This window comes from Planctomicrobium mucosum (assembly GCF_051466335.1).
Taxonomy (GTDB): domain Bacteria; phylum Planctomycetota; class Planctomycetia; order Planctomycetales; family Planctomycetaceae; genus Planctomicrobium.
On record NZ_CP195793.1, the window covers coordinates 3,445,312 to 3,675,997 of the forward strand.

187 protein-coding genes and 1 other RNA gene (2 of these 188 running past the window's edge) are annotated in these 230,686 nt (G+C 52.3%); 96 read left to right on the forward strand and 92 right to left on the reverse strand.

Annotation, left to right across the window (positions count from 1 at the left end):
• Window positions 1-190, forward strand: the final stretch of a protein-coding gene (gene ald / locus SH668x_RS13675; protein WP_437185624.1) for an alanine dehydrogenase. It extends 914 nt beyond the left edge of the window; the window shows 190 of its 1,104 coding nt (coding positions 915-1,104); the start codon falls outside the window, past its left edge; the stop codon is at window positions 188-190.
• Between the two features lie 15 nt (window positions 191-205).
• The gene (locus tag SH668x_RS13680) at window positions 206-2,710 is read left to right on the forward strand and encodes a hypothetical protein (protein WP_437185625.1); all 2,505 of its coding nucleotides are present in this window, start codon (window positions 206-208) and stop codon (window positions 2,708-2,710) included.
• A 6-nt stretch (window positions 2,711-2,716) separates the two neighbouring features.
• Here the strand turns inward: SH668x_RS13680 and SH668x_RS13685 are convergent, their stop codons facing one another.
• The 7 genes from SH668x_RS13685 to floA form a co-directional block, all read right to left on the reverse strand.
• The gene (locus tag SH668x_RS13685) at window positions 2,717-3,601 is read right to left on the reverse strand and encodes an HvfC/BufC family peptide modification chaperone (protein WP_437185626.1); all 885 of its coding nucleotides are present in this window, start codon (window positions 3,599-3,601) and stop codon (window positions 2,717-2,719) included.
• A complete protein-coding gene (gene bufB / locus SH668x_RS13690; RefSeq protein WP_437188555.1) occupies window positions 3,601-4,524 on the reverse strand; it encodes an MNIO family bufferin maturase in 924 nt (307 codons plus the stop codon). The genes SH668x_RS13685 and bufB overlap by 1 nt, the downstream gene beginning before the upstream one ends.
• A 106-nt stretch (window positions 4,525-4,630) precedes the next feature.
• Window positions 4,631-5,122: a twin-arginine translocation signal domain-containing protein gene (locus SH668x_RS13695; RefSeq protein ID WP_437185627.1), complete on the reverse strand. Its 492-nt coding sequence runs from the start codon at window positions 5,120-5,122 to the stop codon at window positions 4,631-4,633.
• A gap of 89 nt (window positions 5,123-5,211) precedes the next feature.
• Window positions 5,212-6,813, reverse strand: a complete 1,602-nt coding sequence (locus SH668x_RS13700; RefSeq protein WP_437185628.1) for an NAD(P)/FAD-dependent oxidoreductase — start codon at window positions 6,811-6,813, stop codon at window positions 5,212-5,214.
• 213 nt (window positions 6,814-7,026) lie between these two features.
• The gene (locus SH668x_RS13705; RefSeq protein WP_437185629.1) at window positions 7,027-8,172 is read right to left on the reverse strand and encodes a glycosyltransferase family 4 protein; all 1,146 of its coding nucleotides are present in this window, start codon (window positions 8,170-8,172) and stop codon (window positions 7,027-7,029) included.
• 70 nt (window positions 8,173-8,242) lie between these two features.
• On the reverse strand, window positions 8,243-8,968 hold the full coding sequence (locus SH668x_RS13710; protein WP_437185630.1) for a hypothetical protein: 726 nt from the start codon (window positions 8,966-8,968) through the stop codon (window positions 8,243-8,245).
• Between the two features lie 38 nt (window positions 8,969-9,006).
• Entirely contained in the window at window positions 9,007-10,029 is a 1,023-nt protein-coding gene (gene floA, locus SH668x_RS13715; RefSeq protein ID WP_437185631.1) for a flotillin-like protein FloA, read from the reverse strand.
• 341 nt (window positions 10,030-10,370) lie between these two features.
• On the opposite strand from floA, the gene SH668x_RS13720 reads away from it, so the two are divergent.
• Complete coding sequence (locus tag SH668x_RS13720; RefSeq protein WP_437185632.1) at window positions 10,371-11,291, forward strand: DUF6263 family protein; 921 nt, start codon at window positions 10,371-10,373, stop codon at window positions 11,289-11,291.
• A 138-nt stretch (window positions 11,292-11,429) separates the two neighbouring features.
• Here the strand turns inward: SH668x_RS13720 and SH668x_RS13725 are convergent, their stop codons facing one another.
• From SH668x_RS13725 to ruvB, 6 genes are all read right to left on the reverse strand, one after another.
• Window positions 11,430-13,223 carry a tetratricopeptide repeat protein gene (locus SH668x_RS13725; RefSeq protein WP_437185633.1) on the reverse strand — a complete coding sequence of 598 codons (1,794 nt, stop codon included), beginning with the start codon at window positions 13,221-13,223 and terminating at the stop codon, window positions 11,430-11,432.
• A gap of 553 nt (window positions 13,224-13,776) precedes the next feature.
• The gene (locus SH668x_RS13730; RefSeq protein ID WP_437185634.1) at window positions 13,777-14,631 is read right to left on the reverse strand and encodes a hypothetical protein; all 855 of its coding nucleotides are present in this window, start codon (window positions 14,629-14,631) and stop codon (window positions 13,777-13,779) included.
• A 236-nt stretch (window positions 14,632-14,867) separates the two neighbouring features.
• Window positions 14,868-16,604, reverse strand: a complete 1,737-nt coding sequence (locus tag SH668x_RS13735; protein WP_437185635.1) for a 3-keto-disaccharide hydrolase — start codon at window positions 16,602-16,604, stop codon at window positions 14,868-14,870.
• A gap of 286 nt (window positions 16,605-16,890) precedes the next feature.
• On the reverse strand, window positions 16,891-17,793 hold the full coding sequence (locus tag SH668x_RS13740; protein WP_437185636.1) for a UbiA-like polyprenyltransferase: 903 nt from the start codon (window positions 17,791-17,793) through the stop codon (window positions 16,891-16,893).
• 47 nt (window positions 17,794-17,840) lie between these two features.
• Window positions 17,841-18,716, reverse strand: coding sequence for a hypothetical protein (locus SH668x_RS13745; protein ID WP_437185637.1), 876 nt, complete (start codon window positions 18,714-18,716; stop codon window positions 17,841-17,843).
• Window positions 18,717-18,806: 90 nt separating this feature from the next.
• Window positions 18,807-19,889 (reverse strand): Holliday junction branch migration DNA helicase RuvB, encoded by a 1,083-nt coding sequence (ruvB, locus tag SH668x_RS13750; RefSeq protein ID WP_437185638.1) that lies wholly within the window; start codon window positions 19,887-19,889, stop codon window positions 18,807-18,809.
• Between the two features lie 445 nt (window positions 19,890-20,334).
• Between ruvB and SH668x_RS13755 the strand changes: the two genes are divergently transcribed.
• Entirely contained in the window at window positions 20,335-21,531 is a 1,197-nt protein-coding gene (locus SH668x_RS13755; protein WP_437185639.1) for a tetratricopeptide repeat protein, read from the forward strand.
• A gap of 91 nt (window positions 21,532-21,622) precedes the next feature.
• Here SH668x_RS13755 and SH668x_RS13760 read toward each other — a convergent pair whose 3' ends face one another.
• Entirely contained in the window at window positions 21,623-22,708 is a 1,086-nt protein-coding gene (locus tag SH668x_RS13760) for an alanine racemase (RefSeq protein WP_437185640.1), read from the reverse strand.
• A 251-nt stretch (window positions 22,709-22,959) separates the two neighbouring features.
• Window positions 22,960-23,964: a sugar phosphate isomerase/epimerase family protein gene (locus SH668x_RS13765; RefSeq protein ID WP_437185641.1), complete on the reverse strand. Its 1,005-nt coding sequence runs from the start codon at window positions 23,962-23,964 to the stop codon at window positions 22,960-22,962.
• 189 nt (window positions 23,965-24,153) lie between these two features.
• Here SH668x_RS13765 and SH668x_RS13770 point away from each other — a divergent pair, with 189 nt between their 5' ends.
• From SH668x_RS13770 to SH668x_RS13785, 4 genes are all read left to right on the forward strand, one after another.
• Window positions 24,154-24,696 carry a hypothetical protein gene (locus SH668x_RS13770; protein WP_437185642.1) on the forward strand — a complete coding sequence of 181 codons (543 nt, stop codon included), beginning with the start codon at window positions 24,154-24,156 and terminating at the stop codon, window positions 24,694-24,696.
• 434 nt (window positions 24,697-25,130) lie between these two features.
• Window positions 25,131-26,798, forward strand: a complete 1,668-nt coding sequence (locus SH668x_RS13775) for a sigma-70 family RNA polymerase sigma factor (RefSeq protein ID WP_437185643.1) — start codon at window positions 25,131-25,133, stop codon at window positions 26,796-26,798.
• Between the two features lie 397 nt (window positions 26,799-27,195).
• Window positions 27,196-31,551 (forward strand): PAS domain S-box protein, encoded by a 4,356-nt coding sequence (locus SH668x_RS13780; RefSeq protein ID WP_437185644.1) that lies wholly within the window; start codon window positions 27,196-27,198, stop codon window positions 31,549-31,551.
• Window positions 31,548-32,456: a diguanylate cyclase domain-containing protein gene (locus SH668x_RS13785; protein ID WP_437185645.1), complete on the forward strand. Its 909-nt coding sequence runs from the start codon at window positions 31,548-31,550 to the stop codon at window positions 32,454-32,456. The genes SH668x_RS13780 and SH668x_RS13785 overlap by 4 nt, the downstream gene beginning before the upstream one ends.
• A 35-nt stretch (window positions 32,457-32,491) precedes the next feature.
• On the opposite strand, the gene SH668x_RS13790 is transcribed toward SH668x_RS13785, so the two are convergent.
• From SH668x_RS13790 to SH668x_RS13800, 3 genes are all read right to left on the reverse strand, one after another.
• Complete coding sequence (locus SH668x_RS13790; RefSeq protein WP_437185646.1) at window positions 32,492-33,550, reverse strand: ComEC/Rec2 family competence protein; 1,059 nt, start codon at window positions 33,548-33,550, stop codon at window positions 32,492-32,494.
• A 247-nt stretch (window positions 33,551-33,797) separates the two neighbouring features.
• On the reverse strand, window positions 33,798-34,433 hold the full coding sequence (locus SH668x_RS13795; RefSeq protein WP_437185647.1) for a hypothetical protein: 636 nt from the start codon (window positions 34,431-34,433) through the stop codon (window positions 33,798-33,800).
• Window positions 34,434-34,670: 237 nt separating this feature from the next.
• Complete coding sequence (locus SH668x_RS13800; protein ID WP_437185648.1) at window positions 34,671-35,531, reverse strand: 3-keto-disaccharide hydrolase; 861 nt, start codon at window positions 35,529-35,531, stop codon at window positions 34,671-34,673.
• Window positions 35,532-35,811: 280 nt separating this feature from the next.
• On the opposite strand from SH668x_RS13800, the gene SH668x_RS13805 reads away from it, so the two are divergent.
• Window positions 35,812-37,176 carry a hemolysin family protein gene (locus tag SH668x_RS13805; RefSeq protein WP_437185649.1) on the forward strand — a complete coding sequence of 455 codons (1,365 nt, stop codon included), beginning with the start codon at window positions 35,812-35,814 and terminating at the stop codon, window positions 37,174-37,176.
• A gap of 186 nt (window positions 37,177-37,362) precedes the next feature.
• On the opposite strand, the gene SH668x_RS13810 is transcribed toward SH668x_RS13805, so the two are convergent.
• Entirely contained in the window at window positions 37,363-38,367 is a 1,005-nt protein-coding gene (locus SH668x_RS13810; RefSeq protein ID WP_437185650.1) for an alpha/beta hydrolase, read from the reverse strand.
• 67 nt (window positions 38,368-38,434) lie between these two features.
• The gene (gene fabF / locus SH668x_RS13815) at window positions 38,435-39,718 is read right to left on the reverse strand and encodes a beta-ketoacyl-ACP synthase II (RefSeq protein ID WP_437185651.1); all 1,284 of its coding nucleotides are present in this window, start codon (window positions 39,716-39,718) and stop codon (window positions 38,435-38,437) included.
• A gap of 529 nt (window positions 39,719-40,247) precedes the next feature.
• Between fabF and SH668x_RS13820 the strand changes: the two genes are divergently transcribed.
• From SH668x_RS13820 to rnpB, 5 genes are all read left to right on the forward strand, one after another.
• Entirely contained in the window at window positions 40,248-41,168 is a 921-nt protein-coding gene (locus tag SH668x_RS13820; RefSeq protein ID WP_437185652.1) for a sugar transferase, read from the forward strand.
• A gap of 586 nt (window positions 41,169-41,754) precedes the next feature.
• Window positions 41,755-42,327, forward strand: coding sequence for an RNA polymerase sigma factor (locus SH668x_RS13825; protein ID WP_437185653.1), 573 nt, complete (start codon window positions 41,755-41,757; stop codon window positions 42,325-42,327).
• Window positions 42,324-43,046, forward strand: a complete 723-nt coding sequence (locus SH668x_RS13830; RefSeq protein ID WP_437185654.1) for a hypothetical protein — start codon at window positions 42,324-42,326, stop codon at window positions 43,044-43,046. Before SH668x_RS13825 ends, SH668x_RS13830 begins: the two co-directional genes overlap by 4 nt.
• 127 nt (window positions 43,047-43,173) lie before the next feature.
• Window positions 43,174-44,124 (forward strand): PDZ domain-containing protein, encoded by a 951-nt coding sequence (locus tag SH668x_RS13835; protein WP_437185655.1) that lies wholly within the window; start codon window positions 43,174-43,176, stop codon window positions 44,122-44,124.
• A gap of 104 nt (window positions 44,125-44,228) precedes the next feature.
• Window positions 44,229-44,621: RNase P RNA component class A (gene rnpB, locus SH668x_RS13840), an RNA gene on the forward strand.
• A gap of 93 nt (window positions 44,622-44,714) precedes the next feature.
• Here the strand turns inward: rnpB and SH668x_RS13845 are convergent.
• From SH668x_RS13845 to SH668x_RS13860, 4 genes are all read right to left on the reverse strand, one after another.
• Window positions 44,715-46,688 carry a SulP family inorganic anion transporter gene (locus SH668x_RS13845; RefSeq protein WP_437185656.1) on the reverse strand — a complete coding sequence of 658 codons (1,974 nt, stop codon included), beginning with the start codon at window positions 46,686-46,688 and terminating at the stop codon, window positions 44,715-44,717.
• 325 nt (window positions 46,689-47,013) lie between these two features.
• A complete protein-coding gene (locus SH668x_RS13850) occupies window positions 47,014-47,670 on the reverse strand; it encodes a carbonic anhydrase (protein WP_437185657.1) in 657 nt (218 codons plus the stop codon).
• A gap of 911 nt (window positions 47,671-48,581) precedes the next feature.
• A complete protein-coding gene (locus SH668x_RS13855; RefSeq protein WP_437185658.1) occupies window positions 48,582-49,013 on the reverse strand; it encodes a hypothetical protein in 432 nt (143 codons plus the stop codon).
• Window positions 49,014-49,172: 159 nt separating this feature from the next.
• Window positions 49,173-50,195 (reverse strand): DUF1559 family PulG-like putative transporter, encoded by a 1,023-nt coding sequence (locus SH668x_RS13860; protein ID WP_437185659.1) that lies wholly within the window; start codon window positions 50,193-50,195, stop codon window positions 49,173-49,175.
• 727 nt (window positions 50,196-50,922) lie between these two features.
• Between SH668x_RS13860 and SH668x_RS13865 the strand changes: the two genes are divergently transcribed.
• Both SH668x_RS13865 and glmS (SH668x_RS13870) read left to right on the forward strand, forming a co-directional pair.
• Window positions 50,923-51,861 (forward strand): UDP-glucuronic acid decarboxylase family protein, encoded by a 939-nt coding sequence (locus SH668x_RS13865; RefSeq protein WP_437185660.1) that lies wholly within the window; start codon window positions 50,923-50,925, stop codon window positions 51,859-51,861.
• Between the two features lie 139 nt (window positions 51,862-52,000).
• On the forward strand, window positions 52,001-53,836 hold the full coding sequence (glmS, locus tag SH668x_RS13870) for a glutamine--fructose-6-phosphate transaminase (isomerizing) (protein WP_437185661.1): 1,836 nt from the start codon (window positions 52,001-52,003) through the stop codon (window positions 53,834-53,836).
• A 71-nt stretch (window positions 53,837-53,907) separates the two neighbouring features.
• Here glmS (SH668x_RS13870) and SH668x_RS13875 read toward each other — a convergent pair whose 3' ends face one another.
• The 3 genes from SH668x_RS13875 to holB form a co-directional block, all read right to left on the reverse strand.
• Entirely contained in the window at window positions 53,908-56,022 is a 2,115-nt protein-coding gene (locus tag SH668x_RS13875; protein ID WP_437185662.1) for an elongation factor G, read from the reverse strand.
• Window positions 56,023-57,243: 1,221 nt separating this feature from the next.
• Window positions 57,244-58,938, reverse strand: a complete 1,695-nt coding sequence (locus SH668x_RS13880; RefSeq protein WP_437185663.1) for a glutamine--tRNA ligase/YqeY domain fusion protein — start codon at window positions 58,936-58,938, stop codon at window positions 57,244-57,246.
• A gap of 238 nt (window positions 58,939-59,176) precedes the next feature.
• Window positions 59,177-60,175: a DNA polymerase III subunit delta' gene (holB, locus tag SH668x_RS13885; RefSeq protein ID WP_437185664.1), complete on the reverse strand. Its 999-nt coding sequence runs from the start codon at window positions 60,173-60,175 to the stop codon at window positions 59,177-59,179.
• 160 nt (window positions 60,176-60,335) lie between these two features.
• Here holB and tadA point away from each other — a divergent pair, with 160 nt between their 5' ends.
• Window positions 60,336-60,824 carry a tRNA adenosine(34) deaminase TadA gene (tadA, locus tag SH668x_RS13890; RefSeq protein ID WP_437185665.1) on the forward strand — a complete coding sequence of 163 codons (489 nt, stop codon included), beginning with the start codon at window positions 60,336-60,338 and terminating at the stop codon, window positions 60,822-60,824.
• Window positions 60,825-60,959: 135 nt separating this feature from the next.
• Here tadA and SH668x_RS13895 read toward each other — a convergent pair whose 3' ends face one another.
• Both SH668x_RS13895 and SH668x_RS13900 read right to left on the reverse strand, forming a co-directional pair.
• Complete coding sequence (locus SH668x_RS13895; protein ID WP_437185666.1) at window positions 60,960-62,138, reverse strand: XylR family transcriptional regulator; 1,179 nt, start codon at window positions 62,136-62,138, stop codon at window positions 60,960-60,962.
• An 866-nt stretch (window positions 62,139-63,004) separates the two neighbouring features.
• Window positions 63,005-63,802 (reverse strand): sugar phosphate isomerase/epimerase family protein, encoded by a 798-nt coding sequence (locus tag SH668x_RS13900; protein ID WP_437185667.1) that lies wholly within the window; start codon window positions 63,800-63,802, stop codon window positions 63,005-63,007.
• A 426-nt stretch (window positions 63,803-64,228) separates the two neighbouring features.
• Here SH668x_RS13900 and SH668x_RS13905 point away from each other — a divergent pair, with 426 nt between their 5' ends.
• Complete coding sequence (locus SH668x_RS13905; protein WP_437185668.1) at window positions 64,229-64,735, forward strand: hypothetical protein; 507 nt, start codon at window positions 64,229-64,231, stop codon at window positions 64,733-64,735.
• A gap of 524 nt (window positions 64,736-65,259) precedes the next feature.
• Window positions 65,260-67,524: a ribonuclease R gene (gene rnr, locus SH668x_RS13910; RefSeq protein ID WP_437185669.1), complete on the forward strand. Its 2,265-nt coding sequence runs from the start codon at window positions 65,260-65,262 to the stop codon at window positions 67,522-67,524.
• A 178-nt stretch (window positions 67,525-67,702) separates the two neighbouring features.
• Here the strand turns inward: rnr and SH668x_RS13915 are convergent, their stop codons facing one another.
• Window positions 67,703-69,778 carry a diguanylate cyclase gene (locus SH668x_RS13915; RefSeq protein ID WP_437185670.1) on the reverse strand — a complete coding sequence of 692 codons (2,076 nt, stop codon included), beginning with the start codon at window positions 69,776-69,778 and terminating at the stop codon, window positions 67,703-67,705.
• Window positions 69,779-70,146: 368 nt separating this feature from the next.
• Here SH668x_RS13915 and SH668x_RS13920 point away from each other — a divergent pair, with 368 nt between their 5' ends.
• The 3 genes from SH668x_RS13920 (at window position 70,147) to argH (ending at window position 75,323) form a co-directional block, all read left to right on the forward strand.
• Window positions 70,147-72,216, forward strand: coding sequence for a hypothetical protein (locus SH668x_RS13920; protein ID WP_437185671.1), 2,070 nt, complete (start codon window positions 70,147-70,149; stop codon window positions 72,214-72,216).
• A 377-nt stretch (window positions 72,217-72,593) separates the two neighbouring features.
• Window positions 72,594-73,718, forward strand: a complete 1,125-nt coding sequence (locus SH668x_RS13925) for a hypothetical protein (RefSeq protein ID WP_437185672.1) — start codon at window positions 72,594-72,596, stop codon at window positions 73,716-73,718.
• 228 nt (window positions 73,719-73,946) lie between these two features.
• The gene (gene argH / locus SH668x_RS13930; RefSeq protein ID WP_437188557.1) at window positions 73,947-75,323 is read left to right on the forward strand and encodes an argininosuccinate lyase; all 1,377 of its coding nucleotides are present in this window, start codon (window positions 73,947-73,949) and stop codon (window positions 75,321-75,323) included.
• A 223-nt stretch (window positions 75,324-75,546) separates the two neighbouring features.
• Here argH and SH668x_RS13935 read toward each other — a convergent pair whose 3' ends face one another.
• Complete coding sequence (locus SH668x_RS13935) at window positions 75,547-75,972, reverse strand: hypothetical protein (RefSeq protein WP_437185673.1); 426 nt, start codon at window positions 75,970-75,972, stop codon at window positions 75,547-75,549.
• 136 nt (window positions 75,973-76,108) lie between these two features.
• Here SH668x_RS13935 and SH668x_RS13940 point away from each other — a divergent pair, with 136 nt between their 5' ends.
• The 5 genes from SH668x_RS13940 to SH668x_RS13960 all read left to right on the forward strand — a co-directional run bounded on the left by SH668x_RS13940 (window position 76,109) and on the right by SH668x_RS13960 (window position 79,486).
• The gene (locus SH668x_RS13940; protein WP_437185674.1) at window positions 76,109-76,798 is read left to right on the forward strand and encodes a 3-keto-disaccharide hydrolase; all 690 of its coding nucleotides are present in this window, start codon (window positions 76,109-76,111) and stop codon (window positions 76,796-76,798) included.
• 62 nt (window positions 76,799-76,860) lie between these two features.
• A complete protein-coding gene (locus SH668x_RS13945) occupies window positions 76,861-77,463 on the forward strand; it encodes a hypothetical protein (RefSeq protein WP_437185675.1) in 603 nt (200 codons plus the stop codon).
• A 48-nt stretch (window positions 77,464-77,511) separates the two neighbouring features.
• Entirely contained in the window at window positions 77,512-77,916 is a 405-nt protein-coding gene (gene acpS / locus SH668x_RS13950; protein ID WP_437185676.1) for a holo-ACP synthase, read from the forward strand.
• A gap of 120 nt (window positions 77,917-78,036) precedes the next feature.
• Complete coding sequence (locus SH668x_RS13955; protein ID WP_437185677.1) at window positions 78,037-79,026, forward strand: DUF3500 domain-containing protein; 990 nt, start codon at window positions 78,037-78,039, stop codon at window positions 79,024-79,026.
• A gap of 298 nt (window positions 79,027-79,324) precedes the next feature.
• Window positions 79,325-79,486 (forward strand): hypothetical protein, encoded by a 162-nt coding sequence (locus SH668x_RS13960; protein ID WP_437185678.1) that lies wholly within the window; start codon window positions 79,325-79,327, stop codon window positions 79,484-79,486.
• A 45-nt stretch (window positions 79,487-79,531) separates the two neighbouring features.
• On the opposite strand, the gene SH668x_RS13965 is transcribed toward SH668x_RS13960, so the two are convergent.
• From SH668x_RS13965 to SH668x_RS14035, 15 genes are all read right to left on the reverse strand, one after another.
• Complete coding sequence (locus tag SH668x_RS13965; protein ID WP_437185679.1) at window positions 79,532-79,849, reverse strand: hypothetical protein; 318 nt, start codon at window positions 79,847-79,849, stop codon at window positions 79,532-79,534.
• Window positions 79,850-79,908: 59 nt separating this feature from the next.
• Window positions 79,909-81,225: a DUF420 domain-containing protein gene (locus SH668x_RS13970; protein ID WP_437185680.1), complete on the reverse strand. Its 1,317-nt coding sequence runs from the start codon at window positions 81,223-81,225 to the stop codon at window positions 79,909-79,911.
• Window positions 81,226-81,342: 117 nt separating this feature from the next.
• Window positions 81,343-82,194, reverse strand: coding sequence for an ABC transporter permease (locus SH668x_RS13975; protein WP_437185681.1), 852 nt, complete (start codon window positions 82,192-82,194; stop codon window positions 81,343-81,345).
• A complete protein-coding gene (locus tag SH668x_RS13980) occupies window positions 82,187-83,158 on the reverse strand; it encodes an ATP-binding cassette domain-containing protein (RefSeq protein ID WP_437185682.1) in 972 nt (323 codons plus the stop codon). Before SH668x_RS13980 ends, SH668x_RS13975 begins: the two co-directional genes overlap by 8 nt.
• Before the next feature lie 269 nt (window positions 83,159-83,427).
• The gene (locus SH668x_RS13985) at window positions 83,428-83,817 is read right to left on the reverse strand and encodes a cytochrome C oxidase subunit IV family protein (protein WP_437185683.1); all 390 of its coding nucleotides are present in this window, start codon (window positions 83,815-83,817) and stop codon (window positions 83,428-83,430) included.
• A gap of 102 nt (window positions 83,818-83,919) precedes the next feature.
• Entirely contained in the window at window positions 83,920-85,107 is a 1,188-nt protein-coding gene (locus SH668x_RS13990) for a cytochrome c oxidase subunit 3 (protein WP_437185684.1), read from the reverse strand.
• Window positions 85,108-85,209: 102 nt separating this feature from the next.
• Window positions 85,210-86,157, reverse strand: a complete 948-nt coding sequence (gene cyoE, locus SH668x_RS13995) for a heme o synthase (protein ID WP_437185685.1) — start codon at window positions 86,155-86,157, stop codon at window positions 85,210-85,212.
• Window positions 86,154-87,137, reverse strand: coding sequence for a COX15/CtaA family protein (locus SH668x_RS14000; RefSeq protein WP_437185686.1), 984 nt, complete (start codon window positions 87,135-87,137; stop codon window positions 86,154-86,156). Before SH668x_RS14000 ends, cyoE begins: the two co-directional genes overlap by 4 nt.
• Before the next feature lie 95 nt (window positions 87,138-87,232).
• Window positions 87,233-89,014 carry a cytochrome c oxidase subunit I gene (locus tag SH668x_RS14005; protein ID WP_437188559.1) on the reverse strand — a complete coding sequence of 594 codons (1,782 nt, stop codon included), beginning with the start codon at window positions 89,012-89,014 and terminating at the stop codon, window positions 87,233-87,235.
• Between the two features lie 120 nt (window positions 89,015-89,134).
• Entirely contained in the window at window positions 89,135-90,010 is an 876-nt protein-coding gene (locus tag SH668x_RS14010) for a cytochrome c oxidase subunit II (protein WP_437185687.1), read from the reverse strand.
• A gap of 181 nt (window positions 90,011-90,191) precedes the next feature.
• Window positions 90,192-91,607, reverse strand: coding sequence for a cytochrome c (locus SH668x_RS14015; protein WP_437185688.1), 1,416 nt, complete (start codon window positions 91,605-91,607; stop codon window positions 90,192-90,194).
• A 96-nt stretch (window positions 91,608-91,703) separates the two neighbouring features.
• Window positions 91,704-91,928 carry a hypothetical protein gene (locus SH668x_RS14020; RefSeq protein WP_437185689.1) on the reverse strand — a complete coding sequence of 75 codons (225 nt, stop codon included), beginning with the start codon at window positions 91,926-91,928 and terminating at the stop codon, window positions 91,704-91,706.
• Between the two features lie 636 nt (window positions 91,929-92,564).
• Complete coding sequence (queG, locus tag SH668x_RS14025) at window positions 92,565-93,749, reverse strand: tRNA epoxyqueuosine(34) reductase QueG (RefSeq protein ID WP_437185690.1); 1,185 nt, start codon at window positions 93,747-93,749, stop codon at window positions 92,565-92,567.
• A 182-nt stretch (window positions 93,750-93,931) separates the two neighbouring features.
• A complete protein-coding gene (locus SH668x_RS14030) occupies window positions 93,932-94,798 on the reverse strand; it encodes an alpha/beta hydrolase (protein ID WP_437185691.1) in 867 nt (288 codons plus the stop codon).
• 136 nt (window positions 94,799-94,934) lie between these two features.
• Window positions 94,935-95,834, reverse strand: coding sequence for a hypothetical protein (locus SH668x_RS14035; protein ID WP_437185692.1), 900 nt, complete (start codon window positions 95,832-95,834; stop codon window positions 94,935-94,937).
• Window positions 95,835-96,032: 198 nt separating this feature from the next.
• Here SH668x_RS14035 and SH668x_RS14040 point away from each other — a divergent pair, with 198 nt between their 5' ends.
• Both SH668x_RS14040 and SH668x_RS14045 read left to right on the forward strand, forming a co-directional pair.
• Window positions 96,033-97,139: a cis-3-hydroxy-L-proline dehydratase gene (locus SH668x_RS14040; protein ID WP_437185693.1), complete on the forward strand. Its 1,107-nt coding sequence runs from the start codon at window positions 96,033-96,035 to the stop codon at window positions 97,137-97,139.
• Between the two features lie 131 nt (window positions 97,140-97,270).
• Window positions 97,271-98,002, forward strand: a complete 732-nt coding sequence (locus SH668x_RS14045; protein WP_437185694.1) for a class I SAM-dependent methyltransferase — start codon at window positions 97,271-97,273, stop codon at window positions 98,000-98,002.
• Window positions 98,003-98,092: 90 nt separating this feature from the next.
• Here SH668x_RS14045 and SH668x_RS14050 read toward each other — a convergent pair whose 3' ends face one another.
• Complete coding sequence (locus SH668x_RS14050) at window positions 98,093-98,575, reverse strand: VOC family protein (RefSeq protein ID WP_437185695.1); 483 nt, start codon at window positions 98,573-98,575, stop codon at window positions 98,093-98,095.
• 134 nt (window positions 98,576-98,709) lie between these two features.
• Window positions 98,710-100,710: a M20/M25/M40 family metallo-hydrolase gene (locus SH668x_RS14055; RefSeq protein ID WP_437185696.1), complete on the reverse strand. Its 2,001-nt coding sequence runs from the start codon at window positions 100,708-100,710 to the stop codon at window positions 98,710-98,712.
• A gap of 239 nt (window positions 100,711-100,949) precedes the next feature.
• On the opposite strand from SH668x_RS14055, the gene SH668x_RS14060 reads away from it, so the two are divergent.
• From SH668x_RS14060 to SH668x_RS14070, 3 genes are all read left to right on the forward strand, one after another.
• Window positions 100,950-102,143 (forward strand): iron-containing alcohol dehydrogenase, encoded by a 1,194-nt coding sequence (locus SH668x_RS14060; protein ID WP_437185697.1) that lies wholly within the window; start codon window positions 100,950-100,952, stop codon window positions 102,141-102,143.
• Window positions 102,140-103,072: a 1-phosphofructokinase family hexose kinase gene (locus SH668x_RS14065; RefSeq protein ID WP_437185698.1), complete on the forward strand. Its 933-nt coding sequence runs from the start codon at window positions 102,140-102,142 to the stop codon at window positions 103,070-103,072. Before SH668x_RS14060 ends, SH668x_RS14065 begins: the two co-directional genes overlap by 4 nt.
• 185 nt (window positions 103,073-103,257) lie before the next feature.
• Window positions 103,258-104,136: a carbon-nitrogen hydrolase gene (locus tag SH668x_RS14070; RefSeq protein ID WP_437185699.1), complete on the forward strand. Its 879-nt coding sequence runs from the start codon at window positions 103,258-103,260 to the stop codon at window positions 104,134-104,136.
• A 158-nt stretch (window positions 104,137-104,294) separates the two neighbouring features.
• Here the strand turns inward: SH668x_RS14070 and SH668x_RS14075 are convergent, their stop codons facing one another.
• Both SH668x_RS14075 and SH668x_RS14080 read right to left on the reverse strand, forming a co-directional pair.
• Entirely contained in the window at window positions 104,295-105,782 is a 1,488-nt protein-coding gene (locus SH668x_RS14075; protein ID WP_437185700.1) for a hypothetical protein, read from the reverse strand.
• 343 nt (window positions 105,783-106,125) lie between these two features.
• Window positions 106,126-108,009, reverse strand: coding sequence for a PQQ-dependent sugar dehydrogenase (locus SH668x_RS14080; RefSeq protein WP_437185701.1), 1,884 nt, complete (start codon window positions 108,007-108,009; stop codon window positions 106,126-106,128).
• A 262-nt stretch (window positions 108,010-108,271) separates the two neighbouring features.
• Between SH668x_RS14080 and SH668x_RS14085 the strand changes: the two genes are divergently transcribed.
• From SH668x_RS14085 to queF, 3 genes are all read left to right on the forward strand, one after another.
• The gene (locus SH668x_RS14085; RefSeq protein ID WP_437185702.1) at window positions 108,272-108,853 is read left to right on the forward strand and encodes a sigma-70 family RNA polymerase sigma factor; all 582 of its coding nucleotides are present in this window, start codon (window positions 108,272-108,274) and stop codon (window positions 108,851-108,853) included.
• 136 nt (window positions 108,854-108,989) lie between these two features.
• Window positions 108,990-110,540 carry an anti-sigma factor family protein gene (locus SH668x_RS14090; RefSeq protein ID WP_437185703.1) on the forward strand — a complete coding sequence of 517 codons (1,551 nt, stop codon included), beginning with the start codon at window positions 108,990-108,992 and terminating at the stop codon, window positions 110,538-110,540.
• A 215-nt stretch (window positions 110,541-110,755) separates the two neighbouring features.
• A complete protein-coding gene (gene queF / locus SH668x_RS14095; protein WP_437185704.1) occupies window positions 110,756-111,130 on the forward strand; it encodes a preQ(1) synthase in 375 nt (124 codons plus the stop codon).
• On the opposite strand, the gene SH668x_RS14100 is transcribed toward queF, so the two are convergent.
• Complete coding sequence (locus SH668x_RS14100) at window positions 111,127-111,351, reverse strand: hypothetical protein (protein WP_437185705.1); 225 nt, start codon at window positions 111,349-111,351, stop codon at window positions 111,127-111,129. The genes queF and SH668x_RS14100 overlap by 4 nt on opposite strands.
• Between SH668x_RS14100 and SH668x_RS14105 the strand changes: the two genes are divergently transcribed.
• The 3 genes from SH668x_RS14105 to SH668x_RS14115 all read left to right on the forward strand — a co-directional run bounded on the left by SH668x_RS14105 (window position 111,350) and on the right by SH668x_RS14115 (window position 114,822).
• Window positions 111,350-111,868 (forward strand): glutaredoxin family protein, encoded by a 519-nt coding sequence (locus SH668x_RS14105; RefSeq protein WP_437185706.1) that lies wholly within the window; start codon window positions 111,350-111,352, stop codon window positions 111,866-111,868. The two genes, SH668x_RS14100 and SH668x_RS14105, sit on opposite strands and share 2 nt — an antisense overlap.
• 74 nt (window positions 111,869-111,942) lie before the next feature.
• Entirely contained in the window at window positions 111,943-112,908 is a 966-nt protein-coding gene (ygfZ, locus tag SH668x_RS14110) for a CAF17-like 4Fe-4S cluster assembly/insertion protein YgfZ (protein WP_437185707.1), read from the forward strand.
• A gap of 132 nt (window positions 112,909-113,040) precedes the next feature.
• Complete coding sequence (locus tag SH668x_RS14115; RefSeq protein ID WP_437185708.1) at window positions 113,041-114,822, forward strand: alpha-keto acid decarboxylase family protein; 1,782 nt, start codon at window positions 113,041-113,043, stop codon at window positions 114,820-114,822.
• A 20-nt stretch (window positions 114,823-114,842) separates the two neighbouring features.
• Here the strand turns inward: SH668x_RS14115 and SH668x_RS14120 are convergent, their stop codons facing one another.
• The gene (locus SH668x_RS14120; RefSeq protein ID WP_437185709.1) at window positions 114,843-116,141 is read right to left on the reverse strand and encodes a phenylacetate--CoA ligase family protein; all 1,299 of its coding nucleotides are present in this window, start codon (window positions 116,139-116,141) and stop codon (window positions 114,843-114,845) included.
• Window positions 116,142-116,412: 271 nt separating this feature from the next.
• Between SH668x_RS14120 and SH668x_RS14125 the strand changes: the two genes are divergently transcribed.
• The 8 genes from SH668x_RS14125 (at window position 116,413) to SH668x_RS14160 (ending at window position 121,739) form a co-directional block, all read left to right on the forward strand.
• Window positions 116,413-116,793 (forward strand): hypothetical protein, encoded by a 381-nt coding sequence (locus SH668x_RS14125; protein WP_437185710.1) that lies wholly within the window; start codon window positions 116,413-116,415, stop codon window positions 116,791-116,793.
• Window positions 116,794-116,850: 57 nt separating this feature from the next.
• Window positions 116,851-117,423 (forward strand): ParB N-terminal domain-containing protein, encoded by a 573-nt coding sequence (locus SH668x_RS14130; RefSeq protein WP_437185711.1) that lies wholly within the window; start codon window positions 116,851-116,853, stop codon window positions 117,421-117,423.
• 81 nt (window positions 117,424-117,504) lie between these two features.
• Complete coding sequence (locus SH668x_RS14135) at window positions 117,505-118,254, forward strand: ATP-binding cassette domain-containing protein (RefSeq protein ID WP_437185712.1); 750 nt, start codon at window positions 117,505-117,507, stop codon at window positions 118,252-118,254.
• Window positions 118,255-118,262: 8 nt separating this feature from the next.
• Complete coding sequence (locus SH668x_RS14140; protein ID WP_437185713.1) at window positions 118,263-118,772, forward strand: hypothetical protein; 510 nt, start codon at window positions 118,263-118,265, stop codon at window positions 118,770-118,772.
• A complete protein-coding gene (locus tag SH668x_RS14145) occupies window positions 118,753-119,280 on the forward strand; it encodes a hypothetical protein (RefSeq protein WP_437185714.1) in 528 nt (175 codons plus the stop codon). Before SH668x_RS14140 ends, SH668x_RS14145 begins: the two co-directional genes overlap by 20 nt.
• The gene (locus SH668x_RS14150) at window positions 119,255-120,619 is read left to right on the forward strand and encodes a terminase large subunit domain-containing protein (RefSeq protein WP_437185715.1); all 1,365 of its coding nucleotides are present in this window, start codon (window positions 119,255-119,257) and stop codon (window positions 120,617-120,619) included. The genes SH668x_RS14145 and SH668x_RS14150 overlap by 26 nt, the downstream gene beginning before the upstream one ends.
• Window positions 120,620-120,670: 51 nt before the next feature.
• Window positions 120,671-121,351: a metallophosphoesterase family protein gene (locus SH668x_RS14155; protein ID WP_437185716.1), complete on the forward strand. Its 681-nt coding sequence runs from the start codon at window positions 120,671-120,673 to the stop codon at window positions 121,349-121,351.
• A gap of 19 nt (window positions 121,352-121,370) precedes the next feature.
• Window positions 121,371-121,739 carry a hypothetical protein gene (locus SH668x_RS14160; protein ID WP_437185717.1) on the forward strand — a complete coding sequence of 123 codons (369 nt, stop codon included), beginning with the start codon at window positions 121,371-121,373 and terminating at the stop codon, window positions 121,737-121,739.
• Between the two features lie 29 nt (window positions 121,740-121,768).
• Here the strand turns inward: SH668x_RS14160 and mutL are convergent, their stop codons facing one another.
• Both mutL and SH668x_RS14170 read right to left on the reverse strand, forming a co-directional pair.
• The gene (gene mutL / locus SH668x_RS14165; RefSeq protein ID WP_437185718.1) at window positions 121,769-123,694 is read right to left on the reverse strand and encodes a DNA mismatch repair endonuclease MutL; all 1,926 of its coding nucleotides are present in this window, start codon (window positions 123,692-123,694) and stop codon (window positions 121,769-121,771) included.
• A gap of 191 nt (window positions 123,695-123,885) precedes the next feature.
• Window positions 123,886-125,688 (reverse strand): hypothetical protein, encoded by a 1,803-nt coding sequence (locus tag SH668x_RS14170; RefSeq protein ID WP_437185719.1) that lies wholly within the window; start codon window positions 125,686-125,688, stop codon window positions 123,886-123,888.
• 347 nt (window positions 125,689-126,035) lie between these two features.
• Here SH668x_RS14170 and SH668x_RS14175 point away from each other — a divergent pair, with 347 nt between their 5' ends.
• Both SH668x_RS14175 and SH668x_RS14180 read left to right on the forward strand, forming a co-directional pair.
• Window positions 126,036-126,539: an EVE domain-containing protein gene (locus tag SH668x_RS14175; protein WP_437185720.1), complete on the forward strand. Its 504-nt coding sequence runs from the start codon at window positions 126,036-126,038 to the stop codon at window positions 126,537-126,539.
• Window positions 126,532-127,692 (forward strand): lysylphosphatidylglycerol synthase transmembrane domain-containing protein, encoded by a 1,161-nt coding sequence (locus SH668x_RS14180; protein WP_437185721.1) that lies wholly within the window; start codon window positions 126,532-126,534, stop codon window positions 127,690-127,692. The genes SH668x_RS14175 and SH668x_RS14180 overlap by 8 nt, the downstream gene beginning before the upstream one ends.
• A 53-nt stretch (window positions 127,693-127,745) precedes the next feature.
• Here the strand turns inward: SH668x_RS14180 and SH668x_RS14185 are convergent, their stop codons facing one another.
• A complete protein-coding gene (locus SH668x_RS14185) occupies window positions 127,746-128,654 on the reverse strand; it encodes a hydroxypyruvate isomerase family protein (RefSeq protein WP_437185722.1) in 909 nt (302 codons plus the stop codon).
• A 102-nt stretch (window positions 128,655-128,756) separates the two neighbouring features.
• The gene (locus SH668x_RS14190) at window positions 128,757-130,562 is read right to left on the reverse strand and encodes an ATP-binding cassette domain-containing protein (protein WP_437185723.1); all 1,806 of its coding nucleotides are present in this window, start codon (window positions 130,560-130,562) and stop codon (window positions 128,757-128,759) included.
• An 859-nt stretch (window positions 130,563-131,421) separates the two neighbouring features.
• Between SH668x_RS14190 and SH668x_RS14195 the strand changes: the two genes are divergently transcribed.
• Window positions 131,422-131,913, forward strand: coding sequence for a tRNA (cytidine(34)-2'-O)-methyltransferase (locus SH668x_RS14195; protein ID WP_437185724.1), 492 nt, complete (start codon window positions 131,422-131,424; stop codon window positions 131,911-131,913).
• Between the two features lie 9 nt (window positions 131,914-131,922).
• Here SH668x_RS14195 and SH668x_RS14200 read toward each other — a convergent pair whose 3' ends face one another.
• Together SH668x_RS14200 and SH668x_RS14205 are read right to left on the reverse strand one after the other, a co-directional pair.
• Window positions 131,923-133,626 carry an FAD-dependent oxidoreductase gene (locus SH668x_RS14200; protein WP_437185725.1) on the reverse strand — a complete coding sequence of 568 codons (1,704 nt, stop codon included), beginning with the start codon at window positions 133,624-133,626 and terminating at the stop codon, window positions 131,923-131,925.
• A gap of 199 nt (window positions 133,627-133,825) precedes the next feature.
• On the reverse strand, window positions 133,826-138,988 hold the full coding sequence (locus SH668x_RS14205) for a beta strand repeat-containing protein (protein ID WP_437185726.1): 5,163 nt from the start codon (window positions 138,986-138,988) through the stop codon (window positions 133,826-133,828).
• A 450-nt stretch (window positions 138,989-139,438) separates the two neighbouring features.
• Here SH668x_RS14205 and SH668x_RS14210 point away from each other — a divergent pair, with 450 nt between their 5' ends.
• The gene (locus tag SH668x_RS14210; protein ID WP_437185727.1) at window positions 139,439-139,642 is read left to right on the forward strand and encodes a hypothetical protein; all 204 of its coding nucleotides are present in this window, start codon (window positions 139,439-139,441) and stop codon (window positions 139,640-139,642) included.
• 286 nt (window positions 139,643-139,928) lie between these two features.
• Here SH668x_RS14210 and SH668x_RS14215 read toward each other — a convergent pair whose 3' ends face one another.
• From SH668x_RS14215 to SH668x_RS14240, 6 genes are all read right to left on the reverse strand, one after another.
• On the reverse strand, window positions 139,929-141,305 hold the full coding sequence (locus tag SH668x_RS14215; RefSeq protein ID WP_437185728.1) for a LutB/LldF family L-lactate oxidation iron-sulfur protein: 1,377 nt from the start codon (window positions 141,303-141,305) through the stop codon (window positions 139,929-139,931).
• Window positions 141,306-141,463: 158 nt separating this feature from the next.
• On the reverse strand, window positions 141,464-142,132 hold the full coding sequence (locus tag SH668x_RS14220) for a peptidylprolyl isomerase (RefSeq protein ID WP_437185729.1): 669 nt from the start codon (window positions 142,130-142,132) through the stop codon (window positions 141,464-141,466).
• Window positions 142,133-142,303: 171 nt separating this feature from the next.
• Window positions 142,304-142,606, reverse strand: coding sequence for a metal-sulfur cluster assembly factor (locus SH668x_RS14225; RefSeq protein WP_437185730.1), 303 nt, complete (start codon window positions 142,604-142,606; stop codon window positions 142,304-142,306).
• A gap of 223 nt (window positions 142,607-142,829) precedes the next feature.
• Window positions 142,830-143,540, reverse strand: coding sequence for a polyprenol monophosphomannose synthase (locus tag SH668x_RS14230; protein ID WP_437185731.1), 711 nt, complete (start codon window positions 143,538-143,540; stop codon window positions 142,830-142,832).
• A gap of 142 nt (window positions 143,541-143,682) precedes the next feature.
• Window positions 143,683-144,504, reverse strand: a complete 822-nt coding sequence (locus SH668x_RS14235; protein WP_437185732.1) for an inositol monophosphatase family protein — start codon at window positions 144,502-144,504, stop codon at window positions 143,683-143,685.
• A gap of 109 nt (window positions 144,505-144,613) precedes the next feature.
• Entirely contained in the window at window positions 144,614-145,666 is a 1,053-nt protein-coding gene (locus SH668x_RS14240) for a thioredoxin-disulfide reductase (protein WP_437185733.1), read from the reverse strand.
• Between the two features lie 277 nt (window positions 145,667-145,943).
• Here SH668x_RS14240 and SH668x_RS14245 point away from each other — a divergent pair, with 277 nt between their 5' ends.
• Window positions 145,944-147,134, forward strand: coding sequence for a CinA family nicotinamide mononucleotide deamidase-related protein (locus SH668x_RS14245; RefSeq protein WP_437185734.1), 1,191 nt, complete (start codon window positions 145,944-145,946; stop codon window positions 147,132-147,134).
• Window positions 147,135-147,280: 146 nt separating this feature from the next.
• On the opposite strand, the gene SH668x_RS14250 is transcribed toward SH668x_RS14245, so the two are convergent.
• Window positions 147,281-148,012 carry a class I SAM-dependent methyltransferase gene (locus tag SH668x_RS14250; protein ID WP_437185735.1) on the reverse strand — a complete coding sequence of 244 codons (732 nt, stop codon included), beginning with the start codon at window positions 148,010-148,012 and terminating at the stop codon, window positions 147,281-147,283.
• Between the two features lie 81 nt (window positions 148,013-148,093).
• Window positions 148,094-149,290 (reverse strand): DUF3419 family protein, encoded by a 1,197-nt coding sequence (locus SH668x_RS14255; RefSeq protein ID WP_437185736.1) that lies wholly within the window; start codon window positions 149,288-149,290, stop codon window positions 148,094-148,096.
• An 883-nt stretch (window positions 149,291-150,173) separates the two neighbouring features.
• Here SH668x_RS14255 and SH668x_RS14260 point away from each other — a divergent pair.
• Window positions 150,174-151,235, forward strand: a complete 1,062-nt coding sequence (locus SH668x_RS14260; protein WP_437185737.1) for a hypothetical protein — start codon at window positions 150,174-150,176, stop codon at window positions 151,233-151,235.
• Between the two features lie 186 nt (window positions 151,236-151,421).
• Here the strand turns inward: SH668x_RS14260 and SH668x_RS14265 are convergent, their stop codons facing one another.
• Entirely contained in the window at window positions 151,422-152,750 is a 1,329-nt protein-coding gene (locus tag SH668x_RS14265) for an AAA family ATPase (protein ID WP_437185738.1), read from the reverse strand.
• Window positions 152,751-152,961: 211 nt separating this feature from the next.
• The gene (locus tag SH668x_RS14270) at window positions 152,962-153,549 is read right to left on the reverse strand and encodes a uridylate kinase (RefSeq protein WP_437185739.1); all 588 of its coding nucleotides are present in this window, start codon (window positions 153,547-153,549) and stop codon (window positions 152,962-152,964) included.
• A gap of 63 nt (window positions 153,550-153,612) precedes the next feature.
• Here SH668x_RS14270 and SH668x_RS14275 point away from each other — a divergent pair, with 63 nt between their 5' ends.
• Window positions 153,613-154,095 carry a DinB family protein gene (locus tag SH668x_RS14275; RefSeq protein WP_437185740.1) on the forward strand — a complete coding sequence of 161 codons (483 nt, stop codon included), beginning with the start codon at window positions 153,613-153,615 and terminating at the stop codon, window positions 154,093-154,095.
• Window positions 154,096-154,242: 147 nt separating this feature from the next.
• Here SH668x_RS14275 and SH668x_RS14280 read toward each other — a convergent pair whose 3' ends face one another.
• Complete coding sequence (locus SH668x_RS14280) at window positions 154,243-154,959, reverse strand: glycosyltransferase family 2 protein (protein ID WP_437188561.1); 717 nt, start codon at window positions 154,957-154,959, stop codon at window positions 154,243-154,245.
• 326 nt (window positions 154,960-155,285) lie between these two features.
• Between SH668x_RS14280 and miaA the strand changes: the two genes are divergently transcribed.
• The 5 genes from miaA to SH668x_RS14305 all read left to right on the forward strand — a co-directional run bounded on the left by miaA (window position 155,286) and on the right by SH668x_RS14305 (window position 162,510).
• Entirely contained in the window at window positions 155,286-156,251 is a 966-nt protein-coding gene (gene miaA / locus SH668x_RS14285) for a tRNA (adenosine(37)-N6)-dimethylallyltransferase MiaA (RefSeq protein WP_437185741.1), read from the forward strand.
• Window positions 156,252-156,468: 217 nt separating this feature from the next.
• The gene (locus tag SH668x_RS14290) at window positions 156,469-158,889 is read left to right on the forward strand and encodes a tetratricopeptide repeat protein (RefSeq protein ID WP_437185742.1); all 2,421 of its coding nucleotides are present in this window, start codon (window positions 156,469-156,471) and stop codon (window positions 158,887-158,889) included.
• Window positions 158,890-158,953: 64 nt separating this feature from the next.
• A complete protein-coding gene (locus tag SH668x_RS14295; protein ID WP_437185743.1) occupies window positions 158,954-159,928 on the forward strand; it encodes a hypothetical protein in 975 nt (324 codons plus the stop codon).
• Window positions 159,929-160,307: 379 nt separating this feature from the next.
• Window positions 160,308-160,736 (forward strand): ArsR/SmtB family transcription factor, encoded by a 429-nt coding sequence (locus tag SH668x_RS14300; RefSeq protein WP_437185744.1) that lies wholly within the window; start codon window positions 160,308-160,310, stop codon window positions 160,734-160,736.
• Window positions 160,737-161,160: 424 nt separating this feature from the next.
• Complete coding sequence (locus tag SH668x_RS14305; protein WP_437185745.1) at window positions 161,161-162,510, forward strand: 3-keto-disaccharide hydrolase; 1,350 nt, start codon at window positions 161,161-161,163, stop codon at window positions 162,508-162,510.
• Window positions 162,511-162,537: 27 nt separating this feature from the next.
• On the opposite strand, the gene nadD is transcribed toward SH668x_RS14305, so the two are convergent.
• The gene (gene nadD / locus SH668x_RS14310) at window positions 162,538-163,158 is read right to left on the reverse strand and encodes a nicotinate-nucleotide adenylyltransferase (RefSeq protein ID WP_437185746.1); all 621 of its coding nucleotides are present in this window, start codon (window positions 163,156-163,158) and stop codon (window positions 162,538-162,540) included.
• A 239-nt stretch (window positions 163,159-163,397) separates the two neighbouring features.
• The gene (locus tag SH668x_RS14315; RefSeq protein WP_437185747.1) at window positions 163,398-164,567 is read right to left on the reverse strand and encodes a M24 family metallopeptidase; all 1,170 of its coding nucleotides are present in this window, start codon (window positions 164,565-164,567) and stop codon (window positions 163,398-163,400) included.
• 142 nt (window positions 164,568-164,709) lie between these two features.
• On the opposite strand from SH668x_RS14315, the gene SH668x_RS14320 reads away from it, so the two are divergent.
• Window positions 164,710-165,252 (forward strand): hypothetical protein, encoded by a 543-nt coding sequence (locus SH668x_RS14320; RefSeq protein ID WP_437185748.1) that lies wholly within the window; start codon window positions 164,710-164,712, stop codon window positions 165,250-165,252.
• Window positions 165,253-165,305: 53 nt separating this feature from the next.
• On the forward strand, window positions 165,306-166,373 hold the full coding sequence (locus SH668x_RS14325; RefSeq protein ID WP_437185749.1) for an Ldh family oxidoreductase: 1,068 nt from the start codon (window positions 165,306-165,308) through the stop codon (window positions 166,371-166,373).
• 92 nt (window positions 166,374-166,465) lie between these two features.
• Here the strand turns inward: SH668x_RS14325 and SH668x_RS14330 are convergent, their stop codons facing one another.
• Window positions 166,466-167,158 carry a hypothetical protein gene (locus tag SH668x_RS14330; RefSeq protein WP_437185750.1) on the reverse strand — a complete coding sequence of 231 codons (693 nt, stop codon included), beginning with the start codon at window positions 167,156-167,158 and terminating at the stop codon, window positions 166,466-166,468.
• A 124-nt stretch (window positions 167,159-167,282) separates the two neighbouring features.
• On the opposite strand from SH668x_RS14330, the gene SH668x_RS14335 reads away from it, so the two are divergent.
• Window positions 167,283-167,417: a hypothetical protein gene (locus SH668x_RS14335; RefSeq protein ID WP_437185751.1), complete on the forward strand. Its 135-nt coding sequence runs from the start codon at window positions 167,283-167,285 to the stop codon at window positions 167,415-167,417.
• Between the two features lie 375 nt (window positions 167,418-167,792).
• On the opposite strand, the gene SH668x_RS14340 is transcribed toward SH668x_RS14335, so the two are convergent.
• Complete coding sequence (locus SH668x_RS14340; RefSeq protein ID WP_437185752.1) at window positions 167,793-167,996, reverse strand: hypothetical protein; 204 nt, start codon at window positions 167,994-167,996, stop codon at window positions 167,793-167,795.
• A gap of 127 nt (window positions 167,997-168,123) precedes the next feature.
• Entirely contained in the window at window positions 168,124-169,401 is a 1,278-nt protein-coding gene (locus SH668x_RS14345; RefSeq protein ID WP_437185753.1) for a putative sensor domain DACNV-containing protein, read from the reverse strand.
• Window positions 169,402-169,661: 260 nt separating this feature from the next.
• On the opposite strand from SH668x_RS14345, the gene SH668x_RS14350 reads away from it, so the two are divergent.
• The 3 genes from SH668x_RS14350 (at window position 169,662) to SH668x_RS14360 (ending at window position 172,980) form a co-directional block, all read left to right on the forward strand.
• Window positions 169,662-170,522, forward strand: coding sequence for a bestrophin family ion channel (locus SH668x_RS14350; protein ID WP_437185754.1), 861 nt, complete (start codon window positions 169,662-169,664; stop codon window positions 170,520-170,522).
• A 505-nt stretch (window positions 170,523-171,027) separates the two neighbouring features.
• Window positions 171,028-172,377 (forward strand): (Fe-S)-binding protein, encoded by a 1,350-nt coding sequence (locus SH668x_RS14355; protein ID WP_437185755.1) that lies wholly within the window; start codon window positions 171,028-171,030, stop codon window positions 172,375-172,377.
• A 93-nt stretch (window positions 172,378-172,470) separates the two neighbouring features.
• Window positions 172,471-172,980, forward strand: coding sequence for a DUF2721 domain-containing protein (locus SH668x_RS14360; RefSeq protein ID WP_437185756.1), 510 nt, complete (start codon window positions 172,471-172,473; stop codon window positions 172,978-172,980).
• A 238-nt stretch (window positions 172,981-173,218) separates the two neighbouring features.
• Here SH668x_RS14360 and glmS (SH668x_RS14365) read toward each other — a convergent pair whose 3' ends face one another.
• Window positions 173,219-175,081, reverse strand: coding sequence for a glutamine--fructose-6-phosphate transaminase (isomerizing) (glmS, locus tag SH668x_RS14365; RefSeq protein ID WP_437185757.1), 1,863 nt, complete (start codon window positions 175,079-175,081; stop codon window positions 173,219-173,221).
• A 513-nt stretch (window positions 175,082-175,594) separates the two neighbouring features.
• Here glmS (SH668x_RS14365) and SH668x_RS14370 point away from each other — a divergent pair.
• On the forward strand, window positions 175,595-177,208 hold the full coding sequence (locus SH668x_RS14370) for a hypothetical protein (RefSeq protein WP_437185758.1): 1,614 nt from the start codon (window positions 175,595-175,597) through the stop codon (window positions 177,206-177,208).
• A 618-nt stretch (window positions 177,209-177,826) separates the two neighbouring features.
• Here the strand turns inward: SH668x_RS14370 and SH668x_RS14375 are convergent.
• Both SH668x_RS14375 and SH668x_RS14380 read right to left on the reverse strand, forming a co-directional pair.
• Window positions 177,827-178,912: an NADH:flavin oxidoreductase/NADH oxidase gene (locus tag SH668x_RS14375; protein ID WP_437185759.1), complete on the reverse strand. Its 1,086-nt coding sequence runs from the start codon at window positions 178,910-178,912 to the stop codon at window positions 177,827-177,829.
• Between the two features lie 172 nt (window positions 178,913-179,084).
• On the reverse strand, window positions 179,085-179,981 hold the full coding sequence (locus tag SH668x_RS14380) for an aldo/keto reductase (RefSeq protein WP_437185760.1): 897 nt from the start codon (window positions 179,979-179,981) through the stop codon (window positions 179,085-179,087).
• Between the two features lie 208 nt (window positions 179,982-180,189).
• On the opposite strand from SH668x_RS14380, the gene ychF reads away from it, so the two are divergent.
• Window positions 180,190-181,281, forward strand: a complete 1,092-nt coding sequence (gene ychF / locus SH668x_RS14385) for a redox-regulated ATPase YchF (RefSeq protein ID WP_437185761.1) — start codon at window positions 180,190-180,192, stop codon at window positions 181,279-181,281.
• An 81-nt stretch (window positions 181,282-181,362) separates the two neighbouring features.
• Window positions 181,363-182,232 carry an SDR family oxidoreductase gene (locus tag SH668x_RS14390; RefSeq protein WP_437185762.1) on the forward strand — a complete coding sequence of 290 codons (870 nt, stop codon included), beginning with the start codon at window positions 181,363-181,365 and terminating at the stop codon, window positions 182,230-182,232.
• Window positions 182,233-182,257: 25 nt separating this feature from the next.
• On the opposite strand, the gene SH668x_RS14395 is transcribed toward SH668x_RS14390, so the two are convergent.
• On the reverse strand, window positions 182,258-183,388 hold the full coding sequence (locus tag SH668x_RS14395) for an FtsW/RodA/SpoVE family cell cycle protein (RefSeq protein ID WP_437185763.1): 1,131 nt from the start codon (window positions 183,386-183,388) through the stop codon (window positions 182,258-182,260).
• Window positions 183,389-183,715: 327 nt separating this feature from the next.
• Between SH668x_RS14395 and aqpZ the strand changes: the two genes are divergently transcribed.
• The 6 genes from aqpZ to SH668x_RS14425 all read left to right on the forward strand — a co-directional run bounded on the left by aqpZ (window position 183,716) and on the right by SH668x_RS14425 (window position 189,371).
• Window positions 183,716-184,450 (forward strand): aquaporin Z, encoded by a 735-nt coding sequence (gene aqpZ, locus SH668x_RS14400; RefSeq protein WP_437185764.1) that lies wholly within the window; start codon window positions 183,716-183,718, stop codon window positions 184,448-184,450.
• 286 nt (window positions 184,451-184,736) lie between these two features.
• The gene (locus tag SH668x_RS14405) at window positions 184,737-185,666 is read left to right on the forward strand and encodes a nuclear transport factor 2 family protein (RefSeq protein WP_437185765.1); all 930 of its coding nucleotides are present in this window, start codon (window positions 184,737-184,739) and stop codon (window positions 185,664-185,666) included.
• A 72-nt stretch (window positions 185,667-185,738) separates the two neighbouring features.
• Window positions 185,739-187,187, forward strand: coding sequence for a hypothetical protein (locus SH668x_RS14410; protein WP_437185766.1), 1,449 nt, complete (start codon window positions 185,739-185,741; stop codon window positions 187,185-187,187).
• 923 nt (window positions 187,188-188,110) lie between these two features.
• The gene (locus SH668x_RS14415; RefSeq protein ID WP_437185767.1) at window positions 188,111-188,491 is read left to right on the forward strand and encodes a hypothetical protein; all 381 of its coding nucleotides are present in this window, start codon (window positions 188,111-188,113) and stop codon (window positions 188,489-188,491) included.
• Window positions 188,492-188,571: 80 nt separating this feature from the next.
• Window positions 188,572-188,967 carry a transposase gene (locus tag SH668x_RS14420; RefSeq protein ID WP_437185515.1) on the forward strand — a complete coding sequence of 132 codons (396 nt, stop codon included), beginning with the start codon at window positions 188,572-188,574 and terminating at the stop codon, window positions 188,965-188,967.
• The gene (locus tag SH668x_RS14425; protein ID WP_437185516.1) at window positions 188,967-189,371 is read left to right on the forward strand and encodes a transposase; all 405 of its coding nucleotides are present in this window, start codon (window positions 188,967-188,969) and stop codon (window positions 189,369-189,371) included. Before SH668x_RS14420 ends, SH668x_RS14425 begins: the two co-directional genes overlap by 1 nt.
• A gap of 218 nt (window positions 189,372-189,589) precedes the next feature.
• On the opposite strand, the gene SH668x_RS14430 is transcribed toward SH668x_RS14425, so the two are convergent.
• Window positions 189,590-190,123 carry a DUF456 domain-containing protein gene (locus tag SH668x_RS14430; RefSeq protein ID WP_437185768.1) on the reverse strand — a complete coding sequence of 178 codons (534 nt, stop codon included), beginning with the start codon at window positions 190,121-190,123 and terminating at the stop codon, window positions 189,590-189,592.
• A 241-nt stretch (window positions 190,124-190,364) separates the two neighbouring features.
• On the opposite strand from SH668x_RS14430, the gene SH668x_RS14435 reads away from it, so the two are divergent.
• The 3 genes from SH668x_RS14435 to SH668x_RS14445 all read left to right on the forward strand — a co-directional run bounded on the left by SH668x_RS14435 (window position 190,365) and on the right by SH668x_RS14445 (window position 192,276).
• Complete coding sequence (locus SH668x_RS14435; RefSeq protein WP_437185769.1) at window positions 190,365-190,838, forward strand: hypothetical protein; 474 nt, start codon at window positions 190,365-190,367, stop codon at window positions 190,836-190,838.
• Window positions 190,839-190,955: 117 nt separating this feature from the next.
• Window positions 190,956-191,375 (forward strand): DoxX family protein, encoded by a 420-nt coding sequence (locus SH668x_RS14440; RefSeq protein ID WP_437185770.1) that lies wholly within the window; start codon window positions 190,956-190,958, stop codon window positions 191,373-191,375.
• Window positions 191,376-191,475: 100 nt separating this feature from the next.
• On the forward strand, window positions 191,476-192,276 hold the full coding sequence (locus SH668x_RS14445) for an alpha/beta fold hydrolase (RefSeq protein WP_437185771.1): 801 nt from the start codon (window positions 191,476-191,478) through the stop codon (window positions 192,274-192,276).
• A gap of 239 nt (window positions 192,277-192,515) precedes the next feature.
• On the opposite strand, the gene SH668x_RS14450 is transcribed toward SH668x_RS14445, so the two are convergent.
• The 4 genes from SH668x_RS14450 to SH668x_RS14465 form a co-directional block, all read right to left on the reverse strand.
• Window positions 192,516-194,687 carry a c-type cytochrome domain-containing protein gene (locus SH668x_RS14450; protein WP_437185772.1) on the reverse strand — a complete coding sequence of 724 codons (2,172 nt, stop codon included), beginning with the start codon at window positions 194,685-194,687 and terminating at the stop codon, window positions 192,516-192,518.
• 25 nt (window positions 194,688-194,712) lie between these two features.
• Window positions 194,713-197,133, reverse strand: a complete 2,421-nt coding sequence (locus SH668x_RS14455) for a DUF1549 domain-containing protein (RefSeq protein WP_437185773.1) — start codon at window positions 197,131-197,133, stop codon at window positions 194,713-194,715.
• A gap of 74 nt (window positions 197,134-197,207) precedes the next feature.
• Window positions 197,208-199,688 (reverse strand): PPC domain-containing protein, encoded by a 2,481-nt coding sequence (locus SH668x_RS14460; RefSeq protein WP_437185774.1) that lies wholly within the window; start codon window positions 199,686-199,688, stop codon window positions 197,208-197,210.
• 173 nt (window positions 199,689-199,861) lie between these two features.
• Window positions 199,862-201,199, reverse strand: a complete 1,338-nt coding sequence (locus SH668x_RS14465; RefSeq protein WP_437185775.1) for a DUF1501 domain-containing protein — start codon at window positions 201,197-201,199, stop codon at window positions 199,862-199,864.
• Between the two features lie 504 nt (window positions 201,200-201,703).
• Between SH668x_RS14465 and SH668x_RS14470 the strand changes: the two genes are divergently transcribed.
• The 6 genes from SH668x_RS14470 to SH668x_RS14495 all read left to right on the forward strand — a co-directional run bounded on the left by SH668x_RS14470 (window position 201,704) and on the right by SH668x_RS14495 (window position 208,341).
• Window positions 201,704-203,023, forward strand: coding sequence for a CpaF family protein (locus SH668x_RS14470; protein ID WP_437185776.1), 1,320 nt, complete (start codon window positions 201,704-201,706; stop codon window positions 203,021-203,023).
• 71 nt (window positions 203,024-203,094) lie between these two features.
• Window positions 203,095-204,084, forward strand: coding sequence for a type II secretion system F family protein (locus tag SH668x_RS14475; protein WP_437185777.1), 990 nt, complete (start codon window positions 203,095-203,097; stop codon window positions 204,082-204,084).
• A 93-nt stretch (window positions 204,085-204,177) separates the two neighbouring features.
• Window positions 204,178-205,116, forward strand: coding sequence for a type II secretion system F family protein (locus tag SH668x_RS14480; RefSeq protein WP_437185778.1), 939 nt, complete (start codon window positions 204,178-204,180; stop codon window positions 205,114-205,116).
• 457 nt (window positions 205,117-205,573) lie between these two features.
• Window positions 205,574-206,608: a DUF1573 domain-containing protein gene (locus SH668x_RS14485; RefSeq protein WP_437185779.1), complete on the forward strand. Its 1,035-nt coding sequence runs from the start codon at window positions 205,574-205,576 to the stop codon at window positions 206,606-206,608.
• Between the two features lie 207 nt (window positions 206,609-206,815).
• On the forward strand, window positions 206,816-207,145 hold the full coding sequence (locus SH668x_RS14490; protein WP_437185780.1) for a YkgJ family cysteine cluster protein: 330 nt from the start codon (window positions 206,816-206,818) through the stop codon (window positions 207,143-207,145).
• Window positions 207,146-207,357: 212 nt separating this feature from the next.
• Window positions 207,358-208,341: an adenosine kinase gene (locus SH668x_RS14495; protein ID WP_437185781.1), complete on the forward strand. Its 984-nt coding sequence runs from the start codon at window positions 207,358-207,360 to the stop codon at window positions 208,339-208,341.
• A gap of 105 nt (window positions 208,342-208,446) precedes the next feature.
• Here the strand turns inward: SH668x_RS14495 and SH668x_RS14500 are convergent, their stop codons facing one another.
• From SH668x_RS14500 to SH668x_RS14530, 7 genes are all read right to left on the reverse strand, one after another.
• On the reverse strand, window positions 208,447-209,271 hold the full coding sequence (locus tag SH668x_RS14500; protein ID WP_437185782.1) for a hypothetical protein: 825 nt from the start codon (window positions 209,269-209,271) through the stop codon (window positions 208,447-208,449).
• 411 nt (window positions 209,272-209,682) lie between these two features.
• A complete protein-coding gene (locus tag SH668x_RS14505; RefSeq protein WP_437185783.1) occupies window positions 209,683-210,879 on the reverse strand; it encodes a GTPase family protein in 1,197 nt (398 codons plus the stop codon).
• Between the two features lie 155 nt (window positions 210,880-211,034).
• Complete coding sequence (locus SH668x_RS14510) at window positions 211,035-212,183, reverse strand: glycosyltransferase family 4 protein (protein WP_437185784.1); 1,149 nt, start codon at window positions 212,181-212,183, stop codon at window positions 211,035-211,037.
• 96 nt (window positions 212,184-212,279) lie between these two features.
• A complete protein-coding gene (locus SH668x_RS14515; protein ID WP_437185785.1) occupies window positions 212,280-212,903 on the reverse strand; it encodes a hypothetical protein in 624 nt (207 codons plus the stop codon).
• A 164-nt stretch (window positions 212,904-213,067) separates the two neighbouring features.
• Window positions 213,068-213,805: an NTP transferase domain-containing protein gene (locus tag SH668x_RS14520; RefSeq protein WP_437185786.1), complete on the reverse strand. Its 738-nt coding sequence runs from the start codon at window positions 213,803-213,805 to the stop codon at window positions 213,068-213,070.
• Window positions 213,806-213,868: 63 nt separating this feature from the next.
• The gene (der, locus tag SH668x_RS14525; RefSeq protein WP_437185787.1) at window positions 213,869-215,350 is read right to left on the reverse strand and encodes a ribosome biogenesis GTPase Der; all 1,482 of its coding nucleotides are present in this window, start codon (window positions 215,348-215,350) and stop codon (window positions 213,869-213,871) included.
• A 241-nt stretch (window positions 215,351-215,591) separates the two neighbouring features.
• Window positions 215,592-216,047 (reverse strand): hypothetical protein, encoded by a 456-nt coding sequence (locus SH668x_RS14530; protein WP_437185788.1) that lies wholly within the window; start codon window positions 216,045-216,047, stop codon window positions 215,592-215,594.
• A 329-nt stretch (window positions 216,048-216,376) separates the two neighbouring features.
• On the opposite strand from SH668x_RS14530, the gene SH668x_RS14535 reads away from it, so the two are divergent.
• The 9 genes from SH668x_RS14535 to SH668x_RS14575 all read left to right on the forward strand — a co-directional run bounded on the left by SH668x_RS14535 (window position 216,377) and on the right by SH668x_RS14575 (window position 224,917).
• The gene (locus SH668x_RS14535) at window positions 216,377-216,883 is read left to right on the forward strand and encodes a helix-turn-helix transcriptional regulator (protein WP_437185789.1); all 507 of its coding nucleotides are present in this window, start codon (window positions 216,377-216,379) and stop codon (window positions 216,881-216,883) included.
• A gap of 134 nt (window positions 216,884-217,017) precedes the next feature.
• On the forward strand, window positions 217,018-217,569 hold the full coding sequence (locus SH668x_RS14540; protein ID WP_437185790.1) for an NADH-quinone oxidoreductase subunit B: 552 nt from the start codon (window positions 217,018-217,020) through the stop codon (window positions 217,567-217,569).
• A gap of 152 nt (window positions 217,570-217,721) precedes the next feature.
• Entirely contained in the window at window positions 217,722-218,543 is an 822-nt protein-coding gene (sufC, locus tag SH668x_RS14545; protein ID WP_437185791.1) for a Fe-S cluster assembly ATPase SufC, read from the forward strand.
• Between the two features lie 115 nt (window positions 218,544-218,658).
• Window positions 218,659-220,083, forward strand: a complete 1,425-nt coding sequence (gene sufB, locus SH668x_RS14550; RefSeq protein WP_437185792.1) for a Fe-S cluster assembly protein SufB — start codon at window positions 218,659-218,661, stop codon at window positions 220,081-220,083.
• Window positions 220,084-220,388: 305 nt separating this feature from the next.
• On the forward strand, window positions 220,389-220,856 hold the full coding sequence (locus SH668x_RS14555) for a hypothetical protein (RefSeq protein ID WP_437185793.1): 468 nt from the start codon (window positions 220,389-220,391) through the stop codon (window positions 220,854-220,856).
• Window positions 220,857-220,960: 104 nt separating this feature from the next.
• Window positions 220,961-221,317, forward strand: a complete 357-nt coding sequence (locus SH668x_RS14560; protein ID WP_437185794.1) for a hypothetical protein — start codon at window positions 220,961-220,963, stop codon at window positions 221,315-221,317.
• Between the two features lie 79 nt (window positions 221,318-221,396).
• Window positions 221,397-222,824: a phytoene desaturase family protein gene (locus SH668x_RS14565; protein WP_437185795.1), complete on the forward strand. Its 1,428-nt coding sequence runs from the start codon at window positions 221,397-221,399 to the stop codon at window positions 222,822-222,824.
• A gap of 172 nt (window positions 222,825-222,996) precedes the next feature.
• Window positions 222,997-224,646, forward strand: a complete 1,650-nt coding sequence (gene lepB / locus SH668x_RS14570) for a signal peptidase I (protein WP_437185796.1) — start codon at window positions 222,997-222,999, stop codon at window positions 224,644-224,646.
• A gap of 61 nt (window positions 224,647-224,707) precedes the next feature.
• On the forward strand, window positions 224,708-224,917 hold the full coding sequence (locus tag SH668x_RS14575) for a hypothetical protein (protein WP_437185797.1): 210 nt from the start codon (window positions 224,708-224,710) through the stop codon (window positions 224,915-224,917).
• Between the two features lie 70 nt (window positions 224,918-224,987).
• Here SH668x_RS14575 and SH668x_RS14580 read toward each other — a convergent pair whose 3' ends face one another.
• Entirely contained in the window at window positions 224,988-226,223 is a 1,236-nt protein-coding gene (locus SH668x_RS14580; protein ID WP_437185798.1) for a lactate racemase domain-containing protein, read from the reverse strand.
• Between the two features lie 262 nt (window positions 226,224-226,485).
• On the opposite strand from SH668x_RS14580, the gene SH668x_RS14585 reads away from it, so the two are divergent.
• Window positions 226,486-227,070, forward strand: a complete 585-nt coding sequence (locus SH668x_RS14585) for an RNA polymerase sigma factor (RefSeq protein WP_437185799.1) — start codon at window positions 226,486-226,488, stop codon at window positions 227,068-227,070.
• A 165-nt stretch (window positions 227,071-227,235) separates the two neighbouring features.
• On the forward strand, window positions 227,236-227,787 hold the full coding sequence (locus tag SH668x_RS14590; RefSeq protein WP_437185800.1) for a PspA/IM30 family protein: 552 nt from the start codon (window positions 227,236-227,238) through the stop codon (window positions 227,785-227,787).
• 65 nt (window positions 227,788-227,852) lie between these two features.
• Here SH668x_RS14590 and SH668x_RS14595 read toward each other — a convergent pair whose 3' ends face one another.
• A complete protein-coding gene (locus SH668x_RS14595; RefSeq protein WP_437185801.1) occupies window positions 227,853-228,476 on the reverse strand; it encodes a hypothetical protein in 624 nt (207 codons plus the stop codon).
• A gap of 184 nt (window positions 228,477-228,660) precedes the next feature.
• Between SH668x_RS14595 and SH668x_RS14600 the strand changes: the two genes are divergently transcribed.
• The 3 genes from SH668x_RS14600 to SH668x_RS14610 form a co-directional block, all read left to right on the forward strand.
• The gene (locus SH668x_RS14600) at window positions 228,661-230,325 is read left to right on the forward strand and encodes a hypothetical protein (protein WP_437185802.1); all 1,665 of its coding nucleotides are present in this window, start codon (window positions 228,661-228,663) and stop codon (window positions 230,323-230,325) included.
• An 18-nt stretch (window positions 230,326-230,343) separates the two neighbouring features.
• Complete coding sequence (locus SH668x_RS14605; protein WP_437185803.1) at window positions 230,344-230,511, forward strand: hypothetical protein; 168 nt, start codon at window positions 230,344-230,346, stop codon at window positions 230,509-230,511.
• A gap of 62 nt (window positions 230,512-230,573) precedes the next feature.
• A protein-coding gene (locus SH668x_RS14610; RefSeq protein ID WP_437185804.1) for a hypothetical protein crosses the window boundary here: on the forward strand, window positions 230,574-230,686 show its start. Its footprint extends 607 nt past the window's final position; only the first 113 of its 720 coding nucleotides appear in the window; the start codon lies at window positions 230,574-230,576; its stop codon lies off the right edge, out of view.

Below are 230,686 nucleotides of genomic sequence, written 5' to 3' on the forward strand. Positions count from 1 at the left end.
GGGTCGCACGAGCACATACGCTCTTTGCAACGTGACATTTCCGTATGTCCAGCTGATTGCAAACAAAGGCTTGGCCGCTGCCTGCAAATCGAACCTCGGGCTCTGCGACGCCGTCAACATGCACGATGGCTATGTGACCAACAAAGCGGTCGCCGAAACGTTTGGAATGAAGCACGTCCCTTGGAAGTAACCTGATCGGAAGTTTGTGAGGCGTTTCACCTCGGCATCAGTTCTGCTATTCGCCCTGCTGAGCAGGAGTGTCGCTGCCGTCGCAGACGCAATTCCCTACGCCCAATACTTTGAGGCATTGCAGGCACGTGAACTGTATATCGTGGCGGAGGAGTTTGGACTTTCCAGACTCTCGGAATCGGATCTTACCGACGATGAGCGTTGCCATCTTTCGATTGAAACCGCCAAAACGCTCACCATGCATGGTGACTCCAGCTTGGACGAGTCCCGGGAAGAGCTTTGGGGCCGAGCAGAACTCGTTCTCGATTCGCAATTGAAACATGCTGACACGCCTCGACATCAGATCTTGCTGGAAGCGTGGAAAAAGTTGCTCATCGTTCAGCAATCTCTCACGCTTGCGTTCGAAGCTGAATACCAACCAGAGCTCCAGTCTTTACGAGTGCAGGTTGTCGAACAGATCACCCCGGCCCTCGACTCTTTACGCCGGATTTGCCTGGAACTGGAAGGCCCAACTCGAGCGAAGTTCGAACTCACTCCGAAAGAGCGAAGCGAGTTACTGCAGCTCATCTATTTCCATTGCGGTCGAGGTGAATTGGCAGTAGCGGAACTTGAAGTATCGGAATCGGCTCGTATTGCGCGATTGAAAACAGCTGATTCGGATTTCGATCACATTTCCAGTGGATCAGCCCCCCCCGAACTCAAACGAAAAGTCGCCGTTCTGCAGGCTCGAGTCGCGAGATTGCTCGGGGACGGCAAACGTGCCGACAGCGCACTCGATCGCGCGATTGCAGGCAAGCCTACAACGATTGAAGTCGATGCCGCACTGAGTGAGAGAATCGCTATCAGAATCTCTCAGGACGATTTTGAAGAAGCACTGCAACTTATTGTCGGTCGATTGAAAGACCCGACTCCGCTGACTGACCAGTTCAGAGTCGGAGCGATCGAAGTGTTCATTCGGGCTCTACAAACAAAGATCCCGAAGGATGCAACGGCGATTCGCGAACAATACACATCGAAGATCCATGAATTTGTCGAACAAACCAGAGGCAAATGGAGGCCTCGTGCCGTTCTGAAAGCGGAACGCTATCAACAGGAACAGAAACTTGGTCCGGAACTGGCAGCAACCTTGAGAAAGGCAGCGGCGGCGTGGAGTGAAAACAAGTTCGATGAATCCATTCAACTGTATTCTGCGGCGTCGATGCTCGCACAACAATCGAATCTCCCGAATGAGGCTGTCGACAATGCGATGACTGTCGCCGCGATACTCATCGAGTTGAAACGCTGGCAACCCGCCCAAGTTGAACTCGAACGAATCATCACGGCGTTCCCCAACCATCCTCGAGCGGCCGAAGCGGACCTGCTTCGATGCTATGCCATAGGACGGGCAGCGGGGGAGAACCCGTATCGAGAGTCTCTTCAGAACCATCTCCGTAACTATTCGAATTCCAGCACGACAGCAGATGCGAGTTGGATGCTCGCACTCCTCGATGAGCAACAGGGTCGGCTTGAAAGCTCCTTGGAAAGCTACCGCAGAATTCCGGTTGATCACGTGCGAAAACAGTCCGCCAACCTTCAGTTGACGCGAATTCTCGATCGCCTTTACAACCAACACGACATTTCAATTGAAAAACGAGAAGAGCTGAATTCGCAGGTTCTGTCTGACGTGGCCTCAATATCGCGGCCGCTGCTCTTTCCTCAAATCCAGCTGGAGCCTGTTCAGGCGGAAGCACTACTCAATTGTGCAAAGTTGATCCTGCAACACCCTCAGCACCTCACTTCCCAAGCTGATCAGATGTTAGCAGCGATTGAGAACTCGCTGAAGAACGAGCAGCAGACAGCCAATGACGCCGGGTCAAACATCAGTCCGGAATGGCAGTCAATCAAACAGAAAATGATTGAGCTGAAGATCGTCTCCTTCACGATGCAACACAAACTTCCGGAAGCGAGAGATCTGCTCAGGACATTGTCACAGAGCGACCCGACAGCACTACTCGCGGTATTAAACCGGCTCACCGATCTGTCAGGATCGATTGGTCAAGACTTTCAATACGAGCTGGGAGCAGTCCAACGTGCCACTGTACAGGAGCTCAATGAATTTCGTGGCAATCTCACGATCGACCAGCGGAGTCAGCTGGATATGGCTGGAATTTACGCTTCGATTGCAATGAAGGACTGGACTGATGCCGTTCGCCGTTGTGAAACAATCTATGTCAACGATTCAAAAAACCATGAGTTGATTCGGCTCTATCTGAGAGTTCTCACAAGCCGCGGTGAGAAAGAAGACTTCGCACTTGCTCTCACGCTTTGGCAGAAACTCGAACATTCGGAACCAAAGGGGTCCGAACAATGGATTGAAGCAAGACTCAGTATTGCGGAGATACGACATCAACAGGGGGATTCCGCATCTGCAAAAAAAATGCTCGGAGTAACACGAACACTCTATCCACGAATGGGGACTCCAGCTCTCAAGAATCGTTCTGACGAACTCTGGTCTCAACTCAAATCCGAGCCAGCAAATTGATGGTCTTCAGGAATTCCCTCTGACACCCAGGAAGTAGCCCGCCGTTGCCCACCGCTGAAACCAGACTGGGATCAGGCTGGCGAGTTGCTCGAATGAGAGACCTTCAACTGACGTCGCAGACGCCATCACTTCTCCGAGCGGGTGTTGTTCCTGCAGGCGTTTGAGAATCGTCCATTCGGTCAATGAAACCGCTTGACGTCTCACAACGTAATCGCGGCGATTCACAACAAGCCATGTCGGAACAGCAATCGGGAACTCCGGCTCTAAACCACGACGAAGTGAAGTGATGTATTCCTGCACGGGAAACGAGAGCCCAACCAACTTCAATGAGGGTGCAGTCTGCAATATCAGAGAATCCCAAACTTCCGAAGGAATCCCCTGAAACTGCTCGATCGAGAGCTTTGGCAGATTTTCCTCACCCGGCCCATCAAAGACATCGGAATAACAACGTTCAAGTTGTGCGAGTTCGATTAGAAACTCAGACCAGTCCGGGGTAACAGAATCCCGATCCTGAACGGGCCTGGAACTCTTTAGAAATGCAGGAAATGCCGCACCTAACTGATTCAGCGTGTAGCTCTGCGGAGGATGTCGCTGCAGATATTCGAACGCAAATGCCTGAAATGTCTCTTCCCCCAAAGCATGCGAGACAGCCGGAAATTCTCCGCTCAGACATTCCAGAAGTCTCGCATAATACGCGTTCGCATACACCCCCAGCCGTTGAACAGAGCCGAAATGCTCGGACGTCTGAATCAACATGTCCAGAGTATCAGCACTGGCGGCGAATTCATTTTGGGCCGGCTGTGAATCAACCCCTGCAATGACTCCACCGGGATGACTGATCACAGACAGCATCCAGCGTTGCAGAGCACCGATTGATGGAGTCCGACTCACTATTCATACTCCGCCGCAACAACAACCGCAGGTTGCGGAATGGCTGCGCGATGCTCTTGGTTGAACGTTTCTTTGCTTTGATCGGCACGACTCGGGATTGAGCCGATATGTTGCTTGGCCTTCAGGATTTCAGCGTGAACAACAGGAAACTCAGGAATTTTTGCATCCCATTCGAGCAACGTCGACACCCCTCCCGTCAATTCATAGACTCGCTGAAAGAGCCTCCAGACGGGATCAATGACGGGTCCATCATGGGTATCAATGCAGTAAGTCCCCATATTGGTATGCCCCGCCAGATGCATCTGTACGATGCGTTGATGAGGAATGTTTTCAACGTATTCAACAGGATCGAACCCGTGATTGACGCTCGAGACATAGACGTTATTCACGTCGAGAAGAAGACCACAATTTGTCTCTTCTGACATGAGCGACAGGAACTCCCACTCCGGCATCGTGGAACTGGAAAAGTTCAGATAGGTGCTTGGGTTTTCGAGAACGAGTGGACGCTCAAGAATTTCCTGCACCACCTGAATTCGCTCGACCACATGTTGAAGTGATGATTCATTGAGTGGAATTGGAAGCAGGTCGTGCGAATTGTGATTCGCAACGCCGGTCCAGCAAAGATGGTCTGATACCCAATGCGCGTGAATGCGGTCAGCAAGTTTCTTCAGACGTGAGAGATAATCGAGATTAAGTGGATCAGCACTGCCGATTGACATGGAAACGCCATGCATCACCACAGGATAACGCTCCGCGATTCGCTCCAGCGTATCCATTGGACGCCCTTGGGAATCCATGTAGTTTTCGGAGATCACCTCAAACCAGTCGACTGCAGGGTGTTGACTGAGAATGTGCTGATAATGCAGAGATCGTAGTCCGACCCCGAGTCCCAGATCTGGATGACCAAGTCGTGGAAGTGTCATGTCGATGACCTGACCGGGATGAATTGCAGAAAGAAAGAGATTCACACGGGAGGCATTGCAGAGCGCAATGTCTCCCGTTGAACTACATCAGATCAGCCTGAAGCGACTATGCTTTTGGAGGAGCAACGCCGACCTCTTTGCCGCTCTTCTTCATCGCTTCTTCAAATCGCTTGCGGGCGCTTTCCCATGCGTGATCCATCAATGGGAGATGGCAACCACCTTGGGCTTTACAGGCGTTTTCACCGGCATTGGTTCCACATCCCCCTTGGCCTTTGCATTCATTTTGCTGTGCACATTCATGCAGTGCATAAGTCGCACATGTCCCTTGGCCAGCACAGGTGTTTTCGCCACTCACACCCTGATTTTTGCACATATTCAGGCCACGGCAGACATGCTTTTCCTGCATCAACAGACTTGTCTGCTCTGCTTCTGCCGGTGTTTCAGCGCCAGGAGCAGGCGTTGCGGGTGGTGTGGCTGGAGCTGGGCCATCAGTTTTTTTTGCGGGATCGCAGCCAACAAATGTCCCGGCCATCAACCCACCAACGGCAGCCATGGTCAGTTGATGAAAATCACGACGATTCAAATCGTTGCTGGACATGTAATCTCCTTAAGAATCAAATGAACATCAGTTTAACTGATCCAATGTAACGAAAGCTCCGCTCGAATTCGCGTCCGCACTCAGATTCATTACACCGGTGCAGCGTGACGACGAACCACCTCTCGGGCGCTTCGCAAACCGTCGACCGCTGCAGTGATAATCCCGCCCGCGTATCCCGCTCCTTCACCAATCGGGTAGAGCCCTTTCAGCCCGGGGGCTTCGCGAGTGACGAGATCCCGTTCCATGCGAACGGGCGCACTGCCACGCATTTCCGGACCAAGGAGTGTCGCGTCCTTCAGGAACTTTCCTTTCCACTTTTCATCCATGATTGGCAACCCTTCCTGGATTGCTCTCGTGATGACAGGTGGAAGGACTTCACGCAAATCACAGCTGACGGTTCCACGTTGATAAGAGCTGATGTAGTTCTGCTCACCGGTAATCACGCGACCGTTGATAAAATTCTTTGCCAATTGAATAGGAGCCCGATAATCGCGATCTCCCAACTCATACGCGACAGTTTCCAGCCGACGTTGCAACTCCATCCCCGCCAAAGGATGGCTGCCTCCGAAATGAGATGGATCGAGTGTCACCATCAGCCCGCTGTTGGCGAACTCGGTATCATGGCGTGAATTACTCATCCCGTTGGTACAGAACCGGCCTGACTCCGAAACGCTTGGAATCACATAGCCCCCGGCGCACATACAGAATGAGTAAAGATCCCGCTCTCCTTTGGCCACCAGGGCATAATCTGCGGCTCCGAGAATATCGATGTACTCTCCCTTACCATACTTCCAATTGTTCACGTTGATCTGCGGATGCTCGATTCGAAGGCCAAGCTGAAACGCCTTCTGCTTCATCGGAACGCCCATCCGATAAAGTGCCTCGTAAGTATCTCGCGCACTATGCCCGATTGCCAAAAGCAAGTGATTGGTCGGGATGAAGCCGCTGGAGGTACCGATGCCGACAACCTGCCCGTTCTCCTGCTTGATGCTCTCCATCCTGCAGGCGAATCGATACTCCCCACCCAGCGCTTCGATCTTACGACGATAATTACGGCAAATCATCGGGAGCCGGTTACTCCCCAGATGAGGACGATGCTCGTAACGGATTGACTCTCGGCCTCCGCAGGTAATGAACGACTCCAGAACCCAATCAACGTCAGGGCCTGTCATACGGCAGGTGAGTTTTCCGTCAGAGAAGCAGCCTGCGCCCCCTTCGCCGAAGAGGTAGTTGTTCTCTTCATCATGATCCGCTTTACGACTGTCGAATGCACGAATCATCGGAACACGTTCTTTGACTGGATAACCACGATCAATGATCAGCGGACGGTATCCACGAACTGCCAAATAATACGCTGCCAACAATCCGGCGGGACCAGCCCCCACGACAACTGGGCGCAATGGAAGCGGATCAGCTCCCGAATCCGGATCGTCAAACACCTCTGGACTGAACGACTCGACATCTTTTCGACGAGTCAACTTCTTCAGGAGAACTGGATCATCCGGGAACGTAGCGGAGATCGTATAGACGAATTGGAGATCCTTTTTCGAACGAGCATCCAGACTCTTACGCAGAATTCGCCACGATTTCAGGTCATCGACGCGAACGCCGATACGCTGGCTGACATGCCGAACCAACTCCGATTCGGCAACCTCAACGGGAAGTCTCAAATTTGTCAGACGAACCTGCATAAAACCGATGTCTCGCTGCAATCAAAATAGAAAAAACAGTTCATCTGGTGCCCCGTCGTTGCAACGCAGACGTCAAAAATTTGCCCACTCAGAATAGCGAAATCTCACTGGTCTCAGCGACGGTATCGGGGGGACATCCCCAATGTCGGGACAAAACAGGTCTCGAGCCCAGAAAAGTCACACACCGAACTTGTGGAAATCCGCGAGGTTTCCTCAGACCGATTCCGCAAGAACTCGCTGATACAAATCGAGAGTCGCGCTCACCATTTGATCCAGATGAAACCGCTCGATAATCCGCTGCCTGGCTGCGAGCCCCAACTGGACAGCCTGATCCGGATTCGACAGGAGATGCAGAATTTGATCGACCATCATCGATTCATCGGCAGGGGGCACCAGCAGACCTGTCACTCCATCCTGAACGACGCTGAAGACTCCGCCAGATTCAGTCGCGATGACAGGCAGCGCGCTGGCCATTGCGTTGAGCATGATGGAGCCGAGTCCCTGTTTGAGCGACGGAAGCACAAACAGATCCATGGCACGTAACGCTGTGCGAAAATTTGTCAGATTTGTATTGATTGTGACGGCGTGAGAGATCCCCAACTCAACAGCCATTCTCCGCAATCGACGTTCTTCAGGTCCAGAACCAGCAATAACAAACATCGCATCCGGTCGCTTTTCTAAAACGCGTGCAGCCGCCTTTAAGAAGTGATTGAGCCCTTTTTGCGATTCCAATGCCCCTGCTGTCCCAATGACTGGAGCACGATCTTCCACAAAAATCGGACGTAACTCCGAATCTGCCGGCGGGAGAACTCCACTTGGAATGACAACAACCTGCTCTTCTTTCAAGCGGGTTCGCGTCAACAGCTCTGACTTGACTGAGTCGCTGACCGCCACAACGTAACGGCAATACAGCCGATCGAACAAAAACTGCTCACGGTCCTGTAGATAATCGCAGACGGTGACGACGTACGGCCTTTTGAGGCGCCGAGCCAGTGAGCTTCCGATGCAGTGCAAATTTCGTTGCTGAACGTCGATCAGTGCAGGTACTGATTTCTCAAGATCGGCAGCGAGACAACGTCGAGCAATTCCCCCGAAAACGCGACTCGTCAGATGTCGTGACACGCGCACTTTGGCGATTCCGAAATCTGCTTCTCGACTGGACTGAGTGCAGACGAGCTGAACGCCAACATGCTGAGCAATCAATTGTTTTGCCAGCAAGGCTGAGCGAGCGTAGCTCCCGCGCAGATGACGATTCTCAATCATCATGAGAACGTCTGAACGACTGTCTTCGTCCCGGCTCAGTGAAAGGGAGTCGGATTTCGAGCGAGGCACAATTCGAGGCTGCTTCAAGGTTGCCATATTACCTCCTGTTAGCATCAACCGAACAGTTGGTAATCTTCAGTTTCAGCACTGCAACGTCCAGCGAGAACTAACTTCTTCTCAGCATACGAGGCTTGGACAGAATTTCACTCAACAAAATCGCTTCCCGCACCCCATTTTTCGACCTCATCATTTTCCCCATGCGAGAAGCAGGGGTTTCAGCACGCTGAGTTGTCGAAGCAATGCCCTTCTCTCCGAACGAATCCGATGAGACAGCGGAAAACGATCCTAGATGCGGCTGAAGGTTGGAGGAAATCTCACTACCGACCTGCCGCGTAACTAAGGGGCTGACACGCTCCGAACTCGCGAGAGTACGGTTGCCAATTTGTGGTTGCGGCGGTTTGGCAACGGGCTGACTCTGATTTTTCTTTTTTGACTGCTGATTGGGAGCGACAACGGATTTACGTTTCGGCTGCTGCTGTTTTGAAGGGCTGGGTCGCTGCCCTCCGTTCTCGACCTTGGGACCACGGCTGACGACTTCGATGCCGTCAGAATTCTGGTTCGGAAACTGATCCCGCTGGGGCTGTGGTCGTTGTTGTTCCGCTGCCTGGCGGGCCTGAGTGAGGAAGCGTTCAATTTCTTCCTGCACAGACTTCTGAGCTGGTTTGGGGCGATTCTGGTTCTGTTGATTCGGACGTCGATTCGGCTTTTTCGCACCGGGCTGACTCTGGTTGATCAAATTAATCAACCAGCCAGCGAACGCGATAACCATAAAGACGCTGAATATGAACGATTCCACAGCAGCGAGCAGTCCGGGAACAGGAAGCATCGGCATAGCCGCTCCTCATAAAATTCAGTGCGAACCGACTCAAACTAACGGGTGGAATTCGGAGATACTTCATCACCGACGCCAGCAATTGCAGCGCGCATCGAGGTATCTGCCTGCACATTCTTCAACTCGTAGTAATCCAGCAGTCCGATTTTCCGATCACGGAATGAAGAAGCAATCGCCAAGGGAACTTCGGCCTCGGAGAGAACCACCGCAGCACGGTTCTCTGTTGTCCGTGCAATCATTTCCTGCTCACGCGCAGCAGCTGCGGCACGACGTTGTTCAGCACGTGCCTGAGCAACTCGCACATCTGCCTCAGCCTGATCCGCCTGAAGTCGTGCACCGATGTTGTCTCCGACATCGATATCAGCAATATCGATGGAAACAATTTCAAACGACGTTTCTGCTTCCAGCCCCTGATTCAGCACGGTTTGCGAAATTCGATCTGGGTTTTCCAACACGGTCTTATAGGACGATGTCGAACCAATCGCCTGCACGATCCCTTGACCAACGCGTGCGATGACGGTCTCTTCAGTCGCCCCCCCGATCAACTGTTTCAGATTCGTCCGCACCGTCACACGTGCGCGGGCTTTCAATTGAATTCCATCAGCAGCGACGGCATCAAGAGTGCCCGTTGTCTTCTTGGGATCTGGGCAATCAATCACTTTGGGATAAACACTCGTTCGAACCGCATCCAGAACATCGCGTCCAGCGAGATCAATCGCCTGGGCCACCTGCCAGTCGAGATCGATCCCGGCGCGGTAAGCTGCAATCAAGGCTCGAATGACATTGGGGACGTTTCCGCCAGCAATATAATGAGCCTGCAGTGCACGATTAGAAATCTGGTACCGTTCAGTCAGACCCGACTGAACCGCCATGATTTTGCTACGAACGATAATTGCCGGATTCACTTTCTTGATCGACATCAGAAAGAGATCGACAAAACCGATCCCAGTCCGCGTCATCTTGCACTGAATCCACAGCCCGAAGTATCGCGCGAAGATTGACAACACCACCAGCACCGAGATGACGCCAACCAGAAACAGGATGATCCAAAACTTATCCATTCAACGTCCCTCATTGCTGAGTGTTTGTCTGCATTCTTACGACACACCACAACATCATATATGATTTGTACTTGCGACCGGCTTTGAAGTCAAGTTCCCCCGCCCTGCCCGTGTAAGTGCAGCCCATTATTCTTTGATATTCGCCAATTTCCACCCCTATTTGAGTTGAGTGGACGGCTGTATCAAAAACCCTGCTCAAAATTTGACTGCAAGAGGTGTTACGTGCGGTCGAAATTCGTCTCGATTCAATAACCGCATTCTGATAGGGTCGTCCCGTTCCCAATACCCCCGGCAATCAGAAGCGGAGCCGACGCTGCTCGTCAGACAGTCAAGGATGACCCATGATCAGTTCCAGAAGCCAATTTACAGCTCACGATGTCCTGAAGATGTTCATCTTCTCTTGTTTGGCAACGCTGCTGACAGCTTCCTCGACATTCGCAGATGACAATGCGACCTATCTTCTGAGATATAAATTCGAACCTGATCAGACTGTCCGATACAACGTTAAGTTGGAAGACAGCTACAAAATTCAGGTCGGACTCGACACAGATGAACCGTATTCCAAGCAGACATCCGTCAAAAACTATGTTGTCCGGAAAGTGGAAGCGGACGGTTCCGGGATTCTCGAACTTTCGATCGAATCGGTAGACCTCGAAATCTTCCAGAACAATGAATCATATCATTACAACAGCCTCGTCGACCTCGATCCAAAAGACCAGCCAGTCTTCGAAGCAATGGCGAACCTGATTGGCAGGCCACACCTTCAGATCCAAATGTCGACTCGCGGAATTGTCACCGCCTTCAATCCGCTGACACCAGGGGATCAGGTGCCCGATAACCCCGGACAAGTTGCCTTCGACGTCTTGCTTCACCTTCCGGAAGAGGCGGTCAAAATCAACGATAGCTGGAAGGAAGACTTTGAACTCCGCATTCCACTCGCTGATTCCACGTTGCGAAAAACGATTAAAATGCAGCGTCGTTATACGCTGAAGTCGGTTGAAGGCGATCTGGCAACAATTGATATCCAGACTCGCGTGCTTTCTCCGCTGGACAGCGCTGCAGAGGAAATCCACTTTCTACGCCGTAAACCTGCTGGAACAGTGGTGCTCGATCTGGATAAGGGAATCCTCGTCTCCAAGTCGCTCAAGCAGGACAATCAAGTGAGCGGCTTTGAGCAAGGGGCCTCTCTGATGCACTTCCAACAGGAAATTTCAGAGACTCTACACGAAGATCAAAGCAAGTACTTTCCCAAAACCCGCTAGTTCGACGATGCGAGTATCGTCCGATGATAATGTCGTCGTTAACACTTTCAGTGGCTGACAGCGAGTCCAAAAATTCTGAGAGCGGACCTGTAAAACGGGTCCGCTCTTTTGTTGACTGAATACACTTCGCGACCGAGATCACTTCTCGATTTCGTCCGACTCCACAGAAACCTCTGTTGTTTTCAGAATCTTCTTTACCGAGATCGGTAGCGTGAGGCTTTCAGGGAGAATCCGGCTCGTCCGAGAATCGTCATCAGGAGAGACTGGCGCTCGTGCCTCACGAGGTCTCAGAGCGAATGTGTCGTCACCCAGGCTGATACTGGCGATCCGCATGGAGTTCGTCGCCATTGCTCCCAACGTCACTCCGGGTCGATCTGTTCTAGCATCCGCCAGTTCCGCGAGGGAGAGCTTCACAATGGTGTCATCCGGATACGTTAGAACCAGCTGGAGATCCTTTTTCGCAATTCTCTGATTCCCTTGCGGCAAGGGGAATGATCGATCAGCTGCTCCAGTCGCAAACTTCAGATCGTGATACCCCTTCCCTGCGACAACTGTTGGATCAGCCAGGCGGGTTCCATCCTGCCACGCTTCGACGCGGGCGAGATGTAGTTGCCACGCATATCCGACTCTCACCAACGTCTGATCGCCAGCAAGCCCGTTACGTGGAAATGCCTCAAGTGACGCCAGAATGTTGTTCACGACCAATGGAGGAGCCTGATCGACCCCAACAAGGGTTGCCATCCGCAGCAGCACCGGCGCTGGCAAATGAGCGACAGCCTGCGGATCGTTGAGCATTGCGAGGACCTTCTTCTCATCCCCAGAGAAGTAGTACAATGATGCTAAAAAGATATGACTCTGCGACTGCTCCAGTTGGACGTCCAGATTTCTCAGTATGGCATCCTCGGCATCCGCGATCCGACCACGTCGTTGAAGCACACGCGCTGACATCAGATTCGCTTCCCAGACATCTGTCGAATAGTCGAGAGACTTCTGCGCAGCGGCAATTGCTCGATCATCGTCCAAATAGTCAAAGATGGCAGCCTGATTGGCCATCGCAGTCGCCAGCAGTTCATCCTTTCGGAAATAACCGGTCCCTAAGCCTTCGAGCTTTGAATACATCTCGATCGCGACCGGCAGGTTGCCCAATTCCTGCTGAGTTCTCGCGACGTAATACCAATAGGGTGGATAGGCCTCCATAAAGGCTTCCATGCGTTTCAGCACGCGAAGCCGAACCTCAGGGTCCTTCTCCTGCATGGCGAATTCGAGTTGATCGAGATCATCACCACGGACCAGCCAGCGATCCGGGATATTCTTTTTCCGTGCGAGCTTCCAGAACGTATCGAGAAACTGGCTGGAGCGTTGCATTACGCTCAACACACGAGTTTTCTCGATCTTGTGAACATCCATATCTCGCTGGAACACCTGATTCCGGTAATCCCACCAGCTATTCGCACCCGTTCGAACCGCGTTTCCGAACTGAGCCGTCATCAGGTCAGTACCAAACGCCACAGCGTCCCAAGTGACTTTGCGACGCATATTCGTCGTGTGGTTCGTCCGCATCATCACTCGCTCTTTCTCAGCGAGACCTGTCTGTCCAATCTCGTCCAGCACAGCGGTGTAAAGTACGATGACTTCAGGATCATCGACCTGACCGAGGTTGAGATTGTTGAGGATCTTTTCCTGCTCTTCGATCAGCACTGATTCTGACTGATTCTTCCGAATGCGATGGAACGATGCACGACAATAATTGAGCGCGACGGCAGTCTGGCGAGCATCCTGAGGGGGCGGACTCGGCGGGGCGATCGGAGTTCCGGAAGATGCGGTTGCCAGTGGTGATGATGGAGGAATCGTCTCCTGAGCAATCGCCGTGATTCCCCAACTGCTGAGTACACAGCAGGCGATCGTCAAAAGGAAAATCTGATTTCGCAACATGGAGGCTAACCACGATAGGCGTGACAAGAGAACTGACAACGCTGGTCTGAATAATTTACGCGTCAGTTGAACCGACTGCAGACTTTGCTTTGCAGATCGCGTGCCTCTTCAACGAAAAGAGATTGAAGTAGCGGTCAGAGAAACTATTCACTCCCCGCAAAAATCACCAATCCTACCCACTTCAGTTCACCAGAATGATTCCTACCTGAACTCAACAGCAAAAAGTCCAGTAAACTGAGGGCTGAACAAGTGAGACAGCCGCTTAACACGATGAGCGTTCGTGAATCTGAAATTCTCACGAAGATGAAATATTTGCATGCTTGCTTTGAAGATTTCACCGTGTGCCCCAACGGCCCACCCATGAAACCGGCACTTTCCGCCGCTAGACATACCCAAGAAGTCCTTGGCGTTCATGCAGGATACCGGGTGACCGGAGAAATCGATTCACCATGCCCCACACCTCATGAAAAAAATGCTGGTTCGAAGCAAATTCGAACCAGCATTTTTGACGTATTCGCGTTGGTTGGAAGAACTTTTTGATCTTCCAACTGCATTACTGAGCAGCGGCTGCATCTTTGTTTTTTTCGTCGGCCACTGCTTCCAATGGAGTTGGACCACCGTTCTTTGCAAACCGGGATTCGTATGCGAGGCTGGAAATGAAATGCTGACCGGTGATGAACTGGTCGACATCCAGATTGTTGATGTCCTTCTTCAAGACTTCCAACATCTGATTTGTCGCTTTCTCAATCGCAGCATTGTTCGCTGACCCCGCTCCACTATCGTCGTCCGTTCGAGCAGCGAACAGCTTATCAATCTCGTAACGACTCTCGTCGAATATCGAATCTCGCAGCACCCCCGGCCATGTAATGACGCTGTGCTGACGATCGAACTGTGCAGCGCTCAGTCGATGCGGCGCGGCGCGTTTGGCCATATCCTTTTGATAGGCTTGAATGCGGAGCTTAGCTGCCTCTGTATTTGCCTGATATTCCTGAGCACGGTCCTGCTGGTAACTGTGCAAGGCGTCCCGCTGCACTTTGAGCGTCGCCAGATACTGTTGATAGGCTTGCAGATACTGAGATTGAGCCTGGGTGTGTTCAAGTTCGTACTGTCCCTGACTCACTTCCAGCTGACCGAGTCCCTGTGCTGCTGCTCCTAAGCCGATCCCTGCCCCTTCAGCGACGGTCCCACCGCCCCCCCACCCGAAACCGCCTCCATATGGGTAATAACCGTGATAGGCGTCATAACCATATCGCGGAACGTTCCATTGAGCTGAGCTTTCCGCACAGTTCAACAGGAAAAGAGATTGTGCAACAGCGAGAGAAACCCAAAGCTGTCGACGCAGGAAGTTATGCATGTCATGAGCCACAAAAGAGTTTGGGGGAAGTTTATCAGGACGCGATGTAGTCATACTCACATTCTGACACAGTGCATTTTTAATCTACACCAACATTTCCCACAGGTGACGTCGGAATTTCCGGGAAATCCCCGATTCACCAAAACCTATAGCACTTATAATTGTTAAAGAACAATCTCCGCTTGCCGGCCACGCGTTTTGAGTTCTTAAGGAACTCTGCACATTCCAATGAAAAAGCGAGGCCCTGCCCGAGGAGCCTCGCTTCTCTGAACTGAATCTTACCGACGGCTTTAACGCAGATCGGAGGGTTTCAGCTTCTTCTCGTTCCAGTACTCGTTGGACTGTCCGCGGTAAGCATCAGGTTTGTACTCCCCGACGATCTCCACATTTGTCCCGTCCGCTGGAATCTGATCACTCAGTCCAAGCAGGAAATAGACGCCGTTTACAAACTCGCGACGAACTCCTTCAATCACAAGATCAGAGGACGCTCCAATGGTTGAGGTCATCGACTTCCCTGGTTTTCCACCGGGAACTTCAAAGGTCTTCAGCCACACAATCGGCATCAACGGTTTGTTTCGCGAATCATCTGGTTTTGAATCCGTTGGGCGCAGGCCGTAGTGCAGGTCGTTGTCGTCTCGAGGACCGTCGCGGTGCATGACTTTACCGAGCACAAGCGGCTGAGAGTCGCCGGGCAATGGGAGCCGAACCCCATAAACATCTGTTGACCCCCAGATGTCGCCATCCTTGATCCCTCGTAGAATTGGGTGCTCCTGCTGCCCCTCTGCGATCACCCCGTAGGTGCTCTGGGTCATATGATCGCCGTGATGCGTGTGCCATCGCTCACCCAGCACCAACCGACCAAATCCATCCGCCCACTCCTTCTGATCTCCCAGATAGCCGTTTGAGTAGCGGGCGTAAGGTGCATTCCCCGGAATGTTGAATGCGTGTGTCGCGGTCCGAATTCCGATGACCGGCTTCCCTGTTTTCAGGTAGTCATCGATATGCTGCATCTGCTCTTCCGGCAGGTTTCGGAAGCGAGTGAAGATGAACATCAAATCTGCTGAATCGAGAGCCTCGAGCCCGGGGATGTTGGTCGTCACATTCGGGTTGATGTAACCCGTGTTCGGGTCGATCGCAAACAGAACAGTGCAGTCAAAGCCATGGCGTTCCGAAAGGATCTTTGCGAGTTGAGTGAGAGCCTGCTCGGATCGGTATTCTTCATCACCGGAAATCAGGACGATTTTCTTCCCCGCTCCCGGACCTTCCTTGCCCTTGAAGAACAGAGTCTGCTCCTCTGTGGAGGCCACTTCCTGCGAAGGGAGTTCCGTCAGCTGAATATTCTTCCAGCGGATCTGCTTTCCGATCTTCTTGGCGTCATCCCCAATTCCGTGTACCTGCAACGCGATGAACCCGGACTTGGTCATGTCATCTTTCAAGTCAGCAGCAGGTTTTCCGTTGATCCACGTCTTAATTTCATCGCCATTGGCCTCAATCCGGAAATGATTCCACTCGTCCTGTTTAAAAGCATTGCGGGCTTCTGCATGTTGATCTCCCACGAGGTTGAAGAGCCATCCTCGTCGCCCTTCATCGTAGATTCCACCGGTCCAGGCGCGCTCAGAAGGATCGATCTCCACCTGATACCCGTGAACGCGATCTGCCGGGACAGTGGCAGTGATTTTCTCACCTTCCTTACCAGTCCCCTTCCAGACTTTCTCAGTCGGAAACTGGTTCGATCGAATCTGAATTCCCGAATTCAGTGCCTCATCAACTTTGAAATCCAATTCCAGCACGAAATTGGAATACATCTTGTCGGTGCTCAGGAAGCTATTGCCAGTATTGGCCACGGATGTTCCAACGATCTCGTCTCCCTCTACGGTGTAGATCGCTTTCCCTCCTCGTTGCGTCCAACCAGTCAGGTCGTTCCCATTGAACAATGCAACTGCAGATTCATTGGCGAAGACGCCCTGGGATAGAACCAACAGCAGCGACATGAACGCAAGTGGAAGAGTTGTCCAACAGCGCTTCATACTTCAAGCCTCCCAAAGTTGACCTAAGCGTATCTCACCGTCATCAACGATGACACGTTTCTCTCGCAATCATGAGGCACGAACGGAATCTAATAACTGATTCTCGCCTGAACATTGATCGTTATTCCGCTGGAACGGCGACCACTCATGTGAATTCGGTGGATAATAACAAATCCCACACAGAATCGAATCCTCGCATGCGTCCGGAATGCCACTCAAATATTGGCTATCTCCACAACTGACGCTGCATTTCATGCACAATTCGGCGATTTGCAAGCGATTCTGTTCAGCTGCGAGGGAAGAGGGCAATATCGATCACTGCAGCCAGAAAGAGTCCGATGCTGATAATGGCGTTCACGTGAAAGAATGCAGTGTTGACACGAGTCAGATTCTCGGGACGAACCAATGAGTGTTCGTACACAAGCAATAGACTGACAGCGATCAGCCAGACCAGAAAAACCGGTCCCAACCCAGAGACAATCCAGAAGACAAACAGGCACACAATGGTGCAAAGGTGACTGATGAACGCGAGCCGAAGTGCATTCTTCACGCCAAGCCGTGCAGGGAGCGAATTCAGATTCTTCGACTGATCAAATTCGACATCTTGAGTTGCATACAGGATGTCGAATCCGCCGACCCAGAAGAAAACAATGGCTGCCAACCAAAGCGGAGTTGCACTGACAGCTCCCGTGATGGCAATCCAGGCAGCGACCGGAGACATCATCAAGGCAGCACTCAACCAGTAATGACAAAACGAAGTCCAGCGTTTGGCGTAAGAGTACCCCAGAAGAAACAACATTACCGGGATCGAAAGCAGCAGTGGCAATTGATTGGGCTGGAAAAGCAGCGTCGATGCGACGAAGCACATAACACAAATCAGTGTGAATCCAGCCACAAAAGGGACAGAGAGTTTCCCGGCGGGAATGTGTCTCTGAGCGGTTCGCGGATTCGCGGCGTCAAAATCCCGGTCAACTAACCGATTGAACGCCATCGCCGCTGCGCGGGCAAACACCATACACAGCAGAATCCCGATCAGGTGCGTCAGCTGAAACGGCACGACCCGCCATGCAAGTGCTGCGGAGAGCAACGCGAAAGGGAGCGCGAAAACGGTGTGGCTGAACCGGATCAAACCCAGAACGTCAACGAATTTCTGATAGAACGACCGCCCCGTAATGGCCTGAGAATTCATGACGCTGCCGAAAACTCTTTCGATGAAAGTTGTGAATGATGACGCGACTAGTGACTGACCGGAACCTGTGCTTCACGTCGTTGACCAATGAAGTAGATGATGTTCCCGACGATGATCAACCCGATCATTAACAAATGAGCCACCATCTGCGGCCCCATGCGGCGGTTGGCCTCCGTGTACCGCAGATCCGTTTTGTCGGGACTATATTTCGAGTTGACCAGAACCTCGTATTCCGCGGCACCTTTAATTGCCCCCAGCATGCCAATCATCTGCTTGGGAACATAGGGGTAGTACATCGGAGCCTGCACCCCTGTCAGACCAGAGACCATTCGAACTTTTCCGGGATAAGGAGTGACAGCATATTGCACCCATTCCTTCACGCCGGGATACGCACCACTGACGTTGATGATCAAATCAGTGTCCTGAACGCTCTTTACATCCTTACACATGGGAATCTGATCAATACCCGTTCCCCGTGCATCTGTGGTGTAGAGACCTCGGAGGTTGGTGATGATGACTTTGATCACCCCTTCATATCCCGATTTGTATCCGAGATTGACGTAATCGGTCCCGTAGGTGAGATCTGGAAAATCCTTTTTGATGACGGTCTCAATCGATTTCTCAATCATCTGCGGCCCGACCGGAAGGAGCGTGATGAAGTACATCTTCAGCTTCTTCTCACAGCAATGACGTGTAAACGCTGTCGCCATCGGCCCGAGTTCCCCTTCCGTGGAGGGGTCGTAGTCCCAGGCCATCAAGACCTTGGAGCCCTCTGGAAGATTCTCGATCGCGTCGAAGACATTCCGCGTCATCGTTGTTGGCGTTTCCGGGAAGGTGATCCCAAACAGAATGGGCCCCCCGACAGCCAAAGCCATCATCAGGAAAATCCAGCGGCGATCCAGATTCTTCAGAATGTCATACATAGAGAATGAATCCCCGCTTCTCGTTCCTGCATCGTCCATCTCTGGGAAAAGGGACGCTCATTTCAGCCTGTTAAATTACTTCATACAGGTTTACCACTTCTTCTGCCAGAGTCCGACGTCTGGACCGGGATCCAAACCGAGGTGCTCAAACCCCTTCTTGGTGACAACCCGGCCGCGTGGGGTTCGCTGAACCAGCCCCGTTCGCAGCAAAAATGGTTCAATGTCATCTTCGAGCGTATCTGGCGGAACAGACATACTGTGGGCGATGGCATTCAAGCCCGCTGGCCCGCCACCGAACACTTCAATGACCGTCTGTAGATACCGACGATCCTGCTTCTCCAACCCGAAGACATCGATCTCAAGCACCTTCAACGCGTACTCGGAAATCTCCGATGTAATTTCGCCAGTAGGATGCTTCAACGTGGCGAAATCTCGAGTTCGACGCAGAATATTATTCGCTTTTCGAGGAGTCCCCTGACTTCGCCTTGCGATCTCGCTCGCCGCTTCTGGCGTGATCGTTGTTTTCAATTTCCTCGCGTTCCGCTGAACAATTTCTGTTAAATCGTTCAGCTCGTAGAAATCGAGATGCTCCCGGTACACGAACCGATCGCGCATTGGAGCAGTGAGCATCCCCGCTCGGGTCGTCGCCCCGATAACGGTGAACGGTTTGAGCTGCATGTTGATCGTACGGGCATTCAAACCTTCGCCCAGCGCAATATCGATGCGAAAGTCTTCCATCGCAGGATACAGGAATTCCTCGACAGCAGGCCGCAGACGATGAATTTCGTCAATAAAAAGCACTGAACCGTGAGAGGCGTTGGTCAGGTACGGCAGCAGATCTTTGGGAGCATCCAAAACCGGACCAGCAGCGATCTGGCATTCCACACCCAGTTCTCTGGGAATGACCGTCGCCAATGTGGTTTTTCCGATCCCGGGGGGACCATCGAGCAGCAAATGCCCCAAGACGTCTCCCCGTTTGCGAGTGGCATCCAGAATGACTTTAAGCCGGTCCACAACAGCCCGCTGACCAATCACTTCATCCAATTGATTAGGGCGAAGCTGTTCGTCCAGCTCCCGCTCTTGCAGCAGTTCGGGCGGAATGACAAATTCAGGAGACCCCGATTCCTCAAAATCGCCCTCATCCTTGTCCTGGAAAATCCGTTTTCGAGCCATTGACCGCGTGTTCTCCGAGGTAGACCTTCAATTCGACAGAAAGATTCCATCGGCATTTTCGCCGACCGACGCGAAGTTCCCCGCAAAACTCCGGATTTGCCGTCGGCGAGCGCGCTCCCCGACCGTCGTCAAGTTAACGAAATAGTGTTCTTCCGTCCATCTTCCACCGGAATTGACCAGAAATCCAGACCCCCAACTCCGGCACATTTTGCTGACGATGTCGTTTCTTGCCGAAAAGTCGGCGAATCAGGCCGAAACGACGAATTCCTATTGCCTGTATTTTTCTCTACGGTTAGCTTCCCGATCCCTTCCGGAAAACTACCGGTGATTCCCAGCCCCAATTGGGATGTCACCAACACCACCTGATCAAAAAAAACTTCCGTTCACCAGATCAGACCAGTTTTCCAAAGCCCTGCATTGAAATTCCCCCAACAGGGACACCGTCATGCCTGCCGGATCAGATCCATCTACGAATATGAACCTCCTTCAAAACAACGCGATCAACGCTGCCCCTCTGGGGTGGAAACTCTATCGCTTTGGCCTCGTCATCGGCGGGTTCATCTGGGTTTGCATCACCACAACTCTTTGCGGTTGCAGCGGAGCGAATGGTTGGGTCATGAACCAATCAGGACGCGGCTATTACAATCGCGGTAACTACGCGGCGGCTCGCAGCGAGTTCGAACGTGCTCTGCTTGATGATCCATACAACGCGACATACGCATACAACGTTGCCAAAGCAATGGAAAAAGAGGGAGACATCACCGGTGCTGAAAAGATGTATCAGCACGCATTAACCCTCGACCCAGCTCACCAGCCAGCTTACCACGGGGCGACTCAGATGCTCGCTTCCCAAGGACGACAGGAAGAAGCCTCAGAACTTCTGGCAGCATGGACTCAGACCCAGCCATACAACGCAGCGTCTCATGTCGAAATGGCGAAACTCCACTCAGAGGGCGGTAACTATGCCGCTGCTGAGCAAGAACTCAACGCTGCACTGCAGATTCGCCCCGGATATCGACAGGCTCTCAACGAACGCAAGAAGCTCTATCAACTGACAGGTCGACAAATCCAGGGTGGAGCGTATTCAGAACTCGCGTTCACTCAGGAACCAATCATGCAGGCTTCCTATCAACAGCCGATGAGTTACATGCCGGCGACAGCACAAACATCCGGTGCGTTGCACATGGCAGAATCGATGCCGCAGATGGACCCAACCATGCGTGGTCGCGTTTCTCAGGCGAGCTTCATGCAGAACGGCATGTATGGAAGTCCAACCATGACGACCACCACAGGAGCACAATTCCACCAGACCCAAATGGTCAGCGGACAATATGAGATGACTGCTCAGGGACAAATGCCTCAAGGAGCACCGATTCAGTATCAGGCAATGCCCGGCATGAATCCACAATCTGTTCCTGTTCCTACTCCGTACGGAATTCCCGGTCAGTATCCGATGGGCCAAGAGCCTCAGCCACTGCAACTCAACGGACAGCAACCGCAGCCTATTCAAATGGGAGCACCGATTCCTGTCACGCAAATGCCACAGGGTGCCGTCGACATGAACATCCAGAATGTTTCCAACAGCGAAATCGTGATGGACGCTCCATCCGAAGCGGGTGCTGTTGAAGTCCAGGCATTTTAAGCGGCCAACAAGTTAAAAGCGGTTCACACTCCGCAATGACAAAGGCATTTTCGACCTGTTCGTGAATGCCTTCGTCCTTGCGGAGTGCTTTTTATGGTATCGCTGAAAAAACGTCGACGACACGTTCTTCTCGAACTGCGTACATGAGGAATCCGGTTCCCGCAGGTAAATCGGTCAAGCACACCTCGACTTCGACCTTGTCCCCGATCACTAAATCGGTTGAATTCAGCCCCAACTCGAGAGCGATGTAATCCGCTCCGACTTCAAGAATCTTCACATCCGGAAGAGCTCTCCCCCGAGCGGAACGGCACACGCGAATCCTGTCGTTGGCGGCAGCCATCCCAAGTTGTTCCCACCCGATATCGAGTACGGCCCTCTCGAGTTTCGATCGGCTGAATACCGTTCCAATGAATTTGAACGGGGACCTCAGTTCACTCTTGAGATCAGATCCTCTCAAAAGGTCGAACGTACGAATCTCGGTGATGGGCGTCTGTTGATTTTCAATCGTCGCAGCTTGATCGACAGCGACCGAGATCATTGGCGCAGCGAATCCCGCGACCTCAAGATGAAACTTCAATTCGGCAAGCACTTCATTAAGCCGTGCGAACTGTCTCGCAAAGTTCTCTCCTGCGCCTCTGAGGTCAGCGGATAGGCCACAGAGTTCGACTCCGCGAAGACGCTGCACCCCCTTTGCAAGCTCCAAACCATCCCAGCCTGGGCGGACTCCGAATCGACGTTGATCAAGATTCACTTCAATCGCGACGGGAATCCGAATTCCCGCTGCGTTTGCCAACCGTGAAATGGCGGCAGCATGGACATAATGGTCACAGGCAACGACGACAGGAAATTGCTGGGCTTGCTCGACAAGGAGTTGAATGTGAGTGTCGTGAAGAGGAGGACGCGTCAGAAACAGCGAAGCGACTCGATCAGGCTGAACGCCGGAGGCCTGCTGAATGGTAGAAACAGAGAGATGAACCGCTTGATGGGTGGAGAGTCGTTCCCAATACGGGAGGGAAGCGGCTGGTAAATCGATTCTCCACTCGAATGGAAGTGTCAAAAGAGTCTGCGAATGTTGGGCAGACCATGTTTCGAACTTCGCCAGATCAACACACAGTGCAGGAGTGTGTAACGCGATCTGATGCTGCCCAATCACAGAATACTTCAGGTCAGAATCCACGAGAGAGGTTACTGCTTTCCGCCTTCACAACATCCTTCAACAATTCCGCATCGCATGCAGATCAGTTTTTGTTTCACCATCTGCAAGAGGGCCCCACACTGAGGACAGACACATTCCGCAGTGACAGGACGTTCCGACTGATCCGCAGACATTTCACGAGCCTTCCGTATAAAAAACGTGTTTAGCAGCCCGGCCGATACCGTACCACTAAACACGTTTCAATTCACCTGTTGAGTGATCGACAGAATCGATTACTCGTCGCTAAAGGCAGCGTCGAATGCGCGTCCGGATGGACGGAAATCGATGTTTCGGACGAAATCTGCAGCCTCGGCAGCCCCCATTTCCCGTTCCATCCCTGAATCTTCCCACTCTACAGAGAGCGGAGCGTCGGCTGGGTAGCCGGCAACGTTCAATGCGCGGATAATTTCTTCGAATCGGACACCGCCTCGCCCCACGCTACGGAAATCCCATCCACGACGAGGATCACCGAACGAGAGATGGCTCGCCAGAATTCCGGAGCGACCGTTCAAAGTTGTCGCTGCGTCCTTCATGTGAACGTGATAGATACGGTCTGGGAATTCCCGAATAAACTCGACAGGGTCAACACCTTGCCAGATCAAATGGCTCGGATCAAAGTTGAATCCGAACTCTTCCCGTCGGCCGATCGCTTCGAGTGCTCGTTGTGCGGAGTAGATATCGAACGCAATTTCGGTCGGATGTACTTCCAAAGCGAAACGGATACCGCAGTCCTGAAACACGTCCAGAATTGGATTCCAGCGGTCAGCAAACTGCTGGAACCCTGCTGTAATCATGGATTTGGGTGTCGGTGGGAAGTCGTAGATCAGGTGCCAGATGCTGGATCCTGTGAATCCGTTGACGATCCCGACTCCCAGCTTCTGAGCTGCGCGAGCGGTGTTTTTCATTTCTTCAGCTGCGCGCTGTGCGACCCCTTCAGGATTTCCATCTTTCCAGACGTACTCTGGCAGGATCGATTTATGGCGCTGATCGATATTGTCGCAGACAGCCTGACCGACCAAATGGTTGGAGATCGCGAACAATTTCAGATCATGGCGTTCGAGCAAGTCACGCTTGCGTGCACAGTACGTGTCGTCAGAAAGTGCTTTGTCGACTTCGAAGTGGTCGCCCCAGCAGGCGAGCTCTAATCCGTCGTAGCCGAATTCCTTAGCCTTCTTGCAGAGTTGTTCCAGAGGAATATCCGCCCATTGACCAGTGAATAAAGTAACTGGACGACCCATCTGAGAGCTCCTTTGAAGTCGATGCAATATTCGTTGATGTGACTTTGATCGCTCAAGCTACAGAAGCCGTTAACAGAATTCAAACGCGAAAACGAATTGCTCAGATGTCTGCAGGATGCTTCTCAAGTGCAAGCAGTTGAAGTAAAAAGACCTCACAACAATCTCGCCAGCAAAAGGAATCCCGCAACAATGGAAATCGATCCAGTAGTCCTCCTTTCACGCGTTTTGCACGTTCTGGGTGCCATTGCACTTCTCGGAGGGGCAATTTTTACGCGGTATGTTCTGCTCCCTACGGCAGAAACACTCCCTGAAAACGAACATGCAGCCCTGAAAGCTGGAGTGACAAAACGCTGGAAGATGTTCGTTCACGTTGGAATCACGGTTCTGATTCTCACCGGATTCTACAACTTTATCGTGGTCGCCATCCCTCAACATAAAGGAGATGGACAGTACCACATGCTGATGGGAATCAAGATTCTGATCGCCATGGTTGTTTTCTTCCTCGCTTCAGTCCTCCCCGGACGAACACCTGCGTTCGAAGGAATGCGAAAGAAATCAAAGTTTTGGCTGACTGTCACCATTTTCCTGGCAGTGATTGTTGTTGCTCTTGGGAGTAGCCTGAAGGTCCGTGGAATTCCTGCAAAGAGAGTTGCCGATCCGGGAGCAGTCCCTGCGGCGACGGCTGATGCAGATCCGACCGCGCAGCTCTCAGATGACGCTGCTGCGAATTAATACACTCTCATCTCGCCATCGACAGATCCTCTTTAACCTCTGTCGTGACGTCGTCAATCTGACCACAACTGTGTCCGTCAGACTTCGGTTCGGCCGGTGCTTCTTCGGCCGAACCTTACGCTCTTGCAATCAAACGCTGAATTTACCGTGACTTAGAAAAATTTCGGTTTTTCCCCCACGGATTCGGCATGCCTTCTGCAACTCTCTTCGGCAGGGCAGAGAAAGTCTTTTCAAGAAAAACAATTCCTGAGCGAACTTCTCGTGAGCCAACTGTCTCTTTTCCACGTTAGCTCAATATTCGATCAGTGAAACATTTGTCTTCGCTGCGGAGTAGATGCAAGTGGAAACGAAATTTTCCACAAAAGAGTTTCATCGCAAGATTGTGCGTTGAGTCCTCACAAAGGTCAACGTTTTGATAGAGAGGGGAATTTGCCATGAGCAACAAATACCAACATCCCGTTCTCAAACAACTCACCGAACAGCAGAGTCGGTATGTTCCGCTCGATAAACGTCTCGAGCAAATGGATCGCGCCGAAGATCTTCTTGCCAACCTGAGTCCGGATGCGACCTATCGTTACCCGGAACTGTGTGAAGCGATCACAGGCTTTCGGCCTGATAAATATCCGGACTTGATCCTGACAGCAGCCGATTTGCAACATGATCTCCCGCTGTTCGTCGAAGAGCTTTCAGCCAGCCTAGAACTACCTGTCGAAAACGCCGGACAACCTGTCCTCACAGTTGATGAGCTCAGCGAGCGATTCAACGTGTCGACGAAAACTGTGGACCGCTGGCGTAAGCGAGGTCTCGTCAGCCGTCGCTTCAAATTCGGAAACCGTACACGCGTTGGATTTTTACTGTCCTCTGTTGACCGATTTGTCAGCGAGCACGGAACAGAGATCGAACGTGGAGCGCGCTTTACTCAGCTGAGTGAAGCGGAAAAGCTCGAAATTGTCACTAAAGCTCAACGCCTGGCACGACATGGAGCTTGCCCCGCCGAAGTCGGGAAACGGCTGTCACGTTGGTTCAATCGTTCACCGGAAACCATCCGTTACACGCTGAAGCAATTTGACTTGGACAATCCGGAAAGTTCCATTTTTCCGCATGCCACCTCGCCATTGAATGAAGAGCTGAAGCAGGAAATCTATCAAAAGTTTGTGGGAGGAATTTCGGCGGATGTCTTGGCTCAGGATTACTGCCGAACCCGACCAAGTATTTACAGAATCGTATCGGAAGTCCGTGCTGAACTGTTGCTCGAAACACCCATCGACTTCATGGACAGCCCGGAATTCCACAAGCCAAATGCGGAAGCAGTCATCCTTGGACCTGCTCCACAGATCGAGAAGAAAGGGGGCGCTGTCAAAGCTCCTCCCGGTCTTCCTCCTTACTTGGCAAGTTTGTACGCGGTCCCATTGCTGACCCGTGAAGAAGAAGGATACTGGTTCCGCAAGATGAACTACCTGAAGTTCAAGGCGGCGATGCTCCAAAAGAAAGTTGGATCGCGTCGACCTCGAACTAAGGAAATGGATGAAATCGAACAGCTGCTCGAGAAGGTGACGGAAGTGAAGAACTTCCTGATCCGCAGCAACTTGCGTCTGGTTGTTTCAATCGCCAAACGTCATATGAAGCCCACCACGAACTTCTTCGAAATGGTGAGCGATGGAAACATGTCCCTGATTCGCGCGATCGAGAAATTCGATTACACGAAGGGGAACAAGTTCTCCACATATGCCAGCTGGGCGATCATGAAGAACTACGCTCGATCGATTCCGGCGGAACTCAAGCAAATGGATCGATACCGAACCGGTGTCGAAGAGGTCTTCCAATACTCAGAAGATGATCGAGGAAGCCAATTCGCCGATGAAAACGTGAATTCCCGTCAGCACCAGATGATCATTTCCATTCTGGATCATCTGGATGAACGAGAACGAGCGATCATCATGCACCGATACGGACTCGAACGCGGTAGCGAGCCTGAGACCCTTGAGCAGGTGGGGACTCGCTTCAACGTGACGAAAGAGCGAATTCGTCAGATCGAGTCACGAGCAATGCAGAAGATTCGCAAAATCGCGGTCGAAGAAAAACTGGACATTCCAGGGGTCTAGTTCGAAATTGAACTGCATGACGTTTTGGGAATGCTCGGCTTTAGCATCCCGAATGGCCTGACCGCTCAGGGGGACGCCCATTCGAGCCTGAAGCACTCGAGCATTTCCAAACGGCTTTCTATTTAACATCGCGCTCACGGCCAGTTCAGGTCGTGAGCGTTTTTTTTGGAAGCCGCTGCTCTGGCCTGCTGCACGAGAGGTTCCGATTCTGCGGGTTGCATCAATTCTCACAGAATTCTCGCTTTGGGGCGGAACCGAGATCCACCTCGATTCGGAAATCATGCTCCGATCTTCATATAATTGGATTTCCAAACCGTTTTCGGAGAAAATTCCGACCTAGATTTGAACGATTTCCCAACAACTTGACCATTAAAGAACCACCTCGGCGAGTGATTCGATGCAAGAAGCAGCGGTCATAACTGAAAAACTCCTCCAGCGATGGAACGGTTTGCTTCAGACGTTACAGCAATGTCTTGGAGCCGGATGCTGCCAGATTGTTCGTCTTGTGCATGCCAGAGAGATTGAAGTCGTCACATCCGTTGGCGACCGGAATTCAATGCTCGAGTTTGCCGATTACCTGCAAGAGGTGATTGACACTCCTTCGACACTTGAGCCACTCCCCAACGCGGATTCCAACTCTGGTTACAGCTACTACGGAACCCCAATCTTCAACCCCGACACCACTGTCTTCGGGGCTTTGGAATTCTCCTTCCCGACCAATACTCCGCTGACAGATTTGCAGCGATCGCTCGTCGTTCAGTTTCGATCAAGCCTTGAAGACCAACTGATCCTCGCGATCGATTACGACAGCAGTCTCATCGGCACGCTGTCTTCCATGCATGAAAGTCAGGAAGAACTTCGTATCAGCGAAGAACGCTGCCGCCTGCTGGTCGAGAATGCTGGCGACGACTATTTCGTCCATGACGTCGACGGGCAACTTTTGGATGTCAACTCGAGTGCCTGCCACAATCTCGGGTACACACGCGAAGAACTCCTTCAACTGCGAGTCAGTGACCTTTCAAAAGATCTGACGCTTGAGGAGAAAAGAAGACTCTGGAGGGAGATGCCTGTCGGCGAGACGGTCACAGTTTCCGCACATCATCGATGTAAATCCGGGAAGTTCATCCCCGTCGAGGTCAGAGTTTCGTGCCACTTCAATCGGGGAAAGAAGATCTTTCTCGGACTCGCACGGGACATGACGCAGAAATTCCTCGCGGAACAAGCCCTCCATCAGCTCAATCTGGAGCTTGAACGCCGAGTCATCGAAAGAACGACGGAACTTCAGAATACCGGAAGTCTGCTTCAGGCGGTCATGGATGGGGCAACGGATGCGATCTACCTCAAAGACGCCGAAGGACGATTTCAACTCTTCAACCGAGCCTCTGAAAAGCAGACTGGAAAAACTGCAATGGAAGTGCTCGGAAAGACCGCTCGTGAGATTTACGGCAATGACGTCGGGCGGAAAATCGAGCGACACGAGCGTTACGTAATCGCCAATGGTGAAGCGGTCACATGGGAAGAGCCTCGAGAGATTGGCGATGAAACCAGGACATTTCTCATCACTCAGAGTCCTCGACGGGACCGGAATGGAAATGTCATCGGGTTAATTGGGATCTCCAGAGATATCACGGACCGAAAAAGAGCGGAAGTCGAACTCCGTGTTCAGCAGGAACGTCTCGTTGCTGCTGAGAAACTCTCCAAAGTTGGTTCGTGGACGCTCGACGTGAAGACAGGGGACCTGGCCTGCTCAAAAGTTCTTCTCGACATGGCCGGGATCAACCCGATTGGTGGGAAGTTGACAGTCCCGGACCTTCAATCGATGTTCGACGATGAGGGATATCGCCAAATCACAGAGTCAGTCGACCGATGCACAAAAACCGGCGAGCCCTACGAAATTGAGGCGTTGCAAAAGAGAGCCGACGGGACAAGTTTTTTCGCACACATTCGCGGACAGGCAAATTTCGATTCAGCAGGGAACGTCGCAAGTATCTCTGGAACAGTTCAGGACGTCACCGAGCGCGAAGAGTCGAAGCGGCGACTGGAAACACTGGCGGACAATCTCCCCAGAGGAGCGATCTGCAGGCTGGAATTTGATCAGGAATTCAAGCCGCATGTCGTTTACGTCAGTCGCGGCATCGCCGACTTAATCGGCGTCCCATACGAAGTGATTAAGCATCGCAATGATTATTTGATTGATCTGATTCACCCGGATGATCTTCTTCCGCTGCGACACGCAATTCGAAAGGGGATTGAATCACGTTCTCTCATTCATATCGAATTGAGAATTCGACGACAGGGTGGAAACATCCGCTGGCTCGAAATGCGTGTGATCCCGTCACTTGTGCATTCCGATGGCGCCATCGTCTGGGATGGTATTTTCAACGACATTACCGAATCGCGTCTGGCAGCAGCAGAAATGCAGAAAGCCAAAGAAGCGGCGGAATCAGCGGAACGGGCCAAGAGCGATTTCCTCGCGACAATGAGTCACGAAATTCGCACACCGATGAACACCGTTATCGGAATGACCCGTCTGACGCTTCAGACCGATCTCAATCCGAAACAGCGGAATTATCTGGAGAAGATCGACGGATCAGCGAAGAATCTGCTCGGCATCATCAACGACATTCTGGACTTTTCGAAAATCGAGGCTGGCCAGCTTCAACTTGAAGATACAGAGTTCACATTGGAGTCGGTACTCGACACGGTCACAGCGACAACAGTGCCACGCGCTGAAGAGAAAGAACTGGAGGTCGTCTACCAGATCGATCCGTCCGTTCCTCCGGTACTCCGCGGTGATCCGCTACGATTCTCGCAGATCTTGATCAACCTCATTGGAAATGCGATCAAGTTCACTGCGACTGGCGAGATTTCTATTGAGATCCGCAGACAGAAGACTCATGGAAACGTGGTTACATTGGCTGCCTCGGTGAGAGACACCGGAATCGGAATTCATCCGGACGTGCTCGGCGGTTTGTTCAATCCGTTCACCCAAGCAGACTCCAAGATCTCTCGCAGATACGGGGGTACCGGTCTTGGCCTCTCAATCTGCAAACGGCTCGTGGAGAAGATGAACGGGACAATTCGCGCCGAAAGCGAAGTGGGAGTCGGCAGCGTCTTCCACTTCACGATCGATATGAAACTCGCCGGACATACAGTGAAGCGATTTTCGTTGCCCGCGATCAGAGGCAAGCGTGTTCTGGTTGTCGACGACAGCCAGATAGCTCGCGAGGCACTGACCGACATCGTCGTCTCGTTCGGGATGGCGGCGAAATGTGCCTCATCGGGATTCGAAGCCATTCAGGCGTTACGAGATGCCTCTGCGAGTGGAGCCCCCTACGACATCGTGCTGATGGATTGGCGGATGCCGGAAATGGACGGTATCGAGACAACCCATCGAATCCGATCAGATGCTGAAGTTAAAGATACGCCAGCCGTCCTCATGGTGACGGCGTTCGCGAGAGAGGATATCCGCAGCCAGATTGAACAGCTTCCACTGCAAGGCCTGCTGATTAAACCGGTCACTGAATCGATGATGTTCAACGCCATTCAGGAAATTTTTGTCCCACAGAATCAATCAACAGCGAAGCTCTACAATTCGCTATCGCCTTCACGAAACTCGAACAGTCAAGCAATGGGCGACCAACGACTGCTCCAGTTGCTGGAAGGGAAGCGAGTTCTGGTCGTCGACGACAATGCGCTGAACCGGGAAGTCGCGCGTGACTTTCTTGAGGTCGTGAAGATTGAGGTTCAGACAGTCGCCAGTGGTGAAGATGCCATTCAGAGGCTCGAACTCCAAGATTTCGATGCAGTGCTGATGGACATGCACATGCCGAAGATGGATGGTTTGGAGACGACTCAAAAGATCCGTCTCAATCCTCGCTGGGCAAACCTTCCGATCGTTGCACTGACCGCACAGGCACGAACGGAAGACCGCGAAAGTTCGCTGCGGGCTGGCATGTACGCACATCTCACCAAGCCGATCAACGAAACGCTCCTCTATCAGACACTAGCGAAAATCTTCTCCGGTTTCCGCCCCGGGCCGTATCAACCGGACAAGCACAATCTGAAGCCGATCCAGGCCGCTGCGGAAACCAACGCCCCTTCGATTCTCCGTCCTTCGAATCTCAATGAGGACGTGCGTGAATTCGACTATGACCGTACATTGAGGCGATTTGGCAGTAATCGTGATCGAGTCGATCGCCTGCTGAGGGGGTTTATTCGAGATTTCGGGTCCATTCCGGAGTTCATCAGCGACGGATCAGAACGCCTCCCATCAGAGGTTCTCGCCGCGGCACATATGGTAAAAGGCGCTGCTGGCTACCTGGACTGCAATTCACTCGTCGAAACCGCCGAAGCACTGGAACAGGCGGCCAAAATCCACGATCTCGACAAGATGAAACTCGAGACGCCACGGTTCTGCAAAAAGCTCTTGGCGGTACTTGAGGAAATTGAAGAAGCACTGTTAAACCATTCGCCAGCGACAATCGTTCGGTCGACTCTTGCAACTGGCGAGAGTGAAGAGAAATTACGAGAGCTGTTAAACCGGGCAGAAGATCTGATTGCCAGTGGGGACTATTCCGCAAATCAGCTTCTTAAAGAACTCGCAGATGCACTCGCCGGTCACGAGACAGCCCACTACGTCGAAGAGATCCGAACGCACTTTGAAGACCTTGAACTGGAGCTAGCGCGCAGTCGACTCACTCAATTGAAACAAGCAATCGAAGGGACTCTCAGAAAACAGGCCAGCTCATGAATTCGATTCCCCTCCCCACGATCCTTGTTGTTGATGACGAACGTCTTAACCGCACCACTTTGGCAGAGTTGCTGCAGGACGACTACAGAGTCATTCTTGCGAAAGATGGTCCAACCGCTCTCGATCGAATTTCCTCAGATAAAATCGATCTCGTTCTACTCGATGCCCAGATGCCGGAGATGGACGGGTATGAGGTGTTGCGCCAAATCAAGTCGGACGAGAAGACAGCGAACATTTCCGTTATTTTCGTAACCGGTCAAACGAACGAAGAAGATGAAGAACGTGGACTCCTCATGGGAGCATCCGACTACATCGGCAAGCCGATCCGCCCGTTGCTTGTGAAAGCTCGCGTGCGGAATCACCTCAAGATGGTTCGTCAGAGAGAAGCACTGGAACAACTCTCGCTACAGGACGGACTGACCGGAATTGCCAATCGGCGAGGATTTGACCAGGCGTTTTCACGAGCATGCCGACAAACCGTTCGTACGTCGGAACCGTTGGGACTCGCTCTGATCGATGTTGACCACTTCAAGAAGTACAACGATCACTACGGGCATGGGGCTGGTGACGAGACCTTACGCAGAGTCGCGCAGACTTTGAATGCATCTGCGCGTCGCCCGTACGATCTCGTTGCCCGCTACGGGGGTGAAGAATTCGTCGTCCTATTTATGGAAGCACACAACTTCAGACAACTCCTGGAGACGGTGCGTAAAAGGATCGAAGACTTGAAGATTCCCCACGCGGCTTCAAGCACAGGTCCGTACGTGACGGTCAGTATTGGTGGAATCGTCGCCTCAGTAGAGTCGGCCAAAGACCCGGCAAAACTCCTCGAACAGAGCGATATTGCCCTGTACCAGGCCAAGCGAAACGGAAGAAATCGGGTTGTCCTTCACGGTCAAAATTAACCCCGAAACTTCCCATTCGTCATGTTGTGAGTGGATCAGTGATCAGACCGCGTCGTGTACTTGGTCTGATCTCCTTTCGATCCAATCTGAATCGTGTAGCTCGATCCGTCCGGTGCGACCGATGCCTTGATGAACTCTCCCTGACACCCATCTGTGGTTCCTTCATTTGCGATGAATGTATTGGGGGCCTGCATTTCAGCGGAAAGACCAATGTTGCGATGAAGCTGATACAGTGCCTTAAATGACGCCGTTTCTCGGATCGTCGCAATGACTCGAGGGTCCCCACCCTTTGTCGGTCCGTTGCACATCACGCAAGTCACCGGGTCGATTGCTTTCACGAACACCGGATTGTTGCTCACTCCCAGACCATGATGAGTCGCCATAAACAGGTCAACTTTTCCAACAGCGTTGTTGGGAGTTACCAACTCCGCTTCAACGTTCCAGGTGAGGTCACCGCAGCACAAAAACCGGAATTCGCCGAACTGGAACAGAACGGTGAGACTGGCTGCATTATCCGAGGTATCTTCTGGCTGCGGAACGTGTTCATCGGCAAATGGGTTGGGTTCGCCGATGTTCGGAACCACTTCCCGGCTTCCCGAAAGCACTTTGACTGTCAGCGGTGTCTTTTCGGACTTCAGCGTGTGAATATCACCAGCAGCGAGCCGTTTGGATTCGTTCTGGGATGCGGCTCTGTAGTTCGCGATCCGTTCATCGAAGCCGTTATCTTCCTGCAGAGCATCGGGAATCCCGCGATCCCAGAAGTTGAGGATCGGGATCATCGCTGCAAGAGCAGCATGGTTTCCATAGTGATCGAGATGCCAATGGGAAACGACAGCGTGGTCAATCTTCTTCAGCCCCGCTTCGTCGCGTAATACTTTCAAAATGCGGTCACGATCTCGCCCCATGTTGTCGGGATACCCGGAGTCGATCAAGATCGACTCCCCATCGGGAGTGACAATCAACGTCGCTGCCCCACCCTCAACATCGATGAAGTAGATATCGAGACGTCCATCATCTGCTCCTGCGGAGACAACAGACTGGTTGGAAATCAATAGCATCAACGCAGTCAGGATTGATAACGCCATTCGGGGCATGCGACATTCTCCTTTTGAAAACCGGAACTACATTCGACCTACTATGAGTTCTCTCACTCAGATTTCCAGCTGACTTCAAAGATTTTCCTCCAAAGCCGACGACGAAGGCAGGCCGACAAGAAAGAGAACTCAATGCCAGTCACTAAGCATGTTTGTTCCCCAGCAAAGCAAAAAACGCGATCGGCCCATCCGGCAGATCGCGTCTCAGTTTGGAATCGGGGTGCCCTCATGGGGCTCGACATGTCAATTAGTAGGTGTACTGCACCTGTTGCGCGCCACGCGCATGAACTCCGCCGTTCGCAGGCTGCTGATAGCCCGGATACTGGTTGTATGTCGTCGGGCTGCCTGGAGCCGGGGTGTGCATTGGGTTCATCCCCGGAACCGGAGTCGGCATTGGCTGCCCCGTCGGGACCTGTAAACTTGGTGATGGTTGGGACGGCGGCGGAACTGGAGCGTTCTGAGAAGGCTGAGGCATCATCTGAGGCGCCCCTTGAAAGTTCTGGTCCGGAATCGTCATTCCATCGAAGTACTGAGGTTGCTTCATCCCCTCTGAGTGCATCATCCCTCCGCTAACGGGTGGGGTTGGCTGGCAACTCGGGCAAGTGTTGTTCACAAAAAACATCCCCCCTGCTCCCGAACTCTCCACTGCACCTGGGTATACAGAATTGCCGCACCCGCATTTGGCAGTGAGTCGCATTGCGCGGCGCTCAGCGAGTGGGGTTCGCGGGCGACCAAGTGGGCCGACATCCACACTCCCGTAGTAAGGACTCTCCCAAGGAAGCTGCGTCGGGCACATCGATTGTCCGCAACCATTCGCGACACATCCCATAGCTGAGGTTGCCAGCATGATCAAAATGCTCAAGTTCAGAATGATGCGAACCATAATCTTCAGTACTCCATTACCGAGTGCACCTGAGTTGGCGCAAGACTTCGCATCTTTCATCGGCGTCAAAATGAAAGGACTTTAGCGATTGTTTCCATTTTTCTAAAAAAACGGATTTAAACTCCCTTGCCGTTGGCAAATTGTTCCCAGACTCCCGACATCCGGGCAAAAGAAAAGCCACTTCCGTACAACGAAAGTGGCTTAATCAATTCAGTGAATTGATGTTACGGACAACCCTTATGGGATCTCTGCAGGAAGTGGATTCAATTGAACCTTGCGGACAAACATCTCCGCTCCCTCGGTCTGAACAAGAATCTTTCCGCTGCTTGGAATCAAATCCTTGGCGCGGTTGACGACAACGCCGTTCAAGACGTAAACGACTGAATCACCAGAGCAATAGCATTCCAGGCGGTTCCATTCCTGACCGGGATTTTCGACGTCGTTGGCACCCCGAATCCCGAGAACATCTTTCCAATCTGGATCACGTCCAAACCAGTTGATGCGACCGCTGGTGAACGTTTCTTCTTCGCCATCTGGACTCCAGACAATTTCTCCATCGCGATCACGAACCACGTTGGCGGTCGCTCGCGCGGGGAGAACGGTGCCATCTGCTTCCAGTCCTGCCAGAACGAGAATGTCTCCGACCCCTCCTTCGATGATCTGGCACTCGATTGAATTCATCCACGGTCCTAACTTATCTCCGGATCGACCAAAGTTTCCATCCGATCCCTGACAGTGAAGGAGAACACCAGAATCTCGCGAGGCTGTTTTGCGAGGTGCGAATGTTTCTGTCCCCCATCGAAATTCGACGACTAGGTGATAGTCAGCGTAGTGGTCGTTCGTGGTTAATCCACCGAATCCATCTCCGGAGATTCGCAGTGTGCCATCTTTCTGAATAGTAAAAACCTGTCGTAGATCTTCTAAACCGGTGTCCTGCATCCAGGTATACCAGTTCGTGAAATCGACTCCGTTGAATAGCTCGATCTGTTTGTCGGGAACGATGACCTTCCCTTTTGCGGCAGGTGCCTCCCCGTAGCTCGTCGAGGCAATTGCAATACTGGACAGTAGGCCGAAGAAAAACTTTGACGCTCGAATCATTGGGAAGGTTTCCGGTGTGTGTTTTTACAAGGAGGGATTGTCAGGCGTTCCTCGAGGAAGCACAGGCAAGTCACCCCATGATTATGCGCGGAGATTCACTTCTCAGAAAGCGTCACGAAGCACAAACAGGAATTTACCCACGATCCACAACTCTCGCTTACGGAATAAGTTAAACAGAATCACCTAAAAAACAATAGACGCCCAAAACCAGTCAATTAATTCGCAGTGACACGAAAAATAACGAAAAGATGACACACTCTCTTTCGGGAGAATCACTAGAATGCTCCCGTACAATTCGACACTGATACGGGATCTCTTCATGTGGAGTATGCAGATTGGCCTCATGCTAGTCATGATCGCCGTCAACGGCCTTTTAGCCGCGTTTGAAATTGCCTTGGCATCGATTTCCGCATCACGCCTGCAACAGCTCTCCACAGCGGGCCGCAGAGGAGCAAAAGCCGCCCTTTCCATGAAAGGGAACATGGAGGGAAGTCTGGCGGTCGTCCAGCTCGGAATCACCCTTGTGGGCTCAATCGCAGGTGCCACTGCAGGTGTCAGTGCTGAGAGCGCTCTCTCGCCAACGTTCCAGGCACTCTTCGGAATTTCAGCGGGTGCGGCGGAAATGCTTGCAGTATTTCTCGTTGTCATCCCCCTGACGGCTGTCATGATCGTCTTCGGTGAATTGATTCCGAAGGTTTACGCATTGCGAAATCCAGAAGCAGTGCTGCTCTCCATGTCCCCCGCTGTGAAGTGGTTCAGCTACGCTGTCTGGCCATTGGTTTGGGTACTTGAGACCGCGGTGAAATTGCTGATGGGACTTCTCGAATCGACGTTCAAGACGAGGAAGCAAGCCGCGGAAACGGAGCAACTCGAAACTGAGCTTCAGGAGTTGCGTGCGAGTGTCGCTATTGCACGAGCGTCACGACTGATTGGAATTCAACAGGAACGAATCATTCTGGGCGCAGCAGAACTCTCTAATCGCCCGATTAGCGAAATCATGCTGCCTGCAGAGTTCATCAGTCTTGTTGACATCGACAGCAGCCCTGGAGACGCGCTCATTGTCGCACACATGGACATGCATACGCGATTTCCAGTCACCGAAACACACGGTGATCCGCAAGGAATCGCCGGGTACGTGATGTTCAAGGACCTCGTCGCCTCACTCCGATTCAATCCGGCCGAGGGATCCATTCGAAGTATCGTCCGGCAGATCAGCCGATACCCGGACACTTTGCCGATCGCACGCGCTCTGGAAAGACTGATCCACGACCGCGCCCATATCGCACTCGTGCAAAAAGCCGGCGGCGAAACTGTCGGAATGATCACGATGGAAGACTTGATCGAAGAACTTGTCGGTGACATCGAAGATGAATACGACAAACTCCCATCACAGCTGGTGAAAACGGGTCAGGGGTGGATCGTCGGAGGAGGATTGCTTCTAACAACTCTCTCGCGTCAAACTGGAATTCCACTCCCCGTCACCGATGCTGATAAAGAGATTCGCACAGTCAATGACTTGATCTCATCCAGTATCCAGGCACCAATCAGCGGATCAGAAGAGCTGAAATTCGATCACATGAAAATCGTCGTGCGCAAAACTCGCCGACACAAAGTGATGGAAGCCTACATCTCAAAGAACGTGTAAAGCAGACTTCAGCCAAGTCGATGTTGAACAGCCGCGATGCCGTTCACAAAACCACGAAATCCAGCGCCACACAACCTTGGCGGCCACACAACCTTGGCGGCCACACAACCTTGGCGGCCACACAACCTTGGCGGCCAGACAGCCTTGGCCGCCGGACTCCGCCAGCAACAAGCGAAGTTGCAGCGATCAAACGGCAATTCCTTTTCGGCGTTCGGTTGCCCGAACCGGTGCGGTCCCAGCAAAGAAATCAACAATTCGTTTATCGAATTCGACTGGAGAAGTAACTCGTTCCATGTTGTGTTTTGCCTGAGGAACGACCCATCGAGACTCTGATTTTTTATTCTTCGTCAGGACACACAGCGAGTCGACAATCGCAGAGGGAACGTGCGTGTCGCGGGACCCCGAGACAAACATCACTCGGCGACCGCGCCAGCGCGGGAGCAGGGATTCCAAACGGACCACGCGGCACCGATTTCTCCACTCAATCATTCGGAACATCAGCCACATCGTCACGCGAACATGCCAAGCAGGGATGTATGACCCTATCGAGCCGAGGCCAAGATTGATGAACTTTCTGGCGTGGTGAAACGCGAGCTTGTCCGCACTGAAGGCGCCCTGCGTCCAGATTTGCTGGACTTCGTTCCTTACGGCTCCTGTAGCGAGTGCTGCACCGGCCCCACGACTGACCCCCATCAATGAGATGGGCAAATTCTCGAATTGCGGTTGAGACTTGATGAAGTCCAACGCTGCATGTACGTCATCAACTTCGTATTGAGTCAGCCAATAATTGGACTGATACCCGGGCATCGAGTCGCTGGGACTCTCGTTACGGAAACTGAACGAAAAGACCGCAAAACCAGCTTTGACCAGCGGTGCGGTGTAGTTGGCGGCAGTTTCAAAACTCCCCCCACTTTCCGGACAAAACACGACCACTCCGCGCGATTGTCCATCTTCCGGCAGATAGATTCCTCCGGCAAGAGTGAGTCCGTCAATCGTTTGAAACCTGACCGGTTCACAAGAAGGAAAATCACTGAGGGGTGGCAGAACTCGAAGTTTCGGTTTCAGTGCAAACCACTTGACCGAGAGCTTTGCGAACGTGAGATGAATCAGGAATTCAGCAAATAGCAGAATTCCCCCCGCTGCGCAGAGGATCTGGAGTGGAAATACCAACGACTCAATTAGACCGGGCATGAAATTCACATGAGCGCACAGAGAAGAAGATCGGGCTCAATCGCAGTGAAAATTACAACGAGAGAGCTCATTCTTCAAAAGCCGAAAAGATCAGGGAACTGTTCTGTCCCCCAAACCCAAAACTGTTCGAAAGAGTCTTCCTGACCCTCGCCGTACGAGAAATGTTTGGAACGTAGTCCAAATCACACTCCGGATCCGGCGTATTGTAATTGATTGTTGGCGGAATTACCCCGTCCTCAATCGCTTTCAAACAGACGATCGCTTCTGCGCTTCCTGCGGCGGCAATCAAATGGCCCATCATGCTTTTAGTACTCGACACTGGTATGCGGTACGCGTGATCTCCAAATGCCTGTTTGATGGCTAAAGTTTCGACTCGATCATTGACGCCAGTACTGGTTCCATGAGCGTTAATATAGTCGATATCCTCAGGTTCGCACCCGGCATCTTTCAATGCCATTTTGATACAAGCGGTTGCACCGCGTCCTTCGGGATGGATATCCGTAATACGGTAAGCATCTGCCGTTGATCCATAACCGATTAATTCTCCATAAATCGGTGCACCACGCTTTTGAGCGTGTTCCAGCTCTTCGAGCAGCAACATCGCTGCCCCTTCGCCCAGAACGAATCCATCTCGATCACGGTCAAATGGCCGCGATGCTCGTGGCGGGTCTTCGTTATATGTAGAAAGCGCCGTCAATAAATTGAATCCCGTCACTCCGAATGGATGAATCATGCTGTGGGCACCACCTGACAACATGATTTCCGCTTCTCCCTGTCGAATGATTTCTGATGCTTCGCCGATCGCCTGACTGGATGCAGCACACGCTGTCAATGAGTTCAGATTTGGACCTTGTGCATTCAGGAGGCCAGCGAGATGCCCCGCCGGCATATTTGGTTCCCGCTCCAACTCTTCGAGCGGATTCATCAGTTGCAATCCCTCTCGGGTAAACCGATCCATGTCGAATTCGCCATGTTCTTGCGCGTTGGCGATCAAACGCATAAACATGAAGAAGTCCTGTTGTCCCTCTCCCGCCCCTAGATAGATCCCGAAACGTGATGGATCAAATTGATCGTCCTTCAACCGGGAACTTCTCATTGCCTGGACGGCAGCACCAATCGAGAACCTGATATGTCTTCCCGCAAATTCGAATCGCTCTAAACGGTCGACATAATCACCCAGCTGAAAATTTTTCACTTCCGCTGCGAATTTGGTTGGAAACCCTGACGCGTCGAAATGAGTGATGTAATCGATACCGCTTTTGCCCGATATCAACGATTTCCACATGGCGTCTACACTGTTCCCGACAGGGGTCACGCAGCCAATGCCTGTGACGACAACGCGCCTTCTCATTCCATTATCCCGCATACGTGACGGAACAGATCAACCGGTACGGTCGTCTGAATCCAGACTCGAACTCACAACTTGGAGGGAACTCCACTTGCGTCAGTGCAAGTCGTTGTGAACGTCACCGACTCAATACACCAATTCATTATAAGCACCATTGACCCGCAAGCCACTCACCGCAACGAACGCATCCACAATCACAGATGCTTGCTGGGTCGTTCAATCGGTTTTCATCGCCGTGGGACTGTTCTCTTTTCGCAACATTTCAGCAACCGTCAAACGATCTGCAAAATTGGTAAGTAAGCGAATCGGGATTCTGTCAAAGTCAAGGAATTTCACGAGAGAATCGGTTCTTAGGTCGCATGATGACCTAAGTTAGTGCAGGAGAAGATGCGCCAACTCGCTTGCATTCCCAATGCTGGTTCGTGTGGAACCAAATGAAATAACGAGGCTGACGTGATCGAGCGTAAGTCTGGAATTGGTCAAATTCAGCAAGACCAACTGAATTGAATTCCAACTGAAGGAAAAAGTGGAGATGAAATTCACGGGCAACAACGACGTGTCAACGACCCCCTCTGTTTCTGCAGACAACCGGGTTGAACGCAACTCTGCTTCACCGCTCCTTCCAGAAGCGATGAAAATCGCGCCTGTCAGCAACTTACAAGATGCAGTTGATTTCGCAGAGCCACAACAGTTTCCTGACCTCTGGTGGCTGACAATCCTGAACAACAAAGAAACCCGAAATAACATTACCTCTCTGCCGGCGAGTACAAGGTTCTTCAAACGACTGATCGACATCGTCGTTTCAGCGACAATGCTGGTGGTCCTTTCGCCACTCATGCTGCTTGTGGCATTGCTTGTAAAAATCACCTCCCCCGGTCCCGTCATCTTCCGACAGACACGGGTCGGACTGAACCTGAGGACACCGGGTCCGGATCGGCGACAGATTCAAGCTGACGCAGGCCCCGATGGAATCGATCGCCGGATCCCCAACAGCGATCGCCGTGTTGAGTTCAGCTACGGTCGCCACTTCATTCTCTACAAATTCCGTACGATGCGGACCGATGCAGAAAAGAATGGCGCTCAATTCGCGGTTAAAGGGGACAGCCGCATCACGCCGATCGGTCGATTTCTGAGAAAAACCCGTCTGGATGAACTCCCACAACTTTGGAATGTTCTCAAAGGGGAAATGTCCCTCGTGGGGCCTCGCCCAGAACGTCCTGAGTTCATTAAAGGCCTCAGCGATGAAATCCCCTCTTATGTGGATCGTCTCGGCCTGAAGCCAGGACTGACCGGAGTGGCACAGATCCTGAACGGATACGACAACGAGATCGAGAGCTTTCGCCGAAAGGTCGCCTTCGACTTGCATTATCTCCAAAATTGCAGCCCGACGAACGACTTGAAGATTCTGGTTCGAACAGTCGGCGTCGTGGCGACCGGCAGCGGCGCACTTTAGTCAGCCACCATTCAGTAACTTTTTTGATATGGCTGGCAGCGCCCCGTCGACGAATGAGAAGACGCGGGCTGCGCCATTCGGTTTCAGAAGTTGTTCCGAGCCGAGACCACTTGTTGCGACCACGTCAGTCCGTCGGCACTCCGCGATTTGCCCAAGAACAGGCATTCCTGACGGCGACTTCAGGCAAGACGGCGGTGAGGTCGAGCGTCCTTCCCCCGTTCAGCCCGCAGCAGTCTCTCCCGTCGTAGCTCCTCATATCTCAGCGGGTTTCCGTCACATCGTGCGGAAAATGTATCGAGCCATCACCTCACCTCGATGCCCCACCGGCTTGCTGATTCATTCCCTCCCCAATGAGATGCGACGAATTCTGCGATTCCGCCTAGCGGCCCTGCCCGATCCACAACTCCAGACAAAACCTGTCCACTTGGTGAGAAATGCTCGCCTCCTTCCCAGAGACTTATTTACAATAAGTGGAAGGAGTTACGTGATCTACGAGTGAATAGGCAAATATCATTTCGAGAAAATTAGAGAGATTCCCGAAATCTTTGCCCGATTTGCAGCGAGACCGGAAACTGTGACTGGCGAAATGGCAATCGATTCCACCTCAACACTTCAGAAAAACCAGACAGCCTCCGGCCAGTATGACTGGCTGGCAGGGTTGAGGGAGAACGAACCGTGGTTACGGCGCGTCATTTACAATCGCGTTGGTGACCGAGATGTCGTTGACGACGTGATGCAGGAGATCAGTCTTGCCATCACTCGACCTGAGATTCGCCCGAAAGAGAGTCAACGACTCAGTTCCTGGCTCTATCAGGTCGCTGTACGTCAGGCCTATCTGTACCGTCGCAAGATGGGGCGTCAACGTCGCCACTTCGCGCCGGCTTCAAATGCGTCTGTGGACTCCGCTATTGGTCATGAGGTCGATCCGATCCACTGGCTGATGGGACGCGAGCATCAACAGGGGATTCGCGAAGCCTTAAAAGGATTGAGCGAAACTGACCGAGAGATCCTGATGCTCAAATACGGAGAGAATTGGACATACCAGCAACTGGCGGATCGACTGGGAGTAACTGTTCACACGATTGAACACCGATTACTTCGGTCGAAAAAGAAATTACGCCAGCTTCTGAAGAGTGCACATGTGGAAGAAGTCACATGAAATACATGATCGATGAAATCCTGTTACAGCGATGCGTTGACGGTGAACTCACCGAACAAGAACGCGCTGAATTATTGCGAGCGTTGCAGTCTCAGGGAACACTTGAAAACTGGAAGGCGTTGGCGTTGTCATTTGTGGAACATCAAGTCTTCTCAAAGGTGTTCAGCGATGGCTCAGCCTTCGAACAGAGTATTTCCTTTCAACTGACTTCACCGAACCAAGTTGCTACGCCAACTGCACCGGGTGTCCAAACCCAGTGGTTCCACCGTCGATTGCGTCCTTGGGTGTCGATTGCTGCGTCTCTCCTATTAGGGCTTGGAGTTGGTTATGTGAGCAACGCCGTTCTGAAGGATGGCGACAATTTGTCGATGCCTGTGGCATCTCATGAGTCCAATCCAGCACCGCCACCAAATTCTGCAAATGGGTTCGCTGCTGCAGTGGCTCCGAATCGTTACGTACCGATCTCAACTGCTCATATTTCCACCGCTGGAAATGAGAAGTCTGAATCCGTATCGGTTCCTCTTTTCTCCGTCGCTGACTGGAACGCCATGAACCAGGAACGCGATGTAATGGAACTTCCAGACGATGTTCACAGGGTCGCCAAGGAACGAGGGCTCAGATTGCATCGCTCCCCTCAATGGCATCGCTCGCGTTTGAGCGATGGTCGTGAAGTCTGGGTTCCGGTGGAGACAATCAAGGTGAGTCGAGAAATTCAATAGTCCGCAACAGCGACTCTCCAGGCTCTCAAATAAATGAATGTGAGTTTGCGGGGATGCTGCGCGCAGTGATCTATCAAAATATCAGTCAAGTTAACCGGGCACCGATATTTACCTTTAGGAGTGAGAAATGATGAAACGGATGAAGTCAGCATTGTGTCTGGGCATTTTCTCCGCAGCCTGCGGAGTTCCAACATTCGCCTTTGCGGATGACAAGCCTGCCGGTGAAGTAAAATCCACCGTTCAGATCAAGATCGTCCAACAGGAGGAAGGAAAAGAGCCAATCGTCAAGACTTACGATTTCTCTAACGGCGACATCCCGGAAGAAGCGTTGAATTCTCTGCCGCCAGAGATTCGGGAGCATCTCTTAAAAGGAAAGGCATTGGAGAAGGCGCTGATCAACGCCCGGCCCGAAATTTCCGGGGTCGAAATCGATGTCAATGAGGTAAATGATCTCGCAAGCATTCCCGAGGAAATTCGAAATTTGCTGCGACCGAAAGCTGGCGATCTGAAGGTGCAAGCGGCGGAAGAGCAATATGTCATCGGAGTGAGCCTCGATCGAATTCCCTCTGGAATTCACAAGTTGATTGGCATTCCTGAAAACTGCGGTGCGATTGTTGTGGACCTTGTTGAGGATGGTGCCGCGAAGGCCGCTGGCGTGCAGATCGCAGATATTGTTCTCAAGGTCAACGAGACTCCAGTCGAATCCGTTCAGGACGTTGGACGGTTAATCCAGAAGACTGGCGGAACGGCTGTCACCCTGCACATCCAACGCGAAAAAGAGCAAAAAGAAATCACCGTGACGCCTCAGCTGATGAAGGTCGATCAGGGAGACATCATGCACTCAATCGTGTGGGAAAATGCCGCGCAATCACCAGTTGAAGAAATGGCGATTCCGGCCGAAATGAAGGAAGCGCTGAAGAAGGCCATGAAAGGGAGCATTCAATTTCAGCGAGTTGGACCAGGTGTGGTTGTTGAGTCGAAGTCAGAATCTGAACTATCTCAGCTTCTGAATCGCCTGAAATCCATCGAAGAATCAATTCAGAAGCTCGAAGGCGATGTCAAAGAGTTGAAGAAGTAGGCGGATCGAGGGAATCGCCCTCGGAGTTTTCCCGGGATCTTTCCGCTAGCGATTGTCTGTCACTGGAAACTTACGAAGAAAACGCCGAAACTCGCGTTCACTTCGGAGTAGACTGAGTGATCGCTCTTGCCCTCGGGCAAGGGAGGAAAGTCCGGGCTCCACAGGACATGGTGGTGGATAACGTCCACCGTCCGCGAGGATAGGGAAAGTGCCACAGAAAACAAACCGCCGATGGTTCATTTCCACATGTGCTTGCGCATGAAGATGAACTCAGGTAAGGGTGAAAAGGTGCGGTAAGAGCGCACCGCGAAACTGGTGACAGTTTTGGCAGGGTAAACCCCACCAGGAGCAAGACCAAGCAGGGAGAATCTCGCAAGAGAACGAAGCGGTTCGTTTCGTCTGACTTCCGGGTCGGTCGCGTCGAGGCGTCGAAGCAATTCGCGTCCCAGAGAAATGATCACTCTCGACAGAACCCGGCTTACAGGTCCACTTCGAAGTTTTTCATTGAGTCGTTAACTAATCAGCCCGGCCACCCCTCAACAAGGGCGACCGGGCTGATTTCATTTGATTAACTGAACTCAACAACGGCGTTACGCTGCGGTTGTCGTTCCCAGACCTGCGTGGGCGGATTCTTTTTTCCCGGATTGAGCGAGTTTCTTAAGCGCGTCCCAATCAGCGATTGCTTCGCCGCCGGTTGCCTTGTACTGGGTTCCCCACTGCTGAAGCAGCTCCAGTGCCGCCAGATCCAGCGAAGCCAGCTGAGATGTCTCCAAAACAACCGCTTCTTGTGGCGGAAGCTTCTCAAGAGTCTGTGCCAGCTTCGGAATTCGAAGGAAACTCGCATGGCCAGTCAGGTGGACAGTGCTGCGTTTGCTCGACTCATTCCGGTCAACACGAACCGAAATTGGAGTCAGATTGACTGCCATCTTCAGCACAGAGAGAGCCAAACCGGTCAGCACCCCCAGCAGCAGATCTTCGAAGACGATCATCAATACTGTTGCCAGCCAGATTCCGACCTCGCTCCAACCGAACTTCGCCAGGTGTTTCACTTCTTTGAAGTTCACCAGTTTGAAGCCTGTGTACACGAGAATTGCCGCCAGCGCCGACGTTGGAATCATTCGCAACAAACTAGCGAAGAAGACCACAAAGACCAGAATCCAAGCACCATGAAGGATCGCAGAGAGACGTGTGGTGCCACCGGCCTGCACGTTAGCAGAACTGCGGACAATAACCCCTGTCATGGGGAGCGCTCCCATGAAACCACACAACATGTTACCAACACCTTGCGACATCAGTTCCTTGTTGTAGTTGGTACGAGGTCCTGTCTGCAGTGAGTCGACAGCCGTCGCACAGAGCAGTGTTTCAGCACTGGCGATGACAGCGATCACGGTGGCAGATACCAAAATTCCTGACCAGTTGATCCCTTCAAAACTGGATAATTTCAGGAAGTGAATGTCTTTAACGATGTCCGTTGGAATCTCAACGTACAACACAGGGAGCTGCCAGATCGCAGCAACACTCGTGGCAGCTACAACTCCAATCAGAGCTGCTGGCATGAGTTTGAGAGGTCCAAACGTCAGTTTGGTCCATAGGACGAGCAAAAGGATCGTCATAACGCCGATCGCTGCAGCGAACTCGTTGTTCTTGTAAGCGGATTGCAGTTTGGTGATTGACTTGGCTGCAACTTCCCCAGCCGGTGGTGCAAGATCTCCTCGATCCTGTTCCAGCGAATTGATCACGACAGCCAGATTTTCTTTTGCTTCATTTGCGAGCGAATCAGCTTTTTGCTGTCGCTCTGGCTGATGAGAAAGAACTTCGTGTCCACGAGCCTGAATCGCTACCAATGCATCGATGATCGCCTGTTGTCGAGGTGCCAGCTCTGCCAGCTTCAACTCGTGGTCCGGCTCGAGTTTCTCGTAGTGATTCGGAATGTGTTCCGTCACTTCTTCATTCAATGAAATCTGCTGTCTGTGTAACTCACCGAGTTCCTTCAGGATCGACTGAATCTCACCGCGAATATCCTTTTCCGGAAGAGTCGGGGTGTGAACCAGGCTCTGAACTGCTTCCGGAATGGTGAACAGGTTTTTGTAACCCTTGCTGGCTGGAGTCCGGTCAAGCATTACGTGGAATTGGCTGGCGAAAATGAGAACGCCGATACCTGCCAACATTCCGTGAACCACTGCCGGTGACACTGCGCGAAACCATTGTCCGATTCGGGCAGCCCCCGCGATGAGCTGAATCAAACCTGCAATCAGAACGATCACGCCGAGCATCTTCAGTCCGTGTGTTTGAATCGCTTCATACACAATGACTGTCAGGCCCGCCGCAGGTCCACTGACCTGCAATGGGCAACCAGCGAGAGAGCCGACAACCAGACCTGCAATGATCCCTGAAATGAGACCAGCCGCAATCGGTGCCCCGGAAGCAATGGCAATTCCCATGCACAATGGAAGTGCAACGAGGAAAACGACAATTGACGCTCCGAAGTCCCGTGCGTAATTCGGTTGATGCGTTGGAGGAGTGCTTCCTCCCTGATCCGGATGAACTCGTTGATCGCTGGCCATTTAAAAAGTTCCTGGGAACACCGAACCCAATTGAAGTCCTCTGCTGACATGACGACAGCAACGGATTGAAATCGAGTTCGAGAGTGAAAAGATGTTTTAAATTGAACACGACAATTGCGACACTGCCACAGAAGCGGAGCAACCCATCCAGAGTTTTCGTTCTCGATGAGTTGCTGCTTCGGGTTGTGCCCAAACGTGGAGCGCACACTCAGGGCTTTCAGACGACTCGCAGGTTCAACAACACTATTGAACCCTCTGTCGATCAATACCGGAAGCCCGAACGCTGAAGAACGCTTCACCACGTCTCTCGCAGAGTTGACGGTGATTACACCGCCGCGAGCATGGTTCTCTCTGGAGCCGAATTGAGGTTCAGGCTAACGAATCGCTGTTCATCTTCATTGAACTCAAAAATCTCACCCGACTCGATGGTGTATACCCAGCCGTGCAGACGGACTTTACCCGACTTCACCGCAGCAGCAACCGATGGATGAGTCATCAGATGGTTCATCTGAACGAGAACGTTCTGCTCAATGGTCAGGCGAACCTTCTCTTTGTGATCATCGAGATCACCATGCAGTTCTTCAACGACGCGACGTGTTGCTTCGGCGTGCTGGAGATACGACTTCACCGAAGGGAATTTCTCGAGAGATGCAGGGTTAAGAAGTCCGTGCATCGCTCCGCAATGCGAATGTCCACAGATGATGATATCAGGGATATTCAGAACACCGACGGCGTATTCGATTGTCGCCGCCTCTCCCCCTTGTACAGCACCATACGGAGGAACAATGTTGCCTGCTGTTCGAAGGACAAACAGATCGCCCAGATCTGACTGAGTCATCATCGTCGGACAGATTCGGGAATCTGAGCAGGTGATGAGGAGAACGGGCGGCTTCTGACCTTTCGACAGTTGCTTAAAGACCGCTTCTTTTTCAGCAACGACATTGGATTGAAACTGACGAATTCCGGCGAGAATTTTTTCCATGATCGTGATCTTCCTGAACGATGAGATGTTTCGTAGCGAAAGGCTCAACAGTCATCTACGGACCGTGAGCGCAAGCAATCCCTCAACGCATTAAGCGGTGCGAATCGAGAAAAGTCGTCGCGTGAAACAATCAGCAAACCATGGGAGCGAGCATCATGTTTGCCCAGCGGTGCCCAGGGAGTTCATGACCAGAACGTGTCAAAAGAGCGCGTCGTACACGAGCATCCCGCGGACAACACTGAATGGATGATTGCAACCCACCGAGTGGGTGGTCGAGAGCTTCTCGACGAGAGTAATCGATTGTCCGATTAAGAAACCCGACGTGTTCAACGAGCCCGTTACTTGGTCCACCGTTCTGGCCGGAACTGTCTGCAAGATGCTCAGACATGCGCACTGTTGGAGCAGCAAATGAGGCAAAAAGAAGTGCTATCCCGAGCACAACTCTTGCAACAAATGATGTCAGTGCGGATTGCATGAAAGGCTAAATCTTGAAAGGGTGAATCCATCCGGGATCGTTGGGGCGATCAGCGAAGTTCGCGCCGAACACTGTCATGTTATCGTTATATTTGGGTACCGACAAGCGGAATTTACATGAAAAATGCATGAATTCATGCTCTCATTTTCACTTACCGCAGCAAACAAGACCGGCTTCCATCCACGGATTTACGTTCGTTTAATGTTGGTCGTTCCATCGATTGAAACGATCAGGCAATTGTTGCTGCCATCAAGGATTGCGTTCAGCGCCTGCCCGATTTCCGCGAAGGAAATCAGTTCAGTCCGAACACCAGTCACGCCCTCTGTTTCACTCAAAGGAGCCGTGAGCAGAAGGGTGGCGACGCGAATTCGTTTTGCGCATAAAAAACAACGCAGCCGAACATCGACTGCGTTGTGCTCTGATCTGGAAAACGAGCCTATTTCAACTCGAGTTTCATTGTAGTGGAACTCGGTGAAACACTGACTTTCAAAGGAGATCTCCCAGACTTTGTATAGATATCAGGGATCTTCATCTTACTTTTGGGTGCAGAGGCAGCCAGGTGTGGTGGCGGAGCCTTAGGGCCACGAACCTCGACGACGTAATCACCGACTTGGACCGGATTCTCGAATTTGAACGCGCCGTCAACGATCTCGGCGCTGGCACCTGTCCCGTTCACCTCGTCAACAAGAACAACGACTCCGAGGTCGATTGGCTTGCCGTTGAGTGTAATTTCCCCTTGAACATCTTTGACTGTGGGGCGAGCAGCGCCCCCTCCTCCTCCGCATCCACAAGCGGCGATTGCCAATGTGAACAGAAGAGAAGTGGTTGCAGACTTCAAAATCGATCGTGTAGCAGAAATAAGTCTCATGAATGGACCACCTAATAAACAGACGAGAATGACAGGAGAGGACATCCGGAAGCTCAAAATGGCTGAGCCTGAAATTCCCAGACTCACTCCATACTCAACAATGGGTTGCGTCTAAAAATGCGTCCCTCGGTGATACCCGGTACAAATCGCTGTCGCTCCCTAGAACTCGCCGACGACGACTCCGTCATCCGATGAGCAAATCGACCGGAGAGTTGCCATGCTCATATTCTGAGACAGGAATCGAACGGAACCATCGCCAAGAAGTCCGTGAATTCCGCCAACGTGGTACGAATTGATGATCGTGTTGTTTTCGTATGGTTCAGTTGCTCCGCCAAGACTGATCTCGTTGGAGTTAATCTGCCATCGTACGGTGGTCAACCCCGTGTAGTAGTAGTTATCTCCCGAGTTTGTGATGTCGCGAACTGGGTAGCGGGCGAGTTGGCCTGTCCATCCTCCTCCGTAGTTCGCTGCAATCACCTTCACACCAACCCGCCCTGACTGCTCAGCGACGACCAGCGTGTTGGAAGTTCCATCTGTCGCGTCTCTCATTCTCTTGATAATCGCAGGAGCGAGAAGTCCCGACTGACAGGCCACTCCTCGCAGAGTTGTTTTGCAGGCATCGTTGCGGAGAGCGGGGTCTTCGTAGGCACCTGCAACACCAACGTAATGGTGCATTTGCGTTCGATTTGGAGATTCGTTGAGCGTGCTGTCGGCGTTAATGAGCGGATCGATTGAGCTGGATGGGCAGACGAATACCGGCACGACGTAGTTTGCCAGCACTTCATTCCCACCGCTCAGCGGCCCTTCAGGGCTTGCACTGAATCCGGCTCCATTGAAGTTCAGCTTGTTAAAGACAGCGGACTGTTCGAGACCTGGAAGAATGGAAGTACGCCAGTTTGTGCCGGTGAGGTTTTCAGCGACAACTGAACCTGCACGAGATCCAATCGGGAAGCTGTTCGCGGTGTCGTGGTAATTATGAAGAGCGAGCCCGATCTGTTTGAGATTGTTCTTGCATTGAGACCGGCGAGCAGCCTCTCGGGCCTGTTGAACGGCTGGCAGCAGGAGAGCAATCAAAACGGCAATGATTGCAATCACGACGAGTAGTTCGATGAGGGTAAAACCGCGCCGAGAAGAACCTCGGGAAGAGCCAATGGCGTGAAAACCACATTTACCATAAGTCATGACCTGTCCTTTTGTTGAGTATTTTTGAAGCCAAGAAAACCTTCAAAAAGCAGAACATCTTCGTGCGATACGTGAGTCAACATGGGAAGACTCAAGCCAGTTGATTGGCGACTGGAGTCTTCTTGTGCAGTGGCCTGCTGACGGAGGTCTGATATGTGCGAAACGATGCTGTTCGCCACCGGGGATATCATAAAGTTGACAATCTTGAATCTATTGATGACAAATTTGCATGTCAATGCACTTACATGACGAATTGGAGAATTGACTACTCGAAATTTGCCAAAACAGTTCAGTACGTTTCACTCTCAAGCTTGACTCGAAATACGCAAACATCTGCCCGTTTTTTGCTCATATAAGTGAATTTAAACACACTCATCACCCGTCAAACATCCACAAATCAAGACGCAAACATGTGACTATAACTGCAATTTATGGCCCATTTTATTGCGCACGAAACAGGCAGTGAATTCATCACTCTTGATGTATTCGTTTCGAACCACAAGCAGCCCAATGCAGCGACGCATTTCCCATCGCCAAGGGAGTCAAAAGCGAGACGTAATGACAGTTTGCAATCCCTGTGATTCAATTTCCCGCACGGAAGATGCAGTCTGTCGCGAAATCAGTCACAATGCTGTGGATTTGTGAGTCACGCGAGTCGGACACTTAACCACGTCCTCGACGACGCTGAAGTGTTCGGGTGGCATTTGGTCAATTGGGAGCAGTAACGATGGCATCTGTGTTAGTTACCGGCGGAGCTGGTTTTCTGGGAAGTCATCTGTGCGAACGACTCCTGAATGACGGCCATGACGTCATCTGCGTCGATAACTTTTTTTCTGGTCGCAAGGAGAACATTCGTCACCTCCAAGGGAACTCCCACTTCGAAGTGATCCGGCACGATATTGTGTATCCGCTCGTTGTCGAAGCCGACCTCATCTACAATCTCGCCTGCCCTGCCTCCCCTGTTGCGTACCAGCACAACCCGATCAAGACAATCAAGACGTCGACAGTCGGAATGGTCAACATGCTGGGTTTGGCGAAACGGTGTCGCGCCCGCATCCTTCATACATCGACTTCAGAGGTGTACGGGGATCCGGAAGTTCATCCGCAGCCCGAAAGCTACTGGGGGCACGTCAATCCGCTCGGCCCTCGCAGTTGCTACGACGAAGGGAAACGTGTCGCTGAGTCGCTCTGCATGAACTACCACCTCGCTCACGCAGTCGATGTTCGCATCGTGCGGATCTTCAACACCTACGGACCGAGAATGGACCCCAATGATGGTCGTGTAGTGTCCAACTTTCTGATGCAGGCATTGCGCGGGGAAGATCTGACCATCTACGGTGATGGGGAACAAACCCGCTCGTTCTGCTACGTGGATGATCTCATCGAAGGCTTCATTCGTATGATGGAACAGGACGACGAAGTCGGCCCGGTGAATCTTGGAAACCCAGTCGAAAACACAATGATCGAACTAGCTGAGGCTGTTATAGAAGTCACGAATGCCAAGTCAAAGCTCATTCGACGCCCCCTTCCCGCGGATGACCCCAAAAGGCGATGTCCGGACATCACGAAGGCGCGTACAATCTTAAACTGGGAACCTCAGGTTGCGTTGAAAGAGGGACTGCAGCGGACAGCTGACTACTATCGTGATACGCAGTTCGGTCGCTAATCGGAATCCCGTTGGAGCATGGCGTTCTGGCGCTGTAAATCTTCGTGCTGGAACGTCCAGTTGCTCCTGATGGCAGTCGCTGCCTCCGAAAATCGGGGGCGGTCCGTATTTAAGCGTCATTCTGATCGATGGGATTGCTATGTGTGGGATCGTCGGTTACCTCGGCCAGGCAGACGCAGTACCAATTCTCTTAAACGGCCTGAAGCAGGTCGAGTATCGAGGTTACGATTCCGCTGGCCTGACTGTTTGGCAGGACCAGGAACTCAACACGATACGGACTGTCGGGCAGGTTTCCGTGCTCGAAAACGAGGTCAAGAGTCTTCGCCCGAAAGGGACTGTCGGGATCGCACATACCCGGTGGGCAACCCACGGAAAGCCGTCTGTTGAAAACGCCCATCCACAGCGAGATCAGCGCCACCGGATTGCTGTCGTTCATAACGGTGTCATTGAAAATCAGGCAGCGATCCGCCAACTGCTCGTTGAACAAGGGGTCAAATTTTCAAGCGAGACTGACACCGAAGTCCTCGCCCAATTGATTGGACAGGATTATTCCAAGTCCGGTGATTTTGAGGCGAGTGTCCGATCGGCACTGCAGCGAATCGAAGGGACATTTGGTGTGGCAGTGATGTGCGTTGACGCGCCACGCACAATCATTGTCGCCCGGAATGGAAGTCCACTGATTGTGGGTGTCGTCAAGAACGGGGAGTATCTCGTCGCTTCAGATCCAGCTGTTCTCGCTGGACGTGCTTCTCAGGCTATCTTCCTGAAAGATGGTGAGATGGGAGTGCTCACGGACAATGGGATCGCCATGACGACGATTCATTCCATTCCGGTGACGCCGCAAATGGAAACGATTGACCAGCAGCTGGAACGAATTGAACTGGGAGAGTTCCCACATTTCATGCTGAAGGAAATTCATGACCAGCCAGTCAGCGTAAAAACAGCCATGCTGGGACGAATTGATTCCCGAAAGCCATCCGTCATTTTGGGAGGCCTCGCTTCGCTGGAACGGCAGCTCAGTCAGGTGAAACGTGTTTTGCTGTTCGGATGCGGGAGTGCCTGGCATGCCGGCCTGATCGGTGAGTACCTGATTGAAGAGCTTGCGGGTTTGCCGACAGACGTGCAATATTCCAGCGAACTCCGTTACCGGAACCCCATCATCGAAGAGGGGACTCTGGCAATCGCCATTTCTCAATCAGGTGAGACGGCGGACACACTCGCTGCATTACATGAGGTTCGCACACGTGGCGCTCTGACGCTCGGGATCGTGAATTCCGTCGGATCTTCAATCGCTCGCGAGACGGACGGTGGAGTCTATCTGCATGTTGGGCCTGAAATCGGAGTCGCGAGCACCAAGGCATTTCTTGGACAGATTACGGTACTGGCCATGGTCGCTGCCTACCTTGGGCGTCGCAAACACTTGTCGATGGATGCACTCTCGGCCTATCTGTCAGCGATGGAAGCGATTCCTGATCAGATCTCTGAAATACTTCTGCAAGAGGATCAGATTCGGCAGATCGCACTCCGCTTTGCCGACCGTCAAAATTGGCTTTATCTCGGACGCGGGATCAACTATCCGACTGCCCTTGAAGGGGCCCTAAAGCTGAAGGAAGTGAGTTACATTCACGCAGAGGGCCTTCCTGCAGCAGAGATGAAACATGGTCCTATCGCGATGATCGATGAACAAATGCCGGTCGTCGTCATCGCGACGCAGGACGTCACCTATCAGAAAATCCTGTCGAACATTCAGGAAGTACGCAGCCGTGGGGGGGAGGTAATCGCCGTCGTCAATCAATGTGATCCTGAACTTCGGCGATTGGCAAAAGAGGTCATCGAGGTGCCAAAGACGATCCCCCTGCTCTCCCCGATGCTTTCTTCAATCCCGTTGCAATTGCTGGCCTACCACGCAGCGCTCGCACGCGGGCTCAACGTCGATAAACCGAGAAATCTCGCAAAAAGTGTCACTGTCGAATAGCCATGCAAGAGAGCACAACTTCCTCGGTCGAAATAGCATTCACTGCCTTCACCGAAGAATCAGTGACAAATTCAGTTGGCCGATCCGTTCCCGGTTCTCTGATACGACGACATCAGTTTTTGCTGCAAGCTGGGAGGAACCATCTCATAGCGTTCAAATTCCATCGTGAAAGATCCCTGCCCGCCGCTTAACGACGGCAGCGTTCGTGCATAGCTCAACATTTCTGCGAGTGGGACGATGCACCGGACCATCGTGTAGCCGCCAGGGACATCTTCCATCCCCTGCAGATGCCCTCTGCGCGAGTTCAGGTCGCTGGTGATGTCGCCGATGTTCGATGTGGGAACTGTAATTTCCACCTGCATGACTGGCTCAAGCAAGGTGGGCTGCGCCTGATGGAAGAGCTCCTTGAGACACTGGGAACCGGCAGTCCGAAACGCTGCTTCGTTGCTATCGACCGGGTGGTCTTTCCCGTAGAACAACTCGACGACCAGATCCTGAACTTGGCATCCCGCCATAATTCCTTGGAACATTCGGTCTTTGACACCGTTTTCCACAGCCGGGATGAACTGATTCGGAACCGTTCCACCATTGACTCGATCGATAAAACCGAAGTTTAAGGAGGGATCGTAGTGATAGCTCCGCAGGCCTTCGAAGTTTTCTCTCACAAAGTACGAAGCAGGATCAATGCCTGGCGGGCAGGGAGAAATCCTGAGATGAACTTCTGCGAATTGCCCGGAACCGCCTGACTGCTTCTTATGCCGATACGCCCCCTCGGCAGTCCCATTGACCGTTTCACGATAGGGAATTCGTGGCGGGTGTGTATTCACCTCAACCTTATCCCGATGCTGAAGACGATTCTGCACCATCTTCAGGTGCAACTCGCTCATCCCTTCGATCACCATTTCATGTGTCTGCTCTTCACGATGAACCTTGAAAGTCGGATCTTCTTCTTCAATCTTGTGCAGGGCCGCTGAGATCTTTGCCTGATCAGCACGACTTTTCGGCTCGACGGCCAGTCCGATCATTGGCCGTGGGAACAAGATGGGAGGCAGCGTCAGTTCATCCGATCCATCCGAAATCACGTCGCCGGTTTGCAGATCGTCAACGCGGGTCACTGCGACCACATTCCCCGCAATCGCTTCATCAATTCCATCATGTTGGCCCCCTTGGACATCGACGAGTTGGTGAATCCGGACGCTACGGTCGGTTCCCACGAGATGCACTTGCGATTCCTTTTTGAGCGTGCCGGAGTAAATTCGCAGGTAGCTGATTTTTGAAACAAACGGATCGATTCTTGTCTTGATCACCTGAGCGACGAGTGGTCCATGTGAATCTGGTCGGAGTGAAACTTCATGACCGTTCTCGAGAACATGGCGAGGAAGCTGTACGGGCGAAGGTGCGTACAGGGCCAGCGCATCCATGAGTTCGTTGACACCGATATCAGACTTCACAGTCGTACAGAACACTGGAATGAGCGTCCCATTCACGATCGCGTTACGAATCGCTTGATCCAGTTCAACTCCAGAAATCACTTCTCCATTAAAATACCGTTCCATCAAGGCGGAATCGGACTCAACAGCAGCCTCAATCAGCCGGCGATTTGCTTCGCTGACATTCAGCGCAGCGTCCTCTGGGAGACTTTCAGGCAGATGAACCGTGTTCACGACACCGTGAATTCCAGCTCCGGTCCCAAGCGGAACCGTCACAGGGACACATGCTGACCCGAATTGGTTGCGAATGAGGTTCATCAAGACTGGCAGGTCGACGTTTTCGCTGTCGCACTTGTTCAGCACAATGAAACGTGCGAGTCCCTGATTTCCAGCATGTTGAAACGATTTTCGGGTGTTTGCTTCGATGCCGTGGGGAGCATTGATCGTGATAATCACCGTTTCAGCAGCACGGTAGGCTCCAATGACCTGCCCCACAAAATCCGGCATTCCTGGGGCATCGATCAGGTTGATTCGAGCCCCCTGATGCTCGAAATGGCAAACGTGAGAGGTCACAGAATGTCGAAGCTGTTTCTCGTCCTGATCTGTGTCGAGGAGGCTGGTTCCCTGATCGATCGATCCCATTCTGCGGCTCGCTCCGGATTTGTAGAGCATCAACTCAGCTAATGACGTTTTCCCAGTTGAACCATGACCAACCAGAACAACATTGCGAAACTCATCAACAGGGTGAGAGATCATCGTTCGCTCCAGAGTTGCTATGTGAGAAAATCGATTGTTCGCAGATCGCGAGTGGAAATTCAGCGAAGCGTCGATCACAGGTCCACCGACTCCGGCGACCTGAATCAACAGATTCGAGAGATGAGATCTTGGGATTCAGGGATATCATCAAGCACGAAGAGATCAGTGCGGCGCAGACGAGATATGAGAGGTTTAGGATCAGAAAGGGCCGCCATTGTGTTTTGACACCTCTCGCGTCAAAACCGGCGGCAGCGTGGCTGCCGGTAGAAGAATCTCCAATTTCAGCAGTGATGAGATTCACACTTACGCCTCGACTGGAACCGAAAAATTCCAAGAAGCATCGTCAACTGCAATCTCTCACATTCACGGCAGCGCGTCGAGAAGAAATCAACTGTCACTGATCAGAATGTTTCTATTTGTCATGAGGGTTTGCGTTGGGCAGCGACCCGTACTTGAGTTCTGTTAAGCGAATTTCATTGCATCGGCCCCCGACTGTGCACGCTGCTCTCGCCTTACCTTCTCACTCCCTAATTCAATTCGTCGACGCAAAAACTGTGGATGAAGAATTTCGTTCCGACTGAATGAGAGGGGGCTGATGGCCCGCCCCTCGTGATTCGGTCGATGCGCCAAGAACGAAATTCCGACACCCGCACTTTCCTGTCACACTTAACCGAACCGCGGAGACTGTCTCTTCAGTGCAGGTCCCGCGTGTCTCCACGGTGACAATCGCGTCTGGTTCGACACACCACCAGCGGCAGGCTAGACATCGCCCCCAGTTGTCACTCATCGTCTCGATCCTCTCTTAATTGATCAGGCGCCTGTATAGCAGGGGTGAAACTGGATGACTCCCATGCGTAGAACTTCAATCATTAGCAATCCTGTCGCAACCGCCCATCCCTGTTGGATCCGTTCAGCTTCTATTCCAGACGTAAGAGCAATCACGATGCCGTTTTAAGAAAGAGATTCGCCTCTCGACTCGCATCGTTAACCGTTGAATTAACTTTCTCACGACGCAGGAAATACGGAAGTCGCGTGGCAACTCCACTTTGATTTCTCCACTTTGCACCACAGATCCTAACCTCTGAACTCTCTGCTGGATCTGTTAACGCAACACTGATATCCCAAGCACAATAAACGTGTCTCCATCCACTCAAACAAGAACTCCCCAGTGACTTCACGATGAAAACCACAGGGGAGCAACGCAGATTAGACGGGGCGGAACTACTTAACTTGAGTTTTCGCCCAATTGTCTTTTAATGTCACAGTTCGATTGAATACGAGTCGATCTGGTTGGGAATCCTTCGAGTCGACCACGAAGTATCCCTTTCGCTCAAACTGGACTGGAGTTCCCGGAATGCACTCTGCAAGGGCTGGCTCCAGCTTACAACCGTGGAGAATCTGCAGCGATTCTTCATTGAGCGACGTTTTCCAGTCGAGCCCCTCTGGAATCTCTGAAGGGTCTGCAACTTTCAAAAGATGGTCGTAAAGCCGAACCTCGGCATCGACCGCATTCGTCGCGCTGACCCAGTGGATCGTCCCTTTGACCTTGCGGCCGTCTGGAGCACTTCCCCCTTTTGTTTCTGGATCATAGGTGCAGCGAAGTTCTGTGATGTTCCCGTCAGCATCCTTGATCACTTCATTGCATTTAATGAAGTAGGCCCAGCGGAGGCGAACTTCCTGCCCCGGCGCAAGACGGAAGAACTTCTTTGGAGGTTCTTCCATGAAATCTTCTCGCTCAATGTAGATTTCCCGAGTGAATGGAAGTTCCCTGCTCCCTGCGGACTCATCATCCTGAAGATTCACCGCAGTGAGGATTTCTGATTCCCCTTCTGGGAAGTTGGTAATGACGACTTTGAGTGGTTCAAGCACTGCGAGTCTTCGGAACGCGATTGGATTCAATGTATCCCGTAGAGCGTTTTCCAGAACAACCATGTCCGTCAAACCGGAGTTACGTGTAATTCCAATTTCGTGACAGAAATGACGAATGGCCTCTGGAGTGTAACCACGGCGTCGCAACCCGCTAATTGTCGGCATGCGGGGGTCGTCCCAGTCGTCGACGAGTCCATCTTCGACAAGCTCCAGCAACTTGCGTTTGCTCATCACCGTGTGAGTCAGATTGAGCCGGGCAAACTCGTACTGCTTCGAGGGATGAATCTCCAATTTCTGAATGAACCACTCGTAAAGTGGTTTATGAGTTTCGAACTCCAGCGTACAGATCGAATGGGTGATCTGCTCGATGGAATCACTTTGACCGTGTGCGTAGTCGTACATCGGGTAAATGCACCAATCATTGCCTGTCCGATGATGTTCGGCGTGGCGGATTCGGTACATCAGCGGATCGCGAAAAATCAGATGTGGGGAAGACATGTCGATCTTCGCACGAAGGACATGCTCTCCATCCTGAAACTCCCCCGCTCGCATCCGAGCAAAGAGGTCCAAATTTTCTTCGACGGAACGGTCGCGGTAGGGACTGTTCGTTCCGGGCACCGTCGCAGTTCCGCGAGTGCTGCGAATTTCTTCGGAATTCTGGCTGTCAACGTAGCCCAGCCCCTTTCGGATCAGGTCGCAGGCCCAGTCATAGAGTTGCTCGAAGTAATCCGATGCGTAATGAAGCTCATCCCACTGGAACCCGAGCCAGCGGACGTCGTTCATAATCGATTCAACGTACTCGACATCTTCCTTCGTTGGATTCGTATCATCGAAACGCAGATTGCATCGCCCACCGAACTCTTGAGCGATTCCGAAATTCAGACAAATCGACTTTGCATGTCCAATATGCAAATACCCGTTCGGTTCAGGCGGAAAGCGAGTCTGGACTCGACCCTGACTGACACCGGCAGCGACATCCTGCGCCACGATTTCTCGCATAAAGTCGCGTTTATTGTGATCTGAAGCAGCTGTGTCTGAGAGGTCCATGACGAAATCATTCCAGGCAAGACAAACGACAAAAGTGGGCCTGATAATATTGGAACATGAGCGATTGCAGAAGCCAAAAATGACGCGGATTCGAACCTGACACTCTGGAAGCACTCAGGTTCAGAAAGTCTGAGAACCAGATCGTAACTCGCGGGTGTGTGGCGTTCTTGCGGCGATACAAGCTGCGATTGAACGAGCTTTCACCAGCGTTCGCCCGCACTTTTCCCTGAGTCAGGGACTAAACGCCAGGTTGATTGCGGGATCTGCGACCAAGTTCTGTGAACAACGCCTCCAGACAGAGAGGAATTGGCATCGTTTGACGCAGATGCGACTCCGCATCAAAACATCGCTCCAGCAGGGAGCCGAGTCGATCAAGTTCGTCACCATTTTCCGTCTTCGCCAGCTGTTTGCGAAACGATTCGATCGAGAATTTCACGACCCATTGCATATATTCGCGTTGTGAGGCGGAATCCCCAGGAAGTGCTTCAAGAGCAGCTGTCACCTGTTTGACAGCTCGCATACTGTCGATGGACTTCCCCTTCAAATTGGAATCAACTGCCTTCCAAAGGTCCTTCACCCCCGGTTCCAGCAGCTGACGGGCAGTTTCCAGACTTCCCTCAGCGAGCGAAACAATCTCATCGAGTCCCTCGACTCCGGGAGACTGAACTTCCAGAAGAGACAGCATTTGAGAGTCGCTCAGCTGTGAAAAACGAACAGGCTGACAGCGTGAGCGGATCGTCGGGAGAATGATCTCCGTATCAGGCGTCAGCAGGATCATGATGGCCCCTTGCGGGGGCTCTTCGAGCGTCTTTAGCAGCGAATTCGCTGCTTCTTCCTGCATCGACTCCGCATCGTTGATGACCGCAATTCGGCGGCTCGCCGTCATTGGAGCCATGGCGATCTCGTAGCAGAGTCCGCTGCGCCCTCGCATTTTGTCGTCACCAACCAACAAGCTGATCGGCAGGCTTTTCTTCCCCTCAGGGAGACCAATGGACAAAAAGTCGGGGTGGTTATCCGCCTGCATTTGTCGACAGCTTGGGCAATCACCGCACGCATCAAGCTCTGCATCTGGAACCCGTTCACAAAACAGGCACTGAGCGAGTAGTCGAGCGAATAGCTGTTTGCCGATACCGCGAGGCCCCGCGAACAGATACCCATGCGCGAGCCGCCCGCGCTCAATGGCACGTTTGAACAGATCAATCTGGGGGCGATGCCCGATCATTCGTTCCCAGATCACAGTTCTCTGCTCCTGATTCCTAAAGATGCCGCCACGGAGGAGTTGAGTCCCCCTTGCCTGGGCCATATTCTGAAGTGATTGTTCAGGATTTACCAGCCGCAGAGAGCTGGAGACTTCTCTCGGTCAGTGAGCATCGGGAAGATCGGAGTGAATTGATTTCATGGATGAACCGAATTTGCTTGATATCGACCGACATCAATACTGGATGCAGCAAGCACTTGATCGAGCAATTCAGGCGTTCGATCAGGATGAAGTCCCTATCGGAGCGATTATTGTTCACAACGAGCAGATCATCGGCGAAGGATACAACCAGAGGGAGACACTGAAGGATCCGACCGCACATGCAGAGATGATTGCAATGACACAGGCTGCGGCAGCTCTGAATTCGTGGCGACTACTGGACTGCACGTTGTATGTCACACTCGAACCATGTCCAATGTGCGCAGGCGGCATTGTTCAGGCGCGAATTCCCAACCTCGTCTATGGAACAACAGACCCCAAGGGGGGAGCGTGTCATACGCTCTACGAGATTACGAATGATCCTCGACTGAATCATCGCTGCAACGTGATTGGAGGGGTCATGCAACCCGATTGTCGTGCGATCCTGCAGCGATTTTTTGCTCAGCAACGAGCGCTCGGCAAAAAATAGTGGTATCCACTCCAGGTTGCCACGACCACTGAGGGCGAACGCCGAAACCTGACACTTACAACACGCGACGCACCTTCGGCTATTTTGCTCGCTGATGGAGCACGAGGCAATGCGTGGCCGAAGCCGCTGTGCATGTTAAAGGCCGCCGAACTTGGCAATGCGGTTCTCTTTTCGATAGGCCTGAGGCGTGACCCCAGTCTTCTTGTGGAAGACCGTACTGAGCTGCTTGGGTTCGTTGAATCCACAGCGTGAGGCGATCTCACTGATGGGGAGATCCGTATGGGCAAGCAGTTGACGCGCACGATCCATCCGGATGCGGGTGATCTCTTCTTTCATTGATCGTCCGACCAAACTTCGGAAACGCCGCTGTAGCGTGCTTTCAGAGAGTGAGCTCTGCTTCAGAAGTTGATCGACTCGAAGACCGTCGCAAGCGTTGGCTCTGAGTTCGCGCACCAACTTCTGCATCTCTTCGTCATCAAACATCAAGAGATTCGTGGATTGTCTTTCAACGACTCCCATTGGTGGAATCTCGGTCTTGCCGACAATCGGAGGATGTCCTGACAAGATCCGTTCCATTTCGACCGCAGCCCGGTACCCAACCCGCTCGACACCACAATTTACGCTCGAAAGAGTTGGGTTTGCCAAATTGCACAGCAGCTCGTCATTGTCGATCCCCATGATTCCCACTGCTTCGGGAACTTTCAGGGAGAGCCGCCGGGCGGCTTCGAGCACATGTAAGGCACGTTCATCGTTGGTCGCCAGAAGCCCCACTGGCTTAGGCAAGCTCAACAGCCATTCCGCAATCTGCTCTTCATCGCGATCCCACTTCAGTTGCCCGTCAATCGGAACATTTGGCTGATAGTACGAGAACGAACAGTTTGCAGCCTGGGCAAACTCCGCCATGATCTGCACGCGATAGTCGGACCAGTTAAACATCCCGCGTGGAAGTGCACAGAACGCAAAATTTCTGTAGCCCTGATTCCAGAGATGATCAAATCCAAGCTTCACCATTCCGCGATTGGAAGTGATGACGGAAGGATGGTCAGTACTGTATTCCGAGCCGCTCAGATCAATGGTCGGAATTCCGGATGCGCGAATCGAATCCGCAATTTCCGGAGTGGAAACTCGAGCGAGAATTCCATGCCCGTCCCAAGTTGCGAGCCAGGAGGGTGGCGCATCGAAGAGGCCACGTGTTTCGAAAAAGATCGTCCAAGGGCCGTGTTCGCGTTCGTACTGCATAACCCCGCGCAGCAATCCGCGTCCGTACTCCCTCGACGTCTCAATCAAAAGTGCAATTTTTAGTGGTCGGTTCAAAATGCAGGAATCCGTCGTGTGGTGAACCGTACAACTGTGCGTCACCGTGAACGCGATTTCAGTTTTTCCGGCACTCAACTAGACCGCAACAAATAATGTCGCGTAACTGATGTCCACTGGCCCTGCTGCAACTTCCACAAAATTGATTTCCCGGACTCTTAACCCGCTGAACCTGAAATCAATTTTTTGGCGTCTTCACCCTCCAATTGAAGCAGCTTCCAACTGGCGAGCACACCCTTTAACACAAGCAATAAACTGTAAATTCAAACTGATTGCGTCATTCAGAAAGTCTTTAATGACACGAATTGCGTCCACCTTAGAGATGAGCTGAGACGTCTCACATCAAATTCGAATTCAGTCCCAGCATCAAGCAAACTCGGCGAAAAGCGATTCGTTTTAACGAAAGTTACCGGCTTGTTAAGCCTAAATCATCTCTCACTGCAAAATAGAATTGACCACCAAAAACCATGCAACTCTTTTTTGAAAGAGAGTGGCGGAATCCCTTCAATCTCCAAATTGATTCGATCCCATTTTCTAATACTAAAGTCAATTAAACCCATCTCAAGTATGTTGTTAACAATCCATTAACCTCGACAGATATTTGACAACATATTCTTCGAATTCGAGGAGTTCAATCTCTATCACTCGAATTGTTTGCGAATCTCTCGCCCCCTCGCGGCCCATGAGACCTGTGGCAATTTGAATGAAGTACGCAGGGGCCACTATTCATAAAATTGCAGCAGAACGCAACACTTGCAAACGTGTCGTCTTTTCCAAGAGCAACTTGCGCAATAAAAAAGACCTACTGCTGAACAGTCGGTCTTGAGGAAATTCAAACGAACGAGATTCGATTTGCTTCGTCTATTTTAAAGGAGCGATTCGAGAAGCATTCGTAGTTTTCTCATTTCGAGCGGGCGATGCTGCAATTCCATCTTCTCCGGGAGAATTTCGACGGCCAGAGCGCGAGTGTAGTGCTGACGGGAAAGCTGGTCGACCAAGCCACTGTAGTCAATCTCCCCCAGTCCGACTTGAACCTGAACTTGCTGCAGAGTGGAATCCCGCAAATGCGTGTGCAATGTGTACGGTGACACCATTTCTATAATGGCATCAGAGTTTTTCGGATCGAGAAAATAACTCGGGTCGAACGAAATCCCGAGGCGATCAACTGCCTGACACAATTCGACAGCAGTGTAAGCGTCACCGGTCACGCGACCTGCTTCAGTGCGAACCGCAATGCGAATTCCATCGGCGGATGCGGTCACGACAAGCGCGCGAAGCCGGTCGATTTCAAGATTGAATGGAGTTCCAAGTGGTGAAGCTGGAACAACGAATTGGGTGATGCGAAGAGTCTTCGCGACTTTGCACATTGCGGCGAAAGTGGCGGAGTCGACATCGTGGGCGAACGTGAATGCAATTGGAGAAAGACGTGCCTGCTCGCGGAGTCGCCGAATGAAATCGTCAGGATCTGCAACAATCTTAGAAGGCTTCAGGGCCCCATTTTCATCCAGCCAAACTTCAACGCGGTCAAATTCCAGATCGCGGATCTGGTCGAGAGCTTGCCAGAACTCAAGTTCTGCGAAGCATCGGGTTGAAGCTGCCACAAACACACGCACACTCCCTTGTCGTGAATGATTGATATCGTCATGAGCGCAGAATTCTCTCATGAGAGCATTTCATGCTTCTCTCATGAACTGTTCATGCACCCAAGTATACAAGAAGAACTGGAATTCGGCAGGCGGAGTTAAAAAAGACGCCTCACCATTCGTTCAACCAGCAGATTCCGCCTGTCTCGCGTCAAAAAAGGTGATCGCCAACGTATTCTTGGTAACCAAGAGAACCTGCAGAAGAAACGCCGTGCACACATTTTATTCCGGATATTCCGAGTCTGCAAGATCTGCCCACCGAACCGAGCAAATTGAGTTTACGTTTCCATCGGATTCTTCGCATTTTCCCACTGGAAATGTCGATAACGAATGCGGGGGCATCCGCAGGTAGTGGGTGCGTAGCAAGGCCTCTGCGATTTGTCCGCATTCAGCGGAACTGCCAGATCGCATAATGCCTCAATGCGGATCAAAATTGGGAACGGATTCATGAAGCGTTTTAGCCATCAAATGATGTTGGTGGGGATTCTTGCAGCGACCGCGATGACTGGATGCCAGACATTCAATGCGCCAGTCGTTCGGGGACAGAGTCCGTCTGTGCCAGCAAGCCCGAATACTCGCACCCTTTACCACACACCGATTCGCTCTGCGGCGGATGAGGCTCAGGACATTTACCACGAGCATCACAACACAACGACGTACCACTACAACGATCGCCTGGCTGGTGGACCAGCAAGCAGCTACGGCCAAAACTGTCCGCCAAACGCTCAGGGTGGCGGATTTCACACCAGCGGCGCCTATCAGGGTTACGGCGAAAACTGCCCACCGGGGCAACGCGGTTGCCGTAATGGCTATGGTCACGACAAATTCAGCTACGCTTATCAGGTCCCGAACGATCTGGTTTACCCACCATCCGGTCCTACGGGTGGTTTAGGTGGCGCGGTGGTCTACCCATACTACACCCTCCGTGGGCCAAGCGACTTCTTCCGCCAGTAAAAGCAGTGGGTTTTTACAACGCGAGGCCGATTCGCTCTGCGGGAGTCCGGCAGTAGACGCCCGTCTCAATCGGCCCGTCATTGGGTGACCTCCAGGCTTGCTACAAGAAAACCACCCTGTCCGCACAGAGTGGTTTTTTCATTTGATGCATCAGGCTTTGCTCGATTTCGATGGATCGTTTTTCCCCACATCCCCTGCAGTGAAAAAGAGCAAGTTCGAATTCTGATGGCGTAATCCCCTTCAAATCACCGAAAAATCACTCTTGGCATGAGGGTTGCAACTACCAACTCTCGCTATTACGGAATCTGCCCGCTTCCGTGGTGGTAATGCAAGCGTCCCAAAGATGGTCTCTGGGACGCTTGTTCCATTTTGTAGATCGTCTTATTGAACAAAGCTCTCTGGTGGCTCGCGCCGCGTTTTTCTTTTATGCGTCTTGCTCGCGAGTTTGATAGACTGTTGATCACCCCAGCTATCTTTCTAGTCCCCAGATCCCTCTCATTTTATCATCGCTCGACGGAGAGATAATGTCTCGTATTCGCCAACTCATCACTCAGTTCCTGAGTCGTCCCGGCTACAAAGCTCTCAAGCCGAAGTTGTTGGCGAAGAAAATCGGGGTGACCAAAAAGAAGATGGCTGCCTTTGAAGCAGCGCTTGAAGAGGCTCGATCAAGCGGAGACATCCGGATTTTAGAGTCCGGCCGGATCGTTCCCCGTCTGGCGGCGAATACGTACAGCGGAATTCTTCGCAAAATCGCCAGCGGCGATGCTTTTGTCATTCTCCATGAACCTCGCCCCGCTGGAGTCGAAGGAGACCTTTTCGTCGACGCGGCTGACTGTCTGGATTCGCAAAATGGCGATGAAGTTCTTGTCAGACTGCGAAAAAGAGTGACGAGCCAAGGTCACCGCTGTGCTGAAGTCGTTGACATTGTTCAACGAGCAACAAATGTCTTTGTCGGAACCTATTTCGAGGAAGACGACAAAGCCTGGGTCCAAATCGACGGGAAGAACTACGGGGCGCCTATCTGGGTTGGTGATCCCGGAGCCAAGGGAGCAATCGAGGGAGATAAGGTTGTTGTCGAGATGCTTCGATTTCCTTCCGCCGATGTGATTGGCGAAGGAGTTCTAACCAAGGTGCTGGGGCCACGTGGTGTCCCTGGGGTCGACACACAACTCGTGATCCACGAGTTCGCGATCCCGGACGAATTTCCGGAAATCGTCCTGGAAGAAGCCCGTTTGCAAGCAGAAACCTATCAGGAGAACGATCTTACCGATCGCGAGGATCTCACTGAGACACTCATCGTGACGATCGACCCCGTCGACGCTCGTGACTTTGACGATGCGATTTCCCTTGAGCGTTGGGAAAATGGGCATTGGCATCTGGGCGTCCACATCGCAGATGTCTCGCACTTTGTGCAGCCAGGAACGGAATTGGACCGTGAAGCCCAGCTCCGAGGAAACAGCGTTTACCTGCCGACAAAAGTGATCCCGATGCTCCCGGAGATCATCTCCAACGGACTCGCATCATTGCAGGCGGAACGAGTTCGCTTCACGGTATCAGCATTCATAGAGTTCAGCCCTGACGGAATCCCTGTCTCCTCACGTTTTGCCCGATCCGCGATTCGAGCGAAGCACAGGTTCGCATACGAGGAGGTAATGCCATTAGTCAATAACACAGCTCCTGATGAAGCTCAAAAGCTGTCGCCCGAAATTCTGACGCTTCTCGGCAATATGCACGAACTGGCCATGCTCCTGCGCGAAAGGCGTTTCGCACAGACCGCTCTTGAACTCGACATGCCGGAGGTGAAGCTGGACTTTGATCAGGATGGGAAAGTGATTGGTGCACACGAGACCGATCATGATGAAAGCCATCAGATGATCGAGGAATTCATGTTGGCAGCCAATGTAGCGGTGGCACAAGAACTCGACCGTCGAGGGTTGCCGTTTATGCGACGCGTTCACCCTGATCCGAGCCTCCAGAAAATGACTGCGTTAGGGGAGTTCGTCGAAGGGCTGGGATTCCCGATGAAGCAGGTTCAAAGCCGAAGCGACCTGCAGAAGCTGCTAAAAAAGGTAAAAGGAACACCGAAAGAACATGCCATCAGTTACGCAGTACTGCGGAGTTTGAAGCAGGCAACCTATTCCCCGCTTGCTGACGGGCATTATGCGCTTGCTGAGGAACACTATTGCCACTTCACCAGCCCGATCCGGCGCTATCCGGACTTACTGATTCACCGCATGTTGCTGGGACTGCTCGAAAACAAGAAGAACGCGTTCGGACAGGGGATGGAAGAGCAACTGCGGATGGGTCGACACTGCTCAACGACCGAGCGGCGCGCGGAACGAGCCGAACGTGAGCTGGTCAAAATCAAGTTGCTCACCTACATGGAAAGCCGTATCGGCGAGGAAATGGATGCGATCATCACCGGTGTCGATCGATACGGATTCTTCTGCCGTGGAGTCGAGATTCCAGCGGAAGGTCTGGTGCATATCGGAACACTCTCGCGGTCGGACTACTTTGACTTTGATCGCCCACAGATGGCGCTGGTTTCTAAAAGTGGTGTGATGTACCAACTCGGTGATCGGGTCCGAGTGGAAGTGATCAGCGTCGATGTGAATCGTCGCGAGTTGAATCTGAAGCTGGCAAAAGGAGCAGATGAGAAGAGGCCCGCGCCAAAATCCAGTTCATCGCGCAAGCAGCGAATCAACTCAGTTCGATCGACAGATCAATCATCAAAAGGGAAGCGACAAAAGCCTCGCAAGAAAAACTCCTCACGACGCAAGGGGAAATAGAGAGCCGGGAGTTTTGGCGTGAATTGAGATCGGCCGGCCGGAGACTGATTCGAAGTTTCAATCAGCCCGGTCGCCGTTAGAGTGCCTCTCACGAGAGTGTGGCGTTCCGGCGACGATAAACGGAGCGCTTAAACGAGTTTTTGCCGCCATTCGCCGACACACACAACTGAGACAGGGACTAGTTCCACGATGAGGCGGGCCGTAGTGAGCGGATGCTGTCGATCTTCGTGTTCAGGAAGGCAGCCTGAGTGGCCCGACAGTAGGTCAGCAACTCATTCGCACAACACAAGCAGCCCAGGATATCGCGTCCTGTGATTGCGATCTGTTCGAGTTCCATCGCCTTCGCGCTAATCTCAATTGCCCCGACGCGATTGGCAGTATTGCAAATCTGACCTGCGATGAGCTTGAGTTCTTCGACGTCCTGTAGATCGACAGCTTCGGCAAGTCGTTCCAATTCGATTCCGAACGCGAGGGCTGCTTCTAAAGGGACTTGCAAATGCGGAATCGGAGTTTGTGGTTGAGATGTCATGAACTCAACAAACTGCTCGACGATTTCCGGATCGAATTGTTCTCCAGCACACCGCTGTAACTCAGCAACGGCTTGCTGATGGGACATCGCACTGCGATAGATCTTGTGATTGACCATGGAGTCATAGGCATCCGCAACCGCAAGAATGCGCGCTCCGAGCGGAATCTGAATCCCAGATTCGATGGTGGCGGAAAACGGACGAATTGCATTCTCGACAATTTCAGTCAGCTCTGGTGTTGCGAACGAAGTTCGAATGATTTCCACGCTGATGCGTTCACAGGACCGAAGTGTATCCCAGTCCTCTGTTGTCAATTTGTCTGCTTTTTGCAGAGTCGAGTCTGGAATGCCGATCTTCCCGATGTCGTGAAGGAGGGCCGCCATCTCCAGCACATAGCAGTTCGACTGCGAGAGTATTGGTTGGCCAAAATTCACGCACAAATCGGCGACGCGGCGGCAATGCGCAGCGGTGGCGAAATCGCGGAAAGACAAAGCGGAGATGAGCGCTGTCACTGCTGGAAACGGGATACTTGAAACCTGATCGATTCGGGACGACAGGGAGCTTTCATCCAGATCTAAATTGTCCGTATCCTCGATGCGGTAGACGAACTGGTTGCGCCCGCGTGATTTCGCCGTCTGCAAGTAGTTATCCGCATGCGCAAGAAGCGCCTGGGCCGACTCTGAAAATTCTGACAGAGAAGACATCCCCATACTGACTGTCACCCTGGACGCCGAAGGGGTGACTCGAGTGATCTGCTTGCGGAGATCCTCACAGAACTTCAGGCCGTCTTCGAAGGAGGTTTTCGGCAGGATGACCAGAAACTCTTTTCCTCCGTTTCGACTGACAACTGCGTCCTCTGCAACGCTTTCTAGAAGAAGTTCTCCGATTCTTTTAAGAATGGTGTCAGCCGTTTCATGTCCCAGCTGATCGTTGACTTCTCGAAATCGGTCAAGATTGACGAGGATGCAAATCAGGTTATGGCGGAATCTTCGGGCGTCACTCCATAATCGTTCTAACAATTCCATTCCGTGCCGACGATTGTACGCTCCGGTCAGTTGGTCCCGGTTTGCCAGCAGTTCGAGTTTGGCGTTTTGCTGGCGAATGTGGTTTCCCGACTGCCTCACCGATTCGAGCAGGTTCGAGAGTTCCATCTGCTTTCTCTGAAATTTGGTCACATCCTCAAAAATGATCATCGCACCCCGCGGTGTTTCTGATTCTTCAGAGATGGCACTCCCCTTCATGACCAGAATGCGATCCTGAGTATTCGGCGGGCCAACCAGGTGCCCGCATCGAGATTCACATTCTTTGACCGCTTCAATGAGTGAAAGTTCAGAACTCGTACTTTCGAGGTCTTTCCATTTCCAGGGGAGAAGCTTGATTTTTTGCCCGAGAAGATCTGCCCTGTCGACCCCAGACAATTCAATAAATGCCTGATTCGTGAAGGTGATTTGACCGCGATAATCCAAAATCAGGATGGCGACGTTCAGATCATCGAGAGGTGATTGAAAGTACTTCGGAATCACCTCTGCTTTCGCCAAGTCACGATTTCGGATCGTGAGAACGATCAGGCCGATCCCCAGCACAGCAATGATGGATACTTCCAGATAGACGTGGAGCCTTCCCGTTGAATGCATCAACAACCAGAGGACGCCAATCACGGCACACAATGTCACGAACGTCTGCGTTGCGTTAATAAGCGGCGTTCGGCGATTTGGTTTGTTGAGCATTTGTTCAAAATAGCATTTGTGAATTTGATTGATGCACTACGTCTATAAATTCATACATCCACTAGAATTCGGAGCGTTGCTTTTTTGTACGATGGCTTTCGTTTTATTGAAGGATCGCCCGCATTGATGGAAAATAATGCAACACTCATTCAATCATTGAGCTGTCTCTCGGGAGATTTCCGAGGTCGGAAGTTGTTTTTTTTGATTCGTACGTGAATCGTGAACTATTTGTGTACGGATCCGCTTTTGATTCAGCACTAATTTGAGTGCGAGAGTTCCTGTGCGACTTCATGTCGAACCGAGCCTGTGCATTTCCCGAACAAAAAAACACTTTCAAATTCTTGAGTAATGACTCACGAGGGTGCGATATGCGGCTGACATTGAGAACCATTCTGGCATATCTCGACGATGTCCTTGAGCCCGCTCAAGCCCGAGAGATCGGGGAGAAAATTGCTGAGAGTCCCGACGCTGTGGCGCTGATGAATCGATTGAAAGATGTGATTCGCCGTCGTCGAATCGGTGCTCCTGAACTGGCAGGTCCAGGTTCGGGCCCGGATCCGAACATCGTTTCGGATTATTTCGAAAACGTGCTGTCACCCTCGCAGGTCGTGGAATTGGAAAGACTGTGCCAATCGTCAGATTTGCATCTGGCGGAGGTCGCTGCCTGTCACAAAATCCTCAGCCTGGTGATGAGTCAGCCGATCGACGTTTCGGACAGCATGAAGGACCGCATGTACGCCCTCGGTACTCACAAAACGCCGGGCGATACGCCTTCCAGCGGAGATATTCCCGCCCCGATGGCAGAGGGAATGTCTGCCGTCCGGACTGAGAGTGAAAGCCGCCTGCCGGAGTATTTGACTCGCCGTTCCAGCTTTCCTCAGAAGTATGGTGCGATCACAGTTGTCGCCCTTATTGGATTGGCATGGGCGACGCTCCTCGCAACTGACAAGAGCCTTTGGACCAGATCGCAAGCGAATCGACCGGTTGCACAAATTGATGACTCCAAGGAAGAAGCGAACGCACTACCGGAACCTGAAAAAAATCCAGTGCCCGGTCCCCCCGCAGTTCAGGTTGTGGATACTGTTCCGATCGATGATTCAGGTCTTCCTACCGAATCGGTTTTGGACACAGAAATGGGCTTAATGGAGGATGGGGAAGAGACTGAGGAAGATCTTTCCTCGGTTGGCGAAATGCCGCTTCCCCCGGAAGAAACAGAGCCCGAAATGCCCGCCCCGGCCAAGCCTCAAGTCGTTGAAGGAGAACGATTCCCTGAGTTCGACTTTCGATATCAGGAGGGGGACGATGTGACGATTCAGCGTGATGCTGGCTCCGTCGATTGGTTATTGCATTCCGGCGGAATCGATTCGGCTGTGGGTGTCGGCGATGAATTTGCGATTCCTGCTCCGTTTCAGGGATTGTTCGAAATCGATGGTCGCGTCGAAATTTCACTCTCTTCGGGAGCGCGCGTGTTGCGAACTCCGCGATTGGAAAAGACGATTTTAGGACTCGCACTGAATCGTGGGCATATCACGATTAAGAGACCTATCACGGAAAATGAACCGATCGCAGTGAATTTGAACGTAGCGCAGCGAGACTGGGTAATCGAGTTTCTGGATCCAGAAACTGAGATCGCTTCACAGGTTACCTTGCCGATCCCCAAAGGGCAGCCAGGTCCAAACACCACGTATTCAGTTGACGGTGGACTTGTCGTTCTGTCAGGACGTGTTCGAGTGACGGGAGAAGGTGGCGAACCAATCGAACTGACCCCGAGTGAAGGGTATGCACGTTGGCCCGCTGCCGGCACTCAGTTGGTGGTCGGAACGGATCAGAGTCTGCCTAGTTGGGCAATGCCGGTTTCAAGCATTGTAACTCCTGCGATGAAGCAGTTGGCGAAGCTGTATCAGAAAGAATTCCTCCCCGGACGCACTATCGTTCAATGCATTGGGCCAGTCACTCTGGACAAACGAGCTGGAATTTCAGAACTCGCAGTGAAAACAATGGCGATCATCGACGAATACCACTTCACCGTGCCGGCATTGAAATCGGAGCATCAGGAATCACGTCTGGCCGCGATTGAAGGGGTGAGACAATGGTTGATCATGAGTCCAGATCATCCTGCGTTGCTCAATGAGGAACTCAAACGAGGATTCCGGGAAGAATCGATTGGGACGCTCGAGAAAATGTTGTGGGGATTCCCAGACTCTGATGCGCACGATCCTGCAGTTTCCCGGCAACTGATTGACTGGATGTCAGACGAACACATCGCAATTCGACAACTTGCCTTTGAATTTGTCTCCCGGGTCGTCGGTAAGACCTATGATTACATGCCCATGGCGCCGATTGCCGAGAGAAGAGCGGCAATTCAGCGGTGGGAAGACTATGTAAAACGAAGTGGTGGCACGCTACTTCCTGCGACGGATACTGAACCTCAGCAATAAACGTCCGTGTCTGAAGTCGAACTGGATGCGATTTTAGCGAGTAAAACGCCCGCTCCCAACGGAAGCAGGGAGTCGCGAGATGCTCCAGTTCAATTCAATCGGTACAAGTCTTGCAATGGGATCGCTGTGATTAGTCAGGGAAGGTGTTGCATCATTCATAACAAGTATTTCGTTTCCATCGACGGCAGATTGTGCCGAATTGGACCATGCAAACTCGATTTTCCCGATCACGACAGACGATGACCTGCAACGTCCTGAACACGTGGTTCCAATCATTGGAATCGCGAGTGAACGGGGCCAAATGGCTTACGGATGCCGCACCGATTCGTAATCGCCTTCAGGTCTTTGGTCTTCTGTCGTCGGGCGTAAACTGAATCATGCAGCGATTGCAATCACTCTTGATGTCGCTCGCCTTGGTCTTGCTGGGAGGATCGGTATTTGCCGAATTCCCGGGAGGATATCAGGGGTCTGCTCCCTATCGTCCCTCGTTGACCTCCTCATTCGACGAACAGCTTCCATTTCTTCCACCTGCCCCCGAGTCCTTGACGGCACGGACGGGGACTACCTTCTATCGCCCTGACGTTGTGGCTCAGATGCCGGCCGAGCCGGTGCAGATGCCGCAATATCAATCGTTCGATCCTGCTCTGTCTCGCTACTGGATGGTGAGCAGCCGTCAATCCGTCCAGAACATCAACGATCGAAACCGGGGCCCGTGGGGACTCCATATCCACGAATTGCATTGCGACGGAAGCTCACAGGCCAGCAACATCGGATTACTGTCACAGCAGATTGTTCCAGGTGTGCCAGTTTGTATTTTTGTCCACGGAAGCTTTGTCGAATTGCCAAATCAGTACGTCGAGGCGGCCGGCTTCTACACCGCCGTCCGAGGAAAAAATCCCTCGCCTCTCCATATGATCTTCTTCACATGGCCGAGCGATGGTCCCTACACCGGGATTTTCCCAGTCGATGTGGCAATCCGTGGGCGTCAGGCGGACTTCAACGGATTTCACCTGGCCTATCTGATTTCTCAAATTCCTGCTGAGTGTCCGATTTGCCTCGTTGGTCACAGCCACGGCACTCGAGCCATTCTCTCTGCGATGCACCTCGCCGGAGGCGGGACAATCGAAGGGTGCTCATTCCCTTATTCCATGGGCCAGAATCGACGATATCGAGCGGTTCTGGCAGCGGCAGCTTTTGATCACAATTGGCTCAATCCTGGCCATCAATTCGATCGCTCGCTGAATCCGCTTGAAGGGCTTGTGAATCTGAGAAATCGCAACGACCTCGCGCTGGCAGCATACCCCCTCTCCCGCCCATTTGCGCACCGTGCGACCGCGCGAAGCGGTTTCACCGAACATGATGCCCGCATGATTGGCTACAATGCCGCCAAGATCCGGGAAGCTGACGTTACAGACATCGTGGGACGCCATCACTATTGGCCCTACTACTACAAGAGCCCAACCATCATCAACACGATCTCGCCTTATATTTTCTTTCAGTAATGTGATTCGCTGCTGGGTTCGGCGACTTCAGGCTCTCGTTTCAAAAAAAAACTCTTCTTCGCTGGCAGAGCAGTCCAATTTTCGTGATGCTCTGAACTGATCGGAATCGTGATTGCGGCTGTTTCGTCGTGCCACAATCAATGAGCACCGAATTCCTGTCTGATGAATTCTGTCGATCACCGTTATTCTTGATCGACTTGGAAATTTTGCGGAATGCAGAGGAAGATCGTGGCAGAAAAAGCCTGGGGCGGACGTTTCACAGAACCGACCAACGAGCAGGTCGAACTGTTTACAGAGTCAATTTCGTTCGATTCCCGTCTGGCAGAGGTCGATGTCCAGGGTTCGCAAGCACATGCAAAGATGCTCGCTCAGGTGGGGCTGATTTCATCTGAAGAGTGCGAACAGATCTGCGCTGCCCTCACTGCGATTCTCGAAGAGATCCAGCGTGGGGAAATGCAATACAGCTCTTCTCTCGAAGACATTCACATGCACATCGAGTCTGCATTGATCAAGCGACTCGGCGACACCGGACGCAAATTGCACACGGGACGCTCACGCAACGATCAGGTCTCTACGGATATCAAACTCTACATCCGTAACGCCATCGATCGGATCGATCAGCAACTCAAGGGACTGCAGATCGCTTTCGTTGCGCGTAGCGAGCGCGATATCGATATGGTTCTCCCCGGCTATACCCATTTGCAGCGGGCTCAGCCGGTGAATGCTGTCCATTATTGGCTGGCCTATTGCGAGAAGTTCCAGCGCGACCGCGACCGTTTGGCTGATTGCCGGGCGAGGTTGAACTATTCTCCGCTCGGAGCGGCGGCGCTGGCAGGCTCGACTCTGCCAATCGATCGTCACTTCACAGCGAAAGAGTTGAGCTTCACTGCCCCTGCTGCCAACAGTCTCGACATCTCCAGCGATCGCGATTACCTCGTTGAATTCACATCTGCCCTGGCATTGATTTCGGTTCACCTGAGTGGTTGGGCGGAAGAGTGGATTCTCTGGTGTACCACGGAATTCGGCTTCCTGAAGTTGCCCGATGCCTACACAACTGGATCTTCGATTATGCCACAGAAGAAGAATCCGGACGTGCTGGAATTGATTCGTGGTAAGTCCGCTCGCGTGATCGCCTCTGCTCAACAACTCTTCGTGTTGTTGAAGGGCTTGCCGATGGCCTACAACCGCGATTTACAGGAAGATAAGCTCGCAGCGTTTGTCGCACTGGATACCGTTTCCAGTTGTCTTCAAGTGGCGCCATCGATCGTCGCTCATGCTGAGTTGAATCGCGAACGCATTCAGAGTCGCATTGAAGAGGGCTTCCTCGACGCAACGGCGCTTATGGAATACCTGATCAAGAAGGGGACTCCGATGCGCACCGGTCACGAGATCGTCGGTCGTCTGGTTGCGGAGTGTGAGATGCGTCAGTGCCGACTCGCCGACCTGACGATTCAGGAACTCAAGGTCATTGCGCCAAACGTTGACGAGTCGATTTATGAGATCCTCGGAGCGCAGAATGCGGCAGCCGCTCTGGTCAGTTATGGAAGCGGCGGACACGACCGCGTCCGTGAGCAACTTGCTGCGTGGCAAAAGCGATTAGCTTGATCCACAAAAGGTCCTCCACATGAAATCTGGTCCGGCCATCAATTGATGCTGCCAGAAAAAATCAAACTCCCCGTAGACCGTTCTGCGGGGAGTTTTCGTAGAGGACTTCAATGAGCGATGCAGGCCGGGGCAGCCGAGTTCCTGAGACGTTCCGGATCGCTACGAAGGATCGTTACAATTGATCACTCAATCTTTACGCCAGTGATTTTTCGGATCGATGAAGTCATTGGCAGAGGGAACAAATAACGATTCCCTCTTCTTCGACGAGGAGGGTATTCGTCGGGTACAGCGAGAAAAGAATGAACAGCAGGTATCCGAGGTAAAGACCCGCTCCATAGCAGGCAACGGTTAAATTTAATACTTCTTTGCCGAAGATGACGATAGAGCAACCGATTTCGAGAAGAAGGAGAAAGATGATCGCGACGCCGATTGTCAGCTGACGGAGAATGGGACATTTCCCGTTGCAGAGTTTTCGAATCTGGCGATCAGCAATGTGAGCTCGGATGAGAGCATTGACGAACGGAAGAACAGCGGCCAACACTCCTCCCCAAAAAGGTTCATAGAGGAAACCGATCGCTGGGCTGAACGATGTAATCAGCGGCAGAAATCCGTCCCATTTGAGGATGGCTAAAGCTTGCTTCCAGTTCATTAATCACCCATTAGCTGGTTCAATCAGCGAATCATCAAATTGTATTGAATCATTCGCCTCACGCAACGTGGTTTGCGAAGGGAACTTTGTCTCAGGTAAGCTGACGACTGACACCTGCCTTTACCGGAGCCCTCCCATGAAATTCTCACTTCTTCTGGCAACGATCTGCGTGTTCGTCACATCTTCGTTTGCCAAGGCCGACGACAACTGGATTGAACTCTTCGACGGGAAAACGCTTGACGGTTGGAAGGTGCTTGCCGGGGGAGCGACTTACCGTGTCGAAGATGGCTGCATCGTCGGCAAGACCGATGATGGTCCGCGAAATACCTTTTTGACCAAAGGTCCCTACGGTGACTTCGAACTCGGATTCGACGTCAAATGCGATCCCTCATTGAACTCAGGTGTGCAGATTCGCAGCCAGATTCGTCCGGGTGATGTGGAGGTTCCAAATGCAGAACGTCCCGAACTCAACCCAGTGATGATCTTCGGGTATCAATGTGAGATTGCAGATGCGGGATCAAAAGTCTCCGGAAATTTCTGGGATGAAGCCCGCGGTGGAAAATGGTGGGACGATTTTTCGAACCGCCCGGAAGCACAGAACGCATTCAAAAACAACGAGTGGAACCATTACCGAATTGTCGCTCAAGGCGATCACATCCGATCATGGATCAATGGTATTCCCTGCGCTGACTTTCACGACGACACCGACGCCAGTGGAATCATCGGACTTCAGGTCCATGCAATTGCAAAAGGGACCGGGCCATTCGAAGTCCGATGGAAGAATGTCCGTTTGCGTGAATTAAAGTCCGGGGACGTTGTCAAATAAGGTTCCAAATTCAATGCTGGGATCGAGCCTGATTCCCTCAACGTTTTACTGGAAGCAGGTTGATGGGGACACCTGAAAGAGACCGCGCCAAATCGGAATCACTTCGCCCGTTGTCCCGAGACCTACTTTGGGTAGTCGGTTCATTAGTGGCGGTCGCAGTTCTTGCATTGACGGCATCCTACGTCCCGAATGTGATGAAGCGACTTGGTGTATTCTATTTCGTTTACGGCATCGCCTGCGGAATGGTGATGTTGTGGTTGGCTGCAGAACTTCGCCCAGCGTTTCAACGATCCTTCCCCTACATTGGGGGTGTGATCTGCTGCATTGGAGCCTGTTATCTGGGGTGGCTGTCGTATCAGCGATTTGTTGACGCTCGCGCTGAAATGGTTGCATCGAATCCACACAGCGCAGCGATCGAGTCGGCGATCGAATCGTTCAGCAAGGACAATCCGGAACTCCAGGAGTGGGCCGCGGCGTCCAAACGTGGGAAGTCACTGCGATTCGTGGATTACCTTCATCACCGGGTTTCATCCATCGGCGACTGGGCGAGTCCTTTTCCCGAGCTTTTTTGGATCTGCGAGGTTCTGATCGCAAGCATTGCCTGTGGTTGGACGATGCAAACACGTCGGCGGCTTGAGATTCCTCATGAGAGTTCTTCTCCGTAATCGAGTCGCTGAATAGACGTTTTTTACCCGTCAGGAAAGTTGTGAAAGATGGCCATGATCATTGGTCTGGGAACAGATATCACTGAAATCGTTCGCATTGGTTCAATGATTGAGCGGCATGGTGAGTTGTTCTTGCAGCGAGTCTATACCGAAGACGAAATCAGATACTGTCAGCGACATAAAGAGGCGCTTCAACACTACGCCGGACGCTGGGCCGCGAAAGAAGCGGTCATGAAAGCTCTCGGCACAGGGTTCACCAGAGGGGTCGGCTGGAAAGATATTCAAATTGGCAAAACCAAAGCGGGACGCCCCTTGATTGAACTGGTGGGTGGAGCGGGTCGTGTGGCAGAGGAAATGGGGATCGATGAAGTTCTCATTACCATTTCTCATTGCCGTGCCTATGCCACAGCCACGGCGATCGCAGTTCAACATCATGTCCGCAGAGAAGCGTGACTTTGCGGATCTGTTCGCATCGCTGTTCAAACATGCGTATACTGTAATGTGTGTCCTATAGAGAACCGATAGAGCTACTGACTGCCACTTCAATTCACTACCCATTGAAGGAGAACTGGAATGTACACACCTGGACAAACTCGATGCGGCGACTGCAACGCTGATATGAATCGTCGTCAGTTTCTTCAGAGAACCAGTGTCATTGCTGCGAGCGTCGGGGTGTTCTCTGGACCGTTGCATGGAGCGTTTGCCGCTCCTTCGAAAAGCAGTCGGGCTGAAACAGCAGCTGCGAAGTTGTTTGAAACGCTGAATCCAGCACAGCGGCAGGAAATCTGCTTCGCGTTCGATCACCCGAACCGAACACGAATCAGTGCTAACTGGGCGGTCTCGAAACCGTGTATCTACGAGGACTTTTATACACCTGAACAAAGAGGGCTCATCAAAGAAACGTTTCGGGAGATCACCAGCGAAGAAGGCTTCTCTCGATTCAATGAGCAGATGGAAGCTGATGATGGTGGATTCGACCGCTATCACGTTGGCCTCTTCGGCGATCCAACAACCGATAAATTCGAGTGGGTGCTGAGTGGACTTCATTCCACAATGAGGGCGTCCGGGAACAGCACCCCGGGAGCAGCATTTGGAGGTCCGATTGTCTACGGCCATGCGGAGGAAGACCCCAAAGACAACATCTTCTATTACCAGACCCAGAAGGCAAACGAGGTCTTCAAAGCTCTGGACGCCAATCAGGCAGCTCAGGCACTGCTCACCGCCGCTCCTGCTGAAACAGCGGTGTTGCTTCAAGGGACCGGCGGAGCGTTCACGGGACTTTCACTTGCGAGTCTCTCAGCCGATCAGCAAGGATTAGTCCGCGAAGTGATTCAGGTGTTGCTTGCTCCGTACCGTCAGGAAGATGTCGAGGAAGCAATGAAATTGCTGGAATCTGGCGGTGGAATCGGGGCGTTAAACATGTCGTTCTACAAACAGGGCGATTTGAATAGCGATCAGGAATGGGACATCTGGCGACTGGAAGGACCTTCGTTCGTCGCCCATTTCCGTGGAGCCCCGCACGTTCACGCCTACTTGAACATCGGCACATCCCGTCAGGGCTAAGTGCATTCGATCTGCCAAGGAATATCTCTGCGAGGAGCGGCAATCACACGGAAAACGCCGTGTTGATTGCCGCTCCTCGGTTTTCCAGGACCTGCAAACCTGCGCCTGCGTTGGAATAATTGAAAGTTTTTCGACAACAACCGGGAATTCTGCAAACGAACGTGAAAAGCGGTTTGCCCCATACGAACTATGACATAGGTTTCGGCGAACGTTGTCCGCCGCGTTATAGAATTGTCGACATCAGTTTGGCTGATAAAAGCGGCTCAGAGTCAGGCAGACGAACCAGAGGAGAAGAGCGATGCTCTTCGCAACCGACTATCCCGGAAAATATTACGTCAATTTCTACATCAAGTCGTTCAATAATTTCTGGGACAACCTCACGCCGACTGAGTACGGCGTCATACTCATTCTCGTCGGAGCATGCGGGTATTTCCTGCTGATGCACTCTCAGCGTCGCTAGCCCCAGTCTTAAGAAGCGGGCGGGCGGATGATGGCCAATGCTCGTTCAAACGCTGTGTTGATCGCCGCGGTGGGGATCAACGGCGTTTGGTCCCAATCCGAACTCTCCCAGAAACGCTTCGTTCTCAGCAGTTTGCACTTTGGACAATCGGTAGAACGAAATGCCAAAGATGATTCCAAGCGTGGCGGGCATCGAGAGCATGAACAGGATGCTGTACATGTAGGCCCGTGGTTGTGCTTTGACCTTGGGATCTTCGCTGCCCTGAATAGCAGTCTTGCACATTGGACAGGCCATCGCTGGATTCGCTGACAGTGAAGATGTCAGCACCAGACTCAGACAGATCACTTGAATGAGCTTCGCCATCGGGTCATTCCGGTCATTCGGATTCGCGCGGAGTTGTAAATTCAATCACGAGAACTGAACTACATCTTATACAACATCCAGTAAATCAACACCCCAGTGATGGAAACATAAAGCCAAACTGGGAATGTCACCCACGCCCATCGCCGATGAACTCTTCGTTCCTGAACGCGCTCGACAGCCTCCTCGGCGGAGATGCCATCTGGATATGCCTTACGACCATTGAGAATGGTGATGATCGCCAGAACAGGGACAGCAGCGGCTAAAATCACATGGCTGATCAGAATCGAATAATAAACCAGTTTGAACGTTCCGGTCCCAGTGAATGGCATGCCTCGGACTTTTCCATATTCATGCAACGCCCAATGATAGGATAAGTACGTTGCCAGAAACGCGACCGAGACTCCAAACGCAAGCAGCATCAATCGTTTGTGAAGGTGATATCGGCGAAATTTTGCGGCGGAATACCCGAGCAGCAACAAACATGTCGCCAGAGAGTTGAGCATGGCGTTCGTCGCAGGAAGCCGCTGCGCCCAACCGGGGAGACGTGCAAGAACCGCTTCTTTCGTCGGCTTTTCCTCTGGGTCGGCGAGTGCCCCCGCTTCCTTTTGAGCGTTCACTTTTCGTGCTTCCAGAGCAGCGATCGAAGCGAACGTCGCTGGTTGAAATCTCTGCGGAGTCTTGATTTCCCCTTTGATGACCCGTCGAAGAGTGACAAGTTCCGCGTCGGCCAGGCCGCTGTATCTTCCCAGGATCTTTCCATCGGCTCCCACGTGGATGAAGTTGTCGCTGTGAGCGAACTCCATCCCTGCTCGCCGAGATTCCCCGAGGTTCTCCCAGGCAGGCTCTTTAAATCCGGTCCGAATTAACTCGAGAACCTGCGCCGGATCGCCGGTGACAAATCGCCAGCGTGGAGCTTTGGCCCCCCAGATATCTGCAAATTCCCGCATATACGGGACGGTATCGTGTTCGGGGTCGACGGTAATTGTGACGAACCGAACTGGAACGTTTTTCAGTTCCTGATTCAGCTCCATCACCTTCCTGCAGGTCATCGGGCACTGAAACGTGCAGCGGGCGAAAACAAAATTCGCGACCCACTGCTCGCCTAACAGCATCTCCTTTGTGATCGGTTCGTTGTTCTGATCAAGGAGACTGAAATCACTGACAGTCGCTGCGTCCCAAGGAACCGGAGGAGTGTCTTTGTCGAGTTGCACAAACGGCGGTGGGTTCTCGCCCGGTGCAAGTTCGACGACAACAGCGGCCGGTTCAAGATCCGAATCTGATTCAGCGGAAACAGGATTCTCCACCGAACAGAGCATCACTGCCATGAACAGTTGAAGAGTCCGGCCCCAAAGTGAGAGCTTGCTGATCTGAATCATCCCAATTCGACTTTCATCAATTAAACCGGGCTTCGACACGGACTGGATTGAATCGGTTTTGCCTCTGTGAAATGCCCTCCTCCATCGAATGGAAGTCGGCATGAAGACCTCGGCAAATCAATTCACAGCCCGATCTCGGCGGGTCACCCAGATATCAATGGCGAGACAACCGATTGCGAAAACGGCTGTGACAGTCAGACAGACCCAAAATGGAGGAAGCATGCTGACGGACGCCGGATCTGAACTCAAAACTCGACGCAGTCCTGCGACACCGTACGTCAGAGGATTCAATGCCATGACCCAAGAGAGCCAGACACTTTGATTGCCGGGAAAAAACGCTCCTGACAACAGCCACATGGGAAGCAGGACGACGCTCATCACACCGTGGTAACCCTGAATCGAGTCGATCTTCCACGCGAAGAGATACCCCAGGGCGCAAAGCCCCAAAGAGATCAACGCCAGAAAGAGCACTGCTCCCAACACGTTCAGAAGCGAAACATCCAGAGTAATCGGTGGAGCGAGTCCCACAAAGTACATGAGCGGAGCAATCGCGATGAACGCGAGCGCCTGAAACATCGACAGCACGGTGCCGCCAAGCACTTTTCCAAGTACGATCGAGGAACGTGGAACAGGAGCAACAAGAACTCCCTGCATGAATCCTTCATTACGATCCTGAATCACCGAGATCGAGGAAAAGATCGAAGTGAACAGCACGATCATCACAGCGATTCCGGGGAGGAAGTATTCCTGAAAGGAGACTCCGCTCGTGGCGTCGCCGCTGTTCAACTGGAAAGACCCAGCCAGGCCAGCGCCGAAGAGCACCCAGAAAATGATCGGTTGAACGATTGAACTCATCACGCGTGATCGTTGACGCAGAAACCGGACGACTTCACGAACAATGAGCGTGTAAGAAGACCACAACCATGCATTGGAAGTGTGTGGTGTCGTGTTCGCGGCAGAATTAGTCATGTGAGCCTCGCTTCTTCTTTTTCTTTTTGTTCGTTTCCTCAGGCTCAACATTGGCCAGTCCACGACCAGTCAATTTGATGAAGACGTCTTCGAGGGTCGGCTTTCCGAGTGTCAGTGCTCGGAACTCACCGGGAAAGGCAGAAGCGATTTCTGCGAGTAACTCGTGCCCACGCTCCCGTTCGATTCGCAGTGAATCAGCAAAACGATTGACTGTCAGCCCGAACTTCTCCTGAAGACGGGTTGCGAGCTGATCCGGTTGATCAGACTGAATCGTCAGGCTGTCCCCACCAACCATCGATCGAAGTTCATCCGGTCTCCCAGCTGCAATCAACTTGCCACTATCCAAAATCGCCAGACGGGAGCAACGATCTGCTTCTTCCATCAGGTGAGTGGTCACCAGAATTGTGATTCCGTCCGATTGACGAAGTGACGTCAGCACCTTCCAGAGATCATGTCGCGCACTGGGGTCGAGTCCGGTACTTGGCTCATCGAGTAAAAGGAGCTTCGGACCATGTAAAAGGCATTTGGCGATCTCAACGCGGCGCTTCAGTCCTCCTGAGAGTTTCTCAGCGAAATCATTCGCTCGATCGGAAACTCCCAATTGCTCCATCACTTCGTCACAACGTCGTTTCAACGTCTGACCGAAGAGCCCGTAGAGATGCCCCTGATGGACGAGGTTCTCCTTCACGGTGAGCTTGATATCGAGACTTGGGGCCTGGAATGTCACGCCGATCTGGCGACGGACACCATCGGGATCGCTCCCGACGCTGTGATCCATAATGCTGGCAGAGCCATTCTGGATCGGCAACAACGTCGACAGAATGCGGAAGAGAGTCGTCTTACCGCTTCCGTTCGGCCCAAGAAGTCCGAAGATCTCTCCTTGCCCGACTTCAAAACTGACTCCCGCGAGGGCGACCCGTTCGCTGTAGCGGTACTCCAATTGTTCAACAACAACTGCATGCATGGCAGCTCGTTTCAGTCTAATTTCGTGAATCCAGGGATGAATGTGCAGGAACTCATCGTGGATGCAGTGACAACAATCGGCATCAACCCTCAATATCGAACTCACGGAGTTACTCCGAGACTCGTATTGGCTGAGATGCACCCTGCTATTTTAGCTGTTTCCCGGGTTGGGCGTTACGAACGCGACGCACTAATTGCCCGGTTTCTCAGTATTTGAGTACGTCAATTCCCGAAGAGAACGCAATGTAATTGGGGACCGACCAATGTGTGTTACGGCGCAGGACTAACACCATCAGCAGGTGCCTCGACGACCCCAGCCTTGGCTCGATGAGCACGAGCTTGCGGGGAGTCGTCGGTGTAGTACTCCATCGCAATATCGGGGGCTAATGCAATCACCAGACCGACAGCCAGTATAGCGGTAGGGGCGAGAATCAGAAATTTCCATTTCCCCTCGAACTTCAGGTGCATGAAGTAAGTCATGACGAAGATTGCTTTCGCAACAGCAACCGCCAAGACCAGAACTACGAGCAGAATCGGGGAAAGATGGATCAGATCCAGCGCTACCGAGAATGCAGTGCAAAGGCAGAGTGCAAGAAAGATCGAGAAGTACTTCACGTTCGGATGTGATTCGTGAGGTTCCTGTCCAGAGATGTGAACCATTATTCTGCCTCGCTGCCCGTTAGACTCGATCAGAAGACTTTAAAAGCTGTCTGACTACTTTTGTGGGTGATTGAAAAGGTCGCGCGGACCGACGCGATTGCTCTAGATATTACCCGGGATGATGTACAACAACGGAAACAGGAAGATCCAGACAAGATCGACAAAGTGCCAGTAAAGCCCGGAGTTTTCGACCCAGTTCGACCATTTTGCACTCAGGTTGGGCCCCTGCAGCAGCACGACTAGAAATAGGATCATGCCGACCACGACGTGAATCGCATGGAAGCCTGTCATGAGAAAATAAGTCGAGGCGAACAAGTTCCCGTAGACGATCGGCTTATGGAGATCGACAGAACCAAGTAGCTCGCCATACGTGGACGTTTCAGACTTCACGTCAGTTTTTTCAAGCACGGTCCACTTGCCCGCCGCATCACGGATGGCAAGTTGTCCGGGATGCACTTCAGGAAAGTGCATCGCTTCGTGTCCATCTGCCGAATCTGAGTGATCGTTCGACTTCTCTTCGGCAGGATGATGACCATGAAGTGATTTCAGCACAGATGGAGTCACCAACACTCCGGACAACTCTCCCTGAGTCGTTTCCAGCGTTGCAAGATGTCGTAAATCAAAGATCCGCTGCTGAGCCTCGGCGAATGTGAGTCGGTTGGCTCCGACGTCGTCACGGTACTTGTTGAACTCAACATTGAGATCTGTCCATGCTTTCGCAAGCGCCGCCCGTTTCGCGTTGTCGCTGTCGACCTCGGCAGCCAATGTGACTTCCTTGATGTGGGGAGCCTCACTTCCAGGAACGATCTGATTCAGGGTGCGATTCATCTGGTTGCCCCAGTCATCGCGCAGCATGCGGACTGCCTGCAAATCTGTTTCCGGGATCATTCCGGGAATAATGCGGTGCTCGAATTTGCCGTAATACTCGATCCCTTTGATCCCCAAAAACAGGCATGCGCACAGGAAGGTCAGCATGACCATGTCCCAGGCTTTCTGGAACTTTCCGGCAGCCATAGCTTCATGTGCGAGCACGACGAAGTAGCTGCTCGTCAACAGAACAAAGGTATTCAGTCCGCCGGCCCAGATCTTGATGTGGGTGTCTTCACTGCTCGTCGGCCATCCGGGAGACCCGAAGTAAAGCACGATATAGCTGCCAATGAAGGCTGTGAAAAACATAATCTCCGTCCCGAGGAACAGCCACATCCCGAGCTTGGCATTGGAAATGGGCAACCCCATTCTCAAAGCTGGAGCCCGCTGTGTATGTGCTTGGTGCGGTACTGATTGTGACATGGCTTTCAAAACCTCTTAAGCAGCCGGGGCCGCATCATTCGCTAGCGTTCTGCAACGCACGATATCTGGCTGGATCGATCACTGCGTAAACAATGACAGATTTCAGAGCATCAATCTCAGGTGATCGAGTGTCAGAATGAACATCACACCTGGAAGGTATGCGAACGAAATCCATAGAACCGATCGGGCTCGCGCCAGACTTTCTTCCTGTTGAAAACGGAACGACGACCATGCGTACCACAGTCCGAGGATCACCGCGACTGTTCCATAGATGTCGCCGGACAGTCCGAGGCGAACGGGGAGCAGACTGACGGGGATCAATACCAACGAGTATGCAAAAGCAACGACCCCGATAATTCCGGGACGACCACGACCGGGGATCATGTACAGGCCAGCGTTTTCGTACTGGTCGCGATAAATCCATGCAATCGCAAGGAAGTGAGGGAACTGCCAGACGAACAGAATCGCAAACAGGCTGAATGCACCCCAGTCGAGTTGTCCACCCGCAGCGGTCCAACCGAGAACGGGAGGAAGTGCCCCCGGAACGGCACCGACAACAGTGCAGAACGGAGTGTATCGTTTCAGTGGGGTATAGCAGGCGGCATACAGGAACGTCGTTGCCAGAGTCAGCCAAGCTGTCAGCGCATTGACGAAGACGATCAGGTAAGCGAAAGAAATAACGGTACAGACACTTGCAATCAGGAACACTTCCAACGAAGTGAGCCGCTCTGAAGGAAGCGGTCGATTCTGAGTTCGGGTCATCAACCGATCGGTGTTTCGTTCAACAAGCTGATTAAACGAACTTGAAGCAACAATCGCCAGAAACACACCAACGCAGGTATGAAGCAACGGCTTCAGGTGATATCCCCCCTGACTGGCCAGCAGATAGCCGACGGTCACGGCGAACAAAACCATGATCGCAATGCGTGGCTTGGCGAGTTGCGAATACGCCGCGAGTCGCGCCCGGACCAGTTCACGGTACGTCGGCCGAAAGGACGTCTCTTCGACACCGGACTGAGCAGTTGAAACCGGGGTTGCGATGGAATTCATTGGACACCTCCGACTTGCAGTTTCCCCGGCGTTTGACGCGCGACCCCCTGTGATTGGGGGGCTGGCTGTGCCGAAACCTGCGACACTCGGAATACCTTTACAAGATGAACGACGGCGGTCATCAGGGTAATGACACCCCAGACCATATGTGCTGTACGGATTGTGACTTGCTGAACCGAATCGACGACAGCGACGTAACCGGTGTATGCAAACCCATACTTCAGAACCCAGGTCGCGAGACCGAGTCCGACTTGACCAAAACCAACGAGTAGAAGGGCGATTCCCGACCAGCGAATCCAACTCACGTCCGACCTCAATGCCACGAAAGCGTTCCCGGTAAGGATCATCAACATCAACAGGCCGAGTCCGAGGTGTTCGTGGAGCCCTGTCCCTTTATGGCGGATCAGGCTGCCGTAAACGTATTGAAGAACCAACGACACGACGCAGAAGATCGCCATCGCTTTCAGCGTCCCGAGCTGTTGACGTGAACGAAGCGAATCCACTTTGAACCACTGCTTCACTGTGGCACAAATCATCGTTCCCATGAGTGAAACAACGACCGCTGCGAAGATCCCGTGAAGCATCGCCAGGCCGCGTTCGTTTAACTGAACCCTGAAACCACCCAACAGTCCCTGAAGGATCACCCCGATCAGAATTGTGACCGACAAACTGCGAATCATCCATCGCCGGTCACTGGCAAATGTTGCGATCATCAGTGCGATCACCCACATTCCAATCAACATCCCTGCGAGACGATGACCATGCTCCAAAAACTTGCCCCAGTTGCTGGCGAAGTCCTGAAACCACGGGTACGTCACCATGAAATGACCATCCGAAGTCGGCCAGTCCCTGAATGCCATCCCAGCATTCTTTGTCGTCGTCAATGCACCGAAGATCAGCGTCACCATTGCCACGAGGACAGTGGAGATCGCCAAAGCGTGAAGAAACGGTCGATAAGATTGGGACGATGGAGGGTTCATTATTCTGGTCGCGTGACTTTCGTTTTACCCGCGGCCCTGCTGGATGTCTGACTCGTATTGGTCAAAAAATTGAAACGAATTCAGGAGCTTGCGTGTCAGCCAGTAACGGGCTTGGACTTCCGCTGGGGAGGTTCCCACTGCGGCCAGCTTTCAGCCTCATGATTGGGATCTGAGTATTCATACGGGCCGCGGTAACACACCGGTGGAATATCGAAGTTTCCATGCCCCGGAGGTGATGGTGCCGACCATTCGAGACCGTTCGCATCCCACGGGTTACGACCAGCCTTCTTCCCGCAGAACCAACTTCCAACAAAGTTGAAAATCAAAATGAACTGCGCGATCCCCATGATGAACGCACAGATCGTCATGAACTGGTTCATCGGGAGCAAATGTTCGAGATATGGATGCAGGTAAGGATCCGCATAGCGGCGTGGCATCCCGCCGATCCCCAGAAGGTGCATCGGGAAGAATGTGCCGTTGAAGCCCACGAATGTCAGGAAAAAGTGAATCTGTCCCCATGTGTCGGACATCATTCGCCCAAACATTTTGGGATACCAGAAATGAATCCCAGCGAAGACTCCGAACAGAGTTGCTCCGAACAGCACATAGTGGAAGTGGGCAACAATGAAGTACGTGTCGTGAATGTAGATGTCGACCGGGACCGCTGCCATGAAGATCCCGGAGAGTCCACCGACGATGAACATGGAAACAAACGCGACGCAGTTCAGGAAGACTGTATTCCAGACGGGACGGCCTCCCCAGATCGTGCCGATCCAGTTGAAGACCTTGACCGCTGATGGAAGCGCGATCATCACGGTCGAGACCATAAAGGTCATACCGAGCGCGGGGTTCATCCCCGAAGTAAACATGTGGTGACCCCAAACGATAAAACCGAGGCCAGCAATTGCAGCGAGGGAGTAAACCATCGGCTTGTAACCAAAAATCGGCTTACGACACATGCACGCGAGCATGTCCGATACCATTCCCATCGCTGGTAGCAGCATGATGTATACTGCGGGGTGCGAGTAAAACCAAAACAGATGCTGCCAAAGGAGCGGTTGCCCCCCGCCGATCGTCGGAGCAGCATTGTTCACAACCAAGCCAGCAGGGACAAAGAAACAGGTCCCGAAAACTCGATCCGACAACAGCATGAACCCTGCAGCGGTCAACACAGGAAGTGCAAACGCCTGCAGAATTGCAGTGATGAACATCGACCAGATTGTCAGCGGCATCCGGAACAACGTCATCCCAGGAGCCCGCATATTAATGATGGTGGTCATATAGTTGATGGATCCCATCATCGATGAAAATCCAACGAAAGTGACCGCCATTAGCCACCATGTTTGAGCGGCTTCAGAGCCCGGAGATGCATGCGAAATGGCAGACAGTGTCGGGTATGAAGTCCATCCCCCCGCAGCCCCCGCGTTCATTCCACCACGGGTTCCAGCAGCTTCTCCGCCCAGTCCCATCGCTAGAGCAAAACAGAAGATTGCGGGCCACATGAACCAGTAGCTCAGGGCGTTCAAAGTCGGGAATGCCATATCATCCGCGCCAATCATCAGCGGGATGAGGAAGTTTCCAAATGCCCCTGCCAGCACCGGAATGATGACCAAAAAGATCATGACCGTCGCGTGCATCGTGAAGAGCATCGTGTAGAACTCGGGAGTGATCGTCCCCCCCATCGCAACGTTCTTGGCAATGAGCTGACCGAAGATGGGCATCTCCTGCCAGGGAAAAGCAAGCTGCCAACGAATCCCCAGCGCAAGCGCACCCCCGACGATCAGCATCAGCATCGTCGTAATGAGGAACTGGATGCCGATCACCTTATGGTCGGTCGAAAAATTGAAGATCTGTTTCAGCAACGAGAGCCTGCCCAACTCCCCGGAGGAGTGGTGGCATTCCGCGCCTGTTTCAGAATTGACTGCAATCGAACTCACGATGGACCCTCATGAACGCGAACCGATGAAGGCCGCGGCAATCTTTAGTTGTACTCGTTTTTACTCTTCAACCTGAGTTGAGTTCTCTGCAACTCCATCGAAATTTTGTGAAGCATGAAGACCTCGGAGGTACTTCAAAAAGTCTTCCTCTGACTGTGCAATGAAGCGGGCCTTCATCTTGTAATGCCCCCATCCACAGAGTTCAGCACAGACAAGTGCGTACTCACGGGGTTGGCTCGCTTCAAACCAGACAGGAATCGCCAGTCCGGGGACCGCATCCTGCTTGATGCGAAGTTCTGGCAAAAAGAAGGAATGCTGAACGTCTTCTGATTTCAAGTTGATCATCACTGGTGAACCTGCGGGGAGATGCAGATCGTTCACAGCGTAGAGATCAGTCGGTTGAGGTTCGGACATCAGTGGCAGCAATTTTCCATCCGCATCGAATCCCGGATAGCGAATTCGCCATTCGAATTGCCGCGCCGTGACTTCAGCGAGTGCCACGCTATCACTGGCGGAACGCTTCTGCTCCAGTCGTTCCAGGAGCTGAACCATCCCAAGTTTTGGGAAAGAACCTTTCACACGGAACTCGGTCCAGACGCCGAGTTGATACAACGCAATGAAAAGCAGAACGAGCGCTGGAACCGTACTCCAGATGACTTCGAGAGTGTGACTCCCGTGTGAAAACCAGACTTTCGTTTCTGCTCCCGGTTCGGTGCGGCGGGCACCGGTGAACAGCACATAAGCAAGAGCCACCTGAGTTCCGACGAATGTAATCGTGCAGATCGCCAGAATGAGATAGAAGAGGTCGTCAATCTTCTGCCCCAATGGTGACGCTGATGGACCAGGAAACCACCAACCCATCGATGGAGCGATAGCGCAGACCACGATTGCGAGGATCGGCCAGAAGGCAAAAAACAGACACCAGAACCACTTCACGTCTTTGACCTTCAATGAGGAATCAGAGTACAGAAGGCAGCGGACTTCACAGTCTTTGTTTCGTCTCCGCCTGACTCCTTGTTCCTGTCAACTATTCGATTTTCAAAGCAATCCTGGTTGCGTGTCAGAGGCGGCCCGCTTCCATGATCACAGAAAACTTCAATCAGCCCTGCATCAACTCTTAGTGCGCTGCCACATCGTCGCCAGCCGCTTCTGGAGCACCGGGATCGTGTCCGATCCCAGCACGATTGGATTCAAATGGGACGCTGTAAATGTAATTCACAAGATCCCAGAGTTCTTCATCCTTCAACTTGCCGCCGAATGCTGGCATTGGTGTTCCCTTAATTCCAGCATGCAAGCGTGCGTATAGATCAATTGGTCGACGGCCACCCCGAAAAATTCCGTCATGGAGATTCCGCGGTGGAATCTTTTCGCCCCAAGAATCGTACAGGCCGGGCAAAGGGTTTTCTTTTCCTGTGTCAATGTCACGAGTGATCGCCTGAGTCTGAGGCCCATCGCCATAGCCGGCAGCTCCGTGACAAGCCACGCAGTTCAAATCGACCGACTGATAGAGCAAGCGGCCGCGAGCGATCGATTCCGCGCTGTATGGAACGCGATTGTGCTCTGGTGTGACCAAGGATTCTGGCAACTCTGCTTCTTCCCATCGTTCGAGCATGAGCTCGATCATGTCGCTCACTTCGACTGGGAGATCTTCCGGATCGTTGATTCGCTCAACAAACTCGGCGCGAATCGATTCGGCAGTGTCGTATTTTTCTTCGCCGGATTTCTTGTCTTCCAGCCCTTCCTTCACCATCTCTGCGACAACTTCTTTGGAATACTCGTCCGCAAAATAGCGAACAAGCTGGTATTCAGTTTCACCGCGCATCGACAGCCACAGGACGTATTCGACAATTGCCTGAGTCTCGTCCGGAGTCAGCAGCTTGAACGATGGCATATAGGTGCCGGGGACACCTTCATCCAGAATTCGAGCAAGATCGTCGCGATTTGCACGCTGCTGAGCCTGCGTCAGCGTGAACTTGAAAATGCCCTTGCGATAGTCGCGTGGAAGAGGATTCAGGTACTCCGCTGTGGGGCCGTATCCATCGCCGGTAATCCCATGGCAGTGGACGCAGTGAACCGTATAAAGCTCACGCCCGTTTGCGAGCAATTTCCCTGGCCCGACAATCACTTCCGTTCCCACCTCGGGAAGGGTCTTCAGCGGCGTGCTCAGAATCGCGGTGTGTGTCGATTCATCGAACGACTTCACCCAGGCTCCAGCCTGCCCCTTCAATGAGCCGCTCGACCATATAATTTCAGTTCCTGGAGTAATTTCAGGATGAGGCTCTGCGAGTTCGAGAACGAGTTCTTCGGCAGAGGCTTTCGAGACCACCCCATTGGCCAGATTCTTCTTGAGGGGCAATTTGTCCCAGACCACCAGTTCGGTAGGTGTCCCGAAGTACGATTCCAGAACCGCTGAGATGTAGTTTTGCGCGTACGGTTCTAGCTTTTCGAATTCCTTACGATGGGCAAACTCCGGCTTGGATGAACAGCCGGAAGCCAACGTCAGAATCGCCACTATTGAATAAAAGGTTCTCACCAGAAAACCTCGACCTCGTAGGTTACTGCACCCTTGCGGGATACATCGAATGCAAAATCGGGAGACACTAACTTTATTGATAGACCAACGTTGCAGCTACTCATCACTCTCGAATTCAGTCGCTGCTTCAGCCTCAGCGTCCGGATTGGAAGCTGGCGAAATCTCAACTCGGCCATCAGCGGTCATCTTGATCGTGACACCTTCTGCAGGCAACATCTTCGTGGTGTGATGGTCGACTGGCTCACCGCACCCGACACAGATCAAAATCAAACCGGTTCCGGCGACGAGATGCCAATTCACAATGTGTTTCAAGTCGATCACGGAAATTTCACTTCGAAAATTGCACCTTCCGCCAGAAAACTGATTTCTCGAGCGGATTTGATTTGGGATAGTACTGACTTGATCTTTCTGCCGGCTTCCCGTGGGGACTTCACTCGAAGTCGGGAAAAGCAAATCGGTCGTTTCAACTCTGAAAGCAACCGCTTGAGTTGCAGTCAGATCAACTGGTGGGGAGTGCTGAGTCCCGGTTTCGTGCCACGAGATTCCGCTGGTATCTCGCAATCAAATTTGGTGATTCAATGCGATTGATAATTCGACCGCTTTGAACGCAACATCAAGACTCACTGGGCATATTACGACATTTCTGACCGATCAGGCTATTCAGTACCACGTCAGATGTTCCCACTTGCCCCCTCAGTTTCGAAACTGGGAATTATTTCTCAGTTCTGAACTGCAAAATAGGATCTCTAACAATTTGATTCCAGATTGCGTTTGAGAACTTTTCTTTCGCGAAACTGCTCCCGAGATGCGACATCATCGTACATTCCTTGCGGAAATCCCAACATATCTCCTTATCCCATTAGGATTTGAGCAAAAGAAACACCGGCTCACCGTACCAATCGAACAGTGGAGATGTTTCCGGAAACACCCATTTCCCCCTGGCAATTTAGGAAGTCGTCACAGTTCAGGAGGAGTCAATCCTGCGACCCGCTCGAGATTGGTTTTTGCAAAGATTTTTTCGATTGAGGTCGAAATTTCCGTCAGCACACTTTCCTCTGCTTCGGTCTCCAGCGCCCGCTGCAGGAAATTTTGGGCGGAATCATCAGCGAGTTCTCCCAGACTCCACGCACACGCCACGCGCACCAGTGGTGACGGATCACGTAGTCCTTGAGCAAGAATTTCTGCGCTCTCGATCTTTCCCCGATTGCCAAGCACGATCGCTGCATTCTTCGCCATACCGATTCGTCCGGGGCGAGCGAGGGGGGTTTTCTCAAACCGTCGTAAGAACTCGTCATCGCTGATCGTGATCAATTCTTCAGCGGTCGGGAAGCTCGTTTCCCTGGGAACAAAAGAAGGCTCTGATGGCTCAGACGCTTTGCGATTCCAAGGACAGACCTGTTGGCAGACATCACAGCCAAACAGCCACTCCCCGACGCCGTTTCTCAGCTCACGGGGCGGAAGCTTGTCACGCAGCTCAATTGTCAGATACGAAATGCACTTTCCGGCATCCAGCACGTGTGGACCATTAAATGCGTCAGTCGGACAGGCGTCCAGGCAGCGTGTGCAGGTTCCGCAATGATCCGTGGTATGAGGGGCATCTGGAACCAGTTCGCAGTCCGTCAGAATCGCCCCAAGGAAAAAATAGCTTCCACGCCACTTGTTGATGAGCATGGTATTTTTACCAAACCAGCCCAACCCTGCCCGCCGGGCGAAATCACGTTCGAGGATGGGTGCGGTATCAACGGCGATTCGTGTTCGTGCCTGAGGGTTCAGGCGACGCAGCGCACTCGCAAGTTCGCCCAACTTCCCCCGAAGGACATTGTGATAGTCCTCTGTTCCTTGGGCGTACGCTGCAACTTTTGAGGTTGCGTCCGATCTCTGAACTCCAGCTCCATAATTCATTGCACAGACGATGACGTTGCGGGCCCCCACCTGAACGCCCTCTGGATGCTCGTAAGCCTGCTCGCGTCTGGGGATGTAGTCCATCGAAGCATGCAAACCGTGGCGAACCCAATCCTGAAAATAGCCGAACGTTTCCGGCTGGACAGCGGGGGCAATCCCAACGAGCTCGAACCCTAGCTCCAATGCCGCTGCCTTCACGTGTCTTGAAAGCTCTTCGGGAGTTGGAACAGGAGAAGGCATTTGAAACCAAAATCAAGCTGATGGTTGAGATACGGAGGAATTTTGCACTGATCAAATAAAATCGAACAGGCAATTCTAATTGAATCGCCTGTTCGGTACAGGATGTTCCCAGTCTTCAATATTTGCCCGAGAGCGGCTCTCCTGCAAACTGGAGACTTTCTGATGCGCCAATTCTTCCTGGATCACATCTTTGGTTTCAGATGCTTGTTGAACCATTCGAGAGTTGCTGTCTGCACTTTGATCTGATCCTCCGGACCAAATCCATGACCTGCCCCTTCGATGACAACAAGATTCGTCGGGACACTCTTCTTTTTAAACTCGTCCACAATCAATTCGCTTTCCTTAATCGGGACGAGGTCATCTTTATCTCCATGGATCAGTAACGTGGGTGAATCGTCGTCCGAAACGTGCAGCAACGGGGAAACATCGTCCCCTTCCTCGGTTGGGAAATCGAGTGCGGGGAAGTCAGCCTTCAACTTGAAAAAGTTGTTGAGATTCGTGGGAGGGCAGATTGCCACGACAGCCTGAACCCGATTGCTCGTTTTTTCAACTGGAAGATCGGATCCCTTGGCCCCGTCATCCGCTGTTGTCGAGAGCATGAGCGAGAGATGCCCTCCGGCACTCATTCCGAAGACGCCAATTCGCTCCGGATCAATCCCGTAGTCTTCTGCATGTAGCCGAATAAATCGAACGGCGCGAAGCACGTCGCTGACCGCGTCAGGAACCTTGAAGTATGGGCTGCTGCCATGCCGCACAATGAAGAGTGTGTATCCATTGTCCGTGAGGAGTTCAAACTGATTCTGGTCTTCTCGTTGTTTTCGAACCACAAATTCAGGCGGAAACCAGGTTGAGACCCATCCGCCACTCATGATGAACAAAACTGCTGCCCCATTTGGCTCTGCAGGTTTCACGACATCATATGTGAGTGCCATCCCGGCCTTATGACCATAGATGACATCCGGTGTGATTGTCTCCCCTTCTGCCCGCAACACACTTTGTGTTGAAAGAGTGATGAGCAGGGTTGCAACTGCGACTGAGAACCGTTTCATAAGCCAATCCTTAGAGATGACCTGCGGGAATGATCTGGCGATGTATATTCCCATGAGACAGGTGTTCAGTGCAAGGTGCAAGCGACGAATCGCGGACGCAGAAAATCACTTCTACACTGCCAGATGCGGAAGAGATTCATTCGTTGCGTTTTCGTACCGAGTCCCGAATTTGCTCGCGGGCAGCGTCCAATCGAGAAGGCCACTCGAATTTCGGAGCTGTCGAGGGGTCGTATCCGAGCAGGTGATCCTTCAGCCGTGTAGTGGGCTTGCTGTATTTGAAGTCGGTGTCCTTAAACACTTCGCGACACAGTTCAGCGAGTTGGGGGTCGTACTCCAGAAGCTCTTCGCGAGTATCGACTTCGCCATGCTCGTTATCGTTGGAACGATTATTGTCGAACCAGCACTGAACTCCTTCAGCGAAGTACTCGTGATGATTCACTGAAGCATAGGTCTTCTTCCAGAGACCGGCGGCCATCGCTGATTCGTAGGCCTGTTGCAATCTGCTGTCGAACGTCGGATCGATATTCACCATTCCGCGTAAATGCATGTTGTGAGCAAACTCATGAATCAGGATACATTCCTGCCAATACGGATCTCCTTCGAAGCTAAGCAGATTCTCCTCGGCGGTCGTACAGACAGGATCTGTTATTGATCCCCCCAGCCCGCGCGAGCGAGCATCCCGATAATCTTTGGGAGAAAGATGTGCGTGTTCCGGGATATCAGTAGTAAATTCATTGTAGGCCATGACAGCCATTCGGGACTTGCTTTTAATCATGGCTTCACGAAGGTCCGGACGCTCTTTCAGCAAAAGGTTTACAAGAAACGCCGCTTCCTTGAGCGCATAATCCGACGGTTTCTCGCTGGAGACTATTGGATACCCCTGCACTAATACACATTTCTTGTAGAACGGATCGAGCCCCAGCTCCGCGGGGGGAGCGATGATCGTAAAGTCCTCACACTTACCGACCGAGACAACGGAGACAATGGTCAGTAAATAAACGGTGAATAATCGAAACAGAACGGGAACCTGAAACATTTTGCATTCCTCTGGTGAGACTCTCACGACGGACGCCAACCTTTGCTGTTGAAAGTCTCTCAGTTTCGTCTTCTGATGTTAAGTTCGAAATAACGCTGACAAATCAATTCTGCGCACATTTGAATTGTTGTTCAATGTGATCGAGTTCTATAAATTTTCATCGCTATTCGTTGTGTATCCCAGTTGGAGTTGAGTTCAATGAAAATCGCTCGTATTTTTGCGCATCGGGTAGAACTGCCTCTCGTTGAAGGGAATTACAACTGGGCGCAAGGGAAGTCTGTCTCGGTATTCGATAGCACCATCATTGGTGTGGAAACGGAATGCGGGCTCATCGGATATGGGGAAGTCTGTCCACTCGGCCCCTTCTACCTCCCGGCATACGCCGCCGGAGTCCGTGCGGGTCTGGTCGAATTGGCTCCACACCTCATCGGAGAAGATCCCCTTCAACTACTGAAATTGAACCAGCTAATGGATGCTGCACTCAAGGGGCATCCCTACGTGAAGTCCGGGATCGACATCGCTTGCTGGGATCTCCTCGGAAAACTTTCCGGCCTTCCAGTGTGTGATCTACTTGGAGGAAGGTTTGGTGACGAGGTCCAGCTTTACCGCGCGATTTCACAGGAATCGCCTGAGCAGATGGCTGCAAAAATCGCAGGATATCGTGAGGAAGGCTACAGGCGGTTTCAGCTGAAAGTGGGTGGCATCGCTGACCAGGACATCGATCGAATCCACGCTGCTCGCGACGTTCTTAACCCGTCCGATCGCCTCGTTGCCGATGCCAACACGGGTTGGACTCAATACGATGCGGTCCGTGTTGTGAGGGCGGTGCGGGATGTGGACGTCACCATCGAGCAACCCTGCCTGACGTACGAGGAATGCCTGAATGTGCGTCAGAAATCCGATCATTCATTTATTCTCGACGAGAACATTGACTCACTTCAGGCGCTGCTGCGCGGGTTGCATGACCGAGCGATGGATGGCGTGAATCTAAAAATCAGCAAGCTGGGGGGCTTGACCAGAACTCGTCAACTCAGGGATTTGTGCGTCGCATCAGGGATCGTGATGACGCTCGAAGACAGCTGGGGCGGAGACATCACAACTGCCGCGATTGCGCATCTCGCACACAGCACTCCAGAGAAACTTCGCTTTACCAGCACAGACTTCAACAGCTACGTCACCGTTAGTAACGCAACCGGAGCACCGCAGCGAGTGAACGGCTTTATGCGCGCATCGACCGAACCGGGACTGGGAGTGACTCCGAGATTCGACGTGATCGGTCCGCGAGTCCTCGAAATCAGCAAGTGATGCCCAGCCGAAACTCCAATTGCAATTTGCGTTGCTGACTCGACAATGATACGAGTGACAGTCGGTTCACCCGGAACATGCATGAGTGTGTTACTCGGTTTTGGACGAACACACACCGTATTGGAGTTCGAATGACACTGTTCCGGGGAGAATCAACGCCGAAAGACATTCAGGAGCGGTTCGATCAGGATGTCGAGCGTTTTTCTAATCTGGAGACGGGACAATCTGCCACGGTCGATGCGCCGCTTGCTCTTGAACTTGTGTCCCAAGCAGCTCTGGCAGTCAATCCCGCTCCAAAACGAATTCTGGACTTGGGATGCGGGGCGGGAAACTTTACGCTCCGCCTTCTTCAGGGGTGTCGCAGCGTCCAACGGGTAACGCTCCTCGATCTCAGTCGCCCCATGCTGGAGCGAGCGAAGAGTCGAATTCAGCAGACACAGCCGATTGACGTCACGACGATTCAAGGGGATTTTCGAGAGATCCCATTTGAAGACGTTCAGTTTGACGTCGTCCTTGCAGGGGCAGTACTGCATCATTTACGGACTGATCAGCAGTGGGAGGAGACGTTTCAGCGTATCTATAATGCCACTGCTCCCGGCGGTTCTTTCTGGATCTTTGACCTCATCACACATCACCAACCGCGCATTCAGCAATTGATGTGGAGTCGATACGGCGAGTATTTAAAGGGACTCAAAGGTGAAGAATACCGCGATCAGGTCTTTGACTACGTGACACGCGAAGACACGCCCAGAACGGTCCCCTATCAACTCGACCTCCTGAGCCGCTCTGGTTTTCGGGATGTTGAATTACTTCACGCCAACGTCTGTTTTGCCGCGTTTGGCGGCATCAAAACGGTCGAATGAAATTGGCAATGAGTAACTCCGCACAGTACGGAAATAACCGTCTGTGCGGAGCGCGACGAGATCCGATTTTATCACTGACGGGGCACGGCACTACTGGCCTTGAAACTGTTTCATCATCTCCTTGTACGCAGCTTTCATCTCGTCGGTCGTCATGTCTTTTTGGTGAGTTGCCAGCGACCAAGTATGCCCAAACGGGTCTTGTACGACTCCGTATCGATCGCCCCAGAACATGTCCGTAGCTGGACAGAGTACTGTGGCCCCAGCGGAGATTGCCTTCTCCATCGCTGCATCGCAGTTCTCCACATACCGGTGCATCGTCACTGACGACCCACCGAGAGCGAGCGGATTTTCGGCCTTTCCGTTGCAGTATTCGGGGAAATCGTCCGCGATGAACACGACGTTCCCGGCGATGGTAATGGCAGCATGCATCAGACGTTCACCGTCTTCCGCATCGAGCATCGCCATCACTTCTGCTCCAAACGCCTTCTTATAAAACTCGATAGCTTGCCTGGCCCCTTTGACTTTCAAATGCGGGATCAAAGCGGCGTGTTCGGGAGGAATTGGCTGAGTCACGATACTATCCGTCCTGCTGATTTTTATGTGATCCACTCTCTGATCGAAGGTTCGATCCCCACGATTAGAATCAGAGCACAAATCAGTCGCTTGTCACGAATGGAAATCGACAATCGATTTCAGAATAATTTGAATCAACCTTTGGAGGTCGCCAGCGTGACGTTGAGGACAACTTCTTGACCTTCCCGTAGCACAGTGACCGCAACTTGTTCGCCCGGTTTGAACTTACGTAATACCAGGTCGAAGTCGTCCAGCCCTCCGATCCGGTCGTCGCCCAACTTGATGATGACGTCCCCACCAAGAATTCCACCTTTAGCCGCGGGACTATCGGCTGAGACACCTTGAATTGCGTATCCTGAAACGTCTTTGCCGAAGTCTGGGATACTACCGAAGTAAGGACGATTCCCAGTCCGTTCGAGTTGAGCATTACCCTTCACTTCAACGTAATCTGGCCGATCGGTGCTGAACGCTGTATCGAGGACGATTTCTTCCAAAAATGTGACGATGCGATCGATGTCTTGAAAATTGATTTTCTCCCAATCGTCGCTTGGTCGGTGATAATCGCTATGAGTTCCGGTGAAGAGATGCAGGACGGGGATTTTTTTGCCGTAAAAGCTGGCGTGGTCGCTGGGGCCAAATCCTTCAGGTTTCTTGGACACGAGAAGCTGATGCTGGGTCGCCCCAGTGTCGACGAGTGCTTCCCAACGGGTTGACGTTCCAGTCCCAAACACCACGAGTTTGCTGTCTTCCATTCTTCCGATCATGTCCATGTTAAACATGGCGATCGTGTTTTCGATCGGGAAAAGAGGCTCTTTCACGTATCGGTCGGAACCGAGAAGGCCTCTTTCTTCAGCAGTGAATGCAATGAAAACAACGCGTCTCGGAAGCGGCTTGTTCAACTTGCCCAGGCGACGAGCCATCTCCAGCAAGCCAGCGACTCCAGAGGCATTGTCATCAGCGCCATTATGGGTTTCTCTGATTTCCGGGGTGAACGACCCTTCCCCCCCTTGGCCGATGTGATCGAAGTGAGCTCCAATCACAATCGTTTCCTCCTTGAGAGGACCTTCTCCTTCGAGAACCCCGATCACGTTTTTGACGGGAACCTTGATTTGCAGAACCGTCGCTTCCCCTGAAGCACTCCAGCCAGAGAGTTCCTTGCTGAGCGGTTTCCCTGTCTCGTCGATCTTCGCTTCGATCTCAGCCAGGGACAGGCCGCTGTCCGACGTGAGAAGCTTGTTACATGTCTCGATGGAAATCTGGAAGACTGGAACAGATTGTCCCTGCCGAGTTCCTCCGTAACCAAATGGCATCAGTGGATCGAGATCGTTTTTCTTGATCAGGTCCTGAAGCTGGATCAAATGCTGGGCGGCGGCTTGCGTCTCTTTTAGTAACGTTACGGTCGTTTCTGCGTTTTCCGGTTGCTGTTGTGAGAGAGTGCCAAGCTTTTTCAACGCCTCGGCGTACTTCTCTTCCAGCTCCTTCTGCGCTGTGACGCCAGAGATGGTGTCATTCACAACCAGGACAGCGACGGCACCTTTCGAAAAAGCCTGTCCCACTTTTGTCGTCAACGCTGCAAAACGGGAGATGCCGTGCCCGACAGCGAATTTGCCCTGCGGATTGTTTTGCTGAGGGTTGCGACGCATCACGACGACAACCTTCCCTTTGACGTCGATTCCATCAAAATCGTTGTACTCAGCTTCCTGCGAATCGATTCCGTATCCTAGAAATGCTACGGGCGCGTCAAAAGTTCCGGTCGACCCAAAGGCGCATGTTCGGAAATCCTTGTCATACTCGAGATTCAGGACTTGGCCGTTTGGACCTTTGAGAGTGAGTACGTTGGTTTCGCCGAGCTTCACACCGTCATTGACTTCGAAATCCTGATAAGCGTCTCCCCCTGCGGCTGTGACACTCAATCCTGCTTTTCTGAACTCATCGACAATGTACTCCGCAGCCTTCTCAATCCCCTGAGTCCCAATTCCTCTCCCTTCAAATTCATCTGACGCGAGGAGTTTGACGTCTTCACGGATTTGCTGAACGGCGGGAGAGAGTTCTTCGGCAAAGCTGATTTGCTCCAAAACGCTTGTCAGTCCAGCGAGGGAAACCAGACTGAGCATTGCACAAGAAAAACGATTCATTGGTGCCTGACTCGTAAGGAAATGAAGAAGTTTCGATGCGATTCTATCCCAAGTCGAAGCGATCAGTACACCGAATCGGGGCTGGATCGCTGGCTCAAATCCGATTGAATCCAAAAAAGATCATCCGTGAGAACTTTTGCGTGCAAATCGTCGTACACGCTCGGTGAAGCGGCGGGAATTTGTTAGTTTACTGGAAGAAGTTTCCACTCCACTCCTGCTGACCTACTGAAAGGCCTGCGATGTCTGCTCCGATTCGCTTCGACCTGATTCTTCCAGGGCGAATCGTCTTCGGCTGGGGTCAGAGAAATTCGATTGGCACCCTAGCAAAGTCGCTCGGAAACCGTGCGTTCGTGATTGATGGCTCCCGCAAGTTACGCGAGTCGTCTGAATGGACTGATGTCGTCGTTGGTCTGAAGTCGGCGGGAGTCAGCGCGGAGTTCATTTCGACAGCGACGCAAGAGCCAACAATTGAAGATGTCGATACCGCAGCAGCGATTGTGCGTCGGTTACAGCCTCGACAGGGCGATTTCGTTTTGGGAATTGGCGGTGGCTCCGCGATGGATCTGGCTAAAGCTGTCGCAGTGATGGCCACTTACGGTGACGGCGAAAGTGTTCGCGACTTTCTGGAAGGGATTGGGACCGGAAGAACTCTCGATCGTTCTCCACTTCCACTGATGCTGGTGCCGACAACCTCTGGAACGGGGAGCGAGGCGACTAAAAATGCCGTGATCTCGTGCACAGAGCCACCCTGCAAAAAGAGTTTGCGTTCGGACAGGCTCATGGCGTCGATCGTCTTGGTCGATCCGCAATTGACGGTGACGATGGGACCGGAACAAACCGCTTTCTCCGGAATGGATGCCATCACGCAGTTGATTGAAAGTTACACCTCCAATCGTGCTCAGCCTGTCACAGATGCCTGGTGCGACATGGGATTGAAATTGGCGTTAGGAAGTCTCGTCAAAGCTGTCTATTCGCCGAACGATCAGCGAGCCCGTGAAGAAATGGCCTCAGCTGCACTTCTCTCCGGGATGGCATTGGCAAACTCCGGTCTCGGGATGGCTCATGGGGTCGCAGCAGCTCTGGGCGCCATCTGCGATGTCCCACATGGTTTGGCATGTGCCGTCATGTTGCCAATCACGCTGAAGACCAACCGTGAGCAGATTGCCAGTAAGTTGGAAGCACTGACAATTATCTGGAAAGTGTTAAAGAAGGAAAGCAATGTCGCAGCAGTGAAACCAGCTGTCGACTTGCTCATCGAGACCGTTGAACAGATCTGTATGGCATTGAAAATCCCCTCTCGCTTACGAGACTTGGGAGTTCAAAAAGATCAGATTCCGCTTCTTGTCGCTGGCTCTCGCGGGAACAGTATGAACGGAAATCCACGTCACTTGAGTGACAGCGAACTGACCGAGATTTTGGAGGCTCACTGGTGATTGTTTCTGCGGGACTCTCTCCTGCCTGGCAACAGATTTTAAGATTCGATTCCTTGCAGATTGGTGAAGTCAATCGTGCAACAGATGCCTGCTGGTGTGCATCCGGGAAAGTCATCAACATTGCGACCGCCGCTGCGACATTGGGAAGCGATGTCACGCTGCTGACCTCAATTGGCGGGCTCTCTGGAGAAGTGATCCGAGCAGAAATCGAAGAACTCGGGATTCGCGCGTACTGGACCGAAACGGATTCCGCCACACGGGTCTGCACCACACTCCTTGATGCGCGCGGGAAGACTACGGAACTCGTCGAGAACGTCGCGGATATTGAGCTTGAGAAACTGGCTGAATTCATCGATCAGACGAAGATCTACGCGAACGTAGCCAGCGTGACGGTTCTCTCGGGATCCCTTCCCCAGAATGCCCCGGTGGATACGTTTGAGCGAATCATCTCGCAAACACACAAGAAATTTGTGCTGGACATCCGCGGAGAACACCTCAAGCAGGCCCTCATTCATGCCCCCTTCCTGATCAAGCCAAACCGGGAAGAACTGGCGGCGACTGTCGGAAAATCACTCGCTGCTGAGGACGACCTGTTGCGTGAGATGCGCCGGCTGAATCACGAAGGTGTGCAATGGGTTGTTGTCAGCGATGGCGAACAGGGTTGCATTGTGACATCAGCCGACCATGCTGTGCGCTTGTCCGTTCCGAATATCAAATTGATCAATCCGATTGGATGTGGCGATTCCCTGGCGGCTGGGATCGCAAGAGAGCTTGAGCGCCACGACGATGTGATTCAGGCGGTTCGATTCGGCATGGCGGCGGCAGCCAACAACGCAGAACAACTGCTCCCTGCACGCTTGTGCCTGCAGCGATGCGAAGAACTGGTCGAACAGGTCAAAGTCGAAGAAGTGAAGCCTCCGCGAGTTTAGAAGTTTGGAGAGTAGCGGTTTGGAAAGTTGACGACCGGGAATCGATTGTTTTTCAAATTTTTGTCATTTGAGACAGATCTCTGATCCAACCAGTCGGAACGCTCGTTTATAAATTTCTCGATCTCACTTTTTGTTTACTAATCAGAGACGGACGGCACCGTTGAATTGCCGGGAGAGTAACGACGATGTCAAAGAAAGTGAAAGTGGGGCTGATCCAGCGGTCAGTCGGATTGGATCCGGAAGTCAACTTCCGTGACACCGTCGCCGATATTGAGCGAGCAGCAGAACAAGGGGCGCAGATCATCTGCACTCAAGAGTTGTTCCGATCGCAATATTTCTGCCAAAGCGAAGATTACAAAAACTTTGAATTGGCTGAATCGATCCCAGGACCAAGCACCGAAACATTAAGCCCAATCGCCAAAAAGCATGGCGTTGTCATCATCGCCTCGCTGTTCGAACGCCGTGCGCCGGGCCTTTACCACAATACGGCAGTTGTGATCGACGCTGATGGCTCGATTGCGGGAATTTACCGCAAGATGCACATTCCAGACGATCCGCTGTTCTATGAAAAGTTCTATTTCACCCCCGGTGATCTGGGCTTCAAAGCAATTCAGACCAAGTTTGGAAAAATTGGCGTTCTGATTTGTTGGGATCAGTGGTATCCAGAAGGGGCTCGACTCACAGCACTGGCCGGGGCAGAGATTCTCTTTTATCCGACTGCAATCGGCTGGCACCCAGCAGAAAAAGAAGAATTCGGAAAAGCTCAGCACTCTTCTTGGGAAACGATTCAGCGCAGCCACGCCATCGCGAATGGTGTATTCGTCTGTGCTCCGAACCGTTGCTGCCATGAAGGAAGCAAGGAAGATGGAATCGACTTCTGGGGGCAGAGCTTTATCTGCGATCCACGAGGCCAGATCATCGCCATCGCTCCTTCAGACAAGCCTGAAATCCTGATTGCAGAATGCGATCTGGGAAGTATCGATTTCCAACGCACTCACTGGCCGTTCCTTCGAGATCGTCGCATTGACGCCTACGAAGACATTGTGAAGCGTTACCGCGACTAATCATGTCCTAAGGAACAAAGTGGCCGTTTCAATTGCTCGACTTCCGCTCGGGTAATGAACTCGGGTGATGAAGTGGTCACCACAAGAAAAAAGAGCCGCACAGCAAACTGTGCGGCTCTTTTCATTGATATTGTTTTGCGTCAGCAAATCAGGTTTGGTTAGGCCTCTTCTGAAGAGTTGGACATGCTCGGATCGACCGCGTCCTGCTTCAATGCATAGAGCAGGTTTTCTCCCATCTTCTGGCTGCACTTCGGGCACTTCGCCTTCGCGATTCCTTTGGGAGATTTTCCGCCGAGGTTTTCTTTCTTGCGGCTGACCTCGCTGACAACGGTTTTGCAGGCACCGCAGCGATAGGCCACCACTTCCAGTTTGGCGGTTGGGTCGGCCTGGAAGAGTTCTGGACTCTCCAGTGTTTTGATCAACATGTCCGAATAGTGATCCTTGTTGACCGTCGTTTTGGCTTCGCTCGGAACACCATCGCTGACACCCAGTCCAACGATGCCGTAATTTTCTTCGATCGCTTTGGCAAATTTCCAGAATTCGGTGATTCCGAAGGAAATGTAAGTCGGGTGCTTCATGCCGTCCTGCATCGGCAACTGGACAGCGATACGACCTGTTCCGAACACCGGAACTCCGTGGAACAGTGATGCTCCGCGGTTTGTTGTCGGCTGGACCACTCGAATCTGCGAGACTTCGTCAACAGTGAAGATGTATTTCTCGCCCACAGGGAGATCGTTGAGCGGTTTGTCCTCTTTGACATAGGCGAGCATCTGTTCGCGAACAGTCTCTTTCTTGTCTCCCCCTTTTCCAAACATTCCCCCGCCCCCCTTCTTGGCGAGGACAGCGACGACGAGTTGATCCGGGGAGAAACCAACATCGGCTTCGATAAATTCCTTGAGAAGACTGTCTGCTTTCAGCTTCAGTTTCTCCGGCTCAATTGCGTGGACGTGCAAGTCGGTGATCCACGTCTTGAACTTATCCTCGCCTGGGGCCGATGCTGCGGCAGCAACAGTCGGCTTCTTGTATTGTGGTGGATCGACGGGGACAATGAACGGTGCCGCGCAACGGGGACACTTCCCTGTCATTCCGCGGTGTTCCTGCTTCACTTCCACCTTGCACCCGTAAGGGCAGTAAATGATGAGTCCACCGCCTGCTGTGACAACAGGACCGGTGAGCTTTCGCCCTTTGAGACGCTGCTTGACTTCCTTCTCTTCCTGTCTGGCGATGTCGAGTAGAGCATCTCCGCCAGTTGCTACGGAATGTGAAACATTGTCGTCCCCAGCTGACTGACGAACCGGCTTCTCTTCCGCTGGTGACGGTTCAGCGGGTTCATCAAGGAACGATTCACTGACGTCCGGTACAGGAGGCTGTAATTTGGACTCAACCTGTTGAACGGCAGGTCGGTGAGCGATCGAGGGGACAGATAGCTGAAAATCGTCTTCGTCGTCGTTGGATTCGAACGATGACATCTCGTTAGCGGGAACTTCACTCAAAATCACGGGAGCAGGGTTCGCCTGCATTTCCATGTATTTCTGTTCAAGTTCAGGATTCATGAATGCGCCGCAGTTCCAACAGCGCAGGGAATTGACCCGCACCATTTCTCCGCATTCTGGGCAAGGATTTTCTTTTGCGGCAGCCTGATTCATGAAGATTTCCTGGATCAGCGAAGGGAAAGCGAAATAAAACTTGAAATGATTGATCTCTCAATGATCGTCACAACTCAATGCCGTGACAAGTCCATACACGGTTTTGTTTCGGTTCCAGAGGGGGCAACTTGACTGGACCGGAAGACTTGCGCGTGTCGATGCTGTCAGATGGTTTACCTGAGGTGTAGCGATCGTAATGGTTGTAATACGGCTAATTTCCTCGACAGACTCTGAGCGCTGCACTCAATTCTCTCAGCTACATGTCATTTGACAAGAAAAAAATGAAGGCTGATTCATGGAACCAGCCTTCATTCAATTCAGTAAGTGCCTCTCTCAGAGACGGTTACTTCTTTTCAAACTTGAAGACACCTTTTCCGTTGGCGGTCACGATCCCGAAGTAGGTTTCCCCTTCCACATCCTCGCCGAAGGTGAGAATTGGCAGCTTTTCAGTGGGGATTTCTTCGTTGGCGACAAACTTCTGACCCGCTTCGTCGTACGTCAACGCCCAGACTCGGCCGCTCACGTAGTCCGCGTAAATGTACTTTCCTTGGAGTTCCGGAAGGTTTTTACCACGGTAGACATTTCCACCGGTGATCGATTTCCCGACCTGATGATCGTATTCGAAGACAGGGAAGATGGTCTTTGCAGCGTCGACTGACTTAGAACCAAATGGATGAGTCCCTTCGAAGCTGTTCCAGCCGTAGTTTCCGCCTTTTTCGACAATGTCAATTTCTTCCCAGAGATTCTGCCCGACATCTGCAGCCCAGAGGTGACCAGTCTTTTTATCGAAGGCCATCCGCCAGATGTTGCGGAATCCGTACGCGTAAATCTCAGGAGCGACACCTTCTTTGCCAACAAATGGGTTATCCGCTGGAATTCCATAAGCCTTCCCCTCAGCAGGATGATCCACGTCGATGCGCAGGATCTTGCCAAGAAGAGTCTTCAGGTTTTGCCCGTTTCGGTGTGGGTCATCCCCCGCTCCGCCGTCACCGAAAGTGACGTACAGGTAGCCATCTGGGCCAAAGACGATCGTTCCGCCATTGTGGTTCCAGTATGGCTGTTCGAGAGTCAGGATGACTTTTTCAGTTGCTGGGTCGACGTAGTTCGGGTTGTCTTTGGAAACCTGAAACTGCGAGACAATCGAAATCAGGCCTGGCTTCTTGATGTACGAAGCGTACAGTAGGCCGTTTTCTTTGAAGTTCGGGTGGAATGCAAAGCCGAGGAAGCCTTCTTCGTTCTTACTATCGCTGTAGTTCACACGATCGCGAATGTCGAGGAAAAGCTTCGACTCAGTCACATCTGGTCGATTTTCGAAGGTCCAAATGGCTCCCCATTGCTCAGCGACAAACAGGCGGTTGCTTCCATCATTTGGAGCAGTAATGACGATCGGACGAAATGGCTTGTTGCGTCCGCTTTCGTCCTCTGGTTCCCACTGATCCCAGACCAGTTCTGGAAAAGCAACGACAGGTTTCAGCTCCAGTGTCCCGGTGCTGATGTTCGGAGCTCCCTGACCTTGTTTGATCTCACGAATCTTGATGTTGCGATAAGCGACTTCATCGCCGTGGTCCTGCAAAACCAAATGGCCCGAAGCGTGCTTTCCAAAGTTTGGCATCGAAGCAAACTTGCTTGCTGCAACACGCTTGTTCCAGTCTTCGCTGCCTTTCTGGAATGAAGCGTAGTGAACCCCGTTCATCTGGATTTCGCAGTTCTGCGGGGTAATTCGCACGTAAAGCTGATTCCACTCACCAGCTGGCCGTGTGGCGTCCAGAGTCTCACCTGAGAGTCGATCTTTCCCTGGTGAATACAGCTGATAAAGCCAGCCAGAGCGTTGAGGGTCATGTCCATCGACGTTGTCCTGAATCTGAATTTCAGGGCCTTCTTCCCAAGGTGCACCGGTGTTCTCAGCGACGTGGAACATCAACCCGCTGTTGCCCCCCTTGGAAATCTTGTAGTCGAGCAGAAGTTCAAAGCTCTCGTACTCGCCGTTGGTGATGATGTCACCAGCATTGGCTTCTTTTCGGACGAGAGCTCCTTCTTCTACAACCCAGCCGCTTCCGAGTTTCGGCTGCTTGTAATTCCTCCAACCGTCGGTGCTTTTACCGTCGAACAGCAACTTCCATCCAGAGACCTCTTCATTCGGAGTTAAGGTATTGGGCTCACCTGCGAACGCAGCAGCAAACGGGGTGAGCAACAGCAAGGAGGCTGCTGAGAAGGTTCGAAAGTTCATAGAGTCTTTCACCTTGAACGGAGAATTTGGATATTCGAATTTTGATTTGAATGGTAACCGTGGATCGGTGAGTTCGTAAAGTTCGCAGAAGGTATTGGTCATACGAAATCGGCCGAGTCTGGGAACAACACGCGATGCGCACGGCGTGTCTCTTCGCTGGATTTTTCAGCTGACTCAGTGAATCTGAGAATCTGATTGCCCGAATTCAGATTTCGGTTAGAATTTTTGGAACTATTGGGTTCTCAATAACCTCTTAAATCTGATGATGATGCCAACCGACGACTCACGAATCATTGAGTTGACGCTGGCAGGGAATCGAGACGCATTTGGAGAGCTGGTGCTGAAGTACCAGGATCGACTCTTCGGAACGCTTGTTCACCTGCTGGGGTCGACGCATGATGCACGTGATGTCGGGCAAGATGCGTTTCTGCTTGCCTACCGCAAGCTGAAGACGTTCCGGAATGAATCTTCGTTTTATTCATGGCTGTTTCGGATCGCGTATCACGCTGCCATTTCGAATCGTCGAAAACGAAAAGGGCCCCTCCATTCGTTGGATGAACAGAAAGAACGGACCGGCATCGAACCAGTGCATCTGAATGCTTCGTCGAGTCCGGACCATGGACTCATTTCAGTTGAGACCCAACAGCAGGTGCGCGACGCTCTGGACTCCATTGGAGTCGAATACCGTGATGCAATCGTCCTGAAGGAAATTGAAGGGTTGAAATACGAAGAAATTGCGGAGATCCAGGACTGCCCGATCGGTACAGTTCGCAGTCGAATTCACAGAGCACGGATTTTATTGAAACAACATCTCACTCGTGTTGCGGAGCGGGAGCAAAATTGAAGTGAATTTAATTTACTGGTGAGCGGTTCATCTGCTAACGGCAGACACGGATGATAGTCGTTTTTTGAATAGGAAATCTTGATTGGGATGAAATTTTAGGTGGGCGAACTTCGCACCCCTTGGCAGTTGTAGACTTATGTCAAAGCGAATCACTGAAGAGCTGTTATCCGCCTATCTCGATGGGGAGTTGACTCCCACCGAGAAGCTGGATCTGGAACGTGAATTGGAAGTCTCGCTTCCATTGCGCGAGCAGCTGAATGCGCTCGGTGAAGTCGGCTTGCAACTCAGATCACTGCCACGCATGCATGCCCCGGTCGATTTTCGATCGAATATCATGCAAAAAGTTCTTGCAGAGCCGGAAGACGTGTTACCGGGTCGTCGTTCCGGATCGGGTTTCGGGAAGAGTCTTCGTCGATGGGCCCTCGCTCCGATGGCGGGATGCCTGGTGCTAGGATTGGCTATTGTTCTGCTTCAACGAAACGGAAATGGTCCTGCAGAATTTGCGAATAACGTTGTACACGAAGACAACTTCCCTGCAGTCGATCATCCCAACGCGATGATCGCAGCCTCGGCTCCGGTGATGGAGAGTACAGAAGCTGGTTTCGGGGCCAATTTCGATGGAACCGAGTTTGATTTATCGGCTTCGCCAATGGATCAGCCGGCCTCTGCGAACCTCGCATACCTGACAGAAGTCCCGACAATCATCTTGAGCAAAGAGCAGATACGCGATCGTATTTCTGCATTGAACCGGGCTCCAGTCTATGGAAACTCCATTCAGCTTCCGGAAGCGACAGAAGCTGAGACAATTGATACCCCGATCCTCGTCGAGTTCACCGTCGTGGATGTTCTGCAGTCGATGAACCAGATGCAGGTCCTTGTCGAACGTAGCCAATTGAAATCTGATGCAGCAGTCCCTGTTCAGGTATCAAATACTTTGGAATCCAAAAATGGAATGCGGTCCGACCTTGGTCAGGTGGCGATCGAACTCGAACTTGCTGGCCCAGAAATGGCGGCGGTATTGAACAACCTCCAGGCTTACGATGCTGTTCTCTATGTTGAAGAAGGGGTTGAGACCGCAAATGGTCGTATCGCTCCCAATCAGGAGCTTTTGTCACAAAACTTGAATGGTGCTCAGCCTGATGAGATGTTGGGAGCAATGGGAGGCATCGGCCCGGAACCATTCAGCCGATCATTGAATACCCCAAGCATGCCCACACCGGCCCCGATGCCCCAAAAAACAGATGCGGGTGACGCCAATCACGTGCTCGGAACAGCCTCTATCGAGTCAAGAAACGGAGCAACTTCTCCTGGAGGACAACGACAGTTCAACTTTTATCAGATCGTTTCACAGCAGGACGCTCTTTTGCAGGACATGGCATCAGGCGGCGGCGATGCTGCGAAAGAACAGATGCGTGGTGGACCCGTTCAGTCAAAACAGTCTGTAGAAGAGCCTGCCGAGAAGCCTGGTACTGCAAAGTCAGTTCAGGTGCAGTCACGAATGCAACTTAATTCTGCAAATGAACCATCGCAGCAGGGCCCGATGCAGCGGAATTCGGGAGTCAGGCAGGAGAATTATTCTGCTCCCCGTTTTCGTGCTTACGTCGTCCTGAAGAAGCAGCCCGATGAGCCTTCCACCGAGGCGGCCCCTGCACGCGATGCGACTAAGAAACCAGAGACCGAAAAATAATCGGAACTCATCGCGACGGCCGCGGAAGGATCGGCCGCTACTGGTGCGTGGTCGCCATCGGATTTTTGCGGTCGAGTTTTCGTAGGCTGCATCCAGTCCTCTTGATTCCTTCCCGCTGGGGACTCCGTTGACGATACTCTCTCGGACGGTATTCTTGCGATTGCCGTTTATTCTTTGAGTTGATGTCATCAAGACATCTGGAGTCGTTAAATACAATGTCTGCACCATCTCGCGACCTGCTGGAAACGTTCGAGAATCCATTCCCTCAGCGGAATTTTGTGATCGATACGATTTGTCCTGAGTTCACTTCGCTCTGCCCGATGACCGGTCAACCGGATTATGGAACTCTTACGATTTCGTACATTGCAGAGGCCAAGTGCTTCGAGCTGAAATCTTTGAAGATGTACTTGCAGTCTTATCGCAATCATGGTGCTTTTTACGAACGAGTGACGAACACCATTCTGGATGACCTTGTGGCGGTTGTTGAGCCACGATGGATGAAGATCGAAGCAGCGTTCACACCACGCGGGGGGATCCGGACAACAGTGATTGTTGAACATCCTGACCGCCCATTGCCGAGCGCTCGTTAGTCTCGATCGAGAGAGAGGACGTGCCGCTCAGCAGAGTCGACATCACGTTCGGTGGCGGAAGTTCCATCCCGAATTTCGTCGCTGCCAGAGTTGAAGTCTCGAAGCAGTTTCGTCCTCGCATATGTGAAAGAAGATCGCAGGAACCGCATCCAAAACTGCTGTAATTCCTGCGATCTTACCATCGGAAGTGTGCTCATCGCGTTCGCAGGAGGCGAGTCCATGACAGCCGAAAACTCCACCTCATCAAACGTCATGCCAGGTCGGTTTCTGATGTTGATCGGCGTGGTGGGAATTGTCGCAGGCTTCGCGTCGGCGATGGATGGACTTCCTTCGAGTCTGCAGTCCTTCGTTCGTTCGAACTCTGCGATGTGGTGGCTCGGCAGTGGAGCATTTCTCGTCTGTGGCATGAGAATGCTCTGGACGGCCGGCTACGGACGAACGGAGTGGGAGCCAGAACGCTCCGGTGTCCGGTTTCATTCCGTCATCGTGTACACTCAGCCTGACTGCCCATTATGTGACGAGGCGATGGACGTGTTATTGCGATATCGCCCGTGGTTACCCATCGCCACCGAAGTCAACATTCTTGACGATGTCGAGTTGCTGGAACGGTATCAAACGTCTGTACCAGTCGTTGTCATTGATGGCAAGCTGCGGTTTCGCGGGAGAGTCAGCGAAGTCCTGGTTCGACGACTGGTTGAGGGAACCCGTCCGGTTCCCGTGATGCAAATCCTCAAGTGAAGTCTCTGTTGCGGAGGTTGATCTCCCCTCTGCCACGGCGGTGATTCACTGTACGTAATCGGAAGGAAAAGATTGTGGCCAATACGTTGTCGTCACCTGAGTCTCTCCAGTTTACTCTCGAAGGCTGGACACAGTTCGAGATGTCGGGGACAGGTGCCAAATCTTTCCTGCATAACTTCTCCACAAACGATATCAACAAACTGGACATCGGGAAGACGTGTGAAGCGTTTGTCTGCGACATCAAAGGCCGCATTCTTGGGCATCTGCTTGTGGCAAATCCCAATGGTTCATTGAGAATCTTCGGGGTCCCCGGCACGGCAGGGACAATTGTTCCACATCTCAAGAAATATCTCCTCGACGCACCTGTCGAAATTGTTGATCGAAGTGCAGAACTGGACTTATTGCTCGTCACAGGAAAACAAGGCGAACAGAACCTCGCCGAAGTACTGGGCATCACATCAAGTTGCAGCTTGGGAGAGTGCCAACAGGTCGACATGCCCTCTGGCTCGGTCGTTGTCACCAGAACAGATCTCCTACCTGCGACTGCCCTGCTCGTCTCCGGCGATTCCATCGTGATTCAAGCTATTCAAAAGTCCTTGAAACAGGTCGGCGTTGAAGCCGGCGACGATGCGACCTTCGAACGCCTGCGCATTGGCGCTGGTTTCCCTTGGTATGGTCGCGACATCTCCGCAGACGATCTCGGGCAAGTCGCTGCTCGTACCGAACGTGCCATCAGTTTCACGAAGGGATGCTACCTGGGTCAGGAGCCGATCGCCCGCCTGGATGCCATGGGGCATACAAACCGCGAACTGCGAGGGTTTCTGATTGAATCGGGTGGGGCGCAAGTTGGTGACGTGCTTCTCTCGGGGGAAAAAGAAATTGGTAAGTTGAGTTCCGTTGCAACGCTGCCCGGAACAAACCAGTCAATCGCTCTTGGGATGATTCGAACCCAGTTCGCAGAAGTGAATTCACAGGTCGATCTCAGAACTGCGAGCGGAGTGGTTCAAGCAAAAATTTATTGGCCAGCACTTGCTGAGTAGCTGACCGGGCAACGCATTGGAACGTTTCCTCGTTTCCTGAGCAGACTCCCATTGATTTCATGGAATCATTCAGTCAATGTGAATGAAAGCGACTGAATCAGAACATGAACTCAATGATTTCAGGAGTCTGTAATGCCATCGAAATCCGTTCGAAAACATGCAGCGTCGAAATCCAGCGAGGCGAAGCCAAATCGGAAGAAGATTGGCACAAACGTTCGAGTTGCTCTCCCCGAAGAGCGGGAGATTTCTCCTCAGCTGAAGTCAAATGGCGTTGTTAGTCCCGCCATTCCGCCACAAACGATCGGCAGCTACCTGATTCAGCGGTTGCAAGATTACGGGCTCACAGACATCTTCGGGATTCCCGGAGACTTCGTCCTCCAGTTTTACGGGATGCTGGAAGAGAGCTCGATTCGAGTGATCGGCTGCACGCGCGAAGACTGTGCTGGATACGCTGCGGATGGGTATGCCCGCATCCACGGACTGGGGGCTGTCTGTGTGACGTACTGTGTCGGCGGACTGAGCTTATGCAATTCCATCGCAGGGGCATACGCTGAGAAATCCCCGGTCATTGTCATCAGCGGAGCACCCGGAATTCGCGAGCGTGTCAACAACCCGCTCCTCCACCACAAGGTGCGAGATTTCAGTACCCAGCGAGAGATTTTTGAGAAGATCACTGTCGCCAGTGCTTCGCTAGATGATCCCCTGACTGCGTTTCGCGAAATCGATCGATGCCTCGAAGCGGCGATGCGTTACAAACGCCCGGTGTATCTTGAGATTCCAAGGGACCGAGTGCATGCGCAAGCATTGGTTCATCATCAAAATCTCGCATTGGAGCCCCAGAGTAATTCTGATGCACTCCAGGCTGCGTTGTCCGCTGCGAGGGAAAGAGTTCAAGAGGCAAAATCGCCTGTCATCATTGCGGGTGTCGAAATTCACAGGTTTGGACTTCAGGATGAGGTCGTCAAATTCGCAGAGACGAACAATATTCCGATGTGCACGACACTGCTGGGAAAGTCGGCCGTCAGCGAACGACATCCGCTTTATGTTGGTGTGTATGAAGGGGCGATGGGTCGGGAGTCCGTAACAAAGTTCGTCGAAGAGAGTGACTGCGTCATTCTGTTGGGCACGTTCATGACGGATATCAATCTTGGAATTTACACTGCGCGGCTTGATCCAGGTCGATGCGTGTATGTAACCAGTGAGCAATTGAGGATCGGGCACACACATTTCCACGATGTGCTCATTCAGGATTTCGTTTCTGGGCTGGCAATTGAAAAGCTCAGAAAATCAAAGACTCCGTTTCCAAAGAGAGCTTCACGGCAAACGCGAGAACACCAGCCAGATGCTCCCATTACAATTGCCAGCATGTTCGACTCAATTGATGAATTCCTTGGTGAAGACATGGTCGTCGTGGCGGATGTCGGCGATTCGCTCTTTGCCGCCTCGGATTTGACGATCCATCGTCGCACCGAGTTTTTAAGCCCCGCCTATTACACGTCGATGGGATTTGCGATTCCCGCCTCGTTGGGGGTGCAAGTCGCGAACCCACGTCTCAGACCAGTTGTGCTTGTGGGTGATGGCGCTTTTCAGATGACCTGCATGGAGCTTTCCAGCGTCGTCCGCAATGGCTTTAACCCGATCGTGATCGTCCTGAACAACAAGGGGTACACGACAGAGCGATTCCTTCAAGAAGGCCCATTCAACAACATTCTGAATTGGAATTATCACCGGATGCCAGAATTGCTTGGTGCGGGATCCGGTTTCGAAATCCGAACCTTTGGCGAGTTTCAAAAGGGAATTCGAAAAGCACTCCAGAACACTGAGGCCTTTAGCATCCTGAATGTCCACTTGCAGCCTGATGACGTCAGTCCCGCACTCGCCCGTCTGGCAGCAAACATGTCAAAGACGCTGTGAACCGGTGTCAACGCCCGACTTCAGGACTCTCGGAAGAACCTGCGTCCTTTGAGTTCAAAGCGAGGGAGGTTGCAAACCGACACGATTTCCGCGTGAAAGTTCAGGCGAACTTTGATCAGTCGCTCTATTTTCTGGATGAGCCGATTCAGCTCGTCCCCGTTCTCTGAAACGGTGTTGGACGATTCGATTTCAATCTTCAGATGCGGCATCGAGTGTTTGGTGATGACTGTCGCTCGGTACTCTGCCACGTCCTGAAACTCTCGCAGGATTGCATCGATCGTTGAGGGGAAGACATTATTTCCCCGAATGGTGACCATGTCGTCTGTCCGACCGAGAATTCCGCCGTCGAGTCGCAGCATGGAATTTCCAGATGGAGCAGGCGTCGTCGCTGCCCGTACCAGATCACCCGTGCGGTAGCGAATCACCGGCTGTCCCCAGCGTCCGACATTGGTAATGACCAGTTCGCCCAGTTCTCCGGATGAAACTGGCCTCAGTGTCTCCTGATCGACGATTTCAGCGATGCATTGCGATTCGAGAATCGTCAGTTCCCGGGGGGTATCGATCGCTTCGATCCCCAGACAGCCAATGTCGGTCATTCCCCATTGATCGATGACGCGCGCTCCCCAATCCTGTTCAATGCGACTCCGCACAGCGGGGACTGCGGCTCCCGGTTCCCCGGCGAGCAACAGAATTCTGGCAGCGCTGTTGGCCAGATCAATCCCTTCTGCACGAGCGACATCTGCCATGCGCAGCGCATAGGTTGGAGTGCAGCAAATGATTGTCGCGCTCAAGTCTCTCATCATCTGCAGGCGTGATTCGGTGCTCATCCCCCCCATTGTGAGCGTGAGGTTGCCGATCCGCTGCGCCCCGCCACAGGCTCCCCAGAATCCGATGAACGGCCCGAACGAAAAAGGAAACGCGAAGATGTCCTCGGGACGAATCCCGATGAGACGATACATCTGCTCCCAGCATTCCATGACCCAGTTCCAACTGGCAGGCGTGTCCAGCCATCGGAGTGGCTTTCCGGTTGTTCCAGACGACTGATGAATGCGTGCATAAGAAGAAACCGGGTAAGTCAGGTTCGTCCCGTATGGAGGATACTGAAGCTGATCGTCAACGACATCACTTTTTGAAAGCAGCGGGAAATCCTGCAGCTGATTGACTGATGTCAGCGGTGCCGATGGGATGCCGTACTCGCTGAGCCGCTTTTCCCAGAACGGATTGCTTGAGCGGACAGCTTGAAGCAGACCGTTGAGCATGGTCAGTTGGCGGTCCTGCAATCGAGTCCGGTCGTAGGTTTCAGGCCGATCGAAATCCATGCTGGGGTATTTCAAATATGAAGGACGAGGCGGGCATCAGGCGGACGTTCATTGTGGCATCGACAAAGGCCTGCGCAAAGTCAGCAGCCAGGCGATCAGTGGGGTCATCTGGAACTCCGCAAAAATTCACGGAGAAAGTCCAATTTTTTTGCAGAAATCATCTTCCACATGGTCATTTACCAGATTCAGGCTTTGCTCTCGCGCAACTGGGACCGTGTCGGATGTCGGCCCGCCCTGCCCTGCATGATCAACTAAAGGAGCAATGATGTCTGTGACACGCTCAAACGGAACCAAGATTCACCTCCCTCGCTCTGGTCCTGATCAATTCTGGCAGATCATCCACGAACATTTTGCTGGTGAAGATAGTCTGAAGTGGAAATACCTCGCGATGCTGGCCCTTCGAGAAAATGCCGGTTGGCCGCTCGACCGTATTGGGAATGTGTTTGGGCATCCCAAGGGGCATATCACGCGGTGTCTGGCCCGGATCAAACAGCAGCTTCGCGAAGAGTTCCAAGCGTCTCCAGAGTTTCTCGAGCTCGACGATGAGTTGCATTGGGAACTTGAATCTGACGCGTTCGTTGGGGACGACGGTTCGGAATCAACATCCGCCCTTTTGGAGCACGCTCCCCGCCTTTTCCATCAGGCGAGCTAATTTCCAGATCTATCGATCCAGCAATCATCTCATCCAACATTCCTTGGAAAACTCTGTATGAATCTGAAAAAGCTCTCCATCGATCTGTTGAATCCCGCTCCCTATAACCCTCGTGTGAAACTCAAGCCCGGGGATGCTCGCTGGAATAAGCTCGCCCGCTCACTCGAAGAATTTGATCTGGTTCAGCCAATCATCTGGAACTCGCGAACAGGAAACGTCGTCGGTGGTCATCAACGCCTTCAGATCCTCAAGCATCGGGGTGATACTGAAATTGACTGCGTTGTGGTCGACCTTCCTCTGGAACGTGAAAAGGCGCTGAATGTCACTCTGAACAACGCCTCCGTGGGAAGCGAATGGGAAGCCGATCAACTCGTGAACCTGATCTCCGAATTGCAGGAACTCCCAGACTTTGATGCAACACTGACAGGCTTCGACGCTCAGCAGTTGAAGGATCTGGTGTTGAGGCCAGAGGACTCTTTCAATTCCTTGGACAATTCAGAAATTCCGCCGGAATCCAAAGGCATTCATGTCACGCTGGAAATCGACGAGAGTGACTGGGAAGAGATCGAAGAACGCCTGAATGCCGTCCTTGCAGACTTCCCTGCAACGCGCCTGCACCTCCGCCGCTGATGACGGGCACATTGGGTCGCCACTTTTCTAACTTCCCTTTTCCCCACGATCGCAACGAAGGAATAACCGTTGAGAATTCATGTGTCGCATCGTTTTTTGCCTCACACCGCATCAGTGCGGTCTTCACAAGTGATGGACCATTTCGGAGTCACCTTCGAGCAGGGTGAGCATGTCGTCGCCGCGAATGTCGAAATTCCGATTCAGAATGGTCAGCTGGTGCTTTTCACGGGGGAAAGCGGATCTGGAAAGTCATCGATGATGCGGCAAGCTGCGGCCCTTCTACGACAGGAAGGAAGGACCGTCATCGATCTCGATCAATTGAGTTGGAAGAGCCAGACGCTGGTCGATCTGATGAATCTTCCGCTGGATGAATGTCTGCAACTTCTTGCGAGTTGCGGCCTGGCGGAAGCTCAGTTGATGCTACGCACTCCTGAAGAACTTTCCGATGGTCAACGTTATCGATTCCGAATTGCGTTTGCCCTTTCGCAGAAACCCGACTGGGTTGTTGCTGACGAATTCGCTGCGACGCTTGATCGTCAACTTGCACGCTTACTCGCGTTTAACTTACGGAAGATTGCAACGCGGACTGGAACCGGATTTCTGCTGGCAACTACCCATGAGGACGTGGCCAACGATCTCTCTGCCGACTTTCACCTGAGATGTCACCTGTCAGGGGGACATGAACACGTTTCTGAACCTGGTGAAAGTAATGACGACACCTTAAAAAAAAAGAATGTGGTCTCACAAAAGGGATGTGGATTTCCACCGCGTCCAAGTCCGATTGGTCGTACTTCTCTCGGTGGCATTATCGGAGCCACCATCTGGGACTGATTCGAAAGATGTACCTTCTTTGGGATGCAACGGAGCCCATCGGAATTTGTGTGTTTGTCGCTCCTCCGAAAACGCTCGCTCAGCGGAATCGCTTTTTCGGAAGGAGTGGAAAATGGGACAGGACGACGCTTCGCACGCTCAACCGACAGCTGATCTCCCTCTCTCGAGTGGTCCTCCATCCAACCTATCGCGGAGCCGGAATCGCTCATCGATTTATCCGTCGGTGCTGTGAGCTCAGCCCGTATCCCTGGATTGAAACTCTCGCACAGATGGGACACATCAACCCGTTTTTCGAGAGAGCCGGTTTCCTTCGCATCGGTTCGTCGGCGGCCAGTGTTCGTTCGCGTGAATCGCATTCAATGATCTATCGCAGGCAGCAGAAACATGGCAAAAAAGCTGGCTTCCTCACAAAAGAGACCTACGAAAAAAGCCGGTTTGCAAACCCGGTCTACTACATCTTCGACAACCGAAAACAAATCGGAAGCTCGAACTTCGAAAATGCCGGACAGCCAGGCTGAAGATGCGTCGACACTCTTTGCACTCGATGGGTGCCATCGCGAGTTCGACGCGGCGCGACAGTCCTCCTACCTGCATCTGCTCACACGTGGAGCCTCGCCCGCGGTTGCCTGTCAGCAGCTTGGCCTCTCACTCGTGACGGTGGCTCAATCTCTGGAGGCCAACAGCCAGTTCCGCGGACTCTGGGAACGCGTCAACGAATTGCTGAGCCAGAATGTAGCAGCCGCACTGTACCGATCTGCGATGGAAGGGAGCGTCTCAGCCCAGACGTTCTATCTGAAAAATAAGCCGCCTCCAGAATGGCCATCTGAAAGTCATTCCCCCACAACACTCGCCGACGAAATCACGGACGATGAACTCATTGAACAGTTCCGCAAGGAAGCACCTCTCCTACTTGCTCAGCTCGCAACACAGGATTCTTCGGAAGAAGGCTCTCGAACATCCCGAGACATTCCGGAATCTGCTCAAACTTCCCGGAGACGAAGTGGTTCGCCTCGCGGACGTCATTGAACCGTGGCAACTGAAAGATCTCAGGGCGTTAGACCCGGGCTGGCAAGACCTCGCAGGAAGATCGGCCCAGCCCCAGGGGGCTCCTCTTCGCCGCTCCTATGTGGAACGCCCCCGCGGACATTCCAAAACTTCGGACATGGCTGTGCAGATTGCGTGGATCCTGATCGCGGCCCGTCAACCGGTCATTGGGATCGCAGCAGCTGCAGATCGGGAACAGGCTCATTTCCTTCACGATGCCATTCACCGGTTGGCAAAGTGCAACCAGTGTCTGTTCGAATCGATTCGCTTCGTTGAACATCAGATCCGAAATCAGCAAACGGGGAGTCGACTTGATGTGATCGCCTCGGATGTCAGCGGCTCCTTCGGGGCGCTTCCAGATTTTATCGTTTGTGACGAACTGAGCCATTGGTCGAAGCCGGAGCTTTGGCACTCGCTCTTCTCATCAGCCGCCAAGAAGCCGAAGTGCATCCTCTCGATCCTCACCAATGCAGGGGTCGGACGAGGATGGCAATGGGATGTCCGGGAACGAGCAAGAACGGATCGTCGATGGAACTTCAGTTCCTTGGAAGGCCCCCAGGCACCGTGGATCAGCGACGACATTCTCGCTGAGCAACGTGCGATGCTTCCGCAGTCAGTCTACGAGAGACTCTGGTTAAACATCTGGCAGCAAGCGGAAGGGAATTTCCTGACCCTGCAGGAAGTCGAAGCCTGCCGTCGCGATGGGCTGCGCATGCAATCTTCCGGTAGTGCTCATCATCAGTACGTAGCTGCGATCGACTACGCCGAAAAGCATGACTACACCGTCGGTTGCATCTGTCATCTCGAAGGAGACGTGGTCATCGTCGACCGCATGGATGTCGTCGTTCCGGGACCAGACACTCCAACACAGATCTCATGGGTTGAAAACTGGATTGAAGAAACTTCCAGGCAATTTGGCAGAGTCCGTTACGTCGTCGACGAGTTTCAGCTTGTCGGAACAATTCAGAAACTCGAGAATCGTTACCCCATCCAACGATTCCGATTTGCTGGGGGAGAAGGAAACCATCGACTGGCAGTGACGCTTCGGCAATTCGTGATCCACCAACGAATTCACTGGTATCCGGGGTGTGGAATGATTGCATCGCCACATCGCGACGATCTCGAAACGGAACTCGCCTCTCTCATCCTCAAGCAATCGAGCAACGGGCGATTACGAATCGATCACCAGTCGAGTCGACAACACCATGATGATCGTGCTTTCTCGCTTGGAGTCGCCTGCCTCACACTGACAGAGAATCAGACCGCCGACGATTTTATGGTGATCACAGATCCCTTCGAACCGGGGCAATATGGCTGGTAATTTATCGGTAACCACTTTCTGCCTATTGATGCTTTGGGTTATGATCCGGACATGAGTCTTTTTGCGATTGGTGATATTCACGGGTGCGGCACTGCACTCCTGACGCTCGTTGAACGTGTCCCGATGACTTCTGACGATACGGTCATAACGCTAGGGGACTATGTGGATCGTGGGCCTCAGTCTCGGCAAGTGCTGGATTGGGTGATGGAGCGAACGGCGACAGGAAAGTGCATTCCTCTGCGCGGCAATCATGAAATCATGATGCTCGACGCCATTTTCGGTCGCATGCCGATGGGGCTGTGGTTGCAGTACGGGGGGAAAGAAGCACTCGATTCCTACGCAGCGGAAGGCGAGCGTGGAGTCCCTGAGGAAATTCCGCAATCCCATCTGCAATTCATTGAATCGCAGCTCCTCCCTTACTACGAATCAGAGACTCACATTTTCGTGCACGCCAGCGTCGAACCGCAGTTTTCACTCGCTGAGCAAATCCCAGATTCTTTGTACTGGACAAGATTCAACGGCATTCGTCCGCATCGTTCTGGTAAAACGATTATTTGCGGACATACAGCACAAAAATCTGGGCTTCCCGCGAATGTCGGCCATGCGGTTTGCATTGACACCTGGGCCTGCGGAGATGGCTGGCTCACCTGCCTGAATGTGGATACGGGAGAATACTTCCAAGCCAAAAACACTGGAGAATTTCGCTTGCTCAATCTCGATCAGACGCAATGAAATTTGGTGGTAGGTGGGGATGATGCAGATCCTGGTACACGAACACAAATCTTTCTGGACCGCAGAACTCGAACGCTCTCTCGCGAAGCTGGATCAGGTCTCGTTCCGCTGGCGTCCGTATCAGAAAGAACTATTCGAAGAACTATCGAACGCGAAGATCGTCATCCTCGTTGTACCAGCGACAGATGCGAGTCTCGATCTCGTTCGTCAAATTCTCACACTCGCTCCTCATCTTCACGTTGTTTGTCTGATGGAGTCCGTTGCGGGCGAATGGGAATGGTTGGCCAGAGAACTGGGAGCTTCTGCGATCTTTACAGATACTGAAGAAAAGTCACGTGTCACTACCGCGATCGAACGGTTGATCCAGCTTGACCGGTCAAAGACCTGAAACCTCAGCGGCCCCGTCTTCCGTAGCGGCTATGACCCCAGTCGACCAAACTGGCGATCAAGTTCATCGCGACTGAGCTTCAATGCAGTCGGCCGTCCGTGCGGACAATGGTGGGCGTCATCACAGAGATGACGTTGTGCCAAGAGCGCTTCCATCTCTTCAATCGATAACCGCTGCCCCGCCTTGATCGCTGCCTTGCAGGACATCATGTGAAGTAGACTGTCGATGAGGTCTCTCCGCTCAATACGTCGACTGCTGGTTTCGATCAATTCCACAACCGATTTCAGCAGCCCCGCGGGATCTGCTTTCGCCAACAGCGTCGGGTACCCGCAGAGTGCTACGGTATTACCACCGAACTCCTGAAGTTGGATCCCCAGTTCTGAAAGAACATCAATCTGATCCATTAAAATTCCGACTTCTCGAGTCGAAAGCTCCACGAGCAACGGAATCAGCAGTCGCTGGACCTCAATGCCGCCTGACAAGACTCTCTTCCTCAATTGCTCATACATGATCCGCTCGTGGAGCGCATGTTGGTCGATCACCGTAATGCCTTCGGTTGTTTCGACGACCAGATAGCAATCATGAACTTGCATCGCACGGACTTCCGCTGCTGCAGATGCAGGCTTTGACTGTGCTTCGATCGTTTCAACATGCGTCACAGGAGGCGGAGCGGGAAGTCGTTCTGCCAACTCTGGCTTGATCGCAAACGGCGTGAATTCCGCGTCGCTACCGGACTCGGCAATTGGCCGCGATAGCTCCGGGTACTTCGCAAACGGTGGAATATGCTCCTGCAGCGGGAGCCTCGCAGCAGGAGAAGACTTCTCGTGCTGCTGATCCAATGACGAAGCCACCCAGGAGACAAGTTCCTGCTGCTGAAAAGGAGCCTCGTCCTGCTCAGCGGATCGCCCCGCGGGTCCCCCCGGCGTACCGATGGAAAGTTTGGAATCGAGATCCATCGACAGAAACTTGTTTCGCAGTGTCGACAGGAGCAATCGATAGAGGACCTGACTGTCCTGAAAACGAACTTCAGCTTTCGTCGGATGAACATTGACGTCGACCTGATCAGGAGGGATCTCCAGAAACAGGAATGCGACCGGGTAACGTCCCACCATCACCAGTCCCCGGTAAGCTTCTCCGAGGGCATGTTGCAACGAGCGATCCTGAATACAGCGTCCGTTCAGAAACAGGTACTGGCCTTTGCGAGTCCCCTTATTTTGGCTCGGGTGCCCGACAAATCCCCAGATCCGGGCCCCTCCATGCGAGGCTTCCACCGAGATCAGCTGACGTGCCAATTCACTCCCGAAAAAAAGTTCGAGGCGTTCAATCAACTGATGGGTTGGCGGCAACTCGTGGACGATCTTCCCGTTGTGGCGAAGAGTCATCTGAAGGTTTGGGTACGCGATTGCAATACGAGTAAAGTGCTCCGAGATGTGAGCAAATTCCGTGGACGGAGTTTTCAGGAACTTCCGCCGTACAGGAGTATTGAAGAACAGCTGCCGGATTTCGATCTGCGTCCCATCGGGGCATCCGCAAGCCCGCAACGGCTGAATGACACCGCCGTGAACTTCCAGTTCAGTTCCAATCGCCTGATCTCGTTGCTTTGTCCGCAGCCGAAAGTGCGACACTTCGGAGATGGAAGCCAGTGCTTCCCCACGAAACCCCATCGTCTGGACGTTGAACAGGTCGTCGGCGTCAACCAGTTTACTCGTCGCATGGCTGGCGACAGACAGCAGCACATCGTCCGGGTGAATTCCTTCCCCGTTGTCGACGATGCGTATCAGCTCTGCTCCCCCTTCTTCGATATCGACTTCGATCTTAGTCGACAGCGCATCAACGGAGTTTTCCAGCATCTCCTTCACAACGCTGGCAGGTCGCTCAATAACCTCTCCCGCCGCGATCTTATTGATCACCGCTGTCGGGAGTTGGCGAATACGGGACGTCTCTTCCGTCGACATTGAATGGAGATTTTCAGGCTACAGAGTACGAATGAAGTGTCGGGGCCAAGTCTGCTTCGAAAAGCACGTCGAGTCTCCCGCTACATGATAGTGCGTGGAGGAATGAAATCCATGCGGGACGAAACGAGAACGCCGCATGCAATCAGCACGCGGCGTTCTTGAATTCACCACATTCAACGAAACTGAACGGGTTATTTCAGGTTTTCTTCTGCAAACTTCGCGACAAGTGCCCCGAATGCTTTCAGGATTCCTGACTGAGCATTGCTGGAGCCAATCAGTTCATCCTTGTCATTGAGTTTAATCTCCAGAGTCAGCTCATCAGGCTGGCCCTGAAGAGCTGTCAGTGCCGTTGGAACCCACACGAAGCTTGCAAGGTTGCTCCCTGCTTTATCGCCGGGACGATTTCCTGTCGGTTCTGCTGCCTTGCGAGTTTCAACTCGCTCCTTACGGCGTCCCTTGATGTTGATCTGGTTCAGCAGTTCAAGATCTGGATCGTTTTGCATTGCATCAATGTTCTGCAACACGCGATATCCACGCAGCTTCACAGTTGCCAATACGCCATTGGCTGGACTGACTTCAGCAGCTTTTTCAATGGCGGACTTCAGCGCCTCGAGAGAGCCTGCCCCACCCGCGAGCCAGACACTGTTGTCACTCACAGCGATCCACGCTTCATTGGAGCCGCCGTAGAAGTCCGACAGAGACTTCGGTGGAGTCTTTCCGAAAGTCACGCGGTGAATGTTGGTTTCGCGGACCTTCTCTTTGTTGAATTCAACTGCCCATCCAGATTGAGCACCTGGGACTTTGGCGAGCATCTCATTGAACTTTGCTCCACCCGTAGCTGACACACCCATGATGATGGTGTGCTTGTCACCCGATGGATAAACGTCCAAAAACCCATCCAATGATTTCTGAGAAGTCAGATTTTCTGTGAGTACGTCAACCAAAGTTGTGGCAATCTCTTCAATCGCAACCTTCTCTGCATCAGTCGGCTTCGTTGCTTTTGCGATGCGGTTTCTGAGCATCGGCAACATCATCGAATAAGTCTTTTTGGCTCCTTCAATTTGCCCCTGATTGACAGGCAAATTGACGCGAACCGAGAGGATGGCATCGGCTGGAACCTCAATCCCTGAAAATCGGCTGCCGTTTGCTTTCAAAGCGGCAAGATCTTGGGCGAGAGACGTTCCGGGGATTGCTGTGAGAGACGACGAAGCTGGGAGTTCTCCCTTTGACTTGTCGAGAGTAGCCACAAGTTCAGCGGTGTCGATTTCCGAAACCCAAAGCTGAAGTAGGTTCATCAGCTGACTACGCGACTGCTTTCGAAATTCAAACTCTTCTTTTGTTTCAGTCGAGAGCTTTTTGAATTTCTCGGCTGCTTTGTCACGATAAATTTGGAATGCAGCAGCACGTTCTTTGACGTGCTCTTCGTCGTTGTCGATTGCAACAAACGCGATCGCTTCGCGGTCTGTAAATGTTTTGTGCACTTCAGACGGATGAGCCAGATCAGCCGGCAGAGCTTCTTTCTGTCCAAAGAATACTGCGTAAGCAGGAGCTTTGGACAGATAACGCATCCAGCCTTCGTAGACCTGTCCGGTCAACTCATAAAGAGTGCGGTCTTTCTTGTCCTGTGTGACATCAATTCCAATAGGAATCAGATTGTTCTCGATAAAGTCTTTCATGTCGGTGATCGGGATGATCGCCTGAGTCTGCATGCCGTTCTTTTCATCGAACACCATGTCGAACCGGACAGGCTGGTCTGTGCTGACCCCAATCAGAAAGATCTCAAGATTCGGCTGGATCAACTTCTTCCACGTATCTTGTTTGTTCGCCAGTTTGACGACGAGATAATCGAGGAGGTCGAGTACTTTGTCAGCAGTTCCGATTCCCGCAGCGACCCGAGCTTGAGGAGCCTGCTCGGCTGCCCGCACGAAAGTCCCGTGCCCCATACAGAGGAGGGCAAAGCACACTAACCCAGAAATTCTGCTGCGGTAGCTCACAGCGACGCTCCTTCGATAATTCAACTCTGTCACTGCTCAATTGACAGAAGTCTGATTCGTGTTATTCGAATTCCCCAAGCCGATGATAAGCCTGATCGTATGGGGTAATTCATCGGGTTCAATGTGTATTCGAGAATAGAACATCTCAATTGTTCGGACAAGTTCTCCGTTTCCAATGTCCTGCCCATTTCATCCGAAACTGGAACTGCTTGCATAATCAAATTTTATGGAAAATTGGCAACAGGCATTTTCTTTTAGCAATCTCCACAGGACGTACTCGACGCATCGGGAGAAATGGCATAAATTTCGTCGTGGACTCGGTCTGGTGAAAAGGTAAGGTTGGCTTGATGGCTGCTCAAAAAAAGACGAACGAGAGAAAGTACTGGTTGTTCAAGTCGGAACAAGACTGCTATTCGATCGACCATCTCGCCAAAGAGAAAAATCAGACCACGTTCTGGGACGGAGTTCGTAACTATCAAGCCCGAAATATGTTACGAGACGACGCCCAAGTGGGAGATCGTGTATTCTTTTACCACAGCAACTGCGACCCACTGGCGATCGCCGGGGTTTGCGAAATCGTCAAAAAGGGCTATCCCGATCACACCGCGTTCGATCCTGGTGAAAAGCACTACGACGCGAAAAGTCGACCCGATCAACCCACTTGGTTTATGGTCGATTTGAAGTTGGTGAAAAAATTCGACACTCCGGTGACACGCGACCAGCTGAAGGAATCCGAAGAGCTCACGGAAATGATGGTTCTCAAAAAAGGATCCCGCCTCTCGATTCAGCCGGTCACTCCGAAAGAATGGAAAGTTGTCCACAAACTGGCTGGCCTGAAGTCGGATGACTGATTTCGATTCACGACGGAGTGCAACGCGACCAATTCTCCCACTTGATGAAGACTCAGAGACGATGACCGCGCAGCCCGAGTTGAAGCAAACTTCCAAACGTGGTCGCTGGGCGAAAATCGTCGTTGGATTGCTGGTTTCGATCCTCTGCTTATGGCTCGCTGTACGGGATATGCTCAAAGATCCCGAAGCGTGGCCAAAGATTGTTGATGCGTTCAGACAGGCAAATTACGCCTCCCTGCCCGTCATCCTGATTGTGCTCACCGTGTTCTATTGGTTGAAAGCGTGGCGTTGGCGCCTGCTGCTCAGTCCGATTGGAAATTTCCGACCGATCCGGGATCTCCTTGGTCCGATCATGATTGGCTTTGGATTCAACAACCTTTTGCCGATGCGAATTGGTGAATTTCTCCGTTGCCACGCGCTCTCAAAGCAGCAGAGAATTCCTCTGACTCTGTCCCTTTCCAGCGTGGTGCTCGAACGTATTCTCGATGGAATGAGCGTTGTTTTTTATTTGTCGATCGGATTTCTTTTCATAAAAGGACTCGATCCGCGGGTGCAGCAAGCTGCAATGGCGTTTTCTGTCGCTGCTGCCTGCGTCGTGGTTGTCTCGCTGATCTTTGTGATCTGGACAAAACAATTTGTTCAGTGCGCCGAACGCATTCTAAAATCCCTCCCATTTCTTCCAGACGCAATCACTCAGTTCATCTGCCGCACACTCGAAACAGTGGCACAAGGATTGGCGTCACTGAAGGATGTGCGACTCGTGTTCGCGATGCTTGTGCTCTCACTGGTGAAGTGGGGGCTGAACGGCTTCATCGTGCTATTATCGCTGTGGAGTTTTAATCTGCCACATTCCGCCCCAATCGCGATGGTATTAATGGGAGCGATCGCGTTTGGCGTGGCAGTTCCGAGTTCCCCCGGGTACATCGGGGTGATCCAGATCATCTTCGTCAGCGCGATGAAATTCTTCACAGATGATCAGGAAGCGGTCTTTGCTTCATCAGTGTTTTATCAAGTGACTCAGTGGATCCCCGTGACTCTCGCAGGATTGATCTACGGAATTCTCTTCCTCTCACAGGAGGGGAAATCCAAATCCGAACGAATCCTTACTGATGAGCCGGAAGTCGGCAGTCCCTCAGTGAGTGAGCAACCCTGATCGGATTGCTCACTCTGAACTGATCGCACATTGGGAATTGAGTCTACGACGGCTTAGACGTCGCAGCTGGCCACTGCTTCAGATAGTCCATCCCACGCATCGCGAGTTGGAATGAATTCATGTCCAACATAGCCGTCGTATCCGACGTCGACGAGAGCCTGCATCACAGCTGGATAGAAAATTTCCTGCTTGCCGTCGATTTCACAGCGACCGGGGTTTCCTGCAGTGTGGATGTGCCCCAGATAATCTTTGTGCTGATGAATTCGGCGAATGACGTCACCGTTCATGATTTGAACGTGGTACACATCGAAGAGCAGCTTGGCGTGGTCTGATCCAACTTGCTTCAAGATGTCGATGCAGTAATCGCAGTCGTCACCCTGGTAGCCGGGGTGTCCCTTCATGGGGTGCGAATCATCACGGGTATTGAGCATCTCAAGACACAACATCACGTCGTGTTTCTCAGCGAATCCGACGATTTTCTTCAGACCTTCGACGCAGTTCTTCGCGCCTTCGTCCTTCGAAAGCCCATTCGCCATTCCAGTGAAAGTGATGACGCGTTTAACCCCTGCTTCAGCGCATTCGGTAATGCGTTTTTCGAGGGTTGCGATGCACTCCGCCCATTCATTCTTATTGTTGAACCCAGTAGGAAATCCATGGCTGGGGGCGATTGCGCAAGTCAGACCATGCTTCTTCAGTGTCGGCCAGTGCTCCGGGTCAATGAGTTCGATACTTTGGAGTCCGAGCTTCTTTGCGACCGTGCACATTTCATCGACGTTCGGCCAGGCCGCATCGTAAGTCCACTGCACCATCGACTGTTTAATCCGCCCTTTTTTCTGGGCGGTTGTTGGCTCATCAGCCTCGGCTTGGTTCAAGTGACAGGCAACTGCCGTCGCGACACCAGCGGTCGTCATCTGCATCCACTCACGACGAGAAAATCCAGAGTTCTGATTCGGATTGGTCATCTCTGCTCCGGTTTCGGGATTCAGGATAATGTGATTCGAAAGTCTACAGCCTGCACTGCATAAACAGTTCATTATGCAGTGTAAGTACTTGAACTCAATTTGCTATTGATCGCGATCCGCCAGAATCTCCCAGCGTTCGTAGGCCGTTTTCAGGTTCGCTGCAATCTGGTTCAGTTGTTCGGTCGTCGTTGATATCAGTGCAGCGGGCTGTTTGAAAAATGATGGGTCAGCCATTTTGTCGTGGATCAGAGATTGTTCCTCTTCCCACTTCTGAATCTTCCCTGGAATCGCATCGAGCTCCTGACGTTCTTTATAGGTCAATTTGACCTTAGCTGGTGAAACCTGTTTGGCTGGTGCTCCCTTTTGGACAACGGCCGGTTGCTCAACAGGTTGGGATTTCTCAGCAAGTTCCCTTTGACGGAGGTAATCGTCATACCCGCCATCGAATTCACGTACAGTTCCGTCGCCATCCAATACGAGCGTACTCGTGACAACATTATTGAGGAATGCCCGGTCGTGGCTGACGATGAGAACTGTCCCGGGATAGTTGTCGACGAGTTCTTCAAGAAGCTCAAGAGTCTCCTGATCGAGATCGTTCGTCGGTTCATCCAGCACCATCACGTTTGACGGCCGTTTGAAAATACGAGCGAGCAACATGCGGTTTCGTTCACCCCCGGAGAGATAACGAGCAGGTCGGCGAGCGCGGTCTGGAGTGAACAGAAAGTCCTGTAAATACCCGATGATATGCTTGCGGGTCCCGTTGACCTCGATCGTTTCGAGACCTTCCCCAACATTCTCAGCGACGGTCTTTTCTTCTTCGATCTGCTCCCTGAGCTGGTCGAAGTAAATCACTTGCAGGTTGGTGCCGTGGCGGATCGTTCCTTCCGTCGGTTGGAGTTCACCGAGAATCAGCTTGAGAAGCGTACTCTTTCCCGCACCGTTGGGACCGATGATCCCGATCTTGTCTCCACGCGTAATCAGTGTCGACAGCCCAGTAATGATTGGACGCTCCCCGTATGAAAAGGAGACGTCTTTGGTCTGAACGACGATGTGGCCCGAACGATCAGCGGTTCCAGCCTGCATTTTCACATCGCCGATCCGATCACGGCGATTTCGGCGTTCTTCCCGTAATTTCTTTAAAGCGCGGACGCGACCTTCGTTGCGGGTCCTTCGAGCTTTAATCCCCTGGCGAATCCAGACCTCTTCCACCGCCAGCTTCTTGTCGAACAGCGCGTTCTGTTTTTCTTCCGCTTCGAGGAGTTGCTGCTTCCGAAAGAGGAACGTGTTGTAGTCGCAGGTCCAGTCGTACATCTTACCGCGATCGACTTCAAGAATCCGATTCGCGAGCGCCTGTAGAAAGGCGCGGTCGTGTGTGATGAAGATCAGCGTTCCCGCATAGTTTTTCAGGAAGCCTTCCAGCCAGTTGATGGAGGCAATGTCCAAATGGTTTGTCGGTTCGTCCAGAAGAAGAATGTCCGGTTCCTGAACGATTGCCTGCGCCAACAGAGCGCGACGCTTCATCCCTGAGGAAAGCGTGGAAAACTGAAGGTCCCCGCTCAACCCCATTCGTTCGAGAGTTTGTTCAACAGCATAGTCCGCTTCCCAGTCGTGTGCAGGATCTGGATCGGCCTCGTAACCCGCGCGAACAAGCTCCGTCAGTGACAGATGAGATGCCTCTGAAGGAACTTCCTGAATCAAACGACGGACGCGCAGATTGGCAGCGGGGCGAATTTCCCCATCATCTGGAGACAGTTCCCCTGCGAGGATCTTCATCAACGTGGATTTGCCGGCACCGTTGCGACCAAGCAATCCGATCCGTTCACCTCGTTCGATCTCCATGCTGACGTTATCCAGCAACGCCGGACCGCTCCAGGTGAACGAAACATCCTTCAAACTCAACAACGACATGTCCGGCTCCGGTATACAACGAGGGCGATCATGCCATCGTGCAAGCAGTTTACAGAGAGAGCCGGACGGGGCAAAGCAGATCGACGCAATCGCAGCGAGGAAAAAGAATTTCGCTGATCCGCATAAAAAAAATACTGCCAGCGCCGTTCGTTGAAATTGCTGAAGGGTGGACCTCGCAGCGACTCCGGGAGCAGTGCATCGAGATGGCGAGGCGACTTTATCGCGATCTCGAGACACTTATTACGACAGCGGACGCCGGCAGTGATGAAATCAGTTGTCTTCGATAAGTAGGCATCAATTGCATGCGATAACAACAAAAACACCCGGGAAGTTTGCCCGGGCGTTTGAACCTGCGTGAACCATCATCTGTTTACCGAATCAATGATGAGTTCTGTCGTTCGCAGACGCCAAGGTCTGAGAACAACAACATAGACAGCACAGACAGTGAACCGTTGTTTGGCACATGCCTCTGTTTTCGGTCATTTGTGCCGATTGCTGAAAAGTAATCGAAAAAGGACAATTGAATTCCATGAACTTCATGGGCTCTGGACCGACGACCGTTAAAGTCGTGATTCCAATCAATCGGCCGTCATTGATCCCAATCAAGTCGCTCGTGTTATCAAACTGTGCAATTGATCATCAGTTCAGGTGCTGCCGTCGAACCCGGACGAACGAATCTCCAGGAGGACAAAATCTCTTCCGCCTTTAAACCCCCTGCCTTCGTCAATTCAGGAAATTGATTCTTACGACGGCAAACGGCATTTGATGACAGTTCCTCCCAACTTCACTACAAACCGGGATTCCTGATGGGAACCGGCAATCCTAACTGATCAACGTTTTCAGAAATCCGATCGAGCAAATGCAGCGAAATCCATTGATCCATGTTGTGCTCCACCAACCGGAGATTCCGCAGAATACCGGAAACATTGGGCGTAGCTGCGTCGCAGTGGGGGCGAAACTCTGGCTGGTGCGCCCACTCGGATTTCTGATGGAAGACCGTTACCTCAAACGGGCGGGAATGGATTACTGGCCATTTGTGAACATTGAAGTCGTCGACAGTTGGTCCCAATTGCAGACTCGCATCGCGGAATCAACAGATGGGACGCCTCGCTATTGGCTGCTCACAAAGCACGCAACCAAACTCGCCTGGGAAGCGGATTTCCAGAAGGGGGACGTTCTGGTCTTCGGCAGCGAGTCGCGAGGGCTCCCTGAAGAAATCCGTGCTGCGCATCTGGAGACCTCGCTCAAGTTGCCGATGCACGAAGAAGTGCGCAGCCTGAATCTTGCGAGCACAGCCAACACCATTATGTACGAAGCTGTGCGTCAGTTCGGCGGTCTCGACCTGACCTAATCGCGTCGACTATTTGCCGGACGTCCCTGCCCAGATCAGAATTTGGCGATCCCCCTTCAAGCGATCCCGTAATTTCGTGAACTCCACATCCTGAACCGCGACGTTGTCATCAATTGCCATCGATGCCGCGGTCGCTGCCGATTGCCCAAGAACCATAAACACCGGTTCCATGCGGATTGAACCAAACGCAATGTGGGTTGAACTCAAGCAAACCGGAACAAGCAGGTTTTCACATTGTGATTGTCGCGGTGTGATCGACGCGAATTGAATGGGATATGGCGAAAACCCGCCGACCTGAACATCTCCTTCGTTCCAGACGGTCCCATCCGATTTGATGTACCGCTGCACGTGATGGGAGTCCATGGTGTAGGCAGCAAGCCCAACAGGTTCGTCGGCGATCACCGATCCTCGGCAATTGTGCTCTGTCATCACATAATCGCTGACCATTCTTCTCGCTTCGCGAATGTAAAGTTGATCCTGCCACCCTTCTCCTTCGACAAACTCGTCGGCAGCCAACCCCCAATTTGAGACCTCCGCTCGAATCGCCTCTGGCATCCGGGGATGATTTGCCAACGTCCACATTAGTCCTTGCTGGTAAACAAGATGCCGTTTGCAGATTTCGGTGCGTTCCTTGTAGCTCGCTTCCGGGTAGGAGTAATTCTGACCAATGAAATCGGTTGAGAAACCGAAATTGTTGTTCGTGTCAGTCTTTCCATCAGGAACTCGCACCGCATGAAACGGGATCCGTGTGTCTCCCGCTTCGAAATTGCGCAGCAGCAACTCGTAGAGAATCGGTTCGTAACCTTCGGGTTTTTTGAAGGGAATGCGATTACCGGGACGATCGGTCATGCACATCCGATAGCAATACGCCTGAACGCGATCGTCCGCGCTTCCTTCTTCACCGGGACCATTGGGATCGATTCCCGGCAGCAGTCCGCTGGAAGGATCGTTCGGATCGATGTACGGAGACAGTCCCGGCATGAGTTTGTGGTGCACGGAATGCTGTGTCTGAACTCCGTTCAGTGTCTCGTTGTACTGGGAATTTGCCTCCCGACCAATCGTGTAGCTGACGCCAGCGCCCGCAAACAAATCACCTTCATAGGTGGCATCGATGAACATCTTGCCGCGGTAGGTCTGCCCGTTCTCAAGAGTGATACCAGTGATTCTGCTTCCTTCAAGATGAACCCCTTTGACGAGTGGCTTCCCCTCTTCGATGAGCGTGCGGTCGAGTTTCGCCTCGAAAATCACCGGGATGTCATAAGCAGCGACATACGCTTCCAGAATTCGATGGGCAACCGAGGGGGCGAACAACCAGGCAGGCTCATCTGAACGATTCGTCAGCGGGGCATCAATCTGTTCCGGGTCGACAGGCTTGAGTTTCCAGTTCTCGCGTTCTCGGTAGTAGTTGCCGACATGTTGGTAGAACTCTCGAGACAGCCCGCCGATGGCTCCCTTGTTCCCGATATCTGTCGCTCCGAGCCCCCCTGTTGTCAGGCCGCCGATTCTACGATCGGGCTCCAGCACAATGACCGACTTCGAAAGGCGTTTGGCCTGCACTGCTGCCATGATTCCAGAAGCAGTTCCGCCATAAACGATGATATCAGCTTGATGAACAGTGGCAGCGTCATCTGCATGAGCGATCGTAACTTGAAACCCTATAATTCCCGCAAGAACCAAACAGGGAACGAATCGTCGAAACAACAGAGTACGCATGCAGAAGGTTCCTTCATCGAGAATCGCCAATATCAGGCAATCAATCCCCCTCCGTTTATAAAGGTTGAACGGGCGGTCTGTGAAGTAGCTCGCTGAGTCTCAAGTTTTCTTCAGATCAGCGAAATTGAAAACAATGCTCCCAACAAAAAAAGCCGGCGACACTTTGTCGCCGGCTTTCGGTTTTCAACACGTTTTCAGACTAGAAGCTTCCCCATCCCCATGGTGTCTGCATTTCACCTGCAGGGTAGAAGACTCCGTTGCGGTCTCCTGGACCCTGAATCGGCGAGTTGTCATCCATGATGAATCCAGCAAGTGCCAGGTCAAAGAGGCTATCGCTATTCGCGAGGTTAATACGGAAGGTGCTGTCACCCAATCCAGCGTACCGGAAGCCTGCTCCAGAACCTGCTGGTGGCTCGCTGCCTCCACCTGGGTAATCGCGGAGTCCTTGACGCTGTGCGTTTCGGAAGCGAGTTCCAGAGTTGAATGGTCCGTTCGGATCAGGAGCAGTTCGCCCGAATGTACGGGACTTGAAGTTCGCTTCGTCGTTGTTGAAGTAGGCACCGGTGACGGTCACGCTTGCTGCTTCACGAACGTTGTTGCGGTAGGTCAAGTCCAGTCGGGAGAGAGAGTCTCCTTCATAGAAGGTCACAGTGAACTCTGTTCCATTCCATGTGCCTTGCGTTGCCCCTGGGGCGACGGTCGACACGAACGATTCGATGTAGATGTCGTCTCCGAAGTTTCCTCCAAGTACGTTGTCAACCATCTCCATCACGATACCGCCGCGTCCATCAGTTGCGAATCCACCTGCATCAGTGAATCCATATCCCCCTCCGGTTGTTCCGGACCGGACAACAACCCCTGTCGCTCGGAAGCTGGAGTTAAACCCGTTCCCGACGATCAGAGAATTGTTGATCGAAATGTCCAGGAAGGCGGTAGCTCGTAAAGCACCGTCAGCATTCATCCCCTTGGAAGGAGAGTTCTCGTCGTAAGGGGTTGGGCTGCTTTGGTTCTGTGTTGTCGAAGCAGTGTTCACAACATAGATCCCCTCCCCGCCGTTCGAGTTGATTGTGTTGCCCCGTCCAGTGAGTGGATTTTCATCAATGCTCACGAACGATCTCGAGGACCCTTGGTTCAGGATGTCAATTCCGCGGTTGGAATTGAAGGCAATGTTGTTGCCAAGAATCGCCAGAAGGTTCGTCCCGTTGCTGTTGTTCTGGTATTCAATACCGTCTCCCAGTTCTCCACCAGCGTTCGCACCGAATCCATTGTTGACGATGTCGTTCGCGACGATGCGGATGTCTTTGCCGAACACTCCGCCGATATCAATACCGTGCAGGGCGTTGTTATCAATCAGGTTGTTGCCGATCGAAACATCGGTGGCCCCGGTGATGTTGATACCATCAATTCCATTGCCCTGGATTAGGTTACCAAAGCTCGCAGCAGGATCTGTCAGGAACGTAGGTCCAGTTTCTCGTCCGATATTCAATCGGTCTCCAATCAGGGAGTCGCCAGTGACGCTAGTCAGATTAATACCGTTCTGAAGGTTGTTGGTGATACTGTTTCGTGTCCAATCGCCTGTCACAAACCGTGCGTCTGATGGGAAGTTCACGACTTCTGTGGTCAGGATACCGTCGAAAGTGTTTGAGTCGATGAAGTTGCGGTCAATGTCAACTCGCATTCCAGCGTCAGCTCGAACGTCGAGATGAACTCCGTTCGCCCCGTTCTCGACAATATTATTCTCAATGATCTCGTAGTTATCCTGGAGCTGTGCATTCTGAGCTGACAGGAAGACCCCGTTCAGAGTGTTGCTCTCGATTTGGTTCATCTGAATTCGAACAGGTGAGACAGTTCCAATTCGACCGTTCGACTGACGGACAAACTCGATACCGTTGGCACCGTTGTTCTCGATGATGTTTCCGAGATCTGCAGTCGCTCCACCGATCAGGAAGGAGTTCACAGTTGAGAAGGTCGCAAGGTTGTTACCCGTGGTAGTGACACGAATACCAGAACCTTGGTTGTCGCTAACGTTGTTCGCCTGAACAACCCCATCGATCACGCTGGAACCACGAAGAACAGCCGAGATCCCTTCCCCGTTGAACAGTGAGCCAGCAGTTGGTCCATTGATCGTTCCAGTGATTTCGGAGTTACGAACATTCAGGACGCCTGTCGCCTGGTTGTCGCTGAAGACCCCCACACCGACATCGGTATTGCCGGTAATGCTGTTCGAAGCTTCACCGATGGTTCCGATATTCATTGTGTAGGTGCTGTCCTCCAGAGCGTTGGTCATGATACCAAATCTCTGGTTGTTCTGGACGGTCGCACCGATCATGTTCAGAGTGTAGTCACTCGTTCCGATGTTACGAGCTGTCACACCGGCCAGAGTGTTCCCTGTGATGGTGTCACCCTGTGAATCGAGAACCAGTGTCGAGCTTCCTCGCAGTTCGGTCGAGATACCGTTTTCAGTGTTGTTTGTGTATCTGTTCAGGATGGAATCGATGTTCATCACACCGGCTCCGTCACCGCGAAGCAACAGGCCATTCTCTGCATTCTGATTCATGGTGTTGTTACCAAGAACCATTGGAGCAGCCAGCGTTCCGATCGTTCCGCCGTTAGCAGTTAATTGGATACCGCTTCCAGCATTGAGGTTCGCAGTATTGTGCAGGATTGGACCTGTGACTGCACCACCGTTTGATGCTGTCAGATTGAGTCCGGATCCGTCTCCGGTCAGAGTTGTTGCACCGTTGTTGTTGAAGGTATTCCCAAGAGTGCTTCCAACTGTGGTGTCCCCGATCGCCATGTTGATCTGGCTTCCAGCACCGTCAGCAACTCCCAGCAAACCGTTGTTACCATTGTTGTTGAACTGCTGATTCACAACGTCGTCAATCACGGTCACAGTTCCGCCAGCCAGGGCTGCAACATTCAAACCGTTGTCGCCATTACCGTTGAAGGTGTTACGGTTAGCAACAGTTCCATCACCAATTCCTTCGATCTGGACGACTGATGCATCGGAGATGATTTGCAATCCGTCGAGGTCGTTGTTGTCAAAGGTGTTTCCGATCATTGGAGCTTCGATGGTCGGGTCAGGATTTCCTACGAACAGGTCGGAACCAGCTGTCGCGTTCAGACGTGCTCCTGTTCCTTCGCCACCTGTGAAGCTGTTGTTATTGAAAGTAAAGAGCCCCATTGTGCTGCCGTTCTCAGCTGAACCGCTGAAACCGAAGCCGGTGAGTTCTGTGCTGTCGGTCACGACGTTGTCTTCGACGTCTGCAAAGAATTCCGCACCATTGTCCGCCAGCAGAACGATTCCTGAACCGGAAGTTCCCACTGTATTTCGAACGACTCCAAGTTCAGGTGAGCCTGGGATACCACTGACCCCGTTGATGCGTGCGTTTGCACCATCGGCTGTCACGAAGATTCCTCCGCTGTTGGCACCTGTCTGGAAGTCGTTGATAGTGTTGTCAGCGACGAGCAGATTCAGGTCACCATCGGTGTGATTGATCTGAATCGCTCGCTCGGAGAGCCCTGGCAGACCTGTATCAGCATTCAACCCGATGAAGCGGTTGTTCGTGATCCGGCCATATTCGTGGTAGTCGAGGCTTGGAACCCCAGGATCGGTATCGCTGTTGATTGTGATCCCGTTGACGACGTTCTGGAAGGTCAACCCGTGCAGGTAGAATCCATCTGTCGTGAGACCAGCACCGGTCGAAATACCGTTAGCATTCGCTGTCGAATTCACATCGCTCAGGGCACCGTCGATGGTGAGTCCGAAGACTTCATGTCCATTGCCCGTGAGGGTGACAACGTCTGTTCCGCCGAAGTTGCTCAGAGTTGGTGCTGCACCCGTTCCACCATTTGACTCGGATGGAAGGCGGAACAGTGAGTTCACACCATCGAAGTTGACGAGGTACTGCGGAATCTGGCTCAATGGCAGGTCCACATCTCCGATCAGCTTCTGACCATAGGCTGGTGGGCCCGGATCAGATGGATCGCTCGGCAGGTAATCAACAAGTGTGATGCCAGTGTTCAGGTTGGCAGCTTCATTCACCTCAGTGCCGCGACGAACAAAGATAAACTGGTATCGCTCGGGATTTGCATCCGCACCGTAGTTCGTAGTGGAGCTGTATGGGTTCTCGATCGTACCGTCACCAGGGCCTGCAGCATCTGGATCGATGTAGGCAATAGTAATGACGTTGCCATTCGCATCCCGTCCGAGGATCGAGGCGGAATCTGTCGTCTTGCCGACAGCCACTCGGTACTTACGATGGACGGATTGTGTCAGGTAAGAATCAACACGCGGCTTGCGGAACCATTTACGTGGTCGTCCATCCGGCATGGTGACTTCGAAGTTGAGCGAGAACATGGATTCGAACACGTGGTCGTACGTGTAGTATCCGTTGATCCACAGGTTTTCAGTGACCTGAGCCTGCTGGCGAACGCTCACCCCGGTTGCGTCGGACGCGACGTCACCGTTGAGGAAGTACATCCCGACACCGGTCTCGAACCCGTATCGCCCCATGACTGGCGATGGGAACGCGACTTCCATGTCGTAGTTCTGGTAAGCGTTGTCGTAGATGTAGTTACGCAGGACGCTGATGTTGTTTCCAGTGAAGGACTGGGCACCATCGTAGAAGCTGTTTAATGCTTTGCGACGTCCAACCGGGATCGAGGCGTTTCCTCGCCAGCTGACGTATCGTCCGATGCTTTCCAAGCTGACGCCCAGCTGGTTGAAGTCGACAGCATGGCCGTTGTCGAAGTCATACCAGAAAGAAGCACCGAGGACGCGGTCGCGGGACGGCATGTAAACACGGTGCCCCAAACCGACGTTCGCGTATCCGAACCCGTAATCGGTCACCCCGACGCGTGGATTGAAAAAGGTCACCGAATCGGGACCATTCATCCACAATGGGACGAACGCGTTGAAGTCAGTATAGCCACCGTTGATGCCGTACTGATCCCCATTGATGCGACCGACTCGCCAGAGAATATCGTTGATATTTCTGTTGGTCTGGGCGAATCCGACTCCGTCATCGAACGGAACAGCCGCTTCCTGGAAATTCGGCTGGTAAGGGCGGCCCGCCTGGCCCTGAACATACGGGCTCATTTCCACTGGTGGTGGAACATACTGAGCCTGCTGGTTCATTCCAGCTGAGCCACTCGCACTCTGTCCCGTGCGGACTGACGCAGTTGCATCTGAAATATCGAGTGGAGCCGAAGACGGTTTGCTGAGGACAACCGACGCTTCAGCCTCCTCCCCGAAAACCGGAGTGACTCCGGAATATTCGGCTTGCTGCCCCCAGGCTGGCCCAGCGAGCCCCAGGCATATCGCCACAGTACCGATCCAGCGCTGTTTTGCGTATTTCATCGATTGCTCCAGCCTCATGCTGTCAATCACTTTCATGGGAATCGTGTTTTGCGAAATCGCCCAAATTGGACGTTGCACCCCTTCGTAGTCGCACTTCACCCCGAACATGGAGCGGCGCGAAGATGCGAGTTATCTTTGGAATCGGTTTGCGGACGGTAATGAATTGAACGGAAATGCGATCTAGGTAAGTTTTGTGGGTTGAAACGCTTCTACGCATCAAAACGCGACAAAACATTCTTCCCAAATTGACTATTTTTTGTATTCGAAAAAGTCTGTACCGGCGAAATCTGTCGAAACTTTGTTTTTACAGCGATTTTTGCCATTTCAGGGGAATTCAGGGAATAAGCGATGGTCCCATGGGATCTGTAGGGTTAACAGGTAGGGTTGCGGAGGGAGATCTCTCTTTGTTCCTCGCTCCCTTCTCAAAACTCTCAACCGCGGAGAAGCGAAATGAAGAATCTGTGCACACTGTTCAGCGCTGTTGCATTATTGGTTGCTGTTGGCTGCGAGCCACCAAAGCCTGCTGAGCCAGCAAAGCCAGCTGAAACTGTCGCACCAGCAGCAGCACCAGAAGCAGCTGCACCAGCTGCTAACGCAGAAGCTCCAGCTGCAGCACCAGAAGCTGCTGCTCCAGAAGCTGGAAGCGCCAACTAATTTGAGTTGATCACTCTTTTGAGTGTGATCTCTCATCGCGAGAATTCATCTCTTCGCGTTGAACTCAACTAAAATCCCCGTGCCAGTTTTCGCTGTCACGGGGATTTTTTGTCGGCGTACAAATCCAGTTGACTCAAAAAATCGTTCCCTTGCGACCAGTTCGCAGTCGTCAGTCCCCTGAGTGCTGCCGGGGAAGCAAGGCCGATCACGCTATACAACAAAAACGGCCGCGTTGTCAGCGAATATGACTTCACTGACAACGCGGCCGTTTCATGATGATCGCCCTCTACTTTGAGCGGTCGCGGAACTGCTGCCGGAAACTCTTCGACGGCGGCGTCGGAAGTTCTCGCTGGCGTCCCCAATCGTTCAGCTTCGAATACACAAGGAATCGTGGTGTGATTTTCAGTGCGAACCGTCCAATGCTTCCTGCGAGTGTGTAAAGCCATTTTCGACCTAACACAAACCCAGCAGCCTTCATGCTCCAACGTTTTGTCGCTGGAAGCAGTTTCATCGTCGCGATTTTTTCACGGAGTGTGTAAAGCTGCTCGTGCAAATTGATTTTGACAGGGCAGACATCCGAACACGAACCGCACAATGAACAGGCATAAGGAAGCGTTGAACTCTTCTCTGGATTCGTCACAGGCGAGAGGATCGAGCCAATTGGTCCGGGGACGGTCGCGTTATAGCTATGGCCTCCACTGCGACGATAGACCGGGCACGTATTCATACAAGCGCCGCATCGGATGCACTTCAGGGAGTTTTTGAACTCCGGGCTTCCTAGAATTTTGCTGCGTCCATTGTCCACCAGAACGATATGCATCTCGGTATTTGCATCGCGAGGACCATGGAAGTGAGTCGAATAGGCTGTAATCGGTTGGCCGGTGGCGGATCGACCCAAAAGTCGCAAAAAGACCCCAAGATCTTTGCTACGAGGGATCAGTTTCTCGATCCCCATGCACGCAATGTGCAGCCTGGGAAGCGCCGTTCCCAAGTCTGCGTTCCCTTCATTGGTGCAGACGACGAACCCGCCCGTTTCGGCGATTGCAAAGTTGACACCAGTAATACCCGCATCAGCGGCGAGAAACTTCTGGCGAAGCTCATTTCTCGCAGCTTCAACAAGGTATTGAGGATCTGTCGCGCCCTTCTCAGTTCCGATCTTCTCATGGAAGAGTTCGCCGATTTCCTCACGCTTTGTGTGGATCGCCGGCATGACGATATGACTGGGGGGTTCGTTACGAAGCTGGACAATCCACTCGCCCAGATCGGTGTCGACCACCTCAATCCCATTGGCCTGTAAGTGCGGATTCAGATGACATTCTTCTGTCAGCATGGACTTGCTTTTGACAAGCTTTTTCACCTGATGCTTCTGAAGAATCTCGAGCACGATCCGGTTATGTTCAGCGGCATCCTTGGCCCAGTGAACATGCACACCACGGGCGCTGGCGTTCTTTTCGAACTGCTCGAGCAAGTCCGCCAGATTCGCCATTGTGTATTGCTTAATTTCCGACGCTTTTGCGCGAAGGTCTTCCCACTCCGGGAGAGTTGATGCCGCTTTGTCACGTTTGGCGCGAACAAACCACAGCGACTGATCATGCCAGTGAGCCCGTGGTAAATCGTCTACAAAAGTCGCTGCCAGTTTGGAATGAGATGTTGCTGTGGCCATAGCGTCGCATCAAGGGCAGGAGGCAAAGAGAGAGCAGAAGTCGTGAAGAGGATCTGCTGTGTCTGTAAAAGATCATCGCTTACAGAACAAACATCTACAGAGAATAAAGCAGGAGGAGCCGTTCGAATGACTCCTCCTGATCTCATGCGGCACTGTAATTACTCAGCGATAATGGACGCTTTGATGATGCCGTCCAGATTGGGGAATGTCTTGTTGAGGTACTCATTCCCCTGAGTCTGAATTAACCCCTGATTTGGGCGTTCACCTGATTCGGAATTGATGGCTTCAACCAAATCCATCCCTTCGACGACTTGGCCGAATGGAGCAAATCCCTGGCTGTCGAGGAAGTTATTGTTGCCGTAGTTGATGAAGACCTGAGTCGTTCGCGAGTTCGGACCAGATGTTGCAAAAGTGATGTAGCCCTTGGTGTTGGACTTGGTCACTTTGTCGTCTTTGATCTTTGCATCCCGCCATTTTGCAGCTTCTGCTGGGTCAGCAGGGATACCGAACTGAACCATAAACCCTGGAACAACGCGGAAGAACTTGGCGTCGTTGTAGACACCAGCTTCGACAGCCTTTTTGAATTGAGCAGCACCCAGTGGAGCCCACTCTGGGTGAACTTCGATGATGACATCACCCTTGGTGGTTTCGAATTTGACTTTGTACACAGCAAGCTTCTCCGTATTGTTGTTTGCGTCAGCTTGGAAGGCGACTTCCTCTGACACTGGAATTACAGGATCATTTTGAGTCTGTACGTTGGATGACTCCGCAACACATGCGGAAGCGGTCATTAACAGTGCCAGAATTGACAGGTTCAATAATTTCATAGTCATGGTTTCCATACGCAACTGAAATTGAGGAGGGAGTCAAAACAGTGGCAATCTGATACGTTGAGAACAACAGCTTTGAGGGGCAATTGCTCCAGTCAGATTGTGGTGATTCTCATTTCTGCAGTGTTCCCGCGCATTGCAGACTCGCAATTTAATCAATCGTGAGATTTAGAAAATTCCGAGCTGATCTCGGGCTTCTTCCGTCATGCGTTCAGGAGTCCAGGGAGGAGACATCACGAGTTTGATATCTGCTGTCTCGACATCAGAGAGATCTTCCAATGCTTTTTTGGCCTGCTGAATAATTTGAGGGCCGGCAGGACAAGCAGGGCTGGTGAGGGTCATCTGAACTTTGACGTTCCCGTCCTCTTCCTGACAGACTTCGTAAACGAGCCCCAGATCAACAATGTTGACCATCAATTCAGGGTCGATCACCTGCTTGAGTGCATCAAGGAGTTCCACTTCACTGGCCATGCCTGTTCCTTCAATGTTCGGTCTGCGAGGTTTCAAACAGGTCTGAAAATACTCAACTGCGATCGAATCAGAACTTCAGACTTGGTGATTCCCCATTCATTGAAATTGTAGAATGGAACGGCCGCTGAAGAAAGGAACGGGGCTCACCGACTGGAATTCGCTCGCAGGAAAATCGAATTCTGCCAGTAAGGAGAACCGCTGTTGCATCACAGCAAAAACTTCGTCATCCCCGCAATCGGAGTTGCAGCAGCACCCAACCGGCGGAGACCGCTTCTTTCCAGTTCAGTTTTGTCTCACCATGTTTCCGTTCCTCATAGGAAATAGGAACCTCTGTCATGGTGGCTCCACTCCTCTTCAGACGAAACAGAATCTCTTCCTCGATGGCATATCCACTGGCACGAGTTTTCGACCAATCAATCTCAGCCAGCTTTGAAACACGGTAACACCGATAACTCCCACTGTTGTCCCGCGTCTTCAGACCAAGCATCGCGCGGGCATAAACATTCAGAGCCTGACTCATGAGTTGACGAGAAATCCCCCAGTTCGTAACTGAACCTCCGGATACGTACCGAGACCCAATGACCACATCGTACTGCGAGGACGGAGCAATGATGTCCGGGATAAATCTGGGGGGATGAGACCAGTCGGCATCCAGATTGATCAAAGAATCATAACCATTCTGAATCGCATAATTGAAACCAGCAACCGTGGCTGTTCCGAGACCAAGTTTGCCTGGGCGATGCAGGACGTGAATCTTCGGATTCGTCAGCCTCAACTCATCGACGTACTGTCCGGTCCCATCTGGCGAGTTGTCATCGATCACAAGAAGATCGGCTTTCGGAGTTCTGGAAAAAATTTCCGGAATCAGAGACTTGAGATTTTCGCGCTCGTTATAGGTGCAGACCATAACCAGCACTCGTTGATTTTCTGACATGTCTGAACTTCGACAATCCACGGCAAAGAGAAACAAGCCGACGGCAGTCCATTGCCTGTGCAGACTCTGAAAGCAAACTAAAATTCAAATCGCGGTTCATTGAGCACCCGCTCGCAGTGAATCCGCCCTTGGCCTGTTCTGATCAATGCTCCCAGATTCGGCTGGCCGTTTCGTGGATGATCGTTTGCATTTGCTGGTGAACGGTCCCATTGGAAGCGAGGATTGAACTTTTCCTGAACGGAATCTCGTCCCCTCTTGCATCCGTCACCCGGCCACCCGCTTCTTCGACGAGCAAGCGCCCTGCAGCGAAATCCCAAGGTTGCAATTGATATTCAAAATACGCGCCATAGAACCCTCGCGCGACGTGGGCGAGGTCGAGCGAGGCGGTTCCAAAACGGCGAACTCCATGAATGCCGTTCTGGAAGAGTTGGTGAATCGTCGCGAGCGTCGCCTCCATCATCGCTCCTCGGTCGTAATAAAAACCGAGTCCAATCAAGCAATCCTTGATCGACGACTGTGAGCCAACTTGCAGTTTCGTCTCGCCATAAAACGCGCCGGCCCCTTTGGCTGCAACGTACAGGTCGTTTCTGGCAGGATTAAAGACGACTCCGCACTCAGCAACCCCATGCCGATAGTAGCCGATTGAGACGGCGAAATGAGGGATTCCATGTGCGAAATTTGTGGTTCCGTCGAGTGGATCGATAATCCAGAGGTGCTCCGGAACAGTCTCTCCGGACAACTGCGTCTGGGATTCTTCAGCGAGGATCGCATGCCCCGGAAACTGGGCATGGATTCTCTGGATGATTAACTGCTCAGCATTCACATCCGCTTCAGAAACGAGATCACTCGCCCCCTTCTCCCGAATCGTGAATCCTTCCTTCTGATACTTCAGCAGAAGTGCCCCTGCTTCTAATGCAGCGGATTGGGCCAGCTTCATTTCAGGGCTAAAGTCGTTCAACGGCATGAGTTGTAAATTCATCTTTGAAAAATAGCTGAGTTGCGTAAGCGAAACACAACTCAGCTGAATGGCGAATAGACTGGACGTGAGCATCACTCCTGCGAACAGGAGCGTCTCAGTGGATCTGCTGGAGTGACAACCACCGTTCGCAGTCGAGGGCTGCCTGGCAACCTGATCCCGCTGCGGTAATTGCCTGACGATAATTGTCGTCTGCAACGTCCCCGGCAGCGAAGACCCCTTCCACACTGGTATTCGTGCGGAACGGAACGGTCCACTTGATGTAACCCTTCTCGTTGGTTTCCAACTGCCCTTTTAGGAATTCTGTGTTCGGTGTGTGACCGATCGCACAGAAATACCCAGTGACGTCGAGTTCTTCCGTTTTGGATGGATCGACCGTGCTGCGAATCCGAACTTTGGTGACCCCCTTCTCATCAGTCCCCAGAACTTCGTCGACTTCCGAGTTCCATTTGACTTCAATCTTGGGATTGTTGATGGCTCGCTCTGCCATGATTTTACTGGCGCGGAACGAGTCGCGGCGGTGGACGATGTAAACTTTTGAACCGAACTTCGCGAGATAATCGGACTCTTCCATTGCGCTGTCTCCACCCCCAACAACCACCAACGGTTGGTTGCGGAAGCGAGGCAATGCACCATCGCAGACTGCACAGGCTGAGACACCGGCGTTCTTGTATTGCTTCTCAGATTCGAGGCCCAGATAGTTCGCTCGGGCTCCAGTCGCGATAATGACTGAATGAGCCTCAAACTTTTGACCGCCGCTGGTGGTCAGTTTGAACGGGCGAACAGAGAAATCGACTTCGACGACATCTTCCAGTAGGGTGCGTGTCCCGAAATTGACGGCCTGTTGTCGCATCAATTCCATCAACTCTGGTCCGCTGACCCCTTCTCCCTTGTGTGGGCCCATCAACTCGCGACGCTCTTTCGGAAGAGCGTTGTCGAGATACTGCTCAACATTCCCATGTGGGAAGCCGGGGTAGTTTTCCACCTCAGTTGTAATGGCAAGCTGCCCAAGAGGGGGACGTCCCAAATCCCAGTTCTCCTGAGTCATTTCACCTTCAATAACAAGCGGTTCAAGACTGGCGCGAGCAGCGTAAATGGCGGAGGCCCAACCGGCAGGACCTGATCCAATAATAATAACTCGTTCTGCCATCTTGCTTTCCTTCTCAGAACTCGGACTACCTTGATTACGTAGCCATCAGTTGTATTTGTCGGAAGTCCCAATCATTCGGGAGGTTCCGGCGAGGACGTAATCGTAGCAATTGGGGGCTAACAAAGCGAACTCGCGGAATTATGGCGTCCATCGCGAGATTGCTCTACCGTGTTGCTCTGAGATTCGTAGATCGTAGACAAAGACGAGGCTGTTTGTCGGCATGATCCGGGTGATCTCAGCATGACGTACAGATCGACGTAGACTCCGACGGTGTCAAATGTTGCAAGCAGAAATCATCTCTATCGGTACCGAATTTACCTCTGGTGCCAAGCTGGATACGAACAGCCAGTGGCTCAGTTCCCAACTCGTCGATCTGGGTATTTCGACACTCTTTCACACCACTGTTGCGGATGAGATGGAGGCGAACGTTCAGGCGTTGAAAATCGCATCCGGTCGCGTTGATCTTGTTCTGATCACCGGAGGACTGGGACCAACGCTCGACGATCTGACCCGGGAAGCGATGGCTGCCGCCTTCGGTGTGAAACTGGAAATCGATGAATCATCACTGAAGACAATTGAAAAATTCTTCCAGAATCGTGGACGGGAAATGCCGTCGCGAAACCGATTTCAGGCGATGTTTCCCGAAGGCTCAATTCCACTTTTGAATCCAATCGGGACCGCTCCAGGAATCTGGATGGAAGTACCGCGTGAGGGTCGAGAGCCCTGTTATCTGGCAGCAATGCCCGGTGTCCCCAGTGAAATGCGAAAAATGTATTTCGAACAGGTTCGCCCGCGACTCAAGGGAGGCGAAGCAGTCATGCGGCGAGCCCGGATTAACTGCTTTGGACTCGGCGAGTCTGCGGTGGAAGAACTGCTCGGTGACCTGACAGCGCGCGGGCATGATCCGGACGTTGGAATCACTGCGCACGATGCCACAATCACTCTGCGAATCAACGCTTCAGGTCCAGATGAAGCGACCTGCCTGCAAAAAATTCGGCAGACGGAACTGCAGATTCGTGAACGGATTGGCGACTATGCCTACGGAATCGAAGACGAAGGGCTCGAAGACATCATTGTTCGTCAGCTCAATGAATCAAATCTCACCGTGTGTACCGTCGAATGCGGCACTAGTGGACTCCTGGCTGAACACCTTTCGCAAGTTCCGGGCGGAGCAAGTTGCTACCGAGGGGGAATGGTGCTCCCCAGCATGACTCAGGTGCCAGGCCAGATCGGAGAGAACTATCGACTCATGACCGGATCCGATTTTGTGATCTATGTCGGCGCAGAAGTGATTGCCCCCGATGCGGACAGCCATCCAGTTTCCATCATTCCGATCGGAGCATTAGGCCCCGGTGAAGTGATTGCTCATCAGGAACTCCGGTGGAGCGGCAATCCTGCGATCACCAAGAACCGCGCGATGAAAACCGCGTTGAACCTATTGCGGTTGCACCTGCTGAAATTGAGATAGCCAGACCGTCAAACACTGCCGCGTCATTCATTCACGACACGGCGGTCCCGATAAACCTCTGGCTTCAATTACCAGCGATTGAAGCACTCATCGATAGCCGTTGTAATTGCACGAGTGATTGGGGTTCGCACATCGTGAACCCCTACTTATGCAGGCTTCCGGCCGATGAAGTAATAATGAGGGGCACGGATCAACGGGAGATACGGGACTTTGCCGCGTCGCTCTTCGAGTTGAACCGTCTCGAATTTATTGAGCAAATACGGAATGTGATCCGGGCTGAGGAAAACATTGTCTGCCCCGAACCAAGTTGGCCAAAAAGTGCGGGTTGACCACGGATGCTTCACGTTCTGTTCGCCTGGATATTTCCGGGCGACAAAGAAGTCAACAACTCCAATCGTCCCACCGGGTTTAAGCAGCGAATAGGCATGATCGATCGCCCGGAACCAATCCGGAATCATTGTGAGCGAGTAAGAGAACGTCACGACATCGACCAAACCTTCTTCCGGCCGAAATGTCGTTGCATCGTGGTGAACCGGAAAGACGTTGTTCCAGCCATGTGCATCAACGCGAGCTTTTGCCCGATCGAGCAACGATGTTGACAGGTCGATCAGGTACATCTTCGACAGCTGATTGATCGAACCGCCGATGCGCTCCGCGTTCTCTCCGGTTCCAGCCCCGAGGTCGATCCAGACTCCCCCTTGTGGAACTGGAATCTGCTGAATCATTTCATCACGACCATGCAACAGGCGACGACGAAACTCATCGTAGCCAGTTGCCTGACCGGAATAAAAACTTTCAAGCCGTTCCTGGTGGGTGTTCCCTTTGTTCTTGTGAACCACCAGATGCCAGAGCGTTTTCAGATCGTTGACGACAGCCACAGTTCAATTCCAGATTTCAGCAGTCAAAGCGTCCCTCAACACTGAGAGACAGTCCCGTCAACACGCAAGCAACGCGGACAATTATACTCTCAGGTCAGCAATGTAGAAGCTGCCGTAAGTGTGCACGCGGTCGATCTGATGAAGTTCATCTGCAAGTTGCTTGTTGTAAGTAAGCAACTCGCCCATTTTCTTTTTCTGACCATTCACGGTCACTTCGATCGGATCGACGAAATCGCAATGTAAGCTGGCGCTGCGCCACAGGACGCGGGCATCTGCGGATGCACGATCCACGATCCCCTGCCACTCAGCGTTGAGCACTTCACGGTAATTGCTGTAAAGCCAGTCCATGTGGTCGAGCAGAATGAACCGCGAGATCTTCGTCGGGTGACTCTCAAGGAATCCCAAAGCAGAATTGGTGTGTGTCGTCACCTTAGCAGCCACACCGTTTTTGAGCGCTTCGAAATTCTCTCGCTTCAGATATTCGGGGCAACACTGCTCTGTGTATTCGCCAGTCAGATAGACTCGCCAGAAGTAGTTATCGGACAACGGCAATTTCGCAAACACCGTCTCGATGCTGTCGATGATGAACTGAGCGATTCCGCCCGGATATTCGCGATCAAGTTGCTGACGCTGGCTGCGAGGAACTCCCAGAAGTGCCATCGTCGTGTCGCGACGGAGTAACCACTGCACGAGCGGCCGGAAGAGCGATTCCTTCAACCGTGCCTTCTTGAAAATCTCTTGCTGTTCTTCGAGTGTTTTCGCGTCCAGGATCTCGTTGATCGGTCCACGAATGCGAGCAACCCGATTGATGTAGCCGTTGACAATCCAGGCAAAAAGGCCGGAAGTTCCGCGGAAATAGTAGCTGTTACGGCGTCCTTTTCCTTTGAAGAACTTTCCATTCAGATCCCAGAACTCCTGCGCATCTGCCGGCAGATGCGGACGAATCTTCTGATGATAGACTGAATTCCACTCAGGGAGTTTTCCTTTACCGAACAGCGAAAAGAACTGATCGTATTCCAGTCCCTGGATCCCCGCCTTCTTCAACTCGAGGACCGCGTTCTGTCGGTAGTTCATGTCGACCGCGTACACGTGGTTCGCACCTGCGAGTGCGTAATCGAGCGCATTGCACCCAGCACTGGTAATGACCAGTACATCGTCTTTTGGAGTCAATTCCAGCGCGACACGATCCAGTCGCGGATCTTCCCAGCACTGGTTGTACACGAGATTTTTCCCGTGAATCAACTTGAAACAGGTACGACTGATGCTCTCCAAAGGCATTCTTCCAACTCCGTGCAAACAGAACTTTTAGTGTGCCATCCGATTGCTTCCTGACGGTCTTTCACCATCACAGAATCCGGAAAACGACTTCAGTCAGGATCGATGAGGTCGTTGCGACACACCCAACCTTGCAGGATCGAGTTCAAAATTCGAAATCCGACACATTCAATCTCCTCAAAGAGTTGAATTGAAAGTAGTTCCGGAAACGAAGCGGGACCTGATTCAGCAAGCTGAGGGGAATTTCATACTATCTAAACGGGTCCAGAATCGATAGCGACAGGAGAGCGATTCCACAGTTCCGCAATGTGCGAAACGCCATGACACGGCCTCGACCTCTTTTGATCGGCGAGACTATCGCTACTTACCAGACCGGAACAATCGAATCTTTCGGCACTTCTCCTCCCCAAACGCGTGGGTCTCACACGTATAAGCTCAGAGTGCTCCTCTGCTTTTGAGTGAGTTTCTCGGAATTTCGATGCGATTCCATCCTGCTTCGGTTATGGGCGGGAGAGAAATTCGGTCAAAGCATTCATCACAATGCCTACCCAACAGACACCACTGCCCACAACGACAGCACCGAGAGGTCCATCCCAATTTTGAGATCGATTTCTGGTAGAGCTCCTGACATCAAGAACCAGCGATCCCAGGTCCTCAAACGGCCTAATTCCACGCCAACTTGCCCATTCCGCGAGCTCCACTGAACGATTTTCAGGCATTTGAGTGGTCTCGCAATGAGAATCAGTGATTGTACTGAATTTTATGGAACAGAAATCGCCATAGAGCCCAATCGCCGGGGATGGAGACTCCTCGGGAAATTTCGAACTTCGGTTCTGCGGGAGTCATACACAACGCGTCAGTCTCCCCACAACAACCCAACTGATTGATGATGAAAACTACCCATGCAATTCGGCCATCGTTCAGGGTGACTCTGCTGAGGTCGATCTCACTGATCGCAGTTGTCCTCGCGTCTCAATTCAATGGAACTCGCTCCTACGCAAACGAAGTAATCGCCACAGAACGAGACAAGTGCATTGATGAAGCGCTCTACCAGCTAGCAGTCTGGCGGGATTCTTTCTCGACCTTGGACTTGGAATTCACGTGGAATTGCCCACCCGACTGGACTGCGGGTACGAATGCGATCGCGGAATCAGGTGAAATTCGAAAGACTCGTTATCTCTGGCAGGACTGGTGGGTCTCATCGGACCACCAGCTTTCCAAAACGATCACCTACAACGAATTCAACCAGCCGATGAAGGAGACTGGTCGTAACAAGGACGTGATCTACAGCGCGAATTATCTCACTTACCAGGCGACCCCCACGCACGTTGAACTCGCAAAGTTCGGCGGGAAGAGAGGATTCGACACTCAGGAACAACGAATCATGATTCCTGTGATGCTCATCACCACAGACTGGTTCAATTCCATTTTTGACCAGCAACGCGTCGAAGCATACGGGATCAAGTACATTAATGGCTCGAAATGCGTTGGGTTTGTCGTCGACAAAACAATTCGTCCGACAATCTGGCTCGACCTCGACCACGGCGGTTTGCCATGCCTCGTCGAAGCCACTTCGCATGACAGCAATTTTCGTTGGGAATGCACCGAGTTCACTAAGACTGACAACGGTCTCTGGTTCCCCTCCAAAGGAGTCGTCAAATTCGGATTGAATTCCACAACTCACTTTGAAGTGACAAAAGTGGTGATGGATCAAACAATCGCCCCAGAACAATTCGCTCTTCCATTGATCGATCAAAAGACTTTTGTAAGAGATTTAGCAAATGGTATTCAGAAATTAGAAGTCGCCTCTCCACCAGTCCTCTCTTTTCAGGTTGCGGAAGCGGGACTGATTCCCTGGTGGAGATTCAACTGTAGCTTCGGGATGGTTGTTGCGAGTCTCGGATGGCTTCACTGGAGAAGAAAGACGATCCGTTTTCAGACTGTCTGACGATCAAGGGTTTTTCAAAAAACGCTCTCTCAACGATCAACGCTGCCGCCTGAACGATCAAACAAACATGTCGTTCGGCGGCAGTTCTTTTTGGCACTCAGCGAATTCCCTGAACTGGAAACAACTCCCTGAAAACCGGAATTGAAGAACTCTCAACAAGGGTCGTTTTCCACTGGGCCAGATGACTTAGCTAACAAATTCAACGCTGCCATTTACTTGCTTCCGGTTCACCCGGTTATGGGCGTACAGACTATGCAAAATGAATTCGACCAGAGTGGATTCGAATTCTCTTGCGGACTCTGAAGCGGCAAGTTCAGGATCGAGACGTTTGGCAACGGTTGCTAACTGCTCGTCGATTCCACGGACTTTTTCTACAGACTTTAATAAGTCCTCTGCAGTCGCGTCTGTGCTGATTTGCACTCGATTCCCCGAGTTCAAATACTCTGTCACTGCGGAAAATTGCTTTGCAGAAAAAGCCTCGTCGAAAATGTTCTTGATGGCTTCTTCGATGAGTCGCTGCAAGAGAACATCTTCGTCTCCTGAGTCTTCCGAGAGGGCGAGTTCCACCTTTCCCCGTGAACTTGCAGCCAGCCAGAAGAGATCGCCCGGTCTCGCAACGACGGACGTCTTCTTCGCGAGAAGCCCTCTGCGTTCTGCATTGGAAATCAGAACTTCCAAATTCGTAATCGACATGCGAACGCTCACCCCAGAGGCTTGATTCACATGGGGGCTACTTCGCGCGAGTCGACTGATTTCCTCGACCGTCTCTTTGAGATACCGAGGAACAATGACTTCGATCCCGTCCCGTTCCGGTTTCACTTCGTCATCGAGAATCTGAATCCCCAGTGCTCGCGTCTCTGGGTAATGAGTCCGGACCACGGAACCAATACGATCCTTTAGCGGTGTGACGATCCGCCCACGGTTTGTGTAGTCCTCAGGATTCGCGGAGAAGACCATGCACAGATCAAGAGGAAGCCGGACAGTGAACCCTCGAATCTGAATGTCTCTCTCTTCGAGAACATTGAAGAGACCGACTTGAATCTTGGGGGAGAGGTCAGGCAATTCGTTCATACAGAAGATTCCGCGATGACTCCGTGGAATCAAACCGAAGTGCATGACTTCTTCGTCGCTCAGATGCCTTCCCTCTGCATGCTTGATCAGATCGACCTCACCAATCAGGTCAGCGATTGTCACATCTGGTGTCGCCAGCTTTTCGTGATATCGTTCATCACGACCGATCCACTCGATCGGTGTGGCGTCCCCTTGTGAAGCAAGAATATCCCGGGCATATTTCGAAAGGGGAGATGCAGGATCATCATGAATTTCCGAGCCAGTGACCGCAGGAATCGCGTCATCGAGAAACTGAGTCAGCATGCGCAACATGCGTGTCTTCCCCTGACCACGCAAGCCGAGAAAGAGCATGTCATGCTGAGACAGAATCCCATTGACGATCTGCGGAATCACGGTCTCGTCGTAACCAAGAATTCCGGGAAAGAGAGGCTGACCTGATTTCATTCGTGCGATCAGATTACGTCTCATTTCCAACTTGACTGGAACAGAACGGTACCCGGATTCTCGGAGTTCACCCCAGGTCCTTGGTCTTTCGATCGTCATGTTTTCAAACCTGCTCGACGTTGAGATTCAAATTTGCTGAGCTTCCAAAAATTCTTGAGCCTGCATTCTACTGTGAACCGGACACGCAGGAAGCAAGTGCCAGCAATTTCCATCAATCTGCCCATTTGAACGATCGCAGATTCACGCACCGAATCGCTTTTACCTGCGGGGCGATTTGAGGAAAATACTGGTCGACAAAGCCGGTCTCCGCCAAGCGTTCCCAGTCGCCAACTTCTTCCGGAAGGTCCGCTGATTTACACAATGTGAGCTCGGCACCGAGCTGAATCGCGACCCATGCAGCGATGGAATCACTGGTGACATCCCAACGCGACGGGAGGACATCCAGACCCGGCAGGCTTGCGACATCCAGCACGCGAATTCGTTCGAGTTTGGAATCGACCTCGAGCGAATGAACCAGCATGAATCGAGGCTCCCAGATCGTTAGCATTTTTGCTGAGAGCGACATCGTCTGTATCGCGATTCGGTGAGAGACATCGCCGTCCCAACCATGAATTGCATCTAATCTTCGAACTTCATCTGCAAATCCACCGCCGCCTGTAACGATCCAGAGATTCCCTCGGATGTTTTCTGCCATCTTGAGAATTCGTTGGGGAAGATCGACAAGATCGAAGAGAGAACCACCGATTTTGAATACAACGTCCGAATTGACGTCCCACAGCTCTGACGAGATGATTTCCATCGAAACTACACTCACATCCTGTTGACGCACGTCGACGGCAGCCAATCCTCAGCAAGGTACCTAATGACTCCCAACGAAGTCATCACAACCGCCATCAATTCCGCAGGGATGATCTGCGGAGCATATCTCGGAGATCTGACCGACGCAGAGATGATGCATCGTCCTGCAGAAGGAAGCAACCATATCAATTGGCAGCTGGGACACCTCATCCTGAGTGAAAACAGGATGATCGAAGACTTTGCGCCAGGGACGATGCCAGCGTTGCCAGATGGATTCGCCGAGAAGTACTCGAAGGAAACCGGACTCATCGATGATCCAGCAGCGTTCGAATCGAAAGAAACATTGATGGCTGCGTATCAATCGCAACGTGCTGCCACACTGGCTGCGGTTGCGAAACTCACCGACGAAGATCTGAATCGCCCATCCGGGGTCGATTACGCTCCCAACGGGTTAGCCATCTACCTGATGCAAAGTACTCACTGGCTGATGCACTGCGGCCAATGGGCTGTTGTTCGCCGCCAACTTGGCCGACCTCCAGTGATTTAACCGGGAACGATTGCTCATCAGTAAAAGATGGGAACATGCAAGGACCGCTAAGGAAACAAATGCGAGCAACGCGCTCCGACTGATGTCGAATCGCGTTGCTCGTTGCTTTTCAGGTTTCAATTTTCACAGGTTCCAATTTTTAAGCGATTATCGAGGCATAAAAATTGGATTGCGTTTGAGTCCCATGCGGTGCAGATGGAAATCAGCCATGGTCTTCAAGGTCATCATGCCGTATGTGCAGCTACGTCGGAAATTGATGCTGCTCGCTTCATCGAAATAACGGACCGGAACGGGGATGTCGCCGATACGAAATCCGAAATGAACCGACTGAGCCAAAAACTGGCTATCGAAGACAAAGTCATTTGAATTCCGATGGAACGGAATCGTTTCGAGCACTTGGCGCGTGTAGGCTCGGAATCCGCTATGGAAATCGCCGACATTCTGGCCGAGAGCCACATTCTCAACTGTCGTCAGGAAGCGGTTGCACAAATACTTATAGGCAGGCATTCCCCCCTGAAGAGCTTCGCGACGAGTCCGAATTCGGGAACCGAGAACAACGTCACAAATCCCCAGGCGAAGGAACTCAAACGCCGCCCCGACGACGCGGCTGTCGTACTGGTAGTCGGGGTGAATCATGACGACGAGATCGGCGCCATTATCAAGAGCGTACTGATAGCAGGTCTTCTGATTGGCGCCGTAGCCGCCATTCTTCTCGTGGCGAATGACGGTTAATCCAAGTTTTCTGGCGACTTCGGACGTGTTATCCGTGCTGCAGTCATCAACAACGAGGATTTCATCAATCGACCCCGATGGGATATCTGCGATCGTCCGTTCCAGAGTCTTCGCAGCGTTGTACGCTGGCATCACAGCCAAAGTTCGGGTGCGAGCGTATTTTGATTCAACCTGACGAAGGACGTTTGCCAATCGATTGGAGGGATTAGTCAAGGTTTCTACGGCGTTCATCGATGTTGGCACAATCCGACTCCAAATTCTTCATAATCTGTGGGGAACAGGTTTTGAAAAACATAGCTCTGGATCCCTGCACGTGATTCTGTTTTTGATAAAGTTGTGAAATCGAAACGCGAATGATGCTGTCCTGTTCCGACTTTTCGCGTAATTCAGGTTGGCTCCTGCTGGTCCCCCCCAGGACCTGAGGGAATCTACCACAACTTGAACATCTGTAGAGTTTTATGAAGTTTCCTCTTGAGTTCCTGCAGAAGAGTTGGTTCATCGCTGGCCCGACCGCTTCAGGAAAATCGGCGTTGGCAATCCATCTTGCGCGAAGAATTGGTGGAGAAGTGATCTCCATGGATTCGATGGCCATTTATCGCCGCATGGATATCGGGACCGCAAAACCGTCACTCACCGAACAGGCGGAAGTACCGCACCACTGCATTGATCTGGTCGACCCGTGCGAGGAATATTCCACGGCGGAGTTTCTCCGAGCGGCAATCGACGCTTGCGACCAAATCCTCTCCAGAAACGCCACTCCGATTTTCGCCGGCGGAACCGGTCTTTATTTGCGGTCCATATTGCGCGGTGTGTTTGAAGGCCCCCCTGCTGATTGGGATTTCCGGAACAAGTTGATCGAGGAAAGCAGCCAGCATCCCCCGCATTGGTTGCAAGAAAAACTCCGCCAGATTGATCCAGCGACAGCAGCCCGGCTACATGTGAACGACACCCGTCGACTGATTCGGGCACTGGAAATCCAGGCCCTGACCGGTTCCCCACCATCAGAACTCCAACAGGAAACACCACTTCCAGTGGAAATTAGACCGAACAATGTCTTCTGGATTCACCCGCCAAGGGAGTGGCTGCACCACCGGATCAATGAACGTGTTGTACGAATGTTCGATGCTGGACTCGAAGAGGAAGTCCGAAATTTACTCGCAGAGCCCACCCCTCCCGGAAAAAGTGCGAGCCAAGCCTTGGGATACCGGGAAGTGATCGACTGGTTCATTGGCGTCTATTCATCGAAAGAGGAGACGCTGGAAACAATTCAAACCCGGACACGGCAATTCTCTAAACGACAACACACATGGTTTCGTAATCTTGAAGAATGCCGGGAGCTCAAAATCGATGGAACCGAAGAGCCCCAAATGCTCGTGGATCGCTTGATCGACATGTCGGAAACTAAAATGTCTGACCGGAATTAATTTCGTCCGAAACTGTTTCCAATTCGGGATTGGTTCGACGCAATTCGATGCACTATGATATTCGGAGTTGAAAATGGGATGATCGATGACCTGATCCTCCCGTCTGTCAGCCTATTTGAAGTCAGCAACAGAACCGAGTTACATCAATCCCCTCTCACGCAGCAATGTGTCGGGGTGATTGGGATTCTACGACCTGATTGAATCCAGGGAGATTGAGTTGAACATCCAGCGTCGCAATTTCAGCGGTTTTTGGGGACGATCTCAGTGGCTCGCTTTGATCCTCGCGGGAACGCAAGCGGGAGCAGCCTGGGCTTACGAAACACCAGCTGAAACTCCTGGCTCCTCAGCCACTTCTCCTGATTCGGCGGAATCGCCAGTAACAGAATCGACGCTCTCAGTCCCGCCCAGCAAACTCGAAGGGTTAACGATCCAACCGGGTGACGAGCCGCTGAAGACTTTTCAGCCACTCAAACCGATCTCCGAGTCAGCTAAATCGCGAAATGCTGCTGTCACGCACTACATGACTGGGCGTATTCATCAGGAAAATGGAAAACTCGCTGAAGCACTCGAGTCCTACCTAAAGTCCATCGAGCAGGACCAAACGGCCATCGTCCCCTATCAATCGGCGATTCCCCTGCTCCTTCAGAAGCGCGAGTTCCAACGGTCGCAGGAACTCTCATTACAAGCTGCCGAAAAAAGCGATGAGGGCTACACCCTTCTCCTCGCAGTCGCCTCGATCCTCGCCCGCCAGGATCAGCTCAGCGAATCCATTCGTCTCCTGTCCAGTGCTCTCGAACTTCCCAAATACAAAGAAAATACATTTCAGGCTCTCGCGATTCGACGCGACCTCGGGCTGTTCTACCGGATTCAGGGGAATTTCAAGCTCGCTGCCGAGCAATATGAAGCGGTGTTCCAAGCCTGCGTCTCTGGGAAATTGTCAGCTGATGAGCAAGAAAAGCTGATGGTCAATCAAGGGAAGATGTTCGACGAGTTCGGAGACACTTTCCTGAAAGTTGAGAACCCGGAACTGGCCCTCAAAGCGTTTGAAGAAGCATCCAAATACCGCGAAGCTCGCCCTGGCCAGAACAGCTACAACCTCGCGACAGTTTTCAGACAGACCGGGCAACCAGAAAAAGCTCTCGAAGAGCTCCAAGATTACTTCAACGCTCAATTGCAGAGTCGCGGACGTGCAGCCTACCAGCTTCTGAAGGAATTGCTGGCTCAACTCAATCGCGAACAGGAACTCCTTCCAAAGCTCGAAGAACTTCTGAGCAAGGATGAGCACAACGACTCCTTGCGATTTTTCCTCGCAGATGAAGTCTTGAAGTCGGGTGATCTGGCAAAAGCAGAACAACTCTTCACGAAAGGGCAGCCTGAAGTTGGAGACCCGCGGGCGATCGTCGGGATGCTCCCGATCTACCGTCAGCAGAAAAACTACGAAAAGCTCCTCCCGTTGCTGACAAAGGCGTTCACCTCAATCCCTCGTGCTGACGACGACGCTGCCACAGCACAAATGGCCCCGGACGTCAAAGAACTGGCAGAACAGTTCGAACAGCAAATCAAGGAACTGGAAGAAGACGAAGCCGCGTTCAGCGGACTGACAGCCTACGCGCGAACGCTAGAGGCGACCTCCGAAGAAGAGGGTGAGGAGAAACTGGATTTTGTTTCTGCCTACATCCTCGGCAAGCTATCTTCTGAGGCAGATCGCAAAGAAGACGCGACTCATTTCTACAAACTCGCGATTTCCATGCGAAATGATCCGCCAGCGACTTTGTATCGTGAATTCGCAATCTATCTGATCGACTCCCAGCAATTTGACGAAGCATTGGCAGTAATCGATGAAGCCATGCAACATCGATCAGTTCAACTTCAACGTGAGAAACCGACCTTTCACTATCTCGCCAGCTATGGCTACGCCATGAAAGGCGATACTGACAAGGCACTGGAAGCAATTCGTCAGGCCATTGCACAGCAGCCGACTCAGTCGATGTTCAATTACCAGGAAGGCTGGGTTCTCTTTCACGGCAAACGCTACGACGAAGCGATCGCGCATTTCGAACGATCCATGAAGACATTCGCTCAGGATAAAGAGTATGTCCTGAAGTGCCGGTTCCAGATCTCCAATATCTATGTCGAAAAAGGAGAGATGGAGCGAGGAGAAAAGATTCTTGAAGAAGTGCTTGTGACAAACCCGGACAATGCTCAGGCAAATAACGATCTCGGTTATCTCTACGCTGACCAGGGTAAGAATCTGGAACGTGCTGAAAAGATGATCCGGAAAGCACTGGACCACGAACCAGACAACCGTGCCTATCAGGACAGTCTGGGATGGGTTCTCTTCAAGCTGGGACGCTATGAAGAAGCGGTTCTGGAAATGGAAAAGGCCACAAGCGACAAGGGGACGAAAGATTCCACACTGATGGAGCACCTTGGAGATTGCCTGGAAAAAGTGAACCGACATGAAGAAGCGGTTGCCGCCTGGAAGAAAGGGCTGGAAACCGAAGAGTCAAAGGCAAAGCCCAGCGAAAAGCTCCTGAAATCGCTCCGGGAACGGTTGGGGGTCCAGCCTGCTGACAAGGCTGAAGAAACGTTAGAAACCAAGGCGCCGACGCCAGCAGAAGAAAGTCCGTCGCCCTGAGAATTCGCGATTCTCTTCTAGTTTGGTGTCCTTGTGAACCCGTTTTCATCGAGTGAACTGAAACTTGTCAATTCAATTTGAATGCAAGTATTGCGACAGCGTTCTGAAGGCAGGCGCTGAAAAGGCGGGACAGAGAATTCTGTGTCCCGCCTGCAGCGAACCAATTTATGTCCCGTTTGCTGACGACCCTGCGGTCGGCCTTGTACCGCAATCAACGACGTCAATTTCTCGTAAAAGCAGCGAAAATCCTGATCAAGTTCACCTCTCCTCGGCGACTGAAGACGCTTTAACCCTAGAGGGGGCAAGCGATTTTAGAGCCCCCATTTCCGTCGCCAAGATTTGGGCACACACCTCACAAATTTACTCGCTGAATCTCCCCAAATGCCTGCTGGCGTCGCTGATCGACACGATTGTCGGCGCCGTCGGACTCTTTCTCGCCGTCTTTCTTGCACTGACCGTAGCATTTCTGGTGCAGCCTCCAGTTGAATTGGGAGTCGCTGCCGCGTTGGTCATCTTTTTCCTCGGTGCAATTCCAACGTTCGCCATCATTGCTGCGGGCAATCAACGGTACTACCTGTCACTTTGCCGTGGAGCGACGGGGCCTCGTCAGGGATTGCTCCCACCAAGAAAGACGGTTGTCTCGCTACTGATGCTTGGATTCATCATGTGGCCGATCAGCATTCTTGGACTCTTCTGCGGTTTCGTCCCGGGAATTCTGTTGATCTCACTGACTTGGCCAGCAGCAGCCATCGTGATCGATCAGAATAAGAATCTTTTTTACGCGGTCGGACGCTCTTTTCAGATGACAATTAAACGCCCATGGAGATCTGCTGTGTTGATTTCCATGTACTTTTGCATCCTTGTCGCATCATACTTTCTCCCGATCGCTGGGACCCTATTTGTCTTACCTTTTGCCGGGGTGTTCCATGCTGTCGCTTATCTTCATTTGAACGGCGAAGGACACCGAATCGAGGCGATGTTGGAGCTTGCCAAAGAGCAAAGACGAAAATCGGCACCGCAAATCACCCCGAGAAAATAGTTGCATTGATTGACCGAAATATCAGATAATGACATCAATCTTTAGAATCAATGGGAAGCCTCCCCAGATTTCCCACACAATTCTCCCGTACAAAATTATTTCGCCTGCCGATTTCGATTTGAATAATAAACGCCCTCTTTGTCTCATTCAGCGGCAAATTAGCAGTATCGTTTTCGGGAATTCACCGGTGTCATAAGAAATTACACCTTTACGATGCATGTAAGCATTCGCAAAAATGGATATTGAAAAAGGGCAGGTCCTTACTACAAAAGAAATGAGTTGAATCCGCTCCAACGGAGACCAACTTTTCACAACGCTCGATCAAAGGGGACTCGCGAGCTGTTTGCGAGTGCACCCAAACCGGAAAATAGGAATACGAATGATTACGCCATTGTCGGAACCAGTACTTCGCCAGACAGAAGCTCCAGTTGCACCAACTTCCACAACTCGAGTTCCAGAACTCTCTCACAAGCTCGAAAAAGATCTCGTTCAGGTGTTCAAGCTTCTCGCTGACGAAACACGCCTGAAGATCCTCTTTTTCCTCGGCCGTGAGAAAGAACTGCACGTTTCAGCTCTCTGTGAGCGTCTCGGACAAAGCCAGCCAGCAGTCAGCCACCACTTGGCATTGCTGCGTGTTGCTGGTCTGATCGAGCCACGACGTGACGGGAAGCACAACTTTTACTCAATCCAGCAGAGCCGCTTCCACGAGCTCATGGGCGAACTGTTCCAGAGCTTCACCGAAGAGAACAACGCTTCGGAATGGCGCTTCGAAAACTTCATTTTCAAGCAACGCAATGCAGCTGAGTAATTTCGCTCAGTAACTTGTTGAAAAATTGTCCACGTCCACTGGAGTTCAACTCTGTGGACGTGGATTTTTTTTACCATCCCCTTTTTTCGCAGGAGCCTCTCTCACAAGAGTGCCGCCTTCCGGCGGCGATAAACGCAGCGTTCGAGCGACTTTTTGCCACCATTCGCCGCCACTCCCCCCAAAGACAGTCTCAGGTTCGAAATTCGACGCAAACGGGATAAACTGATTTGAGTTCGTAGCGGGCCCGGTAAGCAGAGTGGATTCGATCTCTGAGAGAGGCATCCTGATGACTCCCGCGCGGTCACGAATGACGACCTGACTTTTTCTAGGGAGTGGCGACGTGTGGAATTTCGACTCTTACGTACGCAGTTGCATGATTTGCGCACTCATCCTGTTTGCTGGATGTGATCGAACGCCGACGTCAGTGAAAAAACAATTGGAGGAGGAGTCTCTCGCTGCGCGAGAAATGGACTCCGATTACATGCTACGGACCCTGACGCTGAGTCCCGAGCAGCGTCGACCAGAGGAAAAGGAAGTCGATCGAAGTCAACCCGTTTCAATGGAGATTCTCGCCGAGCCTGCCAATCCAGTTGTCTCAAACGGGATGATCCCCAGCGCAGCGTTAGGAGGCGGATGGCTCAGTCTGTTCGATGGAACTTCTCTGACCGGGTGGCAAAGCAACAACCCGGAAGTGAATTGGAAAGTTCAAAATGCTGCAATCACTGCAGATGAAGGACCTGAGGGACTGCTTCTTACAAAAGTTCCGTTTGCTGATTTTGAACTGATTTGTCACTTCAAAGCCTCTGACAAAACGAATAGCGGAGTCTTCATTCGCACGAATGCGAACCCCAAGGATCTCCTGAAAGACTGCATGGAGATCAACATCGCCGAATCGCATCCCGAGGGGTTTATCACGGGAAGCATTGTCGGACGAGAGAAGTCTAGCCGCCCCGCTAAAGGGTACGGGGACTGGCTCGAAATGCGAGTGATGGCAATTGGGGACACGGTCACCATTTCGATACAAGGAAGAGAAGTCACCAAGTACGTTGATCAAGATCCAGAGTCGCGGAAGTTCGGATTCATCGGCCTGCAGCAACGGATCGGAAAAATCGAGTTTCGCACTGTCATTATCCGTCCGATCAACACGAAACATCTGTTCAACAGGGACAATCTCGCAGGCTGGAGCGTTGTTCCGGGTTCGAAAGCGACTTTCGAAATGTCAGCGGAACCAGACCGTCCAGCAAGCGACGGAGCTCATTGCATCAAGGTGCACGGGGGCCCTGGTTTTTTACAGACAGAAAGTGTCCATCGAAACTTTCTACTGACAGCCAGATTTCGAACGGAAGCACCGGCAGTGAATAGTGGGATTTTCTTCCGCGCGGAACCCGGGACCGAAGCGACTCCTTCGAACGGCTACGAATTACAGATTGACAACTCAATCAAAGAAGACGACAGAAACGCCCCGGCGAATGCAGGAACGGGAGCGATCTTTCGGAGAGTTGAAGCGCGTCGAGTTGTCTCGGAGGACCACAAATGGTGCGAGATTACACTGATTGCCTACGGCCCCCAGATGTGTGTCTGGGTCGATGGGTATCAGGTAGTTGACTGGAAAGACACGCGGAAGCCAGATCCCAACCCTCGCAAAGGGTTGAGACTGGACGCTGGACATCTCAGCTTGCAAGGGCACGATCCGACAACGATCGCGTACTTCAGCGCGATCGACATTTTCGACTATCCCGACGAAGCTCTCGAATTCAAGATCGAGGGGAAATAGTCCCGAAGTCGGTCAACTGACAGACAATCATGTTGTCTGAGCGGGGGCGGATGGTCTGTACATTCGATAGTGTTCAATGTACTGCTCGACCGCCCGAGGTGTCTGGAAGCGAATACTCCGCTGTTCAGAAACCCGGATTCGAATCGAACTCGCTGAGATGTTGATCCCCGGCATGGAGACAACCTGAATGGAACTCGCTGCCTGCTCTCCGAGAGTTGATCGAATCGATTCCAGATCAGGTGGCGTCTCGAATCGATTGACTGCGATGATCGTCGCCAGCTTCAGAATTCCCTCTGGTTCTTTCCAACGTGGGAAATCTGAAAGAGAATCCGCTCCCATCAAGAGAAAAAGCTGATCATCAGGTCGCTGCTGGGCGATCTGTCTGAGCGTCTCAACGGTGTAGCTGACTTCTTTACGTTTTACCTCCAGATCCATCACCCGGAATACCGGAAATCCAGCCACGGCCAGTCTCAGCATTTCAATCCGCTGTTTGGGAGTAGCAGCGGCAACCGCTTCTTTGAAAGGGGATTGAAAAGCAGGAATAAACCAGACTTCATCCAGTCCACACTGCTCTCTGGCAGACTCAGCCAAAAGAAGGTGGGCGTGGTGAATAGGGTCGAAAGTGCCGCCGTAAACGCCGATTTTCATCGATTACCGTGATCTCTGTTGTACTGAAAAACCGCTCAATGGCTGTTCGAAGTTGAATGAGCCCGGATTGTAGTTCAATTTCGGGCGGAGCACAGGCGACAACCCGCGGACGACCGTCGGGACACCAAGTCGCCAGAGAGTCAAAAGCAGAATTGAGACTCCAAATTTAAACGCACGCGACGCTTCACTGAACCGCCATCAGGATCGCTGAGGTGATCTCCACGCGACAAAGTGGCAGTCTAACGGCGAATTTCTCGGATCAGAATTCCGGCCTGCTCGATGACATCTCCCTTCACTTCGACCGAAATCATTGGCCAATTGTGGGACGGAGTGATGACTTCGCTGTTTTCATCACGAATAAGAATGGTGTCCCCGACAAGGGTGGATTTCACGCTCGGATGCCAAAAGACAGCGTGCCCCGATTGAAAGTTCGACTTCGAGTTCGGCATGACAGAGATTTCGTGAGGACTGTACCCGAGAACTTCCGCCTGCTCTGCGCACCGCCACTCATTAGGAATCCCAAATTTTTCATAGATTCTGGCAACGCGCGCCCAAGTCTCTGAAATGCTCCAGCCAGCCTGAGTAAAAAACATCCCAGTTGCCAGCACGACATTGGCCAGTCGATGCTCTGCCTGCATTTCCTCTGATGGAGCACCAAAACTGACAGTTCGAGCAGTCCCTGCGTGTAGCCCGCGCCGCATCCCCACTGCGGAGATCACGCAATGGCGCTCAACTCGATCAGGGCCGTACCCCCAGTGCCGATAGCGCCAACCTTGGCGGTCTGCCATCACTTGAATCTGAACAGGATTGATTTCGTGCTTAATCAGGCGATGCGCAAGATGACCTGCAATTTCGGCTTCCGTCGCGCCGTGTTCAAAATTCCGGGCAGTCGCTTCAACAGCGTGAGCAAGTTCTCGACCAAGTTCGCGAATCCGGGTTCGTTCATACTCGCTGAACTGTTGTCGAAAGGCAGAGAAATCGTCCGGCACTTGATCTGCTTCGGCAAGATCGAAGTCGGAAAGAGTTTTCCTGCCCCGGCTGACATCCTCGCACAGGACGCGAAAATCTTCCGTCCAGGGACGTTCTTTCAGCAGAAAGCCAAGCCCCATGAGATCGCGATCAAAAATCTGCCCGGAATCCACATTACTCGTCAATATGACCCGCGCATCCGAAGTGACCATCAGCGTCGCAAATGGAACAGAATTCCCTTGTCTCGTATTGCGTCCTCCGCAAGTCGCCCAAGCGTAATTTGCAGGGTCTCGAATCAGCAGACTCTCGTAACCACTCTCACGCAGATAGTCGGACAGCTGAGAATGCCGACGCATAATCTCTTCCAGCCGAGTCCCGTCAACCAGTGGGATTTCTGCCGACGAAATTGGCGAATCAGGAGCAAGTGCAGTCAGTGACATCGACCCTTCCCGGACAGCTAACCAGACCCAGTTCAATCATTGAGGGCAATTCGTGTTGATCAACGAGCATCGTTATTCAAACGACATCACTCCCATCACCATACCAATGATAGTTCGCCTAAACTACCCTTTGAGAAGTTCGATGAGTCTCTTCAACGAGATTTCCAATGTTCTTGAAGGTCCTGTGCGCATGGCTCGCAATGAATTGCCGCGAGAAGATCTCTTCGCGGAAATTTCCAGCTACCAATCACGATGGGAATTTCAGCTTCCAATGCAGTCGCGATGCCTCGTGGCAGGGATTCGTGACGATGGCCGGATTGCACTCTTTCTAAACGACGATCCTGTGTTCTACTTCAATGGAGACAATCAGTTACTGCGAGCATTCGCGGGCGGCGCATTGTACAGGACACAGGGAAACACGTTGGCCAGAATGATCCGCAATCGGACAGAGACCGTCACCGAACTCCTTCGACGCGATCTAGATGCTCCCGAACTCAACAGCTTCATGCAATCGGTATCAGCGGAAATTCAGTCAGTTCAGGATCAATTGAACTCCGGCGCGTCTGAGCTACTCCGCTCGAGCTTGCCCGAACAATCTTCAAGCTCGAAGCTCATCGATCGTCTGAAGAGAATCACTGAAACGCCCATAGTGTTGGCACCTGCGTACCGGACCCGTAGAATCTGACGATCCATTGCAGGAAGTCCGAATCAGCTCCTTTATCCAGAATCGACTCAATCATGTCCTCTTCACTTCCGATCCCGGTCGATCCTGCACAGGAAGTCCGGCTCCGTCCAGAAGAGTTGGAACGTGTTCTTGAGAAACTTCTGGTCAAGAATTGCATGTTCCAGTTCGATGCGAAACTCGTTGCGAAACGAGTGGTCGAAGCAGATCTTTACGGCGTCCCATCGCATGGATTGGGGAACTTCACACGCATTCTCGCAGCGATTGACATCGGCGATATCGACCCTCGCGCTCGGGTTCTGACAACAACCGAAGCTCCCTGCTTTGCAGTCCTGAACGGCAGCCGTGCCGTCGGCGCGATCGCAGCGACGAAAGCTGCTGAGCTGGCGGTCGAAAAAGCAGAAACTATGGGAGTCGGCGTTGTCGTGGTCTCGAACAGCCAGACCTTAGGCGCAGCGGACATTTATGTCAGACTCATCGCTGAAGCCGGGATGATCGGACTGTGCCTGACCAGTACTGGCGGGGCGACCGTCACTGCTCCCGGAACAAATTTCGGTGCCGTTGGAAACTGCGCTCTTGCCTATGCGGTTCCTGTGCAAAACCATCACCCGTTGGTTTTCGACAGTGCCTGCGGGTTTGAGTCGTGGGGAAAGATGCGTCTTCTGGAACGTTACGGCATCCCGCTGCCAGACGAAACCATCTTCGATGTTGATGGATCACCGACAACTTCGTTACAAGCCGCCGCTGCCATGCTGCCCAACGGAGGAGCACTCGGCTTTGGTCTATCGATGCTCTGTTCGATTCTGGCTGGACCGCTTTGCGGAGGGTGGATGCCGATTCACAAGAAACGTCGCGTCGATGCGGAAGACTCGCAGCACTTTTTCATTGCTCTCGACCCCACGAAGTTCTGTAACATCGACCAGTTCGCGGCAGAGATTCATACGACACTGGAAGAGATTCGAAATCTTCCTCCGACGAATCCGGCGGAACCAGTACGCATTCCGGGTGACCGTGGAGCAGCTTGCTACGCCGACGCAATGGAACACGGAATTCCGGTTCATATCGCCATCGCAGCTGAACTCAAAGAACTCGCGATCAAGCGTAAAATTGAAGTCAGCTGGTAGTCACGGCTTTCGAATAAAATCGTGGCGAGTGGCGCGCACATACTGAACCGCATGCATGAACCGCATCGCTGGGCGAGTGCCAATTGCCTCGGTCACTCGGTCTGGGCGCCTTGGCTGGAGGCGTAGTCTTTTTCAGCATGAACTTTGACGTGCTCAAGAACGCGAAGATGAATGCGGTGAATCAGGCCCTGCGTCCAGATCGTCCAGTACGCGTGAGGATAGATTTCCAATTCATACCACGTGTTCCCGATCAAACGGGTCCGATTGCCAGGGAGCTCTTCCAGCAGGAATTCCCCGCGATTACTCCTCAATGAATTATCCAAATGCGGTGGATGCAAATTGGGATACGGGGACAACTCCGTCATGGAATGCGGTTGCTCCGCGACGTCAAACGCCAGACGTTTCGGCTCGTCCCACACCGTAATCGGTTCGACAAAAGCTCCCGTTGAAAAGATGCATCGTCGAATAGCCCCCACACCATGACCTTGAATCTCTGCTTTAATCGGGTACGCAATGCCAGCCCGAAAGAAGATTTCATCAGGCGGAGGCAATTCCGGAAACTCGAGCACCGTTTTCCAAACCTGCTCTCTCGGTGCATCGATGTCGACAACCGTCGAAACAAGAAATTCGCGAGGCGTATGCGTGATTTTTTCGATTCCCATCATGAGCGGAATTGTGAAAATCATCAACAGCATGAGTTGTAGTGGGGTCTTCTCATTATGAACGCACGCATACCCCACGAGCCCCCCAATCGCCCCCAAGGGCAACATGATCGGGGCAGCCATGAACAAGCAGACCATTCCTTCGAATGCGAAGCACAAAATCAATAATCCCATCAGGGATACTGATAGAAACCCAACACTTAGAGCAGACCTGATGGACTGATTGGGACATAATCGCGAGTTCATCATGACTGCAAAAATTCCCGACAAAATGGGGATGAGCAGGAACATCGCCAGACCGTACGATTCGACGTTAGCAAGGATCGCCACAAATGGGAGGCTGACCGCAGAGGTCGCGAGTCCAGACAGCCAGGCAGAGTAGTAGGGGGGAAATCTTGGACGGAAGACTCGAAGCACTTTGACGATTTGCCTTCGGATCAGATTCCATCACGGCCAAACCAGTAATGATCGCAGCGCTGAGTAGCGGAAACAGGACAAAAACGGAGAACGTCGGCGATATCCCTGCATCGACAGCCCTTCGAAGGCTCATCGAAATCCCGATACACAAGACAATAAATATCAGCAAAGACTGACAAAGCATCGCCCACTCTGAACCAATTCGATCCACTGGGATGCCAGCCGGTCCCCCACTCAGAGACTCGCTGTGCAACAGATGACGCAAAGGCATTGGCATGACGAGATCGGTCGGCAGTAAAATCTGCCCCGTCAAGGCGTAATCAATGACCGCCTGGATCAGTTAGTAGAGCAGGAGTGTCCCGCCGAAGAATACGATGTAATCCCGGCGATTCACCGGCATCTTCCAACCGAAGAGGAATCGGAGTAGCGTCCAGACTGAATTGATTCGAGGGCGTGGCTCTAAACTCGGTTCGAGTACAGCCTGCAATTCTGACGTTTGATCATCGCTGCCCGAGGCTGGTCGATTGTCGGAGCCCATCATCATCTCCTTGATCAGACGCTGTTTCGCTGCGGGATTTCTGCACAACTACCCGCAAACTAACTCGAGGAGACAACAGATACCCGGAATGAATTTACAGAAATTCCGCAAAATACTCCCGCAGCATGCGAAACTAAGGGAGATACGGCCAGTATGTCAGTTTCTGGTTGTGATTCGCAACGAACCGGACTGCTCCATCCTGTGACACAACCAATGCAATGACATCTGGCACACCGCTGACCAGACGATAGGCTGCCCGGTGCCGTGTTCCGGAGGCATCTGCTGATTCCGCGACAGTTAGAGTTGCTTCCAGATCTACTGCACGATGAATCACCGAAACATGCGTGTCACCGAGGATCTCCGCTCCGAATCCAATCACCCGGAATGAACGGTCCAGAACCAGCGCTCCATCAACACTCATGAAGTCCGCGAGCAGATGAGAGAACTCGATGAGCGCTTCATCCAACGCCTGGATCTCCGCATCGACGAGCCATTGAAAATCGTCCCAGGTGACGACATTTAATCCCCGCTCTTTCCCAACGCGAATCAAAGACTTCACCAATCGGAACAGAAGCAGGCGGAACCGTTTTGCTCCGTCATCCTGTTCGAAGAAGACCCGAAACCGGAACCAGCGATGGGCCACACTCGCTGCATCTTCCTGTTCGCAGATGTAAGTGAGCATCCCACCATGGCCACGGGTTCGAATCAGGCCAATCGCGCGGCGAACGACACTCTGCGCTGCACACTTCATAAACTCATTACAGATCCGAGTTTCATGATCGTGCCCGTCCGACTCCAGAATGGCGTCCATGGCCAATTTGACGGTCCGAAACCGTTCCGGAAGCCACCGCGACTCAAATGGATCGAATCCATCTGCTCGTAAAATTCCTCCCGAGGTCTCAAAAAGTCGCAGATCCCCGCTGGCGATGACCAGATGCCCTGGACCATGAATCTGGATGACAAGGTTTGGGGGCAATGGCAGGTCTTCAGGTCGTCCGCTCGACACCCGATTGACCCAGCGTGTTCCAGTGTTGATGATTCCCCAGATTTTCAACGAGTCGTCAACCGGATCAATCAGCACACCGAGTAACGAGCGATAAAAGCCTGCCGAGAAGGCGAGTTTTCGAATCTGATGGGCGCTGAGCGCCTGCATCTCCCGGAATCGCAGACAGACCAGCGGTCCCAGTTCATTTTGTTGGAGTTTCGTCAATTCTTCTGGCGTGGCGAAAATGACGCGGCAACTGACCTGTTCTCCTTCTTCACGCAAGAGACTGGCCTGATACGCTGCGTCGATCAGTTGCCGGAGGATCCTGTCTTCTGGCAAATTCTCCGGGGAATTTCCTGTCGACTTCCAACGCTGCCGCGTCTCGTCCGAGAGCTGACTCGAATAAATAAAATTTGACGTATCCACGTGGAAATCATTTCCTGCAATAACTGGGATGATCACTCACAGCTTATCGTAGATCTTCATGGTTCGGACAGATGTGAATTTCGTCTACGGGAGAGGATGAAATTTCGCATGAGGTTCCCAAAATTCATTGAGATTAAAAGCACTGATTATATCGACTCGCAAAAAATCTGCTCAATTCCCGAATAGAGGAACAGACTCCAATCAGGTATGCTTCGCCCTCCATTGTGTCCCGCGGAATTACTTCCACTTTTAGATCGCGAATGAGCAAAAACGGCCCAGAACAAGGAATTGTTCAGCCAGTCATGACTGGCCACACGCTTCGAACCGTCGCACTTTATGCAGGCGCCCTCGGAATCTACTCGATCATTCCGATCCTGATCGATTCCAAGTACCTGACCGGACTGGCCGACCTTCCAACCAATATTCACGCCGCTCTCGCGACTGTGCTGGGTTGGCTTTTGGTGTTTCGAACCAATGCAGCCTACAACCGCTGGTGGGAAGCGAGAACACTTTGGGGACAGCTGGTGAACTGCAGCCGCAATTTGGCCATCAAAGTGACGACTCTGTCGTCGGCGTCGAGGGAAGAACTCGACCGCGTTCGTCAATTGATCGTCGGCTTCGCCCTCATTCTGCGGGATAATCTCCGCCGCGAAATGCACCGCTCCCGAAATGATGGGGTCCTTCCGGAGTGTGCGAACCAGGAGCACGCCCCGACAGACGTCGTTCAGAAGATTTACGCGGTTCTCGCGAGCTGGAAAGCTGCCGGAAAAATCGACATCTGGGAGCTTCGAGTCATCGATGCGGATGCCCAGCAACTGCTACAGGTTTGCGGTGGGTGCGAAAGAATTCGCAATACTCGCGTGGTTGGTTCCTACCGGTTGTTCACCCGGCAATGTGTCGGCCTGTTTCTGATCAGTTTTCCTTGGGGAGTTTCACACAGCTTCGGATGGTGGACGATCCCGCTGACCATCTTCACCTCCTACTTCATGGTGGGGCTGGAAGTCGTGGCGGAAAAAGTTGAAGAACCGTTCGGGTACGACGAAGACGACCTCGATCTCGACGGTCTGTGCCAGACAATCGCGCACTCAGTCAACCAGGTCTTTATCGACGCTGCCCGCTAGCACCTGTCTAACTAGCACCTGTTTAAGATGTGTGTGGCGGCGAACGGCGACAAAAACGCTCAAACGCTGTGTAACTCACCGCCGGAACGCGCCCCCTTGTAAGAAACGCTCTCGTGTCGATCGCCATTGGAAGCAGCGTTTACACGCGGTGACAGGCAAAGGAAACGTGGTCATGCTAACTCCCCTCCCTCTTCCCTCGACCAAATCGACATCCAAAAGGATCTTGTCATATGATTGTGTGTTGAGACTGTAAGTGTGATTCAATTCGATTACGATACGACTTCAGTGACGCAAGCCTGACAATCTGACAACGGCAGCCTTGCGGAATTGCTGCACAGGAAGCCGCAAAAAATTGGCACGATTCTCATCGTGACCGATGGACCGGGGACGAGCAGATTCTTAATCACTGACGTCGATGGCTGTTTTGAGTTTTCAGAAGACGAATTCGACCGGACTTCACCAAACACTGGTGTCGCCTGCGAGAAAACACAGGACAATGTGCAGAATGAGTTACACGCCGGAGTTACAGCAACTGAGCACGCCGAAAAACACAGCCAGCGGTGCCACAGCCAATATTCCGTATGATCGCTTTCTCGACTGCATTCATTGCGGTCTGTGCACCGCTGCCTGCCCGACCTATCTGGAAACGGGTGACGAAAACAATAGTCCACGCGGACGCATCTATCTCATGAGAGCGGTCACCGACGGACGACTCGAACAAACACCGGCGGTTTCACGCCATCTTGATTTGTGCCTGGATTGCCGAAGTTGTGAAACAGCTTGTCCATCCGGCGTACAGTATGGCCGTCTGATCGAGCCATTCCGAATCGCCATGCACAAACCCGCTGCCGGGGAAAAAGAAAAGTTCGACTGGTTCCGAACGTTTATTCTTTACGGGCTGTTTCCCTACGCAAAACGACTCCGCTGGGCACTCTGGCCAGCGCGAATCATGCAGCAATTGAAGCTCGACCGAGCCATGGAAGCGGTCGGTCTCAATCGGCTACTTCCACAGAAACTCCAGCGGATGCAACGGCTTCTTCCAAAGATGAAGGCACGTGGTCCGGAACTCCCCGGATTTCTGCCTGCTGAAGGACCGAAGCGAGCAACAGTCGCTCTCTTCACTGGCTGCGTCGCGGATGCCATGTTCCCGCACGTCAATTGGGACACTGCGAGGGTTCTACAAAGAAATGGCTGTGATGTAATCATCCCCACTTCGCAAAAATGCTGTGGAGCGATTCACTACCATTCTGGAGCGGGTGAGCCTGCGATTGAAACGGCTCTCGCGAATGCCAAAGCGTTCGATATCGATCAGGTAGATGCCGTCGTAATCAACGTCGCTGGCTGCGGGGCGATGATCAAAGATTACGGTCACATGGCAGAAGAGATCTGTCCTGAGAAGAAAGATGTCCACGACAAGCTTCAGGCGCTCGCGGATAAAACGCAGGATGTCAATGAGTTCCTGGCGAAGTTGGGGCCTGTACAGCCTCAAACGCCCGTCGCGAAGAAAGTCACCTATCACGACGCCTGCCATTTGTGTCACGCCCAGAAAATTCGTAGCGAACCCCGGCAGCTACTGAGTACGATTCCGGGACTCGAGGTCGTTCCGCTCGGCGAGTCTGAAATTTGCTGTGGCGCCGCTGGTTCGTATAATCTCACCGAGCCAGACATGGCCGATCGTCTGGGCCGACGTAAGGTAGAGAACATTCTTGCAACCGGCGCGGAAGCGGTGGTCTGCGCGAATGCGGGATGCTCATTGCAGATTCAGGCGATGTTGAAAGCTGCTGGTCGCGAAGACATCCCAGTCGTTCACCCCGTCGAACTACTGGAACAAAGCTATCGCGGCAAGGGGAAATAGTTTCAGAACAGTAGCGATGATAGTGCCGATCCAAAGTCGACTGATTGCGTAGACGGTCTTGGATCCACTTGGTGCGGGAGTGATTCAACTTTCATGGAAGCGACGACAAATCCATTTGGAATCCTCTCTCTCATCGTTGCACCTGCGATTCTGACGAATGCTGCAGCGGTTCTCATTATGAGCACGAGCAATCGTCTCGCGCGTGCCGTCGACAGAGCTCGCGAACTTTCGAAGCAACTCGAAACTGAGACAGACATGAACTCGGATGTGGCCGAACGTCGGCTCTTCGAGCTCTCAGCTGCGGAAGATCGAGGAATTTTACTGATGACCGGGTTGCGGTGCTTTTACCTTGCGATGGCAGGTTTTGCATCGTCAACCTTGCTGTCACTTCTGGGAGCTGTGATCGCACCGTTCAATGTGATGTCGGTGGTTTATCTGGCCGAAATCGCGGGGATCATCGCCGGCGTTGTTGCGGTCTCAAGCCTTGTCCATGGATCGACTGTGCTGCTTACCGAAACCAGGATCGCCATCAATGTTCTGAGCAAGCGAGCCGCATTGGTCAGAGCCCGGGCGGAAAACGCAACGGCCAATAAATTCGGCTGATCGGTGGCTGACAATTCTGTCTTTGACTTCGCAATTGCTGGATCTGCGCGCATCCTCGACCTATGCCAGAGTCAACAAAAAGATTGATTCAGGTTTCGGTCATCTAGGCGATTTGCCGAATCGAGAACGGCGAGTTGGTGCCTCGCGAGACAAAATCGTTGAAAGCCAAGATCCGAAAACGAAGAGAGCCGTCGACCAGAATCAACGGCTCTCTCAATTTCGTATGCTTCACACTGAGCTATTCAACCGTCACGCTCTTTGCAAGATTACGAGGTCGGTCCACGTTACAACCCCGCATGACTGCGATGTGGTAGGCGAGTAGCTGCAACGGAATACTTGTGATCAAAGGTGCAAGACATTCATCGGTGTCTGGGATATAGATGACTTCATCGGCGAGTTCTGCGATTCTTCGGTCTCCCTCGCAGGCGATCGCAATCACCGGACCTTTGCGAGCCTTCACTTCCTCAAGATTGCTCAAGACCTTCGGATAGATTCCCCCTTTGGGTACGATGAAAACGCTCGGGGTGTTCTCATCAACCAAGGCAATCGGGCCGTGCTTCATTTCGGCAGCTGGATAACCTTCCGCATGGATGTAGCTGATTTCTTTGAGCTTGAGAGCTCCTTCCAACGCCACTGGGAAGTTGTACAAACGTCCCATATAGAGGAAGTTGGAACAGTGGTGGTACTTCGCTGCGATTTCCGCAACCATATCATTACATCGCAGTGCTTTTTCTGCGTTTTCAGGCATCGACCGCAGTGCGCGGATAATGTTCTTGCCAGCCTGATACGACATATGGCGCATCCGGCCAAAGTACAGCGCGAGCATTGTGAGCACGGTCACTTGCGAAGTGAATGCTTTTGTCGAAGCGACACCGATCTCGGAACCGGCGTGAAGGTAGACCCCTCCGTCCGCTTCGCGGGCGATCGTTGAGCCGACGACGTTACAGATCGCGAGTGTCGGATGACCTTTTCGTTTGCATTCGCGCATCGCTGCCAGGGTATCCGCGGTTTCACCACTCTGGGTGATCGCGAAGATCATCGTACGATCCGTGAGCGGCGGATTGCGGTACCGAAGCTCGCTCGCATACTCCACTTCGACGGGAATACGGGCAAATTCTTCGATCAGATACTCACCGACCAACCCCGCATGCCAACTTGTTCCGCACCCTGTCAACACGATGCGATCGATATGCCGGAGTTGCTGCGATGTCAGATTCAAACCGCCGAAGCGTGCTGTCGCTTCATCGTCGTCGAGACGGCCACGTAATGCGTTTTCAATAGTGTTCGGCTGCTCAAAAATCTCTTTGAGCATGTAATGCGGATAGTCTCCAAGTTCAATATCGGTGGAGACCTGGTTCAGCGTCTTAATAGAAGGTGGAAGACGCCCTGTGTCGCGATGCAGCAGCTCCATTCGATCCGCTGTTAGCACGGCGATCTCGTGGTCTCCCATGTACACCACTTGATCGGTGTACCCGACCAGCGGGGTTCCATCGCTTGCAAGGAAGTATTCGTTTTCCCCAATTCCGACGACGAGAGGACTGCCGTTACGAGCAGCGATCAACATCCCCGGACAATCCCGGAACATGACCACTAAGCCGTATGTCCCCTTGAGCATGCGAAGCGTCATTTCGACCGCCACCAGGCAGGTGCTTGACGCCGATGCATCGGAGCCGAGTTTTATCTGCTCTTCCAGATGGTGCGCGACCAGATGGGCGACTGCTTCGGTGTCTGTCTCGGTACGAAAAACGTACCCGAGCCCTTGAAGCTGTAGACGCAATGAAGCGTAATTTTCAATCACGCCGTTGTGGACGAGAACGACCTCGCCAGATCCGCCTGTATGTGGGTGGGAATTGACGTCGGTCGGCGCACCGTGTGTCGCCCACCGGGTATGCCCGATGCCGGCGGTTCCACGAACCGGACTCGAATCGATCAACGAAGAGAGTTCACGGACCTGACCTGATTTTTTTCGAATCTGGATCCCGCTGTCGCACGCAATGGCCACTCCAGCGCTGTCGTAACCTCGGTATTCGAGGCGATGCAAACCCTCGAGCAGGAAATTACTGACGTCACGATGTCCCACATACCCAACAATGCCGCACATCGTAAATCATCCTCAATTTCTAGGCGTTTTCGGAAAGGGGTCAGCCCTCCTCGAGACCGCATCAACACATGCTCGCCCACAGATGTTTGTCGTGGAATGGCTCGCGGACCTTATTTCTATTTTCAAAAATAGGTCAAGATCAGATCACTGGAGGATAATTACCCCAAATTGCCACGAACCGGGTGGCCAGTCGGCCAAACAGGGGGAGAAAGTCCAGACAGACTGTTTCAGTCTGGGGAAAATCATCTATTCTGTACCACCTATTCCTCCAGACACGGGATTGTCATCGGGAATCATCCGAGTTGAGGAAAAAGCTGTCGACATTCAACACCAAGATTCCGATGCTCAATGTGAGTACGGATTCGAAGTGGGTACGGATATATTGAAGGGTCATCAAAGCATCGCTCCAAGCGATGGACAGGGACGTTTTCGCCGCAGGTTTTCATCAGGCGTCTCTTCTCTGCCCTCCTGTTCGCTGGGCGAACGACCCGATCAAGCAATAGAAAATTTGCGATGCGAAAATTCTGCGCGGTCCTCTGCACTGTGGCAATATTTGCCGGATCGTCATCCGCTTTTGCGAATCCGACCAAGGCACCTGCTGCATCTGTGCCTGCTGATCCACTCGTTCAGCTCGTCGATCAAGCAATCAATGTTACCCGCCAGAGAAATCTTGATTTCCAGGTGCATACTCCTTGGCAGATTCTCCACGGGCTTCTAGCGCTTCGCACGAATTACACCATTAAAAACGGCCCTGAATACGTCAACGCTCTGGACTACTTGTCCACAAAGGCGACATTCAAAGGGGAACGTTGGTTCGAACGGACTTCCGCAGGGGCGAAAGCGCGTCCATACAACGGGACACCGTACGACTTTGAAGGTCACATCAACCAGACCTTGTCGATCATCGCCATGTGCGACCTCCCGTTGACACATCAATTCGTTCTGGCTGACGGCAGCAAAGTCACGATGGCAGACATGGTTCGGCAGGCCCAATACTCAGTCAACGACAAAGAAGAAACGACTTGGACGCTCTGGTTCCTGACACATTATCTGGATCAGGACACACACTGGAAGAATGGCGAAGGAGAAGCCTGGAGCATGGAGAAACTGGTTCGCATCCAGACAGCGGCACCAGTGATCAACTCCGCGTGCGGCGGTTGCCATAACCTGTTCGCTTTGGCCTATGCACGTAATGCCTACCTGCAGAAGCACGGCAGACTTCAGGGAAGCTGGCTGGAGGCCGACCAGAAAATTCAGCAACACATTTCTGCTGCCCAATCGATGATGAATCGGGATGGCTCGTTTTCCACGCAGTTCTTCAAGGCGCGCGGAATGAGTAACGACTTCAACGAGCGCATCAAGTCGTCCGGCCACATGCTGGAATGGTTGATGGTGGCACTACCTCGTAAGCGACTGAACGAAAACTGGGTTCGCCTCGGAGTCCAGACGCTCGCCAACGACATGATTAAGAACGCGTCACAACCTGCTGATTGCGGACCACTCTACCACTCGCTGCACGCACTGATTCTCTTCAAACAACGAATGCAACCAGATTTCTCTCCCAACGCGACCCGTAATGATGTCGCGAACGGATCGACAACAAATTCCGCCGTGGCACAGTGGACCAAAGCCAAGCCTGATGGCGACTCCGTTCCAAAGACCGCCAATCAGCAGCCGCAGACTCCGTCTACCACAGAGCAAGTGACAGCGAAACCTGTTTCTGTCACCAATGAACCAGCGACTCCGACTGCGGAAACATCCCCTGTAGAGTTCCAGAGCCCTACCGAAAACGGCGATGAGAGTGCCACCAACCTCAATCGGAGTACAGAGTCGACCCAGCCCCCCGTGCTCATGGTTCCGCCGATCTCTCCTCCGGAGCATGTCAAACCAGTGTCCGGCGAAAACGCTACCAACGAAGTGACGAAGCTCTCTGGGAAAGCCGAAGAAAACAAAGCTTTGACGATTCAGGCGGAAGGAATGAAACTTCAACCATCCTCTGGGCCGAAATCACTCGCTCCCTTCAAAGGGGGAATGCCGATCCTGAGACAGCCTCCGACCGCTCCGACTCCATCCAAAATTGATGCAATGGATGAAAAAGTTGAGACGGCTGCAAAGCTCGCTCAGTAACAACTGACGCCTCGATGCAACGCGACATTGCTCAATGAACGTTCACAACGGCATTGAATCCCGCCAGAACGCCTGACTGTTAACGGAGTCGGCTGAGCAGACTTGGTCAGCAATAAGTTGCTGTAAATAGGGGAAGCAGCTGAAGAAAGCGTTCCTTAGAACGCCGCTACAAAAAAAGTCGCGTTCCGACAGCTGATACACTTCGCCTGAACAAGCTTCTGCCAGCATTAGCCGCCACACTCTTTTGAGACAGCGGCTACCCTGAGCGTTTGCGACATCGGCGAGTTTTTCGATGGGCCGTCACGATGAACTTTTCGGTATGGACCCAGGATTGCTGGCGTCTGGAGGTCGGGAGCGGAGCTAGCCCCGCTTTTGAATTCTGTGATTGAGTTGCTCTCAACACCGGAACGCAAGCAGCATCCATGCTCATCGAATGACTCCTTATCCAAGGGACAGCCATCTTTCGTGTGAGCAATTCATATCAGGGAGTGACGATCCTGTCACCACCAGAATATAAAAAAGTGGTTACAGTGGTTTTGAAATGGCCGCACAACTCGCTGGAACCTGCCAATTGCACGGCCTGAGACTCGTTGGCTACCGAATCATTCAGATGATCCATCACCGCTCACGAACGGCGCGCCGGTATTGAATCGGAAGAACTTCCTCTAATCGAGTGTCTTTCAATTCCATGGCAGCACGGTATGGCCAATGTGGATCTCGTAACAATTCACGGGCAAGCAGCACGATATCAAGGTCACCATTCTGCAATGCCTGCTCGGCCTGCTGAGGTTCTGTCAGCATCCATCCCGAAGCAGTTGGAATGTCCGCCTCATTACGAATCCGCGAGGCTGTCGGGATGAGAAATCCTGGTCCCCAAGGAATCTGGGAAACTCCTGGCACCACAAACCCGTGGCTGACGTCGATCATGTCCAGCCCCGCTGCCTTCAGCCGTTTCACAAGTTCGATGCTCTCATCAACGGTGACTCCACTTTCATTCCAATCTGTCACTGACAATCGGGCCGTCAACGGGTATCGCTCCGGCCAGACTTTGCGAACGGCTTCGAATGTTTCCATAATGAAGCGAATTCGATTCTCAAAACTCCCACCGTATTCATCTTTCCGGAAATTCGAGAGCGGCGAATAGAACTCGTGAGCCAGATAGCCATGAGCAAAATGAAGCTCCAGCCATTCGAACCCGGCAGCAAGTGCTCTTTGAGCAGCGACGACGAAATCTGATTGCGTTTGGCGAATGTCCTCGTGCGTCATCTCCCGAGGAACTTTCCACAGATTTTCACCGAAGGCAACCGGTGAAGGAGCAATGGTTTCCCAGCCTCCTTCTTCTTCTTTGAGATGATGATCGCCTAACCACGGAGCAGCAGCACTTCCTTTTCGGCCGGCATGGGCAATCTGAATCCCTGGAACTGAACCATGGTCCTTGATCAGTTTGACGATTGGAGCGAAGGCATTTACATGTTCTTCGTAGTAGATACCGGTGCAGTTTGGAGAGATTCTCCCCTCAGCAGCAACGCCCGTTGCTTCGACGATGACCAGTGCTGAACCTCCGACTGCGCGTGAACCGAGGTGGACGTAATGCCAATCATTCACGAAGCCATCAATCGCCGAGTACTGACACATGGGAGCGACGCCAATTCGATTTCGGAGCGTCACGTCCTTTAACTGATACTCATCAAACAGCTTCGCCATTTCTGCTACACCTTACGTTTCTCTTCAGTTTCCGGTTTGACGTCGCTACGACCTCAACGACTCAAGACGCCCTGAATGATGATAGACTTCTGGTTTTTCTCGTCCAATTACCAAGTTGAATTTCTAACAACAATGCAGTCAGTACGGGTTTCAAGGCAATTCTGAAATCCGTTCATTGAAGTGCCGCTGTAACACGCCGATTGATTTCTGTTACGAGTTCATCGGAAAGCGGTCCCTTCATCGCAGCTTCGACGTTTTCCTTCAAATGCTGCTCATTGGCAGTTCCAACAATCGTTGTGGAGCAAGCGGGATGTGACAGAGTGGATCGCAAAATGAATTCCGCTCGTGTCATCTCCGCTGGCAGAATTTCATTCAGACCAGCCTGATTCCACACGCGGTTCAAGTGCTCTCGCTGAATCTCGGCATCCGGGCCTCCTTGTGCGATCCCGCCACGAATGATCACTCCGGCACCCTGCGCGGCTGCCTGCTTCATGATCGCATCATGCTGCGGAGCGAGACACGAATAGGGGACTTGAACGACATCGAAGATCCCCAGTTCGATGAACCGAGACAGTTGCGGGAGAGAACTGGATGCACCGAGATACCGAACCACTCCCTGCCGTTGAAAATCGTGGAGAAGTTCAATTAATCCCAGTTTTTCCAACTGATCTGCATCGCCTCCGTGGAATTGCAACAGGTCGATGTAGTCTGTCCGCATCCTGATGAGACTCGACTCGATATTTCGCTCCAGAACCCCGGGAGTCCATACATGAACGATTTCCAACTGATTCGCATGTTGAATTGGATCGCATCCACATTTGGTTGCCAGGATAAATTCACCACGACGATGGGAAATGAACCGTCCGATTCGCTCCTCTGCCGCTCCGTAGTCGGGCGCAGTGTCAATAAAATTAATTCCGGAATCGAGCACCTGATTCAGAATTCGCTCCGCGTGATCATCTTCAACAACGCGCACGCCCCATGTTCTCGCCCCACGCAGCCCCATACTTCCAAATCCGAGTTGAGTCACTTCCAACCCGGTTTGCCCCAGTTTTTTACGTAGTAGCATCGGAAATCTCCTCTTGATTCTCAGGCAACCTTCACTGTAACTCCCTATCCAGAAGTTCTCGACCCCTGCGAGAATTCCGATGGAATTCTTCTGTGAGCTTTCAATTTCGTGACAGCCTGAAATAATGCGTTTCGTTTCTTCATGGCGATCTGTCCGCGATGAGCCGAAACAACTGAATCAACTTCTCTCGAGCAAGTGACGCTGAAACATGGAAGCTGGCATCGTTGGTCTCCCTAACGTGGGGAAGAGCACCCTTTTTAACGCACTGACATCCTCCAAAGCGGCTCAAAGTGCGAATTACCCATTCTGCACCATCGATCCCAACGAAGGGGTTGTCAGCGTGCCAGATGGACGCTTGGAGATCATTGCCAAATTCTTCAATCCACAGAAAACCATTCCTGCTGCTCTCAAGCTCGTCGACATCGCAGGAATTGTCAAAGGGGCCAGCGAAGGGGAAGGTCTCGGGAACAAATTTCTGAGTCACATTCGCGAAGTCGATGCCATTCTTCAAGTTGTCCGCTGTTTTGAAGATCCGGACGTGACGCACGTCGCAGGTGGCGTGAATCCACTTTCGGATATCGAAACAATTGAAACCGAGTTGATCCTCGCGGATATGCAGACGCTCGAAAACAGCAAGGCCAAAGCGGAACGGGCAGCCCGCACCGGCGACAAAGAAGCGAAAGAGAAAGTCGCTGTGATCGAAAAATGCCTGAAGGCACTCGATCAGGTTCAACCACTCCGCACGCTGGAATGGGAACCATCCGAAAAGAAAATTCTCGACGGATTCGGCATGATGACCATCAAGCCAATCCTCTACGTCGCCAACGTTGATGAGAACGACCTTGAAGGAACCGGAGCACTCGTGACTCAGGTTCGTGAATACGCCAAGAAGAGCGGCGCGGACGTCGTCCCCATTTGTGCAAAACTCGAGTCCGAGATCGCTGAGTTGGAACCAGCAGATCGCGCTGAGATGCTGGAGTCGGTCGGGTTGACCGAAGCTTCACTCGGAGTACTGGCGCGAGCGATCTATCATACGCTTGGGCAACAGAGCTACTTTACTGCGGGTCCGAAAGAGCTTCGCGCCTGGACAATTCCAATCGGTGCAACTGCTCCTCAGGCTGCGGGAGTCATCCATACCGATTTCGAACGTGGGTTCATTCGCGCAGAAGTTTACTCTGTCGAAGACCTTCAGAATCACCAGACAGAAGCGGCGATTCGCCAGGCCGGCAAATTGCGAGTCGAAGGAAAAGCATACGTCATGCAGGATGGAGACATTTGCCACTTCCTGTTCAATGTCTAACTTCGGATTGAAATCGTTTCGCCACGTTCCTTGCCTGTAGAACAGCATTGAACGTGGCTTTTTTTTATGGCGAGGTGACTAATGAATGTGCTGATTATCGGCTGCGGCTACGTCGGATTGAAGTTCGCACAATCACGCCTTGCGTTAGGAGACACCGTCTCAGCCTTGACTCGTCAGACGAACCGGTCCCAGGAATTTCAGCAACTTGGAATCACTCCGATTATTGGAGACGTACTCGAACCAAGTTCGCTGCAAGCATTACCGAATGCTGACCTCTGCCTGTACGCGGTCGGTTTCGATCGACATGCGAATGCTGACAAACGGTCCGTCTATGTGGATGGTCTGAGAAACGTTCTCGATGTCATTTCTCGCAAAATCCCTCGACTCATCTACATTTCCAGTACGAGCGTTTACGGTCAGGATGATGGAGAATTTGTCGACGAGAATTCTCCTTGTGTCCCGACTTCAGAAGGAGGAAAGATCTGCCTGGAAGCGGAACAGGTTTTACGAGAGTTTTACCCGGAGAACCAAGGGCAATCGAGCGGAACGATTGTTCGGCTTTCAGGGATTTACGGACCGGGACGATTGATTGCCCGTCGTGATCAGTTAGTGGCACAATTGCCGATTCAAGCCAATCCGGAGTCCTGGCTGAACCTGATTCACCTGGAAGACATTGTACAGGTCATCAGCAGGGTGGTTTCCACCCCTTCCCCCGCGCCGCTTTATCTTGCGAGTGACGAAACGCCGCTTCTCAGACGCGAATTTTACAGCGGAATTGCGAGAGCAATTGGTTCGCCAGAACCGACGTACGAGTGCAGCGTCCCGAACTCTTTGAACAAGAGATGCAGCATCACCAAGTTAAAGGAGGAACTGGGAGTTTCCTTTCAGTTCCCGAATGCACTGCAGGCGATCACGGAGTTGCTGAATGCTGCAGCGAATGGAACTCGGTAAGCAAGCCGACTTCTCAGTTCGCCAACTATTTCTCAGGGAACTGGAATGGCTGGCCGGCGACATCAAATCCCGGAGATTGTGCGATGTTCAGCAAAATCCCGATCGACACACCGACTGAAACCAGACTGGACCCGCCATAGCTCATCAGCGGCAGAGTCAAACCGGTAATGGGTGTCAGACCAACGGTCATCGAGGTGTTGACCACCACCTGCGTCGCCAAGAGAGTCACGATTCCGGTGCACATGAGACGTCCATAGGGATCACGTGTGGTCGCTGCCAAATGAAGGCCGGAGAGCACAAAAATCGCGTAGAGCAAAAGTGTTCCGAGAGTCCCGAATAATCCCAAACGTTCCCCGACCAGGCAATACACGAAGTCTGTTCGACCAGCGGGAAGTCGGTAGGCATAAGGATCGTCGACTGCTTGACCTCCAAACTGACTTCCCCAAACGCCCCCCAGCGAGAGCATCTGCTTTGACTGGTGCAGGTGAAAGCCGTCGCCCATGTCAGGAGCTGCCCCGTCCTGCTGCATGAATGTAGCGGTCACTCGAGATTTCTGCTCGGCGCTCATGTTTATCCAGACAATTGGGGAACAGACGATGCCCGCAAGAACCGTCGCGACCAGATGCCATCGTTTTGCCCCGGCGGTGTACAGCATCGCGAAAAGCACCGGGAAGAAAAGTAGCGCGGTTCCAAGGTCCGGCTCTTTCAAAATTAACAACACCGGAATCATGGTCATCGTGAATGGTAGGATCAGTCCGACGAGAGTTCGATGATTCTTACGAAACATCAGGTACTCGCTGAGAAACATGATGAGAGCCAGTTTGGCGAGTTCCGAGGGCTGCAGAGAAATTGGCCCCAGTGGAATCCAGCGTCTGGCTCCGAATTTCGGTGGGAAGAAATAAACAGCAATCAGCATGATCACGACAAGCACATAAAACGGGATGCTGAACCCTTTAAATGTCTGATAGGGAATCATCCAGCAAACCGTCGCGGCGATTGATGCCAATGCCAACCAGATGATCTGCTTTTGAGCAAAATTTCCAGAGCCTTCCAGTTCATCTCCGCGCGTAATTCCGCTCAATCCCATCCAGACGATCAACATCGCCGTGATCAGTAGCAGACATAGAGAAACCGGAAATGTTCTTCCCTGAAACATCCCTCACCCGACTTTTGGTCGTTCCAGACTGATCGACTTACAGACTGAAACGCAGCACCCCATCGCAGCAAAAACACACTTCGATTGATGTTAAATGAATCATTTGAGATCTAGAAGAGGAACTCGCAATTGCCGAGTTCTCGGGACTAGACCTGAACTCAAAAAATCTCGGGAAGATTGGTCTATCTGACTGTCAACAGGTGATTACGTTAAGCGGAAGCATTGAAATTATCGGTGATTCCATCAAATCGAATCACATTGAAATTTCATTGGAACCCGTGAATTTCAGATCCCTTTTTTGAGTCATTTTTTAACGAAAGTCTTTTCATGAACATCGCTGTAAAACTGATTGCAGAGTTCTTTGGAACCTCCCTGCTGGTCTTCGGAGGATGCGGAAGCGCTGTGCTTGCAGCAAAATTTCTTGATGCAACGAACAACAATGTCAATTTGGGGATCGGCTTCGTGGGTGTTTCACTCGCATTCGGACTTACGGTTCTGACAATGGCATACGCGATTGGACACATCTCTGGCTGCCACCTGAACCCCGCAGTTTCCGTCGGATTGACCGTCGCTCGGCGTTTCCCCGTTCAGGATCTGATCCCCTACATCATCGCGCAAGTGATCGGTGGACTCGCTGGTGCTGCCGTTCTGTACTTGATTGCTAGTGGAAAGGCGGGTTTCGATCTCGCTGGAGGTTTCGCGTCGAACGGCTACGGGGAGCACTCTCCTGGCGGCTACTCGATGATGGCAGCGTTTGTCGCGGAAGTCGTCCTGACGTTCTTCTTCGTGTTCGTCATCCTTGGAGCGACGCACGCCAACGCCCCAGCGGGCTTCGCACCGATCGCGATTGGCCTGGCATTAACAATGGTTCACCTGATTGGGATTCCCGTCACGAATCTTTCGGTCAATCCTGCTCGTAGCACTGGCCCGGCGATCTTTGTCGGCGGATGGGCGATTCAACAACTCTGGATTTTCTGGGTCGCCCCGATAATCGGAGGTGCACTCGCAGGGGTCGTCTATCCATTGCTCAGTGAGAAAAAGACGACTGACGCTCCGCGATAGTCTCTTTTCCACAGTGACGGTTGTGCCGGAATTTCCCTTCGCTGAATGATCGTGTCAGCGATGGTGACATTTCGGCACTTCTGTTTCCGGAGTTCAACATGCCGCTTCTCCAATGAGTCCGATTTTGAGGAGTCTAACTCCCATGACTTTCCAATCCTTGCAAACCGGATAAGCCCCCTGAAATGAAATCATGCTTCCACTCTGGAAAAGCGTACTTTTTATCCGAGTCCCCCCGAAGAGCTTGTCGTTAATACGATCGAAAATGGTTTTGCAAACTGGAGAATTGATGTTTCGTTCATTCTGGACAATGTCCTTGTTGGCCTTGGGATTCCTTTCCGCGGTCGCAAACGCTCAAACACCCCTTCAGCTAGATTCCGCTGAAGCCCAAGGTGCCCGAGAGATTGGCCAGCAATTCCTGAAGGCATTCAACGCTCACGATGCGGAAGCACTGGGTCAACTCTGGAAGGAGGATGGAACGTACTCTTCTCCCTCTCTCCCAAATGGAGAGCTGTCAGGTAAGAAAGCGATCACAGAAGCGTATCGGAAGCTGTTCGAAACCAATTCCAACGCAACCATTTCTGCACGAGATCAGGTCGCCGCCGCTCCTCAACCAAATCAACTCTTACTGGGCGGGGTGCTTGAAATTGTTCACACGAACGGCCTCCGAACCGCCTCACGGTTTTCAGCTGAAATCGATCGAGTCGATGGGACATGGCTGATCGCACGTGTGCTCGAAGTCGAGATTCCTGCGACAAATCCGCCTGCCGCATATCTGCAGCAACTCCAGTGGTTCATCGGCAACTGGGAACAACAAGGGGACGGATACTCAATCAAAACGAGGGTCCGATCCACTCCAACTGGCAATTTCATTCTTCGCAATTACCAACGGACCGTCGGTGATCAAGTCGTCAGCACAGGGGCACAAACGATTGGGTGGGACGCGGAGCAAGGTTGTTTCCGATCCTGGATGTTTGAAGACGATGGTGCATTCGGAGAAGGGGTATGGAAACAGGACGGGGAGAAATCTTGGAGCATCCAGTTCGCTATCAAGTATCCGGACGGCAGCAGGGGATCTCTGACGCAGAAGATCACGATTGAATCAAACGACCTGATTCACATGCAGAATGTTGGTGTAGAAGTCGCGGGAGAATCGCGACCGAATAGCCCAATCGTCAGCCTTAAACGGACCGCTGCGGAGAGCACTCGCTTGCGTTGATTCATTCCGGTTCGATCGGCACTTTTCAAATTTCTGCACGCATCTTCAACTCCTGATCAAGGGAGAGTTCATATGAAAACGCTAACTGCTTCAATTCTGTCTGCATCGCTGCTTTTTACGACTGCTCAAGCACCTGTGTTCGGCATGGGATTCCATGGCGGGGGTGGTGGGGGTGGATTTGGCGGCGGTGGCCGCAGCTTCGGTGGAGGTGGTGGTAACTTCGGCGGGGGTGGGGGCGGCTTCAAGGGGGGCTTCAGCGGCCCCAGCGGAGGTGGAAGCTTCGGCGGATACGGGGGCGGAAGCAACTTTGGAGGCGGAAATCGTCCGGGCGGATTCGGAGGGGCGAACAACCAGGGCGGAGGAAACCGTCCAGGCAGCTTTGGTGGATCAAACTTCGGCTCTGGGAATCCCGGCGGTGGGGAAAGGCCCGGTAATTTCGGCGGCGGTAATTTTGGCGGCGGTAACGTCGATGGCAGGAATCGCCCAGGAGCGTTCGGCGATTCAGGAAAACCAACAAACGACCAGCTTCAGAATTTCCTCGGGATGGGCAGCCCCGATAAGAACAATTTTGGAAGTGGCAACTTTAGTGGGTCTCAAAAAGCGCCTTGGCAAACCAAGTCGTCAGGCGACTTCGACAATATCCGTAATAACATTTCCGATCACAACAAGCTCGGCACGGAAGGAAATGGGGACCACAATCAATGGTTGAACGACCACCCCGAGGTGAACGATCGCATTAACAATTGGGGTGGAGACGTTCGCAATAGCTGGAACGACAATCACCCAAACTGGAACGACCATAATCACTATGGCGACAACTGGTGGCACTCTTACCATCCTGAAGTGAACAGCTGGTATTACAACAGCTGGCACAATCATCCATGGAATTACTGGTGGGCTGGGGCTGCCTGGGGAACCGTGAACGGATGGATGCTCGGGGCTGCCTTTTCCACACCGGTCTACTACAGCTACGGTTCAGGCGGAAATGTTGTTTACCAGAACGACAACGTGTACGTGAACGGTCAACAGGTCGGCACCGCGGGCGAATACGCTCAATCTGCAGCAGACCTCGCCTACGTTTCACCAGATCAAGTTCCGAACTCCAACAGCAATGGAGACTCGAATCAGGAAGACGACTGGTTGCCGCTTGGAACGTTCTCGCTCTCGACAAGTGAATCCGATACCAATCCTGCCAGAACGCTCCAATTGGCAGTGAACAAATCGGGAATTGTCAGTGGAACCATGTACAACAGCTCTACCCAGCAATCATGGCCTGTCCAAGGGAAAGTCGACAAACAAACGCAGCGCGTTGCATTCACCATCGGAAATCAGGCGGGTGTCGTCTTGGAAACGGGAATCTACAACCTGACGCAACCGCAGACAGAGGTGTTGGTCCACTACGGAACTGATCAGACTCAAACCGATCTGCTCGTTCGACTCGATGCCCCGCAAAGTGGGGCGTCGGGGAATCAGGGTCAATCGCAAAACGCCCCGCTTCCTCAAGCGGATCCCGGGAAATAATGCTCATCGGCTGACAAACAGCCGAATGGAGTCTCAATTGTTTTCGAACAGGTCGTCTTCTCTCAGAAGGCGACCTGTTTTCACTAGCTCACTCATCAACGTCAACAGATTCCAGATGTCGTCAAACTTTCACAATTCACAAGTGCCAATCGAAAATGGCGATTTCCCAGAACTGATTGATTCCTCTCTCTCTCAAAAAGATCTACTGACAGTTTGCCACCGAGCGCCTATAGTACGACTGAACGAGAAAATGAAAGAACGATGGGCATGGAGAGAAATGGTTGATGGCTGAAAAGCCAAAAAGTGTTGAAACCTCACCCGCCAACAATTGGTAGTTACCGATGAAAGCTGAGATCGAAGCCCGATCTCGCCTCTTTCAAAGCCGCTGAAACAGTCTTGTGCACCGAAGATTTCTCGTGCCGAGAGTGCGGACATTTGAGCTGTCGATCCTGTTGCAGTCACACACGTGCGTTCACATTTAATTTGTGAACAACTTCCCACTGACTGCGAGTGCCGATCGAAAGTGAGAATCGGATAATGGACTTGAGTCCAGCCACCTTCCCAGTCGAATTTGTGAGCTGTTTACGATTTTAATGATTGATCGTAATCCGTTCACTGATTGCCTCCCTGTTGGAACGCATCAAAGCGTGAATTGCATTGGTGTATTAAAGTTTGAAATTCAACAGAAATTCCTTCCTTTTTTTAAACCAAACGTTTCTTTGACGCGTCTGTAAAGCAGCTTCCTGATCATTAGGATCCGGGTGTTAAACAGTACAGATAACGTGTTGAAATCATTCTCACATTTAGACTTAATAGATTTTTTTCACTACCTTGCCGGGCATTTCGACGTGGGGCGCAGTTGAGCCTCCTGAGAATGCGAAGCACCGAGAAGAACAGTACGTTCTTCGTTAACGACGATGATTATGATTACGGAATTGGTTGCATCCAATTTGTTCACTTCGATCTCTGGATGGGGAATCTTCCTCACCGCTCTGGGGGCCATTGGCGGCAGCATCTGGGCCTACCTGGTTTCTGTGCGATCAGTCCCCATGTTCAATCGACTGGTGATGTTGGCTGGTTTTGTCATGTTGACCATCAGCCCCGTCAGTACGTTGATCGCCAGTGAAAACCCCATTACACAGGTCGGCCCTGTCCCTGTTTCAGTCATCGCGTTGATTGGATTAGGATTGGTCGTGTTGGCAACTGCAGGACAGGAGAGCATTCGGCGATTCCAACTTCGTGAACGCCTGCGTCGTAAGATCTGGGACCGTGTTGCTGACCAGCATAGTCGCATCGCAGCCTAAGAGCGTTCGGACAAAACTGATCTTGGCACGTTTTGAGGATTGTGGGAAGGTCTGGTTTTTCTGTTCATGGAGGAACCGACATGGCTGGCCAATTGCTCAGTGATGATTTGTGGAACGAGATCGAATCGTTCTTCCCAACCTACGAGTTCTCTCCCAAAGGGGGCCGACCTCCTGCGGAGAACCGCACCGTCTTCACCTGCGTTCTGTTTGTGCTCAAGACTGGGATCGCCTGGGAAGACCTGCCACTGGAGCTGGGCTGTTCTTACAAGACCTGCTACCGGCGGCTTCGCCAATGGATCGATCTGGGAGTCCTGCAAGACATTCATCGCCACCTCCTCACGCAGCTCAACGCCGCTGGTCGCCTAGAACTGGCCGACGTGCTCATCGATGCTGGGTTGATTAAGTCCCCGCTGGGAGGACAAAAATCGGCCCGAATCCGACAGACCGCGGCCGCTGCGGCAGCAAGTCGCACCTGATGACCACTCACAACGGGATTCCATTGGCCAACACGCTCACTGCTGCCAATGTCCCTGATCTGAGACAACTTCTCCCGCTGGTGTTTCTGAAGTTTCCCAAGATTGGTGGCAAGCGAGGACGGCCACTGGACCGTCCCCGTAGCGTGATCGCGGACAAGGGCTACGACTGCCAGACCACCCGTGATCTTCTCGCCGTGGCCGGGATTGAAACGCACATCCCCAAGCGCGGAACGCGACAGGCCTCTTCTCTAGGCGGCAGCCGCTGGCCCGTTGAACGGACGATCGCCTGGCTCAAGCAGTTCCGTCGAATCCGGATTCGCTGGGACAGGCGGGAAGAGATCTTTCAGGCGTTTCATGACATCGCTAACTCACTGATCACCTGGCGATTCCTCAACGCCGATTAAGTTTTGTCCGCCGGCTCTAAGTACTTGACGTTGAACTAAAATAAAAAAGGTCTCCCCTCATCATGAGAAGGAGACCTTTTTTATTATCAACGGATGTTCAATTGCGAGGCACTCAGCGAATCGGTATCGATCACTCGATCTGTGAATCTTTCCACTGAGATGTTCGTCATTGCAAGGGTGATGGAGTCCCTGGTTGATCAGCCCCATTCGAGAGTTGATCAAAAGTTTGCGAAGGAATCGACAGTGGCAATAACGAGCATGATCAACCCGAAGATCAGCTTTCCTGCGATTCCCAGGTACTTCCCGATCAGCGCACCTTTGCCAATTTGCATTCTGTCCCGATGAGATCGGCCCTGTTCGCCAAAGTACGCTCCAGCGAACGCTCCAATCCCGCCCCCAAGCAGCGCCCCGATCAGCGGTCCGACGACTGGAATTGGAATTCCCACCGTCGCTCCCACTATGCTCCCGATCAGTGATCCAACAATGGACATGATCGCCCCTCTCCGGGAAGCCCCCTGCTTTGCGGCCCCGAAGGCTCCGGCAGCGAACTCCCAGACCTCTCCAAACGTGGCGAGGACGATGAGCAGGAAGATCATTGTCCAGCTTAGATCAGGAACGGTCTCAATAGGGAGGACCAGCTTGTAAACGACCGAAAAAATGACGAGTAGCCAGTTCCCGGGAACCCCAAAAAAGTTAGACGCCCACGCCAAAGCATTCGAAAGAAATAGCAGAAAAGCCCACAAATAGATCATCGCTTGCTTCACAACAAAAATGTTAGAGTCAAATCACCCGTTTACTCTAACTCAAAAACCAAAAGTTCGCGCCTGTCTCGTCCGGAAGGAAATCGCAAAATCAGTCACATTCGCGAAATAGGTCGCTGAGCAAAATCGGTACACCCCTGTTTTCGGATGACTTCAGCATGAAATGCGGTTAACCTTACTGAGAGTCCAACAATCAATTTTCGTGAATTGCACAGCTGAAACTGGATCGATCATGCCTGCTTCCTTTCATTGCAACGAGTGCGGATTTCAGACGCAGGTGAAAGACGAGTTCGCTGGGCGAAAGATCAAATGCCCGAAATGCAAAGCGGTTGGTGCAGTCGCCGGAGCAGCGGAGGCAAAACCGAAACCAGTCAAGGCAGCGAAGCCAGCAGAAGATTCCCGCGTCGATCTTCTTTCGGTGAACTTGGACTCTTTCCAGGATGTCGAGGTTCCTGAAGGTGAAGTCCTCGATGAAAATGCGGTCGAGAAGAAGCCCAAAGCCAAAAAGAAGAAGAAATCGACCAAGGGAGTCGACCCTCAGGTGAAGACACTCGCATTTGTCTTCAGCTTGCTCTCAATCGGTGTGATCGCAGGGATCGTCGTCTTAGGTGGCCCAACAATCGTCGAGGAGTTCAATGCGTTCATGACGCCTGCTGCCTCTGCGCCTGCTGGAGGTGATGCTGCCGCACCTGTACAAGGTGGCTGAGCAAAAATTCGTGTTCACCTAATACGAATTTCTTCTTCTAATGCACTGTCATACAAAACTCGGGCGGTTTTGAGATCTTATAGAAAACACGAAACTTCTCGAAAGCAGGGACAGTCAATGTTGAATTCGCTCCTTCAATCGTTCGGACTTCTCGTCCTGCGGGCATCCCTTGGAATCATGATGCTGGCCGGTCATGGACTCACTAAATTCATGAAATTCTCTGAATTGTCAGAGTCGTTTCCCGACCCTCTGGGGGTCGGACACCGCACAAGTTTGATTCTGGCCATCTTTTCAGAAGTTGTCTGTTCGGCTTTGCTGGTACTCGGCGTCGCCACCCGATTTGTTGTCATTCCATTGATCACGACCATGCTTATTGCATTAGTCAAAGTCCACGGCGCCGATCCGTGGAGTGCCAAGGAACTGGCGGCGGTTTACCTCGCTGGCTTCGTCACCATCCTGATCTGCGGCGGCGGGCGACTCTCTCTGGACGGACTGGTTTGGTCGTTCATGAGACCTCGCCAGAATCGCATTGATTGAGTGACCCATTAGTCTAGATGAGCATGAGACTGAAGCCTGATTCAGTCCCATGCTTTTTCCATTTCTCAATTCCAAACCGACGCGGATTGGAGGAGTTTAGATGTCTTTGTTCATTTCGCTTCCAGACATTGAACTCCATGTGTTTGACGATGGGGAAGGTGATCCCATCGTTTTTATCCACGGATTCCCGCTCGATCACTCCATGTGGGACGATCAGATCAACGAGTTCGCGAAGACGAATCACGTCATCGCACCAGACCTCCGCGGATTCGGGCAAAGCGAGGACTCTTCAGGTCCAACAACCATGGAGACGTTTGCGGACGATATCGCGGACCTCCTGACTCAACTCGATATTCAGAAGCCTGTAACATTATGCGGGCTCTCGATGGGTGGCTATGTTGCCTGGCAGTTCTGGAAGCGGCATGGCTCACGACTCCGTCGTCTGATCCTCTGCGATACAAAGGCTGCCGCAGATTCTCCTGAAGCGAAAAAAACCAGAATTGAAGCGGCGCAGCGAGTGCTGAAAGAAGGTCAAGGGTTCCTCGCTGAGACCATGCCCGAGAAGCTTTTCTCACCGAAAACGCACGAAACGCAACCGGATCTGATCGCAGCGGCCCAGCAATCCATCATGAGCAATTCGCCAATGGGAATTGCAGCGGCCCAATCCGGAATGGCAGGCCGTATCGACGCGACCGATTGGCTCCCCGAAATCAGCATCCCAGTGCTCCTGATCGTCGGCGAAGATGACGTCATCACTCCGGTATCGGAGATGCAATCAATGGCAGAGCGACTGCCTGACGCCAGATTGGTGATCATTCCAAATGCAGGTCACATGGCCCCGCAGGAACAACCCGAAGCGGTGAACACTGCTATTCGCGAATTCCTAAAGAGCACGACCTGATCCGCGCAATTGGAAGTGACTCACACCACATGGAATTTGAGCGGCACACAGCGGTAAACACCCGACTCTGAAATCTTCTTGTTGCCGGAGACACTGACGCCGGAGATGCCGTGCGACGCAGGAGCATGAAACCAAGTTTTCAATGCCGTTACCTCGGTCGCGAAAAAAAATCATCCGCACTCAAACCTGTCGGTGAGAGAGCGGATAGCCGTATCGCGATGTGTCCATTTACCGCCTGTTTAGTTCTGAGTCGCCTTTTGTGAGAGCTCAATCTCAACCTGCTGAATTCGAGCGAGGCTCGCTTCGGCAGTGGCTAACTGGGCCTGTGTCGCTGCGATTGCAGCGTTGGCCACGTCGATGCCCTTTTGTTCTTCTTCCTGAACCTTCGCAGCTTCGTTCAACTGAATTTGCATAGCGTTAGCATCAGCAAGCCCCTTTTCTGCCTGCTGATGGCTTTGAACCGCAGAATCCAGCGCCGCTTGAGCAGCATTAGTCGCTTCTTGAGCAGCAACGAACGCCTGGTTCAAACTCTCGACTTTGGCTGTCGATTCTGCAATTGAGGCGTTCAAGGCAGCGACTTCTTCCGCTGGCTTCTCCGCAGCTTGTTCAAGTTGAGTTTTCAACGCATCGAGTGCAGTCTTACCGTCGGTGAGCGATTGCTCCGCGGTCTTCAGATTCTCTTGCTGAGCTTTGAGTGCTGCATCGGCCTGCTCTTGATTCGTGACCGCCTGCTTGACTGCAGCGTCGGCCTGTGCGACCGTGGCAGCATAAGCAGTCGCAGCATTGGCTCTCGATGCAATGTTCGCCTGAATCCCGTCCAAGCCCGCTTGCTGGGCCTGAAGTTGTGCTTTCAGCGCCTCGACTTTGGCAGATCCCTTAGCAACTTCCTCTTTGACCGTCGGTGGGTTCGTTGTCAGTGTGCCGACCACAGACGCGTCATCTGCATTGAAAACGGTGACGAGACCGGTCCAGTCACCAACGAGAATTCGACGTTTTTCAGCATCGAAAGAAATTTCCATCGCGATATCCGCGACGCCTGGAAGATCTCGAATCTTGTTTCCCTCGCCATTCCAGAAGCGAGTCAGATGGTCGCGGCCAGTTGTCACCATCTCACCATCTCTGGTGTAGTCGAGTGCTGTCACACCGCCGCCATGAGCGTCGAATGACTTAATCAGATTCCCGTTCTGCATCTCCCACATTTTCACAGTGCCATCTTCACTAGCGGACGCGACGACATTACTGTCGGGACGCCAGCTAATATCAGAGATCGCCTTGCGATGACCTTGCAGATCATAGAAGAGTTGACCGGTTGGCGCTTCCCAGACAACGAGACCATTACTCCGATCGCCTGAAGCGAGCAGCACCCCATCAGGGCTGAATTCGACCGCCGTAATCCAGTCGGTATGCTTCTTCATTTCATAGAGAAGTTCCCCAGTTTCCACGGAATAAACTCTCAACATTTTCTTGGGTCCACCAAGAGCGATCATGGTCTGGTCAGAACTGATATCTGCCGCCAGGACTTCGTCGTACTCTTCACCCACTTCCACAATACGATCACCGGTACGGACGTCGAAGACGATGACGCGGCCGCTTTCGCCGCCACGACCTCCACCGACAAGAAGCAACGAACCGTCGCGACTGAATTTGGCAATATGTGCTTTTCCTTCAGGGAACGGCAATACCCCAAGAAGTTGCATGCTGTCTGAATCGTAAAGACTGACTTGTTTGTATCCAGACACGGCAGTTAGCGAGGCCCATGGGCTTGTTGCAAGTGCGGTCACTGCGTTGGCGTGTGACAACACGTACGCACTCTCGCCGAAGAAACGCTGAGGAACAGCCACTTCGGCAGGGCGAGATGTAGTGATTTCCACTTTGCCAAGATTAGACTTTTTCTTCTTCTTGGCTTTGCTGCCCGCGTTTTCCAGAGCGCCAAGATTGATCCATTTTTCAATCACTGCCAGTTGATCTGCGGGCAGCTTATCGGCTGCCGGTGGCATCTTTGGTTCGCTCTCGTGAGTGATCAAACTCCACAGATAACTGTTTCCAGCGTCCCCTGGCTCGATTGCTGTTCCCGAAGAACCTCCAAGCATCATTGCGGAGTAGTTGTCGAGTACCAATCCACCCTTTTTATCGTTCGCATTGTGGCAAGACCCACATTTGGAACGAAAAATCGGCAGCACATCGTCGGCGAACGTCACCTTCTCGCCTTCCGCCATTTCGTCCGGCTTCGCATCTTCAGCAACCGCAAATGACGAGGTCCACAACAATACAGAAGCTGTGATCAAGAAGTAGCGTGGCATGGTGTGTGAAGTCGTGTTTGAGGCTGGCTGCACAGCGAATACATCTGGGAGGACGCTACGCAATAAAATTGAAGGCAGGACTGTGAAACCGGCAGCATGCCATGTGGACATGCTGCCGATGAAATCGTTTCAGCAATCAGTGATTGAACAAGAACTCTCGACTATTGAGCAGAGCCCAATAAATGTCTTCGTAGCCTTGTTGACGACGACTCTCTTCGTTGACGAGTGGAACCAGATTCCCCAACTCCTCCGCGGTCGGACGACGGGTCAAACAGGTCACATAGAGACGTTCGATCGTCTCCTCTGGAGTCAGATTCTGATCGAGCAACGTTTTCAGAACATTGCCGCCCTTCATCTTTCCTTCAACAGTATCCCCATTCATGAGATGGAGCGCCTGTGAGAGTGTCGGTTCCATACGGACTTCGCAGGAGCATGCGGTCTCTCGTGTGGCTCGACCAAACGTCTGGAGGAAGTAGGTCGAATTTTTTCCGTCTGCGATTTGAACAGCGCGGGCTCCGAGCGGAAGTCGAGCGAAATCGTCCTTGGTATTTGTCACCTGCGTGATGATATCCAACATCGACTCTGCTTTGATTCTGCGAACAGTCTGATGAGCGAAATTCAACTCGTCAGTTTTGTTGCTCTCATTACGGAGTGTCGATCGCTGATAAGTCTTCGACAGACAAATATCACGGACCAGTTTCCGGAAGTCGTAATTGTAGTCAGTGAAGTTCTTTGCGAGTGCATCGAGCAATTCTGGGTTCGAAGCTGGATTCGAAATTCGAACGTCGTCGAACGGTTCAACAATTCCAACGCCGAAGAAGTGATGCCAAACCCGATTGCTGAAGTTACGAGCAAAGAACGGGTTTTCAGGCGAAGCCAACCAGTCGGCGAGAACCTGTCGACGGTCCTTCCCTGCCACATCGGGAACCGCGCCTCCCAGAAACTTAGGAATCGCGTTTTTCCCTGTCACTGGATGAGCGACTTCTCCGCCGCCGCTGTTGAAGACGATTGTTTCACGACGATCTTCGCCGACCTTGCGTCCCACTTGTGTAAAGAACGCAGCGAAGTCGTAATAGTCGTTCTGGGTCCACTTATCGAACGGGTGGTTGTGACACTGGGCACACTGAATCCGCATTCCCATGAAGATCTGGGCGACGTTCTCAGCGACCTTCAATTGATCTCGTTCCAACTGATAGAAGTTTGTCGCTGGCTCAGAGAATGTTCCGCCGGATGTGGCAAGGATTGACCGAACCATTTCATCTAGTGGAACGTTGTTTGAAATCTGCTCCACGAGCCATTGCGAGTACAGAACGATCGATTTGTCAGAAACTTCCAAAGTGGACCGCATCATCAGCCACTCGGACCACTTGGCCACCCACATTTCTGTGAATTCTTTGCGACCCAGAAGTTCATCAATCTTCTTCTCGCGCTTGTTCGGATCGGTATCCGCCATGAAAGCATTGAACTCTTCGTAAGTCGGAAGCAATCCAATGAGATCGATCGAAACTCGGCGCAGGAACTCGTCATCGCTGCAGATTCCCGAAGGATTCAGACGAATCTTCACGAGCTTATCGGCAACAAGGGAATCGATATAGTTCGCTGGCTCTTCGACAGTCGGTGTGTACTGCAACCCCTTGGGCAACGCGAGGAACTGCGACCCCTCTGTGAAAACGTCGAAACGTGCCATGACGAATGCTTCGCCACGTTCTCCGGCAGTCACGACACCCGCTTCATCGATTTTTGCGGAGGTATCATTGCTGGAAAAGAATGAAGCGAGTGAAGTGACGTCGCGAACCGTGTTGTCGGAATAGTGAGCCAGAACAACAAGCTGCTGAGTCTCCCCAGATCCGTCCATCACAGCCTGTTTTGGAAAGAGCTCGATCGAAGTGCAGACTGCCTGACCTTCCGGGTCGGTTGGGACTCCGTTTTGAATCCACTCAACAAGAGTGCTGTTCATCGGTGAGGTCGCATCAAAGCGCTTTCCGCCAGAATGTGGAACTGCGCCAATCGATTTTTCGATGAGGAGGCTGGACTCTGGAACGGCGAGGTCGACACGGCGGCCAAGCTGTTCACGAGTGATTCGGAAATGATCCCCTTTCGGGTCATAGCCGAACAATGACAGCATGAAGCCATCCTTCCCGCGAGCAGCCCCGTGGCAACTGCCGGTGTTACAGCCGGCCTTCATGAAAATCGGCATCACGTCCAGATTGAAGCTGACCGGACGATCCTCTTCAGCCTTCTCGACCTTGATCGGAATCTGAACACTCTTGCCGTCAACAGACAAAGTCAACGATGTCGTGCCGTCTGCCACCGGGAACAGGTGTGATCCTTCGCGATTGACAACCTCTTCATTCTCAATCTTCCACTCAGTTCGAGAGCCAAGATCGCGAGTGATTCCGTCGTCATACACGCCCTGAACAATCACAGATTGGGCGGCTCGCTTCGTCGTGAGCTGAACCTCTTTCGGATACACCCGAAGTTCAACCAATTCCGCCGCAGCTGCAACCGTCTGGAACGAAAGACCAGCAATCAGCAAGTAAGTGAGTTTTCGAATCATTTTGGGATGTCTGCTTCAGTGGGAACGCGGTAGGAACTCGGTTGATGAACACGAAGCCTTCAATTCAAGAAGTACTACTGTCCCGCTGCTGCCTTTTGCTGAGCTTGTAACCGAAGTTGTTCCAGGCGTGAAAGTGGTTTCGGTGGTGCTTCCGGAGCTGCAACGGGAGCTGCTGGTGTTTCAACCATCGGAGCACCTTCGGTTGGGGCTGGTGGAGGAGTTGGCTTGTCGACCCGCAGTCGGCCAGTCCCAAGATTGTGAAGAATGAAGTCCCCATTCTCTGGAACCATCACCCGACAAAACACATTCTGAGACATCCCCGGAGGTGTGTCTTCGGCAGCCTTCACGGTGAACGTCAGTTCGGCCGTTTCCTTTGTCATCTTCAGTGGCTCAGCTGTTGAATTCGCTGGAAGCCCCAGTAGCTCGACAACCGCTTCGCCTTCGAATGGCTGTGACTGATCAATCTTGATCAGGTAAGGAATCTCTTTGCCTTGCTCAACTGCTCCCTGTGCAAACTCGAATCCGAGGTAGCGGTCTGCGACACGCAGCGGGACTGGTTGAGTCAGATATGTGTGCTCGCCGCCGTTGAACGTAGACAGACACCGGATCGCCAACATGTTCTCACGGACAGGGGCTCCATCAGAAGCGTTCACCGTCATGTTGGCTTCGAGTGCTCCTTTGGGAATCACAGCAGATCCGTTCGAGCTCATGCCTGGAGGGTTCTGGAGCATAACGAGGCGAATTTCTTCGTCCCACCCTTCTGCTTTCTCACATCGAACCTTCAGCTCAATTGAGCCTCCCTTAACGACGGGAACAGCGGGTGTTTCGATCCAGACCTTGAACGGCATCTTCTCAACCACGACGATCGGAAGGCGGTTCATTCGCTCTTCCCAAACACGCTCATCGTTACGAGCGAGAATCATCAGAGTGTCCTGGAACAGACGACCAGTGACCTTACGGTCTGGCTCGGCCGGGTTATCGAGGAACGCTTCAACGTGCGAGAACTTGCCTCCCAAGGGAGCATCCTCTGCAGCGTAGAACATTACCGACGCTGTTCCATCATTTCGCCAACTCTCGGCGCACTCGACTCGAACCCCGGGCGGCAAATCTTCACTTCGAAAATTCACTGGGCCGCCAAATTCCTGACGTGTGACGTTCGCGACGATCCCAAAGCCCCCTCCTTGTGGAATCACGATCTGAGGACCAACGTATCGTGCAAACTCAGTGGGCTGGGCTTCCAAATAAGGTGTTGGATTAGTTACTTCCACACGGTAAGCAAACGTCGGATCACCATTCATCAAGTGGTCACGGATGACAACCGCGTATTCACCATCTTCAGGAAATTTGTATTTGAGGGCAGCATCCGGACGTCGAGCGTCATCATCTGCAACCAACCCTGCGCCATCTCGCACTCGCACAATTGTGATAAACGAATCGAGACCCGAGCGAATTCGACGTCCATAAACTTCGAACTGGAATTCCTGATCCTTGGTCGCATTGAACTTGTAGTAGTCAACGTCGCCTTTCTCACTGATGACACCATTAAAGGCACCGGGGACAGTGACGACAGTCGCGGTGGCGGCGTCGCCGTTTGGTTCAACTTCTGTAAAGTTGTCCAGATTTGAAAGCATGAAAGGCACTCCCGAAGGAGCGATCCCCTGCTCATCAGTGACTGACAAACTAAACTTCTCGACCGGAATCTCCGCAGGAAGTGTCACCTGCTGTTTGATTGGTCCAGCGACATCACCAATAAAGGTAACCTCGATGGTTTCGCCTGGCTTTCCACCCGACGGGATAACTGCGGTCGGACGAGGGAAGTTTCCAATGTGCAAACAATAAATCGCGTTGCCGTCCCCGTTGTACGAGGCATCGCGGATCTGAATAAAGTAAGTTCCGTCCTCGGGTGCAATGACTGATGCAATGGCGTCATTGAGAACCAAAGGGTGATCGTCGTTGGCTGCGAGTTCGAAACGATCGGAATTCAAAATGGCGACATATGGATCGAAATAGTTCGAGCCCGTTGAAAGTCCCATACGCATCCCGAAGACTTCCGCACTGATTCGCTCCCCTTTTTTGGCTTCGAACGAATAGTAGTCGACATCCTCTGAAGTAATTCGACCCGCAACGGTGACGTTTTTACTAATGGACTGCGGGGCGGTGAACTCTGTATTTGGCTCTGCTTCTTCAACGACTGGCAACGCCGTCACGTGAAAATTCAACAGCTGGCTCAGTCCTGTTTTCGTCCGCAGACGCAGACGTTGTGACCCGAGCGGGCAATCCGCCGCGATTTTGAATTTCACACGGACGCTCTCTCCCCGGCGCTCCCCTTCTTTCTTGGGGATCGATTCCAGTTCGAGCACTTCCATACCGGAATCGTAGAGGAGAACCTCTTCGGTATCGTCGATACGTTCGCCGCGAAACATCACTTCGACTTCCGTCCCCCGCTGGGCGACGTGAGGAACGGCTCTGCGAACTTGCGGATTTGCCGCTTCAGCGTGCAAGCTGAAGAAAATCACACAGACACAGTAGACCGCAGTCAAGTACAAGAAACGCATCGAATCCCCCCGGATGATGGGCTTTTGCGGTGTCCGATTTATCGAATCGCGATAAGGATCAGACACGACGAACAGATTGTGCAGATCGAACGCAGGCACACCTGCTAAAGTCTTGTCCAACCTGCACTGTACACCGAACGTCATTTCAGTGCACAGGCTTGGTGAACAACGACCTACGCCAACAGGTCTTGCAGAACTGTGCCACCGTCGACGATTTCGATCGGACGTGCGCCTGGAGACATGAGTTCCTTGTCAGCGACAATCCCTAACGTGTGGTAAACGGTTGCGAACAGATCTTCGATCGTCACAGGATCCGTTTCGGGCTCACTGGACGTTGCATTCGAGGATCCGTAGACCAAGCCCCGTTTGACGCCGCCCCCGGCCAGTACAACGCTGAATACCTTCGGCCAGTGATCTCGGCCAGCGGTTCCGTTCATCTTCGGAGTACGACCGAATTCGGAGGAGACCATCACCAGCGTTTCATCGAGTTGACCACGTTCATCGAGGTCGCGAATCAACGCGGCGAACGCTTGATCGAACGCAGGAACCTGATTTCGGAATCCGGCAACAATGTTGTCGTGGTGGTCCCATCCACCGTATGTGAGATTGACCAGTCGCACTCCTGATTCCACAAGTCTGCGTGCGAGCAGCATTCGGGCCCCAGCGGTATTTCTACCGTACCGATCCCGCATTTCTGGAGTTTCTTTCTCCAGATCGAATGCTTCCCGTGCTGCTGGAGAAGAGATCAGGCTGTATGCGGATTCGTAGAATGAATCCATTGCATCGATTTGGTCAGAGGTCTCTCGTGAACGGAAGAAGTTGTTCACAGCTTCGAGTGCGGAACGTCGACTTGCAAACCGGCTGTCGTCCACCCCAGCAGGTAATTCTAAGTCACGAACCTTGAATCCATCGTTCGCAGGATCACTTCCGAGTGCGAATGGAGCAAATGCAGAACTCAAATACCCGCTTCCCGCATATTCGTTCGGAACACCGGGGACGCAGACGTAAGGAGGAAGATTGTTGCGGCTACCGAGTTGCTGGCTGAGCACCGAACCGATCGATGGATACAGCAAGGCCGGACTTGGTCGGTATCCGGTGAACATGTTGTGCGTTCCACGTTCATGTGCAGCTTCTCCATGAGTCATGGAGTTAATGACGCAGAGCTTATCGGCGATTTGAGCGGACTGATGGAAGGTCTCACCAAAACGAAGACCTTTCACTGCGGTTTCGATCGAGCCCATTTCACCGCGATATTCCAGCGGCGCGAATGGTTTTGGATCGAATGATTCCTGCTGGGCGATCCCCCCTGGCAGGAAGATATGGATGACAGATTTCGCGGTCCCCTGGAAGTTGGGATAGTCTTTGAGTTCAGCTTGAGCTTGGCGAGCGAGCAGTTGTGGCAGCGTGAGGCTTGTTCCAGCCAACATTCCCACTTGGAGAAAACCACGTCGAGAGAGACGCTTAAAATGCCCGGGTGCGCAGCTGCTATCAACTTTTGAAGACACGGCCATCGGCTGAACTCCATTAACTTTGTAGGTGGGCCTGAACTGTGGTGTGCAAACACGGGGCTGATACCGACAAGCGTCAGAACCAGAAATTTTGTTGTGTGAGAGGCAGGAGCACTTTGAACTTAATCCACTATATCAAAACTCATCATCATCTATTTGTCGGATAGTGAGTTTTTAAAACAATAGTTCTAAATTCAATCATGAGCCTAGATATCTCGAAACACGTAGTCAACTGAAAACTGGCAGACTCCGCCGGATCTTAATATTTCGCGTGACATCACTTCGTTGTATTTTACGGAAGAACCCTTACGACCATCCCTCTCAAGCGGCATACAAGTCGATCGATTCTCCGCAGTTGTGGTGATTCTTCATCATTTCTCCGTTCCAGTTCCGCGCTGTCCTCAAAACCTGAGCTAGGTTTCTGATCGAACCCCAGTGTGATGTCCCATTTTCGATGAGCGACGGGCATCTCAGACTTAATAATTTGCAGACGGGTGGAACCTAAAAATGGCTGCTCCTGCCACTCCTACTACAAGACTTCGTAAAGAACCATCGGGCGAGGACTTTGAAAACCTCAAACGATTGATTCACGGCAAACTCGTCGACAAACTCGACCTGAATCGCTTGGGCGAACTCCAGGGAGACACTCTCCGTCGTGAAATTCGTCTCGTCGTCGAGCATCTGTGTGATACTGAAAATCCGCTGCTCAATCGAACTGAACGAGAACGCCTGATCGAAGAAGTTCTCGATGAAACCTTCGGGTTTGGTCCGTTGGAGATCCTCATGAAGCAAGAGGGTGTCGCGGATATCATGATCAACGGCCCGAAAAAGGTGTTCGTTGAAAAAAATGGTCGGATCCAGCGTTCCGAGGTCACATTCCGGGACAATGATCATCTGCTGCAGATTCTTGACCGAATCGTCTCCCGTGTCGGTCGACGTATCGACGAAACGTCGCCGATGTGTGACGCTCGACTGCCCGATGGATCTCGACTGAACGCCATCATTCCTCCGCTGGCACTAGATGGTCCATCGCTGACAATTCGAAAGTTCGGATCGCGCCCGCTGACACTCGAAGACCTCCTTCGATTCGGTGCATTCACACCGGAAATGGTCATGTTGCTGGAAGGAGCGATGAAAGCGCGACTCAATATCATCATCAGCGGTGGTACCGGGTCCGGGAAGACGACTCTTCTCAACACGCTCTCCAGCTTTATTGCAAGCGATCAACGCGTCATCACGATTGAAGACGCTGCAGAACTCCAACTGCAACAGGAACACGTGCTCCGTCTGGAAACCCGACCAGCGAACATCGAAGGCAAAGGACAGGTCACCGCGACGGATTTGGTCAAAAACGCACTTCGTATGCGTCCAGACCGAATCATCGTCGGGGAATGTCGCGGCCCTGAAACGCTCGACATGTTGCAGGCCATGAACACTGGCCACGAAGGTTCGATGACAACCGTCCACGCCAACACCCCGCGCGACGCTGTGGCCCGTATCGAAACGATGGTCACGATGGGAGGAACCGATTTGCCCCTCAAAGCGATTCGACATCAGCTTTCCTCCGCCGTTGAACTGATTATTCAGGCAAGTCGACTGCAGGGAGGACCTCGAAAAATCACGTATGTGACAGAGGTTCTCAATATGGAGCAGGACACCATCATCATGCAGGACATCTTCCGCTACGTGCAGGATGGCATCGATGCTGATGGGAAAGCGTATGGACACTTTGAAGCGACCGGCGTGCGACCTTCATTCATGCATCGTCTTGAATCGGCTGGCGTCAAACTGCCGAACAACTTGTTCTCAGCTAGACGACTCGGTTAAACCACTGGCGTTTACGCATCCTGCACAAGAACCAATCACATTGACGACCCCTTAAAATAACAAGTCAAACCATGTTGATTGCCCTGACACTATCACCATTTGCAGCTTCTGTGATCGCCTTCATCGGCGTGACTGGGCTGATCATCGCCATTGTCTTCCTCGCCGACGGAGCAAAAGAAAACGTCGTTGAAGGACGCCTGGACGCATTGGCGGGCAAGAAAACGCACCGACAAGTTGAGGGGATGCAAGTCACCCGTGAAGTCCTCAGTGCTGAAGGACTCAAAGGGCTCAAAGCATTTTCGTATAAGCTGTTTGAACGGTTCGCGAATTTCAAACTACTCTTCGCACAGGCAGACACCAACATCAAACCCGAAACCTTCTTCCTGATCATGGGAGGAATGGCGCTGTTCGGTGTTCTGGGTGCGGTCATCGCGAATATAGCCGTTCCTTTCTATCCGCTCATTGCAATCATAGCTGCTGCTCTCCCTGTGGGCTGGCTCCTTTATATGAGGGGCCAGCGGTTTAAGAAGTTTGGCAAGCAACTACCGGAGGCGATGGAACTGATCGCCCGTGCGTTGCGTTCCGGGCACTCACTGGCAGCCGCACTCAAAGTCGTGGTCGACGAATTGCCCGACCCGATCTCCAAAGAATTCAACATCGCTTACGAGGAACAGAATCTGGGGATCCCGCTCGATGTTGCACTGAAAAATCTGTATGTCCGCATGCCGAACATGGACTACAAGTTTTTTGCAATGGCAGTCGCGATTCAGCGGCAGTCAGGGGGAGACCTCGCAGAGATCCTGGACAAAATCGGCCACATTATCCGCGAGCGATTCCGAATCCTTGGTCAGGTCCAGGCACTCACCGGCGAAGGCCGTATTAGTGGAATCGTGCTGATGGCATTGCCGATCGCACTATTCTTTGCCGTCTGGTACCTGAATGCCGAGTACGTCATGTTGCTCTTCACGGATGAACTGGGGCGTCAGATGGTTGCCGGAGCAGTAGTTCTGCAAATTCTGGGTGCTGTGACAATCAAGAAGATCATCAACATCAAAGTGTGACGAGCAGAGCATGGGGAAGGTTCTCCAAGTGATGCGCGTCGCTGTTTGAATTTCATTTTTCAATTTTATTGACACATTGACGGACCACTTCCAATGGATCCATCGCTTTTACAATATCTCGTCCCGGCGGCTGCTTTCATTGCAGTTGTACTGGGTGTGCTGGCCTTCATGTCCGCATGGAACACTGACGACGACCGCGTGTCAGAGCGTCTGCAGGTCATGAAAGATCCGCTTCAAAGAGGAACTCCCCAGACTGAAACCGGACTCGGGTCAGCCTTCAAAAAGGCAGCCCCTGCGTTGTCGCAGGCACTCAAGCCGAAGACCGAACTGGAAGAGAACAAACTGAAAGTCAAACTGGCAAATGCCGGTTATTCATCCCCACATGCGAGCACACTGTTTCTCGCCATCAAGATGGCGTCAATGGGTGTCGGTGCAGTGCTCGTGGGTGGCGTGGGAATCTTTACTCTCGGCCCCACCTTCGAAGGTCTTTGCGCAGCGGGCGTCGGATGTGCTCTCGGGATGTTCATTCCAGATACCGTGCTGAGCTTCATGGCGTGGACCCGGAAGGATCGAATCTTTCTCTCACTTCCGGACGCTCTTGACCTGCTGGTCGTCTGCGTCGAGGCGGGCTTGGGACTGGATGCCGCAATGAGAAGAGTCGCAGAAGAACTCGGTGACTCAGCCAAGGATATCTGCGATGAAATCAGCACAGCGAACTTTCAGTTGCAGATGGGGCGGAATCGCAGAGAGGTCCTCCATGATCTGGGGGTGCGGACCGGCGTCGATGACGTGAAAGCTCTGGCAGCGATTTTGATTCAAGCTGACAAGTTTGGATCGTCCGTCGCGCAAGCCCTGCGTGTTCAGTCGGACAGCATGAGAGTTAAAAGAAGTCAGCTTGCTGAAGAAAAAGCTGCGATGACTGCAGTAAAAATGATCTTCCCTCTCGTGTTGTTCATTTTCCCCGGCATTTTCGTTGTTCTCGTCGGGCCAGCAGCGATCGTCATGATTCGCCAGTTGTTGACCGAAACGTAGAACTCGTCTCGTGGAGTGTTGGGTTCCGGCAGTGATCAACTCAGGTCGCCTGATCGATCCCAAATTGACGATTCGCGTCGACTCTGTGAGTTACGGAGAGGTTGAGGATTCTGACACCGGGGATCAGAAATTCATTGTGAACCCCACCTGAAACACAGCAGGTACGACGAATCGTCATTTTACTCCCAAATTCCAGGTTCTGGTTCTCGCAGCGCGTCGATAGAATGGCATCATTCTTTTAGGCGTATTGAATATCGAGTCTCTTGATTTCCAGAATCTAGCGAGATTGATCGGTAATTTCCTTGAAATTACAGGCCGATCTTTGCGTAGAATGGAATCGAATTTGCTCAAAACTCCGTCTGTTTATTACGATGCGATCATCCGGGTCGCCAGGGACGCAATCTCAAACCTTTGATCCAATCTTGGTGTTACGCCAGTCTGGAAAGCGATTATTTTCATGAATAGCCGTCTCTTCACCAGTATCGTAGCCGCAATTTTCACCTGCGTTCTGGTAACAGATGTTTCAGCTCAGCAGGGAGAGGAAAATTGGGCCACGCGCATGTTCTCCGAACTGCGGCATGACTTTGGAACCGTCGCGCGCGGAGCAGACACCAGAGCGATCCTCAAAATTCAGAACATCTACGAAGAAGATGTGACCATCGACAACGTAGGCACGACCTGTGGTTGTACCGCAGCCAAGCCGAACAAGACCCTGCTGAAAACAGGTGAGTTTGCAGACGTCGAGATCGTCATGAATACAGTGAAGTTCATGCGTCGCAAAGACTCCAACGTCGACGTAACACTGACCTTCCGTGGTCCACAAGGGATCAGCACGAAAACTGTTCGTGTCCCCATTACGGCATACATCCGTTCCGATGTCGTCATCTCACCTGAACCAGGCAATGCCAATTTCGGCGTTGTCGAGCTCGGCCAGCAAGCAATCCGAAAACTTGACGTCGCCTACGCCGGTCGCGAAGACTGGGGAATCACAAATATCCGAATTCCCGAAGGGGCTCCAATTCAGGCTGACCTCAAAGAAGTGTTCCGAGGCAGTGGTCAAGTTCGCTACGAACTGACCGTTGTGCTGACAAGCGATGCGAAGATGGGGACAATTCAGGATCAAATCCATTTGATTACCAACGATGCCAACTCCGCAGAAGTTCCTGTGCTTGTACTGGGAACAGTTGAGCCGGATATCGTCTTTTCTCCCGCTGGAGTCTATCAACTCGGCCAGATGAAGGCGGGTGAAGTGCGTGAATTCCGGGTTGTGCTTCGTGGACGACGGCCATTCTCGATCGGAAAGATCGAAGCGGATCACCCTGATCTCATGAGCGTCAAAAGCCCCGGTGCCGATGCCAAGACAGTCCATATCGTTCCCTTTCAGGTGACTGCACCATCCACTCCCGGTGAGTTCACTGAAAACCTGACGTTTACAATCGCAGGACGTCCTGAACCGTTGGTCAGCAGCGCGACCGGCGTGGTTGTTCCCTAATCGGACACGAGCGATGTAGGAGGCTTGCCTCAATGAACACGACGTCAAACGGCGCGTGGCCATCGCTCCAAAGTGAGCCGACTGATTGAAATGATCCCGGTTGAACGATCACGACCGGGATTTTTTATTTGACCGTGTCCGGCTTTAACAAACGCTCAAATTCATCGATTCAATACCCGTGCTACTCCCTGCTCTTCTGGTCAATCGATGTCGAAGCTCAAGGTACTTCAAGACTGCGGTGGCTGTGGTGCCTGTTGCAGGACCGTGAGCGCTCCTCCTTACCGAATCGATCACGAGTACAACGAACTGGCGATTCGCAACGTGCCACAAGAATTGGTCGATGAAATTCTCCCGGCATGGGAAATTCGTCTTCGAGTCTCTGACAGCCCATGTCCGTGGTTCGATGAGTCGACTTTGCGTTGCAGCCATTACGAGATTCGCCCGACCGCCTGTCGGGACTTCGAGCTGAACAGCCCGAGTTGTTATGCCGTGCGACTTGAGTACCAGATTGATCCGGGCTGTCACTCTGAAACATGAGCACACCAGGGGGAAGGGATGCGATGCACCAAGAGTCTTTGTCGCAATTCGTCATTCTTCCCTGAGAGTCTCTGTCAGTGGCGATCGAAAGATCATCTGATACTCGAACTGACCAAGTACTGAATTCCGAACGGTTTCTCTCTTTGTAAAATCCGGTAAACTACCACTGAGAGCTACAAGAGCCTTATTTTCATCAACTTCGAAAGTCATTCATGAGCTACGACGTCTATGGAATCGGAAACGCCTTGGTCGATATTCAAGCACACGTTTCCGATGAGACTTTGGCCTCCCTTGGTTACTCGAAAGGGATCATGACGCTCGTCGAGGATGGTGCTCAGGAACAAGTCCTTTCTCATATCGATGGCCACCAGGTCACCCGCTGCGCCGGGGGATCAGCCGCGAATACCATTATGGGAATCGCTGAGTTCGGAGGAAAGGCTGCCTACGCCGGTAAAGTCGGTAACGATCTCATCGGGGAGTTCTTTCTGGGTGACCTGAGGAACAGCGGTGTCAGCATCGAAGTGCAACCCGCCGCTGGTCAATCCGGGACATGCGTCATTCTGATTACCGATGACGCACAGCGGACCATGCTGACCAACCTCGCTGTTTCCTCAACGTTACTGCCAGAGGACGTTGACGAAGAAGCCATCAAAAACTCGAAGTACGTTTACGTCGAAGGTTACCTGTTTACAGGAGACCCGAATCGGGAGTCAGCACTTCGCGCAATCCAACTCGCCAAGAAGAACGGAATCAAAGTCGCCTTCACCGTTTCAGATCCGTTTTTGATTCAGTACCACAAAGACGACTTCTGGAACTTGATCAAAGGTCCCGTTGACCTGCTGTTCTGCAATCTCGAAGAAGCCCGTGCACTGACCGGACTTCACGACGCAGAAGCATGCGCCAAAGAGATTCACAAACACGCTGAAAACGTCGCTCTCACATTGGGAGAAGAGGGTTCCCTGCTCATGCACGAAGGGGAATCGATCTACATTCCGGGCATCCCTGTCAAAGCCATCGACACGACGGGTGCAGGAGACATGTACGCGGCAGGAATTCTCTATGGAATCACGAATGGACTCACTTGGGAGCAGTCTGGCCGACTGGCATCCCATGCAGCGTCCCGAGTCGTCAGTCAACTCGGAGCCCGCCTGAAGCAGCCATTTACGCTGGAAGAAATCAAGGCGATCGTGGAGTAACTCTCCAAAGTCGACTTCCTCGTGAAGAAGAATTGAACCCCAAAAAAGCCCGCAACCTGATGATCGGATGCGGGCTTTTTTCGATTTCAGCGACAGCTGTTTCCGCTACTCAGAGACGGAAACGTCAGAGGCAGCGTCAGGCTGAAACACCCAAGCTGACTCTCCGTCAAATAAGAATTCTCTCTGATTGGGATCGAACCGATCTCCGGGACGACGGAACTTCTGAACGATCACCTTTCGCCAGGTATGTTCATCACCATCTTCACCTCGCACTTCAAACTCATTCGTGAAACCACCGAGGATCACTTTGAAGAAACGGGTGTCTGGATTCACTCCGCGCCAAGTCGCCGCCCCATAGATCCAAGGTTGCTGTTCAGCCTTTGGATCGACCTCAGCCGGAAGATCCTGAACGACCTGAACGGAAGTCAACAGTGGAGCCCGCTCGATCGTCCGGATTTCACGCATTGCTGACGCGATGATCTCATCTTGCAGGATCTGATTTGGAATTTCGGTTTTCGGATCGCTGTAGGTGATCAGTGTGAATTCCGGAATGAATTGTCGCGGCCCGGGAAGGGAATCCAGCTTGTTCACAGCCTGCGTCGGGTCAACTTCGCGATTGTCGACCTTGCGAACGATTGATCTCCACGCGAGGTACCAGATCTGCTCTTTGCTCGTTTCCCCGGTATTCGGGTCAACGCGATCCACAAAGACCATACGCATCGGCTTGAACTGGACTTCCATCATCCAGATGTCGGATTGCCGGGCAAGTTCCACCGTCGGAACGAAAGCAGGCACGACCTTGTCGAACCCTCGTGTGATCTGCGCGTCCGCTGTGGAAGCATACCCCAGCGAGGCTGCCAACATGGAAAGGCCGCAGAATTGCGGTAGCAGCACATGAGAACGCAATCGGGATAGTTTGAACGAAAGCACGAGTGGATCCTTTTGTGGTTGCATTCGATCGAGAGCAATCCCCATTCAGGTTGCCCCGTTCTGCCACACAGCCAGTGATATCCTGCCTATTGTAACATTTCCCGCCCTATCACGGGCAAGTGAGCTCGTCTCTTGCCGCGACAGTCCAGAATTTGTCGCTTCTTAACGACAGGGCCTCCCCGAAACAGGAAAACACTGTTCCCTAATCATTATCATGGTTTCGAATCCCGACACCATCCGCGATGAGTGAAGTCACCCGCCCGAGCAGTTTCATAGCAATTATTGTGAAGACTGCCGGTTAAGCTGGTTATAGTACTCAATTTTGAGCCAATCCAAACCGGCTGGACGGCCCTGCCGACTCTGGAAATTCCTGTCCAGCGCTCAAGAACCGCTTGGGAACTCAGTGAAATTTTAGCGAATTTCCGGTTCTGACGTTTTCTGATGAGATGTCTTCCACAAGGCTGCTGCCTTTTGTAACTGATCCCGAAACATGTTTCGAAGTTCCGATTCCGTCGGAATATGGCCAGCGCGGACTTCGGTGAAATACCAGTTCCAGACCATCCCACCAGCGAACGTATAGGCAAAAGCTGCAGCGGCATTCGCAGCCATCCCCACCCAGGGGATGAATTTCAGTCCCTCACGGATTGCCATTCGCATTGCGATTCTTCCACCGATCCCCCCGGTGACGTGGGCAATCGTCTTCGCATCGAGTTTCTGATTGTGAATCTTGGCGAGCTTGTAAGCGAGATGAGATTGCAGTCCGATGACCACAGGAATATCGACCCAGGGAACTGGAATGGCCCCGGCAGTCGCTGCCAGCGTGCTGGTCCCCAAAATGACAGGCATGGACCGCTTCCAGATGTTGTCTTTGAGCGGACCTGACAGTTCCTCGAGCTGAATGAAGGTCTGACGGTACGCAGCAGGCAACGATTCCATAATCGCCAGTTTCAGGCGTTCTCCCCCAAAATTTGGCTCGTGAAATCCTTCCTCCACAGGTGTCAAATCGATTGGAACGGCTCGATCGAACAACCCTTTAAACCGCTCGTATTGCAACGAAATGGATCGTCGCAATCCGTCATTCAGTTCAGCGGGGAGTGGAAACGGACCGGCACCAAACGTGTCAACTTCTGGATGCTGTGCTCCGGGGTAAGCTTCATGCAGCGTCGTCAGAGCCAGAACGATCGGACGATGAGGCGATTCCTTTCGAATCTGACGCAGCGACGTGACGAGTTCCGCAACCGCATGGTCCATGGCCCGGACGACCACAATCATCAAGTGTGCTTCCTGCCCGAACTTCTCGAGATCGTCTTGGGGATCGTAAGCAACTTCCCCCAACCCACGGGTATCCAAAAATCGCATGACGGGCTCAGATTCCGTCGGGAAGTCGTACAGCGACGAAAATTGCGTCTGCGGTCGAAATCCAGTCCCGATTTCGACGCTTTCTACCCCCGTGAGGTAGCGAACGATGGAGGATTTCCCACTTCCCGTCTTTCCAAACAGCCAGATCAACGGAACGGGGGTCTGTTTGAGAAGTTCTTCGGTTCTGAGATTCTGCTCGTCCTGCGAAACGGGACGTTTTTCGAACCAGTCTCTGAATGAATTCCACATAGATTCGCTTTTAATCCGGAAAGGAACTCAGAGACTTTCGACGATGCCGTTTCGTGTTATCTACCGAGTGTCACAGTCAGACGAATTGATCATTGATGATACTGCAATTCTAGTCACCGCAGGTGAACAGAATAGTGACGCTACATGCCACAGAGTTATAAATCGACCAGTTGCTGCCGCCAGAATTGCAGCAAATTTCTCGCAGCGGCGTCATCAGAGAATTTTTCCAGCACCGCAGTCCTGGCATTGCGTCCGAGTGTCGCCGCCCGATCCGGGTCCTGAAGCAGATTCAGAATGCCGGAGGAAAGGAGTTCGGGATTGCCCGGTGGAACCAAAACCGCGTTGTCGCCGTTCGTGAAGATCTCCTGAGTTCCTCCCACGTTCGTTGCAACGACGGATACTCCTGAAAATGCTGCTTCAAGGAGCACTCGACCGAGCGGTTCCTGCCGTGCGGGGTGCACAAGAATGTCGACTTCATTCAAAAGCTCGTGAATATCATCGCGAAACGGTAAGCGATGGAGCCGGTGCCTGATCCCAACCTGCTGGAATGTCTGCTCAATATTCGCTTCGAAGTCGATGCTTTCCTGCTTCGTCGAGTGCCGTTCGCCGATGATCACAAAATGCAGATCTGGCAATTTGTCCTTCAGAAGGACTGCTGCCTCGGCAAGGTCATTCTGTCCTTTTCGCAAACAGATTTGCCCCACAGTGGCTGCGAGTTTCGTTGTCTCCGAAAGACCAAGCTCTATCAACAAACGGCCAGTCCGACTCCGCGGCTGAAACCGAGATGCATCGATCCCGTTGTAAATTCGAACAACTCGATCCGAAGCGATCCCCTGCTTTATCAGATTCTTCCGAGTCGCGTCCGAAACAGCCACAAGTTGTAGCTTTTGAAGACTCTTCACTGCATTCGGAGCGATGTTCATGATGTCGCGCACATGACCTGTCACCGTGCAAGCGAGTTGATCAGAAATGGTTCCGAGTTTCCGCGCCATCGTCAGGCTATTGGCATGGAGTATCTGAATTCCGGTCTGAGCGATCACATGTTGCAACCAGGATGTCAGCCGCTCTCGCTGCGCGTCGCTTCCAGTTTGAAGCGAATTCTCCGGCCAGTTGAAACAAGGGATTTTGCGAGACTTGAGTTCCATTTCCAGTGGTGATTCAGCGGGGCAAATTGCGACGGGTGAAATGCCGTTCCCGATGAGACGGTCGAGCACGAGAAGCATCGATCGCTCGCCACCATTGATAGATCCATATTCGAAAGCCACTCCCAGTGGAATGACGGAGCTTTCCTTCTCGAACGGCACAGATTCCCCTGCTGTTTCAGATCCGCAAAACCGACCCGATTATGTTTTCACTGAAGAGACCAAATTCAAATTGACCGCACACATTACTAACGAACGCTATGGTTCCAGCCAACACCCTTGCCAATCTCTTCCTGACCGTTCCAAACGAACCCGGATGTTCCCACTTCGATTGATGAACAGGAGATCCATCGCGGTCACCTCACAACTGATGACAGCGAAATTTGCTCGCCCGGTCTCAGTTTCTTCCATCGTCGGAACGCGTCCCTGCAATTCAGCAGGGAGGTTCACAGATGGAGTAGCTGATCGCGAGCCGGGCGGAACGACCCCGAGGTACCCTAAACGGTTGGTCACGTTTGCCCGAAGCCAGTGTTCATCCGCAGTCGCATCGTCAACATGCAATGTGGCCCCCCCTTCCAACGAGAGTTGAACGCGGGATGTGGTGTCGTAAAACAGCCAGCTCACGCTCGGGTTGAACCGGATCTGATCCACCTTCGGTGAACGGACATCCGTATAGGCATCGATTCGACAGGATGCTCGCGCGACTTCACGTAAGACAACGATCCGTTGTATCGGACGATTCTCGAAAACGGTGCCCAAAATCGGCAATCGCCAACCGTGAGTCAACTCTTGCGTTGCCCTCTCCAACTCCAGCCAGACCGCTTCTTCAATTTGATCGAACTGAGCGGTGGATGGATTCAGCTGAAAGAGAGGAAGACTCATGTCATCTCGTCGCGAAAACAGTGGTCAATGATGAGGCAACCCAAAAAGTCTTCGTTGCCAATTGTTTGAGCGGGCGATCCAGCGCATGGAATCGGCAATCGAAGTTCCGATCTCTTGCATGCTCATCCAGCGTGAGTGCCAGAAGCGGGATCTCTCGTCGAGACTCAACGCTTTTTCATGACAGCTTCGACTTCGGCAAGTTGTTCCTGCGTATTGATCCCGAGAGCCTCTTCGATATCAAGTGTGCAGGCAGCCAGAACCGGCTCTCCTTGTCGACTCAAAATTTCAGGACAGTCCGTCAGATAGTACTCGCCTTGAGCATTTTCAGGACGCACCTGATCGAGAGCTTTGAACAACGAAACGGAATCAAACGCAAAGCAACCGGTATTGATCTCCGTGATCAGTTGCTCTTCAGGGGTCGCATCACGTTGTTCCACGATCCGCAGGAACTTTCCATCTTGGTCGCGGACGATCCTGCCCAATCCAAAGTTGTTCTCCGTCGTTGCGGTCCCCACCACACAGGCAGCGTTCGCAGCCAGACGTTCCTGAAGTAACCGAGCCAACGAACTCCCTTTGAGGAGCGGAGTATCACCCGCCAGAATCAACACCTGACCATCGAATCCCGCGAGTTGGTCACGACAGGACATCACCGCGTGCCCGGTCCCCAGCTGCTCTGTCTGCAATGCAAACTCGACGTCGGGATGGTTCCGCATTGCCTGTCTAACAACGTCGGCCTTGTGCCCCACAACGAGGATCAGCCGCGTCGCTCCTGCTTCCCGGGCGGCGTCGAGAACGTATTCCACAATCGGACGTCCACAAACTTCGTGCAACACCTTGGGGGTCTCGGATTGCATGCGCTTGCTTTTGCCGGCAGCAAGAATAATGGCCACTGTTTCGGGCATCGTGCTTCTCAGTCGTTGTGGGTACGATTTTTTCCAAGACGGAATTCAAAACGAACCCGTCATTTATTCTGGTCGGCGATGTTTCGCATTCCCCGGCTTGCGAGGCTTCTTGTGCTTCGCGAGGGTCGCATTTCTCTTGCTGGAGTTTGCTTTCTTTCGCTTGGTCGTCAGCTTGTGTGTGACCTCCCCTTGCTTCGCTTCATCTTCGCCTTCGGCTTTTCCGCGGAAGTACACCTTGATCGGGACTTCCTTAAATGGAAGCTCTTCACGAAGGCGTTTCACGAGGTAGCGTTTCCAGTTCTTCTCGAAGAGTTCTGGATCATTGCACTTGAGGACGATCACCGGTGGCTCGGTCGATACCTGAGTCGCAAAGTAAATCTTCCCTCGCTTGTTCGATTTATAGCGAGGAGCGTTTTCAGTACAGGCCTGTTCAATAATTCGATTCAGCTGCCCTGTTGAGACTCGCTCACGAGACTGCTTGTAGATCGACTGACAGAGATTGATCAGCTGCTTGATATTGCGGCTGTCTTTCGCCGTGATGAACGCCACGGGGACGTGGCTGAGACTTCCGAACGTTTTCAGGAGGTAGTCGGACCACTTCTCGCTGGTCATCCCACCATCGAGCCCCAGGTCCCACTTGTTGACGACGAAGATACAGGCTTTGTTTCGCTCAAGGATTTCATCGACGAGTTTTTTGTCGACTTTAGAAATCTGCTGAGTCGCATCGAAGAACATCAGCACAACATCTGCGCGACGGATACTCTTCTGAGCACGAACGAGACCATAGTATTCGATGTCATTGGCCAAGCTTTTTCGCTTGCGAACCCCAGGGGTATCAATCGCGACGAACGATTTGTCATCGAGGTCGAATCGAATGTCGACGCTGTCTCGGGTCGTGCCCGCGATCTCGCTGACGATCATGCGTTCAGTTTCAGCCAGCGCGTTGATGAAGGTACTTTTGCCAACATTTCTCCGGCCGACAATCGCCAACTTCAATTCTGGTTCGGTCTGCTTTCTCTCACCAGACTCGCTCTCGTCTGCTTCCGCTGGAGGGAGCAATTCGACAAGCTGATCCATGAGTTCCTTGCGATGCCGGTTCCCTTTGACGCTGGTCTGAATCATGGGACCATCAGCGATCCCTTCAAACTCATGCATCTCCAGGTCTGTTTTGACTGAGTCGCACTTGTTCACGACAACCAGCTTGGGAACCTGCACTTTCCGCAAGCGTTCCGAAACCACGCGGTCGAGAGGAGTCAGACCAGTTCGACCGTCGACGACAAACAAAATCATGTCTGCTTCTTCGATCGCGAAGTTGATCTGCTTTTCGATGTCTTCAGAGAGATCGTCCGAGTCGACGATGCCGATCCCGCCGGTATCAATGAGATCGAAATACCGATCATTATGATGCATCAGGTATTCGACCCGGTCGCGAGTGACCCCCGCTGTTGGATCAACAACGGAGACAAGCTTTCCCGCCTGCCAGTTCATAATGGAACTCTTGCCGACATTGGGACGACCGACAATGGCAACCTTTGGGATAGGCATGGACAACTGCTACTTCTACTGCTTGCAATCCGGTGTCAGTACAAAGCCAGTCTCTCGATAGAGCCTGACCCTCTTCGCCCGGACAGCGATAATCAAAAGCGACTGAACGCGCACGTGGAAAACCTGAAGATTCTACTGAAATTCACGCTCAATCGCGAACGCTCCCCTGCGAAAGAACTCTCGTCATCGGATTTCTGCCCGAAATGAGAAATTCAGTCACCAGACAGTTCCCGCAATTCGCCTAAAACTTCAACGATCTCCGGTAGACGTTCATAATCTCGCGAGGCGTCTGCAGCATTGGCGAATTCGAGAGCCGAAGAACCCGTGACCGAGCCTTCATGATCCGCACAGATTCCGGGTCGTCTCCGCCCGGTTTGTCGATGCCAGGGATGGGCGGTCGAGTAAAACTGACCACTTCATCAAAATCGTCGAAATTATGGATATATGCGCCGACCGCGCCGGCACTCCCCGCTGTGACTTTTCCAGTGGAAGTCCCAGAAGGGACTGTCCCTAACTGATTTCTACCGACCGCACTCGTGCTTGTTCCGCCGAGCTTCGCTTCTCCGCGATCGGGTACTGCGACTTCTGATTGAATGCCCAAAGCTCCAGCAACTGGCTGCTGAACGACAGCATTCCCTTGAGCGAACACAACCCCCTGAATAGCGAGCCACGCTGGCACAAGAAACAACCGCCCCATGGTAATCCCCCCCGTTTGCCCCGATTCCATACTATCGAAAGTATTTCACATCTTTTCCGGAAACCATCGAAATTCAAAAAAACGAGAGAAGATCGCGACAACCAAAGAGTTCCCATTTTTCACATACTGATTTGTCAATAATCCGAAGACGGGTATACTGAGATAAGAAACAACGAAAGGAGGGAGCCATTACGAACGAAAATTCAGATCGCGAATTTCTTGCGACCCTCCATCGCCACGAACCGGCAACGGTACAGGAACTCTGCCATTTCATTGGAGTTACAGCCAATGCAGTACGACAGAAACTTGTACGACTTCAGACTGAAGGGATGATCTCGAGACAGGTCTCGCGGCAAGATCGTGGACGCCCTTACCACACATATGCGATTACAGAGGCTGGCCTCAAAGCCCTCGGTAGTGACTCCGGAGAGATGGCATCTGTGCTTTGGCGGGAGATCATGCGAATTGATTCTCCCGACGTTAGGAAAAAGGTGCTGACGGGCGTAAAAGATGCCCTCGTTCAGCGATTCGGCTCCCGAATGACGAACGGCGCACTCCCGGAGCGGCTCAAGGAACTTTGTTCCAACCTGACCCAACTCGGCTTCGACGTCGACATGGAGACAGAGCCCGGAGGCGACGGCCAACTTGGTGGGCAGCTGGCTGTCCTGCGAGAGCACAATTGCCCGTATCACGATATCGTGGAAGAAGATCCGTCATTTTGTCATTTCGAAACATCGATCTTTTCTGAGATCCTACAAGCACCAGTCGAACTGACGACTTGTCGACTCGAGGGGCATCGCTGCTGCGAGTTTCAGATTGGAGTGGAAGCGAACTGAACTCACGAACGGCGAAGAGCCGCGCAGTTCACTCAGAATTGAGAGTCCCTACGAAGTTTGTTGTACTCGGAGCTCAGTTCTCTTAGTAATGGGAATCAACAAGTGAAAAGACAAAACAGAGGAGATTTTCGGGAATGACATGGGTTGAGGGACGTTTCGAAGAGAATGTGATTACCACAACATTGGAACAAGCGATGAACTGGGCGCAGCAGTCCAGCATCTGGCCAATGACCTTCGGAATTGCCTGTTGTGCAATTGAAATGATGGCTGTCGGGGGGAGTCGTTTCGACCTCGAGCGGTTCGGTGCTGGAGCATTCCGGGCAACCCCGCGTCAGGCAGACCTCATGATTGTTGCAGGTACCGTCACCTACAAAATGGCATCTCGAGTTCGCCGACTCTGGGAACAAATGCCCGATCCGAAATATGTGATTGCAATGGGAGCATGCACTGTCGGTGGAGGCCCTTATTTCAAACATGGATACCATGTCGTAAAAGGGGTGGATTTGGTTGTTCCGGTTGATGTTTACATCCCCGGATGCCCCCCCCGACCAGAAGCACTGCTCGAAGGAATCATGCGGATTCAGGATAAGATCCGTGCCCGAAAGCTGACCAAAGGTTCAAAGGAAATTTTGCCCGTCCCACATCACTCCGGCTACGTGAAAGATCCTGAAATCGTACTGGCCTAAGAACCAGAATACAGGACCTCCGGAGAATCGTGGCTCTGGGCTGTTGGAAGTGAATTTGCATGATTCGTGGAGAATGAACGGGGCTTCGCCAACATCAGGAGAAGTCTCGGAGTTCGACACCACGAGTCGTTTTAACAAAGAAAATTGTCGCAATGAGTCTGCTGAAGATTGAAAACCTGCACGTGAAGGTTGGTGAGAGCGAAATCCTCAAAGGGGTGAACCTCGAGATTCGTCAGGGCGAAATTCACGCATTGATGGGACCAAACGGTTCAGGAAAAAGCACGCTGGCCTACACGCTCGTCGGACATCCGAAGTACGAGATCACCGAAGGCTCAATCACAATCGACGGCAAAGATTTGATTGAGCTGGACCCCAGCGAGCGTGCTCGCCTCGGGATGTTCCTGGCCTTTCAGTACCCTGTCACGATTCCGGGTGTGAAGGTCGCCGACTTCCTGCGTCACGCGATTTCCAACGTCCGTAACCCGGAGCGCAAAGAAGGCGAAGACCTCATTTCAATGCGAGAGTTCCGCACCGAACTCCGCAAGACGATGCAGGAACTCAATATTGATGCCGAATTCGCCCGTCGTTACCTGAACGAAGGCTTCTCCGGCGGTGAAAAGAAGCGAATGGAAATTCTTCAGCTGGCCATGTTGAAGCCAAAATTTGCGATTCTCGATGAAACAGATTCCGGGCTCGACAGCGATGCTGTTCGTGTTGTGAGCGAGAGTTTGCAGAAGCTCTCCGGCCCACACATGGGAATCTTGATCATCACTCACCACGAACGACTCCTCGAATTCAACGTTCCACAGCACACCCACGTGATGCTGGCTGGACGTATTGTCGAATCCGGAGACGCGAGCCTCGCACATGAACTCCACGAACGCGGCTACGCAGGTGTCCGCGAACGACATCCTCAGGCTGCCGCCGAGGAAACAGAAACAGAGAAAAAGGAAGCTGCAGCAGCGGGTGCATAAGTGCATTCGCCATCAGTCTGTCGCATCGTAAAAGAAGCAACAGACGTCACGTCGCTCGTTTTACATTCGAATTCCTTCAGCAATCCCGACCTTCCATCGGAGAGAGCACACTCAAATGTCCAGCACTGAAGTTTTGAATACGGAAAAGGCAGTCAGTCCTGTTGGCGACTACCAGTACGGATTTCATGACCCAATTGATAAGTACTCTTTCATCTCCCGAAAGGGACTTGACCGAAATATCGTTGCTCAGATTTCAGAGATGAAAGACGAACCTGCCTGGATGCGGGACTTTCGACTGAAGTCATTCGACATTTTCGAATCGAAGCCCATGCCCAATTGGGGGGGCGACATGTCCGGAATCGACTTCCAGGACATTTACTACTACGTGAAAGCCAGCGATAAGCAGGAAAAGTCCTGGGAAGAAGTTCCTGAAGACATCCGTAACACGTACGAACGTCTGGGGATTCCCGCTGCTGAACGTCAATACCTTGCCGGTGTGAAAGCTCAGTACGAGTCTGAAGTGGTTTACGGATCTCTACAGCAAGACCTGACTGATCAAGGCGTGCTGTTCACTGATACGGACTCTGCGCTGAAGTTGCACCCGGAAATCTTCCGCGAGCACTTCGGAACAATCATTCCTCCGAACGACAACAAGTTCGCAGCACTGAATTCCGCAGTCTGGTCAGGTGGTTCGTTTATTTACGTTCCGCCCGGAGTTCACATCGAATTCCCGCTTCAGGCGTACTTCCGTATCAACACCCAGAATATGGGACAGTTCGAACGAACGCTGATTATCGTCGACGAGGGAGCAAGTGTTCATTACGTCGAAGGCTGTACTGCTCCAACTTACAGCAGCGATTCGTTGCACTCCGCAGTCGTTGAAATCGTCGTGAAGAAGAAGGGTCGTTGTCGTTACACCACCATTCAGAACTGGTCAAACAACGTCTACAACCTCGTTACAAAACGAGCAATGGCGTACGGCGACTCGCTGATGGAATGGATCGACGGTAACCTCGGTTCAAAACTGACGATGAAGTACCCTGCCATCTACCTGATGGAACCGGGTGCACGCGGTGAAACCCTTTCCATCGCGTTCGCTGGAGACGGTCAGCATCAGGATGCTGGTGCAAAGATGGTTCACTGCGCTCCCAATACCAGTAGTCGAATCATTTCCAAGTCCCTCAGTAAATCGGGTGGACGTTCCAGCTATCGCGGTCTGGTGAAAATCCAGAAGGGTGCAACCGGTTGCAAGAGCAACGTGGTTTGCGACGCCCTGATTCTCGATCCGGAAAGCCGCAGCGACACTTATCCATACATCGAAGTGGAAGAAGAAAATGTCGCGATGGAGCACGAAGCTTCCGTCTCGAAGATTGCAGAAGAGCAACTGCTGTACTTGATGAGCCGCGGCCTGACCGAAGCAGAAGCAAGTGCCATGATCGTCACAGGCTTCATCGAACCGCTCGTGAAAGAGTTGCCGATGGAGTACGCAGTTGAGTTGAATCGCCTGATTGAACTCCAGATGGAAGGAAGTGTTGGCTAACGACACTCTCCCTGCTTGATATTTACATCCGGTGATGTCCTGAATTGGTGTCACCGGATGTTTTTTCGTTGATGTCAAGTCAAATTGATTTGATGAAAATTAGGCGAAATACTTATCAAGAACTCGCGCTTGAGATGAATCACAAAGAGTGATACGGTGTAGATTGATTGGCAGCATGTGGTTTTCCAGCATTCCGCGTTGCCCCATTTTCTTCATCTATGGGGACGCAATTCGCCCTTCGGCGATGTTTGAATTCATTGCATTATCGAGTTGCTGCAGCTGATAGATTGAACAAGGAGTAGTAGATGGCGTCATCACGTGCACCAGCCGTGGCTGAAATTCTCTGGGAACTCAAGCGATCTGATAAAGTCGCGAAGTACGGCGTCATTGCTCAGCGGGCAGGATTCAGTGCAGGCGCGAACGGCCGCGCGATGCAGACTTGTTTGACAACAATTCTGCGAGAGTGGCCACACCTGCAAGCATGGCGAGCCATTCGCGATGACAACACTGTCGAAACAAAGAGCGATCAAGCTCGTGAACTCGCTGAGTGGGGAGCAAGCCTTGCTCCCGGCAGCGAAGCGGGTCGTTCCAACGTCACAATCGACGCCGAACGTCTGATGGTTTGGCCCCAAGCGAGCGCGACCTCAGCCGCTGCATCGGCAGTCGAGGTGGATGACGAAGAAATCGAAGAGGAACTCGTCGATAGCGACGAGGAAGAGGACGATGAAGAAGAGTCGCAAGATGCCGACGAAGATGATTCAGACGAAGATTAATCTCTCTCCGTTCTGACTCGCGAGTTCGCCTCGTTGAGGCTTACAGTGAGATTGCTTTGCGGTGACATCACGATGCACTCGAAAGTGAATGACTTTCGACTCCGATGTCCCGCAAAGCTGTCAGCTCGCCTGAGGAACACTCATCAACCACCATTGATCGAATTAAAGTTCTACCATCCTCCAGCGTCTCAGCTGTGAGCCTTCGCCGTGGTGGCCATCGCCCACTGGTGATCGCGGCGCTTCCTCAACTCTCTTTCAGTGAAGTCTGGCCGGACTTCACCGGGAAAATCGGTTGCCCGAAGCACTTCAGTGTTCGGATTGGCATGCGAATCCCGAAAATTCCCTTCGAGGACGGCGGAACACTGGATGTTGGAACCGTTTTCGTCAATCATGCAACTCTCAGGAAACACCACATCACTGCTCCCTGGCGGAACGACGCCTGTGAACATTTGTCCAATTAAAATTGGGCGATCGGCATCACAGATTCAGTGGAGCAAACACAGCAAATTTTCAGTTGCTCAACGGGGATGATCAGGTTCGATGGCAAAGGATTTTCTACTCGGAGTGAAGGACCGCTATGACGTCATCGTCATCGGCTCCGGTCTGGCTGGTCTGACGGGTGCGAATGTCATGGCGAAGCAGGGATACTCAGTCCTGCTCCTCGAACATCACTATCAGCTGGGAGGTATGGCGACCTGGTTTAAGCGAAAAGGGGGACACATCTTTGATATCTCCCTACACGGCTTCCCGGTTGGAATGATCAAGAGCTGTCGAAAATACTGGACTCCGGAGATCGCTGAGAGCATTATTCCGCTGACGGGAATTCGCTTTGAGAATCCTCAGTTTTCATTGCGAACGACCTTCACACGCGAAGACTTCACAAACATCATCACCGAGAAGTTCAAGGTTCCACAGGAAACCGTCGACGAGTTTTTCAAGACCGCGCGACAGATGAACTTTTACGATGACCAGTCCACAACTACTCGTCAGCTTTTCGAACGATTTTTCCCCGGCCGCAGCGACGTTGTTCGCCTGCTGATGGAACCAATTACCTATGCCAATGGATCGACTCTTGAAGATCCAGCGATCACATACGGCATCGTGTTCAGCAACTTCATGACCAAAGGGGTGTACACCTTCCAGGGTGGTACCGACGCACTGGTCAGCAAGATGAAAGCTGAGCTTGAGAAAAACGGTGTCGATATTCGAATCCGTTCGCTCGTTGAAAAAATTGAACTCGATCAGAATCGTCAGGTGAAGGCGGTTCACGTCAACGGCAAGCGGATCGAGTGCGGAGTCGTTCTGTCTAACTCCAATATCAAGTCCACACTGTTAGAACTTGTCGGCGAAGAACATCTTGATCCGGAGTACGTCGAAGAAGCGAAAGCGGTCCGCCTCAACAACTCCAGCTGCCAGGTTTACATCGGCTTGAAGACGGGCGAAGGCTTCGACAATTGCGGTGACCTGCTCTTCCATTCTGAGCATGAAGGTTTCGACATTAATGCGATGCTGTCAATGAATGTCAGCAGTCGTACCTTTTCATTCTATTACCCTGAGACCCGTCCCGGTTCAAACCGCTGGCTGATCGTCTCGTCGACGAACGCCAACTATAAGGACTGGGCAGAACTCTCCCCGGAAGACTACGAGCGAGAAAAGCAGAAACTGAGCGAGAGCACGATCGAGTGTCTCGAGAAGTACATCCCAGACGTCCGAAGCAAAATCGAATGGCTGGAAGCATCGACGCCACGGACATTCGAGCGGTATACGCGTCATCTCCAAGGCGCCAGCTTCGGCACAAAGTTCGAAGGGCTCAAGGTCTCCCAGGAGATGCCAGAGCACATTCCGGGACTGTATCACGCTGGGTCCGTCGGAATCATCATGTCTGGATGGCTCGGAGCGGTGAACTACGGGGTCATCGTGGCGAATGAGATGGACAAGTACCTGACTCCCAAGTCGTCTGTCATCTGACCGACGCTTGGATTTAATTCGTGAAATTCTTTGGGCTGCTCGTTACAGAAAGCTGTGATCGGCGGCCCATCTTCATTCATATTCGATGGGATCGCAGGACCAATCTCGACATGGTCCCGAGAAGAGTTATGATCCTTCTCTGCTCCCGAGTATGAGAGTTGCAATTTCACCGATGCATAATTCCGGACGATTCACATCCGATTCTCAGACGTTCCGAAGTGTCGGTCCATTTCGACATATCGCGGAGTCCCTGGTGTTGCTCGCGATCGGCGTGGTGATGTTCCGCGGCTTGGCACTGGAAGGCTTTCTAATTTCAACCGGGTCAATGGCCCCGACGTTGTTAGGGTTCCACCACGGAGTCGTCTGCCCGGAATGCTCGTTCGAGTTCGCTCGCGGTACTCAGGTCGATGAACTCGCGGATCAGATTGAAACGGCTTGGGTGAATTTCGACCGGAATTCACGACCTGAAGAAGATGCCCGTTGCCCGAATTGCGGTTTCAGCGGAATCCGGATGAATGATCTTCCCAAAACGGAAGGCGACCAGCTGCTCGTGCACAAGCATGCTTATGACTTTCGCAATCCCCGTCGCTGGGAAGTGGTCGTATTCCGAAACCCTGGCGACTCCACACAAGCTTATGTGAAACGTGTCGTCGGGCTTCCTGATGAGTCGATCGAAATCTCTCAAGGGGACATCTATATCGACGGGAAGCTCGCGAGAAAGCCCTTTCACGTTCAAAACGCGATCAAAATTCCCATATCGGAATATGCTGCTCACATTCCGTCCAATGATCCCGATTCACGCGCCACTTGGGTTTTGCTGAATGAAAATTCGCCGTGGAACTTGGAAGCAGATTCACTGACCTACACAGCTCCGGTCGAACCTGGAGTTCAGAACATTTCGTGGGTGGGATACCGCCATTGGGTCCGGAGCGGTGGATCACACGTAACGAGCGTTCCTCTTGAGAAATGGCCCGGGCATCTTCATCCACTCGATGTCGCCTCGGAACCACTCGTTTATCGCGGCAAGCAGCTGCAAACGACCGGGACGTTTTCCGATCTGGAACGCCGAAAGTGGATCTCCAGATCCGATGACCCCCAGTTCCAGCAAGCGTTTCAGAACCTCTGGGAGCAGTCGCACCTTGCTCCGATCGTCGACGAGTACGGGTACAACTCAATCAACCTGTCGAGCCAGCCAGTCGATGAATTCTTTTGCTCAATGACACTTTCCGATGTCCGGGGAAATGGCCGATTTGAAATTGAACTTTCAAATGGTGTAAATGTCTTCACTGTGATCATCAAGAAGCCTGAGCAGACCGTTGAGCTGCTGAAAAATGGTGACCCGATCGCTGTTCGCAGCACTCAGTTCAGTGACTCCCTCTTCCACGCTCCTGTAAAAATCGACTTCTCTTTGATCGACCATCAGGCGATTCTTGCTTTCAACAACAAAGAAGTCTTCGCCCCCTTTGAGTTTGAGCCTGCCAAGACAGTCTCAAAAATGAAACGGCCAGTGAGATTCGGCGCAGCGGGAATGTCGTGTCGGGTCCGTGAACTCTGTCTCTACAGGGACATCACTTACACCTCTCCTCCGAATCATCCCAAACCGCGATATCAAATGGGACAGAATGAGTATTTTGTGCTCGGCGACAATAGCCCGGTCTCAGTAGATAGCCGAGTCTGGAACGACCCTGCTGTCCCGCGTTCTGCATTCATCGGGAAACCGCTGATTGTCCACCTTCCTTCACGTTCCCAACCGATGAACTGGCAAGGGAAATCCCGCTTCCTGAGGCTTCCGGACTTCTCGAAGGTACGGTTCATTCACTGAAGTTGTCCTTCGTTGAACCGCGATTGAATCTCATACCCCCCTGTTAATTCATGGAACATCAGTGAGAGTGCCAAAACAGCGAACCGAATCTCGTTCATCTCCGAGTGGTCGACTCTTGGGCGGAATGTTCACTTTTCTGATCGCGTTGATCGGTCTCACCGTACTGTTGGTAGCCATTAACCCATTCGACGTCACGACAGCGGCAGGACAGCTTTTTGTTGTCGCATTTGCACTTCCCTGCTCGATCTGGATTGCTTGGCAGCCCAAATAAAAAACTCCGGAGTCGAATCCCCCTTGGGAAAATTCGGCGTTCCGGAGCAAATCTCGATCTTTGTCTTTCGTCAGATTCCGCTACTCACAAAGGCAAACTGACCGTTTTCGACAATCGTCGTAATGTCTTCTGATTCGATGAGACGAGCCACTTCAGAGGCATGTTCGATCGGAATCATGAACAGGTCTGAAACTGTTTGCGATTCCAGTTTGCTGAGTAAACAGACATTCGCCCAGTCCGTTGCAAATGCGATCCGAATGGCTGCCTGTGCGTCCGGCGGATTCGCTTTCTGGATCAGCTTGATTGCATCTTTCGGCTCGCGGACTGACTTGAGGATCTCCAACCCCGCCCCAGGCGCTTCGCTCAATTCAGACAGAATAACGATGCGACCATTGCGTTCAACCAACCGACGACCAATGTTGGCCGCAGCGGCGATCTGATCCCAACTCTGACCACCGGCGTCATGCTGAACCGAGACAATGACCATTTCAGCGCGTTCGCTCGAACGGACGTACCACTTCTTCCTGAGCGATTTTCTGACTTGCCGCAATACGCTGTCCGTCTGTCCGACGATCACTTCGTTCGCCTCACCGCCCGGACCGGGAATCACGCTGATCGAGAGCTGAACACCAATCAGCCAGCCAATTTCATCGACGATCTGGCGCAGCGGACGCGTATCTTCAGGGCCAAGCTCTTCATGTCCCTGCCCTTGAACCTTCTGAAGTGTTTCAACATCGGACAGTCCCGGATACAGGCTGCTGCAGGTGCCACGAACTCCCAGCACAGAGTCGTACATCGCAGGTCCAATCGTCACGACGACGTCCGCATCGGTCACAGCCCGGGCGAGATAAACGCGTTCATTTCCTGCGGTGGAGGCGAGGTAGGAACATGTCCCTTCCGCAGTGGGATCGTGTTTCTCCAGTGCGATTTTGCTCTGAATCTCTTCTGGCAAAAGCGAACGCGGATCGTGACCTTCCACCTTGCGCCATGTCGCAGGTTGCAAAATTTTGACATCACCTGGCTGCACGTTCGCCGTAGATAATCTTTTCCAGAGTTCAGCGAAGATGAGCTCTACAGAAGGAGTGTCGCGTTCGATGACCACGACGACTTGATCACCGGGAACGAACGTTGTCTCTACCTCAGGGAAGTCGAGGGCTTGATCGAACGCCTGAGAAATCGCGGATGCAGTGCTGCAATTTGCAGGGGGAGACGCATGATGCAACATCAACTGGCGTTCCGGAATGTCCAGTTCCACCTGCCCTGTTCGCCCGTACTTCATACGCAGTGAAATCACATCATCCGACATGCTGTGCAAATGTCCTGTTTCTTGAAAGTTTTCGCCAGATCGACGTGGATCAAATCACTGAATATCAATGTGACAATGACTGTTGGTTCCCATTATGATAGGGAATGCGAGAGCAAGCCACCTCGCTGATGTTGAATTCCTTGTTCGAGGTTCGCCACAACTGGATCTGATTGTTTATATTAGGAAAAGATCAGATTCACATTGACACTCCAAGACACTTCGATTGAATCCCTTGCCGAATACAAGCAGTGATGATGACCTGATGATCCGCCTGCAATCAGGCGATGAAACGGCGTTTCAGACGCTTGTTGATCGTTTTCAGGCAATGTTGATCGGCTTTTTCATGCGAAATACTCGGGACATTCAGCTCTCGGAAGATCTTGCGCAGGAAACACTCCTCAAGGTATACAATCAACATTGGGATTACATTCCATCGGGCCGCTTCCGTGGGTGGATGTTTCGTATTGGACGAAACCTCCTGATTGACGATTTGCGGCGTCGTTCGAATGATGCGTTGGTCAGAACCGTCCGACAGAAAACAAATGAGGAAGAGGTCGATGCCATCAACCGTATGGCCGAAGAATTCGTACCTCCAGAAACACAAATCGAACAGCAGGAATTTGCAGCTTTAATTGATGAACTTCTCGCAGAAATTCCGGATGATCAACGCCAGACCTTTATTTTGCACCATTATTCGGACCTGAGCTTGCCAGAAGTTGCCGAAATTACGGAAGTCTCTCCCGCAACAGCAAAGAGTCGGCTTCGTCTAGCGAGAGAAAAGCTGGCTCAAAAATTGCGAGCACGGGGAATTGAACCCTCAGACACGTCAAGTACCCTGAATATTTAAGAATCTAACAATCAGCGTGATCCATCAGGGATCAAATTTCGTATTCACAGAACTGATTATTTCGAGGCTCGAGACTCACGAACGGACCGACACGGTTCCGTGAGGCCCACAATCGCCGGGTAGACTGGCACCTGGCAGTTGCCTCTCGGATTAGGATCATCGCACATGGCTTACTTCAGTCGATTAACAGACATCGTCACCTGCAACCTGACTTCCCTGCTCGCCCGCAATGAAAATAGCGCGGGATGCCTGGAGGAGATCATCAAGGAAATGCGGGAAGGCGTTACCGGTGCCCAGCGATGTGTCAACACCGCGACAGCGAATGTAGCCCGGATTCAGTCCGAGATTGATGAGCAAAAAGCGACTGTCGCCGACTGGTTCAATCAGGCCAAGGATGCGCTGCAGGGAAACAATGAAAGTCGCGCGAGACAAGCACTCGAACGAAAGCACGAAGTTGAGGACTTGATTGCAGGTCTTGAACAGCAACTTCAGGCAGCCATTGCAACACGCGAACACCTGTCGACGATGCTCTGCGCCTTGCAGGCTCGGCTCGCGGATGCAGTCCGTAGGCTTGAGGAGATGCAATCAGGCGTCAAAGAAGTTCTGGCTGGCAGCAAACCGGTACCAACCACCTCCGCACTGCACGAAGGCTCAAACAAAAGTCGCGTCGATTCGGACCTCGAAGCGCTCCGCTCGGCGCTCTCTGGCGGCCAGTAGAATACGCCTGCCGCTTGGGCTCGGAAACGCTTGGAGTTCAGCACTGCAGGCTGCGCCCGCACAAGTCACTCACGGTCGTGGTTGTTCCGTGATCTCATTTCATTGAGAAGATGACGCAGCATCGTCTCCTGCGAGCAGAAGACCGGGATCAGCTCAGAAAATGCGAGAGTAAAAATAGACGAAGCTGCAAGCGTCAACGCCAGACCAACTGTTGAAAACACAGTGGATGGCTCGGCAGGGTTTGAAATCGCATTCACCAGCAGTACGACCAGAATGATGAACGCGACCAAAACCTGAAACGCTCCGATACACTTCAACAAGATTGCTAGATAGCGAAGTGACGGCCTTTGGAGAATCTTAACCGTTCCGGTCGGTAGCTGCGTCTCGCTTCCAGCTTGACGAGTTTCATCGACAAATGTCGAGACGGGTGGAACTAAAGGAAGATGCGGTGGAGCGCTGACGTTCGACAGCTCCTCGCGCGTTTTCGACGGCTCCTCGCGAGTTGTTGCTGCTGGCTCTTCATTGGGAATCGCCGCCTCTGCCACGTTTTGGAGAAACGCTTGGAGTGGAGGAAGCTGAAAGTCGAGATGGCACCCCGGGCAGCTTCCTGGTTGCCCCAGCAGGTCTTCTGTGACGAGAAGATTCACCTGGCAATGTGGACACGTTACTCGAAATTTCTGTAGGGCCACGGCGTCTCACTTCAACTAAAAAACCAGCGATCACGTCACCAGTTTATCGATGCATTCGCCCAGGACACACCCCAAATTCAGCCATTTCATGCGCTGCTCGCAGACTCGCGCAACATTCAGGCTTCGATTGAAGTACTCGAGATTTCGAGTCGCACATTCAGTCTTCGAGAGATGGAGTCGTTGCGTGAGTGGTTACCTTCCCGGCATTCTCAACGGAGGCTTCGTTTTCAGAGGACCGCGACATGACGGAACCTCTGGATCTCTACTCGGCACTGACGGCTCAGGGAAACTTCAATTCGTCCCGCCCGCCGATATTCTGGAAGACCACATCACGAATTCTAACCCGCATCACCAGTATGCGTTGCAGTCGAGCTTGAATAGCCAGCTCGACGGTAAAGCCGATTTAATCGATGGCGTGATTCCATCGTCACAAATACCAGCCATCGCAATTTCGGAATTTCTAGGTGCTGTTGATGACGATGCTGCCATGTTGGAACTGGTCGGCCAACGCGGTGATTACTGCTACCGTAATGACCAGCAGGCGGCGTTCTGGTTGACAACTGACGAGCCAGCTGATGTTGAAAGCTGGCTGCAAGTTTCCTTACCAAGCGTCAGCGTGCAATCAGTAAACGGTCAAACTGGCGTAGTCAATCTGGGATCATCGGATGTCGGGGCAGCGCCAGCGTCGCATTCGCACACCATCTCCCAGATCACCGATTGGGCATCCACGATCGCGGGCTATGCGCCACTTTCAGGGGCCACGTTCTCCGGGCCAGTGAAACTGGCGGCTGGCAATGGCTTCGAAGTCTACAACACATCCGACGTCACGAACTATGAACGATTTTCCGCATCGTGGACCAGCAATCTGTTGAGTTTGCTGGTGGAATACGGTGGTTCAGGGGTTTCCCGCAGGCTGCGAATTGGTGCTGCCCGAACGGCCGGTTCAGCGAACAACGTCAATCAGACTCAATACGCTGCCAACCCCATCAGCAGCACCGTCGGATCGATTCACACTTCGTGTGCTGGAAATGGTGCGGCGGGGCCGATGATTTCGAACTCAACGACGCTCACGGCAGCAAGCGGAATTCAGATTGGACAATATCTCGAAACGAGCGTGATGCAATCGGGGGCAGCAAGCTATCTCGGATACGTTTTCAACGTCTCTGAAACCTCGACCGGCAGCGGTTCGAAAGTGATTGCAGATTTTCAACTCGGTGGATCCAGTCTGTTCGCCGTTGAAAAGTCGCAAGTGACGTCGAGACTCCCGGTAGCAGTCAACAACAATTCCTTAGAACGACTCATCGCAAGATTTGCTAGCAACACCGCCTACTTCGGGACGTTTTACGATACCGGAGGAGTTGCTCGAACGACGGTGATCGGCACATCGACGAATGCAAACGCATCATCCATCGCCACGAATACAGGCCGTTCGATTTGGTTTTCTCCGTCCCCGGTTTCTGCTTCACGAGGGCTAATCGATTTTGCACTGAGTTCAGGAGCTTCCGGCCCATTGATTTCGATGGGGGGAGTGACTTGTGATGGGAGTTCTGGAGTCGCTGTTCCGTTTACGATCAATCCCGTCATCAACCAAAGCGGGACAGCGGGCTATTCCGCGTTTCTGATCAATCCTTCGGAATCGGCGGTTGGTAGTGGTGTTAAGACGTTGCTGGATGTGCAGATCGGTGGATCATCGCGTTTTCGAGTCGACCGGGGCGGAAGCGTGGTTCTCGCGGAGATTGCGGAATCAGCTGCTCTACCTGGGGGACTGTTTCGCTCATCGACAGACAGCGGGCTGTTCTGGAAGGATGCTTCCGGAACCGTTTTCAAATTCAACATGACGGCCGTCTAGGCTATGAAAGGAATCACCATGAATCCCGATGAACTTCAGTTGCGGATCAAATTTCATGCGGAGCAGATGCAGCGGTTGCTGGAAGAACACGCAATTGTCAGAGAGTTTCAAACTCATGCCCGATGCCTGAGCCAATTCCAGCAAACTCTTCAGTTTCAGCACGTGACTGTTCCGCCAACTGAGTGAATTCAAATAGGTTCCGAGAAAGGCTGCTCCAGCCCTCACGTCTTTAATCTCAAAGGGTCACAATGCCCACTTCGATCGGGTTTTGGCATTTCACATCAGACGATCCCCTCAACCTCTCCCTGCATCCAGTCCAAGGAGGCCCGTTGCAAATCGAGGCCACAGTCGAACTCATTGA

Bases quoted from the DNA above. Each gene is read 5' to 3' on its own strand.
- SH668x_RS14195 (WP_437185724.1), top strand. From the start codon at position 131,422: ATGCAGCGAAATCCATTGATCCATGTTGTGCTCCACCAACCGGAGATT.
- SH668x_RS13945 (WP_437185675.1), top strand. From the start codon at position 76,861: ATGGGGACACCTGAAAGAGACCGCGCCAAATCGGAATCACTTCGCCCG.
- SH668x_RS14265 (WP_437185738.1), bottom strand. From the start codon at position 152,750: ATGAAATCAGGTCAGCCTCTCTTTCCCGGAATTCTTGGTTACGACGAG.
- SH668x_RS14515 (WP_437185785.1), bottom strand. From the start codon at position 212,903: ATGAGTCTTCCTCTCTTTCAGCTGAATCCATCCACCGCTCAGTTCGAT.
- SH668x_RS14380 (WP_437185760.1), bottom strand. From the start codon at position 179,981: ATGCTACTACGTAAAAAACTGGGGCAAACCGGGTTGGAAGTGACTCAA.
- SH668x_RS13880 (WP_437185663.1), bottom strand. From the start codon at position 58,938: ATGGACCTCTCAGACACAGCTGCTTCAGATCACAATAAACGCGACTTT.
- bufB (WP_437188555.1), bottom strand. From the start codon at position 4,524: ATGACACTTCCACGACTTGGTCATCCAGATCTGGGACTCGGGGTCGGA.
- SH668x_RS13970 (WP_437185680.1), bottom strand. From the start codon at position 81,225: ATGATTCAGATCAGCAAGCTCTCACTTTGGGGCCGGACTCTTCAACTG.
- SH668x_RS13730 (WP_437185634.1), bottom strand. From the start codon at position 14,631: ATGACTACATCGCGTCCTGATAAACTTCCCCCAAACTCTTTTGTGGCT.
- SH668x_RS14450 (WP_437185772.1), bottom strand. From the start codon at position 194,687: ATGTCCACATGGCATGCTGCCGGTTTCACAGTCCTGCCTTCAATTTTA.
- SH668x_RS14480 (WP_437185778.1), top strand. From the start codon at position 204,178: ATGGATCCATCGCTTTTACAATATCTCGTCCCGGCGGCTGCTTTCATT.
- sufB (WP_437185792.1), top strand. From the start codon at position 218,659: ATGTCCAGCACTGAAGTTTTGAATACGGAAAAGGCAGTCAGTCCTGTT.
- glmS (WP_437185757.1), bottom strand. From the start codon at position 175,081: ATGTGCGGCATTGTTGGGTATGTGGGACATCGTGACGTCAGTAATTTC.
- SH668x_RS14090 (WP_437185703.1), top strand. From the start codon at position 108,990: ATGTCAAAGCGAATCACTGAAGAGCTGTTATCCGCCTATCTCGATGGG.
- SH668x_RS14175 (WP_437185720.1), top strand. From the start codon at position 126,036: ATGGCTGCTCAAAAAAAGACGAACGAGAGAAAGTACTGGTTGTTCAAG.
- SH668x_RS13835 (WP_437185655.1), top strand. From the start codon at position 43,174: ATGATGAAACGGATGAAGTCAGCATTGTGTCTGGGCATTTTCTCCGCA.
- SH668x_RS14560 (WP_437185794.1), top strand. From the start codon at position 220,961: ATGTCCCGCAAAGCTGTCAGCTCGCCTGAGGAACACTCATCAACCACC.
- SH668x_RS14275 (WP_437185740.1), top strand. From the start codon at position 153,613: ATGACTCCCAACGAAGTCATCACAACCGCCATCAATTCCGCAGGGATG.
- SH668x_RS14355 (WP_437185755.1), top strand. From the start codon at position 171,028: ATGAGTTACACGCCGGAGTTACAGCAACTGAGCACGCCGAAAAACACA.
- SH668x_RS14425 (WP_437185516.1), top strand. From the start codon at position 188,967: ATGACCACTCACAACGGGATTCCATTGGCCAACACGCTCACTGCTGCC.
- SH668x_RS13765 (WP_437185641.1), bottom strand. From the start codon at position 23,964: ATGGGTCGTCCAGTTACTTTATTCACTGGTCAATGGGCGGATATTCCT.
- SH668x_RS14490 (WP_437185780.1), top strand. From the start codon at position 206,816: ATGTCGAAGCTCAAGGTACTTCAAGACTGCGGTGGCTGTGGTGCCTGT.
- SH668x_RS13975 (WP_437185681.1), bottom strand. From the start codon at position 82,194: ATGACTAATTCTGCCGCGAACACGACACCACACACTTCCAATGCATGG.
- acpS (WP_437185676.1), top strand. From the start codon at position 77,512: ATGGCCATGATCATTGGTCTGGGAACAGATATCACTGAAATCGTTCGC.
- fabF (WP_437185651.1), bottom strand. From the start codon at position 39,718: ATGAGAAGGCGCGTTGTCGTCACAGGCATTGGCTGCGTGACCCCTGTC.
- SH668x_RS14215 (WP_437185728.1), bottom strand. From the start codon at position 141,305: ATGGCCACAGCAACATCTCATTCCAAACTGGCAGCGACTTTTGTAGAC.
- SH668x_RS14070 (WP_437185699.1), top strand. From the start codon at position 103,258: ATGTCAAAGAAAGTGAAAGTGGGGCTGATCCAGCGGTCAGTCGGATTG.
- SH668x_RS14205 (WP_437185726.1), bottom strand. From the start codon at position 138,988: ATGAAATACGCAAAACAGCGCTGGATCGGTACTGTGGCGATATGCCTG.
- SH668x_RS14505 (WP_437185783.1), bottom strand. From the start codon at position 210,879: ATGTGGAATTCATTCAGAGACTGGTTCGAAAAACGTCCCGTTTCGCAG.
- sufC (WP_437185791.1), top strand. From the start codon at position 217,722: ATGAGTCTGCTGAAGATTGAAAACCTGCACGTGAAGGTTGGTGAGAGC.
- SH668x_RS14220 (WP_437185729.1), bottom strand. From the start codon at position 142,132: ATGAAATTATTGAACCTGTCAATTCTGGCACTGTTAATGACCGCTTCC.
- tadA (WP_437185665.1), top strand. From the start codon at position 60,336: ATGGATGAACCGAATTTGCTTGATATCGACCGACATCAATACTGGATG.
- SH668x_RS14185 (WP_437185722.1), bottom strand. From the start codon at position 128,654: ATGACCAATCCGAATCAGAACTCTGGATTTTCTCGTCGTGAGTGGATG.
- SH668x_RS14370 (WP_437185758.1), top strand. From the start codon at position 175,595: ATGCGAAAATTCTGCGCGGTCCTCTGCACTGTGGCAATATTTGCCGGA.
- SH668x_RS14315 (WP_437185747.1), bottom strand. From the start codon at position 164,567: ATGTCACTGACTGCACTTGCTCCTGATTCGCCAATTTCGTCGGCAGAA.
- SH668x_RS13805 (WP_437185649.1), top strand. From the start codon at position 35,812: ATGCTCCCGTACAATTCGACACTGATACGGGATCTCTTCATGTGGAGT.
- SH668x_RS13990 (WP_437185684.1), bottom strand. From the start codon at position 85,107: ATGTCACAATCAGTACCGCACCAAGCACATACACAGCGGGCTCCAGCT.
- SH668x_RS14035 (WP_437185692.1), bottom strand. From the start codon at position 95,834: ATGTTTCAGGTTCCCGTTCTGTTTCGATTATTCACCGTTTATTTACTG.
- floA (WP_437185631.1), bottom strand. From the start codon at position 10,029: ATGGATAAGTTTTGGATCATCCTGTTTCTGGTTGGCGTCATCTCGGTG.
- SH668x_RS13980 (WP_437185682.1), bottom strand. From the start codon at position 83,158: ATGCATGCAGTTGTTGTTGAACAATTGGAGTACCGCTACAGCGAACGG.
- lepB (WP_437185796.1), top strand. From the start codon at position 222,997: ATGCATAATTCCGGACGATTCACATCCGATTCTCAGACGTTCCGAAGT.
- SH668x_RS14335 (WP_437185751.1), top strand. From the start codon at position 167,283: ATGACTGCAAAAATTCCCGACAAAATGGGGATGAGCAGGAACATCGCC.
- SH668x_RS14245 (WP_437185734.1), top strand. From the start codon at position 145,944: ATGTTGCAAGCAGAAATCATCTCTATCGGTACCGAATTTACCTCTGGT.
- SH668x_RS14030 (WP_437185691.1), bottom strand. From the start codon at position 94,798: ATGAAACGGTTCTCAGTCGCAGTTGCAACCCTGCTCATCACTCTTTCA.
- SH668x_RS14415 (WP_437185767.1), top strand. From the start codon at position 188,111: ATGATTACGGAATTGGTTGCATCCAATTTGTTCACTTCGATCTCTGGA.
- SH668x_RS13705 (WP_437185629.1), bottom strand. From the start codon at position 8,172: ATGGCAACCTTGAAGCAGCCTCGAATTGTGCCTCGCTCGAAATCCGAC.
- aqpZ (WP_437185764.1), top strand. From the start codon at position 183,716: ATGAACATCGCTGTAAAACTGATTGCAGAGTTCTTTGGAACCTCCCTG.
- SH668x_RS14405 (WP_437185765.1), top strand. From the start codon at position 184,737: ATGTTTCGTTCATTCTGGACAATGTCCTTGTTGGCCTTGGGATTCCTT.
- ruvB (WP_437185638.1), bottom strand. From the start codon at position 19,889: ATGGCTCGAAAACGGATTTTCCAGGACAAGGATGAGGGCGATTTTGAG.
- SH668x_RS14440 (WP_437185770.1), top strand. From the start codon at position 190,956: ATGTTGAATTCGCTCCTTCAATCGTTCGGACTTCTCGTCCTGCGGGCA.
- SH668x_RS13905 (WP_437185668.1), top strand. From the start codon at position 64,229: ATGAAGCGTTTTAGCCATCAAATGATGTTGGTGGGGATTCTTGCAGCG.
- SH668x_RS14435 (WP_437185769.1), top strand. From the start codon at position 190,365: ATGCCTGCTTCCTTTCATTGCAACGAGTGCGGATTTCAGACGCAGGTG.
- SH668x_RS14590 (WP_437185800.1), top strand. From the start codon at position 227,236: ATGGCTTACTTCAGTCGATTAACAGACATCGTCACCTGCAACCTGACT.
- SH668x_RS13775 (WP_437185643.1), top strand. From the start codon at position 25,131: ATGAGCAACAAATACCAACATCCCGTTCTCAAACAACTCACCGAACAG.
- SH668x_RS13820 (WP_437185652.1), top strand. From the start codon at position 40,248: ATGAAATTCACGGGCAACAACGACGTGTCAACGACCCCCTCTGTTTCT.
- SH668x_RS14210 (WP_437185727.1), top strand. From the start codon at position 139,439: ATGAAGAATCTGTGCACACTGTTCAGCGCTGTTGCATTATTGGTTGCT.
- SH668x_RS13875 (WP_437185662.1), bottom strand. From the start codon at position 56,022: ATGATCTCTCACCCTGTTGATGAGTTTCGCAATGTTGTTCTGGTTGGT.
- SH668x_RS13925 (WP_437185672.1), top strand. From the start codon at position 72,594: ATGCAGCGATTGCAATCACTCTTGATGTCGCTCGCCTTGGTCTTGCTG.
- SH668x_RS14080 (WP_437185701.1), bottom strand. From the start codon at position 108,009: ATGAACTTTCGAACCTTCTCAGCAGCCTCCTTGCTGTTGCTCACCCCG.
- SH668x_RS13855 (WP_437185658.1), bottom strand. From the start codon at position 49,013: ATGAGACTTATTTCTGCTACACGATCGATTTTGAAGTCTGCAACCACT.
- SH668x_RS13915 (WP_437185670.1), bottom strand. From the start codon at position 69,778: ATGCTCAACAAACCAAATCGCCGAACGCCGCTTATTAACGCAACGCAG.
- SH668x_RS13830 (WP_437185654.1), top strand. From the start codon at position 42,324: ATGAAATACATGATCGATGAAATCCTGTTACAGCGATGCGTTGACGGT.
- rnr (WP_437185669.1), top strand. From the start codon at position 65,260: ATGTCTCGTATTCGCCAACTCATCACTCAGTTCCTGAGTCGTCCCGGC.
- SH668x_RS13865 (WP_437185660.1), top strand. From the start codon at position 50,923: ATGGCATCTGTGTTAGTTACCGGCGGAGCTGGTTTTCTGGGAAGTCAT.
- SH668x_RS14605 (WP_437185803.1), top strand. From the start codon at position 230,344: ATGAATCCCGATGAACTTCAGTTGCGGATCAAATTTCATGCGGAGCAG.
- SH668x_RS14330 (WP_437185750.1), bottom strand. From the start codon at position 167,158: ATGGCTGCCCCGATCATGTTGCCCTTGGGGGCGATTGGGGGGCTCGTG.
- SH668x_RS14270 (WP_437185739.1), bottom strand. From the start codon at position 153,549: ATGGAAATCATCTCGTCAGAGCTGTGGGACGTCAATTCGGACGTTGTA.
- SH668x_RS14420 (WP_437185515.1), top strand. From the start codon at position 188,572: ATGGCTGGCCAATTGCTCAGTGATGATTTGTGGAACGAGATCGAATCG.
- SH668x_RS14300 (WP_437185744.1), top strand. From the start codon at position 160,308: ATGATTACGCCATTGTCGGAACCAGTACTTCGCCAGACAGAAGCTCCA.
- SH668x_RS14130 (WP_437185711.1), top strand. From the start codon at position 116,851: ATGAATCTGAAAAAGCTCTCCATCGATCTGTTGAATCCCGCTCCCTAT.
- SH668x_RS14540 (WP_437185790.1), top strand. From the start codon at position 217,018: ATGACATGGGTTGAGGGACGTTTCGAAGAGAATGTGATTACCACAACA.
- SH668x_RS13825 (WP_437185653.1), top strand. From the start codon at position 41,755: ATGGCAATCGATTCCACCTCAACACTTCAGAAAAACCAGACAGCCTCC.
- glmS (WP_437185661.1), top strand. From the start codon at position 52,001: ATGTGTGGGATCGTCGGTTACCTCGGCCAGGCAGACGCAGTACCAATT.
- der (WP_437185787.1), bottom strand. From the start codon at position 215,350: ATGCCTATCCCAAAGGTTGCCATTGTCGGTCGTCCCAATGTCGGCAAG.
- SH668x_RS14120 (WP_437185709.1), bottom strand. From the start codon at position 116,141: ATGGATTTCGATCGGCCTGAAACCTACGACCGGACTCGATTGCAGGAC.
- SH668x_RS13940 (WP_437185674.1), top strand. From the start codon at position 76,109: ATGAAATTCTCACTTCTTCTGGCAACGATCTGCGTGTTCGTCACATCT.
- SH668x_RS14100 (WP_437185705.1), bottom strand. From the start codon at position 111,351: ATGGACTCGCCTCCTGCGAACGCGATGAGCACACTTCCGATGGTAAGA.
- queG (WP_437185690.1), bottom strand. From the start codon at position 93,749: ATGCCTTCTCCTGTTCCAACTCCCGAAGAGCTTTCAAGACACGTGAAG.
- SH668x_RS14340 (WP_437185752.1), bottom strand. From the start codon at position 167,996: ATGATGATGGGCTCCGACAATCGACCAGCCTCGGGCAGCGATGATCAA.
- SH668x_RS14325 (WP_437185749.1), top strand. From the start codon at position 165,306: ATGTCCTCTTCACTTCCGATCCCGGTCGATCCTGCACAGGAAGTCCGG.
- queF (WP_437185704.1), top strand. From the start codon at position 110,756: ATGTCTGCACCATCTCGCGACCTGCTGGAAACGTTCGAGAATCCATTC.
- SH668x_RS14375 (WP_437185759.1), bottom strand. From the start codon at position 178,912: ATGGCGAAGCTGTTTGATGAGTATCAGTTAAAGGACGTGACGCTCCGA.
- SH668x_RS14045 (WP_437185694.1), top strand. From the start codon at position 97,271: ATGACACTGTTCCGGGGAGAATCAACGCCGAAAGACATTCAGGAGCGG.
- SH668x_RS14075 (WP_437185700.1), bottom strand. From the start codon at position 105,782: ATGAATCAGGCTGCCGCAAAAGAAAATCCTTGCCCAGAATGCGGAGAA.
- SH668x_RS14145 (WP_437185714.1), top strand. From the start codon at position 118,753: ATGCCGGACAGCCAGGCTGAAGATGCGTCGACACTCTTTGCACTCGAT.
- SH668x_RS14520 (WP_437185786.1), bottom strand. From the start codon at position 213,805: ATGCCCGAAACAGTGGCCATTATTCTTGCTGCCGGCAAAAGCAAGCGC.
- SH668x_RS14060 (WP_437185697.1), top strand. From the start codon at position 100,950: ATGTCTGCTCCGATTCGCTTCGACCTGATTCTTCCAGGGCGAATCGTC.
- SH668x_RS14445 (WP_437185771.1), top strand. From the start codon at position 191,476: ATGTCTTTGTTCATTTCGCTTCCAGACATTGAACTCCATGTGTTTGAC.
- SH668x_RS14240 (WP_437185733.1), bottom strand. From the start codon at position 145,666: ATGGCAGAACGAGTTATTATTATTGGATCAGGTCCTGCCGGTTGGGCC.
- SH668x_RS14115 (WP_437185708.1), top strand. From the start codon at position 113,041: ATGCCATCGAAATCCGTTCGAAAACATGCAGCGTCGAAATCCAGCGAG.
- SH668x_RS13810 (WP_437185650.1), bottom strand. From the start codon at position 38,367: ATGCCCGGTCTAATTGAGTCGTTGGTATTTCCACTCCAGATCCTCTGC.
- SH668x_RS13725 (WP_437185633.1), bottom strand. From the start codon at position 13,223: ATGTTGCGAAATCAGATTTTCCTTTTGACGATCGCCTGCTGTGTACTC.
- SH668x_RS14555 (WP_437185793.1), top strand. From the start codon at position 220,389: ATGGCGTCATCACGTGCACCAGCCGTGGCTGAAATTCTCTGGGAACTC.
- SH668x_RS14485 (WP_437185779.1), top strand. From the start codon at position 205,574: ATGAATAGCCGTCTCTTCACCAGTATCGTAGCCGCAATTTTCACCTGC.
- SH668x_RS13780 (WP_437185644.1), top strand. From the start codon at position 27,196: ATGCAAGAAGCAGCGGTCATAACTGAAAAACTCCTCCAGCGATGGAAC.
- SH668x_RS13755 (WP_437185639.1), top strand. From the start codon at position 20,335: ATGCCTGCCGGATCAGATCCATCTACGAATATGAACCTCCTTCAAAAC.
- SH668x_RS14470 (WP_437185776.1), top strand. From the start codon at position 201,704: ATGGCTGCTCCTGCCACTCCTACTACAAGACTTCGTAAAGAACCATCG.
- SH668x_RS13695 (WP_437185627.1), bottom strand. From the start codon at position 5,122: ATGTCCAGCAACGATTTGAATCGTCGTGATTTTCATCAACTGACCATG.
- SH668x_RS13735 (WP_437185635.1), bottom strand. From the start codon at position 16,604: ATGAAGCGCTGTTGGACAACTCTTCCACTTGCGTTCATGTCGCTGCTG.
- SH668x_RS13985 (WP_437185683.1), bottom strand. From the start codon at position 83,817: ATGGTTCACATCTCTGGACAGGAACCTCACGAATCACATCCGAACGTG.
- SH668x_RS14180 (WP_437185721.1), top strand. From the start codon at position 126,532: ATGACTGATTTCGATTCACGACGGAGTGCAACGCGACCAATTCTCCCA.
- SH668x_RS13965 (WP_437185679.1), bottom strand. From the start codon at position 79,849: ATGGCGAAGCTCATTCAAGTGATCTGTCTGAGTCTGGTGCTGACATCT.
- SH668x_RS14535 (WP_437185789.1), top strand. From the start codon at position 216,377: ATGATCTCGAGACAGGTCTCGCGGCAAGATCGTGGACGCCCTTACCAC.
- SH668x_RS14225 (WP_437185730.1), bottom strand. From the start codon at position 142,606: ATGGCCAGTGAAGTGGAACTCCTTGATGCACTCAAGCAGGTGATCGAC.
- SH668x_RS14280 (WP_437188561.1), bottom strand. From the start codon at position 154,959: ATGCCAGCGTACAACGCTGCGAAGACTCTGGAACGGACGATCGCAGAT.
- cyoE (WP_437185685.1), bottom strand. From the start codon at position 86,157: ATGAATTCCATCGCAACCCCGGTTTCAACTGCTCAGTCCGGTGTCGAA.
- SH668x_RS14410 (WP_437185766.1), top strand. From the start codon at position 185,739: ATGAAAACGCTAACTGCTTCAATTCTGTCTGCATCGCTGCTTTTTACG.
- SH668x_RS13935 (WP_437185673.1), bottom strand. From the start codon at position 75,972: ATGAACTGGAAGCAAGCTTTAGCCATCCTCAAATGGGACGGATTTCTG.
- miaA (WP_437185741.1), top strand. From the start codon at position 155,286: ATGAAGTTTCCTCTTGAGTTCCTGCAGAAGAGTTGGTTCATCGCTGGC.
- SH668x_RS14455 (WP_437185773.1), bottom strand. From the start codon at position 197,133: ATGATTCGAAAACTCACTTACTTGCTGATTGCTGGTCTTTCGTTCCAG.
- SH668x_RS13850 (WP_437185657.1), bottom strand. From the start codon at position 47,670: ATGGAAAAAATTCTCGCCGGAATTCGTCAGTTTCAATCCAATGTCGTT.
- SH668x_RS14475 (WP_437185777.1), top strand. From the start codon at position 203,095: ATGTTGATTGCCCTGACACTATCACCATTTGCAGCTTCTGTGATCGCC.
- SH668x_RS14430 (WP_437185768.1), bottom strand. From the start codon at position 190,123: ATGATCTATTTGTGGGCTTTTCTGCTATTTCTTTCGAATGCTTTGGCG.
- SH668x_RS14105 (WP_437185706.1), top strand. From the start codon at position 111,350: ATGACAGCCGAAAACTCCACCTCATCAAACGTCATGCCAGGTCGGTTT.
- SH668x_RS14585 (WP_437185799.1), top strand. From the start codon at position 226,486: ATGATCCGCCTGCAATCAGGCGATGAAACGGCGTTTCAGACGCTTGTT.
- ychF (WP_437185761.1), top strand. From the start codon at position 180,190: ATGGAAGCTGGCATCGTTGGTCTCCCTAACGTGGGGAAGAGCACCCTT.
- SH668x_RS14320 (WP_437185748.1), top strand. From the start codon at position 164,710: ATGAGTCTCTTCAACGAGATTTCCAATGTTCTTGAAGGTCCTGTGCGC.
- SH668x_RS14565 (WP_437185795.1), top strand. From the start codon at position 221,397: ATGGCAAAGGATTTTCTACTCGGAGTGAAGGACCGCTATGACGTCATC.
- SH668x_RS14260 (WP_437185737.1), top strand. From the start codon at position 150,174: ATGATGAAAACTACCCATGCAATTCGGCCATCGTTCAGGGTGACTCTG.
- SH668x_RS13770 (WP_437185642.1), top strand. From the start codon at position 24,154: ATGGAAATCGATCCAGTAGTCCTCCTTTCACGCGTTTTGCACGTTCTG.
- SH668x_RS14140 (WP_437185713.1), top strand. From the start codon at position 118,263: ATGTACCTTCTTTGGGATGCAACGGAGCCCATCGGAATTTGTGTGTTT.
- SH668x_RS14395 (WP_437185763.1), bottom strand. From the start codon at position 183,388: ATGTTTCAGGGAAGAACATTTCCGGTTTCTCTATGTCTGCTACTGATC.
- SH668x_RS14085 (WP_437185702.1), top strand. From the start codon at position 108,272: ATGATGATGCCAACCGACGACTCACGAATCATTGAGTTGACGCTGGCA.
- SH668x_RS14465 (WP_437185775.1), bottom strand. From the start codon at position 201,199: ATGGCCGTGTCTTCAAAAGTTGATAGCAGCTGCGCACCCGGGCATTTT.
- SH668x_RS14390 (WP_437185762.1), top strand. From the start codon at position 181,363: ATGAATGTGCTGATTATCGGCTGCGGCTACGTCGGATTGAAGTTCGCA.
- SH668x_RS14160 (WP_437185717.1), top strand. From the start codon at position 121,371: ATGATGCAGATCCTGGTACACGAACACAAATCTTTCTGGACCGCAGAA.
- SH668x_RS13740 (WP_437185636.1), bottom strand. From the start codon at position 17,793: ATGAATTCTCAGGCCATTACGGGGCGGTCGTTCTATCAGAAATTCGTT.
- SH668x_RS13790 (WP_437185646.1), bottom strand. From the start codon at position 33,550: ATGCCCCGAATGGCGTTATCAATCCTGACTGCGTTGATGCTATTGATT.
- SH668x_RS13795 (WP_437185647.1), bottom strand. From the start codon at position 34,433: ATGGTTCGCATCATTCTGAACTTGAGCATTTTGATCATGCTGGCAACC.
- SH668x_RS14200 (WP_437185725.1), bottom strand. From the start codon at position 133,626: ATGCGTACTCTGTTGTTTCGACGATTCGTTCCCTGTTTGGTTCTTGCG.
- SH668x_RS14155 (WP_437185716.1), top strand. From the start codon at position 120,671: ATGAGTCTTTTTGCGATTGGTGATATTCACGGGTGCGGCACTGCACTC.
- SH668x_RS14000 (WP_437185686.1), bottom strand. From the start codon at position 87,137: ATGAACCCTCCATCGTCCCAATCTTATCGACCGTTTCTTCACGCTTTG.
- SH668x_RS13710 (WP_437185630.1), bottom strand. From the start codon at position 8,968: ATGCCGATGCTTCCTGTTCCCGGACTGCTCGCTGCTGTGGAATCGTTC.
- SH668x_RS13800 (WP_437185648.1), bottom strand. From the start codon at position 35,531: ATGATTCGAGCGTCAAAGTTTTTCTTCGGCCTACTGTCCAGTATTGCA.
- SH668x_RS13900 (WP_437185667.1), bottom strand. From the start codon at position 63,802: ATGAGAGAATTCTGCGCTCATGACGATATCAATCATTCACGACAAGGG.
- SH668x_RS13785 (WP_437185645.1), top strand. From the start codon at position 31,548: ATGAATTCGATTCCCCTCCCCACGATCCTTGTTGTTGATGACGAACGT.
- mutL (WP_437185718.1), bottom strand. From the start codon at position 123,694: ATGTCGACGGAAGAGACGTCCCGTATTCGCCAACTCCCGACAGCGGTG.
- SH668x_RS14350 (WP_437185754.1), top strand. From the start codon at position 169,662: ATGAGCAAAAACGGCCCAGAACAAGGAATTGTTCAGCCAGTCATGACT.
- SH668x_RS14360 (WP_437185756.1), top strand. From the start codon at position 172,471: ATGGAAGCGACGACAAATCCATTTGGAATCCTCTCTCTCATCGTTGCA.
- SH668x_RS13960 (WP_437185678.1), top strand. From the start codon at position 79,325: ATGCTCTTCGCAACCGACTATCCCGGAAAATATTACGTCAATTTCTAC.
- SH668x_RS14495 (WP_437185781.1), top strand. From the start codon at position 207,358: ATGAGCTACGACGTCTATGGAATCGGAAACGCCTTGGTCGATATTCAA.
- SH668x_RS14055 (WP_437185696.1), bottom strand. From the start codon at position 100,710: ATGAATCGTTTTTCTTGTGCAATGCTCAGTCTGGTTTCCCTCGCTGGA.
- SH668x_RS13720 (WP_437185632.1), top strand. From the start codon at position 10,371: ATGATCAGTTCCAGAAGCCAATTTACAGCTCACGATGTCCTGAAGATG.
- SH668x_RS13845 (WP_437185656.1), bottom strand. From the start codon at position 46,688: ATGGCCAGCGATCAACGAGTTCATCCGGATCAGGGAGGAAGCACTCCT.
- SH668x_RS13700 (WP_437185628.1), bottom strand. From the start codon at position 6,813: ATGCAGGTTCGTCTGACAAATTTGAGACTTCCCGTTGAGGTTGCCGAA.
- SH668x_RS13745 (WP_437185637.1), bottom strand. From the start codon at position 18,716: ATGTATGACATTCTGAAGAATCTGGATCGCCGCTGGATTTTCCTGATG.
- SH668x_RS14235 (WP_437185732.1), bottom strand. From the start codon at position 144,504: ATGCCGTTGAACGACTTTAGCCCTGAAATGAAGCTGGCCCAATCCGCT.
- nadD (WP_437185746.1), bottom strand. From the start codon at position 163,158: ATGAAAATCGGCGTTTACGGCGGCACTTTCGACCCTATTCACCACGCC.
- SH668x_RS13920 (WP_437185671.1), top strand. From the start codon at position 70,147: ATGCGGCTGACATTGAGAACCATTCTGGCATATCTCGACGATGTCCTT.
- SH668x_RS14460 (WP_437185774.1), bottom strand. From the start codon at position 199,688: ATGCGTTTCTTGTACTTGACTGCGGTCTACTGTGTCTGTGTGATTTTC.
- SH668x_RS14190 (WP_437185723.1), bottom strand. From the start codon at position 130,562: ATGTCGTTGTTGAGTTTGAAGGATGTTTCGTTCACCTGGAGCGGTCCG.
- SH668x_RS14255 (WP_437185736.1), bottom strand. From the start codon at position 149,290: ATGCCTTTGGAGAGCATCAGTCGTACCTGTTTCAAGTTGATTCACGGG.
- SH668x_RS13955 (WP_437185677.1), top strand. From the start codon at position 78,037: ATGTACACACCTGGACAAACTCGATGCGGCGACTGCAACGCTGATATG.
- SH668x_RS14040 (WP_437185693.1), top strand. From the start codon at position 96,033: ATGAAAATCGCTCGTATTTTTGCGCATCGGGTAGAACTGCCTCTCGTT.
- SH668x_RS14530 (WP_437185788.1), bottom strand. From the start codon at position 216,047: ATGGGGCGGTTGTTTCTTGTGCCAGCGTGGCTCGCTATTCAGGGGGTT.
- SH668x_RS13860 (WP_437185659.1), bottom strand. From the start codon at position 50,195: ATGACTTATGGTAAATGTGGTTTTCACGCCATTGGCTCTTCCCGAGGT.
- SH668x_RS14230 (WP_437185731.1), bottom strand. From the start codon at position 143,540: ATGTCAGAAAATCAACGAGTGCTGGTTATGGTCTGCACCTATAACGAG.
- SH668x_RS14580 (WP_437185798.1), bottom strand. From the start codon at position 226,223: ATGTCGGATGATGTGATTTCACTGCGTATGAAGTACGGGCGAACAGGG.